Below are 224,349 nucleotides of genomic sequence, written 5' to 3' on the forward strand. Positions count from 1 at the left end.
CAAGCCGGAGTTGCCGGACGACCCGACGCCGGAGCAGCTGGAAGCGTGGATCGAGTTCGCCGAGCTGGTGCGGGACCCGTCGTTCCGGGCACTGATCCGCGGCATGAGCGAGCAGCAGTCGCAGCAGATCAAGGCGGGCGAGTTCCAGCAGCCGTCGGACGCGTGGCAGCAGAACTGGCCGGGCTGGCTGTCCCGCGCGGAAGCGGCGGTGACGGCGGGCGATCCGCCCACGTCGGAGGCAGGGCAAACGCTTGCGGCCGAGATCGCGGCGGCGACGGCCCGCCCGGACCAGGACCCGGCATCGCCGGAGTTCCGCGCGAAGATGGCGGACCGCTTCGAGACGAGCGGCGACCCCCGCGCCGAGCGCTACTGGCAACTGCTGGCGACGATCAACGGCTGGCCACCGGTCCCGACGGCCCAGCCCGCGGTCCGGTTCATGGTCGCCGCGTTGCGTGGGTGACCTCGGCAAGACGCCGTTCCTGTCACCGACCGGGGAGTGCTGCTCGGCGATCGGTGGCCCGGCGGGGGTTGACTTGGCCGGCCGAATTCGCTGACGCATGCCGCCGGGCGGCTCGAGCGGCTTCGGTCGGGTGGCTCAGCCGAGGTCGAGAGCGGGCGGTCGCGATGCCGAACGCCGCCCCAGCTGACTCCATCACCGAGCCGCCGGCCAGGCACCGGTCGGCTGGCTCAGCCGAACTCGCGGGCCGAGCGCAAGCCGCCGGTGGCTCAGCTGAGATCGAGGTTCGTCCGGCGGACCGTCGCCAGCTCCTCCGCCGGGCGGGCCGCCAGCAGGGTTGCGATCGGGCCGTGGCCCGGCAGGACCGCTGCCGGGTCGATCTCCGCCCACGGCACCAGCACGCTGGCCCGGTCCGGGGTTCCCGGGTGCGGGAGGAGCAGCTCGGGGTCGTCGGACGTCACGCCGTCCACCGTGACCACGTCGACGTCCAGGGTGCGCGGGCCCCAGCGGAGCTCGCGGGTCCGGGCGGCCGCCTGCTCGGCCGCCTGGCCCGTGCGCAGCCACGCCCAGTGGTCGCGGGCCGGGTCGTCGACCACGCAGACCGCGTTCAGGAAGTCCGGCTGGTCTTCGACGCCCCAGGCCTTGGTCTCGTACACGCTCGACACCGCGACCAGCGCCGGGCGGACCGCGGCCAGGGCCAGCTTCAGGTAGCCCAGCCGGTCGCCCAGGTTCGAGCCGAGGGAAAGGACCGCGCGGCTCACCGGTCGCGCCGGACCGTCACCGCGACGTCGTCGAACGTCAGCGGGATCGGGGCCGACGGCTTGTGGACCGTCACCTCGATCGCGCTCAGGCGCTCGTCGCGCATGACCTCGTCGGCGATCTTGCCCGCGACGCTCTCGATGAGGTCGTACGGTTCGCCCGCGACGATGCCCGCCGCCAGCTCGGCCAGCTCGCCGTAGTGCAGGGTCTTGGTCAGGTCGTCCGACGCGGCGGCCGGCCCGAGGTCGAGCCACGCCGTGACGTCGATGACGAACTCCTGGCCGTCGCGCTTTTCGTGCTCGAACACGCCGTGGCGGCCGAACACGCGCAGGCCGGTCAGCGTGATCCGGTCAGACATCCGGTGAACCCTTCCACCACGCCGCGGCCACCGCGACCGCGTCCAGCGACGCTCCGACCTCGTGCACCCGCACGCCCCACGCGCCGGCCGCGGCGGCGAGGGCGGAAATCGCCGCCGTCGCGTCTTCGCGGCCGTCCGGCGGGCGGGGTGTGCCGTCCTTTTCGGACAGCAGGCGACCCAGAAACCGCTTGCGCGAGGCGCCGACGAGCACCGGGAAACCCAGGGACAGCAACGAGTCCAGCCCGCGCAGCAACGCCCAGTCGTGCTCGGCGTCCTTCGCGAACCCGAGCCCGGGGTCCAGCACGATCGCGCTCTCGGCCACACCGGCCGAGAGTGCTTCGTCCACCCTGGACAGCAGCTCGGACCGGACATCGGCGACGACGTCCTGGTAGGACGCCAGCGCCTGCATGTCCTTGCTGTGCCCGCGCCAGTGCATCAGCACCCACGGCACACCGGTTTCGGCCGCGACCCGCGCCATGTCCGGATCGGCCAGGCCACCCGAGACGTCGTTGATCACGTGCGCGCCGGCTTCGAGCGCCGCGGCGGCGACGGCCGCGCGCGTGGTGTCGACCGACAGCGCCACGCCTTCGCCGGCGAGCGTCCGGATCACCGGCAGGATCCGGCCCAGCTCGGTCTCGGCGTCCACCCGGGCCGCACCCGGCCGCGTCGACTCGCCGCCGACGTCGATCAGGTCGGCGCCGCGCGCCCACATCTCGCGCGCGTGCTCCAGTGCCTGGTCGAGCCCGAGGTAGCGGCCACCGTCCGAAAAGGAATCGGGCGTCACGTTCAGCACGCCCATCACGACGCACCGGCCGGGAGCGGGAAGCCCCACGCTCACCGGCGCGCCTTGATCAGGTCGAGCGCCTCCGCCCGCGACGACGGTGAGTCCTTCAGCTGCCCGCGCACCGCCGAAGTGGTGGTGCGCGCGCCGGGCTTGCGGATGCCGCGCATGGCCATGCAGAGGTGCTCGGCTTCGATCACGACGATCACCCCGCGCGGATCCAGCTTCCGCACCAGCGCGTCGGCGACCTGCGACGTCAGGCGCTCCTGCACCTGGGGACGCTTGGCGTAGAGGTCGACGAGCCGGGCCAGCTTCGACAGCCCGGTCACCTTCCCGGCGGCGTTCGGGATGTACCCGACGTGCGCGACGCCGTGGAAGGGGACCAGGTGGTGTTCGCACTGGCTGAACATCGGGATGTCCGTGACCAGCACCAGCTCTTCGTGGGACTCGTCGAACGTGCGGTCCAGCACCGAGTCGGGCTCGGTGTACAAGCCGGCGAACATCTCGTGGTACGCGCGGGCCACCCGGGCGGGGGTCTCTTTCAGACCGTCCCGCTCCGGGTCTTCGCCGCACGCCAGGAGGAGCTCGCGGATCGCCTTCTCCGCCCGGTCCTGGTCGAAGACCGGGCGGTCGGCGTCACTGGGGCTTGTTGTCCGGGCCGTCCACGTCACGACGCTCCCCCTCGCTCTGCTGGTTGCCGGCTTGGTCGGCGAACCAGCCGTGCTCACGAGGGCGTTCTTCACCACCGGGCCGCCACGACTGGCCCGGCTGACCGCCGGGGGAGGTCGCGGGGGTCCAGCCCGGAGGGGCACCGTAGTTCGGCGGGCCGCTCTGGCCGCCGGCCGGGCCGCCCGGGTAGCCGCCGGGCTGCTGGCCGCCGCCGTAGGACTGCGGCCAGTGCGCCGTGCCGTTGGGACCACCGTTCGGGCCGCCGTAGGGACGGCCGCCGTTCGGGTAGGCGCCCGGCTGCGGCGGGGCGTACGGGTTGGCGTTCGGGTCCGCCGGCGTCGGGGACGGGTACGGCGGGCCACCGGGCAGGTCGCCCGCGCCCTGCGCCGTACCGACCGGGGTCGGCTCCGGCTTGAGGGCCGGCTTCGGCTCCTTTTCCGGCGGGGGCCACGGCTCGCCGCGCTCCATCGCCAGCTCGCCCGGGGTCTTGATCGGCGGCTTGTCCGACGGCGTGCGCTCGCCGAACTCGTTGAAGACGGTGATGTGCGGGCGCTTCTCGACGGTCGCGAAGATCCGCTCGAGGTCCTTGCGCTGCAGCGTCTCCTTCTCCAGGAGCTCGATGACCAGCTCGTCGAGGACGTCGCGGTAGGTGTTCAGCACGTGCCACGCCTCGGTGTGCGCCGTCTCGATGAGCTTGCGCACCTCCTCGTCGATCTCGTGCGCCACCTCGAGCGAGTAGTCCGCCTGCCGCCCGGCCGACCGGCCGAGGAACGGGTCGCCCTGCTCCTGGCCGTACTTGACCGCGCCCAGGCGGGCACTCATGCCGTACTCCATCACCATCGCGCGGGCGATCTTCGTCGCCTGCTCGATGTCCGCGGACGCGCCGGTGGTGGGCTCGTGGAAGACGAGCTCCTCCGCCGTGCGGCCACCCATCGCGAAGACCAGCCGGCCGATCATCTCCGAGCGGGTCATCAACTCCTTGTCGTCCTCCGGGACGATCAAGGCGTGCCCGCCGGTGCGGCCGCGCGGCAGGATGGTCAGCTTGTAGACCGGTTCGATGTCCGGCATCGCCCACGCGGCGAGCGCGTGCCCGCCCTCGTGGTAGGCCGTGATCTTCTTCTCCTTCTCGGAGATGATCCGGCTCTTGCGGGCGGGGCCGCCGACGACGCGGTCGACCGACTCCTCCAGCGCCACGTCGGTGATCACGTGCCCGTTCTGGCGGGCGGTGAGGAGCGCCGCCTCGTTGAGCACGTTGGCCAGGTCCGCGCCGGACATGCCGACGGTCCGCTTGGCCAGGCTGCCAAGGTCGGTGCCCTGCGCGATCGGCTTGCCCTTGGCGTGCACCTCGAGGATCGCCTTGCGGCCGCGCAGGTCGGGCGCCGACACCGGGATCTGCCGGTCGAACCGGCCGGGGCGCAGCAGCGCCGGGTCGAGGATGTCGGGCCGGTTGGTGGCCGCGATCAGGATGATGCCGCCGCGGGCGTCGAAGCCGTCCATCTCGACGAGCAGCTGGTTCAGCGTCTGCTCGCGCTCGTCGTGGCCACCGCCGAGGCCGGCGCCGCGCTGGCGGCCGACCGCGTCGATCTCGTCGACGAAGATGATGCACGGCGCGTTCTGCTTGGCCTGCTCGAACAGGTCACGCACACGGGACGCACCGACACCGACGAACATCTCGACGAAGTCCGAGCCGGAGATCGTGTAGAACGGCACGCCCGCCTCGCCGGCGACGGCTCGCGCGAGCAGCGTCTTGCCGGTACCGGGCGGCCCGTAGAGCAGCACGCCCTTCGGGATCTTCGCGCCGAGCGCCTGGTAGCGCGCCGGGTTCTGCAGGAAGTCCTTGATCTCGTACAGCTCTTCGACGGCCTCGTCGGCACCCGCGACGTCCCCGAAGGTCGTCTTGGGCATGTCCTTGTTCAGCTGCTTGGCCTTGGACTTGCCGAAGTTGAGGACGCGGTTCCCGCCGCCCTGGGCGTTGTTCATCATCCACATCAGCAGGCCCAGCACGAGGGCGAGCGGGATGGCGAAGATGAGGATCTGCGTCAGCACGCCCTGCTGGGTCACCTTGGTGGTGAACTTGATCGGCTGGCCGCCGGTCTTCGCCGCGATCAACGAGTCGTAGATCGGGCGGGTGGCGTCCGCCGGGTACTGCGAAATGATCTGGGTGACCTGCTGGCCGTCCACGTCCACCGGCTTCGAAAGCAGCAGCTTGAGCTGCTGTTCCTTGTCCTCGAGGCTGGCTTCCTTGACGTTGTTCGAGGAGATCTGGGAGTTCGCCACCGAGATGGGTGCCTGGGTGTACCCACGATCACTGTCGAAGATCGTGTTGTACGCGAACAACGCCAGCAACCCCGCGACGATCCACAGCAGTGGGTTCCTGAGCACGCTCTTCCGGTTCATACGACTCGGCCCTGGTGGCCTCGACCCTCCCTGGTTGGGCGGCTCATGTGATACCCGCCATCACGATCTTGACAACCCGCGGTGCCTGGACACCCGTCCCATCAGGGTACCGTCCGCTGCCGCGTTCATCCCCTGTGAGCCTCTCGCAGGTCAACGGGCGATACCGCGCCCGGGTTCCCGGCCGGCGTCCACGGTGGTCACGCTATCGCGTTTCGTCCGACACACTGCTCACCATCTCGCCCAGCCGCGTCCGCAACGTCGCCGGGTCGGCCGGGGCCACCGTGACCCACTCACGACCGTCCGTACCTGCGCGGGAGACGCTCAGGTAGCGGCCGGTGGCGGTGTCGAACCAGGCCAGGACGCGGGATCGCTGCTTGGCCCCGACCTGCGACCGGCTGTTCGCTGCCAGCTGACCGCCGCGCTGCCGCGGCTGCCCCGCGAGCCGCCCGTAGGCCTCCCGCGGATCGACCGTGACGCGCTCGCTCAGCGGGGTCCGGCGCGCCTTGCCCCGGCGCTTGTCTTCTTCCTCACCCGGCCCCGACGGCAGCGACACGGGCACCCGGATCGGCGCCGTGCGCAGGGCGTCGTCCAGCGGGAGTGTGACCGACGCCTCGCTGCCGCGCGGCCCGGCGGGCAGCACGTCGACGACCGCGGAGACCAGCGCGTCCGGTGGGACGTCCCGCAGCCAGATGCCGTCGGCGTCCTGCACCGCGAGCACGCCCTTGGTGTCGTCGGCCGCCGCGAGCACGCCGATGGTCGGCGCCTCGAACTGCGGGATGTGCAGCGCGTCGATGGTCAGCGGGGCGAAGGCCAGCAGGTGCAGCGCGTCTTCGATCGGGGGCGCCGGCCTGCCGCGCTGATCGCGGACGCCGCGCGCCTTCAGCTCGACGTCGACGCGGTGGCGCAGCGAAACGCGCTCGTCCTCGGTCGCGCCGTGCGACCGGACGAGCAGCGGGTACGGCAGCTCCCCGACCTGCGCCGACTCCCAGAGGAAGTCGAACGCCAGTGGCGAGAAGAACTCTTGCATCATTACTCTCCCGGATCGGACTCTTGCTCAGCGTAGCCCGCACCACCGACAAAAAGTGATCGTCGGCCGGGGCCCGCCAGGAGAAGCCCGAGTCCGATCTTGGCAGAGCTGACGGCCCGGAAAGCCATCAGGGGCGGATCAGACCGGCGCGGTCGAGCTCGCCGCCGTCGCCAGCATCTCGCCGAGGCGGTGGCGCAGCGTCGCCGCGTCCGCCGGGGCGATCGTGATCCAGTCGCGGCCGTCGCGGCCCTGCGTCGCCTGGGTGAAGTAGCGGCCCGTCTCGGTGTCGAACCAGCTCAGCACCGGGGTCCTGGTCCGGCCGCCCACCCGGGAGCGGGCGTTGGCCGCGATCTGGCCGCCCCGCAGGCGCGGCTGGGCGTGCAGCCGGGCCAGCGCCTTGCGGTCCTCGTCCGCCGACGAACGCTCGTCGCCGTTGCCCCGCCGCTGCAGGAAATCGACGCCGTGCGCGCCGACCAGCTGCTCCAGCGGGACCGTGATCGACTTTTCGGTGCCGCGCGGGGCGCCCGGCAGCAGCGAGACGATCGCGCTGGCCAGCCCGTCCGCCGGACACGGATTCAGGTGCAGGCCGCGGCGGTCCTGCACGGCCAAGAGCCCCTGGCCGCCCAGTACGCCGGCGATCGCGAGCAGCGGCTCGGCCTCCGGGGCGATCAGCTGGACGGCGTCCAGGCTCAGCTCGGCGCCCGCGAGCACGCCGAAGTAGTCCTCGACGTGCGGTTCGGGCCGCCCGCGGCCGTCGGCGAGCCCGCGCGCGACGAGGCCCTCCAACGTGCGGCGGCGCAGCGCTTCCCGCTCGTCCACGGTTTCGCCGTGCGAGCGGACGCGCAGTGGGTACGGCAGCTCGCCCAGCCCGGCGGACTCCCACAGGAAGTCCACCTCGGCCGGGGTGAGCAGCTCAGCGTTCGGCATCGAGCCACCCCCAAGAGAAACCGGGCCGGGCACACCGTCGGCGTGCCCGGCCCGAAAGGATCAGCGGTCTTCGTCGTCCCCGGACCACGCGCCGATGACCGGCGGCGGGGTCGCCTGGTTCGCGCCGAAGGCCTCGTCCGGGTCCGCCTCGATGAGGAAGGACGCGTGCGTGTGCTCCTCGTCCTGCTCGCCCTGGGCACCGTGCGGGGCCATGCCGCCCATGCCGCCCGGGTTCATCGGCGGCGGGGCCTGCTGCCCGCCGATGGTGCCGGCGGACGAGACGACGCCCTGCTGCGGCGCCTGCTGCGAAGCGGCGCTCTGGCCCTCGGCCGAAGCCAGGGTCGTGTCGTTCTCGGCCTTCGAGCCGGACTTGCTGCCCGCGCCGAGCGCCCGCGACGCCAGCGCGCCGAGGCCACCGGCGACGCCGCCGATGCCGAGTCCCATGCCGATCTTGCTCAGCGGGCTGCTGCCACCGGCCGCCGTGCCGCCCGGGGCGACCTGGCCGGCCCCGGTCACGGAGCCGGTACCGGTGCCCGCGACCGAACCGCCGGGCGCGTCGCTGCCGAGCGAAGCCGCGTCGGCCCCGAAACCGCCGGGCACGCCGTGGCTCGCCCCGGTCACGCCGGCCGCGTGCTGCGCGCCGAACGCGCCGCCGCTGCCGAAACCGGAGCCGCTGGAGGCGAAGATCGCGTCGCCCGCGCCGCCGGGGAGCCCCTGGACCGGGCCGGTGCTGCCGACGGAGTTGACCGAGTTGAACGAGATGGAGTTGTGCGAGCCCGTCGGCTTCATGCCGAGCGACTCCGGGCCGAAGCTCGGGGTCGAGCTGTCGACCTCGCTCATCGCCTTCGTGTAGGCGTTGAAGAACGCGACCTGCTGCGCCTTGACGTCGTTGGCCGCGTCCGCCTGCGCCTTCTGGTCGGCGATCAGCGCCGCCGGGCCGCCCGCCAGCGCGGCCGCCATGGCCTGCTTCGGGTCGTAGTCCTTCGGGGCCGGCATCTTCTTGACCTCGGCGGCCGCCGCGGCCTGCCGGGCGAGCCGGTCGGACATCGTGTGCGCGGCGTCGGAGGCCTGCGAGCCCGAGTTGGCGATGGCCACCAGCGCGCCCTGCGCACCCGCGGCGCCCTGGCCGACCCACGCGTTGCCCAGCTCGGAGATCGCGTTGTACAGGTGGTCGGACGCCTGCTTCAGCTCGGAGCCGTGGTGCGCCCAGGCGTGCCCGGTCGCCTCGGCCGTGCCGGGGTCGTTGTTGTTGACCGCGCCGTTGTAGAGCTGCTGGCTGGCCTGCGCGTTCCAATTCGGCGGGTTGGCGATCGCGCGGTCGCTGCCCATGTCGAAGCCGCCGGCGCTGCCGCGGGCGTTGGCGACGATGTTCTGCGACGACGAGTTGTCACCGAGCGGGACCAGCGAGCCCGGGTCGGTGGCCGTTGACGGCTGGTCGCTGTGGTTCGGAGCCATGACTGCGAAATCCCCTCAGGACTCAGGCGTTGCGGAACGGTTCGGCGGCGGCGTTGTCGATCTCGTGGTACCGGGACATCGCCGTGACGATGCCCTCCTCCGCCGCCGAGTACTGGTCGAGCAGGTTTTGCAGCGCGGCCGCGTAGGAGTCGCCGCCGCCGTCGGCGCGCTGGACGAACTTCGCGGCCATCGCGTTGCCGACCGGGTTGTCGCCGAGCTTCGGCGGCTGGGCGAGCGTGCCCGCGCCGCTGAGCAGCGCTTCGACGGCGTCCTTGCCCGTGCGGATCTTGTTCAGCACGGTCTGCGCGGCGTCCGGGTCGATCCCGACCTGGCCCGCCGCGGCCGCGGCCTTGAAGGCGTTCGCGTCGGCAGCGCTGCTGTTCCCCATCTGAGCTCTCTCCCGTTCCCCCGACCCGGTCACCGCGGGCACGAATGGTCTTCGCATAGGTTAACGCACGTGATCAGAGCGTATGACGCGAACGGGCGCGCCCGGGTTCCGCAAATCCGGTAGTTGCGGTGAACGGTCGGTGAACTACGCCGTGTACACCTTCGGGTCCAGCGTCCCGATGTACGGCAGGTCCCGGTAGCGCTCGGCGTAGTCGAGGCCGTAGCCGACGACGAACTCGTTCGGGATGTCGAAGCCGATGTACTTCACCGGCACGTCCACCTTCACCGCTTCCGGCTTCCGCAGCAGCGAAACGACCTCGAGCGACGCCGGGTTGCGGCTGGCGAGGTTCTTCAGCAGCCACGACAGCGTGAGGCCCGAGTCGACGATGTCCTCGACGATCAGGACGTCCCGGCCCGCGATGTCGCGGTCGAGGTCCTTGAGGATCCGCACGACACCGGACGACGACGTCGCCGAGCCGTACGAGGAGACGGCCATGAATTCCAGCTGCGTCGGCAGCGGCAGCGCGCGGGCGAAGTCGGTCATGAACATGACCGCGCCCTTCAGGACGCCCACCAGCAGGAGTTCGCCCTGCCCGTTGGCCGGATAGTCGGCGGCGATCTGCTCCGACAGTTCCGCGATCTTGTCCTTGATCTGCTGCTCGGTGACGAGCACGGAGGCGATTTCGCCCTCGTACACAGGTCATTCCCCTCGTGTGGTGGGTTGGGAGGTGAGGCAGAGCCTGCCATGCGCCCGGCTCGCCTCCAAGTTGCCGGGCAACCAGACACCACCCTGACCACGCCACCGGGCGACCAGCGCGTCGACCGCGCGCAGGTGCGCGTCGGTGAGCTCGCGCACACCCGATTGCAGCAACCACCTGCGAAGAACCCGCCGGCGCAGTGCCGCGGGCTCGCCCGCGAGGACTCCGATATCCAGCCCTTCGGAGCCGCCCGCGCGGGTGAAGATCATGTCCGCCATTGTGTCCAGCGCCTCATTGTCTTCACGCAGCTGCGCGGCCGTCCGGGCGAGCGCGCCCGCGACCCCGCCGTTGAGGACGTCCTCCAGGAGCGGCAGCACTTCGGTGCGCAGCCGGACGCGCGTGAAGCGCGGTTCGGCGTTGTGCGGGTCGTCCCACGGCTCGACGCCGAGCTCGGCGCAGGCGGCCCGGGTGGTGGCGCGCGCGACGGCGAGCAGCGGCCGTCCCCACGGCGGGTCGTGCGGCCGCATCCCGGCGACGCTGCGCGGGCCAGAGCCGCGGCCGAGGCCGAGCAGGACGGTTTCGGCCTGGTCGTCGAGGGTGTGCCCGAGCAGCACGAGCCCGTGCCCGGCCAGCGCCCGGTAGCGGGCCTTGCGGGCGGCGGCTTCCGGCCCGCCGGCTCCGGTGACGTCGACCCGGCGCACCTCGGCTTCGTCGGCCCCGAGCGCCTTCGCCGCGGCGGCCGCGTCCCGCGCGATCTTCGCCGAGCCGTCCTGCAGGCCGTGGTCGACGACGAGCGCGCGGACGAGGTGCCCGCCGCGGTGCCCGGCGTACGCGGCGGCCTCGGCGAGCGCGAGGGAGTCGGCGCCGCCGGAGACCGCGACGCAGATTTCGGCCGGCGCCCCGACGGTGTCCAGGAAGGCGCGGACGGCCCGGCGGACGGCCGCGACCGCCGGCCCGGTCATCCGTGCAGGCGCCGGACCCACGCCGCCGGATCGGCGATCTCGGCGCGCGACGGCAGGGTGTTCGGCGACCGCCAGACGGCGTTGAAGCCGTCCATGCCGACGGCGTCGACGACGTGCTTGGTGAACTTCGCGCCTTCTTCGTATTGACGGATCTTCGCGTCCACACCGAGCAGCGCGCGCAGCAGCCGGTCGAAGACGCCACCACCCTTGCGCCGGGCGGTGAACCGCGCGCGGATCGTGTCGACGCTCGGGACGACCTGCGGCCCGACGGCGTCCATGACGTAGTCGGCGTGGCCTTCGAGCAGCGTCGAGAGCGCCAGCAGCCGGTCGAACACCGCGCGTTCCTTCGGCGACTGGAGCAGCTCCGCGATGTTCAGCTTCGGCCCCTGCTTGATCGCCTCGGGCAGCCTGCCGAACAGGTCGGACAGGCTGTCGCTGCCACCGCCGGCCAGGCCGGAGACGAGCCGCTCGACCTCGTCGGCGAAGTATTCGCGCAGCCACCGGACCGCGGTGAACTGCAGCCGGTGGGTGCATTCGTGCAGGCAGACCCACAGCCGGAAGTCGTGGCCCGGCACGTTCATAGCCTGTTCGGCGGCGACGACGTTCGGCGCGACGAGCAGCAGCTGGCCTTCCCGCTCCGGGCCGCCGAAGGGGTCGTACTGGCCCAGCACGCGGCTGGCGAGGAACGCGAGGACGAGCCCGGTCTGGACGCCGGCGCCCCCGGCGAGGATCGGCCCGAGCGCCCCGCCCTGCTGCGGCAGCGCCCGCCCGGTGAGCGCGCCCAGCCCGGCGGCCGCGGACCGCACCCAGCCGGGCCGGTCGACGACCTCGCCGGGCAGCAGCGGCAGGTCGAGCCCGAGGTTCGTCAGCTGCCGGACGTGCCCCTCGGCCTCGACGGTCAGCTCGCGCAGGTCGGTGACGGCTGCTTCGGCCTCTTCGCGCGGGACCTGCGGACCGCCGCGCACGAGCAACGCGCCGGTCTGCGCGGCGATCGCCCAGTCGACCATGGGCCGGGTCTCGGTTTCCTGACTCACCCTTCCGACGCTACCTGCCCGGTGCGGGTTTCCGGCCACGATCTTCGTACGGTTCGCACACGGAGAGGTACCCCCGCTAAGCGCACCCGCACTTGCGGAGGCTCGTGGCCAGGACGTCGATGGCGTCCCGGCCGGGTTCGGTGTCCGAGTCGTTGGACATGAACGCGAACACCAGCACCCGGCCGTCCTGGTCGAGGACCAGGCCGGCCAGGGTGTTCACGCCGGTCAGCGTGCCCGTCTTCGCCCGCACCCAGCCGCGGCCCGCCTGGGACCCCGGCGTGTCGAACCGCTTGTCGGCGAGCGTGCCGGAGCCGCCCGCGACCGGGAGGCCCGCCAGCACCGGGCGCAGCTTCCCGGTGTTCGGGTTCTTGCCCTCCGGGGCCGCCGCGGCCGCCAGCAGCTGGGTCAGCAGCCGCGCCGGGATGCGGTTGAGCGACGAGATGCCGCTGCCGTCGGAGAGCTCGACGCCCGAAACGTCGAACCCGTGGTCCTTCAGCACCTTGATGGTCGCCTTCGCGCCGCCCGCGTAGCTCGCTTCCTCGCCGTTCGCCAGCGCCACCTGCCGGGCGATCGCCTCGGCGAGGACGTCGTCCGACAGCACCATCAGGTCGGACACCAGCTCGGTCAGCGGGGCCGACTTGACCTCGCCGAGCACCTTCGCGTCCTTCGAGGCGGTCGCCTGGCCGGCCGCCGACGCGCCCAGTTTCGACGCGATCGACGAGGCCAGCGCGCTGCCCGCGTTCGCCGTGCGCTGCGAGCCGTTGTCCTTGGGGCTGATCCGGCCGCCGTCGGCCATCACGGGCGCCATCTGCGTCGCGTACGTCGACGGCGCGTCGCCCGCTTCCCAGCCCGGCGCGGTCGTGGCGCCCTTGAACAGGGTCAGGTCGACCTGCACCTTCTTGACGCCGGGCGCCGCCTTCTTGACCTGCGCGACGAGGTCGTCGACGTGCGCGGCACCCGGGTACAGCGGCGAGTCCGTGCCCAGCGGCAGGTTGGTGATCGTCGTGTCACCGCCGCCGACCAGGACGACCGTGCCCGGGTCGGCGCCCTGGACGATCTTGGTCGACAGCCGGAGGTTGTGGTCCAGCGACAGCAGCGCGGCCGCCGACGTCAGCACCTTCGTCGTCGACGCGGGCGTCACCGGCGTCGACGAGCCGCGGTCCCACAGCACGGTGCCGGTCACCGGGTCGATCACGCTGCCGGTGAGCTGGCCGAGCGCGCCGTTGCCGGCCGCCGAAGCCAGCGCGGACTTGACGCCGTTCGCGGTCGGCGCCTGCCCGGCGTTGTCCGGCCCCTGCAGCTGGCGCGTGGCCGCGACCGGCTCGGGGCTGTCGCCCTTCGGCGCGTTCGGCGCCCACGGCAGGCCCAGCCGGTTCGACACCTTCGGCATCGCCGCGGCGACCCCGCCCCCGGCCAGCACCAGCAGGACGACCACGACGAGCGCGATCAGCTTGCCCTTGCGCCGCTTCTTCGGCGGCTCCTCGGCGGCGGCCGCCCCGGCGGCGGGCGGCGGCTCGGACGGCGGCTGCTGCTCGGGCCGCGGTGGCTCGTTCCGCGGCTGCGGCTGCTGCTGGAAGGCGGCGGGGAACTGCGTGGGCCGCTCGATCCCGACGGTCGCCTCGGCGTCGAACCGCTGCCCGTCCGGCTCGATCCGCTGCGGCCGGGCCAGGGAGCCGGCGGACGCCGACGGGACGACCCCGCGCGGCGGCTCCGGCGGCAGGCCCGGCCGCCGGTCACCCGGTTCGGCCGGGCGGTCACCGCCGCGGTTTTCCTGCAGCTCGATGCGCTGGGCCCAGGGCTGCTGGGGCTCTTCCGGCCGTTGCGGCTCTTCACGGCGCTGGGTTTCGGCGCGCTTCAGCTGCTCTTCGCGGCGTTGCTGCTCCTCCCGCCACAGCTGCAGTTCCTCACGCCACTGCTGCTGCGGCTCTTCCCGCGGCTCCTCGCGGTGTCCCTGCTGCTCAGCGGGCCAGACGTTGCGCTCGACCGGCACGACCGGCGCCTGCTCCGGCTGCTTCACCTCGATGAACTGGGTGCTCTCCGCGGGCGGCTGCTCGGCCCGGATGTACTCGGTCCCCGCTTCGGCCGGTCGCTTCGGTTCCCGGCTGCCGAGCCGGTCGGCGAGGTCCTGCTTGGCCGGGGGCGGCGGGGGCGGTGGCTCCTCCGCCGGCACGTTGAGCCCGGGGACCGGTTCGGGCGCGACGTTCGGCGCGAACCAGGACCCCTTCGGTGCCTCGCTGCCTGTGACCTTGGGCACGCCGGACTCCCCCGGCGGGCTCGCGGGCGGGTCGGGCAGGGACATCGGGGTGGTCTTCCGCGCGCCCGACGACGAGCGGTCTTCGTCCGACGAAGGCCACATCGGCTGGTCGTTTTCCGGCACCCACCACTCCTTCTCACCTGCCCCGGAAGGGGCCAAGGTCACATGCCGCGTGGCCGACATCGATGCGGACCCGCGGCAGGCCGTAGTCCACACTAGGAGACGTCAAGACAGTCATGAAGGTTGCCGCCCGCGTCGGGCGGGCACGCCCGGATCTATAAAGAAGCAGCGAGGACGCCGTGGAGTTCGACGTCACGATCGAAATCCCCAAAGGGGAGCGCAACAAGTACGAGGTCGACCACAAGACCGGCCGCATCAAGCTGGACCGGACCCTGTTCACGGCCACGCAGTACCCGGCCGACTACGGCTTCATCGACGACACCCTCGGCCAGGACGGCGACCCGCTCGACGTGCTCGTCCTCGTCCAGGAGCCGACCTTCCCGGGCTGCCTGATCCGCTGCCGCGCGATCGGCATGTTCCGGATGACCGACGAGAAGGGCCCGGACGACAAGGTCCTAGCCGTCCCGACGAACGACCCGCGCCTCGAGCACCTGCGCGACATCCACCACCTGAACGAGTTCCACAAGCTGGAGATCCAGCACTTCTTCGAGGTCTACAAGGACCTCGAGCCCGGCAAGAGTGTCGAAGGCTCGTCCTGGGTCGGCCGAACCGAGGCCGAGGCCGAGATCGCCCGCTCGTACGAGCGCGAGACCGACCGCCTGGCCAAGGAAGAGGCCAACGGCGGCCACTGAGTCCGCGGAAAGGCCCCCTCGGGAGATCCCGAGGGGGCCTTTCCATTCCCCGGTCAGTGCGCCATGGCCAGTGCGGGCGCCTCCCCGGCCTCCGCGCGCTGCTCCATCGCCGACTTGTCCGAGAGCGGCTTCTCCTTGAGGAACCACACCAGGGCGAACCCGACGGTCAGCACGATCCCGCCGACCAGGAACACCGTGCTCATCGACTCGGCGAAGCCCTGCAGGATCGGCCGGGCCAGCGTCGGGTCGAGCGAGGACAGGAACGACGTGTCGTTGACGTCCAGTGCGCCGCTCTTCAGCTGCTGCGCGAACGCCGGGTTCTGGGCCAGCGCCGAGACGTAGGCCGGGCTGGTCATCGCCGAGCGGACGGCGTTCGCGATCCGGTCGCCGACCGTGCCGAACAGGATCGACAGGAACACCGCGGTGCCCGCCGTGCCGCCGATCTGCCGGAAGAACGTCGCCGCCGAGGTGGCGACGCCGATGTCCTGCGGGCGGACGTCGTTGGTCGCGGCCAGCACCAGCGTCTGCATCGAGGCGCCGAGGCCGAGGCCGATCACGAAGGCGATCACCATGACCAGCGCCAGCGAGCTGTCGACGGTGATCGTCGAGAGCGCGAACAGCGCCGCCGCCATCAGGCCGATCCCGGCCACGGCGAACATCTTGTAGCGCCCGGTCTTCGAGATGATCCGGCCGCTGGTCATGCTCGCGGACATGATGCCCAGCGTCAGCGGCAGCATCTGCAGGCCGGCCTGGGTCGGCGTCGCGCCCTTGACGATCTGCAGGTACAGCGGCAGCGACATCATCGCGCCGAACATCCCGGCGCCCTGCACCACGGTGACCAGCGTGGACATCCGGAACACCGGCCGCTTGAACAGGCGCAGCGGCAGCAGGGCAGCGTCGCCCATCCGGCGTTCGATCCACACGAAGGCGGTCACGCCCAGCGCGCCGACGACGTACATCGCGATCGAAGCGGCGGAGCCCCAGCCCCACTCGCGGCCCTGCTCGGCGACGATCAGCAGCGGCACCAGGCCGGTGGCCAGCGCGACGGCACCCCAGTAGTCGACCTTCTGGTCCACGCGGGTGTGCGGGAGGTTCAGCACCTTGGTGACGACGACCAGCGCGGCCAGCGCGATCGGGACGTTGACGAGGAAGACCCAGCGCCAGCCGGTGATGCCCGCGAAGGTGTCGATGCCGGCGAAGAAGCCGCCGACGACCGGGCCGGCGACGCTCGAGATGCCGAACACCGCCATGAAGTAGCCCTGGTACTTGCTGCGCTCACGCGGCGCGGTGATGTCGGTGATGATCGCCAGCGCCAGTGACATCAGGCCACCGGCGCCGAGCCCCTGGAAGGCGCGGAACGCGGCGAGCTCGTACATCGACGTGGCCATGCCGCTGGCCAGCGAGCCGATCAGGAACAGCGAGATCGCCGTCAGGTACATGGGCTTGCGGCCGTAGAGGTCGGACAGCTTGCCGTACAGCGGCGTCGAGAGCGTCGCGGTGATCAGGTAGGCGGTGGTGGCCCAGGCCTGCAGGGACAGGCCGTGCAGCTCGTCGGCGATGGTGCGCATCGACGAGGAAACGATGGTCTGGTCGAGCGCGGCCAGGAACATGCCGAGCATCAGGCCGGACAGGACGGTGAGGATCTGGCGGTGGGTCAGTTTGCCGTTCGTAGCGGCTGCTCCTTCCGCCGTGGAGGTGTCGCTCATGGTGGTCTCCCTCGGTTCGCGTAGTTGCTTGTACCTCTCAACTACTTGCCTCGACCAAGTATTCCGAGAGAGCTTGTATCGTGCAATCAAATTTTCTGTGAGCCCGGTCTCCCGCCCCGCTTGACGGCCCGCGCGACCACCGTGACCTCGGCGGACGGCACGTCGAGGCCGGTCACGAAGGCGTAGAGGGCGGCGAGGTCGCGGCACCAGACGGCGGCCATCAGGTTGGTGACGCCGGTCGTGGCGAGGGTGCCGTGGACCATCGGGTGGCGCGCCAGGGCCCGCCCCACCTCGTCGAGCCGCCCCGGCGGCACGGTCATCCAGACGTTCGCGTCGACCGCCAGGCCCAGCGCCGCGACGTCGACGTTCGCGTAGGTGCGGATGCGGCCGGCCGCGGCGAGCCGGTCGAGGCGCCGTCGGACGGTGGATTCCGGCGCCTCCGCGGCCAGCTCGGCCGGTCCGAGCCGGGCGTCGGCGGCCAGCCGGTCCAGGAGCCGCCGGTCGAGGTCGTCGAGCGGGACGTCGTCGCCGGGCGGCGGCGGGGCCAGCGCGGCGGCTTCGGCGCCGGTGAGCAGGCCGGTGCGCCACTCGGTGGCGTCGGAGAAGACGTGGAGGATCGAGTGCGCGCGCAGCTCCGTGACCGCGGAGGTCGACGGCAGGGCGTCGTGCACCAGGCGGCCGTCGAGCCCGCCGAGCGCGACGGCGCTGATCTCCTCGCCGCCCGCGAGGATGTCGACGAACAGGACGTCGGCCCGCTTGGCCAGGCCGTCGGCGATCGCCGGGGTCCGGCCGCGGAGGACCTTGACCCGCAGCAGCATCGCGCCGCGCAGGCCGTGCGCGGGGTCGGGGACGCAGACGACCTTCAGCCGTCCGTCGGCGCGCAGCCGGGAGATGACGCGCGTGACCGTGCGCGGCGAGAGGTCGAGCACCTCGGCGATCCGGCCGGGTCCGGCACGGCCGTCGATCTGGAGGGCCGAGACGACGCGCTGTTCGATTTCGGTCAGAAGTCGCATGGTCGAGTCCGATTCCGCTGAGGTTCGGCCACTGCAATACCCGTGGCCGTCGTCCGAGCGTAATCGTGGCCGCATGCTGAAATCCGTGATCGACCTCGTGGAAACCCTGGCCACCGGCGTGCGCGCACCCGAACACCCGCCCGCCTCCTTCGCCGAGCTGGCCGCCGCCTTCGGCGCGATCGACGACCCGCTGGCGGCGGGCCTGCGGGCCGCGTTGACCGAACTCCGCCCCGGCGCGGCGTGGGCGGAGGAGTTCGACGAGCTGCCCGGCGGCGAAGTCTGGGTGGTGGACGCGCTCGACGGCGCCGTCCAGCTCCTCCAGGGCCTGCCGCAGTACTGCCTCACCGTCACCCTGGTCCGCGACGGCGAGCCCGAGCTCGCGGTGCTGCATTCCCCGCGGCTGGGCGAGACCTACGCGGCGAAGCGAGGCGAAGGCGCGCGCCGGAACGGGAAGCCCGTCGCGCCGTCACGCAAGACGTCGCTGGCGGCCGTGGTCGCGGCGACCAGCCAGCCGCCGTTCGTCGCGAAGCAGCCAGGCGTGGCCGAAGCCGCCGGCCGGTCGCTGACCGCCGTGCTGGAGGAGGTCGCGGCCGTGCGGAACCTCGGGCCGACGTCGTGGCAGGTCGCCGACGTCGCCGCGGGGCGGCTGGACCTGTTCTGGCAGTTCGGCCGTGACGCGACGAACCTCGCCGGCGCGGCGCTGGTCGCGCGCGAGGCCGGCGCGGTGGTCACCACCGCCGACGGCGCCCCGTGGACGCCGTCGGCCGGCAGCTTCCTCGCCGCCGCGCCCGGCCTGCACGCGCCGGCGGCGAAAATCCTGCGTCAGGCCGAGTAGCCCGGGATCGGGAACGGCGCCAGGAACTCGCGGATCTCCGCCGCGATCGCGTCCAAAGTGGACTCGTTCGCCGCGGCCGCCGCGGTGATCGTGCGGTCGATCCAGTCGGCCACCTGGACCTGGTGCTCCGGCCGCAGGCCACGGGTGGTGATCGCGGACGTGCCGAGCCGGATGCCGGACGGGTCGAACGGCTTGCGCGGGTCGAACGGGACCGTGTTGTAGTTCAGCTCGATGCCCGCGCGGTCCAGCGCCTTCGCCGCCGGCTTGCCCGCGACCGCCTTGTTCGTCAGGTCGATCAGCAGCAGGTGGTTGTCCGTGCCGCCGGAGACGAGGTCGTACCCCTTCGCCAGCAAGGCGTCCGCCAGCGCGCGGGCGTTGGCGACGATCGTGTGCGCGTACTCGCGGAACGACGGCTGCTGCGCCTCGCCGAGGGCGACCGCGATGGCCGCCGTCGTGTGGTCGTGCGGGCCGCCCTGCAGGCCCGGGAACACCGCCTTGTCGACGGCTTTCGCGTGCTCGGCGTCGGACAGGATCATCGCGCCGCGCGGGCCGCGCAGCGTCTTGTGCGTGGTCGTCGTGACGACCTGCGCGTGCCCGACCGGCGACGGGTGCGCGCCGCCCGCGACGAGGCCGGCGATGTGCGCGATGTCGGCGACGAGCACCGCGCCGACCTCCGCGGCGATCTCGGCGAACGCCGGGAAGTCGATCGTGCGCGGGATCGCCGTGCCACCGCAGAAGATCAGCTTCGGGCGGTGCTCGCGGGCCAGGTCGCGGACCTGGTCGAGGTCGACGCGGCCGGTCTCCTTGGCGACGCCGTAGCGCACCGGGGTGAACCACTTGCCGGTCGCGGACACGCCCCAGCCGTGGGTCAGGTGGCCGCCGTCCGGCAGCGCCATGCCCAGCACGGTGTCGCCGGGCTCGGCGAACGCGAGGTAGACCGCGAGGTTCGCCGGCGAGCCGGAGTACGGCTGGACGTTCGCGTGGTCGGCGCCGAACACGGCCTTCGCCCGGTCGATGGCGAGCTGCTCGACCTGGTCGATGAACTGCTGGCCCTCGTAGTACCGCTTGCCCGCGTAGCCCTCGGAGTACTTGTTGGTGAGCACGCTGCCGGTCGCCTCGAGGACGGCCTGCGAGACGTAGTTCTCCGAGGCGATCAGGCGGATCTTGTCGTGCTGGCGCTTCGCTTCGGCCTCGACCAGTCCGGCGATCTGCGGGTCGGCGGCGGTGAGCGCGTTCAGTGCTGGCTGGTGTGTCATGGCGTACTCCGGCTCTGGAGTGGCCTTCACCCAGGCGCGCGGTGCCGGCCTCGTCGTCGCTTCCCGGTGGTGCTCCACCTCGATGGCGCCAGTCGCTGCTGCGGGGAAGAGCCTAGTCCACCCCGCCAGTGCTCCGGCGGTGCTCGGCGCACCACTTGCGGGTGCAGCCCGACGTCCGGTCGCAGAACGGCTTCGCGCAGGTGGCGCAGCGCTTCACCCGGCGCCAGCCGCCGACCGTGACGAGTTCGGCCAGCCCGGCCGCCCCCGCGGCCAGCTCGCCGGTGCCCGCGTACGGCGTCACGTAGACGATCCGCCACACCGTCCCGGTCGCGACGAGCCGCGGCCGCGCTCCCGCCTCGGCCAGCACGGCGTTGAGGCGGCGCGCGGCCGCGGCTTCCTCGGGCAGCTGGGCGACGATCCCGCACAGCTGCGGATTTCCGTGGCGCAGCAACCGTTCCGCGACCCCGAGCTCGGGGTCCAGCGCGTGGAACGGCGGCACCACCGCGTGCTTGCGCACGTCAGTCCACGACCACGACGCCCATGGAGCGCGCCGTGCCCGCGATCGTGCGCATCGCCGCTTCGACGTCGGAGGTGTTCAGGTCCGGCAGCTTGCGCGTGGCGATCTCCCGCAGCTGGCCGGTCGTGAGCTTGCCGGCGACCTCGTGCCCCGGCCGCGCGGAACCCTTGTCCCCCAACGCCTTCTTGATGAGGAACGCCGTCGGCGGCGTCTTGAGCCGCAGCGCGAACGAGCGGTCCTCGAACACCGAGACGACGACCGGCACGATGTCGCCGCGCTGGGCCGCCGTCGAAGCGTCGTAGGCCTTCTTGACCTCGACGAGGTTGACCCCGGTCTGCCCCAGCATCTTGCCGAGGTCGACGACCGGGGCGTTGCCCGCGGCGAGTTCGAGGGTGACCTGGTGGGTGAGTTTCTTCGGAGCCATGCCCCGAAGCTAGGGTCTCCAGCTACTGGAGAGTCAACGTCAATCGATCGGCTTGGTGCCGGCCCGGTGCCGGCGGGCCAGCTCCTGGTAGATCGCTGCGTTGTGCTCGACCCACATGCGCGCGGAGTCGGTCAGCGGCACGAACTTCTTCGCCGGGCTGCCCATCGCGATGACCTCGTCCGGCACCTCCGTCGCCGGCGTGACGGTGGCCCCGGCCGCGACCAGCGCCCGCGCGCCGATCTTCGCCTTGTCGAGCACCGTCGAGCCGTTGCCGATCAGCGCCTGCTCCCCGATCGTGCAGTCGTGCACCAGGCACTGGTGGCCCACGGTGACGTTCTTGCCGACCTCGCAGACGCCGTCGTTGACGTGGATCACCGAGTTGTCCTGGATGTTGGCACCCTCGCGGATGACGATCCGGCCGAAGTCGGCCCGGATCACCGCGCCGAACCAGATCGAGGCGTCCTTCTCGACGACGACGTCGCCGATCAGGGTGGCGGTGGGGGCGATCCAGGCGTCCGGGTGGACCTGCGGGCTGAGCCCTTCGAACGAGAACAGAGGCATGCCCCGCACCTTAACCGCGAGGGCCTCCTTCCCCGGGTCCACGGGGAAGGAGGCCATTCGCGAGCCGCGTACCTGGCCGCTGGGGGTCAGCCGGTGATCGCGGCGTTGATGATGATGTCCACGGCCTGGTCGTTGCGGGTCGTCTGCGGCACGATCTGGGTGTCGCGCGGGTAGAAGCCCGGGCTGCTGCCCTTCGGGTACATCTCGAAGGTGAAGCTCCAGATCTTGTGCTGCGCCCACATCCAGTCGTTGACGCTGCCGTCGGTGATGTAGAGGTCGCTGGACTGCTGCGGCGTGTAGCCGTTGGTCGCGGCCATCTGCCTGCCGAGCGACTGGAACTTCTGCGCCTCGGCCGCGGTCAGGCCCGGCGCGGTGTCGGCGTAGGTGTAGCCGAACGGCCAGAGCACCAGCTCGGAGTAGGTGTGGAAGTCGATGTGCGTCTTGATCTGCTGGACGCCGCCGACCACCCGCGAGTTCACCCAGTTCGAGACGGCGCGGGTCTCGGGCGCGGAGAACGCCGCCGTGCCGCGGTAGGTCTCGCTCGACGTCGAGCCCGACGAGCCGCCGCAGCAGCCCCACTTGTAGCCCCAGTTGCGGTTGGTGTCGGTGCCGGGGCCCTGGCGGTTCTTGCGCCAGCTGTGGAACGTGCCGCCGGAGATGTCGTACTCGGAGCCGTCCGGGTTGACGCTGGGGACGACCCAGATCTCGGCGCTGTCGACGAGCCGCTTGATCGCGGGGTCGGTGGCGTACCCGCTGGTCAGGCGCTGCACGACGCGGAGGCACATCTCGGTGGTGAGGTGCTCGCGCGCATGCTGGTTGCAGGTGAAGAGGACTTCGGGCTCGTTCTCGTCGGTGCCGGCGTTGTCGCTGATCTTGAGCACCGACAGCGCGCGGCCTTCGTAGGAGTTGCCGACGCTGCCGAGCTTCGCGAGCGTGGGGTAGTTCGCGACGGCCTTCTGCAGCTCGGTCTGCGTCTCGGCGTACGTGTGGTAGCCGGTGTAGCCGGCCGGGAAGTCTTCGACGGTCTCGGTGCCCTGGGGCCGGTTCACCTTCCCGAGCGCCTTGACGCCGAAGCCGAGCGCGCGCAGCTGAGCCACCTCGCCGGGGTTGGCGATGATCGTCGTCGTCGCGCCCTCGACGTCGAGGATGTCCGCGCCGGTCCGCGCGACCTCGGTGCGCTGCTGGGCGGTGCCGGTGCCGGTCACTTCGTAGACCTGCGGACCGTCGGGCTGGGCGGCGCCGGCCTGGCCGCCGGCGGTGAGCACCAAGAGGACGGCCGCGGCCGCTGCCATGCACGTTCGTGTGCGCATCACGTCTCCTGCTCTCGGGGGTTCCTCGACCTTGGCCGGAGCCGGACGTATCGCACAATCCGTACCTCTACGGATCTATTGGGTGTTACTGGCCGTAGTTCGCGAAGCAGAGCGCCTCGATGTCGGCACGCAGCGTGGCGAACGGACGCGGGCGCACCCGCTGCTGGACGACCGTGCCCAGCAGGTACGACAGCAGCGCCCGGGCGCGCGCCCGGGGGTCGTCGACGTCGAGCGGGGCGAGGAGCTCGGCGAGCAGCTCGTTGAGCGACGTGAGCATGACGTCGATGGCCTGCGGGTGCTGCGCCCGCCCGGCGGCGATCCAGTACTCGAACCAGAGGAACGCCGCGTTCGGGTTGGCGGCGAAGACGCGCAGGTACTCCTCGAGGACGGCGAAGAGCCGCCGGCGGGGTTCGTCGTGCTTCGCGGCCACCTCGCGCAGCCCCGCCGCGAAGGCGGTGATGTGCGCGGCCATCGCGCGGTCGATGAGGACGTCGATGTCGGCGAAGTAGTAGTGGATCGCGCTCTTGGTGAGCGGTCCGGCGTCGGCGATGGCCCGGACGGTGCACCCGGCGAGCCCGTCGCGGGCGAGCACCACGCGTGCGGCTTCGACGATCTGTTCCTGCTTGGCCAGCTGGTTGGGAGAGAGCCGGTCGCTGCGACCGGGGACTGCGCTCACGGTGATTCTCGTTACCTTCTTTCCGGACGACAGGCCCGAATCCTAGGGCAGACGTCCCGCGGATGACCTTCGGGTGAAAAACCGGATTGGCCACCCCGGTCCGCGCGGCGGACAATGCGCGGCATGGTGATCTCAGGGGACAAGGGGCTCAGCCCGGCTGCGCGCAGCCAGCTGGAGAAGGAAATCGCGAACTTGCGCGCCCAACGACAGGCCCTCGCGCCGCAACCCGGCGAGCAGGAGCGCACCGGCGACGCGGCGGACCAGGCGGACGTGATCGACCGCGCCGAAGCGGCCGCCCGCCTCGACCGCCAGATCGCCGACCTGGCCGCGAAGATGGAACACGGCGGCTACGGCAACGCCCAGCTCCCGGACGGCACAACGGTAACCCTCCGCTTCTCGGACGGCGACGAGGAGACCTTCCAGGTCGTCACCGTCCCCGGCGAGGACGCCGACGCGATCACCTCGGACAGCCCCCTGGGCCTGGCCCTGGTCGGCGCCAAAGCGGGCGACGAGATCACCTACCGGACTCCCCGCGGCGACGCCAAGGCAACGGTGGTGAAGCTGGCCCCGCCGAAGTAGCACCCGGCTTTCGAAGGCCCCCGGCCACAAGCCGGGGGCCTTCGCCATCTCCAACTTGACCCGTAAGGGTGGTTCTGCCAAACAATTTCCGACGCCTGCCCACCCGACGCAACCACGACGGGGGGCCGGGGGGCGGAGCCCGCCGGGCGGGGTGCGGGGCGGAGCCCGCAAGACACGCGAGACAAGAAAAGGCCCCTGCCCTCAAGGGGCAGGGGCCTTCAACCTTGTCGAGCCGCCTGGGGGAATCGAACCCCCGACCTATTCATTACGAGCGGAATTCGCCGCTTGTTGACCTTGGTCGCAGGACTCTGACCTGCACGTTCACGGTCCTTGACCGTCCGTGTACGTCCGGGGTTAGTCACCCGGATTGTCACCCAGTTAGACACCCACCCCAAGCCCAAAGAGGCTGGAACACCGGTAGCCGGAGACCGCCTCCACTGCCCTGTGTTTCAGCCTCTTTTCGCTGGTCAGAGACTAGAGACATAGTAGTAGAGTGGGCGAAAAGCCGTCACCGAAGGTGTCACTCACCTGTCACACCTAAACCCGCAGGCCAGAGGGGCTGGAGTGACAGAGTGACGGGTGTGACAGTCTCGACACCCCATAGGTGTCACTCGGCCACAAACTGCCGCCGAAAACCGGCCCTGAGAGGGCTGGTGCCAGACGCGCGACTCCCGACACACCAGCGTTGTCGCGTTTGACCGCTTGCGGCCGTCTCAGGTCTCACGATTCGGGCCGTTGCTGGCGCTGAGCACGCCAGCAACGGCCCTAAAGACGCATGGACTCGGGCGCGGGGCCGCTTAGGCAACCTAGCGCGCGAGATGCAGCCAGAGCGCCACCAAGGAGACCCTCACCGCTACTTCGCCGGTCGGTACTGCGGATCGTCCGGGTCGTGCGACACCGCGTCCTGCCAGCCTCGCGGAACATTCGTCGGGTACCACAGTGACTTATCACCCAGTCGTCGGTTGAGCATCGGGAAGGACACGCCCGCCCCACCCTCGCCGGGGTCCAGGCTTTCACCCTCTTCGATCAGGTGTTCCAGCGACAGCCGCACGAAGGTCGCGTACCGCCACAGGTCTTGTGCCACAAGCTTGCTGTGCTCCTGTCGACCCTCTGGATTGGTCTCGCTCTTCTGGTGCTCACTGCGCGCCGCAGTGAGCACCAGGTGCACAAGTCTGCGGTACTGCTCGGTGGCTCTGACGTCACGGAGGCCCGGCAAATCGGCGAACCCGCCGAATCGAAGCCCCTCCACGGCGCTCTCGGTCTCGCAGGGCGTTTCGCCGACAGTTCGCGGCCCGCCCAGCGCGAAACTTACCGTGTCAAACACGTTCGGCACCCGGTTCATCAACGGCAGCAGACTGGCGATCCGCACCAGCAACCGGGTGGCGCTGTCCTGTTGTCGTTCCCGCTGGCGCGCCTTCTCCGTGTACATCCGCTCGTCTGTGAGGCGCCGGTCGGCAGCCTTCCGTTCAGCCTCTAGCCGCGCTTCTGCATCTGCCTGGTCCTGCTGCGCTCGCCGACTGTCGTAGTCCCGTTGCTCCTGGATGCGCCTGTCAGCGTCCTTTCGGTCTCGCCTGGTGGTGATCACGCTGTACAGGAGCGTGGCCACCGTCGACGCAGCCAGGGCGACAGTCGCCCAACCAGTGAGCGGATCGCCTGCTTCCATTCGGATATCCTCCGGATCGCTGCAAGTATGAATCGGGGTCGGTACAGTCGCCGACAACCTAAGCTCCGGCACACCGCCACGGTCGCCCGACACGCAGGCCGAGAGGAGAATGCTGAGTAAGCTTCGCCGAACTACCGCTCACTTATCGGCTTTGCGGGTCCTCTGGTGCCCAGCTTGCCACCGTGCGGGCCGCATCACTCAACATCCTGATTCCTCGATTAGCAGGCCGCAAGGAACGTCGAAGAACCGTGCTAATGTTCTCGACACTCGCAATCAACTGCGAAACATCGTCCAGCTGATCAGCAATTGTCGCAACTTCCCGCAGGTCCCTCGTTCCACTATCCAGCTGCGCGCGGAACTGCGCCATGATTCGTTCATCTTGCTCAGAGTTCACGATTGAACGATAACGCTTGAAAATTTGGTCAGCTTGAAGCACGAAGCGTTGCGCTTCGCTGGCTGATTCCACAAACTCCGCCGTGGGACCCTCAATAGACTTTGCCATATTAATAATTGTCGATTTGTACAGGTTTGGATTATTACCCGCCCTCTTCGCCTGATCTCCAAACTGCGCCAACAGACCCGCGAGGGTAGTGAAGTCAGTAACAGCTCGCTGCACCGATTCCTCAACCAAAGGCATCAGCGGCTCGAACTCTTCTGCAATTTCAATGAGTCCGGGAGACTCTTCCGCGCCTTCAAGTTGAGCAACACGGGAGCCCGAAGCGTCATACCCGCTCGCCTGAAGTTCATTTTCCAAGATCGCCGGTAGCTGCTCCTCTACTCTCCGTTCAGCTTCAATCAACTTTCGAGCAAGCCTGCGCACCCCGGAAATCCAGGCCTCACCACCTCGCCCGCTAGGCCAGATGTCCTCAAACGACTCGTAGTTTGATTTCGCAATAATCCGCACCACCTCATCTTCATGGTCGATGCGAATTTTGTCTTTCCCGGAAATGATAATAGGCAGAATTAAGCCATCAATTCCACGAGCCTGGCAAAGCTGATAGAAAGCCAACAGCTCTTTTCTGCATGCTTCACTCTTGAAGTAATTGGGGGTTACAAGAGGAATGAAGAATACGGTTCTACTGATGCCATACCCGAGAGCGTTCTCCCAGCTCTCACCCCAGCCAATGCTCTCAGTGTCTTGGAAAATCTTGAGCTGATCACCTGTCTCAAGTGCATACATGCCAATCAGATCCTCTCGGATCTCACTCAGCTTGCCTTTGGTCGAGACGTCATCGTCTCGGACATAACTCCAGAAACCAGAGGTCCATTCTTCATTTAGCTCAGACATGCGCACTCCTAGGCGGTATGCCGCCGCAGAGTCGGCGGTTAGCTAGTAAGAACGCTCTTCGCAGCAACTCTGTTACAACACAACACTCAGCCGTGTTCGACAGCGTTGGTTGGTCGCTCGCCCCGCAAGAATGCGGCTACCTGCTCGGCTGCGACCTCGTAGCACAGCCGGTTGGTTCCAGGAACAGTGCGAGCGGAGTGAGGACTAATCACTGCTCCCTCCTGCCTCCATAGTGGGTGATCGTTCGGAAGGGGCTCCGGATCGGTCACGTCGAGCGCCGCCCGCAAGCGTCCCGAAACCAGCTCGGCGAGCAACGCGTCCGTGTCGACGATCTGACCGCGGCCAGCGTTGACCAGGAGCGCGTTGTCGTCCATCAACTTCAAGAACCGTGGACCGACCAGCCCTCGCGTCTTCTCGGTCAACGGAGCCGTGATCACCACGATGGCGTGGCCCGACACAACTTCAGGCAACACGTCTGCACCGAGGACACCATCTCGGCCTCTCGACGCGACGAGCGTGGAATCCACCCCAAACACTTCGAGCCGTCGGGCGACCTCGCCGCCGATTGCGCCGGCAAGGGGACCGGCCGGCCGTCGAAGGCGCTCACGCTCGCGCAGGCCGAAGCCGTACTCACCGCGGCGGAGTCGTCGCCGATGCGCGCCTACATCGTGGTGTCGCTGCTGACCGGCGCACGAACCGAGGAGATGCGGCCGCTGACGTGGGATCACGTGGACCTGGTCGGCAAGCCGGACGCATCGCCGGCGATCCCGCCGAACGTCAAGGTGTGGCGTTCGGTCCGCGCCAAGGGCGAGACGAAGACGCGGAAGTCCCGGCGCACGCTGGCGCTGCCTGAGCGGGCCGTGAGGGCGCTGGAGGACCACCGGGTGGCCCAGCAGGCGGTGAAGGCCGTCGCGGGCGACGGCTGGCGCGAACAGGGCTTGGTCTTCGCGACCAACGTCGGCACCGAGCGGGACGTCAACAACGTCCGGCGGGACTTCCGCCGGGTGATCAAGGCGGCTGGGCTCAAGCCGACGCAGTGGACGCCCCGGGAGTTGCGGCACAGCTTCGTCTCGATCCTCTCGGACGGTGGGATGCCGATCGAGGAGATCTCGCGGTTGGTCGGGCACAGCAGCACGGCCGTGACGGAGCTGGTCTACCGGAAGCAGATCCGGCCGGTGGTCGAGTCGGGGGGCGGTCGCGATGGACCGGCTTTTCCCCGCGACGGTAGAACCTGCGGAAGTTCCCACCGGCCCGGCGTCTTAGTCACCCACTCAACGAGCCAGGCCCCACTGAGCTGCCGGTGGGGCCTGGCAGTCAGCCTGCCAAGCTCGGCTACTGCTCAAACTCTCACCATCGGTCAACTCTAGGGCCTGTATCGAAGTAGGTCAGAGCCATTCGTTGATGGCGGCGATGTGGACTGTGGCTTCGTAGCGGACGGCGAGTTTGTCGTAGCGGGTGGCCACCCCGCGGTGGCGTTTGAGCCGGTTGATGCCGCATTCCACGACGTGCCGCTGTTTGTAGATTTCGGGGTCGAAGGCTGGTGGCCGGCCGCCCATCGACCCCTTGGCCTTGCGGTGCGCGTCCTGATCAGCCTTGCTCGGGATAGTCGCTTTGATTCCACGATCGCGCAGGTGAGCCGGTTGGCCTTCGAGGTATAGGCCTTGTCCGCCAGCACCCGATCAGGACGCGTCCGCGGCCGGCCAACGCCCGGACGGGGCACCCGGATCCCGGCCAGGACCGGAATGAACTGCGGGCTATCGCCACGCTGCCCGGCGGTCAGCACGATCGACAACGGCTTCTGCCCCTGCTCACACCCCAGATGCAGCTTCGTGGTCCACCCGCCCCGCGACCGGCCCAACGCGTGATCTTCCGGCTCGACGGTGGTCCCGCCGGGCGGCTCAGCTTGCAGATCGCCCTTTTCCGCGCACCCGCGGCATGCTGATGCGCCCGCGCGATCGTGGAGTCCACGCTGACATCCCAGGTGATCCGCCCGGCCGCCTCGGCCAGGGCCTGCAACGCGGTCAGGATCTGCTGCCAGACACCCGCGCGTTGCCAGCGGCGGAACAGTCCATAAGCCGCTGCCCAGGATCCATACCCGACCGGCATGTCCCGCCACGGCGCACCGGTGCGCACCCGCCACCGGATCCCATCGACCAACTGCCGCTTACTCCACAACGACGGCCGACCCGGCCGCGACGGCGCAGGCAGCAATGGCTCCAGTGCCGCCCACTGCTCGTCGGTCAGGTCAAACCGCCCCGCCACCGCTAAGGTGTCCACGAGGTCTCCGGTGTTCAGGTTCTTCTTGGTCGACGAACCACCTACCGGAGACCTCACCTATTTCGACCACCGACACGCCCAGCAGCACCAACTCCAGCTCAACCAGCTCGAGACGACTTCGATACAGGCCCTAAGCGCCCTGTCGCCGACTGCTGACGACGTTCAGCAGGCACAATCCCTTACCGAACGCTCGCAAGCCGACCGGCACCAGACATGTTGACTCGCCAGCGAGCCATTTCGACACTACAGCCGAACTCATCGGCGATCTGGTCAATCGACCGCCCGCGGCGCACCATCCCCCGGGCGGCTTTTCCAGGAATCAACAGAGCGCCCGCGAGGTGATTAGCTTCATCTTCGATCGTGCCGTTCCAGTGTCGACACCCTCGGCTATCGATCACAGGCGACGGCGGATGCAGCAACAACCCGTGAGCAAGCTCGTGAGCAAGATTGCTCGCCTGACGACCCGGCGCGTGGGCGTCGTTGTGCACGATCATGCGGCGTGCATCCGCGAAGACGGTAACTGCGGAGAGGGCATTGGCCTCCGCACCCAGCAGAAGATCTACGGCCTCGGCAAGCCCTTCGACTTCCCCCGCCATCAGACGAAGTTGACTCAACGTAATGACAGGTATCTCTAAGTGAGCAGCAAGAAGGTCCAACGGAAGCCGACGGAACGGCCCTAAGCCGAGTTCATCGCGCACCTCAAGAGCGAGCTGTTCCGCTTCGGTTTTGAAGCCCTTCCGAAGCGTCACCCGACTCACGCCCCTCGAAGGACCTGATAGGTAGCCTTAACAACCTTCTCCATCGCGTCCGCCGCCTCTGGAGTGAGGTTCCGGTCAGCTCGCAGGTACGTGGAGATCACCGCTACCGAGTCACCCTCCGGCTTCCCGTGGACTCGCACCACGAAGTCATCGGCACGTAGGCCGGCCCAGTCGACCAAGGCAGCGAGACTGTCGACGTCGGGCCGCTTGCCCTGCGCGAGCCGCGTCAGCGTCGACTGACTCACCTTCGCCTGCTCGGCGACGTTCTTCCACATCAACCCGCGCGCCTCACGTTGACCGTCAAGAGCGGCGAAGAAGGCCCCTGCGTCGAACCACCCGCGGTCGGCCATTCGATTCCTTTCATGGGTGACGTCCAGTTGCACACCTCAAAATGACCTGCTAGCGTTCCGTTTCGACGGTAGACGACCAGTTTCTGGACTGCAACCGCCGTCTGCGTGATGTCAGTCAACTAGCAAGAGGGAGTGTGCCATGACCAGCAAGTCATCGAGCGGCGGGAAGCGCGGCCGCAGCGCCTCGACCGGCCGTTTCGTGAAGCAGTCGACCGTCCGCCGCAACCCGGGCGGCACAGTCAACGAAAGCACCAAGAAGAAGAGCAAGTAGGACGTCGAACCTCCCCCAGTTCGACGGTCGGCATTAGCAAGAAGGTAGGCCCCGACCATGCATTACGACTTGAAGTTCCTTCCGGCCGGCTCGGTGATCGTGGTGAGCCTCAACCACGGCGTCAACCTCCACCTGATGGATGACGCGAACTTCCGCCGATACCGTTCCGGCCAGCAGGCAAGGACGGCTTTCTCGGGCATCCCCCGCGAGACGCCGTTCAAGCTGCCCGTTCCCCACGCGGGGACGTGGCACCTCGTGGCCACGATGTCCGGCCTCCGAGGCTCGGCTCGCATCGGTGTCCAGGTCCTTAAGCCCAGCAACGTCTAGTTGCGAGTCCGACCTGAAGTGGGCCCGGCCGCGAGGGCTCATCTTCCCCCTCGACGGGTGAACCTGCGGAACTTTCTTCGCCCACCAACCAGGCGTCTTAGTCACCCACTTAGTCACCCACCAGACAAGTCAGGCCCCATCCGATGTGCTTCGGATGGGGCCTGACCTGCGGAGCCGCCTAGGGGAATCGAACCCCTGACCTATTCATTACGAGTGAATCGCTCTGGCCGACTGAGCTAAGGCGGCATGTCTCCGGCTCGCGCTGGCGACGTCAGCAAGTGTAGCGGAAGCTCGTGCCGTCACTTTCCGGGGGGACTCTCGTTAGGGCCCTATGACGTCGGTCTCACTCCCCGGTCGACCTATCTGGAGGCTCTGGCACATGCGGCGAAGACTGCCCCGTTCGGTGGCCCTGCCGGCGGCCGCGGCGTTGTTGCTGTTCAGCGCGGCGCCGGCGACTGCCGACCCGACCTATCCGACGACGCCGATTCCGCAGCCGGCGAGTTCCGGGCAGGCGCCGATCTCGGCGCCGATCGGGCCGCAGCCCCTGGGGCAGGCCGTCGGGGATGCCGGGACCGCGCTCGGGATCGTCCGGTTGCTGCCCAACGCCGTGCCGACGAAGACGATCCTGCCCGGGTTCGGGGACACCCTGCCGAAGCAGTCGGCGCTCGAGGCGGGCATGGGCTTGTCGAGTGCGTCGGCGAACTCGGACGCCTACCTGAGCTACGAGAAGTCGATCGCGCAGGCGTCGCCGTTCGGGTTGTCGGTGGGTGGGAACGCGCCGCAGACGCCGGGCAGTGTCGTGCAGACCGCGTTGCCGGACAACCCGCAGCCGATCAGTGGTGGGCTCAACGGGCCGGCGAACCCGCTGCTCAACGTCGGGGTGCTCAACGGGAGCGCGCACGCGCGGTGGAGCCAGACGCTCGGTCCGTGCGTCGACACCATCGCCGACGCCAGTACGTCGGTGGCGAGCCTGTCGCTGCTGAACGTCATCCCGTCGATGCCGAACCTGGGGCTGGACGCGCTGAAGCCGAAGCTCGACCCGGGTTCGCTGGCGAGCGGGTTCGACCTGACCAAGGGCCTGCAGAGCCTCGGCGGCCTGCTGCAGGGCGGCGGGCAGACCGCGGCGAACGGCACCGGCTCGCTGCTGAGCCTGCCGAACACGCTGTCGTCGCGCTCGCAGGTCAAGCTGGTCGACATCCCGGGCTCGAAGAACAAGGCTGTGCAGTCGACGTCGACGCTGCAGGGCGCGGACATCGAGATCCTCAAGGGAACGCCGCTGGCGCTGAGCATCAAGGTGGCCAGCCAGCCGACGCTGAAGGTGACCTCCACCGGCGACGCCAAGACGTCCAAAGTGGATTACACCGCGCCGGTGCTGACCATCGCGGCGGGCGGCAAGACGCTGTACACGCTGGACGCCGCGCACCCGACCAAGGACATCCCGATCGGGCTGCCGCTGAAGGGGCTGAGCGACCAGTTCGGGCAGCTGAACGACATCCCGGTCGTCGGCGGGCTGGTCTCCACGCTCACCAAGGGCGTCCAGCAGGTCGGCAGCACCGCGGGCACCGTGCTCGACCTCGGCGTGCTGCGGCTGAGCATCGCCGGGCTGGACCAGAAGTCCGCGAACATGACCACGCCGTTCAAGGGCTTCCAGCTGGGCGCGTCGGCGCGGATGTTCGACCTGCAGCTGCTGCCGACGACCAAGCTCAAGAGCCTGCTGCCGGACGACCAGGCCAAGAACCTGCCGTCGTCGCTGGCCCAGCTGTCGCTCGGTGAGCAGATCGCGCGGGCCTACGCGCCAACCGGCGGGGTCGTCTGCGGGACGACGTCGACGCAGCCGCCCGCGGGTGGCCAGGCGCCGAAGGGGCCGGTGAAGAACCTCGCCTACACCGGGGGCGCGTACGACACCGTGCCGCTGTTCTGGTCGGGCACCGCGATGCTGTTGCTGGGTGTCGTGCTGGTGGCCGCGATGCCGGGCACCCGCCGTCGCCCGCTCGCCGTCGCCGTCGAGGAGAAGCCGTTCAAGCCGTCGCCGCGGCCGCGCGAGTGACACGAAGGCAGTGAAGGAACCCCGCCGGGAGCTTTCCCGGCGGGGTTCTTCGCGTTTCAGCCCTGGCGGAGCGTCGTGACCATGGCCTCGACGGCGATGCGCGGCTTGACGTTCAGGTCGATCGCCTCGCGGCACTCCAGCACCGCTTCGAGCCGGCGGAGCGTCGATTCCGGTGTCCACGCCGAAGCCGCTTCGCGGATCTGGTCGGCGTGGTCCGGGTGGGTGAGCGTCGCGCCGGAGCGGGTCGCCGTCACCAGGACGTCGCGGTAGAAGCCGGCGAGGTCGACCAGCGCCAGGTCGAGCGTGTCGCGCTGGGTCCGGGTGGCGCGGGACTTCTGCTTCTTCTCGAGCTGCTTGACCGCGGCTTCGGCGGCCCGCTTGGCCCCGGCGACGCCCTTGCCGACGCCGTCGCCGCCCATCGCGGTGCGCAGCTCGTTGCGTTCGTCTTCGTCGCGGCCCTTGCTCGCCTCACCCGCGTCCGCCTCGGCCGCGCTGATCAGCTGGTCGGCGCAGGTGAAGACGTCCCCGGGCCGGCGCAGGCCCAGCGGGATCCGCAGCACGGTGGCCCGCCGCTGCCGCGCGGCCTCGTCGGTGGCGAGCCGGCGCGCGCGGCCGACGTGGCCGCCGCACACCGAAGCGGCCCAGTGCGCCCGCTCCGGGTCGACGTGGTCGCGGCGCACCAGGACGTCGGCGATCGCCTCCGGCACCGGCGTCCGCAGCGTCACCAGGCGGCAGCGCGAGCGGATCGTCACCGAGACGTCCTCGGGGTGGTCGGACGGCGCGCAGAGCAGGAAGACCGTGCGGTCCGGCGGCTCTTCGACGGCCTTCAGCAAGGCGTTCGACGCGCCTTCGGTGAGCCGGTCGGCGTCCTCGATGACGACGACCTGCCAGTTGCCGGTGGTCGGGCGGCGCGCGGCGGCCTGCACCAGCGCCCGCATCTCGGCGACCGAGATCGACAGCCCTTCGGGCACCACGAGCCGGACGTCGGCGTGCGTGCCCGCCATCGTCGTGTGGCAGCCGGGACAGGCGTCGCAGCCGGTGCCGGTGCTGCACTGCAGGGCCGCGGCGAACGTCCGCGCGGCCACCGAGCGACCGGATCCGGGCGGGCCGGTGAGCAGCCACGCGTGCGTCATCGCGCCGGGCGGGGCGGGCTCGCCGGCGACGATCTTGGCGGCGGCCGACGCGGCCGAGGTCAGCGTTTCGACCGCGGCTTCCTGGCCGACCACCTGGTTCCAGACGCCGATGCGTTCGGTCGTCGTCACTTCGCCTCCACGCGAGGCTCTTCCGGGGTTTCGACGGGCAGGGTGTCGTCGATGTCCAGCGGCAGCGTCACCGGTTTCTCGGTCGTCGGCGCGAGCGCGGCCAGCCGGCCGACGAACACGGCGCGCAGCGCGGTGCGGATGCGCTCGGCGACCTCGGCGTCGGTGCCGTCGGCGTCGATCACGACGTACCGGTCCGGGTCGGCCGCGGCCATCTCGGTGAGCAGGTGCTGGACGCGCCACTGGTCGTTCATGGCGGTCGACTTGTCGCGCGGCGCGCCGTTCGGGGCGGCGTCCAGCAGCACGGTCAGGTCCGGGCGCAGCCGCCCGGTCGCCCAGTCCGCGAGGCCCTCGAGCTCGTCGCTGTCCAGGCCGGCGACGGCGGACAGGTGCGCGAGCGGCGAGTCGACGAACCGCTCCATCACGACCACCGAACCGGCGTCCAGCGCCGGCTGGACGTGCCGCTCGACGATGTCGGCCCGCACCGCGGCGGCGGCCAGCGCCTGAGCGCGCGCCCCCGTCAGCGAGGCGCCGGAGACCAGCGCGGTGAGCCGCTGGTCGTCGAGCGCGGGGTCGGCGGCGACCACGACCGGGCGGGTGCCGCCGCGCATCCAGTCGGCCAGGTTGACGGCCTGGATCGCGGTGTTGATCGCGGTCGTGCCCTCGACGGCGATGAGGAAGCCGTTGACGCGCCGCGGGGTGCGGCGCAGCGCGTTGCGCAGGTCGGACAGGATCGGCTCGGTGCGCTTGTCGTCCATCTGCCGGTAGGCGAAGAGTCCGGCGACCAGCGCGATCGCGGCGCCGCCGAGCATGACCGGCCGGGTGCCGTCGATGGTGAGCGGGCTGCCCCAGACGGTGACCGTGTGCCGCTGCACGAGACCGACCAGCACCGGCACGGTGACCGTGGTGCCGAACAGCACCAGCTTCATCATCAGCTGGTAGATCGCGTTGATCCGGCCGCGGATGGCGTCCTCGACGCGCGAGCCGATGATCGTGACGCCGGTGAGGAACGCCGTCCCGGCCCAGATGCCGACCGAGCAGACGGCGATCAGCGCGACCGCGAGGTGCGGCGACAGCGCCACCACCAGGAGCGAGAGCGCGGCGGCGATGATGGAGATGCCGAACAGCCGGTCGTGCGCCAGGCGCCGGGCGAGCTTCGGCGCGAAGGCCATACCGGTGGCGAGGCCGAGGAAGACGGCCAGCACCAGCAGGTTGAACGCCGAGTCACCGGCCAGCAGGCTCGAGGAGTACGGCTTGGCCGAGCCGATCACGGCCCCGCCCGCGGCGAACGCGCCGAACGCCCCGACGAGCAGGCCGCGCACCAGCGGCGTGCTGCGGATGAACCGGAAGCCGTCGGCGATCATCTGACCGACGCCGAACTTCTCTTCGTCGGCCTGCTTGACCTTCTGCTCCGGCAACGCGTGGACGTTGCGCAGCGAAAGCTCGGGGATCCGGGTGGCGATGAGGATCGCGCTGGCCAGGTAGAGCAGGCCGGTGATGATGACGACGAGCTTCGCGATGTTGAGGCTCGGGTCGCCGGGGAACAGGTGGAACGTCGTGTTGACGCCGGTGATGGCGGCGTTGGCGCCGGCCGCGGTGATGACGGCGAGGCCGTAGGTCATCACCATGCCGAGCTGGTTGGCCGTCTCGACCTGGTCGGGCCGGCGGAGCAGGTTGGGGACCGCCGCCTCTTTCGAGGGGATCCACATGCTCGACGCGCAGCCGACGAGGAAGTTCCCGGCGAGCAGCCACCAGGGCGCGCTGACGATCGCGATGGACAGCAGGAAGCCGCACCGCAGCAGGTCGGCGACCACCATCACCTTGCGGCGGTCGAACCGGTCCGCGAGCAGCCCGCCGACCGGGGCGAACAGCAGCCCCGGGGCCAGGCCGGTCAGCACCACGCCGACGAACGCGAAGTTCTGGGCGAAGTAGTTGTCCGTCAGCTTCGTGGCCAGGCCGGTGAGGGCGAGGATGTTCAGCCAGTCGGCCACGCTGCACAGGTACGTGACGCCCCAGAGGCGCCGGAACGGTTTGATCGCCAGTACCCGCCGGACCCGGCTGATCGTGGACGCCTCGGCGCCCGACGACGCACCCGGGCCGGCCCCGGGCACCGATCGCACGCCCTCGCTGATACGCCCACCCCACTAGTCACCGCGGTGCCGGACGCCCGCATGAGGTAGCCCGACCGTGAAGTCAGGGTAGCCCGATCGGCCCTTGCCTCGCGGACGGCCCCGAGGTGCCGGTGGGGTGGGGAACAGCGAGCGACCGCTAGTCGAACAGCCCGGTCACGCTGCTGACCAGGCTGGAGACCATCTCGATGGCGACGAAACCGAACACGATCAGCAACGCCACGGCGAGCATCACGCCCGCCGCGCTCGACGACGGCCGGTTGAACGCCGGCATCGACACCGCCGGCATCCTCGGCAGCTTCCGCCGCTTGACCGGCACGACCTCGACGTCGTCGACGTCGTCGTCCGGCAGTGGCTCCTGCCGGACGGGCCGCAGCAGCTGCGGCGGCCGGGTCGGCCAGGTGCGCTGCCGGTTCCGCTGCCGCGGCAGCACCCCGAGCGGCGGGTTTTCACCGTTCACCGCCAAAGTGCCCGCGGGTGGGATCGCCTCCGGAGCCTTCGCCCCGGTTTCACCCTCTTCGCGGAGCGTCTCCTCGACCATCCGGCGCACGACCTCTTCGTCGGGCTGCACCGGCCCGGCCACCGGGAAGGCGGCGGGCTCGTGGCCGTTCGGAGTCGCGGCACGCGGCTCCGGCGCCGCGGTGACCAGCCCGGAGACCGGATCCGCGAACGTCTCGCCTGGTGCTTGGGACAGAGTGCCGTCGCGCTGAGTGAGCTCGGGGGCATTGAAGAAGGGAGCCTCACCGTTCGCGCTCATGGTGACCACCTCACTACTGAATGTCCTCGCCTTTCCAGGGTAGCGACGATGGCGGATAACGCATCCGCCCAATGGCTCTGTCTGCAATGGAGGGTCGGTCACGCAGCGCAAGCCCGTGCCCGAACCCCCTGCAGTGTCCAGCCCGCCGGTGGCCCGGTCGACCGCCGTTGGTGACGGATCGTAGTGAGTCCGGTCACACGGACCCGAAGACGGCCGCGCGAGACCGGCCACACCCTGGGTGTCAAGATGGCCAGTTTCGCGGATCGCGCTCGAGCCCGGATGGAGTACCGGTCAGGGCACCTCCTCCTGTCCGAGGTCGATCATCTTCCGGCACCAGTCGCGGAGCATCCCGCGGCTGAAGGGGCTCAGGACGAGCTGCCTGCGCCCGTCTCCGCGGTCCAGCGCCGCCAGCGCGAAGCGGCCCAGGTCCGTGTCGACCAGGACGAAGCCGTGGTCGGGGAATTCCGCGCACAGCCCGCCGAAGGCGAGCATGTCGAGCACCGCCGTACCCGAACGCGGCCGGGCCAGCACCTCCCGCATCGCCCAGACGTCGGCGTCCTGGCCGTCGTGGACCAGGCCGTCGTCGTCCACCGACAGCCAGATCGCCCGTGGCGAGGCCCCGAACGGGACCTCCGGCAGCTCCGCGATGAGCATCTCCGGCAGCTCTTCGAAGTCGGCGAGGTGGATCGCCGTCCGGCCCGGGAGCGAGCCCATCATGAAGGCCCGCTCGCCGTCCGCGTAGCACCGGATGTCCGCGGTCGCGGGCCCCTCGTCGAAGACACCGCACAGCGCCGCCCGCACCGAACCGCGCAGCATCAGCGAGACGACCTCGAAGCCGATCTCGTTGAGTTCACCCCGCTCGCCGAAGGGCGTGCCCTCGATCCAGGCTGCCCACGCCATGTGGCGTTCGACCTCTTCGATCAGGTCCGCCGGGTCGTCGGAGACCGGACCGTGGACGAGGATGTCGTGGTCGCTGACGTCCGGGTTGTAGAGCCGGTCGACGGGCTCGCGATCCGGCATCGCCGCCAGCACCGGCCCGGCGGCGAGCTCGAGCAGCTCCCGGGCCGCGGTCCGCTCAGCCATGGCCCCGCACCTCCTTCTTTGCCTCCTCACCAGTGGCTCCGCTCCGCGGGATCGGAACGTCGCTGATCAGCTCGGCCGCCGCCAAGATCGCGTCGCGGACCGTCAGGCCCAGCAGCGCCGGCTCGAGCGCCTCCCCACCCACCGGCGGGGTCTCCGCCGGCTCACGCATGGCTCTGCACCGCCTCGACGATCCACTGCTCGGCCGTGCTCCGCGAGGCCGGACCCCACGTGACCGTCCAGCGGCCGGTGCGGTCCACCGCCGCACTGAACTGGTAGCGGCCGAGGTCGTTGTCGACCAGGCCGAACGCTCCGTGCGGGTACTCCGCCAAGATCGCGTCGCGGACCGCCAGGTCCACCAGCACCGTGCCCAGCCGCGGCCGGGCCGCGCACTCGCGGATCAGCTCGATCGCCTGCTCGCAGCCGCCCGGGATCAGGCCGCGCTCGTCCGTCTCGATCCGCACGTGCCGGCCCGGCCCCGGCGGCCGGTCCGGCAGCCCGTCGAACACCCAGCCCGGCAGCTCGCTGAGGAAGCCCGACCGCAGCCGCGCGCGGTTGCCCAGCTTGTGCAGGACCGTGGTGTAGTCCTCGTCGCCGAAGAACCGGACCTCCCACGGCTCCTCACGGGCCGGGAAGACCCCGGTGACCACGCCACGGATGAAACCGCCGCGAAGCGCCCGGTACAGCCCGACCGCCTCGGCCGTGACCTCGCCACCCGGGGCCAGGCCGATCGCGGCCATCCCGGCGACGAACCGGGTGTACTGCTCCACTTCGTCGGCCAGGCTCAACGGCGGTGAAGGACGACGACCCGGCAGCGGTCCGGTGTCCGCCAGCACCGGCGGGATCTCGAACTCGGGGTCGTAGAACTCCATCACCGAGGGCCGCTCCGGCACCTCGGCCGACAGCGGGGCGATGACCTCGTCGATGACGTCGAAGACGGCGACTGAGTTGCTCACCCCTAGATTGAACACCCTGGCACCGACAATTTCTCGCACATGTGTTCGACCGGGTGACATCGTTCGGCGAGCGGTCGGCGAGCGGTTCAGGCATGCTCCGGCACCCGCCCTTCGACGATCTCCGCCAGCCCGTCGACACTGCCCGGCAGCCACCAGAACCGGCGGCGGCCGCCCCGGCGCCTGCCCAGCACCGCCAGGTGCCGGCCGCGGTCGTCGTCGACGAACGCCACCGCCTCCCACGGCCGCCGCGAGCCGCGAGCGAGGTCGACCTGGACCGTGCCGAGCCGGGGTCTTCGGAGCTCCTCCATCAGGTCGAGGACCAGGCACTCCTGCCCGCGCTCCAGGACCCCGCGCTCGTCGGCGTCCAGGTACAGCCCCACGCCGGGCGCCGGCGGCCGCAGCGGCAACCGTGCGAAGGCCAGGCCGAGGAGCTCCGCGACCGAGCCGGACGACGGCCCGGACCGGCGCAGACCGTCACCGGCGACACCGAACCGCGTGCCGTCGTCGAAGAACGCCGACGTCCACGGCTCGTCGAACACCGCGACGGCCACGCCGCAGACGCCATCGCCGGCGAACCCGGGGAGCGAATCGTGGAGGTCGAGCGCGGAAGGACTACCCGCGGCCGCGGCGCGGACGGGCTTGAGGATCTTGGCGAGCACCGTGTGCACGGTGCGTGGTGTTGTGGTCACGCGTTCATGAAACCCGGGACCACCGACAATTTCCCGAACATCCGTTCGAGGTGTCACCCGAAAGTGTGGCCGGACGCAGTGAAGGCCTCCTTGCCGGGCAAAGCCGGCGAGGAGGCCTTCACGGACTTCCTGACGTGCTACTTCGTCTTCGTCGCGGTGGATCGCTTGGCGGTGGTGGCCTTCTTGGTCGTGCCCGCCTTGACCGTCTTCGCCGTCGTCGAAGCCGGCTTCCGCGCCGGCGCCTTCCGCTTCGGCGCCGGGCCCTTCGCCCGCTTCTCGGCCAGCAGCTCGGACGCGCGTTCCGCGGTCAGCGACTCGATCTCGTCGCCCTTCCGCAGCGTCGCGTTGTACTCGCCATCGGTCACGTACGGGCCGAAGCGGCCGTCCTTGACCACCATCGGCTTCTTCGACACCGGATCTTCGCCGAGCTCCTTGAGCGGCGGCTTCGCGGTCGCCGACCGGCCGCGCTGCTTCGGCTCCGAGTAGATCTTCAGCGCTTCCTCGACGGTGATCGAGAACAGCTGGTCCTCGGTCGAGAGCGACCGCGAGTCCGTGCCCTTCTTCAGGTACGGCCCGTAGCGCCCGTTCTGCGCCGTGATCTCGTCGCCGGACTCCGGGTCCTTGCCGACCACGCGCGGCAGCGAGAGCAGCTTCAGCGCGTCTTCCAGGTCGATGGTCTCGATGTCCATCGACTTGAACAGCGAGCCCGTGCGCGGCTTCGGCGCCTTCGCCTTGGCGGCCTTCTTCTGCGCGGCCGTGGCGTCCTCGGGGATCTCGATCTCGGGCAGCAGCTCGGTGACGTACGGCCCGAAGCGGCCTTCCTTGGCGACGATCTCGTGCCCGCTCACCGGGTCGGTGCCCAGCGACCGCCCTTCCTGCGGGGTCGCGAACAGCTTCTCCGCGATCTCCTGCGTGAGCTCGTCCGGCGGCAGGTCCTCGGGCAGGTTCGCGCGCTGCGAGTTCCCGTCGACCTCGCGCTCCAGGTACGGCCCGTAGCGGCCGACGCGGACCACGACGGTGTGCCCGTTCTCGTCGCTGAACAGCGGGATCGAGTTGATCTCCCGCGCGTCGATGTCCTCGACGCTGCCCTCGACCAGCTTCTTCAGCCCGCCCAGACGGCCGATCGAGCCGTCGACGCCCATGTCGCCGCCGAAGTAGAACTTCGACAGCCACTGCGCGCGCTGCTCGTTGCCCGCCGCGATGCGGTCGAGCTCGTCCTCCATGCCGGCGGTGAAGTCGTAGTCGACCAGCCGCTCGAAGTGCCGTTCCATCAGGCCGATCACGGCGAACGCGACCCACGACGGGACGAGCGCGGAGCCCTTCTTCCAGACGTAGCCGCGGTCCTGGATGGTCTTGATGATCGACGCGTACGTCGACGGGCGGCCGATGCCCAGCTCTTCCAGCTTGCTGACCAGGCTCGGCTCCGAGTACCGCGCCGGCGGCGAGGTGGTGTGGCCGTCCGGGTTCAGGTCCGCGGCGGTGAGCGCCTGGTCCTTCTCCAGCACCGGCAGGCGGCTCTGCTTGTCGTCGGCCTCGCCACCGGTCTCGGTGTCGACGGCTTCGACGTACGCCTTGAGGAAGCCCGCGAAGGTGATCGTGCGGCCCGAAGCCGCGAAGGTGCACTCCTCGCCCGAGGCCGCGTTGCCGACGATGCGCACGGACATCGTGGTGCCCTTGGCGTCCGCCATCTGCGACGCGATCGTGCGCTGCCAGATCATCTCGTAGAGGCGGTACTCGTCGGTGTCCAGCTCGCTCGCGACCTGGCCCGGCGTGCGGAAGACCTCGCCCGACGGCCGGATCGCTTCGTGCGCTTCCTGCGCGTTCTTGACCTTGCGCGTGTACTGGCGCGGCGACGGCGAGACGTACTCCTTGCCGTACAGCTGCGTGGCCTGGCTGCGCGCGGCCGAGATCGCCGACTCCGACAGCGTCGTGGAGTCGGTACGCATATACGTGATGTAACCGTTCTCGTACAGCTTCTGCGCGATCCGCATCGTGCGCTCCGAGGTGAACCGCATCTTGCGGCCCGCCTCCTGCTGCAGCGTCGAGGTCATGAAGGGCGCGTACGGCTTCCGCGTGTACGGCTTCTCTTCGACGCTGGAGACCTTGAAATCACGCTGCTTCAGCGCGTCGGCCAGGCGCCGGGCGTCAGCCTCGGCCAGCACGCGGACCTCGGTGTTCGACGCCTTGAGCTGCCCGTCGGAGCCGAAGTCACGGCCGGTGGCCAGGCGCGCGCCGTCGACGGCGACGAGCCGCGCCGGGAAGTTCCGCGGCGAAGCCTCTTCGCCGGCGTCCATGGTCGCCGAGATGTCCCAGTAGGACGCCGAGGTGAAGCGCATCCGCTCGCGCTCGCGCTCCACGACGATCCGGGTCGCCACCGACTGCACGCGGCCCGCCGACAGCTTCGGCATGACCTTCTTCCACAGCACCGGCGAGACCTCGTAGCCGTAGAGGCGGTCGAGGATGCGGCGGGTCTCCTGGGCGTCGACGAGGTCGGCGTCCAGCTCACGGGTCGAGTCGGCGGCCGCGCGGATGGCCTGCTCGGTGACCTCGTGGAAGACCATCCGGCGGACCGGGACCTTCGGCTTCAGCGTCTCGAGGAGGTGCCACGCGATGGCCTCGCCCTCGCGGTCGGGGTCCGTGGCGAGGTAGAGCTCGTCGACGTCCTTCAGCAGCCCCTTGAGCTCGGTCACCTTGGACTTCTTGTCCGGGGTGACCACGTAGAGGGCCTTGAAGTCGTTGTCGACATCGACGCCGAGGCGCGCCCAGGCCTCGCCCTTGTACTGGGCGGGCACGTCGGCAGCGCCACGCGGCAGGTCGCGGATGTGCCCGACGGAGGACTCGACGACATAACCGCCGCCCAGGTAGGGGGCGATCTTGCGGGCCTTCGTCGGCGACTCGACGATGACCAGCCGCCGGTGCCCGGCGCCGTTGTCCGCCGAGGCTCCGTTCTTCTTGGTCCGTGCTCCTGCCACGCTGTCCTGCTCTCCGCTCATCTCGTCCCGCGACCGGGACCAGGCCCTGCCCTGAGGGGTCGGGCCCGCGTCTTCGACCTGCCAGTGTGCACGCTGTCCCGGCCCGGACGGCGCGGAGGTGACCCAACACGCCGCCGTTCCTGTGTCCAGCGCATCGCCGCTGACCTCGGCGATGTTTCCCCAACGTACCCGCCACGTGATTTCGGCCACGTCCCGCGCAGCCTAGCGCGTGACCGTCCGGATACCCTCCGTTCGACGGTGGTGGGCCCGGGGACGTCACCGCTTCACTGGTTTCCCCGTCCAGCCGAAAGGATCCGCCATGACCCGACGCCTCCTGGGCGCCCTGCTCACCGCCGCGACCGCCACAGTATTACTGGGGACCACTCCGGCGAGCGCGGCCGCGGCGAACTTCGCCGGCACGGTAGCCCTCTCCAACTGCTCGGGTTCGGTGGTCAAGCCGGCGGCGACGCCGGACACCGCCCCCGCGCTCGTCATGTCCAACGGCCACTGCCTCGAGACCGGCTTCCCGGCACCCGGGCAGGTCATCACCAACCGCTCGTCCAGCCGGACCTTCACGCTGCTCAACGCCAGCGGCGGCAACACCGCGACGCTCCGCGCCAAGAAGATCGTCTACGGCACGATGACCGACACCGACGTGTCGCTCTACCAGCTCACCACCACCTACGCGCAGATCAAGTCGAGCTACGGGATCTCGCCGCTGGAGCTGTCCAACGCGCACCCGACGGCCGGCGCCGCGATCGACGTCGTGTCCGGCTACTGGAAGCGGATCTACTCCTGCAACATCGACGGCTTCGTGTACCGGCTGAAGGAGGGCAGCTGGACCTGGAAGGACTCGATCCGCTACACGTCCGCCTGCCAGACCATCGGCGGCACGTCGGGCTCGCCGATCGTCTCCGGCGGCAAGGTCGTCGGCGTGAACAACACCGGCAACGAAGACGGCGCGCGCTGCACGGACAACAACCCGTGCGAGGTCGACCAGGCCGGGAACGTCACGGTGCACTACAAGACGAACTACGGCCAGGAGACCTACGGCATCCCCGCCTGCCTCACGCCGGCGAACGAAATCGCGCTCACCCAGGCCGGCTGCACGCTGCCCCGGCCCTGACGCGGCTCTCGCACCCGGTCAGGCCGTGCTCGTCGCGGCCTCCGGGTGCGAGACCGGCAGCGGCTCCGCGCCCGGCCACGCCGCTTCGGCGCCCGGCGGCGGCTCCCCGATCAGTTCCAGCAGCGCCTCCAAGCGGCGTTTTCCGGTGACCTTGACGGCCGGGACCTCGGCCTTCGGGCCGGTCAGCTTCGCCGCGACCCCCAACGGCGTCAGCGCCTCGACCAGCCGCTCGTGCATGGTCGGCGCGAGCGGGTCGACGCCCAGCAGGTAGCCCTGCGTGCCGGGGCGGCCACTGGCCAGCGCCCACATCCGCAGCATCGCGCCGCTCAGCCGGAAACCGTCCGGCACCGCCTTGCCCGAGTCGTCCTCGACCGGGCCCGCGCAGCCCTCACGCAGCCACCGCAGCGCCAGCGGGAGCAGGTCGACCCGGAACGACGTGCGCACCTGCGGGCGGCCACAGTCGGCCTTCGAGACCTGCGCGTCCGCGCCGCGGCAGCGGAACTCGCGCGCCAGGACGTGCGCGCGCCACGGCTCCTCGACGACCACCGACAACCGGGCGGCGGTGCGCCCGAAGCCGGTGATCTGGCCGTGGCAGCACAACAGGCCGGCCAGGTCGCCCAGGCCCGGCCCGCTGGCCTCGGCGGAGAAGAGCGAGATCGTCCGATCCACCGCGCCATACTAGAACACAAGTTCGATTCGCGGCAGACCTCGGCGCGATCTTCAGCCAGGCGGTTGATCCAGCTGGCGGCACGCCGGCGCGCGCTGCTCCGCCGCCGTCAGGGCCGGGACGTCCTTGAGGCCCTTGAGGTAGTCGAGCGCGTCGATGCGGTCGAGCGTCGCCCTGGCCTCGCCGAGGGCGGCCTTCGTCGCCGTCGCGTCGCCGCGGACGGCGTCGATGCGCTGACGCGCCTGTTCGGCCTGCTCACGGATCTCGGTGAACTGCCCGATGACGTCCGCGCGGCCGCCGTCCGCCGACGGCACCGGTGGCGCGCCGAGCGCGGTCAGCCCGGCGAGGCTCTGGTCGAGCCCGCCGACCACCGAGGAAAGCAGGTCGCTGGACGTCCGGGACGCCTGCTGGGGCGTGCTCGGGTCGACGGTGGGCAACTCCGCCAGCGCGCGGACCAGGTGGGTCACCGCGCCGCAGTAGCCGTCCGCCCATCTCGCCGCCGGATCGGCCTGCGGCACCACGGTCGTCACCGACAGACCCTGGTCGCGCGCCGGGGATTGCGTGGCTGCTTGCCCGCACCCGGCGAGGCCGATCGTGATCGTCGTGGTTAGGGCGGCGAAGACGGTTGACCGCGGCCGCACCTGAACACCTCCTGCTCGACGACGTCCCGGAAGGGCCGACGGTACCGACTCGGTGCCGCTTCGCAAGTCGCCGTGCCTGTGTGGGATGCCCCGACACGCCCCGGGCCCAGCACGCGACGCTGCGTGCCGGGCCCGGGAACGGTTGCGTGTCAGGCCTTGATCTCCGTCGGGGTGTCGGAAAGAACCGTTCCCCGGCGCTTCGAGACCACGATCGCCACCACGATGACGGCGACCGCGACCAGCGAGATGATGATGCGGACCGCGGTGTTGGCGCTGTCACCGAACGTGAGCTGCACGATGGCGGGCGCGATCAGCACGGAGACCAGGTTCATCACCTTGATCAGCGGGTTGATCGCCGGTCCGGCGGTGTCCTTGAACGGGTCGCCCACGGTGTCACCGATGATGGTGGCCTCGTGCGCGTCCGAACCCTTGCCGCCGTGGTTGCCGTCTTCCACCAACTTCTTCGCGTTGTCCCACGCGCCACCGGAGTTGGCGAGGAAGATCGCCATCAGGGTGCCGCAGGCGATCGCGCCGGCCAGGTAGCCGGCGAGCGCGCTGGTGCCCAGCCCGAAACCGACCGCGATCGGCGCCATGACCGCCAGCAGACCCGGCGTCGTCAGCTCGCGCAGCGAATCGCGCGTGACGATGTCGACGACCTTGCCGTACTCGGGGCGGGTGGTGCCCTCCATGATGCCCGGGATGTCGCGGAACTGGCGGCGCACTTCGTAGACGACCGCGCCGGCGGCCCGGGAGACCGCGTTGACCGCGAGACCGGAGAACATGAACACGACGGCCGCACCGATGATCACGCCGACGAGCGTGGGCGGGCTGACGATGTCGCCGATGACCTCCCCGACCGCGCCCTTCGCCTTCGCGATCGCGTCGGAGTACGAACCGAACAGCGCCGTCGCGGCGAGGACCGCCGTGGCGATCGCGATGCCCTTGGTGATGGCCTTGGTGGTGTTGCCGACCGCGTCGAGCTCGGTGAGGATCTGCGCGGCCTTCTCGTCGACGTCGCCCGACATCTCGGCGATGCCCTGCGCGTTGTCCGAAACCGGGCCGAAGGTGTCCATCGCGACGATGACGCCCACGGTGGTCAGCAGACCGGTGCCGGCCAGTGCCACGGCGAATAGCGCGACGGTGCCACCCAGCAGGTAGGCGCCGAAGACGGCCGCACCGATGACGAGCGCGGTGTACACGGCGGACTCGAAGCCGATCGAGATGCCGGACAGGATCACCGTCGCCGCACCGGTTTCCGACGTCTGGCCGACGTCCTTGACCGGCTTGTACTCGGTGCCCGTGTAGTAACCGGTCAGCTTCAGGATGACCGCCGCCAGCACGATGCCGATGATCACCGCGACGGTCGCGATGACCGCCGGGTTGCCCGAAGTGCCGGCGAACGCGCCACCGAAGCCGGAGAAGCTGCTCGGCAGGTACGTGAACGCCGCGATCGCCGACAGGACGGCGGAGATGACCGCGGAGATGTAGAAGGAGCGGTTGATCGTGACCAGGCCGCCTTCGCCGGCGCGCGCCTTGGTGATGTAGACACCGATGACGGCGGTGATGACACCGATGGCCGGCACGATCAGCGGGAAGAGCAGGCCGTGCACGCCGAAGGCGGTGCTGCCCAGGATCAGCGCGGCGACCAGCATGACGGCGTAGGACTCGAAGAGGTCCGCGGCCATGCCGGCGCAGTCACCGACGTTGTCGCCCACGTTGTCCGCGATGGTCGCGGCGTTGCGGGGGTCGTCCTCCGGGATGCCCTGCTCGACCTTGCCGACCAGGTCCGCGCCGACGTCGGCGGCCTTGGTGAAGATGCCGCCGCCGACACGCATGAACATCGCGATCAGCGCGGCGCCGAAGCCGAAACCCTCGAGCACCTTGGGCGCCTGGCCGGTGTAGACCAGCACGACGATCGCGGCACCGAACAGGCCCAGGCCGACGGTGATCATGCCGACGACGCCACCGGTGCGGAACGCGACGCGCATCGCCTTCTCGCGGCCGCCTTCCTCACGCGAGGCGGCGGCGACCCGGAGGTTGGCCTGCGTGGCCAGCCACATGCCGAGGTAGCCGATCGTGAACGAGAAGCCCGCGCCGACCAGGAAGAAGATCGAACGGCCGATCCTCTCGCTCCAGTCGTCGGCGGGGAGCACGAAGAGCAGGAGGAACACGACCACGCCGAAGATGGCGAGGGTGTTCCGCTGCCGCTTCAGGTATGCAGCCGCGCCTTCTTGCACCGCCTTGGCGATGTCCTGCATCTTGGCGGTGCCCTGGCCTGCGGCCAGCACCTCCTTGAGCAGGACGTAGCCGATGACGAGTGCGGCAAGCGCGACCACGGCGACTACACCGACAATCGTGTAGTCACCTCCGGAGAACGGAAGGTTTCCGCCCTCCGCGAGGAATTGCCGTGACATTCGTCCTCCAGGAGACGTCGCCGATCGCCAGCGCCGACGGCAAGCCGAGGGTTCGACACGGCCGACGCTGGCATGGACCCTGTACCGAGCGACACGCTAGCCGGGACGCAATGCACGTCTCACATGACGCTCACCACAGAGGGTGTGGATTGCGGGAGTGTATTGGTATCGCAACCAGCGTCTTCACGCCGTCCCGGTGACGGCACATTCCGTTACCTTGTGAGCCTCCTCACTTGATCGATCACCCTTTCGCCGATCCGTTGGCGCAGTTGGGGATGCGAGAACTGTCGGACCCCTGTGCGAAGCTCGGCTGGTGGAGGACTCACGAGGGCGGCGGCTGCTGGGGCGGGTGACCGCCGGCACCCCTTCGCGCGAGAACCCGGTCACGCACGTAGCGGACCTCCCGGGGCGCGCGGCGGGTTACGCAGAGTGGCCGACGTGGGCGGATCCGGCGGTCGTCGCTGCGCTGCGTGACTGCGGCGTTTCGGCTCCTTGGGCACACCAGGCCGAAGCGGCTTCGCACGCGTACGAGGGCCGGCACGTCGTGATTTCGACCGGTACGGCGTCGGGCAAGTCGCTGGCGTACCAGCTGCCGGTGCTGTCGCGGCTGGCCGCGGGCGAGAAGGCGAACGCGCTGTACCTGTCCCCGACCAAGGCGCTGGGCGCGGACCAGCTGCGGTCGGTGTCCTCTTTGGACGTCCCGGGCGTGCGGGCGGCGTCGTTCGACGGGGACACCCCGATGGCGGAGCGCGACTGGGTGCGCGCGCACGCGAACTGGGTGTTCACCAACCCGGACATGCTGCACCGCGGCATCCTCTCCGCGCACGGGCGGTGGGCGACCTTCTTCCGGCGGCTCAGCTGCGTCGTGGTCGACGAGTGCCACAGCTACCGCGGCGTCTTCGGCTCGCACGTCGCCTTGTTGCTCCGCCGGCTGCGGCGGGTGGCCGAGCACTACGGCGCTTCGCCGGTGTTCGTGCTCGCTTCGGCGACAACGGCTTCGCCTGCTTCGTTCGCTTCGCGGTTGACGGGGGTGCCGTGCGTCGCCGTGACGGACGACGCCTCTCCGCGCGGAGCCCGCACGGTCGTGCTGTGGGAGCCGCCGCTGCTGGAGGAGCTGACCGGGGAGAACGGCGCGCCGGTCCGGCGGTCGGCGGGTGCCGAGACGTCACGGATCCTCGCCGACCTCGTCCTCGAAGGGGCGCGGTCGCTGGCGTTCATCCGGTCGCGGCGCGGTGCGGAACTGGCCGCGCTGGGCGCGCGTCGCATACTGTCCGAAGTGGACCCGGTACTGGCGGAAACCGTTGCGGCGTACCGGTCCGGCTACCTTCCCGAGGAGCGTCGCGCCCTCGAGGCGGCGTTGTTGTCGGGGCGGCTGCTGGGCGTCGCGACGACGAACGCGTTGGAGCTGGGCGTCGACATCGCGGGGCTGGACGCGGTCGTGCTGGCCGGCTACCCGGGCACGCTCGCTTCGTTCTGGCAGCAGGCCGGGCGCGCGGGCCGCTCCGGTGATTCCGCGCTGGTGGTGTTCGTCGCGCGGGACGACCCGCTCGACACCTACCTGGTGCACCACCCGGCGGCGCTGCTCGAGCGGCCGGTGGAGACGGCGGTGCTCGACCCCGCGAACCCGTACGTGCTGGCGCCGCAGCTCGCGTGCGCCGTGGCCGAGTTGCCGCTGACGCTTTCCGAGCTGGAGGTGTTCGGCGGCCCGGCGGCGCTGGAGGTGCTGGCCGAACTGGCGGAGCAGAAGCTGCTGCGGCGGCGGTCGAGCGGCTGGTACTGGACTTCGCGGGACCGGCCGCACGCCGAGGTCGGGATCCGCGGGACGGGCGGCGAGCAGATCGCGGTCGTCGAATCGGACTCCGGCCGGATGCTGGGGACGGTCGACCCGGGCTCGGCGTGCTTCGCCGTCCACCCCGGCGCGGTGTACCTGCACCAGGGGTCGTCGTACGTCGTCGACGAGCTGGACCTGGAGACCGGGCTGGCGCTGGTGCACGCGGAAAACCCGGACTGGACGACGACACCGCGCGAGATCGTGGACATTTCGGTGCTGAGCACCCAGGAGAAGCAGGACTTCGGCGGGGTGAGCGTCTGCCTCGGGGAGGTGGCCGTGACGTCGCAGGTCGTCGGGTACCTGCGACGCCGGCCGTCCGGGGAGGTACTGGACCACACGCCGCTCGACCTGCCGGAGCAGAGCCTGCGGACACGGGCGGTCTGGTACACGGTTTCCGCCGAGTTGCTCGGCGGCTCTTCGGCCGATGGCGTGGCGGGGACCGGGGGCCATCGGGTGGGGACCGAATCTGCGGGGCCGGTGGGGACCGGGGAGGAGACCCTGGCGAGCGGTCGGGGGCCCGCTCGCGAGGGTGGCAGGACACCGGGGGGTGCCGGATTGGTTCCGGCACGGGTCCCCGGTGCCCTGCATGCCGCCGAGCACGCGGCGATCGGCCTGCTACCGCTGTTCGCTACGTGCGACCGGTGGGACATCGGCGGGGTGAGTACCGCGTGGCACGACGACACCGGGGAGGCGACGGTGTTCGTGCATGACGGCCATCCCGGGGGTGCGGGATTCGCCGAACGCGGTTATGCCGCGATTGTCCCGTGGCTGGCCGCAACGCGGGAGGCGATCGTCTCCTGCGAGTGCCCGACGGGATGCCCGTCCTGCGTCCAGTCGCCGAAGTGCGGGAACGGCAACGATCCGCTGGACAAGGCGGGTGCGGTGGCCGTTCTGGAAACCGTGCTCGGGGCGTTGCGTCAACACGGGAGCTAGAACGGCCACTTGGTGGTTCATGGAGTTGTGTCCTGCTCCGCCTCGACCGGGCTGGGACCGGCCGCGGGCGGTGGTTCGGGTGGTTCAGGCCGCGGTGGTCTGAACCAGCTGCGCGGCTTCGGCACCGGCCAGCGCACGGACGAGAACGTCGTGCACCTCGGCGGCGTCCGGCAGCTGCCAGCCGCAGACCTCGGGCTTGACGCGCCAGTGCACGACCCCGTGCTGGAACGGCGACGGCGGTAGCGGGATGTAGCTGTCCTTGCCGTGCCACTGGATGCCGGCCCGGGACGCCAGCTCGGCCGGCACGTGGTCGGCGACGGTGGTCAGGAAGAGCCAACGGCCATTCGGCAGCGCGATGATCGGCGCGGGGTGACCGAGGGCGCGCAGGAGACGGCAGGCACGCTTGCCGAGTTCGTCGTCGACCTCGATGGCGTCGAGGACGGTGCCGGTCGCGACGAGCAGGCTGTGGGTGCGGTCGGAGAACCAGGTGGCGACCTCATGGGCGTGGGTGCCGATCTGCTCGCGCCAGGCTTCACTCGCCGGCACCGGACGGCGCCAGGTGAGGTCGTCGCCGCCGGCGAGCGGAGCGGGGTTGACGCCCGGGAGCACCGGCCAGCCACGCCAGGCGAGTCCGATCGCCTCCGCCCGCAGTTCGATGCGGAAGGCACCTCGCCAGCTGTCCGGCCAATTCGCGTCCAACATTGTCTTCCTGCCTTAGGTTCCGGTTCTCCGCGACCCGCTGGACCCTGCCGTGGTGTCGCACATCTCACTTAACGGCAAGTTGCACATTGCCCGGAACCCCCGCGCGACAACCGGTGGTTACGAGGCGATGAACGCCCAGTGATCTCTACGCCCCGACCGAATCCGACGGCACGGATCGACGGCGAACGGCGACCGCGGACGGACCGTTCGTCGTGCGAATCCCCAGGACAGGCCGCCCTCGCACCGGACGGGCGGTCGCCGCGGCGCCGCTGTTCGGCCCAGGTGAGCGGGGTGTTCGACCGCTCGCCGTGCATCAACGACCGCTGCCCGTGACGACGAGCCGCTCATCGTGAGGTCCAGACGAACAGCCGGTCATCGCCGCATACCGACCGGTCGGCGCGGCGAGCGGCAAGGCCCGCTTGCCGCCGCCGGGCGGGTGGCGGACACCTCCGCTCGCCGAGCGGAGGTCGGCCGAGGTTGGCCACCCACTGGCCAGCCGGCGCGTCACGGGGGCTGGCCGGTGGGGCCGGCGCGGGCGCGAGCTGACGGGCCGGGGAAGCCGGCGAGGCCGCCGGTCGGGGACTCGACCTCGATCAGGGCGTCGAGGCGTTGCCATCGGCACGTCAGGAGCTTCACTCCCATCCGGTCGGTGACCCACCTCGCGCGCTCGCAGGCCCGCGTCGGCCCCTCCGCCGCGTGGGAAGCCGCCGCCAGGGCTCCCAGGTCGGCTGCCGTCTCGGCTCGGTGGCGGGCGATCGTTGCTGCTCCCAGCCAGATGCCGAGGGTGGTCACGCTCGTCAGCGCGGCCACGGCCAGTGCTGTCCAGATCGTGGCCGCTCCGCTGTCCGACCGGGGGTCAGCCATCTTCGGTCCTGGTGCCCGGCTCGGCTACCGCGTAGGCCGTCGCGTTCAGGTGGACTGCCGGGAGGAGGCCGCCGGCTGGTTGGGCTGTCACCTTCACCGTTATCGCATCGCCGGTCTGGTCGATGGTGAGGTTCGCGCCCGTGGGGGCGATCTGGTGGACGGCCGCCGCTGCTTGTTCAGGTTGGCCTCTCGAGAGGAGCCTCGCTGCCTCGCGGGCCGCGTCGGTGCAGCGGAGCTGGCTCGTAAAGGCCGTCAGGGCCGCTACCAGCAGCACCGTTGTCACCGTCAGGCCGGCCAAGCCGAGGGCCGCTTCGACCGTCACCGCGCCTTCGTCGCGGCGGGTCATGACGGCACCGTCAGCGCCTTCATGACCAGGTTCGTCAGCCACGAGACCACCGAGTCCCCGGTGAGCAGTGCGTAGAGGACAGCGGCGAACGCCGCGACAGCCACGGTGACGATCGCGTATTCGACGGTCGTGGAGCCGTCGTCCGAGCGGGGGCGGCGGTTGAACGCGCGCATGGGTCTTCCCTTCAGTACTGGTGGTCAGAAGAGCGGGCCGAGGTGGCCGGCCAGGCCGAGGACGACCGGCAATACGCCCAGGCAGAAGAAGGCGGGCAGGAAACACACGCCCACCGGCAGGGCGAGCGCCACCCCGGCCCGTTCGGCGCGTTCCTCCGCTTCCGCGGCCAGTTCGTCGCGGAACCGGACGGCGAGGTCGGCGGCCGCCGTCGCGAAGGCCGCGCCCGAGCGGGACGTCCGGGTGGCCGCGCCCGCCAGCTCGGCGAGGCCTGGGGTGGTGCGCACCGGTTCCCACGCCTCTTCCGGGCGGGAACCGAGGGTCAAGAGGCCGGCGGTCGAGCGCAGTGCCTCGCCCGCTTCGGCAGGCGCGGTGTCGGCGACGGCGTCGAGCGCCGAAGGAACCGGTAGCCCGGCTCGCAGGCAGGCCGCCAGGAGGTCGAGCGTTCCCGCGAGCCGGAGCCTGGTCGCGATGTCCGTCGTCGGCGCGCGTGGCCGGCGGGTGCGGCGGATCGCCCACCAGCCGGTGGCGGTCACCGTCGCGCCCAGCGTCCCCCCGGCCACTCCGCCGACCAGCACCGCCGTCGACAGGCCACCCAACGCCGTCGCGACCGGACCTATCGCTCGTGGCCATTTGCGGGCGAGTGCGAGCTGCGGTTGGTCGAAGCGTCGTGCTGCGGTGTCGTCCGGCCAGATGAGCAGGGCCGAGGCGACGAGTACGAGTGCGGCCGCGTTCATCGGACGCGCGCCCGTCCGGTCAGTGCGCGGCACCACGCCGTTCCCGCCCAGAGCAGGACGCTGCCGGCGATCAGCAGCAGCTGACCCGGGGTGCTCCCGGCCAGCACGGACAGTGGGGCCGCGCCCATGGCCTGCCCGAGGAGCAGGCACAGCGCCGGGAGGCCGGTGAGCACTGCCGCGCTCGCCCGGGGACCGGCCAGCTTCGCGCGCATCCGGCGGGCGAGCGCCAGACCCGCTTCGGCGTCGCGGCGGGCCGCGTCGAGGACGTCGGCCATCGGCAAGCCGTAGCGCTTGCCGAGCGTCCAGGTCGCCGCCAGTTCGGGCAGGGCCGGTGCGTGCAGTCCGCTGTCGAGGCGGGCCGCCGTCGCCAAAGCGCGGAGGTCGTTCGCCAGCGCCGGGACGACGTCCGCGGCCGCTTCCGCCGCGGTGACCGGGTGGGCGCCGGAGCGCAGCTCGGCCACCATCGTCCGCAACGCGGTCGCGGTGTGCGCGGCCATCGCCAGCTCCGCGGTGGCGCGCCGGTGGGCACGCCACTCCTGGCGCCACGCCAGCGTCAGGAGGCCGGCGGCGATCGCGCCGCCTACTCCGGCCAGCAGCCCGGCGAGTGCAGTGGGGAGCAGCCACCGGACGACGCGCCACACGTCGGGAACGCGGATCGGTGTGGGTGGCTCGACCGCCGCCTGGAGCCGGTTCGGCGGCGCCGGCCAGCACGCCAGCGCCGCGCCGACGCACAGCGGGAGCCACGCCGTGATCACCGGCGCCTCCTCGGTTCGCGCGGGAAAGCGTTGACCAGCAAGGAAATTCGTAACCACACGAGGGTCAGCACGCGATCGCCCCCGAAGTCGCGAACAGGTGGCGGTCGATCGTCCAGCGGCCCGCGCGCCACACCGGCACCACCCGGGCCCGGCCGTGTTCGGTGCGGAGGACGCCCACCTCGGCGAGGCGACGGCGGCCGCCCTCCTCGCGTCGCATGTGCAGGACCACGCGGATCGCCGCGACCAGCTGGCTGTGCACGGCGTCGCGGCCGAGGCCGCCCAGTGCGGCCAGTGCCTCGATGCGGGCGGGCACCTCCGCCGGGGAGTTCGCGTGGACCGTGCAGGCGCCGCCGTCGTGGCCCGTGTTCAACGCGGTGAGCAACGCGCCGACCTCGGCGCCGCGCACCTCGCCGACGACCAGCCGGTCGGGGCGCATGCGCAGCGCCTGGCGCACCAGCTCGGGCAGGCCGACCGCGCCCGCACCCTCCACATTGGCCGGACGAGCGACCAGGCTGACGAACTGCGGGTGCGCGGGCTGCAGCTCGCCGGCGTCCTCGACGCAGACGATCCGCTCGTTCGGGTCGACCGCGCCGAGCAGGGCGGCGAGGAGCGTGGTCTTGCCCGCGCCCGTCCCGCCGGTGACGAGGAACGCCATCCGCCGCGTGACGACGGTCTGCAGCAGCTTCGCGCCCTCCGCGTCGAACGCGCCGAGGGTGCGGAGCGCCGCGAGGTCGTGCGTTGCCGGGCGGAGGACGCGGAGGGACAGGCAGGTGCCCGCCGCCGCGATGGGCGGGAGGACGGCGTGCACGCGGATCCGGCCGTGCGGACCGGAGCCGGGGAGCCAGCCGTCCACATAGGGCTGGGCGTCGTCGAGGCGGCGGCCCGCGGCGAGGGCGAGGCGCTGGGCCAGCCTGCGGACGGCTTCCTCGTCGGTGAAGCGGACGGTGGTGCGAGTGAGGCCGCCGGGGCCGTCCGTCCAGACCTCGCCCGGGCCGGTCACGAGCACGTCGGTGGTCGCCGGGTCCTCGAGGAGCGGGGCCAGCGGGCCGGCGCCGATGAACTCGTCGCGGGCTTGGCGGGCCGCGACGAGGACGGCGTCGTGACCGAGGGCGCCGCCTGCCTCGGCGCGGACGGCGGTGGCGACGGCGACCGGGTCGGCCTGACGGCGGTCGCCGGCGAGGCGGTTGCGGACGCGGTCCACGAAGTCGGTCGTCATGGGCTCACCGCCTTGGTCGGGTGGGTCGGGGTGGACTGGGCTGGTGGAGGCGGCAGGCGTGCCGGGGGCGGTGGCGGGGTGGCCTGGACCGTGACCCGGGTGCCCGTCCGCGGGTGGGGCGGCAGGGTGGCCTGGGCCGTGACGCGGGTGCCCGGCTGTGGCGGGAATGGCAGCAGTGCCGGGGAGGGCGCCGCCGGGGTACTTCGGCGACACGGATGCCCGCCGCCCGTGGGTGGAACGGCAACAGCGCCGGGGAGGGCGGCGGGGTGGCCTGGACCGTGACGCGGGTGCCCGCCGCCCGTGGGTGGGACGGCAACGGCGCCGGGGACGGTGGCGGGGCGGACTGGAACGTGACGCGGGTGCCCGCCCGTGGTGGGGGTGGCAGCAGTGTCAGGAAGCTCTTTGCGCTTGCCGGGCCGCGGGTGGCCAGGGTCAGGAGGGTGGGTAGGAAGAGGTCGCCGACCCTCGTCGGGGTGGTCATCGGGTGGCCGCCCGGGCTTCGCGGCGGGCTGCTGTCAGTACTCGGGCTGCTGCTTTGGCTACCGGGCCCGTTGGTTTGGCCGGGAACTCGCCGCGCTCGACTGCTGCTGGGAGGCCTCGCTCCGGGGGCATCGCGGCCAGGAGGGGTGGGCCGAGGAGGCCTGCTGCTCGGGCCTGTCCGGCGTCGGTGCTCGACCGTCCACACGCGACGACGCCGGTTCGGGCCGTCAGCTCCGACAGGCGGCGCAACACCTGCTTCGCCGCCATGCACGCGCGGAGCTCGACCGGGACCACCAGGACCACCAGGTCGGCCACCGCAACCGCTTCCGCGGCCGCGTCGGTGAGGGTGCGGGGGAGGTCGCAGACCACCGTGCGGCCCGAGCGGCGGCCCGCGGAGAGGACCGCCGACAGTGATTCGACCGATGGGCCTTCGCCCTCGGGGCCGCAGGCCAGCACCGGCAGGCTGCCGCCTCGGTGCCTTCGCCGTGGGAGGGTCGCGGCCAGCGATGGCAGCGAGACGCGGCCCGTCAGGCGTACGTCCGACCAGCGTGGGCCGGGGGCTTTTTCCAAGCCGAGCAACACATCCAGGCCGCCGCCGAGCGGGTCGCAGTCGACCAGCAGGGCGCCGCCGGGCTCTCGGTCGGCCGCCAGTGCCAGCGTCGCCGCGAAGACGGATGCGCCCGCGCCACCCCGGCCGCCGACCACGCCGAGCACCAGGCCGGCTTCTTCCGCCGGGGTTTCGACGACGTCGGCGAACGCGCCGGCCAGCTCGGTCTCCTCGTCCGGCAACGAGATCACGCGCTCGACGCCGCCGCGGAACGCGTGCTGCCACGTCTCCGGTCCCGGACTGCCCTTGCAGACCAGGAGGATCCCGCGGCGCCGGGGCAGCGCCGGTGGCAGGCGCACGGCTTCTTCGTCGAGGACCACCAGGGGCGCGCGGGCCCAGTGGCCCTGCGCCGCGGTCAGGTCCGGTGCCCGGTCGAGCTCGCAGCCCGCGACCGCCGCCACGCGCAGTATCTCGTCGAGCACGGTTTCGTCCGCGGCGACCACCAGCGGTCGTTCCCCCGTCATGCGTTCCTCCCCCGTCGTCGGTGCGGGCCGTGGGTGGCCCGGCTTCCACCGTCGCGGGCGGGGGCACGGGGCACAACGGGTCGGGCGGCGGGCTGTGGACAACCCGGGTGCTGTGGACAACTTCCGCCAGGGACGGGCTCGCGAACCGGTTTTGTCGGTGGGCTGTGGCAGGATCGCGCCCACCCGCGACGCACGTGCGGCGGAAAGCGGCGCGAACCGCCGCAGACGACGATCCGCCGCACCGAGAAGGCGGATTCCGCCCGGCCACAAGGAAACCGGCGAAGGTAAGCGGAAGGTAAGAGGGCGGCCCCCGCCAGGGGGGAGGGACGGGGGCCGCCGTGGGTTCAGCCCCGGGGGGTCGGACTGAACCGGCCCGGTTGGACACCGGGCTCCCTCACTGTAACTCCGCCGGGCGCCGGTTCGCGCGCCGGACGAGGCACACAGTTCGGTAACGGCACGGCGCGCCGGAAGTGCCTGCCTGTCATGGATTTTCCGGCGGTGCGGCGCGTCCGTGGTGGATCAACGGGACGCGCCGCGATCAAGCTCTTATCCTGGGCACGTGGCCGAACCGAGCAGTGCGCCGTCGCGCATCCGGAAGCCGGGCCCGGAGCACGCGGTGGCCGCGTTCTTCGACCTGGACAAGACGATCATCGCCTCGTCGAGCGCGCTGGCGTTCAGCAAACCCTTGCTGAGGGAGGGTTTGATCAACCGTCGCGCCGCGTTGCGAAGCGCCTACGCGCAGCTGGTGTTCTCGCTCGCCGGCGCCGACGAGAACAAGACCGAGCGGTTGCGCGCCGAGGTTTCGGCGCTGTGCGCGGGCTGGGACGTCGCCCAGGTTTCGGCGATCGTCCGCGAAACCCTGCACGACGTCGTCGACCCGCTCGTGTACGCGGAAGCGGCGGAACTGATCGCGCGCCACCGCGCGGACGGCCACGACGTCATCGTGCTTTCGGCGACCGGCGAGGAGGTCGTCGCGCCCGTCGCCGAAATGCTCGGGGCGACCCGCAGCGTCGCGACGCGGATGCAGATCGTCGACGGCCGCTATTCCGGCGAGGTCGACTTCTACTGCTACGGCGCCAACAAAGCCGTCGCCGCGAAGCAGCTCGCGGCGACGCACGGCTACGACCTCGCCGAGTGCTTCGCCTACACCGACTCCAGCACCGACATCCCGCTGCTCGAAGTGGTCGGGCACCCGCACGCGGTCAACCCGGACAAGCTCCTGCGGCGGGAGGCGCTCGACCGCGGCTGGCCGATCCTGGCGTTCGACCGGCCGATGTCGCTGCGGACCCGGATCCCCACCCGATCGGCGGGAATCGTGGCCCTCGGCGTCGGCGCGGTGGCCGCCGGAGCGACCTGGTACGGCCTCAGCCGTCGCCGTCGGTCCCGGTAGCCGCCCGGCCCGCCACCCACACGGCCGTACGGCCGCCACTTTGCTTGGCCCAGCCCCGAATTGTCCGTCGCGCAGGGTGCCTGTGTCACCCGATCCAGCCTCTGTACCGGTGCACCCATCCGCGCACTTGAAGTGACCGGGCTCACGGCGTAGAAAGTAGGTGCGGACGTTCGGTCGGCCAGGGAGCAGGTAGAAGAGAAGCCTGTTCCACCCCGGCAAACCTCCGTGCGCGGACTCCGGGTACCCACGCGCAGCGCGCCGCGGGAGGCTCGTCGTCTAGGGACTGCGTAGTGGGACGCCACACGCCGAGTCCATGTAGGTACGACCAGAGTTGCACGCTTGGTCGCCCGAGAAGTTCGCGCTTGCAGGCGGCGCCCGTGGCCCTCGGCCACGGGCGCCGCCTCGTCTATTTGCAACGCCCCCCGTTCCCGTTCGGCCAAGTGCACCTTGCGAACGGCGACTTTCCTACCGATCCGGGTACGAACGCTCCGTTGGTGCGGTCGGTCGATGGACATCGACGGATTCGGTGAGTAGCTTCCCGATACTGGCGCCTCCGAGTGGACTTCTCACGTCCGCCGGGCGCCCGCAACTTTCTGGGAGGCTGGTCGTGACGACCCGAAATCGGAGGTTCCATGCGCTCGCCCTGCCCGTCGCGGGGGTGCTCGCGTTCACCGGTGTGGGTGTCGCGACCGCGGCGAGCGCACCGCGGATGAGCGCGGACGCGCAGGCGGAGGCCGCCGCCACGCAGGCGCTGCGGGGGCTGTCGCTGGAGGAAAAGGTCGGGCAGCTGTTCATCACCTGGGTGAACGGCAAGACGGCCGACGAGGTGAACCCGAAGAACCAGACCGACTTCGGCGTCGACACCCCGGCCCAGGTGGTCCGGAAGTACCACCTCGGCGGCGTCATCTACTTCAACAACGACACGCGCGACAACTTCGACGACCCGGTCCAGGTCGCGAAGCTGTCGAACGGGCTGCAGAAGGCCGCCATCACCAGCGGGGCGCACATCCCGCTGCAGATCGCCGCCGACCAGGAGGGCGGCACCGTCACGCGGATGGGCGCGCCCGCCACCGAGTTCCCGAACGCCATGGCCATCTCCGCCGGGCGGGACACCGGACGGGCGACCCAGGCCGCCACGATCCTCGGGCGGGAGCTGCGCGCGGTCGGGATCAACCAGGACTTCGCGCCCGATTCGGACGTCAACTCGAACCCCGCCAACCCGGTCATCGGCGTGCGGTCCTTCGCCGGCCAACCCGGTCTGGCCAGCGACTTCGTCACCGCCGAGCTCAAGGGCTTCCAGCAGTCCGTGGCCGCGACCGCCAAGCACTTCCCCGGGCACGGGGCCGCGCCGACCGACAGCCACACCGGGCTGCCGCGGATCGACAGCACCGAGGCGCAGTGGCGGGCCACCGACGTGCCGCCGTTCAAGGCCGCCATCGCGGCCGGCGTCGACTCGATCATGAGCGCGCACATCCAGTTCCCCAGCCTCGACCCGTCGCTCGAACCCGCGACGCTGTCGAAGCCGATCATCACCGGGAAGCTGCGCGACGAGCTCGGGTACAACGGCGTCGTCGTCACCGACGCCCTCGAAATGCAGGGCGTGCGCCAGCTGCACAGCGACGCCGAGATCCCGGTGCTCGCGCTCAAGGCCGGCATCGACCAGCTGCTCATGCCGGTGCACCTCGACCTCGCCATCAACTCGGTGCTCAACGCCGTGAAGACCGGCGACATCCCGGAGCGGCGGATCGACCAGAGCGTGCTGCGCGTGCTGAAGCTGAAGTTCAAGCGCGGCATCCTGTTCTCGCCGTTCGTCGACGCGAACCGCGTGATGAAGACCGTCGGCGTCCCGGCGAGCCTCGCGACGGCGCAGGACATCGCCGACCGCGGCATCACGGCCGTCGCGAACGACGCCGGCCTGCTGCCGCTGAAGCAGAAGCCCGCGACCACGCTCGTCACCGGCTGGGGCGTCTCCTCGACGGCGACGCTCGCCCAGAAGCTGACCGCCCACGGCACCGCGGTGACCGCCTACCAGACCGGCCAGGCGCCGACGGACGCGCAGATCGCGCAGGCCGTCGCGAACGCCGAGAACACCGACCTGGTGGTCGTCCTGACCAACAACATCGCCACGTTCCCCCGGCAGACCCTGCTGCTCGACGCCCTCCAGGCCACCGGGAAACCGGTCGTCGCGGTCGCCGCGCAGATCCCGTACGACGCCGGTTACCCGAGCACGGTCAAGACCTGGCTCGCCACCTACGGCTACATCACGCCGACCCTGGAGGCGCTCGCCAAGGTGGTGCTCGGCGAGACGAAGCCGGTCGGGAAGCTGCCGGTCGACATCCCGGCGGGCGCCGACCTGGGCACCGTCAAGTACCCGTTCGGCCACGGGCTGACCTGGTGACGCTCAACCGGCGCCACTTCCTGGGCGCGAGCGCGGCCGCCGTCCCGGTCCTGGCGGGCGGCTCGGCTGTCGCGGGCGCTCAGCCGGAGCAGGCCGAACCAGCCGAAAAGGGCCGCGTCCTCACCGGCGCGGAGCAGCTGGCCGCACAGGGCTGGCGGCCGCTCAAGGGCCGCAAGCTCGGGGTGCTGTCGAACCCCACCGGCGTGCTGCTGAACGGCGACCACATCGTCGACTCGATGGTCACGGCCGGCGTCAAGCCGGTCGCGGCCTTCGGGCCCGAGCACGGCTTCCGCGGCAGCGCGCAGGCCGGCGGCTCCGAAGGCGACTACACCGACCCCCGCACGGGCGTCCCGGTGTACGACGCGTACGGCGTCGACGCGACGAAGCTCGCTTCGCTGTTCACCAAGGCGGGCGTCGACACCGTCGTCTTCGACATCGCCGACGTCGGCGCGCGCTTCTACACCTACATCTGGTCGCTCTACACGGCGATGGTGGCCGCGGCGCAGGTCAAGGCCGCGTTCGTCGTGCTCGACCGGCCGAACCCGATCGGCGGCCGGGCGGCCGGCCCGCTGCTCGACCCGAAGTTCGCCTCGGGGATCGGGCGGAAGCCGATCGTCCAGCAGCACGGCATGACCGCCGGCGAGCTGGCCCGCTACTTCGCCGAGGAGTTCCTGCCCGGCGACGGCGTGAAGCTGGACCGCCTCGAAGTCGTCCAGGTCCGCGGCTGGCAGCGCGACACGCTCTTCGCGCGGACCGGGCTGAACTGGGTGCTGCCGAGCCCGAACATGCCGACCCCGGACACCGCGCTCGTCTACCCGGGCACCGGGATGTTCGAAGGCACGGTGTTCTCCGAAGGCCGCGGGACGACCCGGCCGTTCGAGATCATCGGCGCGCCCGGGCTCGACTGGCGCTGGCGCGAGAAGCTCGAGGACCTCGCGCTGCCGGGCGCGAAGTTCCGCGAGGTCTACTTCGTGCCGACGTTCAGCAAGTTCGTCAACCAGACCTGCGGTGGCGTGCAGCTGAGCGTGAGCGACCCGCGGGCCTTCGACGCGATCCGGACGGCCGTCGCCATGCTCGTCACGGCGAAGGCGCTGCACCCGGACGTCTTCGCGTGGCGCCCGGACAACTACATCGACAAGCTGTCCGGCTCCGACCGGCTGCGGACCGCGATCGACGCCGGGGCGGGCGTCGACGAGGTCACCGGGGCCTGGCGGGCCGAGCTCGCCGAGTTCGACCGCAGACGTCGCCACTACCTGCTCTACCGCTGAGGGGGAAGCTCGTGCGTGCTAGGAAGGTCCTCGCCGCGGCCACCGGAGTGCTGGTCGCCTTGACCACGTTGACCTCGGGAGCCAGCGCCATCACGGGACGCCACGACGCCGGCCGCTTCGACCGGCCGCAGCAGGGGTTCGCCCCGGCGTGGACGACCCTGCGCCCGGGGCCCCCGCAGGAGGTCGGCCTCGACCCGGCGCCGATCAAGGCGGCCGAGGACTTCCTGGCGAGCTGGACCAAGCCGGACACCACCGGGCACCCGCACTTCTCCGGCGCGGTGGGCCTGCTGGCGCACGACGGCGTCGTCGTCGACCGGTACGCGGTCGGCGGCGCGCTGCGGTACGCCGACGCCGCGGGCACCGAACTGCCCGCCGACCAGCAGGTCCCCATGAAGAACGACACGATCTTCGACATGGCTTCGATCTCGAAGCTGTTCACGTCGATCGCCGTCCTGCAGCTCGTCGAGCGCGGGCAGCTGACCATCGACACCCCGGTGTCCCGCTTCTTCCCCGAGTTCGCCGCCGGCGACAAAGCGGCCATCACGGTCAAGATGCTGCTCACGCACGTCTCCGGGTTCGACGCCGACCCGATCCCCTCGCTCTGGGCCGGCTACCCGGACATCCCGTCGCGCCGGCAGGCCGTGCTCGACAGCCCGCTCAAGAACAAGCCGGGTACGACTTACCTCTACTCCGACATCAACCTGCTCACCCTGGGCTTCATCGTCGAGAAGCTGACCGGGCAGACCCTCGACAAGGTCGTCCACGACCGGATCACCGCGCCGCTCGGCATGGTCGACACCGGTTACAACCCGCCCGCGTCGAAGCTGGACCGGATCGCCGCGACGGAGTTCGAGGCCAACCCGCCGCGCGGGATGGTGCGCGGCAGCGTGCACGACGAGAACGCGTGGTCGCTCGGCGGCGTCGCCGGGCACGCCGGGGTGTTCAGCACCGCCGGCGACATGGCCACCCTCGCCCAGACGATCCTCAACGGCGGCAGCTACCGCGGGCACCGGATCCTGGGCCAGGAGACCGTGCGGCAGATGCTGACGAACTACAACCAGCAGTTCCCGGACGACTCGCACGGCCTCGGCTTCGAGCTCGACCAGCCCTGGTACATGGGCGCGCTGGCGTCGCCGGTCACCGCGGGGCACACCGGCTTCACCGGGACGACGCTGGTCATCGACCCCGAGTCGCGCTCGTTCGCCGTCCTGCTGACCAACCGGGTGCACCCGAGCCGCGGCTGGGGCTCGATCAACACCGCCCGCCAGGTCTGGGCGACGTCGCTGGCCAGGGCCATGGCGGTGCGGCCGGAGGTCGGGAAGGACGCCTGGACGAGCACGCTGGGTAACGCGAGCGTCGCCACGTTGAGTACTCACCCTTTTACTACGGATAGTGATCAAGCCCGCGTGTCTTTCTACGCTTTCGTGGACACTGAGGGGCCGACTGATCCACTTCAGCTGCAAGCCAGCACCGACGGCGTGAACTGGCAACCGATCGCTGTATCGGTATCGGGCCCGGGCGCACCCTCCGGAAGCGTGACGTCGCTCTCCGGACACGGCCACCGTGCCTGGTGGAAGGTCACCGGGACCTTGCCCCGAGCGGCGGCCGTGAGCCTCCGGTGGCGTTACAGCACCGATCCGGGTTACACGGGTCGCGGAGTTTCGGTCGACGGTGTGAAAGTCACCGAGAGCGGCCGATCACTCCTCGACGGTGAACGAAACCCCGCTGCTTTCGTCGCGGAGGGTTGGCAATTGAGCGCTCGGTGACCGACCTGTCGCCAGCTGTCGAACAAACACCCGAGTTTACCGTCCGCTTGCCGCTTGCACCGCGACACTAAGTTGCCAAGTCGTTAGCTTGACCTCGTTAACAAGACCGACCTGGTTGGCGACTTTCTGGTCAGTGATTAATCGCAAATCCAGATCCGCAGACACGGACGGGTTGCGATCCGACCGAAGGGTGTGGGTAGCCTTGTCGCAGATGCCAACGGTTAGTAACTTTCCGACGGTGAGTGATACCGAATCCGTAATCGGCACGGCACCGTCCGAGCCCGTATCGGTCCAGCCGGCCGTGCGGGACGCGGACGCCAGCCCGCTGGTCCGGATCCGGTCCCTGCTCCCCGGCCTGGCCCGCGCCGAGCAGCGCGTGGCGAAGGTGGTGCTGGAAGATCCCGCGTCGGTCGCGAGACGCAGCATCACCGAGGTGGCCCTGGCCGCCAACACCAGCGAAACCACCGTCACGCGGTTCTGCAAGGCCGTCGGCGTCGGCGGGTACCCGCAGCTGCGCATCGCGCTGGCAGCGGACACCGCGCGCACCGAGGCCCGCACCACCCGCAACCTCGGCGGCGAGATCGGCCCGGAGGACGACCTGGCCGCCGTCATCGGCAAGGTCAGCTTCGCCGACGCCCGCGCGGTCGAGGAGACGGCCGACCAGCTCGACGTCGCCACGCTGGAGCGCGTGATCGAGGTCGTCGCGAGCGCCGGCCGCGTCGACGTCTACGGCGTGGGCGCCAGCGCGTTCGTCGCCGCGGACCTGCAGCAGAAACTGCACCGCATCGGCCGCGTGTGCTTCTCGTGGTCGGACACGCACATCATGCTCACCTCGGCCGCGGTGCTCAGCCCCGGTGACGTCGCCATCGGCGTCTCGCACACCGGCGCGACCACCGACACCGTCGAAGCGCTGCGGGTGGCCCGCGAGCACGGCGCGATCACCATCGCCGTGACGAACTTCCCGCGCTCCCCGATCACCGAGGTCGCCGACTACGTTTTGACCACGGCCGCACGGGAAACCACCTTCCGTTCGGGGGCCACGGCGAGCCGCATCGCCCAGCTCACCGTCATCGACTGCCTGTTCATCGGCGTCGCACAGCGGCACATGGACGCGTCGGTCAGCGCCCTGGACGCGACCAGGGACGCGGTCGGCTCGCACCGCTTGGGGGTCAGGCCGGACGGTCGTCGCCGTCCGCGGGAAACCGGCAAGTGATGACCGGAGAAAATGTGAGGCGCATGATGACCGTCCCCACGCAGGCGGTGCACGTCGATTCGCCGACCGAGACCCGCAATCCCCGCACCACGGACATCGACCTGATGTCCACCGCGGGGATCCTGGGCGCGATCAACGCCGAAGACCGCACGGTCGCCGGCGCCGTGGCCGAAGTGCTGCCGCAGGTGGCACGCGCGGTGGACTACGCGGTCGACGCCCTGCGGGCCGGCGGCCGGGTGCACTACGTCGGCGCCGGGACGTCCGGGCGCCTGGCGACGCTGGACGCGGCCGAGCTCGTGCCGACGTTCAACGTGCCCGCGGACTGGTTCATCGCGCATCACGCCGGCGGGGAGAAGGCGCTGCGCAGCGCCGTCGAGAACGCGGAGGACGACGACGGGGCCGGCGCGGCCGAGATGGCCGCGATGGTCCAGCCGGGCGACTTCGTACTGGGGCTGACGGCGTCGGGCAGGACGCCGTACGTCTTGGGCGCGCTGCTGGCCGCGTCGCGCCAGGGCGCCCGGACCGGGCTGGTCTCGGGCAACCCGAAGGCCGCCAAGCCCGCCGGGGTCGACGTGCTGATCGCCGTCGACACCGGCCCGGAGGCCATCGCCGGCTCGACCCGGATGAAGGCGGGCACGGCGCAGAAGATGATCCTGACGTCGTTCTCCACGGCGACGATGATCAAGCTGGGCCGGACCTACTCCAACCTGATGGTCAGCATGCGGGCGACGAACGCGAAGCTGCGCGGCCGGACCATCCGGATCCTGCAGGAAGCCACCGGCATGACGATGGCGGACTGCTCGGACGCGCTCACCGAGGCCGGGGGCGACCTCAAGGTGGCGCTGGTGCACCTGCTTTCCGGCGTCGACGTGAAGAGCGCGGCGAAGGCGCTGCACACGTCCGGCGGGCACGTCCGGAAGGCACTCGACATGGTGCGCGTGCGCGCCAGCTGAGACTCATTGCCGTTCATCTGTTCACCTGTCTAACCTCTCAGATGAGGGAAAGCGGGTGGCGATGGCGGGCACGGAAGAGGACTCGCGGCGCGGGCTTTCGCGCCGCGAGTGGGTGTCGATCGGCGGGATGGCGGGGTTCATCCTGCTGCTCAACGTCGTGGGCTGGGTGGTGCTGGCGGTCTTCGTCGCACCCCGGCACTACGCGCTCGGCGCGTCCGGTGTGTTCGGGATCGGGCTGGGCGTCACGGCGTTCACGCTCGGCATGCGGCACGCCTTCGACGCCGACCACATCGCCGCGATCGACAACACCACCCGCAAGCTGATGGCCGACGGCCAGCGGCCGCTCTCGGTCGGGTTCTGGTTCTCCCTCGGGCACTCGACGATCGTCTTCGCGCTGTGCCTGCTGCTCTCCCTCGGTGTCCGCGCGCTCGCCGGGCAGGTCGAGGACGACTCGTCGGCGTTGCACGACGCGACCGGCATCATCGGGACGTCGGTGTCCGGCGTCTTCCTGTACGTGATCGCGATCCTCAACCTCGTGGTGCTGATCGGCATCCTGCGGGTGTTCAAGCGGATGCGCCACGGCGAGTTCGACGAGGCCGCGCTGGAACACCAGCTGAACAACCGCGGGGTGATGAACCGGCTGCTGGGCGGCGCGACGAAGTCCGTGCGCAAGCCGTGGCACATCTACCCCGTCGGCGTGCTGTTCGGCCTCGGCTTCGACACCGCGACCGAGATCGGCCTGCTGGTGCTCGCCGCCGGCGCCGCCACGTTCGCCCTGCCCTGGTACGCGATCCTCGTGCTGCCGATCCTGTTCGCCGCCGGGATGAGCCTGTTCGACACCGTGGACGGCTGCTTCATGAACTTCGCCTACGGCTGGGCGTTCGCGAAGCCGGTGCGCAAGATCTTCTACAACATCACGGTGACGACGCTGTCGGTCGCGGTCGCGTTCGTCATCGGGACCATCGAGCTGGTGTCGATCCTCGCCGAGAAGCTGGACATCACCTCGGGGCCGCTGGCCGCGATCGCGTCGGTGGACCTGGACTACGTCGGGTTCGGGATCGTGGGCTTGTTCGTGCTGACGTGGGTCATCGCGCTGGCGGTGTGGCGGTTCGGGCGGATCGAAGAGAAGTGGTCCGCGAAGCTGAGCGGGTGACGCACAAGGCGAGCGCGGCGACGGCGGCGAGCGCGCCGGCCGGGCCGACCCACGCCGGGCCCGCGGCGGCGAGGACGACCCCGCCGAGCGCCGAGCCGAGCGCGCCGCCGACGTAGATCGCCGAACCGTTCACGCCGAGCGCGACGGTCGGAACGTCCGGCGCGATCGTGAAGAGCCGGTGCTGCTGCGGCACCATCAGCATCCCGCCGAAGGCCCCGGCGAACACCGCGAACAGCAGCGCACCGGGCAAGGACAGCACGGCGAGGTCGACGACCCCGAGCACCACCGCCGTGCCGGCCAGGGAAAGCGCGCGGACCCGCGCCGGGCCGAGGCGGTCGGTGGCGTGGCCGGTGAACGTCGTCCCGGCGAGCTGGCCGGCCCCGAACCCGACGAGCACCCACGACAGCACGGCGCCGCTCGCCACCGGCGCGACCAGCACCGGCAGGTAGACGAACACGGTGAACCCGGCGAGGGTGCCGAGGACCGTCACGAGCAGGACGCGGGCGACCGCGGGCCGCACGACGACGGCGAGCCGCTCGCGCAGCCCGGCCGCGGGTACGCGGACCTCGGGGATGACCGGGATCAGCACCGCGACGACGACCGCGACCACCCCGATCCCCCACATCACCGCGCGCCAGCCGAACCACTGCCCGGCGAGCACGCCGATCGGGACGCCGAGCACCATCGAGACGCTCATCCCGGCGGCGACCGTGGACAGCGCCCGCCCCCGGCGTTCTCCGGACGAGAGCGCCCCGGCGAGGACGTAGGCGTTCGACTGGAACGCGGCCGCGCCGATCGCGGCGAGCACCCGCGCGAGGGCGACCACGGCGAACGAGGTGCCGAGCGCCTGCCCGGCCATGCCGACGGTGAACAGCGCCATGCCGCCGGCCAGCACCCACCGGCGGTCCCAGGTGCCGGTGAACGCGGCGATGAGCGGGGACGCGACCGCGTACGTGAGGGCGAAGACGGTGGCGAGCTGACCCGCGACGGACTCCGTCACGTGCAGGTCGGCGGCGATGACGGGTAGCAGGCCGTTGAGCACGAACCCGTCGGTGCCCACGGTGAACGTGCCCACCGCGAGGACGAGCAGGACCCCCAGCCGATCATTAGATGATCGTCGAATCGTCATGCGGCCATGATGGAGATACACTTCGATCGTTGTCAAACGATCCAAGTGTTGGGAGACCGTGGTGGCCCGGACGCTGCCCCAGCCGGCGCGCGAAGCGATCGAGATCGTGACGGTGCTGCAGGCCCTGGCCGATCCGGTGCGCCTGGAAGTCCTCCGCGAGCTGGCGAAGATGACCGAGCCGCGAAGCTGCTCGCTCGAGGAGTACGACGTCGACATCACGGCGGCGACGCTGTCGCACCACTGGCGCGTACTTCGCGAAGCCGGGTTGACGACGACGTTCGTCGAGGGACGGCGGCGCTGGGTCGAACTACGGCGCGACGATCTGCAGGCGCGGTTCCCCGGCCTGCTCGACGCCGTGCTGGCTTAAGAAGCCGCGTCCGAGATGCTCTTCGCCTCGCGTGCGCCCGCTTCGAACGCTTCGCAGTTGAAGAGCAGCCACTCGCGCACGCCTTCGGGCTTCCCGCTCGCGAACCCCTCGGCCGCTTCGAGATAACGCGGCACCCGGCGGAAGAACGCGACTTCGGGAACGCTCAGTGCCTTGGGGTCGAGGCCCGTCGCGATCATCGTCAGCCTCGCCGCGGCGCGGGCCACGATGCCGTCCGCGCTGCCGAACGGCTTGAGCGCCAACAGTTCCCCGTGCACCACGGCCGTCAGGACCGGGCCCGGTGCGGCCGTCGCGCCCGTCACGAGCTGGGCCAGCAGCTCCAGGCGGCCGCCGCCGGAATGCGGGCGCCCCAACGCGTCCAGGTCGTCGACGAGGTCCGCCGCGGCGAGGACGTGCAGGCGTGCCAACGCTTGCAGCGGCGCGCGGCGCCACGTCGGGAGCAGCGACTCCACCGTCTCCGCGACGCGCAGGGCGCCGGCCAGCACCGGGTCGGAAACCGCGCCGTCGGCCGGAAGTTCCGGGTTGGCGCCTTCGATCCCGGCCGACGCGCGCGCCGCGCGGACCGACGCTTCGGCCGCGGTCGCCGCGCCGCCGCGGAGGTTGGCCGGGAGGCGGTGCACCTTGAACACGGCGTCCTGCGCGGACTTCGCGGCCGCGGCGACGCCTTCGAGGTCGAGGAGGGGCTTGAGCGGATCAGGCATCGAGGACCTGGCCTTCGCGGGCGACCACGGGCGGCAGCACCGACCACGGGAAGTTGATCCAGCGGTCGGTGTGCCGCCAGACGTACTCGCACTTGACCGTCGAGTGCGGCTTCTCGTAGACGACGGCCGAGCGCACCTCGGCGACGTGCTCGACGCAGAAGTCGCGGACGAGCTTGAGGGTGGCGCCGGTGTCGGCGACGTCGTCGGCGATCAGCACCTTCTTGCTCGTCAGGTCGACGACGTTGGGCACCGGCGGCAGCATCACCGGCAGGTCGAGGCGCTGGTCGACGCCGGTGTAGAACTCGACGTTCATCACGTGCAGGTTCTTCACGTCGAGCGCGTAGCCGAGCGCGCCGGCGACGAAGAGGCCGCCACGGGCGATGGACAGGATGAGGTCCGGCGCGAAGCCGTCGTCGGCGATGGTGTGAGCCAGTTCACGGCTCGCGGTGCCGAACAGCTCCCAGCTCAGCTCTTCGCGCTCTTCGGCCATCGATCTCGCCCTTCGTCGTGGTCAGCCGAGCATAGGCAACGCCAAAGTGGCCTGTGAAAATGCTTGGAAATTGGCTATCCGAGACAGCCATTGCCGGCCGTACGGTGATCACGTGAGCGACTGGAACACGCGACCGACCCTGGCCGGCGAGCACGTCCGCCTGGAGCCGCTGACGTCCGAGCACGCGAAGGGCTTGCTCGAGGCGGGCACCGACCCGGGCATCTGGGCGTGGCTGAGCATCCGGCAGCCGGGGGATCTTCCGGCGGCGGAGCGGCTGGTCGAGCAGGCCCTCGCCGACCCCGCGCGGCGCCCGTTCGCGCAGATCGACGTCGCGTCCGGCCGCGTCGCCGGGACGACGTCCTACTACCAGGTCGTCGAGCAGCACCGGATCCTCTCGATCGGGCACACCTGGATCGGCGCGGACTGGCAGCGCACCGGGCTGAACACCGAGTCGAAGCTGCTGCTGCTCCAGCACGCGTTCGAAACCCTTGGCGCACAACGGGTCGCGTGGGAGACCGACATCCGCAACCTCCGCTCGCAACGCGCCATCGAGCGCCTTGGCGCGCTTCGCGAAGGTGTCCTGCGGGCGCACCGGATCCGGCCGGACGGCTCGTCGCGCGACACCGTCACCTATTCGATGCTGGCGCCGGAGTGGCCCGCGGCCAAGGCCCGGCTGAACGAACGCTTAGTCACCGCGGCTCGCCTGCCTCGGTGAAACGGCGGGGCAACGTGGGTGCAACCTTTTACAAGGCGGACTAACGTCGCTAGCGTGCCGCTAGCCGTCGTTTCGGCGCACTACAGGAGGCCTTGCAACCATGACCGAGCAGTCCCCAGCACTGGACAACCTGCTCACCGAGAGCCGCACCTTCCCGCCCAGCGACGAATTCGCTGGCCAGGCCAACGCGCAGGCCGATCTCTACGCCGAGGCGGACGCCGATCGCGAAGCGTTCTGGGCCAAGCAGGCCGAGCGGCTCACGTGGGACACGAAGTGGACCACGGTACTGGACTGGACCAATGCGCCGTTCGCGAAGTGGTTCGTCGGCGGCAAGCTGAACGTCGCCTACAACTGCGTCGACCGGCACGTCGAGTCCGGCCACGGCGAGCAGGTCGCGATCCACTGGGTCGGCGAGCCGGGTGACACCCGGGACATCACCTACGCCGAGCTGAAGACCGAGGTTTCCAAGGCCGCCAACGCACTCGCGTCGCTGGGCGTGACCGCCGGCGACGTCGTGGCGATCCAGCTGCAGATGGTCCCCGAGGCCATCTTCGCGATGCTCGCGTGCGCCCGGATCGGCGCGCTGCACAACGTCGTCTTCGGCGGCTTCTCCCCGACCGCGCTGCGGGCCCGCGTCGACGACGCCGCCGCGAAGGTCGTGATCACCTCCGACGGCCAGTTCCGCCGCGGCAAGGCCGCGCCGATGAAGGCCAATGTCGACGAAGCGCTCGAAGGCGCCGAGACGGTCGAGAAGGTCATCGTCGTCAAGCGCACCGGCGAGAAGCTCGAGGGCGACGTGCCGTGGACCGACGGCCGCGACCTCTGGTGGCACGAGCTCGTCGACGGACAGTCCGAAGAGCACACTCCCGAAGCCTTCGACAGCGAGCACCCGCTGTTCATCCTCTACACGTCCGGGACGACCGGGAAGCCGAAGGGCATCCTGCACACTTCGGGCGGCTACCTGACGCAGACGGCGTACACGCACCACAACGTCTTCGACCACAAGGCCGGCGAGGACGTCTACTGGTGCACCGCCGACATCGGCTGGATCACCGGCCACAGCTACATCGTCTACGGCCCGCTCGCCAACCGCGTCACGCAGGTCGTCTACGAAGGCACGCCGAACACCCCGCACGAGGGACGGCACTGGGAGATCGTCCAGAAGTACAAGGTCTCCCTCTACTACACCGCGCCGACGCTGATCCGCACCTTCATGAAGTGGGGCGCGGAAATCCCGGAGAAGTACGACCTGTCGTCGCTGCGCGTGCTGGGTTCGGTCGGCGAGCCGATCAACCCCGAGGCGTGGATCTGGTACCGCGAGAACATCGGCGCGGGCAAGGCCCCGATCGTCGACACGTGGTGGCAGACCGAAACGGGCGCGATCATGATCTCGCCGCTGCCGGGCGTCACCTCGACGAAGCCGGGCTCGGCGCAGAAGGCGCTGCCGGGCATCTCCGCGAAGGTCGTCGACGACACCGGCACCGAGGTCGCGCACGGCGGCGGCGGGTACCTGGTGCTCGACAAGCCGTGGCCGTCGATGCTGCGCGGGGTCTGGGGCGACGAAGAGCGCTTCAAGGACACCTACTGGTCGCGGTTCAAGGACCAGGGCTTCTACTTCGCCGGCGACGGCGCGAAGTACGACAACGACGGTGACGTCTGGCTGCTGGGCCGCGTCGACGACGTGATGAACGTGTCCGGCCACCGCATCTCGACGACCGAGGTCGAGTCGGCGCTCGTTTCGCACCCGACGGTGGCCGAGGCCGCGGTCGTCGGCGCGACCGACCCGACGACCGGCCAGGGCATCGTCGCGTTCGTCATCCTGCGCGGCAACGCGGTGGACGGCGGCGAGGAGGCCATCCAGGCGCTGCGCAACCACGTGGCGAAGGAGATCGGGCCGATCGCGAAGCCGCGGCAGATCATGGTCGTGCCGGAGCTGCCGAAGACGCGCTCGGGCAAGATCATGCGCCGCCTGCTGCGCGACGTCGCGGAGAACCGGCAGGTCGGCGACGTCACCACGCTGGCCGACTCGTCGGTGATGGACCTGATCTCGTCGGGCCTGCAGTCGGGCAAGTCCGAGGAGTGAGCTAGCGTTCTCCCCGTCAGAGCCCTTCCGGCTTCGCGCCGGGAGGGCTCTGTCATGGAACCCCCGAGCGGCGCGCGTCGAACGCATGTTCTACACTGTGCCGCGAACCACACCCACTTCCCGGGCAAGGAGACGACACGACGATGACCGTGGATGTCCTGACGCACGACGAGGAAACGGCTTCGGCCACCACCGAGGCGCCGGCCGTTGCCACCGACGAGGCGACCGTCACCGAGTCCGCGTCCCCCTCCGCTTCGGAAGGCTCGCCCGAGCCGGCCGAGGAAGAGGCCCCCAAGCCGAAGCGCGGCCGCCCCAAGGGCGCGGCGACGGCGTCGACGGCGAAGAAGACCCGCACGGTCGAGCTGATCCTGACGGTCACCGGCACCGCCGACGGCGAGTGGCAGGCCGAGCTGAAGAACGGCTCCAAGTGGGTCGCGAAGGGCCTGGAGATCCCCGCCGCCGCGGTTTCGCGCGCGGCGAAGGAACTGCACAGCGAGCTTTCCGGCCCGATCGACGAGGTGATCAACCAGGCCCGCGAAGCGCAGGCCGCGAAGGTCGCCGCGCTGGAGGCCGAACTCGAGAAGGCCAAGCAGGCCCTCGCCGAGCTCGACGCCTGAGCTTTTTTCCCGGGAGACGCCCGGTTCCGCTTCGCGCGGGGCCGGGCGTTTCCGCTATCCGGCCGCGGCCCTGGCCGCGCGCTCGATTTCCGCCCGCCGGTTCTCCCAGAAGGCCGCGTCCCGCCCGGCCGCCTCGACCCGGCCGTCCAGCTGTTCCCGCAGGATGTCGGCGTGCCCGGCGTGCCGGCTGGTCTCCGTGAGCACGTGGACCAGGACGTTGAACAGCAGCACGTCCGGCCGCGGCCACCACGGCACGTGGCCGGGCGAGTCGACGGCGAGCGCGGCGATGGTCGCGTCGGAGTGCGCCCAGGCGCGCCGGTAGCGGCTGGTGATCTCCTCGCGTGTTTCGTTCTCGGTCGCCCACATGTCGGTACCGCGCCGGTCGAGGTCGTCCCACCGGGGCACGGGCTCGGGGGACGGCCGGCCGAAGACCTCGCCGAAGTACCGGGCCTCCGTCACCGACAGGTGCTTGACCAGGCCGAGGAGGTTGGTTCCGGTCGAGGTCAGGGGACGGCGGACGGCGTACTCGGAAAGCCCGTCGAGCTTCCCGAGCATCGCCTCGCGGATCTCCCGCAGGTCACTGTGCAGGTACTGCTTCGCGAACTCGTCGATCACGACGTCCAGCATGCCCGGTTCAGGCGATCGGCGGCCGCCCCGGTAGCGGGGACTTGAACTCCACCCACATCGAGTCCGTCAGTGCCTCCACGTGGTGCTCCACCCCGCGTGGGTGCAGCACCGAATCCCCCGGCTCCAGCTCCGCCTCCTCCCCGGCCACCGCGCCCCGCAGCCGGCCCGAAAGGACGTAGACGATCGAGTCGTGGTCGTGCGAGTGCGGCGGCGACGCCACACCCGACGGGTAGTGGATCAGGTAGGCCAGGCCGCTCGACGCCGACTCCAGCAGCCGGAACCGGCCCTCGCCGCCGGTGAGAGGAAGGCCCTCCACCGTGCGCAGCGGCTGCCACACTTGCTCGTCCATGCCGCCCATGATGACCCAAAACCCGTGAGTCCACACAGGACCGGCTTAGGTTAGGCATGTGTAATTTAGGCCTGCCTGACCGGAAAAGCAGCTCTCGCCCCGGTTCCTTTTCCGTGTTTCACTTGTCCCGTGACCGAAACGATCGACGGTGACGCCGTGGAGCACGCGCACGAGCCGCACCAGGACGTGGGCGGGAAGCTGAACTGGCTGCGGGCCGGGGTGCTCGGGGCGAACGACGGCATCGTGTCGGTCGCCGGGATCGTCGTCGGGGTCGCCGGGGCGACCACCGAAAGCACCGCGATCCTCACGGCCGGGATCGCCGGGCTCGTCGCCGGGGCCTTTTCCATGGCCGGCGGCGAATACGTCTCCGTCAGCACCCAGCGCGACACCGAACAGGCGTTGCTCCGGCTCGAAAAGCAAGAGCTCAAGACGATGCCGGAGGCCGAGGAGCGCGAGCTCGCCGAGATCTACGAAGCCAAGGGGCTTTCGCCGGACCTCGCGAGCCGCGTCGCGCGGGAACTGACCGAAAAGGACGCGCTGCAGGCGCACGCGGAGGCCGAGCTCGGCATCGATCCGGACAACCTGACCAGCCCGTGGCAGGCCGCGTGGGCGTCGCTGGTCGCGTTCTCGGTCGGCGCGCTGCTGCCGATCCTGTCCATCGCCTGGGCCGGCGTCTCCCTGCGGGTGTGGGCGTGCGCGGCCGCGGTGGTCGTCGGCCTGACGCTGACCGGGTGGGTCAGCGCGCGGCTCGGGGAAGCCAAGGTGGGGCGCGCGATCCTGCGCAACGTCGGGGTCGGCGCCCTCACCATGGTCGTGACCTACTTCGTCGGGGTGCTCTTCGGAGTCACCGTCGGCTAGCTAGTGGACGCCCTTCATCAGCTTGCGGATGAAGGGGATGCCCAGGAACAGCAGCACGCCGACCCCGATGGCGACGCCGCCGACCGTGCTGAAGTACGGCGCTTCGTCGTCGACGGTGTAGTACTCGGCGAGCTTGCCGGACATCGCCGTGCCCAGGGAGATCGAAAGGAAGTTCAGCGCCACCATCTGCGTGCGGAACGCCTCCGGCGCGAGCTTCGTCGACAGCGACAGCCCGACCGGCGAAAGGCACAGCTCGGCGATCGTGAAGACGAACAGGATGCCGACCATGGCCAGCATCGGGCTGGCGTTCTTGCCGCTGCCCACCATCGGCAGGAACAGCAGGAACGCGACGCCCATCAGCACCGTGCCGAGGACGAACTTCATCGGCGTCGACGGCTGGCGGTCGCCGAGCTTCGTCCACAGCGCCGCCAGGATCGGCGCGAACACGATGATGAACACCGGGTTGATCGAGTTGACCCAGGACACCGGCATCTCCCAGCCGAACAGGCTCCGGTTCAGCCGCTGGTCGGTGTAGGCCGCGACGACCGTGAACTGCTGCTGGTACAGCGAAAAGAACGCGGCGCTGGCGATGAACATCGGGATGAACGAGAACACCCGGCTGCGCTCGACGCCGGTGATCTTGCGGCTGGTCAGGATGATGAGGAAGTAGATCACCGAGATCACGGCGACCACCCACACGACGACGTCGGCGAGGTTGCCCGGGTTGACGACGCCGGTCGTCACCAGCACGACGATGGCGGCGACCAGCAGCACCGCGGCCGCGATCGCCAGCAGGCGCTGCGACGACGGCAGCGGGTTCGGCACCTCCTTGGCCTTGTCGCCGAGGTTCTTGCGGCCGAGCGTGTACTGGATCAGGCCGAGCGCCATGCCGATCGCGGCGAGGCCGAAGCCGAGGTGGAAGCCGACCTCGGTCTGCGCGAGCCCGGTCAGCAGCGGGCCGACGAAGGCGCCGAGGTTGACGCCCATGTAGAAGATCGTGAAGCCGGCGTCGCGGCGCTCGTCGCCTTCGGCGTAGAGCGTGCCGACGATCGCCGTCGCGTTGGACTTCAGCCCGCCGCTGCCGACCGCCACGCACACCAGGCCGACGCCGATCCCGGTCAGGCCCGGCAGCAGCGCCAGGCTGATGTGGCCGGCCATGATCAGGACGGCGCTGTAGAACAGCGTCCGTTCGGAACCGAGCAGCCGGTCGGCCACCCACGCGCCGACGACCGCCGACAGGTAGACCAGGCCGCCGTACGCGCCGACGATGCCGAGCGCGGACTCCTGCGCGAGGCCGAGACCACCCTGGTCGACCTGGTAGTAGAGGTAGATGGGGAGGATGCCGAGCATCCCGTAGTAGGAGAAGCGCTCCCACATCTCGACGCCGAAGAGGTTCGCCAGTCCTCGTGGGTGCCCGAAGAACCTCGTGTCCTGCTGGACCTCGGTGGAGGTGCTCACAACTCTGTCTTCCTTTGTCTCGGACTTCGTTGTCGCTTGGCATGCTATGAGGACACCGTGTGACCCACCACCGCCACCCCGTGTGGCGACGGCCATAACGATCCGTGACAAAGAGGCATTAAAATACCGTCAAAGGTGCGCCGGGAAGTCTGGTCGGCAAAGGTGATCAGCGACCCCAGGAGCCGCCCCGATGTCCCGCCCGTTCAGTGAATTCGCCCGCTACCTGCGCACCGAGACGACCGGCGGGCTGATCCTGCTCGCCGCGACCGCGGTCGCCCTGCTCTGGGCCAATTCGCCGCTGCGGGACAGCTACCACGCCCTGCGCGACTTCCGGCTCGGCCCGGAGTTCCTGCACCTGAACCTGACGATCGGCGACTGGGCCAAGGACGGCCTCCTCGCCCTCTTCTTCTTCGTCGCCGGGCTGGAGCTCAAGCGCGAGCTCGTCGTCGGCGAGCTGTCCCGGTTCAAGCAGGCGATCCTGCCGGTCGTCGCCGCCGTCGGCGGCATGGTCGTGCCCGCGCTCGTCGCGCTGTCCGTCGGCTGGGGGACGCCGGGCATCGACCGCGCCTGGGCCATCCCGGTGGCCACGGACATCGCGTTCGCGCTCGGCGTGCTCGCGCTGACCGCGTCCAACCTGCCCTCGAGCGCGCGGGTCTTCCTGCTTTCGCTGGCTGTGGTGGACGACCTCGGCGCGATCATCGTCATCGCCGTGCTGTTCACGACGGGCTTCGACCTGGTCGCGGTGGCCGTCGCCGTCGCCGCGCTCGCGCTGTACGCGTTTTTCCAGCACCGGCGCGTCCGGACGCCGTGGCTCTACGTGCCGTTGGCGCTGATCACCTGGGTCGCGGTGCACTCGGCGGGCATCCACGCGACGATCGCCGGCGTCGCGCTCGGCCTGCTCACCCGCGTCCGCCCCGACGAAGGCGAGGCCGAGGCTCCCGCGCTGCGGCTCGAGCACCGGCTCCAGCCGTGGTCGGCGGCGGTGGCCGTGCCGGTGTTCGCGCTGTTCGCGGCCGGGATCTCGGTCAGCGGCGACGCACTGGGCGCGGTCTTCACGACGGCGTTGCCACTCGCCGTGCTCGCCGGTCTGCTCGTCGGCAAGTTCGTCGGCATCCTGGGCGCCAGCTTGCTCGCCGTGAAGCTGCGCGTGGCGGAAAAACCGCGTGGCATGACCTGGCGGGACCTGGCCGCGTTGTCGGTGCTCGGCGGGGTCGGGTTCACGGTCAGCCTGCTGATCGCGGAGCTGGCGTTGCCCGGCGAGGCGAGCGAGCTGGCCAAGGCCGCGGTGTTGATCGCGTCCGCGGCGGCGTCCCTGCTGGCGGCGGCGCTGCTACTCCGCCGTAGCAAAGTGCACGCCCGAATCTCCGACACACTGTGACTCCGTCGCGCCCGGTTTCGGGACACATGGCACGATGACCCGGTGAGCAGCCCCAAACACGAACGCACCGGCCCCGACGGCGTGGGGGCCGTGCCTTACCTCCCGCTGTCCTCCGCCTCCGACGTCCCCGGTGACCAGTCGCTCGGCCGGCTGGTCGGCGACGCGACCCAGCACATCTCGACCCTGGTCAGGGCCGAGATGGAACTCGCGAAGTCCGAGCTGGTCGGCGAGGTGAAGAAGGGCCTCAAGGGGGCCGTCTACTTCCTGATCGCGCTGACCGTCTTCCTGTACAGCACGTTCTTCCTGTTCTTCTTCGCGGCCGAAGGCCTGGCCCAGTGGCTGCGCTACCGCTGGATCGCGTTCGGCATCGTGTTCTTCCTGATGCTGGTCGTCGCCGGGGTGGCCGGGTTCCTCGGCTACCGCAAGGTGAAGAAGTTCAAGGCACCCGAGCGGACCATCGCCAGCGTCAAGGAGACCGCCGCCGCGCTCAAGCCGCAGAAGGCGCCCGACGCCGACCTGACGACCACTCGCGACTGAGGCGTTGCCCGCTTCCCCCGACCCGTCGAGCGTCCGGCTCGACGGCCCGTGGGCCCACCGCGACGTGTCGGCGAACGGCATCCGGCTGCACGTCGCCGAGCTCGGCGACGGACCGGTCGTGGTGCTGCTCCACGGGTTCGCCGAGTTCTGGTGGACCTGGCACCACCAGCTGCGCGCGCTCGCCGACGCCGGGTTCCGCGCGGTCGCCGTCGACCTGCGCGGCTACGGCGACTCGGACAAGCCGCCCCGCGGTTACGACGCCTGGACGCTCGCCGGCGATGTCGGCGGGCTGATCAAGTCGCTCGGGGCGCGGCGCGCACACCTCGTCGGGCACGCGTGGGGCGGCATGCTCGCGTGGACGGTCGCCGCGCTGCACCCCCGGCTGGTGTCGTCGGTGACGGCGATCGGCGCCGCCCACCCGCTCGCCCTGCGGTCCGGCGCCGCCCGCCCGTGGGGCGGCCAGGGCCGTGCGGCCGGGCACCTCTTCCGCTTCCAGGTGCCGATGGCGCCGGAGAAGTGGCTCGTGAAGGACGACGCCCAAGCCGTCGCAGACCTCTTCGGCGGCTGGGCCGGGAGCCGGTGGCGGTCCACTTCGGACTTCATCGACAGCGTCGAGGAGTTCCGGCACGCCATGCTCGTGCCCGGCGTCGCGCACAGCGCGCTCGAGTACTACCGGTGGGCGTTCCGCGCGCAGTTCCGCGGCGAAGGCCGCCGGTTCACCGACGCCGTCGGCGCCCGGATCGCGGCGCCGACCCTGCAGCTGCACGGCGCCGACGACACCTGCATCCTGCCCGAGACGGCGACGTCGTCGGTGCGCTGGGCAGGCCCGCACGCCGAGCCGTCGCTCTGGCCGGGCGTCGGGCACTTCCCCCACCTCGAAGTCCCGGACCGCACGTCGGCGGCGCTGGTGGACTTCCTCAAGCGAGACTGATCGCGTTCTTCGCCCGATCGACCGACTCCTCCGAAGGACCACCCTCCGGGTTCTCCGTCGCCAGTGCCTGGTTGAGCGCGACGAACGGCCGCATCCGCCGTTCGTAGGCCGCGAACGCCTCCTCGTGACCGGCCCGGCCCAGTTCCTGCGCGAGGACGTACGCGCCGACCAGCGCGAGGCTCGTTCCCTGGCCGGACAACGCCGACGCGCAGTAGCCGGCGTCGCCGACCAGCGCGATCCGGCCCGCCGACCAGCGGTCCAGCTCGATCCGGGCCATCGCGTCGAAGTAGAACACGTCCGCCGACGCCATCGCTTCGAGCAGCTTCGGCACCTCCCAGCCGACGCCGCCGAGCCGTTCGGCGATCAGCCGCTTCTGCTCCGGGACGGTCAGCCGGGGCAGCGGCTCCGAGCCGAACCCGAGCGTCACGCGCAGCTCCGTGTTGTCCCGCACCGGGTACGCGACGCCGCCGGTGTGCTCGTGGCGGAACCAGACCTGCCAGTCCTCGAGCCCGAGGAAGTTGGGCGCCGGGAAGATCGCCAGGTACTGCCCGAGGTGGCGGACGAATCGCTCCTCCGGCCCGAAGGCGAGCCGCCGCACGGCCGAGTGCAGGCCGTCGGCGCCGACGACGAGGTCGAACGTCCGGAAGCCGCCGTGTTCGAACTCGACGCGCACGCCGTGCGCCTCTTCGGTCAGCGCCGTGATCGCGTCACCGAAGACGTACTCGACGTCGGTCGCCTCGTGCAGGATCGCGACGACGTCGTCGCGCAGGACCTCGAAGTCGTCGTTGTCGAGCCGCCCGCTGCTGTAGGTGAACTCCTCCGACCGGAACAGCTCCTGGCCCTGACCGTCCACCATGGACATCCCGCGCATCCGGGTGCGCAGCGCGCGCATCCGGTCGCCGAGGCCCATCTCGTCGACGACGTCGAGCGCGACACCGCGCACGTCGATCGCCTGGCCGCCGGTGCGCGGGCCGGGCGCGCGCTCGACCACGGTGACCGACCAGCCGTCGCGGGCCAGGAACCAGGCCAGGGTGCCGCCGGCGACGCCGGCGCCGGAGATCAGGATGTTCCGCATGTTTCCTCCAGAGTCGTACACTGCTGCGCACCACAGTGGAGTTCGCGCAGGTGTACGGCAAAATCTGTACTAGTACAGATGGCCCACTGTGCTAGGTCAGGGAGAAGCCGTGAAGTACGTGGTCATCGCCGAGGAGCTGCGCGGCCGGATCGCGCGGGGCGAGCTGGCGCCGGGCGTGCGGGTGCCCTCGACCCGGCGGCTCGCCACCGATCACGGCGTCGCGCCGGCGACCGCGGCGAAGGCGCTCGCCCTGCTGAGCCAGGAGGGCCTGGTGCGTGCGGAACCGCGGTCCGGCACGGTCGTCGCGGGCCGCGAAAGCCGCGGCAGCCAGCGCGGGCTGACCCGCGACCGGCTCGTGCGCACGGCCATCGACATCGCCGACGCCGAAGGTCTCGGCGCGCTGTCGATGCGGGGCGTCGCGGCCCGGCTCGGCGTCGCCCCGATGGCGCCGTACCGGTACGTGCGCGGCCGCGATGAGCTGGTGCTGCTGATGGCCGACGCCGCGTTCGGCGAGCGCGGCTACCCGGCGAAGCCGTCGGGCGACTGGCGCGCCCGGCTGATGCTCGGCAGCCGCACGCTCTGGTCGCTCTTCAAGCGCCACCCGTGGCTGGCGCAGCTCGGGCCGATCACGCGGCCGCTGCCACTGCGGAACCTCGCCACCCACGGCGAGTGGGCGCTGTCCGCGCTGTCGGAGCTGGGGGTCGACGCCGCGACCCTCTGCGACCTGCACGTCCTGTTGTTCAGCCACGTCCAGGGCATGGCCGTCCACCTGGAACGCGAGCAGAGCGCCCTGGCGTCGTCCGGGCTGACCGAGGAGGACTGGATAGACCACCAAGGGGCCGCCGTCATGGCGATGACGGCCGGGCACCCGACGTTCGCGCGGATGCTCGCCGACCTGACCGAAACCGGCTACGACCTGGTCCTCGACGACATCTTCGAGTCGGGGATGCGGGCGCTGCTGGACGGCCTCGCCCTGCGGTTCGGGCGTTAGGCGGCGCAGGAGCCGGTCGACACGTTCGACGTCTGCGACGGCGCCGCGTCGACCTCGGCGCGGACCTGCTCGGCCGTCAGCGTGAAGCCCGTCTCCGGGTCTTCCACCGCCGCGCCGAAGACGACGCCGATGACCTTGCCGTCCGGAGTCACCATCGGACCGCCCGAGTTGCCGCTGCGGATCTCCGCGCGGACCGTGAAGACGTCCCGCTGGACGGTGTTGGCCTCGTAGATGTCCGGGCCGCGCAGGTTGATCCGGCCGCGCACGCGGGCCGGTGTCGCCCGGTACGGGCCGTCGAGCGGGTAGCCGAGCACGATCGCGCTGTCGCCCGCCCGCGCCGTTTCCGGGGCGAACTGCAGCGGCTCGGCGCGCAGCCGCGGCACGGCCAGCACCGCGATGTCGACCTCCGGGTCGAAGTAGACGACGCGCGCGGGGTAGTCGCCCTGCGTCGTCTCGATGCCGACGGTGTCGGTGCCGGCCACGACGTGCGCGTTCGTCATCACCCGCTGCGGCGCGATCACGAACCCGCTGCCCTCGAGGGACCGCGAGCACGAGCTGGCGCTGCCGCGGATCTTGACCACGCTGCCGTGCAGCTGCTGGACGGTGCCGCTGCTCTGCAGGGCGGGGTCCGGCGGCGAGGTGTCCGCCGTCGGCGCCTTCTCGAACGGATCCATGATGGACGGGAAGCCGGACGCGTCGAGCAGCTTGCGCAGCTGGCTCGGGAAGCCCTGGGCGGCCGCCGGCATGGTGTCGTTGACCTTGCCGAGCACCACCGAGCCGTTGATCGCCTTGGCCAGCCCCGGCAGGCCGGACACGGTCGTCAGCGGCGTCGCGATCAGCCACGCGACCACGAAGACGACCAGCGCCTGCACGACCGCGCCGAGCGTTTTGTCGACACCGGAGAGCTTGTCGGGCCGGATCTTCTGCCGGAGCTTGCGCCCCACGTAGACGCCGATCGCCTCGCCGAACGCGACGAGGAACACGACGGTCGCGACCGCGAAGGCGACCTTCCACACCGGGTCGTCGAAGAACGAGACCACCACCGGCGCCAGCTTGATGCCGACGATCGCGCCGAGCACGACGCCGACCAGCGACGGCAGCGCGATGATCACGCCCTGGTACGCGCCGGACACCGCCGCCAGCAGGGCCAGCAGCAGGACCAGCACATCGACCCAGTTCACGGCGTCACCCTTCCCCGTCCACCCGCGCCCGGTACGCGGCCAGCGCCTCGTCGAGGTCCCGGACGTCGCCCGGGTCCCATTCGCGCTCCCAGCCTCCCAGGCTCAGGAGTACCGACAGCAACCCGGCGGTGAACCCCCACACGAACAGGCCGCTGACCTCGAAGGCGGGCCCCTTCCACGGCGCGCCGGCCTTCTTGACCGTGAACCGGTTCGCCGGGTCGACCAGGTCGGCGACGGCGACCCGGGCGACGGACGCCGTCTCGGCCGGGTCCACCGCGTGCACCGGCGACGGCTCCGCCCAGTGCGCCAGCACCGGCGTCACCGCGAAGCCGGACACCGGGACGAACAGCTCCGGCAGCACCGCGACCGGCCGGACGCCGGCCGGGACGACCCCGGTCTCCTCCTCGGCCTCGCGCAGCGCGGTGCCGATCGGGCCGCCGTCGCCTTCCTCGGCGCCGCCGCCGGGGAACGAGACCTGCCCGGCGTGCGAGCCGAGCGTGTCGGCGCGGCGCTGGAGCAGGACGTCGGGTTCGCCGTCGGCTTCACGCTCGCCGAAGAGGATGAGGACCGCCGCGGCACGCGTGTACGCGGCTTCGGGCGGGCTGAACCGCGTGAACGTCTTCGAGTCGACCTCGCCGCTGACCTTGACCAGCGGCCGCAGCCACTCGGGCACCGACTCCGGCTCGACCAGTGGTCCGATCACGATGCCCCCTCGACTGCCGCGCGCACCTGGTCAGTGTTCCCGAAGGTCCGGGGATTCGCGATGAACCGGACCTCGCCGCCCGCGGTGACCAGGTAGGACGCCGGGAGCGCCGAGGGCACCTTGAGCGCCGTCCGGACCGGACCGCTGCCGCCTTCCCCGTCGAACACCGACGGAAGGTGCACGCCCAGCCGCGCGAGGAGGTTCAAGCCGTCCGCCGCCGGGCTCTGCACCTGGACGCCGAGGACGCGCACGGCACCCGGCTGCTTCGCGTACTCCTGGAGCACGGGCAGCTCGGTCCGGCACGGCTGGCACCACGACGCCCACACGTTGACCAGCACCGGAGCCCCGGCGAGGGCCTGACCGACGTCGACGCTCGCGCCGTCGCCGAGGCAGTCCGCCTTGACGCCTTCGAGCTGCTTCACCGGCGGCCCGGAGCCCGGCGCGGGACACGGCCGGAGCGCCGCCGCCGACCGGGCCGGCGCGAGGTCTTCCGACGGCTTCGCGGCGGTGTCGTCACCCCCGCGGGGCAGCAGCGCGACGATCAGCGCCACCGCCAGCACCGCGACGGCCAGCGCCCACTTGGTGACTCTCGTCACCGGGGCGCCGCCAGCGCCAGGATGTGGTCCTTTTCGACACCCTTGACCAGTTTCGCGGCTTCCTCGAAGCCGGTCGGGCCGGTGCCGTACGACGGGCAGTCCCTGGCCAGCGGGCAGGCGCCGCAGGCGGGCTTCTTGGCGTGGCAGACGCGACGGCCGTGGAAGATCACCCGGTGCGAGAGCATCGTCCACTCCTTGCGGGGGATCAGCTCGCCGATCGCGTGCTCGACCTTGACCGGGTCCTCCTCCGCCGTCCAGCCCCAGCGCCGGACCAGCCGGCCGAAGTGCGTGTCGACGGTGATGCCGGGGATGTCGAAGGCGTTCCCGAGCACGACGTTGGCGGTCTTGCGGCCGACGCCGGGCAGGGTGACGAGGTCGTCGAGCTTGGCGGGCACCTCACCGTCGAAGCGCTCGACCAGCGCCGCGCCGAGCCCCATCACGGAGTTCGCCTTGGCCCGGTAGAAGCCGGTGCTGCGGAGGTACTCCTCCAGCTCGGTGCGGTCGGCGCCCGCGTAGTCGGCGGCGGTCCGGTAGCGCTTGAACAGCGCCGGCGTGACCAGGTTCACGCGGACGTCGGTGGTCTGCGCGGACAGCACGACCGCGACCAGCAGTTCCAGCGGCGTGGTGAAGTCGAGCTCACAGTGGGCGCCGGGATACACGTCGTCCAAGCAACGCTTCATCCGCCTGGCGCGTCTCACCAGAGCCAATCGGCTTTCACCAGCGCCCTCACGGGGGGCGTTCGTGGTGGCAGGAGGCACCCCGATAGCCTACGGGCGCCGTCGGACGGGCCGGTCAGTGCACCGGTGGACACCGACACGCCAGAGCACCACCTCGGCGCAGTTTTCCGGCCGCCATGAGCGAGGATCTGGAGTAGATGCTTTTCACTGAGTGTTTCGGGGTCCGGTCATGACTGTCTGGTTCGTCATCCTGGTCCCCCTCGTGATCATGTTCTTCGCGCTCTTCATGGAGCGCGTCGAAAGCAGGCTCAAGCACGTCGCGGTGCAGGAGAACGAGGTCGAAGAGTTCCTCGAGCAGGCGCAGCCCAACGAGGTCAGGGCGCTCTACGGCCACGGCATCGGCCGGGCCCTCGAGCTGTTCCGGCTGCGTAGGCTGGGCGGACGGGCAGCCAGGCTACGCGCGCGTCGCGTGCGGAGTTAGGCTCCACGTTCGAACGAGATCGTTTCGGCGGGCCGCGCGTCCGACGGGCGATCTCGGGAGTACGCCCTAGACTGACGCGCAAGTGATCGGCGTCACGCTCTTCCAGCCACGGGAGGGCGTGAACGTTTCTCGACGAGGAGGCACCCGAGGTGGACGAAACCCTGGCCCGTGCGGGCATTTTCCAGGGTGTGGAGCCGGCAGCGGCGGAGGCGCTGGCCCAGACCTTGGAATCCGTGGAGTTCCCCCGCGGCCATGTCATCTTCAACGAGGGTGAACCCGGCGACAAGCTGTACATCATCCAGTCCGGCAAGGTGAAGATCGGCCGCAAGTCCCCGGACGGCCGCGAGAACCTGCTGGGCATCTTCGGTCCGTCCGACATGTTCGGCGAGCTGTCCATCTTCGACCCCGGCCCCCGGACGTCGAGCGCGACCACGGTCACCGAGGTCCGCGCGGTCACCATGGACCGCCCGGCCCTGCGCCAGTGGATTTCGACCCGCCCGGAGATCGCCGAGCAGCTGCTGCGCGTGGTTGCGCGCCGGCTGCGCCGGACGAACAACATGGTCGCGGAACTGATCTTCACCGACGTCCCCGGCCGCGTGGCGCGCGCGCTGCTGCAGCTCGCGCAGCGGTTCGGCAGCCAGGAGGCGGGCCTGCTGCGGGTCACGCACGACCTGACGCAGGAAGAGATCGCCCAGTACGTCGGCGCGTCCCGCGAGACCGTCAACAAGGCCCTCGCCGACTTCGCCCACCGCGGCTGGCTGCGGCTCGAAGGCAAGAGCGTGCTGATCCTGGACCCGGAGCGCCTGGCTCGCCGCGCTCGCTGAGTCTGTTTTCGAAGAAGGCCCCCTCACCCAGGTGAGGGGGCCTTCTTCTTGCCTTGGCCGACAACAACAAAGAGCCGGGCGCCACCCCCGACGTGGCGCACCGGCTCTTCGTTGTTGCGCGGACCATCCCCCGACGATCCGCGCTCCCCGCCCTCCGGACCAGGCCCCGACCCATATGCCGGAGGGAGCTGGGTTCTGTGCTGTTGTTCAACCATCACGGCCCATACCCACGAATTCAAGGCCATTCACTCTCAAGGACGCCGTCGGGGTCGTTTCGTTGCACGAGTTCACGGAGAATATCGTGACTGTTACCCGATCGAGACCTGGTGACGCAGCTGACCCGTAAATAACTGGTACTCACGTACCACTCTGGGTCATACTGGCACGCGTGTCCCACTCCGAAGGTCGTACGTCTCTGGCCGACTACCGCAGCGCGCTGACGACCCGCGCGGCGCGGCGGCCCGCCGTCGCGTCCGTGCTCGCCCGCCTGCCGATCGCGATGATCGGCATCTCGGCCCTGCTCTACGTCCAGCGCGAGACCGGGTCCTTCGCCGCCGCCGGACTCGTCTCGGCCGGTTCACTCGTCGGGGTGTCGGTCGGCGCCGTCGTGCAGGGCAGGCTCATCGACCGGTTCGGGCCGACGCGGCCGCTGCTCGTCGTCGCACTGCTGTCGGCGCTCTCGATGGCGGCGCTGGTGACGGCGATCGAATCCCACGCGCCGACGGCCGCGCTCGTCACGCTGGGCGCGGTGACCGGGCTGTCGGAACCGATGGTCGGGTCGGCGTCGCGGGCGCTGTGGACGCGGCTGCTCCCGCCGGGTGGCGCGCGCAACGCGGCCTTCTCCTACGAGGCCATCAGCATGGAGGTCTTCTTCATCCTCGGCCCCGGTGTCGCCGGGCTGCTGGTGCTGGCGCCGTGGGCGGGGACCGGCCTGGTGCTGGGCGTCGCGCTGCAGTTCACCGGCGCGGTGCTGTTCGCGCTGAGCCCGGCGGTCCGGGCGTGGGGTCCGGCTTCGACTCCGTCGGGCTCCCTGCTGGGCGCGCTGGCGAGCCCGGGCATGCGGACGCTGGCGCTGGCCGCGCTCGGCTTCGGCGTGGTGATCGGGTTCGTCGAGGTCGCCGTGCCGGCGTCGGCCACCGAGGCCGGTTCTCCGTCGTTCGGCGGGTTGCTGCTGTCGGCGTGGTCGTTGAGCTCGGTCGCGTTCGGCGTGGCGTACAGCCTGCGCCCGTGGCCGCGGAAGCTGGGCCTGCGGCTGCCGGCGCTGCTCGGCGGGTTCGGCGCGCTGGTGGCGCTGCTCGCGTGGCCCTCCTCGCTGTGGGGCCTGGCCCTGATGATGCTGCTCGCGGGCGCGCTGATCACGCCGCAGTCGACGGCGCACTCGGCGGCGATCGAGCTGGTCGCGCCGTCCGGCACCGCGGCCGAGGCGTTCGGCTGGGTGTTGACAGCGGTGACGCTCGGGCTGGCCGGCGGCCAGTCGGTGAGCGGCTACATCGTCGAGCACGCGGGCCCGGGCATGGCGTTCCTGGCGGCGAGCGTGGCGGGACTCGTGCTCGCGGTGGCCGTCTGGCTGCTGCGCGGGACGGTCCGGCCGGTTTCGCAGCCTTCGGCCGTCTCTTCTCCGGCGTTGGCCGGCGCCGCCCAGTAGGTCGTTTTCGCAGCTCAGCGGCTTGCTACACGGTTTTTGTCGGTGCTCGGGGCTAGCTTGGCGGGCATGGACGTCACCGCGCCTGCCCACCGCCTCTCGGCGGCCGTCGCCGCCGCGTCGCGCCTGTTGCCCGCCCGCGCCGGGCTGCGGCTGCGGGCCGGCGCGGCGGGGCTGACGGTCGCCGGCAGCGACCCGGATCTCACCGTCCGGTTCGACTGCCCGGCGACCACGCACACCGACGGCTCCGTCGTCGTCCCGGCGGCGCCGCTGGTGGAGACGCTGAAGGTGCTCGACGCCGAACTGGTGCGCCTGGTCGTCGAAGGCAGCCGCCTGGCCCTGCGGCTGGACAACGCCCGCTTCGCGCTCCCGCTCCTCCCGGACACCGAGGCGGCCGACGGCCCGCCCGCCCAGGTGTCCGAAGTGGACGGTGCGGCGTTCGCCTCGGCGTTGCGGATCGTCGCGGGAACGGCGGCGAAGGACGACCCCCTCCCGCTGTTCACCGGCGTCCGCCTCCAAGCGGACGGCGACCGCCTGACGCTGACGGCGTCCGACCGCTACCGGATGGCGGTGGCCCGCCTCCCCCTGCGCTCGCCGGGCACGCTGGACGTCCTGGTCCCGGCGGCCCTGCTGACGGAGGCGGCCCGCCAGGCCCGCGGCCGGGTCGGACTGCACGTCGGCCCGGGCCGCTTCGGCGTGAGCTGGCCCGGCGGCCTGGTCGCCACGGCGGTCCTGGACGCGGGCTTCCTCTCCGAGGACTCGATCCACTCGGGCGCGGTCGACACGACGGTGTCACTACCGGCGGACGCCCTGGCGGCGGCCGTCCGCCGCGTCGGGGTGTACGCGGAGGACCGCCGGGTCCTGACCCTCGAGGTGGGCGACGCCCAGATCCGCCTGGCGAGCGCCCGCCAGGACACGGGCGAAGCGGAGGAGACCTTGAAGGCGGAGGTCACCGGCGGCCGGACGTCACCGTCGTTCCAGGCCCGCTACCTGCTCGACGCACTGCAGGCGTTCGACGGGGAACGGGTGGAGCTGTCGATCCAGCCGGGGATGCGGGCATGCATCCTGCGGGCGGCGGAGCCCGGGGAGGTGGAACTGACGTACTACCTGATGCCGATGCTCAGCCGATGATCTCGGCGAGGTCCCGTAGGACGACGTCGGCCGCCGGCCCGGCGGTGAACTCGCTGACGGTCAGCTCGGCGCTCCCGAAGCGCTGCTTGTAGGCCGCGCGGAGGTTCGGCGACGAGCGGCCGAGGGCCCACTCCATGGTCGAGTTGCTCTTCCGCAGGAAGTCGATCGGCAGGCTGCCGAGCACATAAAGCTCCGCGCGGCGGTCGCCACGTTCGAGGACCAAGCCGACCAGGTCGGCCACGAGGGTGCGCTTGCGCATCGCGTCGCGGCCTTTCCACTCGGCGGCCTTGAACTCGGCCACCCGGCGATCGGTCTCGAGGTCGAACTTCCGGCTCGGATCGTTCCCGGCGGCCAGCGACGGGCGCCGGACGATCCGCTCGCCCGGTTCGAGGATCGATGGCAACGCGCGGACGATCATGGTGGCGTGGATGAGGTCGTTGACGCGGCCGGCGTGCTGTCGCACCAGCAGCGCGCCCTTGAGCAGTTCATCGGTCAGGCCTTCGGGCGCCAGACGAGTGTCGACGGTGTCGCTGTCGGCACCCTCGAGGAGAGCTTCGAGCCGCCCGACGCGGCTGGACAAGGCCTCCTGCCCGAAGAACTCGTGCAGGTCGATGAAGGACTTGACCGCGGCACCGAGGTCGCTCACGGGTGCCGGCGTCTCGGCAGGCTGATCCGCGCCTTCCGGCTCGTGGGGTAGCGGGCTGGTCGGAAAACCGAGCCGCCGGAACTGGCGGATCGCGGCGTGCGAGATGAACTCCGTCCGCGACACACCCAGAACGCGCTCGAAGAGCTGCCTCGGCGGCCACCGCTGATCTCCGATGGCGACCCAGTGTGTGCGAATCGCTTCCGGCCCGCCCCGCGCCGCCGCGCTCAGCACATCGCCGCGGCTCAAGCGGTGCTGCTCGCCGTTCAGTACGAAATCGATCTCGCGCTCGTCGTCCACAGGCTGGGAGTCGCCCTGGCACCGGCAATTGCTACACCGGCGCCGCGGCGCCATCAGCTCGCCGAAGCTGCCTTGACGGCGGCCTCAACCTCGGCGAAGGACGGGTTCACCATGGCCGTCGACCCGACGATCACGGTCGGCACCGTCTCGTTGCCGTTCGCGACCTCGCGCACGCGTGCGGCCGCCGACGGGTCCTCCCAGATGTTGATCTTCCGGACGGTGAAGCCGCTCTTCGACAGCGGGCGGTCCAGTGCGGCGCAGAAGCCGCAGCCCGGGCGCCAGTAGAACTCGACCTCGACGTTGCTCATCCCTGTTCCTCCGACCGCAAGTAGTCCAGCTGCGCCTGCACGCTCAGTTCGGCGGGCGCCCACAGCGCCCGGTCGACGTCGGCGTACACGACCTCGACGACCTGGCGTGGGGTGGCGTCCGGCCCCAGCTCCTGCAGAGCCGAACGCACCTGGTCGAGCCGCTGTTCCCGATGCGCCAGGTACTCACGGGCGGTGGCCGGCAGGTCGGGGAGCTCCGGGCCGTGGCCGGGCAGCCCGGTCGTGCCCGCCGGCAGCTCGATGAGCTTGCGCAGCGAGCGCAGGTAGTCGCCGAGGTCGTGCAGCACCGTGGTGCCGCGGCCGAGGATCGTGTCGCCGGTCAGCACCTGGCCGTCGAGCACCAGCGAGACGGAGTCGTCGGTGTGCCCCGGCGTGTGCAGCACGCGGATCGACAGGCCGCCGGCCGTGATCACCTCGCCGTCCACAAAGGACGATGCGCCGAGGCACAGCGCGGGGTCGAACGCCCGCACCGGTGCTCCGACGCGCTCGGCGAACCACGGTGCGCCTTCGGCGTGGTCGGGGTGGAAGTGCGTGAGGAGCACCAGCTCCACCGCACCGGCCCCGGCCAGCAGCTCGAGGTGGTCGAGGTCGCGGTACCCCGGGTCGACGACGACGGCCGGGGTGTCCGGGGCCGCCCGCAGCACCCAGCTGTTGGTGCCTTCGAGCGTCATCGACGACGGGTTGTTCTCCAGCAGCACCGAAGCCGTCTCGGTGACCTGGCGCAGCACGCCGTACGCGGGGGCGCTCATCGCTTCTCCAGCACGACTCGGACCTGGTCGTTCTCGCGGATCAGCGTCGGCGCGATCCGGACGATCTCGCGCGGCGCGGCCAGCACGTCGTCGGCGGTCGCGAACTGCGCGAGTTCGCTCAGCGTCAGCCACGTCGGCGGCATCAGCATCCGCCGGCCTTCGCGCGCGTCGGCGATCGCGTCCTCGGGGCGCTGCCAGCCGGAGCTCGACGCCTCCGACGTCGCGCCGTCGGCCTGCTGGCCCTCCGGCAGCTTCGCGACGTAGAACCGGGTGTCGTAGCGGCGCGGCTCCTGCTCCGGCGTGATCCAGTGCGCCCACGGGCGCAGCAGGTCGGCGCGCAGCGTCAGGCCCGCGTCGGCGAGGAACCCGGCCAGCGACACCTCCCGCGTCTCCAGCGCCTGGCGGGCGGCGGCGTACGGCACGACGTCGGTCAGCACGGTTTCCGAGCTGCCCGCGAGCAGCACCCCGGACTCCTCGAACGTCTCGCGCACCGCCGCGCAGGTCAGCGCCCGCGCGAGAGCCTCGTCACAGCCGAACCTCGCGGCCCACCAGGACGGCTCCGGGCCGGCCCACGCCACCGACGCGTCGGCGTCGCGCTGGTCCACCCCGCCGCCGGGGAACACGGTCATCCCGCCCGCGAACGGCATGCCCTTGACCCGGTGCTGCAGGAAGATCTCGACGCCGTCGGCGCCGTCCCGGACCAGGATCACGGTCGCCGCGTCCTTCGGCGTCGCCGGCGGGCCGTCGGCGTTGGCGCGGGTGGCTACCCCGGCACCGACGGGGATGTCGAAGACAAACTCCTTTGGCTGCTCCACCCCGGCAACATACCTCCGGCACCCGACGTTCCGTCGCGCAGTTGTGGCATCCCAGACACGGCAAAAGCCGCACTTTCACGTGAAAGTGCGGCTTTGTGCCGCAGAGCTTAGGGGGCGGTCCAGCCGCGCTGGTCGCCGCCGGAGCGGGAAGCGCCGTTGAGCCGCATCTTCGCCGCCTCGGCCCGCTCGCGCTCGGCCAGCTCGGCGTGCAGTTCGCGCAGCAGCGCCCGGTCGCGCTCGCTCAGGCTCGGGTCGTCGAGGTCCAGTGCCGGCAGCTCGACGACTTCGTGCATCGACGGCTTGCCCGCGGCGATCTCGCGGCCCTTCTCCGGGTCTTCGGCCAGCGCCTGCCGCAGCTGCGCGACCTCCGCCGGCGTCAGGTCGGCGGTGCGCTCCGCGCGCGTCTCGGACCGCTCGGACCGCACCTTGCGGGACGGTTCCGGGGCCGGCGACGGCGGCGACACGATCGGCACCACCGGCGCGACCGGCTCGGGCGGCGCCGTCGTGGTGCTGCTCGACCGGATGCTGTGCCTGCTGCCCGACTCCGCGACCGGCTCCGGCGTCACCGGGGCCGGCGGCTTGACGACCGGCTCCGGCCGAAAGGAAGACGCGCTCGACGTCGTGCTCCCGGTCACCCAGGCCGGCGACGCGGCGGCCGACGCGGCCTGGTGGTACTCGGAGTGCGCCACCCCCGGACCGCTGACCTCGACGACCGAGTGGATCCCGGCCCGGCGCAGCGCCGTGTCGACGCGGAACGCGACGGCGGGCGGGTTGCCCTCCGGTCCCAGCTCGACCAGCACCACGCGCTGCGGCAGCGCGCCCGGCACGCTGCCGGCCGGCGTGTTGCGCCACACTGCGTGCACCGACCGGACGTCCGGCAGCACCTGCAGCGTCCGGTCGAGCGCCTCGGCGATGCCGAACTCCGGGGAGTTCTCGCCGCTGAACCGGTGCGTGTTGACCGGGTCGGCCTCGTCGACCAGCAGGTCGTTCGCCAGCGTCGCGTCCGAGCGGCTCATCTCGAGCACCAGCGCGAGCTCGCGCTGTTCGGCGGAGCTGACCGGGATCCGGCCCGCGATGAGCGTGCCGGTGGTCAGCTCGACCGCCTCGTCGATGTGGGCCCGGGCGATCAGCTCACGCGCTTCGGTGAGCGCGCTGTCGTCGATCCGGCCCGCCAGGGCCAGCAACAGGTTGTGCAGGCGCAGGGGCACCGAAAACCCGTCCATGGGCGGGCCGTCGTGGACCTCCACCATTGCCTTGCTCCCTCCCAGCTCGCTGGCGGGCGAGCGTTATGCGGCTACTAGCCGGTTCCCCGCCACCGCGCCCACGCAGACCAGCTCTGAGTCGGCCAGCGCGGCCCGGTGGTACCCCGGCAGGTCGAAACGCGGCGGGATGACTTCGACGCTGGGCTCTTCATCGCCCAGGACCCGCAGCACCCGCTGCAGCTCGCCGGTCAACCTCGGCAGCCCCGCCTGCGCGGTGATGAGCAGGACGCGCTTGGCGGTTCCCTGCCCGACCACACCGACGTGTCGCCAGCTCTGCCGCACTTCCCCCACGTCCGGGCGTCCCCGCAACGTTGCGTGGATCAACACGGACACGGAGTCGACCGAGTTAACCCATTCGGGCGCACTCGACGTGAATGTGTACCGGTTCTCGGTGACGTCGTCTACCCCCAGCGTCGAACTGACCTGGTGCCAGTCCGCGCCGTGCGGGATGAGACCGGCCACGAGCAGCCGGTACTCCGTCTGGTCGAGGTCGATCCTGTGCTTAAGCAAAGACCTCGGCAGGGTCCGGGCGAGGGTGCCCATCGCGCCCTCGCCGAGCCAGTCGCGGAACCGCCACAGCAGCTGGTCGGGCAGCCGCCCGGCCAGCCGGAGCAGCAGTTCGTGCGTGGACTGCTCGATGTCCGGGTCCATCACTGCACCTCCACGATCAGTTCGACCTCCACCGGCGAGCCGATGGGCAGCTCCGCGACGCCGACGGCCGAGCGGGCGTGCACGCCCGCGTCACCGAAGACCTCGCCGAGCAGCTCGGACGCGCCGTTGACGACCGCGGGCTGACCGGTGAAGCCCTCCGCGGAAGCCACGAAGCCGACAACCTTGACGATCCTCGCGACGTTGTCAATGCCGACCAGTGCGTGCACGGCCGCGAGCGCGTTGAGCGCCGACGTGCGGGCGTGGCCCTTCGCCTCTTCGGGGCTGATCTCCGCGCCGACCTTGCCGGTCGCGGCGAGCACGCCGTCGACGAAGGGCAGCTGACCCGAGGTGTAGACGTGCTTCCCGCTCTGGACGGCGGGCACGTAGGCGGCCAGCGGAGCGGCCACGCCGGGCAGCTCGATGCCGAGTTCCTTCAGCCGTTCGCTCCAGCTCACGCGGATCAGCCCTTCGGACGCTTGAGGTACGCGACGTGCTGCTCGCCCGTCGGGTTCGGCAGCACGGTGACCAGTTCCCAGCCGTCCTCGCCCCACTGGTCGAGGATCTGCTTCGTCGCGTGGATCAGCAGAGGGACGGTCGCGTACTCCCACTTGGTGGCGCTCATGAACCGGGAGCGTAGCCAAGCGGGCAAGTGCGCCGGGGGCCGCCGCCGGAAAACGGCGCGCGACGCGCCGCCGTGTGGTTCATCTCACGCCGCTAGCGTTGGCCCGTGGATACCTGGCGCGTGATCGCGACGGCGCTGCTCGCGGCGGCCGGACTGCCCCTGGTCCTCGTCGTGATGGCGAAGGTGCGCGACCGGACGCAGAACTCCGGCCAGGTCGCCGTCGGCGGCGTGATCACCTTCACGCTGCTGGTCGTGGTGGGCGTTCTCACCCTCACCGTGCTGCCCGGCGCTGTGGCCTGGGCACTGGTCGCGGCGGTCGCCGCTGCGGTCAGCGTCATGCTGCTGGCCAGCTGAGAGCTGATTTAGGGTGAAGAAGTGACCACTCCCCATGCCGGCTGGACCGACGAGCTTGCCCGCGCCCGGCTGCACTTCGTCACCGGCAAGGGCGGGACCGGCAAGACGACGCTGGCCGCCGCGCTCGGCCTCGCGCTCGCCCGCGAAGGCCGCCGCGTGCTGCTCATCGAGGTGGAGGGCCGCCAGGGCATCGCCCAGCTCTTCGACACCGAGCCGCTGCCCTACGCCGAGCAGCGCATCGCCGCCGTGCCCGGCGGGGGCGAGCTGCGCGCGCTGCACGTCGACGTCGAAGCCGCGCTCCTCGAGTACTTCGAGATGTTCTACAACCTGGGCTTCGCCGGCCGGACGCTGCGGCGGATGGGCGCGATCGAGTTCGCGACCACGCTCGCGCCCGGTCTCCGGGACGTCCTGCTCACCGGGAAGATCAAGGAGTGCGTCGGCCGCACCGAGTCCGACGGGCGGCACACCTACGACGCCGTCGTCGTCGACTCGCCGCCGACCGGCCGGGTCGTCAAGTTCCTCGACGTCACCAAGGCGCTGACCGACCTCGCGAAGACCGGCCCGATCCGCGGCCAGGCCGAGGGCGTCGTGCGGCTGCTGCACTCCGGCGAGACCGTGGTCCACCTGGCCACGCTGCTGGAGGAGATGCCGGTCCGCGAGACCGTCGAGGCCGTCGCCGAGCTGGACGGCGCCGACCTGCGCCCGGGCGCGGTGCTGGTCAACCGGGTCAGACCGCCGCGGCTGCCCGCCCGCTCGGTGACCGCCGCCGCGGACGGCCGCGTCGACGCCTCCCGCGTCCGCGACGGGCTCGCGTCGGCCGGGCTGAAGCTGCCGCAGGAGACGCTCGAAGCGCTGGTCGACGAGACCGTCGAGCACGCCGTGCGGGTCGCCGCCGAGCAGCGGGCGCGCGAGCAGCTCGCCGAGGCCGACCTGCCCACCCTCGAACTGCCGGACCTGACCGACGGCGTCGACGTCGCGGCCCTCTACGACCTGGCCGAGGCCTTGACCGACCAGGGGGTGCGGTTGTGACCGACATCGACATCGACGCGATGCTGGACGACCAGGAAAGCCGCGTGATCGTCTGCTGCGGCTCCGGTGGCGTCGGCAAGACCACGACGGCCGCGGCGCTGGCGCTGCGGGCGGCCGAGCGCGGCCGGCAGACGGTGGTGCTGACCATCGACCCCGCGCGCCGGCTGGCGCAGGCGCTCGGGCTGCGCGAACTCGGCAACCACCCCAAGCAGGTGCAGGTCGAAGGGTTCGAGCCCAAGGGCGAGCTGTGGGCGATGATGCTCGACATGCGCCGCACGTTCGACGACATGGTGCGCGTGCACGCCGGCCCGGAACGCGCCGAAGCGCTGTTGAAGAACCCCTTCTACCAGACCATTTCCACGTCGTTCTCCGGCACGCAGGAGTACATGGCGATGGAGAAGCTCGGCCAGCTCGCGGCGACCGGCGACTGGGACCTGATCATCGTGGACACCCCGCCGAGCCGGTCCGCTTTGGACTTCCTGGACGCGCCGACCCGGCTGTCGTCCGCTTTGGACGGCCGGATGATCCGCCTGCTGACCGGCCCGGCGAAGGCCGGCGGCTGGGGCCTGCGCAAGGTCGTCAACGCCGGGTTCTCGATGTTCGCGAAAGCGGTGTCGACGATCATCGGCGGCCAGCTGCTGACCGACGCGTCGGCGTTCATGCAGGCCTTCGACAGCATGTTCGGCGGCTTCCGCGAGCGCGCCCGCAAGACGGCGGAGCTGCTGCGCTCGTCCGGGACGTCGTTCCTCGTGGTGGCCGCCCCGGAGCCGGACGCGCTGCGCGAGGCGTCCTACTTCGTCGAGCGGCTGTCGGCGGAGTCGATGCCGCTGGCCGGGCTGATCGCGAACCGGACGCACCCGGTGCTGGCCCGGCTGTCGGGCGCGGAAGCGCTCGCGGCGGCCGAGAACCTGCAGAACGCCCCGCTGGCCGAGGCGGTGCTGCGGCTGCACGCGGACCGCGTCGACCTGGCGGCCCGCGAAGAGCGGCTGCTCGCGCGGTTCACCCGGGCGCACCCCGAGGTGGCGCTGGCGCGGGTGCCCGCGCTGGCCGGTGACGTGCACGACCTGGCAGGTCTGCGCGACATCGGCGTGAAGCTCGCCGGCTGACGCGTCACTTTCACGTGAAAGCTGCGCCGGCGGCGGAGGTCGCGAATGACTCATTCGGGACGCCGGAGGTCGCGAATGAGTCATTCGCGACCTCCGGCGAACCGGGCTGAGCGGTGTGGGCGGCGCGGCAGCAGGTCCGCACCGCCCGCACCCGCTCAGCCGACCTGGACCCGCTCTTCCGCGTCGCGCTTGGCCGCATCCAGCAGGTCCGCCCAGCTCTCCACGTCGGGGCGGCGGCGGAGCAACGCCCGCCGTTCCCGTTCGGTCATGCCGCCCCAGACCCCGAAGTTGATCCGGCCGTCGAGTGCTTCGGCGAGGCATTCCGTGCGGACCGGGCAGCCGAGGCACACGGCCTTGGCCCGGTTCTGCTCGGCACCCCGGACGAACAGGCCGTCCGGATCGGCGTCCCGGCAGGACGCGTTGATTCGCCAGCTCGACTGGTTGGTTTCCATACCCCCAGCTCCCTACCCTGGTGATCGACGCACCAGCGGGGAAAGGCACTGCGCTCCCTGCCCCCGCGAGCGTGTCTCCCTCAGCTCACGTCGGTTACCCGGGCACCTCCCCGGTGCCGGTGCCGCCGTTCGGACCAGGCGAGCTCCCACTCGCGTTGATCCATCCGTCGGCTTTTCTTCGTGAGACGTTGACGGACTGTAGGGGCCCTCGGTTCCCCCCGTCGAGACCTAGAATGCCTTCCGTTACCAGATGTCACCGAAGGGGGTCGGTTTTGTCACTGAATTCACACTTGCGGAGACAGGGCGTCACCGTCGCCTGACTCGTTCCGGGTAGCCTGGCCCTCGTGCGAAAAGCGGATGGTTTGTTCAAGCTCATCGGCCTCTGCCTGCTCGCGGGGGTGCTCGTCGCCGGCATGCTCTTCCCGGTCGTGGGGGCGGCCGGTGTCATGTCAAACCAGGCCAGCGAGACGGTGGAGAAGACCTCCTCCGACCTCGCCGACATCCCGCCGCCGCTGGTGACGACGGTCACCGACAGCACCGGCAAGCCGATCGCGACCCTGTACGACCAGTACCGGCTGCCGATCACGCCGGACCAGATCAACGAGGCCATGAAGTGGGCGCTGGTCTCGGTCGAGGACAAGCGGTTCTACGACCACCACGGCGTCGACTGGCAGGGCACGCTGCGCGCGGCCGTCAGCAACAGCACCGGCGCCGACACCCAGGGCGCCTCCACGCTGACCCAGCAGTACGTCAAGAACTACCTGATCAACGTCGTCTACCGGACCGATCAGGTCGGCCAGAAGAAGGCCCAGGAGCAGTCGATCGCCCGCAAGCTCAAGGAAGCGCGGATCGCGATCCAGCTCGAGACGAAGCTGACCAAGCAGCAGATCCTCGCCGGTTACCTCAACATCGTCGAGTTCTCCCGGCAGATCTACGGCATCGGCGCCGCCGCGCACGCGTACTTCAACACCACGCCGGAGAAGCTGACCGTGCCGCAGGCCGCGCTGCTGGCCGGCCTGGTGAACAACCCGATCAACAACGACCCGTGGAAGCACGCGGACAAGGCGACCGCGCGCCGCAACCTGGTCCTCGACCGGATGGTCGAGAACAAGAAGCTGGCGAAGGCCGACGCCGACCGCTTCAAGGGCGAGCCGCTGGGCGTCGTGCCGGACTTCCCGGCGAAGCCGCCGGCCAACTGCATCGGCGCGGGCCCGGAGTCCGGGTTCTTCTGCCAGTACGTCGAGGACTACCTGCTCAAGTCCGGGATGACGAAGGACCAGCTCTACACCGGCGGCTACACGATCAAGAGCACGCTGGACGAGCGCGCGAACCACGAGGCGAAGGCCTCGGCCGAAGCGCAGGTCGACAAGACCCAGAAGTACGTCGCGAACACGCTGTCGCTGATCAGACCGGGCAAGAACCGGCACGAGGTGGTCGCACTGGCCGCCAACCGGGACTACGGACAGGACCAGGACGCCGGGCAAACGACGTACGCGCTGCCCGCGGGCGTCTACAACACCGGTGGCGCGGGGTCGACGTTCAAGATCTTCACCTCGGCGGCCGTCCTCGACAAGGGCATCGCGGGGATCTACTCGCCGGTCGACATGCCCGACTCCTACACCTCGCACGTGTTCTCGACCGGCAAGGGCGGGTGCAGCACCACGCCGACCGGGAAACCCGCCACGTACTGGTACTGCGTCGGCAACGCGGGCGACTACAGCCGGGTGGGTGCCAACGCGACGCTCCAGACGGCGCTGGCGACGTCGCCGAACACCACGTTCGTGGCGCTGGAGGACCAGCTCGGCAGCACCGGACCCGCCATCGACATGGCGAAGCGGCTCGGCCTGCGCGACACGATGGCGAGCAACACCGGCGGTGGCCCGGTCGACCCGAACGTCAAGAGCAAGAGCCAGAGCCAGGCGGAGGCCTACGGTCCCAACGGGAACAGCCCGGGCTTCGGCGCGTTCACGCTCGGGTTCAGCCCGGTGAGCGGGCTGGAGATGGGCAACGTCGCCGCGACGATCCTCTCCGGCGGGGTCTGGTGCCCGCCGACCCCGATCGCCGGGGTGACCGACCGCAACGGCCAGCCGGTGCCGGTCAAGGAAGCGCCGTGCGAGCAGGCCGTGCCCGAGGGCCTGGCGAACACCCTCGCCGTCGGCATGAGCAAGGACGACCAGCCCGGCGGCACGTCCTACGCCGCGGCCAACGGCGTCGGCTGGGACCGCCCGATCATCGGCAAGACCGGCACGACCCAGGGCAACGTCTCGGCGGCGTTCGTCGGCGGCACCCCGCAGCTGGCGGGCGCGGCGATGACGTTCAAGTTCGGCGGCGGGCAGGGCGGTATCTGCGACGCCGGCCCGGGCAACGTCCGCGTCTGCGGCGGCGGGGGCAACATCTTCGGTGGCAAGGCCCCGGCGCGGACGTGGTTCGGCGCGATGAAGAACATCCTGGACGCGAGCCAGCCGAGAATGGAACTACCGCAACCGGACCCGCAGTACATGGGCGGCCGGTAGCCGGAAGGGGGCCCGCGGGAAACCGCGGGCCCCTTTTCAGTTCCGCGGCATCTCCGAGAGGACCTCGGTGTTCCACCACTGGTAGAGCTTGTCCAGCTCGTCGTTGTTCGTCACCTTGGTGGAGAGCAGGATGCCGGCCACGAGGTTCTTCTTCTCCGTCCACACCAGCTGGGCCGGGTCGCCGAGGAAGCAGGTGAGGTACTCGCCGGGCACCGGGTTCGGGACCTCCGCGCGGTAGTACGTCCCCCAGATCTTCGGGTACTTGTCCGGCCGGCACGCGCCTTGGGCGTCGTTGCGGGTCAACCCCTGGGTCTTCACGACGTCCTGGAAGAACGCGTCCATCGCCGCCGCGTCCGGGAAGCGCAGGAACTTCGCGCCGGTCGGCTGCGGGAACATCACGTTGCCGATCCTGACGTCGCCGACGTTCGAGTCCGTGCACTCGGCCGCCGCGGCCGTTCCGGGCGGTGCGGCCGCGGGCACGCACGTGTACTGCCGGTAGACGGCGGGGAGCGCGTCGAACAGCTTCTGGTCGGCGGGGGCCTTCGATTCCGAAGTGGACGGTGTCGGCTCCGGGCTCTTCTCCGGCGACGTCGAGAGCGGCGGCGTCGAGACGACGGTCCTCGGCGTGATCGGGCCGGGGCCCGCCGTCTGCCCCTTGTCGCCGTTGGTCACGACGTAGGTGATCACCAGCGCGACCACGACGACGCCCGCCAGCGCGGCGCACAACGCGATCCAGCGGTTCCGCTGCGCCTTCGGCGGCCGGGGCGCGGCCGGGCCGACCTTGCCCGACGGGCCGGTGAACCGGGCGGGCTGCGGACCCGTCGGCGGTCCCGGGTACGCGCCCGTCGGCGGCCCCGGGTAGGGCCCGGTCGGGGACGGCGGAGTCATCGGCGCGGCCATCGCGGGCTGGCCGGGCGGGGTCATCGGCGCGGCCATCGCGGGCTGGCCGGTCGGGGTCATCGGCGCGGCCATCGCGGGCTGGCCGGTCGGGGTCGGCGGGCCGGAGAACGTCGGCGGTGGCGCGGTCAGCGTCGGCCGCGGTGGGGCGACCGGGCCCGGCAGGGTCTTCTGCCACGTCGGGATCGCCGGCGCCGGCGCGGTCACCGCCGCGCGGACGGCGTCGGCGAACGCCTTCGCCGTCGGGTAGCGGTCGGCCGGGTTCTTCGCCATCCCGTGCGCCACCACGGCGTCCAGCGCCGCCGGGAGGCCCGGCCGCACCTGCGACGGCACCGGCGGCGGCGCGGTCAGGTGCGCGCCCATCTGCGCGGCCGCGCCCTCGGCCGGGTACGGGCGGCGGCCGGTGACGCACTCGAAGAACACGCACGCGAGCGCGTAGACGTCGACCAGGCCGGTGATCGGGGCCTCGCCGAAGCGTTCCGGCGCCATGTAGTCGAGCGTGCCGATCACGTTGCCGGTGCCGGTGATCGACGTCCCCTCCGCCGTCATCGACCGCGCGATGCCGAAGTCCACGAGGTACACGAAGTCGGCGCTCGTCACGAGCACGTTGGACGGCTTGACGTCCCGGTGCACCAGGCCGTCCTCGTGGGCGGCGTCGAGCGCGCCCGCGACCTGCTCGACGATCCCGGCGGCCCGCTCGGGTGTCAGCGGCCCGTCCTCGAGCAGTTCCTTGAGGTCCTTGCCTTCGACCAGGCGCATGTCGAGGTAGAGGCGGCCGTCGATCTCGCCGTAGGCGTGGATCGGGATGACGTGCGGCTCCCGCAGCCGCGCCACGATCTGCGACTCGCGCCGGAACCGCGCGCGAAAGGCTTCGTCGCCCGCGTTCGGACCGGACAGCAGCTTCAGCGCGACCACGCGGTCGTGCGCGGTGTCGTAGGCGCGGTGGACCTCGCCCATTCCCCCTCGGCCGAGCAGGCCTTCGATCTTGTACGGCCCGAACTGCTCCATCGTTCTCCCCAACCCCCCGGTTGGTCACGCTGCAACTGGCCGGGCCTTCGCCCCGGGCCGGGGGCTTCGCCACCCGGAACCCCCGAAAAACATCTGTCTACGGGCCGACGCAAATGCTAATCGGCAGGTTCCCCACAACGGCGGCGAGTTCATCCAACCGTTGAGCACGTATCCTGGAGTCCGTGAGCACGCTCAGTAACACAAGCACGTCGGGGGCGACCGCGAAGCGCCTCGCCGCGGGGACGGTGGCGCTCGGCGTCGCGACCCTCGGTTACGCCGTCGGCATCGAACGGCGCCACTGGACCCTGCGCACCGCCGAACTCCCGGTGCTCGCGCCGGGCTCGCGGCCGTTCACCGTCCTGCACGTATCGGACCTGCACATGCTGCCGGGCCACCGCAGCAAGCAGCGCTGGGTCGCCGCGCTCGACGAGCTGAACCCGGACCTCGTCGTCAACACCGGCGACAACCTGTCGCACCGGACGGCCGTCCCGTCCGTGCTGCGCGCGCTGGGCCCGCTGCTCGACCGGCCGGGGGTGTTCGTCTTCGGCAGCAACGACTACTACGCGCCCAAGCCGAAGAACCCGGCCCGGTACCTGATGCCGAAGGGCAAGAAGAAGCGCATCCACGGCGTCCAGCTGCCCTGGCGCGACCTGCGCGCGGCGTTCGTCGAGCACGGCTGGACCGACCTGACGCACGTCCGCCGCACGATCGACGTCGGCGGCCAGGCGGTGTTCGCGGCCGGCGTCGACGACCCGCACCTGCGCCGCGACCGCTACCCCGACATCGCGGGCCCGGCCGACAGCGGCGCGGCCGTCCGCATCGGCGTGACGCACTCGCCGGAGCCGCGGGTCCTCGACACGTTCGCCACGGACGGTTACGACCTGGTGCTGGCGGGCCACACGCACGGCGGCCAGCTGCGAGTCCCGGGCTACGGCGCCTTGGTCACCAACTGTGACCTGGATCGCAGCCGCGCGCGGGGCGCTTCGCGCTGGGGCGCGCACATGTGGCTGCACGTCTCGGCCGGGCTCGGGACGTCGCCGTGGGCGCCGGCCCGGTTCGCCTGCCCGCCGGAAGCCAGTCTGTTGACGCTGGTCCCGCGCGGTTCGGAGCCCGCGAAGCCCCGAAAGCTGGCCCCGCGGAAAGCGCGAAACACCGTCCGCTAGACTTCTCCACGACCCGTTAAGCAGTACCTCGGGGTGTGGCGCAGCTTGGTAGCGTGCCTCGTTCGGGTCGAGGAGGTCGTGGGTTCGAATCCCGCCACCCCGACGAGTAAGAGCCGGTGTCTTCGGACACCGGCTCTTCTGGTTTCAGCGGGTCGCCGTGACTTCGACCCAGCACTGGCTGAAATCGCCGTCCCCGCCGCGGGTCCACATCCACGCCGAGCGGGCCGCGCTCGCCAATTGGTCGCGGTCGCGGCCTTCCTCCTTGAGCGCCGCGTCCAACCGCGCCTCCACGTACTTCGCCAGGTCGCGGTAGCTCATGTCCGAGCGGTAGCGGGCTCTCGACACGATCTCCGTGAAGCCCGCCGCCGCGCACTGCTCGGCGATCACCCGGCCCGCGAACGGGTTGCCGCCCGACTGGCGGCGCAGCAGGTAATGACCCCGGAGAGCCGCGTCGACGTTCGCCGTCTTGGGTCGCAGGCGTGCCTTGCTCCAGTCCGAAGTGGACAGCGCCAGCCTGCCACCGGGGCGAAGCACGCGACGCAGTTCCGCCAGCGCGTCCAGGGGAGCCGACAGGTGCTCGAACAGCGCGTGGGAGAACGCCACGTCCACGCTGCCGGAAGCGAACGGCAGGTCGTACGCCGACGCCACCAGGTAGTCCACTGTGGACCGCCCGGCGCGGCGGGCGGCCGCGCGGGCGAGCTCGACCTGACCGGCGTCGCGATCCACCCCCACCAGCCGGGACTCCGGCGCCAGGCCCAGCGTGATCGAGCCGGGGCCGCAGCCGAGGTCGACCACCCACGCGCCCGGCCGGAACAGGGGCTGGGCGAACGCCGCGCGCTCGGCAGCCGTGCGCGCGGACATCATCGAAACCGCGTCTCGCCCGTAGCCCGGCGCGTAACCCTCCAGCACCCCGCACACAGTACGGCCAGAAGGTGGCAGGATCGAGGGGTGAGCACGCAGTCAGCCAACCAATTCCCGCCCGCGGTGGTCCCGGACCGGCTGTTCGACGACGCCGAAGCCGAAGCCCGCTGGCGCGCCCGCTTCCACGCCCCGCGCATCTCCGTGCCCGAGTGGGCCCGCGACGCACCCGACGCCAACGTCTACATCTCCAACGCCAGCGGTGTCTGGGAGGTGTACGCCTGGAACCGCGCGACGGACGAGCACCGCCGCGTCACCGATCGGCCCAACGGCACCATGCACTCGACGCCGTCCCCGGACGGCGAGTGGATCTGGTGGTTCGACGACACCGACGGCGACGAGTTCGGCTCGTGGGTGCGCGAGCCGTTCGCCGCGACGGAGGGCAGCGAGCCGGAGAAGGCCGTCCCGGACGTCCACGACGGCTACCCGGCCGGGCTCGAGATCGGCGCGAAGCTCGTCGCGGTCGGCGTCTCCACCGACGACGGCAGCGAGCTGTTCGCCCGCATCGGCGGTGAGACGCACCGCTTCTACAGCCACGCGGACGACGCCGGTATCGCGTCGCTTTCCCGCGACGAGAGCCTGATCGCGATCTCGCACTCCGAGCACGGCGATTCGCGGCACCCGGCGCTGCGGGTGCTCGCCACCGACGGCTTCGGCACCGTCGCCGAGAAGTGGGACGGCGAGGGCAAGGGCCTGTCCGCGCTCGAGTTCTCGCCGCTGCCCGGCGACCAGCGGCTGCTCGTCCTGCACGAACGGCGCGGCCGCGAAGAGCTGCTCGTCTGGGACGTCCGCGAGGACACGGAGACCGAGCTCGAGCTGGACCTGCCCGGCGAGGTCGTCGCCGGCTGGTACCCGGACGCACGCGCCCTGCTGGTGGTCCACTTCCACGAGGGCCGCAATTCCCTGTACCGCTACGACCTCGACACGGCCGAGCTGTCCTCTGTGGACACTCCGGCCGGCCGGATCGGCGGCGCGGGCGTCCGCCCGGACGGCACGGTCGAGTACTCGTGGTCGAGCGCGGCCGAGCCCACCGCCGTGCGCTCGCGGACCACCGACGGCACCGACGCGATCCTGCTGGAGCCGCCGGGTGACCGGGCACCGGGATCCGAGCCGGTGACCGACGCGTTCGTCGAAGGCGTCGGCGGGCGGATCCACGCGCTGGTCTCCCGGCCGTCCGGCGCGCCCGAGGGTCCGCTGCCCACGGTGTTCTCCCTGCACGGCGGCCCGCACGCGGCCGACGAGGACCGCTTCTCGGCCTACCGCGCGACCTGGCTCGACGCCGGGTTCGCCGTGGTCGAGGTCAACTACCGCGGCTCGACCGGCTACGGCTCGGCCTGGCGCGACGCCATCGAAGGCCGGCCGGGGCTGACCGAGCTGGAAGACGTCGCCGCGGTGCACGACTGGGCGATCCAAAGTGGACTCAGCGACCCGGCGAAGTGCGTCGTCAACGGGGCTTCCTGGGGCGGCTACCTGTCCCTGCTCGCGCTCGGCACGCAGCCGACGCGGTGGGCGGCGGGCGTCGCCGGGGTGCCGGTGGCGGACTACGTCGCCGCGTACGAGGACGAGATGGAGCAGCTGCGCTCGTTCGACCGCGCGCTCTTCGGCGGCTCGCCGGAGGACGTGCCCGCGGTGTACCGGGAGTGCTCGCCGCTCACCTACGTCGACGCCGTCACGGCGCCGGTGCTCGTGCTGGCCGGCGACAACGATCCGCGCTGCCCGATCCGCCAGATCGAGAACTACCTGAACCGGCTCGGCGGCCGCGACCTGCACCACGAGTTCTACCGCTACGACGCGGGCCACGGCTCGCTGGTGATCGCGGAGACGATCAAGCAGACGTCGATCGAGGTCCACTTCGCCCTACGCGCCCTCCACCTCCACTGACCCACCCGCACTTTCACGTGAAAGTGCGGCCTCCAGGTCGGCACTTTCACGTGAAAGTGCGGCGTCAGCGTTCGGAGTGCAGGACGCCGCCGGTGGCCCAGTGGTCCGCGCCGATCTCGACGAGCGTGACCTGGACGCCTTCGGGCTTGCCGCCGCAGGTGCGGACGAAGGCGTCGGTCAGCTCGCGGACCAGTGCGCTCTTCTGGGCGGGGGTGCGGCCGGGGAACATGGCAACGCTGATCATCGGCATAGCGGGAAGCTAACACCACACCGGGACGGCCGCCGCGAACTGCGGGACGAGCCGCGCGCCGAGGGTCGCCTTCATCTCCGTCATCTTCTTGCCGAACAGCACCGACGCCCGCCCGTTCGCGATCGCCCAGCGCACCGCCTCGCCGTAGAAGTGGAAGTACAGGTTGGGCCGGCCGCCGTCTTCCGGCGGCAGGGCGCCCCAGTGCCGGGCGATCGGCAGGTCCGGGTGGTCGAGCAGGGTGGCCAGCGCGATCAGCCGCCCGGTGCCGGTGTCGCGGTACTCGATCACCGAGACGTCCGGCTGCCGCAGCAGCGCCGCCAGGTAGCCGGTGAAGTGCGGCAACGGCACGATCGGCACGTCGTGGTGCTTGCGCTCGTTGTACCGCAGCACCTCGGCGACGGCGACCGGGTCGGCGTCCGCCCCCGGCACGAACCGCACCTCGACCGACGGGTCGGCGTCGAAGGTCCGGAAGATCTTGCGCAGGTTCTGCTTCCGCTTACGAGCCAGCGAGTTCATCCAGTCGTCGCGGGAGCCGAACGCGGCGACGTCGAGCACCGCGATGTCCTCGGTCCGCCGCACCAGCCGGAACCGGCCGTCGACGGCGGGTACGCCCGGCTCGCCGACCTGCCGCACCAGCAGCCCGCGGAAACCGCGGCCGAGCTCGGCCCGCATGGCCGGGACGTACGCCTCGAGCAGCTGCGTGACACCGCCGTCGCCGCCCGCGTCGGCGAACCACCAGCCCGGCTGCGAACCCGCACCGGGGCCGCGGACGTCGAGACCGCCGAACCGGCCGCGGCCCGGGCCGGCGAACCGGTTCCGCCGCGTCCGGCCGGTGACCCACGCGGCGCTGACCACCCCGCGCGGTTCGGCGCCCTCGCGCAGCACGGTCACCGGTTGCGGGGTCCGCGCGGCCCAGGCCTGGGTGGCGAGCACCGGCCAGCTCCAGTCGGCGCGGAGCCCGGCCCGCGCGCGCAACGCCGTCCAGTACGCCGGTTCCGCGTCGTGGCGCGGGTCGAGCACGTCGATCACCACCGCGTCACCGGCCTCGGCACGACCACGCCGGTCATCGGGCTCGGGCTGAACCCCAGCGACGCCTTGAGGTCGGTGACCCCGCGGCCCAGCGACAGGAACTTCCGGTGGTTCTCGATCATGTGCCGCACTCCCCGCACGACGACGTCGAAGTAGAGGTGTTTCGGCCGGCCGCCGTCCGGCGGCAGCGCGGCCCAGTGCTGGTGCAGCGGCATCACCGGGTGGTCGAGCAGGTCGGTGAAGGCGAGCAGGCGGCCCTCGGCGTCGTGGTAGGTCGTGGTGACGACGTCGGGGCGGCGGACCAGCTCGCCGAGGTACTCGGCGGTGACCGGCCCGCGCTGGTCGAACTTCACCGGCCCCTTGGTCGCGCGGTGGGCCCGCAGCATCGCCGCCAGCTCTTCGGGGTCGAGGTCGTCCCGCGCGGTGCCCTCGCGGACGACCACCCCGGGGTCGGCGGCGATCTTGCGGATCTGGCCGCGCAGGCTCGAGCGCCGGTTGCGGCTCAGCGACGCGAGCCAGTCGTCGAGGTCGCCGAAGGTGTTCTCCAGCACCAAAGCGGGCTGGATGGGACGGACGAGCCGGCCGCGCCCGGCCACCAGCCCGGCGGTGTCCGGGGTGGCCGCGCGGTAGACCACGCCGAGGCAGCCCGGGCCGGTGCGCCGGCAGGCGGCCCGTTCGAACCGGCGCAGGATCTCGCGGCGCGCGGCGGCGTCGAGCGCTTCGGCGAACAGCCACGCCGGGTAGCACGACAGCCAGGCGTGCTGGACCTCCAGCCAGCGCGGCGTCCACCGCGCGACGCCGCCGACCGCGCCGGACTCGGCCGAGCCGCCGGGGTGGCACACCATCGCGAGCACGGCGGCGACCAGCTCTTCGCCGTCGCTGACGACGGTGAGCAGGTACGGGCTGCGCGAGTACCGCGACTCCGTGCACAACAGGCCGTAGTCCCAGGTCAGCGGCGCCTGCTGGGCCTCGAGGAAGGCGGCCCAGCCGGCGGGTTCGGGATCGGTGCGCGGGTCGAGCACCCGGACGGTCCAGGTCATCGGCCCAGCACCGGCCTCGGCGCGGCCACCGAGAACAGGCTTCGCGTGCCGAAGCCCAGCGCCTGCTTCTCGGGCAGCATCGCGCGGCCCGCGGTCAGCTCCGGCCGTCCAGCGGCGATCATGTGGGCCACGCACCGGGCGTAGCAGTCGACATAGAGACCCTTCCGGCCACCGTCGGCGCTCGGGAGCGCGGCCCAGTGGTGCACCGCCGCGCCGTCCGGGTGGTCGATCATCGTGTTGAAGCCGAGCAGCCGGCCGTCGCCGGCGCGGTAGGTGCGGGTGACGACGTCCGGCCGCCGGACGAGCGCGTCGAGGTAGGCCGGCGCGATCGGGCTGCGGGTGTCCAGGTGCAGCCCGCCGACGCGCGACCGCTGGCCGCCGGCCCACGCGCGGTCGTCCTGCCGCGCGCGGTGGGCGTTGAGCAGCACGGCCAGCTCGTGCGGATCGAGGTCGGTGCGCCCGGCCGCCGCTTCCGTGGCGACGTCCGGGTTCAGGTACCGGCGGACGTCCGGCGCGAGCGCCGCCGCCCATTCGTCCACAGTGGAATAGCGGTTGACCAGCACGGCGGCCGGGTCGATCTCGCGGCTGACCCGCGCCCGGCCTTCCAGTGCCGGGACCAGCTCGGGGTTCATCGCCCGGTAGATCACGCCGAGCAGGCCGGGGCCGACGTACTCGCGCAGCGCGCGTTCGAACTGGCGGATCGCCGTGCGCCGGTCAGCGAAATCGTCGTCGAACACGCACGCCGGATAGCCGCTCAGCAGCGGGAGGTAGACCTCCGCCCAGCGCGGCCGGAACCGGCCACCCGACACCGGCCCGAACGTGCCCGCGCCCCAGCCCCGGCACACCATCACCGACAACGCACCGACGACCAGCGAGCCCTGCCGGACCACGGCGAGCACCGGCGGGTTCTTCGCCAGCCACGCCTCGCGGCGCAGCAGCTCGTAGTCCCACACCGGCGGCAGGCACCGCGCCCGGAACGCCGCCCAGCCTTCCGGCGGCGGGTCGACGCGGGGGTCGTGGACGTCCACTTGCGACACGGCGACGACGGTCTTCACCGGCCCAGCACCGGCCTCGGCACGGCGGCCGTGTAGACCGGCCGGGGCCGGAACCCCAGCTCCTGCTTCAGCTCGATCATGCCGCGGCCGGCGGACAGCTCCCGGGCTCCGCGCTTCGCGGTGAAGCGCACCGCCCGCACGTACGAGTCGAAGTACAGCCACTTCTTGCCGCCCGCGGCCGGCGGCAACGCCGCCCAGTGCTGCAGGACGGGGGTGTCCGGGTGGTCGAGCATGGTCTGCACGGCGATCAGCTTCCCGCCGGTGTCGGCGTAGGTCAGGGTGTGCACGTCCGGCCGCCGGACGAACCGGTCGAGGAAGCCCGCCGACGGCATCGTGCGGGTGTCGAGCGCCAGCCGCCCGTACCGCTCGCGGTGCGCCTGGATCAGCCCGGCCAGTGCGGCGCCGTCGAGGTCGGTGCGGCCCGGTCCGCCGCGGATCACCAGGGAGGGGTCTTCGGCGAGCCGGCGCCGCTGCCGCCGCAACCCGGCCCGCCGCGACTTCGACAGCGACGCGATCCAGTCCTCTTCGGACTCGAACCGGTTTTCCAGCACCGCCACCGGGTCCACGCGCTTGACGAGCCGGCCGCGCCCGCCGAGGCCGGTGGCGAGGTCCTCGCCGAGCGCGCGGTGGACCACGCCGAGCAGGCCGGGGCCGAGGCGGCGGCCCAGTTCCCGCTCGAACCGCCGCACCAGCGCCGCGCGGTCGGGCACCCCCGGGGCGAACGCGATGCCCGGGTAGCCGCTGAGCCACGGCTGGCAGACCTCGGCCCAGAACGGCCGCAGCAGTCGCTTCCCCGGCCGCGGCGCGAACCGCGGGGCCAGCCGGGGCCGGCAGACCAGCACGGACGCCGCGGCGACGAGGTCGTCCCCGTCGGCCGCGACGACCAGCAGCTGCGGGTTGCGGGCGCCCCAGGCTTCGAGGCCCATCACCCCGTAGTCCCACACCGGGTGCAGCCGCGCGGCCCGGGAGAACTCCGCCCAGCCCGCGGGCGCCGGGTCGGCGCGGGGATCGTGGAACGCGAACCTCATGCCAGGACGACCGGGGTGCCGTGGCGCGGGCAGAACGCGATCTCGCCGGGTACCCCGCCGGCCGGGACGACGTCCACGAACCGCGGGGAAGCCTGGCGCAGCAACGTGAACGCGAGGCCGCCGGCCGTCTGCCGCGCGTAGACGTGCGGCCAGTCGAGGTGCCACCGCCCGCAGTCGCCCAGCGCGCCGAGGTACCCGAGCACCGGGTCGTGCAGCACGCCGTACGGACCGGCGTCCAGCGAGTCGAGTTCGCGGTGCGGCACGGCCTCGACGCGGTGGTCCTCGGTGAACGCCGCGATCGCCTTGTCGTCACCGACGGCGAGCACGCGCCGACCCCGGTTCAGCACGGCCGCGACCTCACGCAGCACCGACGTGCTCGGCGCGTCCGGATCGGCGACGCAGCCCCGCACCCCCTTCGGCAGGTCGGCCGGCGGGCGCAGGTCGTCGGGTCCCAGCAGGACGACCAAGCTGCCGGGACCGGGACGGCGGGCCGTCCGCAGGACCCGCCCGAGCCCGCGCGCCGGCTCGGGCCGCCGGGCGCCACCGGCGAGCGGCACGAGGTCGACCAGTTTGCGCACGGCTTCCGCGAGGGGTACCGCGCCGCCGTTCGTCCCGGTGCGCCCCGGCACCACGACCGGGTCCTCCCGGCCGTCGAGCGCCCAGTGTTCGCGGTAGAACGGCACCGTCGCGAACGCCGAGCGCACCGCCCGGACGTAGGCGGCACGCCACACGACCCCCGCCCCCAGATTCCACATGGCCGGGGAGTCTGCGCCACCGACCGGCCCGCGGGGAAGGACTTGGCCGTCAGGTCACCCCAAATGCCGGATAGGTTACTACTTTGGTCTGGGTCTGAACGGTGGAATTCGTAGAACTACCGTCGCCGTTCCCCGATCCGTCTGCTTATAACTCCCGCCACACCGCAATCGGCAAGCGGTCTTACCGGATCCGGCTGGGGGATTCATGATCACAATTCACACTGTCGGTGACCGCGCGGACACGAATTCGACACACCGACCTGAGCAGCACAGATGACCACCCCTTTCCCGGGGCCGGCCCACAGTGGACTCACCGTAGTCATTCCGTGCTTCAACGAAGTCGAGAACGTCGAACCGTCCTATCGGGAAATAACCAACGAACTAGGCCACTATTCACTGGAACTGTTTTACGTCGATGACGGGAGCGTCGACGGAACGCTGGACAAGATCCGCGCGCTCGCGGCCGCGGACCCGCGCGTGCGGTACTTGTCCTTTTCCCGGAACTTCGGTTTCGAAGCGGCTTTCTCGGCCGGCTACCGCTACGCGTCGCAGCCGTGGGTCCTGCACGTCGACGCCGACCAGCAGTTCCCCGCCGCCGAGGCGGAGAAGCTCGTCGCGGCGGCCGAGCTGGGCAACGACGCGGTGTTCGGCGTCCGCACCAACCGCCAGGACCCGCGGCTGCGGCGGTGGGGCACGGCCGCGTTCCACTTCCTCGGCCGGCGCGTGCTGCGCATCGAGATCCCGCCGGGCGCCACGGCGTTCCGGCTGGTCCGCGCGGAACTGGCCCGCAAGATCGTCGACCTGCGGCTCGGCACGCCGTACTTCCTGGCCACGGTCCCCCGGCTGACCAGCCGGTACACCTGCGTCCAGGTCGCGCACCGGGCCCGCGAGCGCGGTGAGTCCAAAGTGGGCTTCGGGTTCCTGGCTTCGCACGCCATCGAACTCTTCGTCGGGTTCACCCGGCGGCTCACGACAGCGGCGTCCGCGACGGCGTTGCTGGCCGCGGGGATCGCGGTGCTCGCCGGCGGCGCGGCGGCGTTCGGCCTGCTCGGTGCCGGCGTCACGGCGACGCTGCTGTTCGCGCTGCTCGCGGTGCTCCTGCTGGTGGCGTCGCTGACCGTGCGCTACCTCGTCGTGGTCGGCGCGGGTCAGCCGCGACCGCGGCAGTTCTACGTCCGGGAAGCGAACGTCGTCGTCGACGCCGAGGACCGGCTCTTCACCCCGGCGGACCCGGCGGGTCCCCGGCTCATCGATGTGCAACTGGGGAAAGGCGTTTCGGCGTGACGAGTTCGAAGAAGGACCCCGCGAGAACCCTGGTGATCCTGGGGGGCGCGGACGGTTCGGTCAGCACCTACGAGCGGGCGCGGGAGCTGGGGTTCCGCACGATCTGCGTCGACGTCCGGCCGGGCGCACCGGCGGTGGCGTACGCGGACGAGTTCCTGCAGGTCAGCGTGCGCGCACCGGAGCAGATCGCGGCGGCGCTGGAGGGCCGCCGCGACCTCGCGGGCGTGCTCTGCCCGGCCAGCGACGTCGGTCTGCCGGCCCTGGCGTGGCTGACCCGCCACTGGGACCTGCCCGATCCCCTGCCGCAGTACGCGGTGCAGGCGTCGACGGACAAGTCGGTGTTCCGCGCGCTGTGCGACCACCTGGGCCTGCCGAGCTACCGCAGCGTCGACGGCCGCCCGGGTCCGGAGCTGATCCACGCGGCCCAGCAGCTGCGCTTCCCCACGCTGGTCAAGCCGGTCGACTCCTCGGGCAGCCGCGGGGTCGTCTCCTGCCCGGGTCCGGGCCGGCTGACCCGGGCGTTCACCGAGTCGCTCGCGTTCTCGCCGTCCGGCCGCCTGGTCGTGGAGGAGCACCTCGACGGCTCGCACTTCACCATCGAGGCGCTCGTCGTCGACGGCCGGATCGTCTTCCACGCCGTGACCGAGCGGGTGCTCACGCCGCCGCCGTTCTTCGTGACGTCGTCGCACCTGCTGCCCGCCGAGCTGCCCGCCGACGTCGAGCTGAGCCTGATCGAAGCCCTCGACCAGATCTGCACCGAGCTCGGCTACCGGACCGGGCCGCTGACGCTCGACGCCGTGCTCGGCCGGGACGGACGGCTCTACCTCATCGAGATGGGCGCGCGGATGGGCGGCAACGGGCTCGCCGAAGCGATCGCGCACTGCCACGGCGCCGACCTGATCGCGGCCGGGATCGCCGCCGCCACCGGCGACGAGGTGCGGCTGGACCTGCACGAGCCGAAGCCGACGCTGGTGCACATCCTGGCGTCCGACCGCGGCGGTCACCTGTCGCGAGTGGACGGTGCCGACGACGTGCGCGCGATGCCGGGCCTGGTCGGGCTGCACCTGTTCGCCGACGAGGGCTCGTTCGTCCGGCCCTACGAGCAGGCGGGGCACAAGCTCGGGTACGTCGTGCTCACCGCCGGCTCGGTGCCGGAGCTGCTCACCGCGGAGAACGCCGTGCGCGGCACGCTGAAGTTCCTGCTGCACGACCAGGACATGGCGGTACCCCTGCCGTGACGGGCTCCTCGGTCACCACCGCACCGGCCGTGGCGGCGCCGCGGCCGGCGGTGGTGCTGCGCCTGCTCGCCGGCCGGGGCGTGTTCCGGCTGGCGGTCCAGGTGATGGGGCTGGTCCTGATCACGGCGTGGGGCGCCCGCGACTACGGGCGCTTCGCGAACGCACTCGGCTTGATGACCTGGCTCAACTTCGTGCCGGCCGCGGCGGAGAAATCCGCGTTGAAGAGCCTGCCGCGGCTGCACCGGACCCGGGACGCCGTCGCGGCGCTCGCGGTCCGGCTCGCCGCGGTGCCGGTGCTGGCGGTGCTGGCCGCGACGGCCGTCGCGCTGGTGGTGGCGCCGCGTTCCGACGCGGCGCTCTACCTGACGGCGGCGGCCTGGTCGATCTCCGGCGGGCTGCTGATGACCGTGTCCGGGCTGCACCGGCTGCGCGACAAGTCCGCTTTGGACGCGCTGGCGTTCGCCGCGGGCTCGGTCGTGGTCGGCGTCGTGACGTGCGTGACGTGGGCGGTGCGCTGGCCTCCCGAGACGCACCTGGCGGTGCTGCTGGGCGGGCTCCTCGTCATCCTCGGCACTTCGGCCGCCCTGCTGCCGCGTCCGTGGCTGCGCGGGGGCGGGGTGCCGGGCCACCGGTTGCTGCCCGCGTTCGGCCGCAGCACCGTGCTGCTCGGCTTGACCGAGCTGCTCGACGTCATCTCGACGTCGGTCGTGTTCGCGGTGCTCGCGCTGTCCGGCCGGACCACCGACAGCGGCCCGTTCTACCTGGCGCTGCTGGTGTCCAGCGCGTTCTGCTCGCTGCTGTACTACCAGCTCAAGCTGCACCAGCCGGCGGCCTCGCGGCGAATGCGCGGCACGGGCGCGGCGGCCGGGCGGGCGCGGGCGGTTTCCCTGCTGCGGCTGGTCGAGCGAGCCGGGATCGCGGTGGTCGTCCTGCTCGGCGCGGGTCTCGCCATCCCCGGGACCCGCGCCTTGCTCACCGCCGAGGACGCGTACGTCGTCCTCGGGGTGCTCGTGCTGGTCGAGACGGCGCTGTACGCGACCGGGCTGTACGCGGGCTTCCTCATCGAAAACACCAACAGCAAGGTGCTGACGCTGACGTCCGGCACCGCCGTCGTCTCGCTCGTCGCCACCGCCGTCGGCGCGGCGCTGCTCGTCCCCGTCCTCGGACCGGTCGGCGGGTTCGCCGCGCTCGTCCTCGCGCTCGCGGTGAAGGCGGCCGTCCTGCGGCGCCTGGTCCGCCGGCACTGAACCACTGGGAGGAATCATGTACGTACTGGGCATCAGCCGGGTGCACGACTCGGCGGCGGCACTCGTGCGCGACGGCGAGATCATCGCGTTCGCCGAGGAGGAGCGCTTCACCCGGGTCAAGCACGACGGCGGCTTCCCCGCCGAGGCCATCAAGTTCTGCCTGGAGCGCGCCGAGATCACCCTGGCCGACGTCGACCACGTCGCCTACTACTGGCAGCGCTGGAAGGAGGGCATCCACGCGGCCAAGGTGTTCGCGCGGTACTTTCCCGGCACCCTCGACGTCTTCCGCAACGCCAACGGCGACGAAGGCGGCAAGTCGGCGGGCATGGTCGACACCTTCCTCACCGGCGGCGGCCAGGGCCACGACGACTACCACGTGGGCGGCGCGGTCCTGGCGCACATCAAGCGGTCCTACACGCTGGCGAACGACGTCAAAGCGGCCGTCGGCTGGACCGGGCCGACGAAGTTCAAGACCCACCTGGTCGACCACCACCGCGCGCACGCGGCCAGCGGCTACTTCATCTCGCCGTGGGACGAGTCGGCCGTGCTCACCTTCGACGGCATCGGCAGCGACGGCACGGCGACCTACCTCGCGCACGGGAGCGGCAACCGGATCGTCGACCTGCGCCGGATCAAGTTCCCGCACTCGCTCGGCGCGATGTACGCGGGCGTCACGGGCTACCTCGGCTTCTACCCGACCCGCGACGAAGGCAAGATCATGGGACTCGCGCCGCTGGGCGAGGACACCTACGTCGACGCGTTCAAGCAGCTCATCCACCTCGACGACGACGGCGGCTTCGAGCTGGACCTGAGCTGGTTCGGCCACCACCGCACCGGCAAGCACGTGATGGCGAAGAAGTTCACCGACGCGTTCGGCCCGGCGCGGCCGAAAACCCGGGTCACGGCTTCGAACCCGGTGCCCCAGCACTATTGCGACATCGCGTACGCCCTGCAGGTGACGCTCGAGGAAGCGGGCCTGCACCTGGCGCGGTGGCTGCAGCGCGAGACCGGTTCGAAGCGCTTGTGCGTCGCCGGCGGGGTGGCTTTGAACAGCGTCATGAACGGGCGGATCCTGCTGGAAACGCCGTTCGAGGACTTCTTCGCCCAGCCCGCGGCGGCCGACGACGGCTGCGCGCTCGGCGCCGCGCTCGACGTGTCGGTCGCCAAGTACGGCAAACCGCGCCCGCGCGACGGCTACACCTACACCGGCCCGGACTACACCGAGGCCGAGATGGAACTGGCCTTGCAGGACGCCGGCGTCGAGTACACCCGCGTCGACGACATCGCAGCGCACACCGCCGCCAAGATCGCCGACGGCAAGATCGTCGGCTGGGTGCAGGGCCGGATGGAGTGCGGGCCGCGCGCGCTCGGCAACCGGTCGCTCGTCGCCGACCCGCGCGACCCGGAGTCGAAGACGCGGATGAACGAGAAGGTGAAGCACCGCGAGGCGTTCCGGCCGTTCGCGCCGTCGTGCCTGGCGGAGCGGGCGGGCGAGTACTTCGTCAGCGACTACCCGTCGCCGGTGATGCTGCTGGTGTTCGACGTCCTGCCGGACAAGCGCGCCGAGGTTCCGGCGATCACGCACGTCGACGGCACCGCGCGGGTGCAGACTGTCAGCCGTGCGGACAACCCGCTGTACTACCGGATGATCAGCGAGTTCGAGAAGCTGACCGGGGTGCCGATGGTCGTCAACACCTCGTTCAACGACAACAACGAGCCGATCGTGGCCAGCCCGGCCGACGCGATCGCGTGCTACCTGAAGACCGACGTCGACGCGCTGGCCCTCGGACCGTTCTGGGTGGAGAAGGAACTGTGACGCTCTTGGAATCACCCGGCCTGGTCGCCGCCCTGTACCGGCGGCGGCAGTGGCTGTGGCTGGTCGCCGCCGTCCCGGCGGTGGTCACCACACTGCTGATCATGGTGGTGCTGCCGCCGGACCAGACCCTGGACAACGTCGGTGACTGGGCGTTCAAGCTGTGCCCGTTCGTCTTCGCGGTGCTGACGGTGTCGCTGTTCCCGCGCGGGCGCTTCGGACCGGCGCTGATCGTGTTCGCCGTCTTCGTGTACATGTCCTATTTGGACACCGAGCTGGTGATGCGGGTGCAGGACTTCGCGCGCTCACCCGACCAGGACTTCCAGCCGGTGTACCAGTTCGAGCTGTTCGTGACGACGTTCATCGTGTTGTTCGCGCTGCTGGCCTACCGCCTCGGCGGCGGCCGGACGGCGAACGTGCTGAAGGTCGGGATCGCGTCGATCCTGGTGGTCATCTCGGGCGTGAACGACCTGACGTTCTGGGCGCTCAACGACGTCTGGGCGGCGGGTTCGAAGCCGACCGAGCTGAAGTGGGCGTCGCACATGATCGTGTTCCTCGGCGGGCCGCCGAGCGTGCCGGCCGCGGTGGCGTTCATGGCCGTGCACCTGGTGCTGGCCGCGATCGTGGTCTGGCTGCCGGTGGGCCGGTGGGTCTCGGTCAGAGTCCGCGGTTCACGGCCTGGAGCTTCGTGACGGCGGCCGCGTCGCCCTCGAAGTCGAGCCGCACGGCGTCGCGGCCGAACACGAACAGCAGCAGGTCGATCGGGTCGCCGACGACGGTGACGGGATCGGGCCCGGTCTTGACGGCGGCTTCCTGCCCGGTGCGGGTCCGGAGGGTGACGCCGACGGGCGCCTTGCGGAGGTTGAGCTTGGCGGCTTGCTTCGCCGACTTCCAGGCGGCGGCGTCCCGGGTGCCGTCGGCGGGCCGCGGCTCCCAGCCGGGCTGGGCCCGCCGGACGTCCTCGTGGTGGACGAGGAACTCGGCGGTGTTGGTGAGCTCGTCGAGCGGGCCGATGGCGGTGGGCCAGAACTTCGCCGGACCCTTGCGCACCTGCTCGACGAGGGTGCCCCAGGGCTTGGCGGCGTAGCGGTCCTGCACCTTCTGCGTGTACCCGGCGAGCGCGGGCACCACGATCCCCGGCGCGGCGTCCGGCCGGTGCTCGCGCACGACGAGGTGCGCGGCGAGATCGCGCGTCGTCCACCCTTCGCACAACGTCGGCGCGTCGGGCCCGAGGTCGTGGAGGAGGGAGCTCAAGGCCTGGCGTTCGTCAGCAGCGACACCCATGTGGTCGACGTTACTCGCCGGTACGCGCGCTGGCGACGGGAAGAGACGGCGGGCACGTGTCGTTGATCCAACCGTGAGCCGACTCTTCAGCCCGATCACCGTCCGCGGCCTGACCCTGCCGAACCGCGCCTGGGTGTCGCCGATGTGCCAGTACTCCGCCGCCGACGGCGTCCCGGACGACTGGCACCTCGTGCACCTCGGCCAGTTCGCCACCGGCGGGGCCGGGCTCGTCATGACCGAAGCGACCGCCGTCACCCCCGAAGGCCGGATCAGTCCGCAGGACACCGGCATCTGGAGCGACGAGCACGCCCGCGCCTGGCGCCGGATCGTCGACTTCGTGCACAGCCAGGACACCGCGATCGGCATGCAGCTCGCCCACGCCGGCCGCAAGGGCTCCACGCACCGGCCGTGGGAAGGACCCGGCAGCGTCCCGCCCGAAGCGGGCGGCTGGCAGAGCGTCGGTCCGTCCGCGACGGCGTTCGGCGAGTACGCCACCCCGCGCGAGCTGACCACCGACGAGGTCGCCGCGCTCCCCGAAGCCTTCGCCGAGGCGGCCCAGCGGGCGGAAACCGCCGGCTTCGACGTCCTCGAGCTGCACTTCGCCCACGGCTACCTGGTGCACCAGTTCCTGTCCCCGCTGTCCAACTCCCGCACCGACCGCTACGGCGGCGACTTCGAGGGCCGTACCCGGCTGGCGCTGGAGATCGCCGACGCGGTGCGGGCGCGGACCGGCCTCCCCCTCTTCGCGCGGCTCTCGGCGACCGACTGGACCGACGGCGGCTGGACCGTCGACGAGTCCGTCCGGCTCGCGAAGCTGCTGGCCGAGCGCGGTGTCGACCTCATCGACACGTCGAGCGGCGGCAACACCCCGAACCCGGACATCCCCGTCGGCCCCGGCTACCAGGTGCCCTTCGCCGAGCGGATCCGCACCGAAGCCGGCCTCCCGACCGGCGCGGTCGGCATGATCACCAACCCGCAGCAGGCCGAGGACATCATCGCCGGCGGCGAAGCGGACGTGGTCTTCCTCGCCCGCGCGCTGCTGCGCGACCCGCACTGGCCGCTCCGCGCGGCGAACGTCCTCGGCGCCGACGTGCGCTGGCCCGACCAGTACGCCCGCGCCAAGTCCTGGCACTAGTGGTGGAACGCGGTCGCCTTCGCAGGGTCCTTCGGGTGGCCGCCCTCCTTCGCCAGGTCCGGCACGACGCGGGCGAGGTCCGCCAGCAGCAGGTCCGCGAGGTCGTGCGTGAAGCCGTTGCGGACGACGATCCGCAGCACCGCCAGGTCCGTCCGGTGCTCCGGGAAGGTGTACGCGGGCACCAGCCAGCCCCGCTCGCGCAGGCGGCGTGACACGTCGAAGACGTCGAACCCCGCGTCCGGGCGGGTCGTGAACGCGAACACCGGCAGCTGGTCACCGCGGGTCAGCAGTTCGAAGGGACCCAGCGCGGCGATCCCCGACGACAGGTGCGTCGCGACGTCGCGCGAGGCCTGCTGGACCGCGCGGAAGCCGTCCCGGCCGAGCCGGACGAACGTGTAGTACTGCGCCGCGACCTCCGCGCCAGGGCGCGAGAAGTTCAGCGCGAACGTCGGCATGTCTCCGCCCAGGTAGTTGACGTTGAACACCAGCTCCGACGGCAGCGCGGCCCGCTCGCGCCAGAGCACCCAGCCGACACCCGGGTACACCAGGCCGTACTTGTGGCCGGAGGTGTTGATCGACGCCACGCGCGGCAGCCGGAAGTCCCACTCCAGCTCGGGGTCGAGGAATGGCGCGATCATCGCGCCCGAAGCGCCGTCGACGTGCATCGGGACGTCCCAGCCGGTGCGCTCCTGCAGGGCGTCCAGCGCCGCGGCGATCTCGGCGACCGGCTCGTAGCTGCCGTCGAACGTCGAGCCGAGGATGGCCACCACGCCGATCGTGTTCTCGTCGCAGCGCGCGACGGCTTCCTCGGCCGAGAGGTGGTACCGGTCGCCATCCATCGGCACCAGCCGCGGCTCGACTTCCCAGTACTCGCAGAACTTCTCCCAGCAGACCTGGACGTTGACGCCCATCACCAGGTTCGGCTTGCCGGTGCGGCCGAGCTTCGCCCAGCGCCGCTTCAACGCCATCCCGGCGAGCATGCACGCTTCCGACGAACCGGTCGTCGAGCAGCCCATGACGTCCGTGGGGTCGGGCGCGTGCCACAGGTCGGCGAGGATGTTCACGCAGCGCCGCTCCAGCTCGGCCGTCTGCGGGTACTCGTCCTTGTCGATCATGTTCTTGTCGACGCATTCGGCCATCAGCTCGCGCGCCTGCGGCTCCATCCACGTCGTGACGAACGTGGCGAGGTTGAGCCGAGCGTTGCCGTCGAGCATCAGCTCGTCGCGCACGAGCTGCAGCGCCGTGTCCGGCGGCAGCGAGTCGTCGCGCAGCTTGTCGTGCGGCATGACGAAGTCCGCCGCGAGCGCCGGGTTCGCCCCGGCGTAGAGCGGGTTCGTCCCGGCCGTGCGGTCGCGATCGGCTTTTCCCTGATGCAGGACCATGGCACCGAACGTACTTGCCCCCACCGACGAAAAAGGGCCGCTCCGCCGGAGAACGGCCCTTTCGTGGCGAAAAATCAGGCCTGCTGGGCCTGCCACATCCAGTGCGCCTCTTCCAGCGCGCGGGTGATCTCGATCAGCAAGTCCTGCGTCACGAGGTCGCTCTTGTCGGTCTCGTCGATGCGCTTGCGCAGCCGCTCGATGAGCGCGGCGAGGATGTCCACGATCGCCGCGACCGTCGACTCCACCGACTGCCAGTTGTCGGGGTACTCGGGCACGCCCGAGCTCTCGACGACGGTCTTCGCCTTGCCGTTCGGCGAAACACCGATGGCGTTGGCGCGCTCGGCGACCTCGTCGACGTACTGGCGTGCGGTGCTGACCAGCTCGTCGAGCTGCAGGTGCGCGCTGCGGAAGTTCGACCCGACGACGTTCCAGTGCGCCTGCTTCGCGATCAGGGAGAGGTCGACCAGGTCGACCAGCGTCGCCTGCAGGGCGTTGCCGGTGATCTCCTTGTCGGCCTCGGAAAGCGGGCTCTTGATCGGAGAGGTGCTCATCTGACGTGATCCTTTCCTCTGACTGGTTCGACGGCTGCGTTCGGGTTCAGACGGTGGCGGAGAGCGCGACCTCGATGTTGCCGCGGGTCGCGTTGGAGTAGGGGCAGACCTGGTGGGCCTGCTCGACCAGCTGGTCGGCCTGCGCCTGCTCGAGACCCGGCAGGGAGACGTTGAGCGCGACGCCGAGGCCGAAGCCGACCTCCTGCTTGAGCACGCTCACCTCCGCGGTCACCGTCGAGTCGTGGAGCTGGACCTTGGCCTGGCGGGCGACCAGCTGCAGGGCGCTGTGGAAGCAGGCCGAGTAGCCGGCGGCGAAGAGCTGCTCGGGGTTGGTCTTGTCCCCGCCGGGGCCACCCATCTCCTTCGGGATGGCCAGCGACTCGTCGATGACGCCGTCCGACGAAGTGACCTCGCCGTTGCGGCCGTCGCCGCGCGCCGTCGCCACCGCCGTGTAGATCGCCTGACTCATGCTCAGCCCGCCTTCTGTCCTGGACACTCCTCGACGAGCGTCTCACTGGGCACAACATCCCGCACCCGCGGAACGGTGCCCGCACATGGCAGGCGTCACGTACATCGATTACCCGGGCGCACCCGGGCGAAACGTCATGCGGTGCGCGTCACCGCGAATTCGGCGACCTGGCGCCCGATCAGGCGAAGCGTCCGGACACTCTTCTCGTCCGAAGCGCCGCCGCCTTCGTCGAACTTGGTCTCGGCCGAGTTGATCGAACCACCCAGTGGGGTGGCCCAGCCGCGCAGCGCGTGCGTGATCGTGCGCAGCTGTTCGAGCGTGGTCACCGCGGCCTGCCAGCCGTACGCGACCGCGGCGAGGCCGACCGCGCGGCCGTCGAGGTAGGGGCGGCGGTCGTCACGCAGGTCCTCGACGTAGTCCAGCGCGTTCTTGACCAGGCCGGAGAGCGCGCCGTGGTAGCCGGGCGAGACGACGATGATCCCGTCCGCCTCGCGGATGGCTTCGACGAGCCGCGTGGCGCGTTCGTCGCGCTCCGGCACGCCCGCGTCGTAGAACGGGAGGACCAGGTCCGGGCCGGTCAGCAGCCGGGTCCGGACGCCGACTTCGGCCGCGCCGCCGAGCGCGATCTGCAGCGCGCGTTCGGACTGGGAGCCCTCGCGGAGAGAGCCGCCGATCCCGAGCACGTTGAGCGTCCTGGCTGAAGTCACGTTTTCCAGGCTAACCCCTCCACTTAACTGGAGGACCAGACTCTGGGACGGAGGTCCTGGTCACAACTGGACCAGTTACCTACTGACAAGTAACGTCCTGGGCGGCACCGACGCTCAGGAGGAACCATGGCGATCCCGCTCCCGATCCGCGCCCAGGCGGCCGCGTCCCAGCTGGCGTTCTGGCTGCCCACGCCGGTCCGGCGCGCGGCGGCGGGCCGGACCGTCCGCATCGACGGCCAGGACCTGGCGCTCGACGCCCAGCTGCTGCTCCGGCTGCAGAAGATCGCCCGCGCGGAACTGGTGCGCGGCTCGGTCGAGCAGTCGCGGGCCCTGCTCGACGTCGGGCGGCACCTGGTCAGCGGCAAGCCGGTCGAGCCGGTCTCGGTGCGCGAGATCGCCGTGCCGACCCCCGACGGCGACCTCCCTTCGACGCTCTACACGCCGGTCGGGCTGCCCGAGAAGTCCCCGCTGCTGGTGTTCTTCCACGGCGGCGGCTGGGTGATCGGCACCCGCGCGAGCCACGACAACGCCTGCCGCTTCCTGGCCAAGCACGCCGGCGTGCGGGTGCTGTCGATCGAGTACCGGCTGGCCCCGGAGTTCCCGTTCCCGGCGGCGGCGGACGACGCGCTGGCGGCGTTCGACTACGCGGTGGCGAAGGCGGGCGACCTCGGCGCCGACCCGGCGCGCATCGCCGTCGGCGGGGACAGCGCGGGCGGCAACCTCGCCGCCGTGACCGCGCAGCAGGCGGTCAAGCGCGGCGGCCCGGCGCCCGCGTTCCAGCTGCTGATCTACCCCGCGACGGACTTCGCGCACCGGTACCGCTCGCAGGACCTGTTCGCCGAGGACCTGTTCCTGACCGACGTGCACATGAAGTGGTTCGAAGGCCACTACGTGCCGGCGGGCACCGACCTGACCGACCCGCGGCTCTCCCCGCTGCGCGCGGACGACCTGAGCGGCCTGCCGCCGGCCCTGGTCGTCACCGCCGGGTTCGACCCGCTGCGCGACGAGGGGGAGGCGTACGCGAAGAAGCTCGCGGACGCCGGGGTCGAGGTCGCGCTGCGGCGGCACGAGGACCTGATCCACGGGTTCATCAACTTCACCGGCGTCGGCACGCGGTTCCGCGAGGCGCTCGCCGAAACGGCGGGCGCGCTGCGGCAGGGGTTGTCGAAACAGGGGTGAGGCCCGACCGGCCCGGTTCCCGCCCGCGGGCCGTCGGCTGAAACGCGGAAAAGCTGAAACGAATCCGGAGCCCGGCGCGGAGAAATGTCCGCGGCCGGGCTCCGGATCCCCCTGTTTCCCGTGGCCGGAGTCAGCCCGCCGGTGCGGGCAGCGGTGGCACCGGCAGCGGCGGCACCGGCAGGCCGCCGAGCAGCCCGCCCAGGATGCCGGTGACGGCCGCCAGCAGCGCCTTCACCAGGTCGCTGACGATCTTCAGCAGGCCGGGCAGGTCGGGCAGCGACGGGATCGGCAGCGGCAGCGGCGGCAGCTGCCGCGCCTTGGCTGTCGGGTCGGCCAGCAGCCGGCTGGACTCGTCGGCCCGGCCCTTGGCCAGGCCGGCCAGCTGCTCGGTGTCGGTCTGGACCGTGTAGCGCTTGCCCGCCGCGATGTCCGCGAGCACCGGGCTGAACTGCCCGAGGTCGCCGCGCGTGGCGCCGACGTTGCCCGCGTAGGCCACCTTGGTCAGGTCGTCACGCATCTGGAGCACCTGTGCGGCGAGGGCCTGGGTGCTGGAGGAACCCTTGCCCCCGTCCGGGCTCGCCGAAGCGATCCCCGCCATTCCGACCGCCAGCAGACTGCTCGCGGCTACGAGGGCGATGGACCGCCCGAACTTGCCTTTCATTTCCTACCTCCTGGCCTCGGGAGACCTGACGGGTTAAATCGATACCCGCCGTATCGGAGATAAGCCACCCGATCACCGGTTGGAGACGTTTTCTAACCCTTACGTGCCGGATCCGGAATTCGCGAACTGACCCGCATCTGATTAACGTCGAAAGCTTGCCCGTCCCCCTGAAGATCATCATGACCGATCACGTTCGTCACCCTGCGGTCATCACTGTCCACTATGGAACATATGGGGCACCCACACGGGTGTAACCGGTGATCTTTTGGCTTCATCACTCCGTCGGACCGCGTGTCGCGACTGCTCCAGAAGGGGCGTCCCCCACGCTCGCACCGCCACCCACACAGGTCAGCGCGAAGATGCGAATCCCATTCGCCGGATCAGAGCGGCAAACCCGCTTCCAGGTGGGCCACGGCCTCGTCGAGGACCGCCAGGGTGTCGGCCTCGGGATCCGCCGCCGACCCCAGGAACGCGGCCAGCACCACCCCGACCACCGCGCCCGCCCAGTTGCGGACCTCGAAGCCGCCCGGCGCACGGCCGGTGCGCTGCGCCGCGAACCCGGCCAGCAGGTCGATCCCCTCGGCGAACTTGTCCATGGCCGCGGTGCGCAGCTCGGGTTCGCGGAGCACCAGCCGCTGCCGCTGGCGTTCGCGCTCCCACTCGTCGGCGGGGAGCACCTCGCGGATGGTGGTCACGGTCGCCCGCAGCGCGCCGATCGGGCTGAGCTCGGCCGGCTGCGCCAGCGCCGCGGCGATGAGCAGCGGGTCGAAGGGGTCGTACAGCACCGTCGCCTCCTTGGTCGGGAAGTACCGGAAGAAGGTGCTGGGCGAGATCTCCGCCGCGGCCGCGATCTGGTCGACCGTCGTCGCGCTGTAGCCCTGCTCCTGGAACAGCCGCAACGCGTGCCGCTGGATCGCGGCGCGCGTCCTGGCCTTCTTCCGTTCGCGCAGTCCCTGCGGCTCAGATGGCGACGACGTCATGCCCCGATTCTCGCGGCTGCGCCCCGGCGACCGCCCGCCCGGGCAGGAACAGCGCCGCCAGCAGGGCTCCGGCCACGCCGAGCCCGGCGCAGACCCACAGCGTCACCGCCATGCCGCCGGTGAACGCCGTCCGCGCGGACTCGGCGAGCCCCGGCAGGTGGAGCTCCCCCGCGACGGCGACCGCGGCGGACGCGCTGCCCCGCGCCGCGTCGGCCACCGGCGCGGGCAGGCCCGCCACCCCGACGCCGTCGCGGTAGGCGCCGTTGAGCACCGTGCCCAGCACCGCGACGCCGATGGTGCCGCCGACCTGGCGCAGCACCTGGATCAGCGCCGAGCCGGCCCCCGACCGGCCCTCGGTGAGCGCGCCCATCGCCATCGACATCAGCGGCGGCAGCGTGCACCCGGTGCCGAGGCCGATGACGACCTCCCAGCCGACCGTGCCGCCGTAGCCGTCCGACGGCGAGGTCGCCGAACCCCACGCCAGGCCGGCCGCGAGCAGCAGGAACCCGCCGGTGACGACCACGCGCACGCCCAGCGCGGCGACCAGCCGCTCGGCGATCTTGGCCGAGACCAGCATCCCGCCGATCAGCGGCAGGAGCCGCAGCCCGGTCTGCAGCGCGTCGGCGCCCTGCACCGCCTGGAACAGCTGCGGGAGCACGAACATCAGGCCCATCAGGGCGAAGGACGCCATCGTGGCGAGCACCGCGCCCCAGACGAACCGCGGTTCGCGGAACAGCGCGAGGTCGGTGAGCGGCGCGGCCACCCGCGTCTGGATCCGGCAGAACACCGCGACGAGCGCGACGCCCAGCGCGATCAGGCCGTACGTCACCGGGTCGGTCCAGCCGTGCTCGCCGGCGTGGACGAAGCCGTAGGTGAGCGCGACCAGCCCGGCGGCCGAGAGGGCGATGCCCGCGAGGTCGACGCGGCCCTCGCCCGACCCCGGCGTGAGCGGCACGAGGAACAGCACCGCCGCCACGCCGACCGCGGCCAGCGGGACGTTGATGAGGAACACCGAGCCCCACGCGAAGTGGTCTAGCAGCCAGCCGCCGAGCAGCGGCCCGAGCGGGATGCCGGCGAACGTCGCCATCACCCACGTCGTGAGCGCCTTCGCGCGCTCTTCCGGCGGGAAGAGGGTGTTCAGCAGCGAGAGCGACAGCGGGATGAGGAACGCGGCACCGACGCCGAGCACGACCCGCGCGGCGACCAGCGTGCCCGGCGAACCGGCGTAGGCGCACCCCAGCGAAGCCAAGCCGAACAGGGTGAGCGCGCCGAGCAGGAGCTTCTTCGGGCCGAAGCGGTCGCCGAGCAGGCCGGCCGGGAGCAGGAGCGCGGCGAGCGCCAGCGTGTAGGCGTTGCCGAACCACTGCAGCTGCGTCGTCGTGGCGCCGAGGTCCACGGCCAGGGTCGGCACGGCGACGTTGAGCACGGTCAGGTCGAGGCCGACGGTCAGCAGGCTCACCGCGAGCGCGCCGAGCGCCCACCACCTGCGTGGATAGAGCTGAGTCATAGCGACCCCCAATTGATAGTTACTACCAAGTGAGAGTAGCTCTCAAATTTATCGAGCACCAGGGGCGAAATTTTGTTGCACGCGCGTACCAGGTTGGGTTCTCATCGAGGACGTGCCACTGCAGCCCTACCGCCGGGTCCTCGCCGTTCCCCACGTCCGCTCGACCATGGCCCTGATGTTCCTGGCGCGGCTGCCGATGACCATGAACGGCGTGATGATGACGCTGTACATCGTCACCGGGCTCGGCCGCGGCTACGGTGCCGCCGGGCTGGTCGGCGCCGGCGTGACCCTCGGGATGGCCCTCGGCGCGCCGCTGCTCGGCCGGTTCCTCGACCGGTACGGGCTGCGCCCGGTCGTCGCGGTCTGCGGGATCGCCACGACGGCGTTCTGGGTCGCCGCGCCGCACCTGCCCTACGCGGCGCTCGCCGCGGTCGCGGTCCCGGCCGGCGCGCTCTCGGTGCCGGCCGGCTCGCTGGCCCGGCAGGTCCTGGCGGCGCTCGTCCCGGTGTCGGAGCGGCGGGCGGCGTACTCGCTGGACACGATCTCGATCGAAGTGACGTTCATGATCGGCCCGGCGGCCGGGATCGCGGCGATGACGTCGCTCGCGCCGACGTTCACGCTCAGCGCGCTCGGCGTGCTGTTCGGCGGCACGGCGTTCCTGATCTGGCTGGTCGACCCGCCGATCCGCGACGACCGCGAGCCGATCGTCGACGGCGTCCGGCCGAAGCTGCGCACCTGGCTGTCCTGGCAGCTGGTGGCCACCCTGATGATCGCCGGCGGCGCGTTGTTCGTGCTGGTCGGCACCGAGCTGGCGACCCTGGCGGCACTGCGCGCGAACGGCGACATCGGCGTGACCGGCCTGGTCATCGCGGTGATGTGCGCGGCGTCGATCCTCGGCGGCGTCGTCCACGGCGCGGTCAAGCGGTCGCTGCCGCAGGGCGTGCTGATGCTCCTGATGGCGCTGCTGGTGGTGCCGGTCGGGCTGGCCGACCAGCCGTGGTGGCTGCTGATGCTGGTGCTGATCCCGACGAACCTGCTGTGCGCCCCGACCCTGGCGGCGACCACGGAGACGGTCAGCAAGATCGCCCCGCCCCGGGTGCGCGGCGAGGCGATGGGGCTGCAGGACGCGTCGACCCGGCTCGGCCTGGCACTGGGCAGCCCGTTCGTCGGCTTCGCGATCGACCACTCGAGCCCGGCGTGGGGCTTCGCGGCGGCCGGTCTGGGCGGCCTGGTGATCGCGGCGGCGGGCCTGTTCCACCGCCACTCCCGCACCCACGAACCGGCGGCCGACCCGGTCCCGGCGATGGCGGAGAGCTAGCCGCGCCGCTGCCGGCGATCAGCCGCAGGCCGCGAGCTCCTGTCCGCGCGCCGGTTCCGAGGTCGCGAATGACTCATTCGGGACACCAGAGGTCGCGAATGAGTCATTCGCGACCTCCGGACCGAGCCACAAGCGGAGCCCCGGCCACCGCGGCGGCCCTGGCAATGGCCGAAAGCCGGTCAGCCGCAGGCCGCGCGGAGGGCGTCGAGCTTCGTGACGTTGCGCTGGACCCACTGGGCCACGACCCCGGCGTCCTCGATGCGTTCCTTCTGCACCTCGACGTACGAGCCGGCCATGCCGAGCAGCGCGTTCTTCACGTCCTGGTCCTGGACGTTCGCCGCCAGCTCGCGAAGCCGCTTCTCCTTGTCCGCGGCACGCGCCTTGAGCTTGTCCGGGTCGACCAGCGGGTTCAGGTCCGCGAGCCCGAGCGCCTCCGTGCACGCGCTCACCTTGTCCGCGGTCTTCGAACCCTGGTCGACCGCGTCGCTGACCTCGGCACAGCCGCTCAGCAGCAGCGCACTCGCGGCCAGCAGCGCGGCCGTCGTTCCACCCCTCGTCATGGCGCCAAGGTACCGGTCAGCCCTTGACGCAGACCACCTGCTTGAGGTGCGCGACCACCTCGACCAGGTCCGTCTGCGCCCGGATCACCGAATCGATGTCCTTGTACGCCGCCGGGATCTCGTCGACCACGCCGGAGTCCTTGCGGCACTCGACGCCGGCCGTCTGGGTCGCGAGGTCGTCGGCGGTGAACAGCTTCTTGGCCTTGGTGCGGGACATCCGGCGGCCGGCGCCGTGCGACGCCGACTGGAACGACGAGTCGTTCCCGAGCCCGCGGACGATGTACGAACCGGTCCCCATGCTGCCCGGGATGATCCCGAGGTCACCCGAGCCGGCGCGGATCGCGCCCTTGTGGGTGACGAGCAGCTCGACACCGTCGTACGTCTCCTCCGAGACGTAGTTGTGGTGGCAGGAGATGGCGTCGTCGAACGTCGTCTGCGGCACGACGTCCTTCAGCGCCTGCTTCACCAACGCGACCATCGTGGCGCGGTTGCGCGCCGCGTAGTCCTGCGCCCAGAACAGGTCGCGCCGGTACGCCCGCATCTCCGGCGTGCCCGCGACGAACACGGCGAGGTCGCGGTCCGGCAGGTCGGCGTTGTGCGGCAGCTTGCGCGCGACCGCCATGTGCCGCTCGGCCAGCTCCTTGCCGATGTTGCGCGAACCCGAGTGCAGCATCAGCCAGACCCGGCCGTCGTCGTCGAGGCAGACCTCGATGAAGTGGTTCCCGCCCCCGAGGCTCCCGATCTGCCGCGCGGCCCGGTCGTGCAGCTCCTGGACGCCCTCGTGCAGCTCGCCGAAGCCCGTCCAGAACGAGTCCCAGCCGCCGACGCCGTGCACCTTCGCGGGGTTAACGGGCGTCTGGTGCAGCCCGAACCCCACCGGCACGGCGCTTTCGATGCGACGGCGCAGCTTCCCGAGGTCGTCGGGCAGGTCGGCGGCGGTCAGCGACGTCCGCACGGCGCTCATCCCGCACCCGATGTCCACCCCGACGGCGGCGGGCGAGACGGCGTCGCGCATGGCGATGACGCTGCCGACGGTCGCCTCCTTGCCGTAGTGCACGTCCGGCATCACGGCGACCCCGTGCACCCACGGCAGGTTGGCGACGTTGTGCAGCTGCCGCATGGCCTGCTCTTCGACCGACGCGGGGTCGGCCCACATCCGGATCGGGACGCGGGCGCCGTCGACAGCGGTGTACATGATTTCCTCCCCTTGACTTGCTTGCGGTGCACAGGATCCCCCGGCCACCGGCAAAACACCAACGCGATTTCTTCGTGAGCAAAAAGAAATCCGGCCGACGCGATCGGTCCGGCAGAATGAGCCGACCGTCCGGAAGGGACGGTGTGGGGGAGGAATCGTGAAGACGTCGTGGCGTGCGCTCGTCGCCGTCCTGTTGCTGGCCGGGTTCCCGGTTCTCGTGCTGCTGGTCGTCGGCGGCTTCGCCGCTGCCGAGTACTACGCCTTCCAGCACTCCGGGCTGCTGGCGATCAAGCTCGGCATCGTCGCGGTCCCGGTGTCGTTCGCACTGCTCAAGGCTCTGTTCGCGATCGAGCGGACCCGCGGTGACGACCTGCCGGGCCTGCCGGTGACGCCGGCGGACCAGCCCGGGCTGTGGGCGCTCGTGCGGGAGCTCGCCGACACCGTCGGCACCCGGCCGCCGGACGCGATCTCGCTGATCGCCGACGTCAACGCCGGGGTTCGCGAACGGACCGGCTGGCTCGGGCTGCGGGTGCGCCGCCGCGAGATGTTCATCGGAGCGCAGCTGCTCGCGGGCCTGCGCCACGACCAGCTGCGCGCCCTGCTCGGGCACGAGCTGGCGCACTACACCAACCGCGACACCCGGCTGGCCGGGCTGACCTACCGCGGCCGCCGGTCGATCGAGAAAGCGCTGACCGGGCTCGACGGCGACGGCTGGTTCGCGGGACTGGTCCGGAAGCTGTTCGTGCTCTACGCGAAGCTCTACTTCGCGGTCTCCGCCTCGGTTTGCCGCCGTCAGGAGCTCGCCGCCGACGCCGCCGCGGCCCGGATCGCCGGGACCGAAGCCGCCACCAGCGCGCTGCGCGAGGTCGACGCGCTCGACGTCGCCTGGAAGTTCTACGTCGACCACTACCTGCTGGTCGGCTGGCACGCGGGCTACCTGCCGGACCGGCCCGCCGCCGGGTTCCGCGCGCTGCTCGCCGACGCCGAGCGCGCCGAGCAGATCGACCGGCTCCGGCGGGAGCTGCCGGAAGAGGAGACCTCCCGCTACGACACGCACCCGGCGACGCCGGAGCGGGTCGCCGCGCTGGAAGCCCTGCCTGCGGTACCGGGGTCACCGGGCGGCGAGCGCCCCGCGAGCGACGTCCTGCGAGACGCCGACGCGACGCTGGACTCGGCCCTGTTCGCCGACCTGAACGCCGAAGCGGCGGCCAAGCGGCGCACGGACTGGGACAGCCTGGTGGACCTCGGCTTCCGGCACGCCGCGACCAAGGTGGCGACGGCGTTCCTGAAGGGGCGCACACTCGAGGACGCGCTCACGCGCATCGACGAGGGGCACGCGAGCGAGTTCGCCGACCCGGAGTGCCGTCCCCCGGCGACCGCCGGGCCGCGAGCCCGGCGGGAGTTCGTCGTCGCCTCGGTCCGCGAAACCCTGTCCACCATGGTCTCCGCCGCACTGGCGGAAGCCGGGGTGGCGCGCTGGCAGCTGTCCTGGTCGGGCCCGGCCGATCTGGTCGTCGACGAGCCGTACGGCACCGAGCTGTCCGCCGCCCTCGACGCCGCCGCGGCGGCCGACCCCGACACCGTCCCCCTGCGCCGCCTGCTCACCGCGGCCGGCGCGCTTCCCGTCCCCTCCTGAGGAGAACCCGTTGCTGTCCCTGTTCAACTCCAAGCGCCGCAAGGCCGCCGTCGCTCTGGTGAAGGCCGCGCGTGCCCGCGGTATGGACGTCGAGGACTACGTGAAGACGCTCTCCCCGGCCGAACTCGCGCAGTACGTGCCCCAGGACCCCAAGCCGAAGGTCGAGATGCCGGACGTCGCGCTGTGGGGTCTCCCGCCGGACGACGCCGTGACGGCGGCGAAGTTCGTCGCCGACGCCCGCCTCGCCGAAGCCGTCGCGGCCTACCGCGCCGGCGACTGGCAGCCGGGTGCCGCGTTGCTGGATGACCTCGGCACCGACTGGGACCGCCGGGCCGCCGCCGTGCAGCAGCTCGGGGACGCCGCGGCGGACGACGACACCCCGCTGAAGGCCTGGCGGACGGCCGGGAGCGCGGCCGCCGAAGCCGTCCACGCCCAGGGCCTGGTCGCGCTGGCCTGGCAGATCCGCACGTCGTTCACCGCCGAACACGTTTCCCAGGACCAGTGGGCCGGGTTCTTCCGCGTGCTCGAGGAGGCCGAAGCGGCCGCCCGCGCCGCGGCCGAAGCGGCACCGGACGACCCGACCCCGTGGTCCACCCTGCTCACCGTCGGCCGCGGGCGGCAGTACGGGAACGACGAGTTCCGCGCGGTGTGGGCGGAACTCGTCGCCCGCGACCCGCTCCACCGGCAGGGCCACGAGCAGGCGCTGCAGTACTGGTGCGCGAAGTGGTTCGGCTCGCACGAGCAGATGTTCGCCTTCGCCGACGAAGCCGTCGCGAAGGCGCCGAAGCTCGCGGGTCTGGCCCTCGTCGCCGCGCACGAGGCGGAAGCGAAGGAGGTCGAGGCGTGGAAGAGCGACCGGACCGGGCGCGCGCTCGACGTCGTCCTGCCCTGGCTGGCCGGTGACGGCCGGGACCACCCGTCGAACCTCCGTGACCGCGCGTACGCGGCCAAGGTGCTGGTGGTGAACGGCCGCTGCGACGAAGCCGTCGAGCAGTTCAAGGTGCTCGGCGAGCACGCGGACGCGGCCGTCTGGGCCTACGGCGGCAAGCCGGTGTTCGAGTTCGTCAAGACGCGCTACCTGGCCTGCCACGGCGCGACCCGGCCGTGACACGCGTGGAGGCCCCGCACCGGATCCGGTACGGGGCCTCCACCGTGGACGTCACTGCTGCGCGATCAGCTCCGCGATCTGCACCGCGTTGAGCGCCGCACCCTTGCGCAGGTTGTCGTTCGAGATGAACAGCGCCAGCCCGCGGCCGCCCTCGATGCCCTGGTCGACGCGGATGCGGCCGACGTAGCTCGGGTCGTTGCCCGCCGCCTGCAGCGGGGTCGGGACCTCCGACAGCTCGACACCCGGAGCGTGCGTCAGCAGTTCCGTGGCGCGCTCGACGGTCAGCGGCTGCGCGAACTCCGCGTTCACCGAGATCGAGTGCCCCGAGAACACCGGCACCCGCACGCAGGTGCACGAAACGCCCAGCCCCGGGATGCTCAGGATCTTGCGGCTCTCGTTGCGGAACTTCTTCTCTTCGTCCGTCTCGAACTCACCGTCGTCCACAATGGACCCGGCCATCGGCAGGACGTTGAACGCGATCGGGCGGACGTACTTCTCCGGCTTCGGGAACTCGATCGCCGCGCCGTCGTGGGTCAGCAGCGACGCGTGCTCCGCGCCCGCCTTGACCTGACCCGCCAGCTCGTCGACGCCGGCCAGCCCGCTGCCGGACACCGCCTGGTACGTCGACGCGACCAGGCGGACCAGCCCGGCCTCGTCGTGCAGCGGCTTCAGCACCGGCATCGCGGCCATGGTGGTGCAGTTGGGGTTCGCGATGATCCCCTTTCGCGCCTCCTTGATCGCCTGCGGGTTGACCTCGCTGACGACCAGCGGCACGTCCGGGTCCATCCGGAACGCCGAGGAGTTGTCGATCACCGTCACGCCCGCCTCGGCGAACCGGGGCGCCTGCGCCTTCGACGTCGACCCGCCCGCGGAGAACAGCGCGATGTCCAGACCGGACGGATCCGCCGTCGAAGCGTCCTCGATCGTGATTTCCGTGTCGCGCCAAGGCAGCTTCGAACCCGCCGAGCGCGCCGAAGCGAAGTACCGGAGCTCGGCGATCGGGAACTCCCGCTCCGCCAGCAGCTTGCGCATCACCGCGCCGACCTGGCCGGTCGCGCCGACCACCCCGACCCGCAGCCCGTCCGCCATCAGCGACCACTCCCCGCGTAGACGACGGCTTCTTCGTCGCCGCCGAGTTCGAACGCCTCGTGGATCGCGCGCACGGCGTCGTCGAGCTGCGCGTCCCGGATCAGCACCGAGATGCGGATCTCCGAGGTGTTGATGATTTCGATGTTGACGCCGGAGTTGGCCAGCGCCTCGCAGAACGTCGCCGTGACACCGGGGTGCGAGCGCATCCCGGCGCCGACCAGCGAGACCTTGCCGACGTGGTCGTCGTAGAGGACGGACTCGAAGCCGATCTCCGCCTTGACCTTCTCCAGCTCCTTGACCGCCTTGGCGCCGTTGGCCTTCGACAGCGTGAACGTGATGTCGGTGCGGCCGGAGACGGTGCTGGACACGTTCTGCAGCACCATGTCGATGTCGATCTCGGCGTCGGCGATCACGCGGAAGATCCGGGCCGCGGCACCGGTGTGGTCCGGCACCCCGGTGACCGTGATCTTGGCTTCGGAGCGGTCGTGCGCCACACCGGTGATCAGGGCTTGTTCCACGGGGATCTCCTCGATAGAACCGGTCACCGTCGTGCCCGGCTTGTCACTGTAGGAAGAGCGGACTCGGATCGGGACGCCGTAGCGGCGCGCGTACTCGACCGAACGCAGGTGCAGGATCTTCGACCCGCTCGCGGCGAGCTCCAGCATCTCCTCGTACGGGATGGTGTCGAGCTTCCGCGCGTCCGGCACGATCCGCGGGTCGGCCGAGTACACACCGTCCACATCGGAGTAGATCTCGCAGACGTCGGCGTTGAGCGCGGCGGCCAGCGCGACGGCGGTGGTGTCCGAGCCGCCGCGGCCGAGCGTGGTGATGTCCTTGGTGTCCTGCGCGACCCCCTGGAAGCCCGCCACCAGCGCGACGTAACCCTGCTCGAGAGCTTCGGTGACGCGGCTGGGCGTGACGTCGATGATGCGCGCGTTGCCGTGCACCGACGTCGTGACGACGCCGGCCTGCGAACCCGTGAACGACCACGCTTCGGCGCCCTGGGCCGCGATCGCCATGGCGACCAGCGAGTTCGAGATGCGCTCACCGGCGGTGAGCAGCATGTCCATCTCCCGCTCCGGCGGCGCCGGGTTGACCTGCTGCGCCAGGTCGAGCAGTTCGTCGGTGGTGTCACCCATCGCCGAGCAGACCACGACGACGTCGTTGCCCGCCTTCTTCGTGGCGACGATCCGCTCCGCGACGCGCTTGATCCGGTCGGCACTTTCCAGCGACGATCCGCCGTACTTCTGGACCACGAGGGCCACGCCCGAACCTCCTCGCGGGCCGGGCGGCTCCCTGGTGGGCACCGGAGAGCCCCCGCGTCCCATGATTTGAAGTGGAGCCTACCGGGGGTTGGACGGCCCGCCACCCTCTTGACGTGGGGCGGACCCCGGCCGGCGGCGGCGCGGAAGTAAATCTTCCGTAACACCAACGAAATGCGCGGAGCCCTTCCTCCCGAGTGATGCAGCGCACGCCTGGGTATCGTCAAGATCGTGCGAAAGCCAGCTGTGACGAGCGTCCCGATCGCGACCCTGATGGCCGAGCGGTGGAGCCCGCGGGCCTACGACGAGTCCGCCGTGGTCACCGCCGAGCAGGTCCGGGCCCTGCTGGAAGCGGCCCGCTGGGCCCCGTCGTTCGGCAACACCCAGCCGGCCCGGTACCTGGTCGGCGTCCGCGGGACCCCGGCGTTCGACGCGATCCTGTCGACGCTGAACTCGGGCAACCGGGCGTGGGCGCACCGCGCGGGGCTGCTGCTGATCGGCGTGATCGTGACGACGAACGAGAAGGGCGACGTGCCCTACGCCGAGTACGGGCTCGGGCTGGCCTCGGAGAACCTCGTGCTGCAGGCCGTGGAGCTGGGGCTGATCGCGCACCAGATGGCGGGGTTCTCCCCGGACGCGGTGCGGGACTCGTTCGGCCTGCCGGACGACGCCGTCCCGAAGGTGGCCATCGCGGTGGGGTCGGCGGCGTCACCCGATGTGCTGGAAGAGGACTGGCGGATCGAGCGCGAGAAGGCCGAGCGGGTGCGGCTGCCGCTGGCGGAGTTCGCGTTCACCGATCGGTGGGGTACGCCGGCGCTGTAACCGCGGCCGCCGAATCGCGACTCCTCCGGCAGGAGGTGGCGATGGACGAGACGCGCAACGAGGCGTCGGGCAGCGGCTTCGGGCAGTTCGGCACCGTCTACGGGAACGTGACGGTCAACGCCGGCCCGGCGCCCGAACCACCGCGGCAACCGCCCGCGACCGGGCCCGGCCCGGCCGCCGCGGGACGGCTGGCCGCGCGACTGATGGCCCAGCTCGACCGGAGGTTCGGCAGCCACGCCGGCGGTTACGCCGGCATCCACGCGGAACTGGCCGCGTTGCCGGCGGAGGACGCCGCGGCCGTGCTCCGGTACCTGCCGACCGAGCACATCAACGCGCTGCTGCGCGAGCTGCCCCGGCCGCTTTGCCTCGGCGTACTGCCGCTGCTGGGCCTCGACTACCTCCGCGAGCTCGCGGACCAGGAGCCCATGGCCTTCGCCGACGGCAGGCTGCTCTGCTACTCGCGCACCGAAGACGTGCTCGAGCTGCTGCGTGAGCTCCCGGCGACCACCGCGATGACGCTGCTCGAGAACCTCCACCGGGGCCGGCGCGAGATCGGCGACCAGGAGCACCGGGAGCGCATCGCGGCGGCCACCCGGATCTGGGACGCGCTCGTCCGCCCCTAGGAGGCCCCGCCCACCCGGCGGATGACTTTCGCGAGGATGCCCGACACGACGAGCCAGAACACCGCCGCGATGCCGTAGTTCACCAGGACGCGCAGCTTTTCGTCACTCGGCGTGAACAGGTCGCTGAACCCCAGCGCCAGGCCGTCCGCCCAGGACTTCACGAACGAGACGATGCCGTTGTCCGGGTTGGCCGAGCCGACCGTGAAGATCACGTGGATCACCAGGAACGCCGCGAAGACCAGTCCTACCCAGCGGACGATCGACGCCACCACCGACGCCACGCGGCCCCCGGTCCGGCGCCAGTCGACGGGAGCCCGGCGGGAGACCTCGGTCTCTTCCGACGACGACTCTGCGTGCTCAGCCATGCCCGCAGTTTCGCACGGCCACCGTCCAATTGCTACCCACAGGTAACCCCGGGAAGGGACCGCCCGGCTTCCCTCGGGCGGCGTTCCGTGGTTATGGTGGAGCCGTGGCGCGTGCTCTCCTGCTTCGCTGCCGCGACGGGGCCTGACCGGACCGGCTCCCCGTCGCGGGGCTTCGTGGTGCCGGTCGCACCCGTCGATCTGGAGACACCCGATTTCGCATGAGCAAGATCCGCAAACCCTCTCGCCCCGCGCCCGCTGACCAGCCCGCCTGGAACACCCAGCGCGGGACGTCCATGCCGGTCCACCGCTACCGCCCCTGGTACGACGTGGTCGAGAACATCGACCTGCCCGACCGCACCTGGCCCGCCAAACGCATCGACCGCGCGCCGCTGTGGTGCGCCGTCGACCTGCGGGACGGCAACCAGGCCCTGATCGACCCGATGTCGCCCGCGCGCAAGCGCAAGTTCTTCGACCTGCTGGTCCGCATGGGCTACAAGGAGATCGAGGTCGGCTTCCCGGCCGCGTCGCAGACGGACTTCGACTTCGTCCGCGAGATCATCGACGAGGGCGCCATCCCCGACGACGTCAGCATCCAGGTGCTGACCCAGTGCCGCCCGGAGCTGATCGAGCGGACGTTCCAGTCCCTCGAAGGCGCGCCGCGGGCGATCGTCCACATCTACAACTCGACGTCGATCCTGCAGCGCCGCGTGGTCTTCCGCGAGGAGCGCGAAGGCATCAAGAAGATCGCGACGCAGGCCGCCGAAATGGTCGTCGAGCTGGCCGACAAGCAGCCCGACACCGACTTCCGGTTCCAGTACTCGCCGGAGTCCTACACCGGCACCGAGCTGTCCTACGCGCTCGAGGTCTGCGACGCCGTCACCGAGATCTGGCAGCCGACGCCGGAGAAGCCGGTGATCCTGAACCTGCCGGCGACCGTCGAGATGGCGACGCCGAACGTCTACGCCGACTCGATCGAGTGGATGAGCCGCAACCTGGCCCGCCGCGACTCGGTGATCCTGTCGCTGCACCCGCACAACGACCGCGGCACCGGCATCGCCGCGGCCGAGCTGGGCTTCCAGGCCGGCGCCGACCGGATCGAAGGCTGCCTGTTCGGCAACGGCGAGCGCACCGGCAACGTCGACCTGGTCGCGCTGGGCATGAACCTCTACAGCCAGGGCATCGACCCGCAGATCGACTTCTCGGACATGGACGAGATCAAGCGGACGGTCGAGTACTGCAACCAGCTGCCGGTGCCCGAGCGCTCGCCGTGGGGCGGCGACCTGGTGTTCACCGCGTTCTCCGGCAGCCACCAGGACGCGATCAACAAGGGCCTCGACGCGTTGAAGGACGCCGCCGACAAGCAGGGCGTACCGGTCGAGGAGTACCCGTGGGAGGTCCCGTACCTGCCGATCGACCCGAAGGACGTCGGCCGCACGTACGAGGCCGTGATCCGGGTGAACTCGCAGTCCGGCAAGGGCGGCGTCGCCTACATCATGAAGGCCGAGCACCAGCTCGACCTGCCGCGGCGCCTGCAGATCGAGTTCTCGAAGGTGATCCAGCGCCACACCGACTCCGAGGGCGGCGAGGTCGACCCGACGACGATGTGGAACGCGTTCTCGGCCGAGTACTTGGAGCTGAAGACGCCGCTGGAGCTGGTCCGCCAGCACGTCCGCGACAACGGCGACGGCGAGTACGACATCACCGCGACCGTGAAGGTGGAGGGTGACGAACACGAGGTCACCGGCCGCGGCAACGGCCCGATCGCGGCGTTCTTCGACGCGCTGTCCACTGTGGGCTTCGACCTGCGGCTGCTGGACTACAGCGAGCACACGCTCTCGCCGGGCGACGACGCGCGCGCCGCGTCGTACATCGAGTGCGCGATCTCGGACCGGGTGTTCTGGGGCATCGGCGTCGACCCGTCGATCGTGACGGCCTCGCTGCGCGCGGTCGTGTCGGCGGTGAACCGCGCCAACCGGTGAAAGCCGAGCGGCTGGTCGCGCTGCTGTTCACGCTGCAACGGCGGCGCAGCGCGACCGCCGCTGAGCTCGCGGGCGAGCTGGGCGTCTCCGAACGCACGATGCACCGCGACCTCGCGGCCCTGCGCGAAGCCGGTGTTCCACTGTGGACGGAGCAGGGCCGCCACGGCGGCTTCCGGCTGGTCGACGGCTGGCGGGCGGGCCTCGACGGGCTGACCGCGCGCGAGGCCGTCGCACTCTTCGCGCTGGGGGTGCCGGACGCGCTCGCCGGGCTCGGCCTCGACACCGCGGGCAGCGCGGCGCGGGCGAAGGTGTCCGCGGGCATGCCCGCGGAGCTGCGCGAGCACGCGGCGCTGGTGGCCGGGCGCTTCCACCTGGACGCGCCCGGCTGGTTCGGCGGCGCCGACGAGCCGCCGTCCCTGGCCGCGGTCGTGCGGGCGGTGTGGGCGCAGCGGCGGCTTTCGATCACCTACCGGCGGCGCGACAAGGTGGCTTCGCGCGAGCTGGAGCCGCTCGGGCTCGTGCTGAAGGCGGGCGTCTGGTACCTGGTGGCGCGCGTGGTTCCGGACGACGCGCTGCGGACGTACCGGGTCTCGCGGATCCTCGACGCGGTTCCTCTCGACGTCGCTTTCGCCCGGCCGGCGGACTTCGACCTGGCACGGTGGTGGCGCACGTCGTCGGCGGCGTTCGAGCAGGTCGCGCGGCCGGTGCGGGTCCGCGCCCGGCTGAGTCGCTCGGCGGTGCGCGAGCTGCGGCGGGTGTTCGGGGGTGAGCACCTGGCGGACACGGTGGTGTCGCTCGGCGAGCCGGACGACGAGGGGTGGGCCGAGGCCGAACTCGCCCTGGAAGGCGGGGAGATCGGCCTCGGTCAGCTGGTCGCGTTGAGCCCGGGTGTCGAGGTGCTCGAGCCGCCGGAACTGCGGGCGGCGCTGGCCGGGGTCGGCGCGGAACTGGCCGCCCGCAACGGTCAGCGGTAGCCGGTCGGGTCCGCCGGCTTGCCCGCGTCGGCCACCTCCGTCATGTAGCGCCACGCGTCCGGGCGGCTGCCGTCCACGTCGTCCACCCCGTACTCCTTCGCCAGCTGGCCGCTGCTCACCGTCTGTCCCGACCACCGCTGACGCGACGGATCCGCGGCCAGTGCCACCACCGTCCGGCCGCAGAACGTCGGGGTCTCCGAGATCGCGAAGTGCGGGACCTTTTCGCACGCGTCGCGCCAGTTCGACTCCGTCACGCCGTAGCTGTCCAGCATCATCTCCGAGCGCAGGTAGCCCGGGGTGAACGCGACTGCCGTGCAGGAGTGCGCCGCCAGCTCCGCCGCCTCGCCGATCGCCAGCAGGTGGGCCGACGCCTTCGCCAGGTAGAACGGCAGCGAAGTCCCTTCGCGGTACTTCGCGTTGTACTCGGCCGTGCCGTCGGTCAGCTCCACCACCAAGCCGCCCGGCCTGCCGATGACCAGCGGCAGCAGGAAGTGGCTGGTGATCAGGTGCGCGTCGATGCCGAGCCGGATCATGCGCAGGCCGGCCTCGAGGTCGTGCTCCCAGATCGGCTGGCCCCAGCCGAGGTGCTGGTCGCCGCCCCACAGGCCGTCGACCAGGATGTCGAGCGGGCCCACGCGCCGGGCCAGCGCCTCGACCTCCGCCGGCACCAGGTGGTCGACGCGGGTCGCCTCCGCCCGGCCGCCCGCGCGCTCGATCAGCTCGGCCGTCTCCTCGATCGTTTCGGGACGGTCCACTTCGGACCGCCCGGCGCGGGTGGTCCGGCCGGTGACGTGCACGAAGGCGCCCGCGCGGCCCAGCTCCACCGCGATCGCCCGGCTCGCGCCGCGCGTCCCGCCCGCGACCAGCGCGACTTTTCCGGAAAGTTCGTTCATGCCGTCAGCGTCGCGGCGAACCATGACAACTCCTGTCATGGTTCGCGAAGTCTGTGGGTGACCTGTCGGGTTGCTGTGAGTCCCCGGTGATCGGGAGTGCTTCGGACCGGGCGGGCGGTTAATGGAGGTGTGGACGGATCGACGACGGGACTGGTGCTGTTGTTCGTCGTCTCGCTGGTGCCGCTGCTGCCCACCGAGGTGACGCTCCTCGGCATGGGCATCGCGGCGGCGCAGGGCGGGACGTCGCTGGCGCTGGTGATCGCCGTGGCGAGTGCCGGGTGCCTGGCGTCCGACCAGGCGCTCTACGCCCTCGGCCGGTTCGGTGGCCGGGCGGCGCTGGACCGGCTGGGCCGGCGGAAGAAGATCGCCGCCGGCCTCGGCTGGCTCGACGGGCGGCTGCAGCGCCACCCCCGGCCGGTGCTGGTGGTCGCCCGCTGGCTCCCGTCGGGCGGGACGATCGGCGCCCTCCTCGCCGGATCGCTCCGGTGGCCGATGGCGGAGTTCTTCACCGCTTCGGCCATCGGCGTCACACTCTGGACGTCCTACGTGGCCTTCCTCGGCTACGCGGGCGGCCGGATCGTCACCGAACCCGGGATCAGCCTGCTGCTCTCCCTGGCGGTAGCCCTGGTCCTGGGTTCGGTGATCACCTTCAGCGTGAAACGGTCGGCTGGAGCGCTTTGAGGATGTCCGCCGGTTCGGTCCGCGTGACGAAGTCCGGGTGGACGTCGACGAACCGGAGCACCCGGTCCCGGTCGACCACGACGACCGCCGGGTGGAACAGTTCCCAGGTGCCGTTGACCTCTTCGAGGTTCGTGCCGAGCGTCTCCATGGCCTCGCGCACCGGCGCGGAAACCGGGTAGCTCAGCCGCAGCCCGCGCGCGACCGTGCTGCCGACGTCCGAGAGCACCGGGAACCCCAGTTCGGGCACCACGCCGTCCGGCTTCTGGGGGCTGATCGCCGCCAGGGTCGCGCCGAGCTTCTCCAGCTCCGGCAGCAGTTCCCGCTGGTAGGTGCGCAGGGTCAGGTTGCAGTACGGGCACCACTGCCCGCGGTAGAACACGAGCACCGCCGGCCCGTCCGCCACGAGTTCGCTCAGGCTCGTCGCTGTGCCATCGGCCGCCGGCAGCGTGAAGTCGTCGATCTTGGCGCCGACCTCGGCGAAGTCCGTCGCGGCCCGGCGCCGGTCGGCTTCGAGGACGGCGAAGATCTCCGGCGGCAGCAGGCCGCGGAGGTGGTCGTTCACACCGGTCAGGGCGTTGTCGAGCGTCATGGATCCCCCTAGCTTGTTGTACTGATCGGTACAGTGCGTCAAACTGTACTATTCAGTACATGGAGACGCAAGCGGCGGCCTCGACCCCGCGCGGCAAGCGGACGCGGGACGCGATCGTCGACGCGGCGGCGGGACTGATGTACGTCGACGGCGTCGCGGGCACGAGCGTCGACAAGGTGCTCGCCGCGAGCGGGGCCGGGAAATCGCAGATGTACCACTACTTCAAGAACAAGGAGCAGCTGGTCGCGGCCGTGATCGACCGGTACCTCGAGCAGATCCTCGCCAACCAGCCGGCGATCTTCACGCTGTCGTCGTGGGCCGACCTCGAAACGTGGACCGAGCAACTGCTGGACATCCACCGCCGCGCGGGCACGCCGGTCGCCTGCCCGCTGGGCAACCTCGCCGGCGAGGTCGGCGACAACCCGAAGCTCGCGCCGTTGGTCGACCAGGCCTACCGCAAGTGGGAGTCCCACCTGGAGCGCGGGCTGACCACGTTGCGGGACAAGGGAGAGCTCGCGCCGGACGCCGACCCGGCCCGGCTGGCGCAGGCGGCGATGACGTCCGTCCAAGGTGGACTGCTGCTGGCCCACATCCGGCACGACCTCACGGCGTTGGAGGACGCGCTCGGCATCGCGCTGACCTACCTGCGCGGCTTCAAGCGGTGAGCTGGGCGACTTCCGCGGCCAGTTCCTCGATCACCTTGGCGACCGCCGGGCGCTGCAGCGCGCCCGTGCGGCACACCGCCTCGACCAGCCGGGCCGCGCGGATCCCGGCCAGCGGCCTGCTGACCAGGCCGCCGCCGCGGCGGGTGTCGATCGTGTAGCGCGGCACCAGCGCGATGCCGTGGCCGGCCGCGACCAGCCGTTCGGTGATCCGGAAGTCGTTGATCCGCTGGACGACGACCGGGCGCACGCCGGTGCGGATGGTCAGCGAGCGCAGCACGTCGTCCACCGGGAAGCCGTGGTCGACGCCGATCCAGCGTTCGTCGGCCAGCTCCGCCAGGTCCACGCGCCGCTTGGCCGCCAGCCGGTGCCCGACCGGCAGCGCGACGTCGAGCGGCTCGCGCAGCAGCGGCACGACGTCCAGGCGGTCGTGGTCGAACTCCGGCGCGTGCTCGTCGCGGTGCGCCACGACGACGTCGTAGTCCGCGACCAGGCCCGGCACCTCCGGCGGGGTCATGTCGACGTCCCGGACGTCGACCTCCAGGCCGTCGTGGCCGGCGACGCGGGTCAGCAGGCCCGGCAGCAGCATCAGCCCGGCCGACTGGAAGATCGCGAGCCGCACCCGCCCGCGCGGCGCGCTGCGGTAGGTGTCCAATTCGGACTCGGCCCGCTCGAGCGCGGCCAGCACCTCGTCGGCGCGGGCGACCAGCGCCCGGCCCGCGTCGGTCAGCCGCAGCCCCCGGCCGGCCGGTTCGGTGAGCGGCAGCCCGACCTCGCCCTGCAGCGCGCGCAACTGCTGCGAGACGGCCGACGGCGTGCAGTGCAGCGCCCGCGCGGCCGCCGTCACGCTCCCGCGGTCGGCGAACTCCCGCAGCGTGCGCAGCCGGCCCAGATCCACGGCGCCAGCGTACGTGAAGCACCGCTACACAGTGGGTACGCATTCGACGGCCGCGACTTCACGGTCGTGGCGCAGCCGGGCGACCGTCCCGGCGCCGACCAGCGCGACGATCCCGGCGACGCAGCCGAGCGTGAGCCCGGACGGCGTGAGGCGGTGGTCGGCGAGCTGCATGAGGTAGGCGAAGAGCGGCGAAAGGGTCAGCAGGATCGACGCGGTGATCGGCTCGGTCCGCTCGATGCCGACCTGCAGCAGGTACAGCGGCAGCGCGACACCGAACAGGGCGATCAGCGCCGACGGCACGAGCGCCGCCCCGACGCCCGGTGCGCCGTCGAACGCGACCAGCACCCACGTCACGGCCAGGATCAGGAAGAACCGCAGTGCGAGCACCCGCCGCGGCGGCAGCGCGGCATCGCTCAGCCGCTTCGAGTAGAGCACGTTCGCCACCGAGCCGACGCCGGTGAGGAGTACCAGCGCCACCCCGGCGAGCGTCTCGCCCGGCGTCCGCTCGAGCGCGCCGCGGCCGGTGAACGAGCCCCAGACGAGCAGCCCGATCAGCACGGCGATCCCGGCCGCGACCCACGCCTCCGCCCGCAGGGTCGGCGCACCCCGGCGCAGCAAGGGGTTCAGCACCAGGGTCAGCACCGGGCCGAGCGCGATGCCGACGACGTTGACCACCGCCGGTTCGAGGTACCGCAACGCGAACAGCATCGACAGCCAGGTGACGGCGGTCGTCACGTTGATCATCACGACGTCGCCGCGCAGCTCCCGGACCGGGCGGAACGTCGCGGCGGCGCCGTCCCGCAGCAGCGCGAACCCCAGGAACACCACCGCGGCGAGGCCGAACGACACCGCGGCGACGGTGGCCGGGCGGAGCTGCTCCAGCTGGTTGCCGGCGAAGACGTCGAGCGCCGCGGTCAGTGCCGCGAACCCGGTCAGCGGTAGTACCCCACGCATCGGCTTTCCCCCAGTCGTCGACGACGGCGGAGATCGTCACCGGAGCCGGGCCGCGCGGTCAACACCGCTCCGGCGCCGCGGGCGGCCGCCGAGCGGACACGCCAGCGATCGGTGCAGGTCAGCGCGTTTTTCGTGAAGCCCCGCTACAAAGTCCTTGCAGATATTCTCGCTGGTCCTTCACGATCGCCGTTGCGAAAGTGGAGGCATGCCCGCTCGTGACCGCCTGCTCGCCGTGCTCGTCGCCGTCCTCTGGGGACTCAACTTCCTCGCCATCCACGCCACGCTCGGCCAGTTCCCGCCGGTGTTCGCGGGCGCGCTGCGGTTCGCCGTCATCGCCGTGCCGACGATCCTGTTCGTGCCGTGGCCGAAGGTGAAGGTGCGGTACCTGCTCGGCTACGGCCTCGGGTTCGGCACCGGGCAGTTCGCGTTCCTGTTCATCGCGATGGACACCGGGATGCCGACCGGGCTCGCGTCGCTGGTGCTGCAGGCGTCGGCGCCGTTCACGGTGCTGCTCGGCGCCGTCTTCCTGCGCGAACGCGTCACGCCGCACCAGCTGGCCGGCATCGCGCTGGCCGTCGCCGGGATGGTCGCGATCGCGTGGCAGCAGTCCGGGCACGCCGCCCTGCTGCCGATGGTGCTGACCCTGCTGGGCGCGCTGAGCTGGGCGTTCGGCAACCTGAGCACGCGCCGCGCCGAGCCGGACAACCCGCTGCACTTCACGCTGTGGATGTCGGTGGTGCCGCCGCTGCCGATGTTCGCGCTCTCGCTGGTCATGGAGGGCCCGGCCGCGCAGTGGCGTTCACTGACGACGTTGGGCACCCCGACCGGGCTGACCGCGCTCGGCGGCCTGACCTACGTCGTGCTGATCGGCACCGTCGTCGGCTCGGGCCTGTGGACGACACTGATGCGGCGCAACCCGGCCGGCGTCGTTTCGCCGTTCTCGCTGCTGGTGCCGGTGGTCGGGCTGTCGGCGTCGTTCGTCTTCCTCGGCGAGCGGCCGACCGGGCTGGAGATCGGTGCGGCCGCCGTCGTGATCGCCGGCGTGCTGCTGGGCTCGCTCCGGTTCACGCGCAAGCCCGAACCGGAGCTGGTGACGGTCTAGGCCGCCGTCTCCTCCTGCTTCGGGGTCTCTTCTTCGCCCTCGTGGGCGCGGCCGAGGCGCTTCTTCATGACGAAGAAGACGACGATGCCGATGACGACCGCGGCGACCAGGCCGAACTTGGAGAACCGGCCGAGCCACTCTTCGGCGACGACGCCGAGGTAGTAGACGAGCACGGTGGTGCCGCCGGCCCACACGATGCCGCCGGCCGCGTTCGCCAGCAGGAACTTCGGGTAGTGCATGCGCAGCGACCCGGCGAGCGGGCCCGCGAGGATGCGCAGGAACGCGATGAACCGGCCGAGGAAGACGGCCCACACGCCGCGCTTGTCGAAGATGCGTTCGGCGTTGGCGAGGTGCGTCGGGCCGAAGTGCTTCGGGAATTTCCGGCCGGCCCAGGCGAACAGGCGCTGGCCACCGGTTTTCCCGATGAAATACCCGATGCTGTCACCGATGATGGCGCCGGCGCTGGCCAGGACGGCGATCCAGAGCGGGCTCAGGGTGTCGTGCTGCGAGGCCAGCAAGGCCGCGCTGACCAGCACGATTTCCCCGGGGAGCGGGATGCCGAGGCTCTCGATCATGATCACCGCGCCGACGATCAGGTACACCGAGAGCGGCGGGATCGCCTCCAGCCATTGGTCGATGTGCACTGTTCGTACCCCCTGGTACTCCGGAATCTGCTTTCCGCAGGGTACCGGGGGCGGGGCGCCCGGGGCGGCCTACTCAGGTATTGCGCAGGGTCCTACTTGAGTCGGGGTCAATCGAGCGCGGCGAGGGCCGGCGCGACCGGAAAGTCCCCGGAAACGACGTCGAACCCGCGGTTTTCGGTGAGCGGCTCGGCCAGCGTCCCGACGAGCACGGCGGCGACGTCCTGCCTCGCGATCCGCCCGGGTTCCAGGTGCCCGGCGACCTTGACCCGGCCGTTGGCGGGCCCGTCGGTGAGCGTCCCGGGCCGGACGATGGTCCAGGTCAGCGCCGACTTCCGGAGGGCGCTGTCGGAGATCTGCTTGGCGAAGAGGATCGACCGGACGAGGCGGTCGCCCTGGTCGGGCGAGTCGGCGAACTGGGCGGAAAGCTGGATGTAGCGCGGCACCCCGGCCCGCTCGGCGGCGCGGATGGCGGTGATGGCGCCGTCGCGGTCGACGAGGTTCACCGATTCGGGCTCCGGATCGGGCGCGCCGATGGCGTTGATGACGACGTCGGAGTTCTTGAGGACTTCGACGAGGTCGTCCGGATCGGCGGTGACGTCGGCGAGCACGGGCTTGGCGTTCTCGATGCCGCGGAGCAGTTCGGCCCGCTTCCGGCTGCGCAGGCCGGCTTTGACGTGGTGCCCCCTCGCGGCGAGCAGGCGGACTACGTGGAAGCCGGTTCGCCCGGTCGAGCCCAGCACGGTGACCTGCATGGGGTCGATCCTCCCGCAGATGGGGGTGGTTCGCCGGTCCACAGAGTTGTCCACAGGCTTCACCCCCATGTGGACAACTCGGGGACCTGCTCAGCCGCCCAAAGCTGCCGCCCGGGAGCGCAGGTAGCGCTCCTCCGGCACGCTCAACGTCCGCTCGGCCGCGGCCAGGTACGCCTCCCGCGCGCCCGCCGGATCCCCCGCCAGCTCCAGCAAGTGCCCTCGCACCGCGTCGACCCGGTGGTGCGCGGCCAGCGCCGGGTCCGAAGCCGCGGCGGACACCTCCGCCAGCCCCGCCGCCGGACCCGACACCTGCGCCAGCGCCACCACCCGGTTCAGCGTCACCATCGGTCCTGGGGCCACCACCCGCAACAGGTCGTACAGCGTCAGGATCTGCGCCCAGTCCGTCGTCTCCGTCGACGCCGCCTCGTCGTGGACCGCCGCGATCGCCGCCTGGAGCTGGTACGGGCCCACCGGGGACGTCGACAGCGCGTCCGTGATCAGGGAAACCCCCTCCGCGATGAACTCGCGGTTCCACCGGGACCGGTCCTGGAGAGCCAGCGGCACCAGCTCCCCCGACGCCGAAACCCGCGCCGGGCGGCGGGCGTCGGTCAGGAGCATCAGCGCCAGCAAGCCCGTCACCTCGCCGTCCTCCGGCAGCGCCGAACGCAGCTGCCGGGTCAGCCGGATCGCCTCCGTCGTCAGCTCGACGCGGTTCACCGCGTCGCCGGAACTGGCCGTGTGGCCCTCCGTGAAGATCAGGTACAGCACGTCCAGCACCCCGGCCGGCGACTCCGAAGTGACGAACCGCTCGCCGCGGAGAGACCGCTTCGCGCGGCTGATGCGCTGGCCGATGGTGGCCTCCGGGACCAGGAACGCCCGCGCGATCTCCGCCGTCGTCAGGCCGCCGACCGCGCGCAGCGTCAACGCCACCTGCGACGGCCGCGAGAGCGACGGGTGGCAGCAGAGCAGCAGCAACGTCAGCGTGTCGTCGACGCCGACCGGCTCCGGGTCCGGGGGCTCGGCCATGGCCATCGTCGCTTCACGACGCTGCCGGGCCGTCTCGCTGCGCAGCTGCTCGATGCGCCGGCGGGAGGCCGTCGTGATCAGCCAGCCCTTGGGGTTGTCCGGCAGCCCGGAAGCCGGCCACTGCTGGGACGCCGCCAGCAGCGCCTCCTGGACCGCGTCCTCGCACGCGTCGAAGTCGCCGTAGCGGCGGACCAGCGCCGAGAGGACCTGCGGGGCCAGCGAACGCAGGAGCTCGGCGGTCACCGAAGCCCCATCACCGGCCGGACCTCGACCACCCCGAACGCCGCCTCGGGGATGCGGCCGGCGATCTCGGTCGCGCGTTCGAGGTTCTCGCAGTCCAGCAGGTAGAAGCCGGCGAGGAACTCCTTGGCCTCGGCGAACGGGCCGTCCGTCGTCAGGACGCCGCCATCGCCGGCCCGGACCTGCTTCGTCTCCTCCGGGAACGCCAGCCGCTCGGACACGATGCGCTCGCCGGACGCGTCGAGGTCGTCGTTGAGCTGCCGGTAGTACGCGAGCCCGGCCGCGCGCTGCTCCTCGGTCATGCCCGCCCACGCCGCGCGGGACTCGGGGTTGCCGTAGATCAACACCACGTACTTCAAAAAACCTCCCGCAGGATGTCGAAATCCACGCGGCGGCGACTACGTCCCTTTCGACAGGCAGGCACCACCACCTCAGGAGGATGGCATGACCGAGCACGACGACAAGCTGATTCGCGACCTCGTGGCCGCCCGCGCCAAGGCGATCACCGAGCGTGACGCCGAGGCGCTCGCCGGGCAGTGCGTGCCGGAACTGCTCGCGTACACCCTGGCCCCGCCGCTCGCGCACCACGGCGAAGACGTCGAGGCGCGCAAGGCCTGGTTCGCGAGCTTCGACGGCCCGATCGAGTACGAGGTCCGCGACCTCGAAGTCGTCGTCGGGGGCGACGTCGCCTACAGCCACTCGCTCAACCGGCTGTCGACGACGCCGAAGGGCATGCCGCAGAAGTTCGAGCTCTGGTTCCGCTCGACCACGGGCTTCCGCCGCGAAAACGGCGAATGGCGGATCGCCCACGTCCACGACTCGACGCCGTTCCACATGGACGGCACGATGAGCGCCGCCCTGGACCTGAAGCCCTAGGAACGAAAGCGGCCGGCCGGGAGAAGACTCCCGGCCGGCCACCACCCTCAGAGGATTTCGGCGGAGGTGCCGACGTCCGGCGGGCCCAGGTCGGGGTTCAGCGCCCCGGTGAGCTCCACCAGTTCCGGCTCCACCTCGTGCGGCTGGATGCGCCCGTCGCGGATGTCCTCCGCGTAGTGGCACGCCACCCGGTGCCCGCTGCCGATTTCGCGCAGCTGCGGGCGGTCGGTGTCGCACAGGCTCGCCTGCCGCCACGGGCAGCGCGTGTGGAAGCGGCAGCCCGACGGCGGGTTGGCGGGCGAGGGCAGGTCACCGGCGAGCAGGATCTGCTCGCGCGTGTCCTCGACCTGCGGGTCCGGCACCGGGATGGCCGACAGCAGCGCCCGCGTGTACGGGTGCAGCGGGTCCCGGTACAGCGAATCCGCGTCGGTCTCCTCGACCAGCGCGCCCAGGTACATCACGCCGATGCGGTCGGAGATGTGCCGGACCACCGCGAGGTCGTGCGCGATCACCAGGTAGGTCAGCCCGAGCTGGTCCTGCAGGTCCTCCAGCAGGTTGACCACCTGGGCCTGCACCGACACGTCCAGCGCGGACACCGGCTCGTCGGCGACGATCAGGTCCGGCTCCACGGCCAGCGCCCGCGCGATGCCGATGCGCTGGCGCTGCCCGCCCGAGAACTCGTGCGGGTACTTCCGCAGCGCCGTCTCCGGCAGGCCGACCGCGGACAGGAGCTGGCGCAGCCGCTGCTGCGTGGCTTCCTTGTCCTGGTCGAGGCCGTGCGCGTGCATGCCTTCCAGCAGAATGGATTCCACCGACTGGCGGGGGTCCAAACTGGACAGCGGGTCCTGGAAGATCATCTGCATCCGGCGCCGGGCCTTCCGCAGTTCCTCGCCCTTCAGGGCCGCGACGTCGGTGCCGTCGAAGACCACCTGGCCGGCGGTCGGCTCGTTGAGCCGGAGGATCGCGCGGCCCAGCGTGGACTTGCCGCACCCGGATTCGCCCACCAGGCCGTAGGTTTCCCCGCGGCGGATGGCCAGGTCGACGCCGTCGACCGCGAACACGTGCCCGACCGTCCGGTCGATCACGATGCCGCGCTTGATCGGGAAGTGCACCTTGAGGTCGCTGACCTCGAGCAGCACCTCACCAGCAGGACGGGTCATCGGGTTCCTCCTCCCGCCGCGACCGGCGGCCGCACGGGGTTGTGACAGCGCAGCAGCCCGCCGCGGTCGGGGACCAGCTGCGGCTGGACCTCGCGGCACGCGGGCACCGCGTTGGGGCAGCGCGGCGCGAACGCGCACCCGTGGTCCCACGGGATGTTGTCGGCCACCGAGCCCCGGATGGGGATCAGCTTCTCGCCGCGGCCCGCGTCGAGGCGCGGGATCGACGCGAGGAGGCCGTGCGTGTACGGGTGCCGCGGCTCGGCGAACAGCTGGTGCCGCTGCGCGCGCTCCACGATCTTGCCGCCGTAGAGCACGTTGACCTCGTCGCAGAGCCCGGCGACGACGCCGAGGTCGTGCGTGATCATGATCAGCGCGGTGCCGGTGTCCTGCACCAGTTCCCGCAGCAGCGCCAGGATCTGGGCCTGGATGGTGACGTCCAGCGCCGTGGTCGGCTCGTCGGCGATGAGCAGCCGCGGCCGGCACGCCAGCGCGATCGCGATCAGCGCGCGCTGCCGCATCCCGCCGGAAAGCTGGTGCGGGTACTCGGTGAGCCGCCGCGACGGGTCGGGGATGCCGACCTTGTCGAGCAGGTCCACCGCTTCGACGGACGCCGCCTTGCGCGACATCCCGCGGTGGCGTTCCAGCACCTCGGTGATCTGCAGCCCGATCGGGATGACCGGGTTCAGCGAGGACAGCGGGTCCTGGAAGACCATGCCGAGGTCGCGGCCGCGGCGGTCACGCATGTCCTTGTCGGACAGCGTGAGCAGGTCGGTGCCTTCGAAGCGCACCGAACCGCTCACCTTGTTGCCGCGGCGGGCGAGCAGCCGCATGATCGCCAGCGACGTCACGGACTTGCCGCAGCCGGACTCGCCGACCAGACCGACCGTCTGGCCCGGCTCGACGTCGAAGCTCACGCCGTCCACCGCGGTGAACGACTTCTCGCCGCGCCGGACGAAGTCGACCGTCAGGTCGCGGACTTCAAGGAGTGCCATGGGTTCTCACCGCCTGTTCTTCGGGTCGAGGGCTTCGCGGAGGGACTCGCCGAGCAGCGTGAACCCGAGCGCGACCACGATGATCGCGATGGCCGGGTAGTACGCGAGCTCCGGGCGGATGTCGAGGAACTGGCGCGCGGCCTTGCCGAGCATCAGCCCCCATTCCGCCCGCGACGGGTCCGGGTCGCCCAGACCGAGGAACGACAGCGCCGCGGCCTCGAGGATGGCGGTCGCCAGGGTCAGCGTCGCCTGCACGATGACCGGGCCGAGCGAGTTCGGCAGCATGTGCCGGAACACGATCGTCCCGCGCTTCACGCCCAGCGACGTCGCCGCCAGCACGTGGTCGGCGTCGCGCTGGGCCAGCATGGAACCGCGCAGCAGCCGGGCGAAGATCGGCACGCCGACCATCGACACGGCCAGGATGACCGTCCACTGGCTCGGCTTGGCGAACAGCGCCGCGATCGAGATGGCCAGCAGCAGCGAGGGAAACGACAGCATGACGTCGACCAGTCGCATGAGGACGGTGTCGACCCAGCCGCCGAACGCGCCCGCGAGCCCGCCGATGATGACGCCGATGAGCACGCCGATCACGGTGGCGAGCACGCCGACGATCAGCGTCTGCTGGGCACCGACGATCAGCCGGGACAGGAAGTCGCGGCCGAAGTCGTCGACGCCGAGCGGGTACCCGGGCATCGAGCCGGGGATGATGCCCCGGCCGAGCTGCACCTGGTCCTGCATCGCGCGGTCGAGCGGGTCCTTGGGCGCGAGCAGCGGCGCGAAGATCGCCAGGAGGAAGAACAGGCCGGTGATGACCCCGCCGGTGATCGCGACCGGGCTGCGCAGCATCCGGCGGAACGCTTCGCCGCCGATGCTGCGCCCGCTCGCCGCGGCGAGCTTGTCGATCGGTTCCTTCTTCTTGTTGAGCAGAGTGTTCATCGCACACGCACCCTCGGGTCGATGATCCCGTACGAGATGTCGACCAGCATGTTCACCAGGACGTAGACCACGGCCCCGAACAGCAGCAGCGCCTGCAGCCGCGGGTAGTCACGCCGCTCGATGCCTTCGGCCAGCAGGAACCCGAGGCCGCGGAAGTTGAACACCCGCTCGGTCAGCACCGCGCCGCCGAGCAGCGCGCCGGTCTGCAGGCCGATGGTGGTGACCACCGGCAGCAGGCCGTTGCGCAGCACGTGCCGGCGGCGGACCACCTGCTGGGTGAGGCCCTTCGAGTTGGCCGTGCGGATGAAGTCCTCGTTGAGCACTTCGAGCACGGACGCCCGGGTGATCCGGGTGATCACCGCGAGCGGGATCGTGGCCAGCGCGAACGCGGGGAGGATCAGGTGCCGGATCGCGTCCCAGACGGCGTCCCACTCGCTCGTCATGATGCCGTCGAGGATCGCGAAGTTCGTGATGGCCGTGGCGTCGAGGCCGGTCGTCTGCCTGCCCTGCGACGGCAGTCCCAGCGGCGAAGCCAGCAGGTCCTGCATCATGTAGCCGAGGAAGAACACCGGCACCGCGACGCCGATCAGGCTCAGCAGGATGACACCGTTGTCGACCGGCCCGCCGCGGTAGCGCGCCGACAGGTAACCGGCCGGGATACCGACGATGATCGCGATGATCATGGCCGTGAAGCCGAGCTCGATGGTCGCCGGCAGGAAGGTGGTGATCTCGCCCATGACGGGCTGGGTCGACACCAGGGAGTTGCCGAAGTCGCCGGTGAAGGCGCGGCCGAGGAACCCGAAGTACTGCAGGATGATCGGCTGATCGAGCCCGAGTACGTGGTTGAGGTCGGCGATCTTCTCGGGCGTTGCCTTGTCACCCAGCAGCGCGGCTGCGGGACCGCCGGGCAGGGAACGCAACCATGCGAAGACCAGGATGGACAGGATGAGGAGCGTCGGGATCGCTTGTAGCAGCCGACGCACGAGAAAACGGAGCACGTGCAGTCCTTTGTCGCCAGCCCGGGATCAGGCGCAAGGGGTGGGCGCGGTAGCACCCACCCCTTGCCTTTGGCTGAAATCCAGCAATCAGCTCACGGTCACGGTGTTGAAGCGCTCATCGGTGAGCGGGCTCGCCACCAGACCCTTGACCTTCGGGCCGACCACGATCGCCGGCGTCGGGTACGCGATCGGGACCGCCGGGAGGAAGTCCATGATCTTCTTGTTCACTTCCTGGTACGCCTTGGCGTGCGCGTCACCGGCGGGCGAAGCGTCCGCCGCGGCCAGCGCCGAGAACAGCTCGGCGTTGTTGAAGCCGAACTCCTTCTTCTCGCGGCCGAAGAACGTGCCCACGAAGTTGCCGGCGTCGTTGTAGTCACCGGTCCAGCCGAGCAGGTGCAGGTCCTGCTTGCCGAACTTCTGCACGTCGTCCTTGTAGCCACCGTTCCACGGCTCGGCGTGCGCCTCGATGTTGATGCCGATCTTCTTCAGGTCCTCGGAGATCGCCGTGAACGTGTCCGCCGGGTTCGGCATGTACGGGCGGCTGACCTCGGTCGGGTAGTAGAACTTCAGCGTCATGCCCTCGGCACCGGCCGCCTTCAGCAGGTCCTTGGCCTTCTGCTGGTCGTACGGGTACTTGGTGACGTCGTCGGTGTAGCCCGAGATGACCTTCGGGACGAACTCGGTCGCGACCTCGGAACCCTCGGCCAGCTTGGACTTCACGAACTGCTCGCGGTTGATGCCGTAGGCCAGTGCCTGGCGGACCCGCGGGTCCTTCAGCTTCGCCGCGTTCGGGCCGGACTGGTTGATGCCCAGGTACAGCACGTTGAACGACGGGCGGATGAGGACCTGCTCGCCGTCGTTGCGCAGCAGGCCGTAGTCCGCCGGGTTCGGGTAGTCGTAGCCGTTGATGTCGCCGGCCTTCAGCGCCTGCTTGCGGGCGTTCTCGTCCGGGATGACCTTGAAGATCAGCTTGTCGAGCTTCGCCGGGGACGGGCTGCTGTCGTTGCGCACCAGGGTGATCTCACCCTTGGCCTGGTCCCAGCTCTCGAACTTGAACGGGCCGGTGCCGACCGGGTGCTTGTTCGCGTACTCGCTGTAGGTGAACGAGTCGCCGCTCTGGGTGACCGTGTCGCCGTTGTACTGCTTGATCGCCGTCGGGCTCTGGATGGAGAACGACGGGAGGGTGAACGCCGCCGGGAACGCGCCCTTGGCCTTGTTCAGGTTCAGGACCGCGGTCGTCGGGTCCTTCGCCTCGCAGCTCTTGTAGACCGGGTCGCCGCCCGCGTCGCCCTCGTTCTTGGCGAAGCCCTCGAAGACGTCGCCGTAGTAGATCATCTGGCTCTGGGCGGCGGCGCCCTTCATGTTGTACCAGCGGTCGAAGTTGGCGCAGACCGCCGTCGCGTCCATCGCGGTGCCGTCGGAGAACTTGACGCCCGACTTGAGGGTGAACGTCCAGGTCTTGCCCTCGTTGCTCGACTCCCACTTCTCGGCGAGGGAGGGTTCGAGGTCAGCGGTGCCCGGCTTGTTCTGGATCAGCGTGTCGAAGATCTGCCGCGTGATGCGGAAGGTCTCACCCTCGTCGTTGAACGCGGGGTCGAACAGCTTCGGGTTGCCGGCCGCACCGAAGATCATCGTGCCCCCGGTACCACCCCCGGCGCCTTCTTCACGCTTGGATTCCGCACAGGCGGACAGCGAAACCGCGAGCGCGCCGGCGAGCCCGATCAGGGCCACGCGGCGTGTTCGGGTCAGCCGCAATTGCTGCATCTGGCACCCCTTGGGAGATGTTTCGGGTTCAAAGTCACCGTCCGGTCGGTCAGGAACTCGACGGACGATCGTGTGTTCGCCGACACTAGCGGGAACTCGGCTCGCACTTAAGCACGTGAGGTTACGATCGCGCTACGTGGACGTCGATTTGACCGCAATGTGTCCGTAAATCACGACAGAATGTGACCGTTTGTGCGTTACGGATGCGCCCGGTACCGGATCACTAACTCAGATGGCGGTACCCACGTTAGGCCGGTCGTGTTCGGGCACTGGATCGATCCGGGCCGGCCGGGCACGCAGGGTGACCGGTCCGTTCCCTACGAAAGTCGGGTTCCGGCCGCTCCGGGGGTGCCGTCGACGGCGAACCAGCCGCGCTCGAACCGTTGCCAGCGCCCCAAATCGGCCCGTGCGGCCTCCCCGTCCCGGCCGACGGCGTTGGCCAGCCGCTCGCCTTCCGAGCCGCCGGAGACCCAGCAGAGGTGCGAAAGCAGGGTTCTTGCCGAAGCCCGGCCGCTCGACACCCCCTCCAGCACCAGGACGTCCGGCACGACCACCCGGACGAGCTCACCCGGGCGGGGAACCCCCGTGGACCAGTCCGTGCGCCGGTAAACCCCCGGAACACCCGCCGACAGGGGACTCAGGACGCCGTCGACGAGCCGCGGCCACCACGAAACCGGGTCGTCCCAGGTGGCGAAGGCGTCGGTGCTGATCAGCTCGGTGCGACACCCGCGGGCGCGCAGCGCGGCCACGACCCGGGCGGCCAGTGTGGACTTCCCCGCGCCGGACGGCCCGTCGATGGCGAGCACGCGGACCGAGCCCAACCGGGCCGGAGCGGCCAGCAGGGCTTCGATCAGGGCGTCACTTGCTGACGCGCTCGACTTCCGGGAGCCCTTTGACGTCGTCGGGAGCCGAGACGCGGGACTCGAGCCCGGCGATCAGCTGCTCCAGGTCGCGCCGGGTGTCTTCGAGCTCGCAGCGCAGCAGCGCGATCTCCTCGACCGACGTGCGCACCTCTTCCTCGAGGTGCCCGACCTCGGTGGACAGGTGCAGCGACACGAGCGCCAGCACGACGCCGGCCAGGAGGAAGACGAAGTTCGACGGGGTTTCCACCCCGGTCAGCTTGGCCAGGAAATCCGCGGCCGACGGGACCACGGCCAAGACGACGACGCCGATGGAGACGATCAGCCACACACCCGCGTACTTCTCGCGCAGCTTGCGCCGCCGCATCATCTCGATGACGACGAACAGCACCAGGCATGCGATGACGATGCTGAGGATGCGCCAACCGACCATCTTCGGTAGCTCCTTATGCCGAGTCTGAGGAGTCGACGGCCGGGCGGCGGCGGACCAGCGCCAGCAGCAGCGCGAGGCCGGCGCGGCCCAGGTAGACGGCCGACTTGACGGGCGAGTGGCTGGGCGTGCCGCCCGCGCGCTCGCGCATGATGACCGGGATCTCCTTGATGGTCAGCTTGGCCCGGATGGCCATGACAAGCGACTCCACCGTGTCGCCCAGGTACTCCGCCGGGTAGTAGCCGGCGAACAGCCGGATCGCCCGCGGGCCCATCGCCTTGAACCCCGACGTGACGTCGGTGAGCTTGGTCTTCGCCAGGCGCGAGAACACCAGCGACAGCACGACCATCGCGTACTTGCGCGGCCCGCTGGCCTTGTAGGCGCCCTTGCCGGCGAACCGGGAGCCGATCACGATGTCCGCGTCGTCCAGGCCGCGCAGCAGCGCGTCGAGCTCGTCCGGGTCGTGCTGGCCGTCCGCGTCCACCTGCACGACGACGTCGTAGCCGCGGGCGGCGGCGTACCGGAAGCCGGTGCGCATCGCGCCGCCGACCCCGAGGTTCACCGCGAGCCGGGCCACCTCGGCGCCGGCCGCGCGGGCCAGCTGCGCGGTGTCGTCCACCGAGCCGTCGTCGACGACCAGCAGATCGCCGCCCGGCAAAGCCCGCTTGACCTGCGCGATGACCGACGCGACGCTCGCCGATTCGTTGAGCGCGGGCATCACGATGAGCACCCGGCGGCTGGTCACGGAGGTGGTGGACACGCGATCACTCTAGCCTTTCACTGCCCGTTACCGGCCGCGGACCCGGGCGCCGCACCGGCCGCGACGACGCCCTGCTGGCCCTCGATCTCGTAGATCTTCGCGCCCGCGTTGCGGTAGACCAGCTTGAACCCGGGGCTGGTGTCGAGGTGCTGGAGCCCGACGTCGTTCTGCGTCGTCGGGGTCACCTTGCCCGCCCCGACGAACGCGTAGCGGACCTTCAGGTCGGTGAGCAGCTCGCGCACCTTCGGGTACTTCTCGACGTCGTTGGCGAAGACGCTCAGGTAGCCCGCGTCGGTGTCGAACTCGGCGCCGTAGAAGTTCCACTGCGTCGGCATCACGCCGGCCAGCGCGTACATCCAGACGGAGCCGTCGGCCTTGTCGTTCAGCACGCGCTCGCCCGGCGCGGTGTGCTGCGCGAGCCAGGTGAACGCGGCCTCTTCGTCCTTGCTGACCGTCGGGCCGCCGCTGTAGTTCAGCTGCAGGCGGGCGGCGTTGCGGCCGATGTAGCCACCGCGGCTCAGCCCGCCGACGACCAGCGCCAGTACCACCACGCCGACCAGGGTGAGCGTGGCCGGCTTGAGCTTCGGCAGGCGCGGGGCGACCTTCTCGGCGAACCAGCCGGACGCCGTGTGCACGAACTCGCCGAACGCGACGCAGCCGGCCAGCGGCACCAAGGCCGCGACCCGCCAGTTGTCGTTGTAGAACGGGCTGCTCAGCGTGTGCACCAGGTCGGTCTCGAGGGACACGGTCGCGGCGAACAGCCCGCCGAGCACGACGTACGCGCCGACCATCCACAGCATCCGGCGGTGCTTGACCAGCAGGAAGACGCCGATGATCGCGGGGACGCCGATCCACCACTGCGGGAACGCCGCCATCGGCGAGAACGTGATCGTCTCGCCGACCGCGCCGCTCACGGTCGCTTCGTTCGCCCAGTACGCGCTGGTCACGCCGCCGGCGTTGTACAGCGACGGGAGCACCACCGGGATGCCGAGCGCGGCGGCCAGCACCACGGTCGCGAGCAGCGACGGCAGCGAACGGCGCCAGGTGATCGCTTCGAAGCGGAACACCACCGCGGCGAGGATCAGCAGGAAGTAGACGATGACGACGAACACGACGCTGGTGTGCAGGCCGGCGAGCCCGGCGACACCGACGCCGATGGCGACCGGGCCCGCGATCGCGCGGGGCTCCAGCAGGTGCCGGGCCACCGCGAGCATGGCCGGGATCAGGGCGACGCCGGCGACGAACGGCCACAGCGGGCCCCGCCACAGCGAGTCGTACGGGAACACCGTGAAGCAGGCCGACACCGCGGCCGCCGAGGCCACCCCGATCGGCGGCATCCGCCAGGCGTGGCACATCGCGGCGACGCCGAGCGGCACGGTCAGCACGACCGCGAGCGCCGCCAGGTTCAGCGTCGGCATGATCGTCAGGCCGCCCTTGCCGAAGACCAGGGCGAGCAGCGCGTGGTAGGTGTCCGGGTAGAAGTAGTGCGTCTCGTCCGGCAGGTTCGCGATCGTGCCGACGGTCGACGGCCGGGCGTCGCCGTGCTCGGCGATCCAGCGGACCAGGTTGGCGTGGAACGGCGCGTCCCAGCCCTGCTGGACGTTGCCGACGTTCCGGATGCCCCGGAGGAACGTGACGGTGCCGATGCCGGCGCCGGCGAGGACGCCGAGGCCGATCAGGACGTGGTCGCGGATGCTGCGCTCGGGCCGCTCCGGCTCGTCCCAGTCCGGGTGGCGGCGGCGCGTGAACCGGGTCACGGCGAAGGCCAGCGCGAACCCGACGGCCGAGAGCACGAGCGTCCACAGCGCGACGTTCGGCATCGACCAGCGGATGCCGAACCTGCCGAGCACCGGGATGCCGATGGCGACGAGGCCGAAGGTGAGCATCGGCGCGGCGGCGGCCAGCGTCCAGCCGCGCAGCCGGATCGCGGCACCGAAGACCAGACCCGGCAACCAGAACGCGAGCAAAACGAGTAGCACGTTCATCGAATTCGCAGTCCAAACCTTACCGGCGTTTCACGCCGTTTCCCGTCCCCACCGGCGGGTTCGCATCGCACCTTACTGGGCCGCTACGAAGACGTTTCACCGGTGCCCGGGGTTGTCCCCGAAACCGTTTCCGGTGCTTTCCGGAGGACGAACGCGAGCACCACGGCCAGGCCGAGCGTCGGGGCGGCGGCCAGCGCGACGACCGCGCGGAACACGGTGTCGCCGGGCAGCAGCACCAGCAGCAGGGACGCCGTGCCGGTGACGATCGCCCAGGTGACCAGCACCAGCCGGGCCTGGGTGCGGGCCACGAGCACCGCCGTGAGCAGCTGCATCGGCACCAGCAGCACCGACGACCAGACGAGCCCGGCGACCGACCAGCCGTCGATGTCGTACTTCGGGCCGCTGACGAACCGCACCGCCCACGGCCCGATCCACAGCCCGACCAGCGCGCCGAGCGCGGCCAGCACCAGCGCCGCGGCGGCGCCGAGAGCCAGCACGCGGCGCAACCGGTGGCGGCCTTCCTCGGTGACCGAGAGCCGGACGACGAACGGCACGGCCAGCGACTGCACCGGCCCGATCAGCGTCAGCGGCAGCCGCGCGATGACCAGCGCGGCGAACAGGGCACCGACGCGGTCGCCGTCGCCGCCCGGGGCGAGCAGGCCGACCAGCGCGGGGTAGCCGGTGATGACCGCCGCGGTCAGCGCCGCGCCGACCAGGAGCATGCCCATCCGGCGGCCGGTGACGCCCCAGCCGTCGCCCTCGACGTGGACGTCCAGCAGCTGCCGGGCCGGGCGGGCGAACAGCAGCCAGGCGAACGACCCGGCCGCGACCGCGACGGCCAGCGAGACGACGTTGTAGGCGACCGAGACGAACAGCACGCCCAGGATCAGCGCCCGGATCGCCGGTTCGGCGACCACGAGCAGCGAGAAGGCCTTCACCTTGTGCTGCCCGATGAGCAGCCCGCGCGTGCCGAACTGGCAGGCGAAGGCGACCCCGCCGCACAGCACGATCACGGCCAGCGACCAGTCGCCGTGGAAGAGCTTGTCGTTGACCGGCGGGATCAGCAGGGCGAGCGAAAAAGCGGCCGCGACCAGCATGCCGACGGCGACCGCGCGCAGCGCCGGGCGCCCCGCCCTGCCGCCGGTCAGCGCGGCTACGGCGGACTGGCGCGAGAGCTCCTGCTCCAGCGGCGAGAGCGTGCTGCCGAGGCCCATCACCAGGCCCCAGAAGGTGACGAAGACGGCGTAGTCCGGCGGGGACAGCAGCCGCTGGCAGGCGACGGTGAGGACGTAGCCAAGGCCGATCGACACGATCAGCGAGCCGCCGAGGCTGCCCGCGGTGGTGCGTCCGCTGCGGGCGGGGGCCGGGGTGTCCACCTCCGCGCTCATCGGCGGCGGAGCTTGGTCCGCACGGCCATGGCCAGTCCACGGAGGACACCGGCGCCGAAACCGCCGGCGAACACCGGCAGCAGCTTGGTGACCGCGCGGGCCTCGGGGCCGGTCGCGCCGCACTTCTTGACGACCTCGCCCGCCGCGACCGCGCCGAGCACGCCGGCGGCCAGCGTCGTCTTCGGCTTCTTCGCGGCGAAGGCCAGGCCGATCACACCGGCCGCGAGCGCGCCGAACAGGGCGTTGCGGGCCGGACCGGGCGAAGCGATGTAGGAGTCCACGTAGGTCGTGCCGCGGAAGTAGGCCTGCTGCGTGAACTTCTTGAAGGAGTCGCGCCCGTTGTAGGTCGCGGACAGCTCCGGGGCCAGCCAGATCCGCTCGCGCTCGGCGATCCACCGCAGCATGCGGGTGTCGTCGCTGGCGAAGCGGATGTCGTCGAACAGCGACGCGAACGCCGTCACCGAGCCTTCGAGGAGGCCGCGGCGGGCGCAGAAGAACGTCGTGCCCTTCGGGTAGACGTCGAACTCCTCGATGCCGTACGACATCAGCCGCGGGTTCGCGCAGTACTTGCGCCACGGCACCTTGACCAGCCCGGCCATGAAGCCGGCGTACGGGTTGTGCTCGGAAGCGACGTTGATGTGGCCGTTCCAGACCGCGCGCTCGGGGTGGTCGACGAGCTGGTCGCGCAGGAACGTCAGGGTGTGCTCGTCGACGATGACGCGGCTGTCGAGCAGCGCGATCCACTCGCCGGACGACTTGGCGATGCCCGCGCTCCTGGCCTCGAACCGGCCGGCGTTGGCCTGGCTGAGCACCGTGATGCCGTGGCGTTCGCGCAGGTCGTCGAGCCGCGACGGGGTGGCGTCGGTGCTGCCGTCGTCGACCACGACGACCTCGATCGGCCAGCTCGCGGCCGACGCCGAAGCGAGCAGCGCGCCGACACTGCGTTCGATCCAGTCCTGCTCGTTGTAGACCGGGATCACGACGCTGAGCGAGGGGAGGAGCGGGTTCGCACTCACCGTGCCGAGGCTACCCGGCGGCCCCCGCGGCGGGTCGGCCAGTATCCTTACGCCACCGCACCCGATCCGAAATGGGCTCCTCTGGTGATTTCCTTCATTCTCGGCACCACCGCGGAACTGATCAAGATCGCGCCCGTGTACCACGGGATCCGCGAGCGCGGGATGCGGCCGAAGATCTGGTTCACCGCCCAGCACGTCGACGAGGTCGCGGACGTCCTCGCGGACTTGAACATGCCGGAGCCCGACGTCTGGCTGGTGCCGGAGGACAAGGCCCACAACCTCGAGTCGCCGGCGCAGGTGCCCGGCTGGGCCGCGCAGGTGCTGCGCACCGCCTGGAGCCGCCGCCACGAGCTGCGCGCCGCACTGACCGAGGACGGCCGCCCGCCGCTGGTGCTGGTGCACGGCGACACGTTCACCACGCCGTACGGCTCGCTGATCGGGAAGCGGATCCTCAAGTCCCGCGTCGGCCACGTCGAGGCGGGCGCGCGGTCGGGCAGCATCCTCTCGCCGCTGCCGGAAGAGCTGAACCGCAAGATCGCGGCGAAGATCGTCGACATCCACTTCGCGCCGAGCATCCGCGAGGTCAACAACCTCCGCAACGCCCGCGGCGTCGTCGTCGACACCGAAGCCAACACGGCGATCGACGCGATGCGCCTGGCCATCAACCAACCGCTCGACGTGCCGAACCTGCCGGAGAAGTTCGGCCTGGCCACGCTGCACCGCTTCGAGCTGGTCTCGCGCCCGGACAAGTACCGCGAGGCGCTGGAGATCCTGCGCGAGCAGAGCCGCAAGATGCCGATCCTGTACATGGCCGGGGCGCCGGAGCGCGAGAAGATCCGCGCGCTGGGCATCGGGAACATCTTCGACGACCAGTTCATCGTCCAGCCGAAGATGCGCTACCTGAAGTTCCTGCCGCTGGTCGCGCGCGCCGAGTACGTCGTCACCGACTCGGGCGGCCTGTCGGCGGAGTGCTACTACCTCGGCCTCCCCTGCGCGGTGCACCGCGAGCGCACGGAAACCCCGCAGCACCTGGGCGAAACGGTCGTGCTGACCGAGATGCGCGGCGACAAGCTGCAGAACTTCCTCGACACGTACCAGAACCGGCGCGGTGAGTCCTGGATGGACAAGTACCACCCGTCCGAGATCGTCGTGGACACCCTGGCGCAGCTCGGCTACTGCTGACCCGGACGGCTTCCGCCGTTCGAGTGTTTTCCCCTCCGCACGTGATCAAGCGTGACTAGGGTCCGAAGCGAGGTCACCTGAACGTGTGATCTCACGGGACTGGGGGGATCTCGATGCGGTTTCAGCTGTTGGGGGCGGTGACCGCGCGGCGAGACGGGGCCGATGTCCCGCTGGGCGGGCCGAAGCCCCGCACGCTGCTCGCGGCGCTCCTGCTGGCGGAAGGCCGGGTGCTGCACGCCGACCGGCTGATCTCGATCATCTGGGACGAGACGCCGCCGGACAGCGCGCCGGCGTTGCTGCACACCTACGTTTCGACGCTGCGGCGGGCGTTCCAGCAGCCGGACGGGGAACCGGGCGCGATCCGCACCGAACAGAGCGGCTACCGGATCGAGCTGACCGGCTGCACCGTCGACCTGCTGGAGTTCGCCCGCCTGGCAGCCGAGGGGGACGCGGCGGCCGGCGCGGGCGACCACGAAACCGCAGAACGGCGCTACGACCAAGCGCTCGACCAGTGGCAGGGCCCGGCCCTCGGCGGCCTCAAGTCCCGGTTCGCCGCGACGGAAGCCGCCCGGCTCGCGGACCAGCGGCTGGACGTGCTGGAGAAGCGCCTCGACTCCGCGTTCGCGCTCGGCCGCGGCGCGGAGCTGGTCAACGAGCTGACGGCGCTGGTCGCGGAGCACCCCCTCCGCGAGCGCCTCCGCGGGCAGCTGATGACGGCGTTGTGGACGGCCGGACGGCAAGCGGACGCCCTGCGGTGCTACCAAACCGGACGCGGCCTGCTCGTGGAGGAGCTCGGCGTCGAACCCGGGCCGGAGCTGCGCGCACTGCACCAGCGGATCCTGCGCGGCGACGCGGTGCCGCCCGAGCCCGGCGCACCGGCCGCGCCGAAGTCCGAAGGGGAACCGGCGCCCGAGAACGGCGGCCCGTGCCTGCTTCCCCCGGACATCACCGACTTCACCGGCCGGAGCACCGAGACGTCGACGCTCACCAAGCCGTCCGCGCGCCGGGTGGCGATCTCCGGGAAACCCGGCGCCGGCAAGAGTTCGCTGGCCGTGCACGTGAGCCACCTGCTGCGGGCCCGGTTCCCCGACGGCCAGCTCTACGTCGCCCTGCGCGGTGCGCAGCAGTCGCCGGTGGATCCCGTCGAGGTGCTCGGCCGGTTCCTGCGCGCTTTGGGCGCCCCCGACGGGGAACTCCCGGTGGGTCTCGACGAGCGCGTCGAGCTGTACCGGGCCCTTTCGGCGTCGAAGCGGCTGCTCGTCGTGCTCGACGACGCCGCGGACGAGCGGCAGGTGCGGCCGCTGCTGCCCAGCGGGGACGGCTGCCTGTGCGTGCTCACCAGCCGGGTGCGGCTGGCGGCGCTGGACTCGACGGAGCACATCGACCTGCGGGTCCTCGACGACGAGACCGGGCTCGCCCTGCTCACCCAGATCGTCGGCGGCACCCGGATCGCCGCCGAACCCGACGCGGCCCGCACGCTCGTCCACCTCTGCGGCAACCTGCCGCTGGCCGTGCGCATCATCGGCGCCCGCCTCGCCGCGCGGCCGGACTGGCGGCCGTCGCGGCTGGTGCCGAGGCTGCGCGAACAACGGAAGTTCCTGAACGAACTGGCGATCGGCGACCTCGAAGTCCGCGGCAGCCTCGCCCTTTCCTACCGCGGTCTCGGGGACCGGGAGCGGTCCGCGCTGCGCCGGCTCGGCTGGCTGGGTGTGCCGGACTTCGGCGCCTGGCTGGTGAGCGTGCTGCTGTCGGTGCCGCAGGACGACGCCGAGGACATCGTCGAAGGACTGGTCCGCGCCCAGCTGCTGGACGTGGTCAGCAACGACGGATCGGGCGTCACCCGGTACCGCCTGCACGACCTCATCCGCGTGTTCGGCTGGGAACGCGCGGAGGCGGAAGAGGACGCCGAGCAGCTGCGGCTCGCGGTCCGGCAGGCCACCGACGAGTGGTACCGGCTGGTCGAGTGGGCGTCGGGCGGCACCCCGGTGCGCGCGCTGCGGCCCGCCTCGCCGGGTCCGGCGACGACCCCCGAGCTGGTGCGCACCGACACCCTCGGCGAGCCGCTCGCCTGGTTCGACGCCGAGCAGGCGGCGCTGGTGCACATCGTCGAACGCGCCAGTGAACTCGGGCTGGCCGACACGGCCGTGCGGCTGGCCACCGCGCTGTGTTCGTCGTCCTTCGCCGTGGAGAACCACTTCCACCACTGGTGGCGGACCCACACGGCCGCGCTCGAAGCGGCCCGGCGAGCGGGCGACCTCTCCGGTCAGGGCCTGCTGCTGTCCGGCCTCGGCTGGCTGCGCAGCGAGCAGGACCGGCTCGACGAAGCCGCCGACTACTACGCGCAGGCCCTCCAGGCGTACGCCGAGGTCGACGACGCCCGCGGCACGGCGGTCACGAGGCTGATGCTGAGCAGCGTCCGGCGCGAGCAGGCCCGGCTCCCCGAAGCGTTGGAGCTGCTGGGGGAAGCGCTTCCGGTGCTGAACGAGCTCGACGACCCCCGTGCGGAGGCCAGGGGGCACCACGGCCGCGGCATGGTCCTGACCGAGCTCGGCCGACTGCCCGAAGCCCGCCACGAGCTGGAGCTCGCCCTCGCCCGGTACCGGGCGCTGCCGGACGACCACGGCGTCGCGCTCGTCCTGCGGTCCACCGGCATCGTGCACCGCGCGGCCGGCCGGCTCGTCGAGGCCGAACTGGCGTGCGCGCGGAGCCTGACCCTGCTGCGGGAAGTCGGCGACCGGCTGATGATCGCCTACGCCACCCAGGCCCTCGTGAAGGTCCACCTCAGGCAGGGCCGCCGGGACACCGCCGAGCTGCACGCGGAACTCGAAGACGCGCTGGCCACGTGCCGCGAAATGCAGGACGGCTTCGGCCAGGCGCTGATGCTCCGGACCCTGGGCGAGCTCGACCTCGTCCGCGGCGAACCGGACTCCGCTCGTCGGCACCTCGAACTCGCCCTCACCTGGTGCGACGCGCTTTCCCTCCCGCTGTGGCGCGCGCGCAACCTGCGGGACCTCGCGGCGGCCCAGCGAGCGCTGGGCAGGCACGCGGAATCCGACGCCACCCACGCCGAAGCGCAGGCCCTCTTCACGAGGTACGGCGCGCGGGAGGCCACCGAACCCCGGATGGCCGTGAAGACCGCTTCCGGGAAAGCGGTCTTCACGGAACACCACTAGCAGCCGTTGAAGTCGCCCGGCGGCACCCAGGGGATGCCCGGCCAGAAGATGCGTCCTTCCGGCCGGTACTGCTTGCCCATCACGTTGTCCCACGACCAGGGGCTGATCTGGTAGTCGAACGGCTTGTAGGCGTTCCAGATCCGCTGCTTGCGGTCCCGCCAGTAGCCGCCGACGTTGTCCGGGTAGTCGGTGATGACGTAGCCCTGGTACTCGTCGCGGCGGATCAGGGTGTTGCCGGCGCCGTCGACGTCCGCGTCGGCCGCGAGGATCGCCCCGGCGACGTGGTCGACGTTGTCGGCCACGCCGTCACCGCGCCTTTCCCGGTGCCCGATGGTGCTTTGCGTGCGCAGGTAGTCGGGCTGGACGTAGTCGATGATCGAGCGCAGCATGCCGACGAACGAGTCCTTCGTGTACGCCGGCCGGTAGTCGATCGGCTCAGCGACGTACGAGTCGTCGTGCAGCATCCGGTACAGGTCACCGCAGTTGTCCTCGGGCCCGGCGGCCGCGTGGATGTAGGTGAACACGAGGTGGACGTTGGTCCCGTCGAGGTGGTCCACGGCGACGGGGTGGCCGCCGAACCACATTTCCTCGTAAGTCCAGGAGTTCGGCACGCCCGCCGTCTCGGCGTAGGCGGCGTGCTCCCCCTGCACCCGGTTGTCGGCGTAGTCCATGCCGCACGGATCGTGGCTCTCACACGGGATTTCCCCCGCGGTGAGGTAGGTGACCCACACGTTGTACCCGGCCTGCACGTCGGACGCGATGTCCGGGTTCATGAACAGCAGGTCGTCGTCCTGGTGCGCGGAGAAGCTGAGCGTCGTGGTGGTGTCCGCGGAAGCGGGACTGTGCACCGCGGCGACGGTCGCCGCGGCCAGCACCAGCGCGGCGAGCGGCCGCGCGATCTTCGTGCGCATGACGTGCTTCCTTTCGTTCACTGGCCCCAGTTTTCGATGTCGGGGGCGCCCATGTCGGTGTTCCAGTACCAGTGGGTCAGGGTGCCGTCGGTGGCACGGCCGTAGACGTTTTCCTGGCTGTCGGTGGCGAACCCGGTGGGGTTGGCGCCGAGGTTGCCGCCCCAGTTGTCGTGGCGGGGCTGGTTGTCTTCGGGGGTCCAGTACCAGTGGCCGAGCTGGTTGTCCGGGGTGCGGGCGAACACGTGCTGCTGGTCCTGCCACACGTACGCCACCGGGTTGCCCTGGATCGCCGCCCCCAGCGGCTCGTCGACCACCTCTTCGGCCGGGGTCCAGTAGAAGTGCTTCAACGTCCCGTCGGTGCCACGCGCGAACACGTGCTGCTGCTCGCCGAACGCGTACCCGGTCGGGTCACCGGCGAGCGTGCTCGACCCCCAGATCCCGTAGTTGGGGTCCGCGTCGGTCGGCGTCCAGTACCAGTGCGCCAAGTGCCCGTCGGTCGTCCGGGCGAAGACGTGCTGCTGATCGCCCCACACGTAGGCCACCGGGTCGCCGGCGACGCTCTGGGGCTGGGTTTCCTCGACCGTGCCCGTGTCGGGGGTCCAGTAGAGGTGCTTGAGTTTGCCGTCGGTGCCGCGGGCGAAGATGTGCTGCTGGTCCCCGAAGGCGTAGCCGGTGGGGTTGCCGGCGATGTCGTCGGCGCCCCACTGCTCGAAGTTCGGGTCGGCGTCCGTCGGGTACCAGTACCAGTGCCCGATGGTGTTGTCGGTCAGCCGCGCGAAGACGTGCTGGGTGTCGCCCGAAACGAACGCGACCGGTTCCCCGGCGAGCGCCGCGGGGTAGGACTCCGATTCGATGGACTCACCCGCGTTGTACGAGTGCAGCAGCGAGCCGTCCGCGCCCTTGGAGAACAGGTGCTCCTGGGTCCCGTACCGGTACGACGCCGAGGCCGCGATGCCCTCGTCGCCCATCGGGGCCGGCTGGCCGATGTCGTCGACGATGTTGCGGTAGCGCATCGGGGTGAACGTCCGGATGTAGGACTGCGCGGTCCACGCCCGCTCGACCGCGGGGTTGCCGTAGTCGAACTCCTCGCGGACGATCGGCTGCGTCTTCGCGGCGTCGTTCCAGGCGAGGAAGAGCGCGATGTGCCCGTCACGCCACAGCGCGTCGCCGGGCAGCAGGTCCGCCCAGCCGATGGCGTCCATCCGCGTCGGGAGGCTGTAGGTGGTCAGGCTCGTGCTGAGGTTCCAGGCCATCGACACGAACCCGGAGCAGTCCTGGCGGTAGGTGCCGTACTGGTTGGTGTGGTACGCGGACTGGCTGTACATCACGTGCTCGTCGATCCACGACCTCGATCTGGTCAGCACCTCGGAGCGCGTGATCTGGCCGTTCTCGACCGAGGTCATCGCCCGCGCGGCGGCCTTCGGATGACTCGGCACGCCCGCAGTGCCTTCGTGCGGGAGCGCACCCGGGTGGGCGGGGTCGTAGTACGCGGCGGCGGCCGCCGGGCCGAGCGGGTGGGCCTGTGCGATCGCGGGAGCGGCACCGGCGATCGCGAGCGAGGTCAGCACGGCGGCCAGGACGGCGCCGGTGCGCTGGACGGTCATGGGGTTCCTCCCGGGTGAACGCTCCGCCGTCCTCGGTGCGGCGGAGTCGCCGGGAAACCGTGTCGCGGCAGGCTTCAAGTCCGCCCCAAAACCGCTTCAACGCGACTTGCAGGCGGCTTGGAGCCGACTTGGAGACCGGGCTTCCAGGCTTGGCCCATCGCCACGACCTGGAGGACACCATGACCCGCACCACCACCCGGATCACCGTCGGCGGGCTCGGCGCGCTGATCAGCACGCTGGCCCTCGTCGCGCCCGCTACGGCCGCCCAGCCGACGACGAGCGACCCGGGTACGAGCACCACGACCCAGGAAGAACAGCGGTCGGCCGCGATGAGAGACGCGGCCGTCAAGGCCGGCTTCCAGGACGACTACGTCGCCGCGGCCGGCCCCGCCGCGCAACGGGTCCGCGACGACTTCGACATCCCGGCTTCGGTGACCGCCGCCCAGTCCATCCTGGAGTCGGACTGGGGCCGCAGCACGCTCTCGGTCAACGACCGGAACTACTTCGGCTTCAAGTGCACCTCGCCGACCAACCCCGGCCCGTTCGCGAAGGGCTGCGCCCCGTACCCGACCACCGAGTGCGTGCCGGCGCCCTGCCACCCGGTCAACGCGTACTTCCGCTCCTACGACTCGATGGAGAACTCGTTCCGCGACTACGGACGGCTCCTCACCACCAGCTCGATCTACTCGAGCGCGCTCCCGTACCGCCACGACCCGGACGCCTTCATCCGGGAGGTGAGCCGGCACTACGCCACCGACCCCAACTACGCGAACAAGGTCATCTCCCTGATGAACACCTACAACCTCTACCGCTTCGACTCGGGCACGGCGCCAGGCGCTTCGCTCGGCGACGAGGGCATCGCGGCCTCGGCGTCCTACCGGTACGGGACCCAGGAGCACATGTTCTCCCGCGGCGCCGACGGAGCCTTGCTGCACTCCTACAACGCGGGTGAGTCGATCGAGTCCGAGTCCTACCCGGGTGCGTTGGCGGGCGAGCCGGTGGCGTTCGTCGCGGGCGACACGCAGCACGTCTTCGCCCGGCTGACCGACAACACGATCGGCCACTGGTACTGGTACCCCACCGACGCCGACCCGAACTTCGAGCAGTGGGGCGCCGACGACATCGCCGGCAACCCCACCGGCTACGCCTTCGGGGACCAGCAGCACATCTTCGCCCGCGGCACCGACGGCAAACTCAAGCACCTGTACTGGACCCCCGACACGGGCACGGTCGAGGAAACCCAGACCCAGTCCGTCGCGGGTGACCCCGTCGCCTACGTCTGGGGCGACCAGCAGCACGTCTTCGGCCGCACCACCGACGGCCACCTCGCCCACTGGTACTGGACCCCCACCGACGCCGATCCCAACTACGGCACCTGGGGTTCCAGCACACTGGCCGGTGACCCGACCGGGTACGCGTTCGGGGAACAGCAGCACGTCTACGCCCGCGGCACCGACGGCACACTCAAGCACTTCTACTGGTCCCCCGACGAAGAGGTGGTCGACGAACCCCTCGGCGCGCAGATCCAGGGCAACCCGGTCGCCTACGTCTGGAACGACCAGCAGCACGTGTTCGCCCGCACCCCGGACAACCAGCTCGGCCACTGGTACTGGACCCCCGAAGACAACCAGCCCCGCCACGACAACTGGGGCGGCAACCTCGGCGCCAACCCCACCGGGTTCGCCACCGACAGCCAGGAAAACATCTACGGCCGTGCCACCGACGGCACCCTGACCCACTGGTACTGGAACACCGACATGGGCGCCCCCGACATCGAAAACTGGGGCCAGTGAACGAAAGCGGGCCGTTCACGAAGACGTGAACGGCCCGCTTCGGCTCAGCCGATCAGAGGAACACCGCCTGCGCGGCGCTGAGCGTGCCGCCGCTGTTCCACTTGCCGCCGCGGTTGTCGAGCGCGCCGTTCTGCCCCGCGTGCCAGTAGAACAGGCCGGTGTTCGAGTTCCCGTAGTCGTAGCTGGCGATCACGTCCGCCCGGCCGTCACCGTCGATGTCCGGCGCCGTCCACTGCGACTTGGCCCACGACCAGTTCCCCGCGCCGCTGTCCCACTTGGTGACCGGGGCGTCGAAGCCGTCGCCCGTCGCGTGCCAGGTCGAGAACGTGGTGTCGGCGTTGCCGTTGTCGTAGGCCGCGCCGATGTCGATGCGGCCGTCACCGTCGAAGTCGCCGGTCACGAAGCGCGCCTTGGCCGGGGTGAAGGTCAGGCCGTTCCACTTCACGCCCTTGTCGTCGAACTTGCCGGCCGCGTTCGCGGTCCAGAGGAACAGGTTCGCCGTGTTGTTGCGGTAGTCGTAGAAGGACGCCAGGTCGGCGCGGCCGTCTCCGGTGAAGTCACCCGCCACCCACGTCGACTGGGCCAGGCCCCAGACCCCGGCGGCCGTGGTCCACTGGGTCACCGGCGCGTCGATCCCGGTCGCCGTGGCGTGCCAGGTGAGGAACGACATGCTCGCGTTCCCGTTGTCGTAGGCGGCACCGATGTCGGTGCGGCCGTCGCCGTCGAAGTCGCCGGCCACGAAGCGCGCCTTGCTCGGCGAGAAGTTCGCGCTGTCCCACTTGACGCCCTGCGCGTCGAACCCGCCGGCGGCGTTGGCGTACCAGAGCCAGATGGTCGAACTGTTGTTGAGGTAGTCGTAGATCATCGCGAAGTCGCTTCGGCCGTCGCCGTTGAAGTCACCGGTCAGCCAGCGCGCCTGGCCGGCGTTCACGGCGCCGTTCCCGCTGTCCCACTTGAGCGCGGGGTTGCCGAGGATCGGGGACTCGGCCGACCCCGGGCCGAGCGAGGGCCAGACGTAGAGGCCGGTCCGCGCGTTCTTGAAGTCGTACACCGCGCCGACGTCTTCCAGGCCGTCACCGGTGAAGTCGGTGCCCTTGGACAGCGGCGTCGTGGCCGAGACGACGGCCGACGGCGCACCGGCCGGGCCGGTCGCCGGGGTGGCGACGACGCGGTAGTACCGCGTCTGCTTCGCCGGCAGCTGCTGCTGGGTGTACGACAGCGACGAGGTCGTGGTGAGCAGGTGGGCGGCGTCGACCGGGACGTCGGAGGTCGCCGAACCGTAGACGGCGTAGCTGGCGTTGTCCGCCGCCGGCAGCCCGGGCCAGCTCACGACGATCGTGTGGCCGATGCCCTTGGCCGTGGGGGTGACGACCGTCTGCCGGATCCAGGCGACGACGTCGTCGGTCCGGGCCGCGGTGCTCCCCTGCCGGGTCTCGGTCTCGCCGAAGCAGCCGTGCTGCCAGGAAGCGCTGCTGACACCGACCAGTTCCGCGCGGCCGGAGACCTCGCGGAACGCCGGGCCCCCGGCGTCGCCGCGGCAGGTGTCCGCGCCGGCGTCCCCGGTGAGGCTCGCCGTGGTGGCGGTGTTCGCGCCGGCGGTGAAGACCGCGCTGTGCAGCTTGTCGGGCACCCACTCGGTGTCGGTGCGGCCGAAGCCCGCGACCCGCAGCTTCTCGCCGGTGGCGGGCGCCGTGGCCGACAGCGAAATCGGGGTGACGTCGGTGATCGGGGCCGCGAGCCGGGCCAGCGCGAGGTCGCGGCCGGCGGCGACCACCAGCCCGGAGACACCGACGGCGTGCCCGGCGGTCCCGGCGAGGTCGGTCCGCCCGACGACGGCCGTGGTCGCCTTCGCCGGCGCCCCGCCCTGCGGGTTCTCCGGGAAGCAGCTGGCGGCCGTGGCGACCCAGTCCGGCGCGACGAGCACGCCGCTGCAGGCCCGGCCGTCCATGCTGAGCTTGGCGGTGAAGCCGTAGGTCCCGTCGGCGGCGACCGAGCTGTGCGACACCGCCGACGCCGGTACGGCGGCGAGCAGCCCGGTCACCAGCAGCACACCGCCGATCGCCGTTCTGCCTGCTGTACGTGAGCGATCCACCAGAGTTCCCCCTCATCGTTTCGCGAAGCGCTTTCCGCCCCTCGGGGCACATCGCGAAAGGTAGACAAGTTTTTACCGAGCAAGGCGGTGACACATATCACATTTTGCCTATGGGGTGGTCAAGTAGCATCCGAATCGGAATTCAGGGGAGGAAATACGTGAAATCTGTCAATCGCCCGTTCGGCGCACTTGTGCTGACCGCCGCCGCGCTCGTCGCCGGCCCCACCGCGGCCACCGCGGCCGCCGACGACACGCCCCCGCCCATCGTCGAGGACTACGACTACCCGGGCGCCGACCAGATCTTCGCCGAGCACGGGATCCGCCTGCTCAAGGGCGACGGCCACATCCTGTTCGCCGACTGCGCCACCAGCGGAAACCGGGTCGAGGTGTGGAGCCGCACCAACGACGCGACGTTCTGCTTCCGCGTCACGGCGAACAAGGGTTACCTGAGCCTCGACCTCGCCAAGGTCTACCTCATCAAGGCCGACGACCACGCCCTCAAGGCGACGATGATCGTGAAGGGCGTCCCGAAGGTCGTCGACATCGAAAAGAACAGCTGGACTTCGGTCGGCGAGGGCGCGGACCCGCAGAACGGGCCGTCATCGCTCGTCGAGCTCAATTCCGGCCCGGCCTGATCGCATTCTTACGTGCGGCTCACCGGTCAGGTACCGGTGAGCCGCTTTATCGCTGTCGAAAAATTTCGTCCGGACAGTTCGGTCATCTTCTCGAAGAATTCGAGCCCTCCGGTGACGATGGCTGAAAGCAACTCCTCTTCACCGGCGACCGAGGTGCGGCGGAAGTCCTTCCCGGCCACCGTGATCCGAAGCAGGTTCCGCGGGACCGGCTCGAGCGAAATGTCGATCGACTGATCCGGGAACGACGTCACGGCTCGCCCGTCCCGGCGGTAGTCGCCGATGAGCTGAGCGACGAAGATCCACAACAGCTCGATGGTCGAGTACAGGTCTTCGTCGAGCAGGGCGACCCCGTTGACGGTCAACAAGATCGCGCCACCCGGATCGTCGACCCGCTGCTTCGGCGGCAACTCGGTGCAGTCGAGAACGTCGACGAAGCAGAAGTCCCGCTGCCCGACGTCGAGTACGGTCCGTACCCGCTCCACCGTGCCCATCACACCTCTTACTTCGGGTAGAACTGCACGACCTTGCCACCGTCGACCGTACCTCGGTACATCACGCCGTTGACGAGGCCTTCGATTTTGGTACTGGCGTTGGTACCGCCGTTCGCGATGATCTTCGCTTGGTTCTGGGTGAGTACCTGGCGGATCGCGTCCTCGATGTCCGGGATGGTCATCCGCGCGTCGAAGAAGCTTTGATCCGTCTTGAAGCTGCCGTCCCAGTACTTCGGGTGGTGTCGTTCGAGGATGTGCTTGAGGTAGTCCTGGTTCAGCCTCGCCTCTTGACCGCCGACCTGGAACGCCTTGCTCGTCCAGCCCGACAACACACCCAACGACCGCCCGGGGTACAAACCCAGCTTGTCGACGACCACTCCGGCCGCGCGAAGCTTCAGCATCCGCTGCAGCAGCCTGCTGAACGGCTTCCCGATGCCCGCTTCCTGCGTGATCATCAGGTGGCCGCCGAGGGCCTTCAGCTGGCTCCGCAGCGCAGCGCTGCACGAGCCGCCCTTCTCGCAGTACTCCCGCAGCAGCAGGTCCGAGAACTCGGCGCCGAGGGGTTTCGCGCTCTCGTACTCGTCCGCGTGCTCGGTGATCCACGCGTCGAAGTTGCGCCCGATCGCTTCGCACGCCGACAGCCCGTAGTCCGCGAACGGCAACACGAGCCCGTTGACCAGGCAGGTGCCGTCGGTGAACAGCACCGTCACACCGTTCTCGAACTCGGCGACCCGGAAGCGCTGCGGGGGTCCGTTCAACTGCTCGTTGTTGTGCGTCCGCAGGAACACCTCGACCGCTTCGGCCGCGGCGTCCGCCGCCTCCGACGCGCTCTTGCCCGCGTCAGCGGCTGCCTTCCGGGCGTCTTCGGCCTCGCTCGCGGCCCACTGGGCCATCGAGCGGGCGACCGCGGCCGAGTGCGCCGCCTTCGCCGCGGAGTCCGCGGCCCGGGCCGCGGCCTGCTGCGCCGTCGCGGCCGCCTGCCGTGCCTGCTTCGCCGACAGCGCCGCCTGTTCCGCCGACGCCTGCGCCGCGGCGGCGGACGCCTTGGCCTGGTTCGCGTAGTTCCCGGCCTCGGTGGCCGACTGGCGCGCCTGCGCCGCATAGCCCGCGGCCTCGTCGGCCGCGTGGCGCGCGGTTGCCGCGGCCGCGGCCGCCCACGAAGCGGACTCCTGGGCCGACGCCGCGGACGCCGCCGCTTCGGAGACGTAGCGCTGGACGACCGCGACGTGCGCGGCGGTGTCCTGGTCCCGGCGCTGCGCCTGGGCCTTGCCGACCTCCAAGAACGCACGCAGCTCGTCGTCCGGGCCGGCGAGGGTGATCTGCGCCGCCGCCTTGACCTCGGGGCCGCCGGTCGCCAGCGCCTGCGCGACGGCGATGCGGTCGTCCTTCTGCGCGGCGGAGAACTGGCCGGTGCGCAGGAACGCCCGCCGGTCGTCGGCCGAGCCGTCGAGCGCGGCCTGCGCGGCTTCCTTGGTGGCCGGGCCGCCGGAAGCCAGCAGCTGCGCGATCGCCGTCCGCTCGTCGTGCTCCTTGCCCGGGTACGGCTGGGTCTTCAGGAACTCGTTGACCTGGCCGTCGGTCCCGCTCAACGCGGCGAGCGCGGCCTGGGCCAGCGCGGTGTTCTCGCTCTGGGCGAGGTGGCCGACCCGCGCGCGGTCGTCCTGGAACGCGGCGGCGGTCAGGCCGCCGGCGACGTACGCGACGACGTCGTCGTCGGAGCCGCCGAGCACCGCTTCGGCACGGGCCCGGCTGATCGGCCCGGCTGCCGACAGCTGCTTGACGGCGATCTTGCGGCCGTCGGTGACCACGGTCGCCCGGGGTGCGCCGGGCGCCGCGGCTTCGGCCAGCAAGCGCTTCGCTTCGGCGTCCATCCGATCGGATTCCGGGGTGTCCCACGGCACTTCGGCCGGGATCACCGCGGTTTCGGTGCGCAGGGCCTGGGCGAGCTCGACGGCTTCGTCGGTTTCCGTCGCCAGGCGCTCGGCCTCCGCGTGGCGGGCCACCTCCTGGGTCCGGCTCGCTTGCGCGGCCGCCGCTGTCGCCGCGTCGGCGGCTTCCTTGGCGGCCCGGGCGTGCGCTTCCGACTCGGTCGCCGCCTTGTCGGCTTCACCGGCGTGCGCCGCCGCTTCGTCCGCGGCCGCCGCGGCCGCGTCGGCGTGCTGGGCCGCGCTGAGGGCGGCCGTACGCGCTTCCTGGGCGGCCGATGCGGCCTCGGCGGCCAGCGCACCGGCCGCGTTCGCGGCCCGGGTGGCCCGCGCCGCCGCCCGCTTGGCGTCGGCCGCGGCCCTCTTGGCCCGCTCGGCCTGCGCTCCCGCCGCGGCGGACTGGCCGGCGGCCGCGTCCGCCGCGTCGCCCGCCTTCTGCGCGTTCGAGGCGGCCGAGGACGCCGCCTGCACCGCCGCGCCCGCGGCCCTGGCCGCGTCGCCGACCGCCACCGCGGCGTCCGCCGCGAGCCGGGCGCTGGCCGCGGCCTGCCGAGCTCCGATGGCGGCCTTGCGGGCGTCGTCGGCCTTGCCGGCGTCGGTCCTCGCGTCGGCCGCCGCGCGCTGCGCCGCACCCGCGGCCCGGCCGGCGAGCACCGCGGCCACGGCCGCGCGCTGGGCCGCGGTGGCCGCGACCTTGGCCGCCTGCGTCGCCTCGTTGGCCGCGCCGATGGCCTCCCGCGCCGCCGCGGCGGCCCGCGTCGCGGCGTCGGCCGCCCGGCCGGCCGCGTTCGCCGCCTTGACCGAGTCGTCCTTCGCCGCGGCCGTTTCCGCCGCCGCCGTCTCGGCGGCCTGGCGAGCCAGGTCGGCGGCTTGGACCGCCCGCTCCGACGCCTGCTTCGCGAGCGTCGTTTCGGTCGCCGCGCGTTCGCTTTCTTCCTTCGCCGCCGCCGCGAGGCTGGCCACGGTCGCGACTTCGTCGTCCCGCTCGCGAGCCGCGTACTGGCCGCTCTCCAGGAACTCCTGCAGTTCCTGCCGCGTGCCGGACAACGCGATCTGCGCGGCGCGCTTCACCTCCGGCCCGCCGACCGCGAGGATCTGCGCCGCCAGCACCCGCTCGTCGTGCGCCAGCGCCGCGTCGTGCCCCGACAGCACGAAGCGCGAGAGGTCCGCGACGGTGCCGTTCAACGCCGCCTGGGCCGCTTCCTTCACGCCGGGGCCGCCGACGGCCATCAGCTGCGCGACCCGGACCCGCGTGTCCTGTTCCCACGGAGCGCGGATGCCGGTGGTGAGGAAGGCCTTGATCTCCTCCGGGGTGCCGGACAGGGCGGCCTGCGCGGCCGTCTTCAGCGCCGGTCCCGCGGTGGCCAGCAGCTGCGCCACCTGAACCCGGTCGTCCTGCGCGGTGGTGCTCGCGAGGCCGGTGGTCAAGAACTGCCGGACGGCTTCGTCGGTCCCGCTCAGCGCGGCCACGGCCGCTTCCTTGACGCCGGGACCACCGGTGCGCCACGCGTCGACGGTCCGGGCCCGGTCGGTCAGGACCGGCGTGGGGTCGTCGGGGTCGGTGACGTCCGCGAGCGCGGGTGGCGCGAGGAGCCCGGCCAGCAACGAAAAGAGGAACGCGACGATCGCCGCGTTCCTCAAGAGCCCGATTCCCCGTCTCGACGACGATCTCGGCTTCATCGCGGTCAACCCCCCAGTCGGCGAACGTCGTTCGCCCGGGGAATCGCCGCCACCGAAGTGGACCGCGCAGCCGCTGCGGCATCCCTCCCCGGACGCCGGATCGGACTTTAAGGGCGGCCCACCCGCGGGTCAATGATTCTTTACCCGCGGCACCGGGCTACCGGTGATCTTCCGTCGAACGGCCTAGAGCGCCCGGCGACCGGAAAGCGCCCGCCCGAGCGTCAGCTCGTCGGCGAACTCGAGGTCGCCGCCCATCGGGAGGCCCGAGGCCAGCCGCGTCACCGTCAGGCCCGGGAAGTCGCGCAGCATCCGGACGAGGTACGTCGCGGTCGCCTCGCCCTCGGTGTTGGGGTCGGTCGCGATGATGATCTCGGTGATGTCGTGCTCACCGATCCGCTTGAGCAGCTCGCGCATCCGCAGCTGCTCCGGGCCGATGCCCGACAACGGGTCGAGCGCGCCGCCCAGGACGTGGTAGCGGCCCTTGAACTCGCGCGTGCGCTCGACCGCCAGGACGTCCTTGGGCTCCTCGACCACGCAGATGACCGTGAGGTCGCGGCGCTCGTCGCGGCAGATGCGGCAGGTCGGGTGCTCGGAGACGTTGCCGCAGATCTCGCAGAACTGCACGCCCTCCTTGACCTTGCCGAGCACGTCCTGCAGCCGCGCGATGTCGGCCGGGTCGGTGCCCAGCAGGTGGAACGCGATCCGCTGGGCGCTCTTCGGCCCGACCCCGGGCAGCCGCCCGAGCTCGTCGATCAGGTCCTGGACGACACCTTCGTACAAGTTCGTCAGCCGCCGAAGCCGAGGCTGCCGAGGTCCGGCATGCCGCCACCGCCGCCGAGCCCGCCGGCCAGCGGGCCGAGCTTCTGCTCGGTGAGCTTCTGCGCGCTCGCCGACGCGTCGCGCACCGCCGCGACGATCAGGTCGGACAGCGTCTCGACGTCGTCCGGGTCGACCACCTTCGGGTCGATCTGCAGGCTCTTCAGCTGGCTGTCACCGGAGACGGTCGCGGTGACCAGCCCGCCGCCGGCGGTACCGGTGACCTCGGTGTTGGCGAGCTCCTCCTGGGCCTCGACGAGCTTCTGCTGCATCTGCTGGGCCTGCTGCATCAGCTGGGAAATGTCGAAGCCGCCGCCGGGTTGCACCATGATCGCACTCGGTCCTCTCTGCACGCCTGTGTCCCCACCAGGGTAGTCGCGCCACGCGGGGTGCCGGGCTGTGGCACCGTGGTCGCCGTGCGACGCGCGATTGTCCCCCTGTTGCTGGCCGGTGCCCTGCTGCTCACGGGCTGCTCCGACGACACCCCGGCGGCCCCGGCGCCCGCTCCCGTCACCACGCGGACGGTCACCCCGGCCCCGACGACAGTGACCCCTTCGCCGACGCCGTCTTCGTCTTCGGTGTCTTCGGTGGCCCCCGCGCCGGGCAAGGTCGTCGTGCTCGACCCCGGACACAACGGCGGCAACGCGTCCCACCCGGCGGAGATCAACCGCCTCGTCCCGGCCGGGCGTGGCCAGACCAAGCCGTGCAACACCACCGGCACCGCGACCAACGCGGGCTACCCGGAGCACGCGTTCACGTTCGACGTCGCCCGGCGGGTCGGGGATGTGCTGGCCGGCAAGGGAATCCGGGTCGTCTACACGCGGCAGGACGACACGGGCGTCGGCCCCTGCGTCGACCGCCGCGCCGCGATCGGCAACGAGGCGAACGCGGACGCCGTCGTGTCGATCCACGCCGACGGCTCGACCGCGGCCGGCGCGAACGGCTTCCACGTCGCGTATTCGTCCCCGCCGTTGAACGCGGCCCAGGGCGCGCCGTCCCTGCGGCTGGCGCAGGTGCTGCGCGACACGATGCGCACGGGCGGCTTCAGCACGTCCAACTACATCGGCGGCAACGGCCTCTCGGCCCGCTCGGACCTGGGCGGCTTGAACCTGTCGACCCGCCCGGCGGCCCTGGTGGAGTGCGGCAACATGCGCAACGCGGCCGAAGCGGCCCGGATGACGAGCGCGGAGGGCAGACAGGGGTTCGCCGCCTCGATCGCCGCGGCGATCGAGGCCTACCTGGCTTCCTGAGCACCACGGCCCGTGGGTGGCGGCTGTGGTGTCGCGAATGACTCATTGGGGACCACTGAGGTCGCGAATGAGTCATTCGCGACCTTTGGCGGAACGCTTCGGTCAGTCCAGGGGGCGGGCGCCGAGGTGGTCGGAGATGAGCTTGCGGGCCACCTCGTCCGGGTCCTGGTCCGGCGGGGGTGGGGGCGGCGGCGGGGCCGGGCTGGCGTCCTCGTTGTAGAGGTCCTCGTCGTCCTCGTCGGAGGGTTCCGGGGGCAGCGGGATGTCCGGTTCGCTCGTCGTGACCTTGGGCCGCGCGGGCGAGGGCGGGGTCGCCGGGCGGGCCGGGGCTTCGGCGGGCGGGGCGGCCGCGGTGGACTGGCGCGTGAACGAGCGCTCCGGTGCGGGTGCCGCCTGCTGGGCGCGGGCCGCGGGGGCGGCCGGGGCGTTGCCGTGGACGCAGCGGACCTGCCAGTCGCCGCCGAGGACGTCGGACAGGGCGCCGGCGATCTTGCGGGCGTTGTCCTGGTCGGAGAGGCGGCGGGACAGGGGCTCGGACTTGTGCGTGAGCGTGACGGCGTGGCCCTCGACGCTCGCCACCGTCGCCTGGGTCAGCATCGCTTCGAGGCTGCGCCCGCCGGTGAACTTGCGCAGGGCGGTCATGAGCTGCGGCCAGATGTTCCGGATCGCGGCGGCGTCCATCGCGCCGTCCGCCGCGGGTGCGGCCGGCGCGGGTGCGGCTTGCGCAGCGGGTGCGGCTTCCGGGGCGGGCGTGCCGCCACCGGGCGTGCGCGGGGTGCCCCAACCACCATCGGCGGACTGGGCGGCGGGAGCACCGGCCGCCGGAGCGGGCGTGCCACCGCCAGGCGTGCGCGGGGCGCCCCAACCGCCATCGGCGGAGGGCGCGGGCGCAGCCGGGGCGGACGAGCCGCTCTCCGCGGACTGGGCCCCGGCCGCCGCAGCCGAAGCCCCGGCCCCCGCCGAAGCCGCAGCAGCCGGGCGCGCGGGAGCGGGCTCGACCGGCTCCGCCACCGGCGCCGGCCCGGCCGAAGCCGCGCGCTGCGAGGGACGCGAGAACTTCCCCTCCGCCGCCCGCACCGGCGGCTCGACGCCACCCTCGGCCGGGGCCGCCGGTGCCGTCGCGCGGCGCTCCAGCCGCTCGATGCGGGCCAGCAGCGCCTTCTCCGCGTCCGTCACCGACGGCAGCAGCATCCGGGCGGCCAGCAGTTCCAGCACGAGCCGCGGGGAAGTCGCGCCGCGCATCTCCAGGAGTCCATTGTGGACGATGTCAGCGTAGCGCGACAGCGTCGCCAGGCCGATCCGCTCGGCCTGCGCCACCATCCGCGTCAGTTCCTCCTCCGGCGCGGACACCAGCCCGCCCGCGGAATCCGGGACCGCGCGCAGCAGCACCAGGTCGCGCAGCCGGTCGAGCAGGTCCGTGGCGAACCGGCGCGGGTCGTGGCCGGCTTCGGCGAGCTTCTCGACCGTGCCGAACACCGTCGCGGCGTCCTCGGTCGACAGCGCGTCCACCATGTCGTCGATCAGCGCGACGTCGGTGACGCCCAGCAGCGCCACCGCCCGGCTGTACGACACGCCTTCCGGCCCGGCGCCGGCGAGCAGCTGGTCGAGCACCGACTGCGTGTCGCGCGCCGACCCGCCGCCCGCGCGGATGACCAGCGGGTACACCGACGGCTCGACCTCGACGCCCTCCGCGGCGATGTTGCGCTCCAGCAGCGCCCGCATCGAGCTCGGCGGGATCAGCCGGAACGGGTAGTGGTGCGTGCGCGAGCGGATGGTGGTGAGCACCTTGTCCGGCTCGGTGGTGGCGAAGATGAAGATGACGTGTTCCGGCGGCTCTTCCACGATCTTCAGCAGGGCGTTGAAGCCCTGCGTGGTGACCATGTGCGCCTCGTCGATGATGAACACGCGGTAGCGCGACTCGGCCGGCGCGTAGAACGCCTTGTCCCGCAGCTCGCGGGCGTCGTCGACACCACCGTGGCTCGCCGCGTCCAGCTCCGTGACGTCGACGCTGCCCGACCCCTCGGGCGCGAGCGCCTTGCAGGAGTTGCACTCGCCGCACGGGTCCGGCGTCGGGCCCTTGGCGCAGTTCAGCGAGCGCGCCATGATGCGCGCGCTCGACGTCTTGCCGCAGCCGCGCGGGCCGGAGAAGAGGTAGGCGTGGTTGATCCGCCCGGCGGACAGCGCCGTGCGGAGGGGATCGGTCACATGCTCCTGACCGACGACCTCGGCGAAGGTCGCCGGACGGTACTTGCGGTACAGCGCGAGAGCCACGCCGCGAGACTACCGGGCACCACCGACAACCTTCGCCGTGCGGTCAGGGCAGCTGCGCCAGGAGCGCGTTCACCTTGGCCACGTGCTCGGCGGTGAAGGCGTCGCGCGCCCGCGCCTTCGCCAGCTCGCCGTCCAGGTACGGCTGCAGGAACGAGTCCGGGCCGTCGAGGACGCCCTGGGCGACCGCGTTGACCTCGGGTCCGTCCGACAGCGTCTGCGTCACCAGGACGCGCAGGTCGATCAGGTGCGCGGCGTACCGACCGTGGGCGAGGAACTCGCGGACGTCGGCGACGGTGCCGTCCAGCGCGTGCTGGGCCGCCGACTTCGTCGCGGTACCGCCCGCCGCCATGATCTGGTCGACCTCGACGCGGTCGTCGGTGTCGCGGCCCGGGTAGTCCCCGGTGCGCAGCAGCGCGGCCACGGCGGAGTACGGCCCGGCGAGCGCGTCACGGGCGGCCTGCCGCAGCCCGGGGCGGGCCTTCGGGTCGGCCGCGATCGCCGCGACGGCGGCGCGGTCGTCGGTCTCCTGCGCGGCCGCGAGCCCGCCGCGCACGAACGTGACGACGTCGTCGTCGGAACCGCTCAACGCGACGCGGGCCGCGTTCTTGACGGCGGCGCTGCCGTGACGCAGCAGGTAGGCCGACGCGCGGCGGCCGTTCGGCACGGTCAGCGCCGGGTCCGCCGCGTCGGTGAGCAGCTTGTCGTTGTCGGCCTTGGCCTGCGCCGCGCGGGCGGCGGCGTCACGGGCCTGCTGCTCCGCGGCGGCCGCCGCGGCCGCCGCGACCTGCGCGTCTTGCTGGGCCTCGGCCTGCTGGCCGGCGAGCCGGTCGGTGTTCGCCCGGCGCGCGTCCGAGGCGATGGTCGTGGCGCGGCTCTTGGCCAGCTGGACGCCGATGGCGCTGTGGTTGGCCGCGGCGGCCTTGCCGTAGTCGACCTGCGCCTGGACCGCGGCGAGCTCGGTGTCCCCGTTCGCGGCGACCTGACGCCACAGCGAGAGGAAGTACCGGACGTCGTCCGGGGTGCCGTCGAGCGCGGTCTGCGCGGCGGCCTTGACCTCGGGACCACCGGCCGCGAGGGCCTGGTTCGCCGTGATCCGCTCGTCGGTGTCGCGCGCCTGCCGCAGGCCGGTCTCGAGGAAGGCGCGGACATCGGCGGCCGTGCCGTCGAGGGCCTTCTGGGCCCGGGCGTTGACGGTCGGGCCGCCGGTGCTCATGGCCTGGCCGACCGCGATCCGGTCGTCCGCGATCCGCGCCTGGGGCAGCCCGGTGGCGAGGAAGGCCCGGATGTCCTCGACGGTGCCGTCCAGTGCCTGCTGCGCGGCGCGCTTGGTGACCGGGCCGCCGCTCGCCACGGCCTGGTTGACCAGGACGCGGTCGTCGTCGTTCTTCGCCTGGTACTGGCCGGTGGTCAGGAAGCTCCGCAGGTCGGCGGGTGAGCCGAGGAGTGCCGCTTCGGCGGCGCGGCTCACGCCGGGTCCGCCGGTCTCCAGCAGCGAAACGGCCTGGGCCCGGTCGGGCAGGACGTCCGCGGCCGCCGGCGTCGCCACGGCGACGGCGGCGAGTGCCACAGCCGCGATCAATGCGTTCGCACGCAAGAAGAACCCCCTCGATCGATGATCGTTCCGCTCCCTTATCGCGGAGCCGGTCGGAATGTTTCCGATAACCTCGGACTCCGTGAGTCGTTCGCGGAAGACCGGGCCGGTGCCCGGGCGGTACCCGGTGCGGTTCGGGACGGCGGAGCTGCTCCGGGACGCCGACCGCGGCAACGCGTGGCTGCTGTCGGTGGACGGGGTCGCGCAGTCGTACGTCGACCTCGACGCCCCGGCCTCCCTGGAGTTCGACTACGTCCGGCGGTTCGGCGACGTGGTGGACCTGCTGCCGCCGGGTCCCGTCGACGCGCTGCACATCGGCGGCGCGGCGTGCACCCTCCCGAGGTACGTCGCGGCGACGCGGCCGGGCTCGCGGCAGCTGGTGTTCGACGCCGACGGCGAGCTGGTCGACCTGGTCCGCGCCCAGCTGGGCCTGCGGATCCCGGGCCTGCGGGTCCGGATCACCGACGGCCGCACGGGCCTGGCGACCCGCCGCGAGGACACGGCGGACCTGGTGGTGGTCGACGCGTTCGAGCGCGCGACGCTGGCGGGCGGCCTGGCCACGCTGGAGGCGACGCGCGCGATCGCGGGCGTCCTGCGCACCCCGGGCACCTACCTGGCGAACATCACGGACGGCTCGGGCCTGCCGTTCGCCCGCCGCTTCCTGGCGACGTTGCGGGAGGTCTTCCCGGAGGTCCTGGTGCTGGCGGACCCGGCGGTCCTGAAGGGCCGCCGCTTCGGCAACCTGGTGTTCGCAGCCTCAGCGACCCCACTCCCCACGACGGAACTCGAGCGCCGAACGGCCTCAGCGGCATTCCCGGCAAGGTGCGTACACGGCCCCGGGCTGCACAAACTGACAGGCCGGGCAGCGGTGATCACGGACGCGGACACCCCACCACCCCCCAAACCCCCGGAAGACGTCCTGGGCCTGTTCTGAAACTCGCACGCTCTCACTCGCGCGGGGCCCTCCCAACCGGCACGTGCGGCACCGTGGGGGTTCCGGGGGCTCGGCCCCCGGGCAAAAGGACGAAGTGCAGGCCCGGCGAAGGGGCGAAGCCCCGAGAGCCGGAGCCGAAAAGAAGGGGACCCCGCGCACCCGCCAGAGCCTGCTTATCCTTGCTGCCTTCCGGCCCTGGGGAGGTTCACAGGGTGGACGCCGCGCGGGGTCCGTGGATCAGTCTAGCGGAGGCCTCTCAAGCCCCGGCGCCGGCCTGCGCTCGGGCCTTCTTGAACGTGTTGTGCAGCACCGCCAGCAGCGCGTCCCGCACCGAGAGCTTCTGCCGCGCGTCGAACGTGATCAGCGGGACGTCCTCGCTGACCGCCAGCGCCCACCGGATGTCCTCGAGGTTGTGGCCCAGTGCCCCGTCGAACATGTTCACCGCCACCACGAACGGCAGGCCCGCGTTCTCGAAGTAGTCGACCGCCGGGTAGCAGTCGTCCATGCGGCGGGTGTCCACGATCACCAGCGCGCCCAGTGCGCCGTGGACCAGGTCCTGCCACATGAAGCCGAAGCGGTCCTGGCCGGGGGTGCCGAACAGGTACAGCTTGACCTCGTCGTCGATCGTGATGCAGCCGAAGTCCAGCGCGACCGTCGTGGTGGTCTTGGCCGGGACGTGGCCGGTGCGGTCCACCGAAGCCGCCACCGACGTGATCGCGGCTTCGGTCGTCAGCGGCTTGATTTCCGAGATCGCGCCGACCGCCGTCGTCTTGCCGACGCCGAAGCCGCCCGCGATGACGATCTTGACCGGGGCCGGCGGGCGGGCCGCCGGTTCAGTGAATGGCTTCGAGTCCACGAATGACCCTTTCGATCATGCCCAGGTCGTGCTTGTTGTGGTTCCCCGGCCGCCGGACGACGACGTAGCCCAGCTCGGCGAGGTCGGCCACCAGCACGCGGGCGACGCCGATGTGGAGCCCGAGCATGGCGGCCACCTCGGCGACCGACATGGTGCTCCGGCAGAGGGAAACGATTTCCTGCCGCTCGAAGGTGAGCTTCGGGTGCGATGCCGCACCGAGGCGGGACGTCATGACCTGCGCCTCGATCTCGAGGGTCTGGTCCACCGGCTGGGCCCGCCCCGAGGTCATCAGGTACGGCCGCAGCAGGGAGATGTCCGGCTCCTCGGTCATCACGCACCCACGGTGTTCTTGAGCTCCTCGATCAGGCCCGGCGTGAGGACTTCGGTGGCGCGGTTGGCGAACATCGCCATCTCGTAGGCGATCGTGCCGAGGCTGGCCTGCTTGTTGGCGAGGACGCCGAGCGAGCAGCCGATGCTGATGGTGCAGACCAGCAGGTACCCGTGCTCCAGCTCGATGATCACCTTGTCCGGCGAGCCGAGCGGGTGGCTTTCGGAGACGCCGTGCGCCAGGCCGAGCATGGCGGAAGAGATCGCGGCGAGGCGGTCGGCGTTGGAGCGCTCGAGCTCCGAAGACACCGCGATCAGCAAGCCGTCGGCCGAGACCGCGATGGCGGCGATCGCGCCCGCGGTGTGCTGCGCGAAGCGGCTCACCAGCCAGTTGAAGTTCTGGGCTTCGACACTGACTCCAGGTGCGGGGATGCTCATTTCCTGCTCTCTTCTCCTCGTTCCATCACACGACCGGCGACCACGCCTTGGGGCGGGCTGTCTGCCGTTACCACGTCCGCCTTGGCGAGGCCGGCGGCGAACGCGTCGAACGCCGCTCGCTCGGCCGCCGGGTCCCGCTTGCTGCGGTTGACGACGGCTCGGGCGATCGGCCGCCCCGCGGGCTGCTGGCGCAGGCCGGGGGCGAGCTGGGCACCGGGGACGCGGCGGACCAGGCCGTCCCGGGACGGCGGGGTCGCGGCGGGCGGCGCCACGGCGCGGGGCGCTCCGCCGGGCATCGCCGAGTCACCGGGGACGCGCACCGGCAGCGACGCGCCATCGCCCGGCGACGACACCGACGCGGCCGGGGCCGGCGCCGCACTTTCACGTGAAAGTGCGGCTCCCAGGTCGGCACTTTCACGTGAAAGTGCGGTCGGCGGCGAGGCGGGCGGTGCGGTCTCCATCGCGCTGACCTCGGCGGCCTTGGCGAACGCGCTCTGGAAGCCGTCCATGGCGAGCTTGGTCGCGTCGGGGTCGTGCCGCGGCTTGCCCTCGGCCGACGGCGCCGTCGTGCCCGGCTCGGGCAGCTGGGCACCGCGGACGCGGCGGCGGAGGCCACCCCGGGTCTCGGGTTCGGGGTCGGCCGCGGGCGGCTCGGCGGGTTCGGCGTCCGGCCACACCGGTTCGAGCTGGTTGAACCAGCGGAAGCCGTTGCCGTTGCCGAGCAGGGCCGGGATCGCCGGCGCCGGCAGTTCGGCCGGGCGCGCCACCGGCCGCAGCTCGTCCAAAGTGGACAAGGACGTCGCCGCGGCGGCCACCGCGGCGGCTTCGGCGGGACGCGGTTTCGGTGCGGGTGACACCTGCGCCGGGATCGCCGGCACCGGCTCGGTCTTCGGGAGCAGCCCGGTGCGGTGGCTGAACAGCGACGGCGGGATCGTCAGCCGCGCGGTCACGCCGCCGGTGGTCGGCGTCGCGAGCAGTTCGACGCCCAGTTCGTGGCGCCGCGCCAGGCGGCCGACCACGAACAGGCCGAGCACGCTGGTCGGCGCGAGCTCGAGGCGCTCGCGCTCGACGAGCCGCTTGTTCTCCTCGGCCAGCTTCTCCGCGGTCATGCCGATGCCGTGGTCGACGACGTTCACCAGGCACGAGCCGTCGGCGAGGAGCATCGTGTCCACCTCGACCATCGACCCCGGCGGCGAGAACGACGTCGCGTTCTCCAGCAGCTCGGCGAACACCAGCACCAGGTCGGCGCCGAGGGCCGAGGACAGCAGGATTTCGGCGACGACGCCGAGCTTCACCCGCTGGTAGTCCTCGATTTCGGCGAGCGCGGAGCGCAGCGCCGTCGACAGCCCGATCGGGCCGGCGATGCGGGTTTCGTCGCGGGTGCCGGAGACGACGAGCAGGTTGTCCGCGTTCCGGCGGAGGCGGGTGGAGAGGTGGTCGAGCCGGTAGAGGCTGGCCAGCAGCCGGGTGTCCTGCTCGTTGCGCTCGACCTCGTCGATCAGCGCCAGCTGGCGGCCGACGAGGTTCTGCGTGCGCTTGGCGACGTTCGCGAACATCAGGCTGGTGTTGCGCCGGGTGAGCGCCTGCCGCTCGACCAGCTCGGCCGCGGTGGTCTGGACCCGGTTGAACGCGGCGGCCAGCTTGCCGAGCTCGTCGTCGGAGACGACGTCGATGGTGGCCAGCCGCGGGACCTGTTCCTCGGCCTCTTCGGTGTCGGTCACGCGGACGAGCTCGGTGCCGGCCAGGTCGGCGACCGACGTCGCCGCCGTGGTCAGCCGCCGCAGCGGCTGCGCGATCGAGCGGGCGACCGCGACGGCGAGGAAGGCGACCAGCAGGAACAGCGCGGCCGCGCCGATGCCGACCGTCCAGGCCAGCCGGGTGCCGGCGTCGGCGCGGCCGGTCGCCGCGTCGGCGATTTCGCCGGTGACCTTCTCCTGCACGAGTTTCCGCTGCCCCGCCTGGGCTTCCGACGCGCTCAGGACGTCGGCGACGTACTGGATCGTCCCGGCCGAGTCGCGGGGGTTGTCGATCTGGGCGGCGAGGTCGTTGATCCGGCGGCCCGCTTCGCTCTGCTCGACGTTGACGACCAGCGCGGACTGCGAACGGTCGGTCTCGTCGTCGGCCTGCTGGACGAACCGGTCGGTGAAGATCGGCGCCTGCTGGGTCGCGTCGTCCAAGATGGACCGGCCGGCCTCGGGCGACACCGCGGTCACGATCAACGCCATGCCGCGCAACGAGTTCTCCTCGTTGGCGCGCAGCAGCGCCTCCAGCGCGGTCAGCTCCCGCGTGCCCTCGGCGTCGCTGGTCAGCTGCGGGACGAGCCGCAGCGAGTCGATCACCGCGCCGATCACCGCGTGGTAGGTGCGGGCGACGCTGTCGAGCGCGACGCCGCGGCGCTCCGCGTTCTGCCGGAGCTCGTTCAGCGAGCCGACCCGGGTCAGCGCGGCGGCCAGCTCGTCCGGCGCGTCGGAACCCAGCGACGACCGCACGTTCTCGACCGCCGCGTTCACCGCCTTCTGCTGCTGCAGCATCCGGTCGGCGGACATCGACGGCGTGGCGACGTAGGCGCCGGTCAGCAGCCGCTCGCGCTGCAGCTGCCAGACCAGGCCGCCGAGCTGCTGGGTGTGCCGCGCGACCGTCGCCGACTGCGCCGCGGCCACGGCGCTGGTCGCCTGCGTCAGCACGAACGGCACCGATACCAGCACCACCGCGACCAGCGGTGGCAGGAGCAGCAGGTTCAGCTTGCCGCGAATGCCGAGCCGGGCGAGGAAACCCCCGCCGCCCGCACGTTTCGCGGTCGCCCCGCCGTGCTTCATCCCGCCACCTTCCCGTCTTCCGTTCTCACTCGACCGCGGCGACCCGGCTCACGTGGCCGCGGTGCTGCTCCCGGACCAGGTCCTCGATCCGGGCGCGCAGCGCGAGGAACCGCGGTTCGCGCTTCACCGCCAGGTCGCGCTCGGCGGGCAGCTCCACCTCGACGTCGGCGGCGATCCGCCCCGGGTCGGAGGCGAGCACGACCACCCGGCCGCCGAGGAACACCGCTTCCTCGACGTCGTGGGTGACCATCAGCACCGTCGTGCCCGTGTCGGCCCACACCTGGCGGATCAGCACCTGCATGTCCTCTTTGGTCTGGACGTCCAAGGCGCCGAAGGGTTCGTCCAGCAGCAGCACATCCGGCTCGCACGCGAGGGCGCGCGCGATCGCGACGCGCTGCTTCTGGCCGCCGGAAAGCTGTTTCGGCAGCGACTTGCGCACGGTGTCCAGGCCGGTTTCGGCGAGGTACCAGTCGACGCGCTCGGCGCGCTCGGCCGCGTCGAGCGCCAGCAGCTCCAGTCCGAACGCGACGTTCTTCTCGACGTTGCGCCACGGGTAGAGCGCACCGGACTGGAAGACGAGCCCGCGGTCCGGCCCGGGGCCGGTCACCGGGACGCCGTCGAGCACGATCTCGCCGCCGGTCGGCCGGTCGAGCCCGGCCACCAGCGACAGCAGCGTCGACTTGCCGGAGCCGCTCGCGCCGACGACGCAGACGAACTCGCCGCGCAGCACTTCGAGGTCCACGCCGTCGAGCGCGCGGGTCACCCGGCCGCGGACGGTGTAGTCCTTGGCGACGTTCCGCAGTTCCAGCGTCATGCCGCCCACTTCCCCACCCGCGTGCGCAGCAGGCGCAGCAGGACGTCGATGACGAGCCCGGCGATCCCGATGACCACGAGCACGGCGAAGATCTTGTCCGTCTGCAGGAACCGCTGCGCGCGGACGATCCGGTAGCCGAGGCCCGCCGAGGAGTTGATCAGCTCGGCGACGACGACGAAGTTCCACGCCGCGGCGGCGTTGACCCGGATCGCGTCGATCATGCCCGGCAGCGAGTGCGGCACGACGACCTTGCGCAGCACCTCGCCCCGGCGCGCGCCGAGCGTGTAGGAGACGTCGAGGAGCGAGCGCGGCACGCCGCGGACGACGTCGGCGGTCATCAGGGTGTTGAAGAAGACCGTGCCGATGAAGAGGATGGCGATCTTCGACGGCTCGCCGAGGCCGAGCCAGATGATCAGCAGCGGGATGAACGCGCTCGCCGGCAGGTAGCGCAGCAGCCCGATCAGCGGCTCGAAGAACGCCTGCCCGGCGGCGAAGGTGCCCATCAGGATGCCGAGCGGCACCGAGACCAGCACGGCCAGGCCGAAGCCTTCGAGGACGCGCTGGGTGGTCGCCCAGAGGTCGCCGAAGAGCTCGCCGCTGCTCGCCATGTCGAGCCCGGCCTTGAGCACGGCGGCCGGGGACGGCAGGAACGTCGAGTCGACGGCGCCGCTGACGCTCAGCACGACCCAGGCGAGGAACGGGATCGCGAACGACAGCACCGCCAGCGTCCAGCGAGCGCCCGCGGAGATGGGCGTGCGCAGGGAAAACAGCGCCGAGGCGCGCTTCGGCGGGGTCCGGCGCGGCAGGGTGGTCCAGGCGGGACGGCCCCGCCTGGACTCCTGCGCTTCGGCGAGCCGCTGCTCGGCTTCCAGTGCCTCGGCGGCCCGTTCGTCGGCGGTACTCGCCGAGGTGGTGCGCTGGGACGGACCGGTCACTGCGGTGCGGCCTTCACGAACTGGTCGTCGAACAACCCGTCGAGCGACGGCCGCTGCTGGGCGAGCCCGGTGTTCACGATGAAGTCGATGATCTTGTTCGCCTGGAAGTCGAGGTGCTGCGCGGTGACGCCGGGGGTGAACGCGTCGAGGTTCTGCTGGCGCGTGAAGATCGTGGTGCCGGCGTCGTAAGTCTTGTAGTCGGCGTCGGAGACGCCGCCGCGCTTGGCCATGATCCCGACGGCCGCGTCCTTGTTGTTCTTGATCCAGGTCAGCGTCTCGAACCAGGTGTTGACCAGCGCCTGGACGTCCTTCGGGTGGTCCTTGACCAGCTTCTGCGACGTGACGAGGTGGTCCGGGATGGCGCCGGGGAACTCCGCCGACGTCGAGATCGCGCGGCTGCCGGGGCGCTCCAGCGCCTTCGAGGTGAACGGCGCGAACGCACCCACCGCGTCGACCTGGCCGGCGACGAACGCGGCCGCGGCGGCGTCGGTCGGCAGGTTGACGAGCTGGATGTCCTTTTCGGACAGCTTCGCCGCCTGGAGCGCGAGCAGCAGCAGGTAGTGGTCCACCGTCCCCTGCTCGACCGCGACCTTCTTGCCCTTCAGGTCGGCGATCGCGTTGATCCCGTCCCGCGCGATGATCTTGTCGTTGCCGGTGGAGTTGTCGTTCACCAGCACGATCGACAGCTTGGCGCCGCCGGACGCCGAGGACAGCGTGTCGTTGAGGGTCTGGCTGTTCGCGTCGATCGCGCCGCTGGAGAGGGCGTTGATGCTGTCGGTGTAGTTGTCGAAGTACTTGAGGTCGACGTTCACGCCGTTCTTGGCGAACAGGCCCTGTTCCTGCGCCACCTGCCAAGGGAACCACCCCGGCCAGGCGCTGAACCCGAGCGTGATCTTGCCGCCGCTGCCCGAGGCGGAGCTGTCGCTGCACCCGGAGAGCGCGGTGACTCCCACGAGGGTGAGCAAGGTGAGGAGCACCGTCAGCGGACGGGGTCGAGGACGGGAAATCACAACGAACTCCAGAGTGCGGGGGAAGTGGAGTGGTGCCGTACCTAACGGGGGAATTGCGGTGCTCGGGGCTACAGGTCGTGACGACGAGCGGGTGGACAGGGCCGAGCTGCGCCACCGCGCACGGTCATCGCTGCTCTCTTCCAGCCGCACCTGATCGGGTCATAGCGAGAGAACGCGAGACAAGGATTACCCACCACGATGTGAACGCAGCACTGAGCGTGCCAGGTCAGCCACCCCTTGTCCCTCTCCCGGCGGACACCCTAGCGAGTGACACAAGATCACCACAACGCCCCAGCGGTGCATCCGAATGAGTGACCATCAACTGTGTCAACCAGCAACATCGGCCCTTCCGAAGATCAACTTCGAGCTGGTTTCTGTCGGCCGCCCGGTCAAGATCGGGTCGCGGACCGGCTCCGGTCGCGTGCAGTTGCACGGGCTGTAGTCCTCCGGCGTTACACCTCAGGACGTTGATCACCGAGCGCTACCTCGCGTCGTTGAACAATCGTTCGGCGTGTTTCGACCACCGGAACGGCAGTCGAACAGGCGTACGACCACGCCGATACCGCATCGATCTCGGATCCGCGAATGATTCTCCGGTCGTTAACACGATCGAAACACCGCGACACATTTCGATCAATTGATAGATTTTGTCAGGTCGTAAACCGTCGTGCCCCCGACGGTGATCGGCGCGAAGTTCTGCTCGACCCAGGATTGGATCTCGCCGGCGGTCCCGCGGCCGCCGCCGAAGCCGCCGCGCCCGCCGGCGACGTAGTAGTGGACGTCGCCGCTCGCGACGTACCGCTGGAACTGCTCGAGCGTCGGCGCCGGGTCGCTGCCGCTGAAGCCGCCGATCGCGAGCACCGGGCGTCCGCTCGCGAGGGCCAGCCCGGCCGACTCCATCGCGCCGCTCTGCGCCGCCGCCCACTTCGTCGTCGTGCCCTTGAGCAGGTCGATCACCGCGGTGTCGGTCCGGCCGCCGCCGAAACCGCCGCCACCGAAGCCGCGACCGCTCGCGGCGGCCGGGCCGGAGGACGGCGTCCCGCCCGAATGCGCGGTCGCCGCCGTGGCCAGCGTGAACGCCGTCGTCCCGAGCAGCGCGCCGCACAGGCCGAGCACGGCCACGACCGGGCCGAGCCGCCGGATCCGGTCGGCGCCGAAGAGCAGCGCGAGCACGGCGGCCGCGCTCAGCACGAGCAGCGCGTAGCGCACCCACGGCTGCCAGTCCGGCGTGCGGGCGAGGAGCACGAACCCCCAGACCGCGGTCACCGCGACCAGGACGGCGAGCACCGCGCGAGCCGTGAAGTTCGCCCGGCCGCGCCACAGCTCCCGCGCGGAAATCCCCAGCGTGGCGGCGATCCCCGGCGCCAGCGCGACCGTGTAGTACGGGTGGATGATCCCGCTCATGTAGCTGAACACCAGCGCGGTGACGACCAGCCAGCCACCCCACAGCAGCAGCGCCGCCCGCGTCCGGTCGGTGCGCGGCGCGCGGCGCGTGAACCACAGGCCGGCGACCAGCCCGATGACCGCGGCGGGCAGCAGCCACGACGCCTCGCCGCCGAACTCGCCGCTGAACAACCGCGTCAGCCCGGTCTCGCCGCCGAAGCCGCCACCGAAGCCGCGTCCACCGGCGGGGAGCTCCGCCCCGGACGGCGGGGTGATCGCTCCGCCACCGCCGCCACCCCGGCCTTCGCCGAAGATCCGGCCGAGCCCGTTGTAGCCGAAGGCCAGTTCCAGCACGGTATTGTCGGTGGAGCCGCTGATGTAGGGCCGGTCGGCGGCCGGCCACAGCGCGACGACCGCGATCCACCAGCCCGCGGAGACGAGCACCGCCCCCGCCGCGGCGAACAGCTGCCAGATCCGCCGCCCGAGCGACGTCGGCGCCGCGACGGCGTACGCGAGCACGAACGCGGGCAGCACGAGGAACGCCTGCAGCATCTTGTCGAGGAAGCCGAACCCGATCGCGACCCCGGCGAGCAGCAGCCAGGCCGTGCTCCCGCGTTCGAGCGCGCGCACGACGCAGTACGCGCCGGCGACGAGCAGCAGCACGAGGAAGGCGTCGGGGTTGTCGTAGCGGAACATGAGCGCGGCGACCGGCGTCAGCGCGAGCCCGGCCCCGGCCAGCAACCCGGCCCCCGGCCCGGAAAGCCGCCGCACAGCCAGGTACAGCAGCCCGACCGACGCCACACCGGCGAGCGCGTTCGGGACGAGCAGGCTCCAGCTGGAGAAGCCGAAGAGCCGCCCGGACAACCCCATGATCCACAGGGAGAAGGGCGGTTTGTCGACGGTGACGACGTTGCCCGGGTCTAGCGAACCGAAGAACAACGCCTTCCAGCTCCACGTGCCGGCCTGCGCGGCCATCGCGTAGAAGTCGTTGGCCCAGCCGGTTTTCGCCAGGTCCCACAGGTAGAGCAGCCCGGTTCCGAGCAGCAGCGCACCCACGGAAGGCTTGACCCACCGCGGTTCCCCGGCGGCCGGGGGAACGGGCTGGGCGTGCACCGGCGCCGGCAGCGTGGTCGTCATGAGCCTCACCGTGTCGGCGCCGCATGTGGTGAACTTGTGCCGAAGCTGTGCGCGCGCTGTGCATCCGGTCCGATCGGGTGAGGACGCGCTCGAACCGGACCTGCCCGAGCTGGTGCGCCGCGCGGTGCGAGCCGCCCACCGCGCGGGTTTCGACCGATCCTGCCTGCCCGCACAGGGCCGGCTCTTGCGGTTGCTGGCCGCCGGCGTCCACGGCGGCGCGATCGGCGAGACCGGCACCGGCTTCGGCGTGGGCCTCGCCTGGCTCGCCGCCGGCGCCGGGCCAGGTACGACGGTGGTCAGCGTGGAGCGGGACGCCGACCGGCTCGCGGCCGCGTCGGAGGTCTTCGCCGGCGTGCCGAACGTGACGGTCCGGCACGGCGACTGGACCGACCTGGCCGCGGTGGCCCCGTTCGACCTGCTGGTGCTGGACGGCGGCGGTCAGGGCAAGAGCGCCGAACCGCCGCTGGAACCGCGCCGCTGGTTGCGGCCGTGGGGCACCCTCGTCGTCGACGACTTCACTCCGATGACGTCGTGGCCGCCGACGTACGGCGGCGCGCCCGACACCGCGCGGCTGCACTGGCTGCGGCACCCGGACCTGCTCGCGACCGAACTGCGGCTGGCCCCGGTGCCGCCACGGTCGTGGCCCGGCTCACGCGGGCGCCGGCGCCACCGGGAACGTGATCTCGAACTCCGTGCGGCCCGGCCGGCTCTGCACCCCGACGCGGCCGCCGTGCGCGCCGACCACCGCGGCCACGATCGCCAGCCCGAGCCCCGTGCTCCCGGCGGCCCGTGACCGCGAATTGTCGCCGCGGGCGAAGCGCTCGAAGACGTCCGGGAGGATGTCCGGCGGGATGCCGGGGCCGTCGTCGGCCACGCGGAGGCGGACCGTTCCGTCCGAAGTGGACAAAGTGGTCGTCACGGTCGTGCCCGCCGGGGTGTGCGTGCGCGCGTTGGCCAGCACGTTGATCACCACCTGGTGCAGCTGACCGGCGTCGCCGCGGACGCCGATCGGCTCGCCCGGGACGTCCATCAGCCACTTGTGGTCCGGGCCCGCGACGTGCGCGTCCGCGACCGCGTCGGCCACCAGGCGGCACAGGTCCACCCACTCGTGCACCACCGGGCGGCCGGAGTCGAGGCGCGCGAGCAGGAGCAGGTCCTCGACCAGCGTCGTCATCCTGCGCGACTCCGACTCGACGCGGCTCATCGCGAACGCGACGTCCGGCGGCACCTGCTCGCCGCCGCGGCGGGTCAGCTCGGCGTAGCCGCGGATCGCCGCCAGCGGCGTGCGCAGCTCGTGGCTCGCGTCCGCGACGAACTGGCGGACCCGGTTCTCGCTCGCGTGCCGCGCGGTGAGCGCGTTCGCGACGTGCTGCAGCATCCGGTTCAGCGCCGACCCGACCTTGCCGACCTCGGTGTTCGGGTCGGTGTCGGGCTCCGGGACGCGTTCCGACAGCGCGACTTCGCCGCGGTCGAGCGGCAGTTCGGAGACGCGCGTCGCGGTCGCGGCCAGCCGGTCGAGCGGCTGCATCGTGCGCCGGATCGTCGCCGCGCCGACCGCACCCGCCACCAGGATCCCGGCGAGCGCGACGCCGCCGAGGATGAACCCGAGCCGCCACAGCGTTTCGTTGACGTCCTTGAGCGGCAGGCCGATCACGGTGCGCTCGCCGCCGGGCGACGCGGTCGACAGGACGCGGTATTCGCCGAGGCTGCCGCCGAGGTCGACGGTGTGCGACTTGCCGTCGGCCGGCAGCGCGAGCAGCGTCGTCACCTGGTCGCGGCTGATCGGCTTGAGCGGTGGCCGGCGCTTGCCCTGCCCGGTGCCGGTGGGCGCGGTGCCGGCGGTGAAGTCCAGGACGTTCGCCCGGACCACCCCGGCGGTCACGGTGACCGCGAGGGTGCCGTCGCCCTGCCCGAGCACCCGCAGCGGGTCGGGCGGCGGCGTGTCGCCGTACACCCAGGGCGGGGGCTCGCCGTTGTGCTTGCCGCGGTCGCTCGTCGCGGCCAGCCGCTTGTCCTGCTGGCCCACGAGGAACTCGCTCAGCGCGAACTCCGTGACCACGCCGACGACCAGGCACACCAGCGCGAGCAGCGCGGCGAGCTGGACGATCAGCCGCCGCCGCAACGACCACGGCCGCCGCGCCCGGAACCGCCGCCGCTCAGCCCGCTGGCTTGAGGACATACCCGGCGCCCCGCATGGTGTGGATCATCGGCTCGCGGTCGGCGTCGATCTTCTTGCGCAGGTAGGAGATGTAGAGCTCGACGATGTTGGCCTGCCCGCCGAAGTCGTAGCTCCAGACGCGGTCCAGGATCTGCGCCTTCGACAGCACCCGCTTCGGGTTGCGCATGAGGTAGCGCAGCAGCTCGAACTCGGTCGCGGTCAGCGGCACCAGGTCGCCGCCGCGGTGCACTTCGCGGCTGTCTTCGTCCAGGGTGAGGTCGCCGACCACCAGCTGCGACCCGCTCGCGCCGGTGACCCCGCCCGCGCGGCGCAGCAACGCGCGCAGGCGCAGGGCGACTTCTTCGAGGCTGAAGGGCTTGGTGACGTAGTCGTCGCCGCCCGCGGTCAGCCCGGCGATGCGGTCCTCGACCGCGTCCTTCGCCGTCAGGAACAGCACCGGCAGGTTCGGCGCCTCGGACCGCATGCGCCGCAGCACTTCCAGGCCGCTGAAGTCGGGGAGCATCACGTCCAGGACGACGGCGTCGGGGCGGAAGTCGCGCGCGATCCGGACGGCCTCCGTGCCATCGCCCGCGCTGCGCACCTCCCAGCCCTCCATCCGCAGGGCCATCGACACGAGCTCGGCCAGCGTCGCCTCGTCGTCGACCACGAGCACCCGCACGGGGCTGCCGTCGGCGCGGCGCAGGTCGGCCTTGCCGGGGCCGGGTGACGTGGCGTTCATAGCGGTCATGGTGCCACCTTCCCGGCTCGCCGTCAGTGTTCGCTGTGCGCTCGCTGTGCGTTCCCTGTGAGAGTTCGCCCGGTCGAGGCACAGCACCCGCTGACGCCCCGCACAGCTCAAACACAGCCTCGGCGGCGAACCTGATCCGGACCAGTGCGGGCACCACCGGAGGACACGATGACGACCGAGCCGACGCCGACCACGCCACCCCAGGGTGAGCCGGCCCCAGCCAACTGGGGCGACCCGGCCCCCGCCGCGCCGAAGAAGGGCTGGTCCGGCAAGAAGACGGCCATCGCGGCCGGCATCGCGTTGGTCATCGCGGCCGGCGGCGGCGCGGCGATCTGGGCGGGCACCAGCAGCGCCGACAACACCGCGCAGGGCCCCGGCGGCTTCGGCGGCCCGGGTGGCGGCAACGGCCAGTTCCGCGGCCAGGGCATGCCGGGCGGCGGTTTCGGTGGTGGCATGGCCGCGATGCGCGACGCCCTGCACGGCGACTTCGTCGTGGCGAACCCCAACGGCGGCTACACGACCGAGCGCCTGCAGACCGGCGACGTGACCGAGCTGAGCGCCACTTCGGTGACGCTGACCAGCAAGGACGGCTACAAGCAGACGTACACGATCGACTCGTCGACGCAGAAGACGGGCGACGTGAAGCAGGGCGCGACGAACGTGACGGTGGTGGCGAAGGTCGAGGGCCAGACGGCGACGGCGACCACGCTGGGCCAGGGCCTCGAAGGCCAGCGCCAGCCGGGCCAGCGCCGCAACGGCGACTACTCGGCCCGCCCCACCAACTGACCCGCCCCTCACCCGCTCACCCCAAGCGCCCCAATGTGGCGTTGGGTGCGCTCAACGCACCGAACGCCACATTGGGTGCGCTGGACGCACCCAACGCCACATTGGGGTGTTCCGGTCCCGCTGCCAGGGGACGTCCCGATGCCGCGTACCCCTCCCGCCGCGTCGGGGCGTTCCCGCCCATCCCGCCGCCGCCTTAGGGCACAGTGTCGGGTGTGCCGGACATCAGGGGGTCGCTGAGGCGCCAGTCGCTGCTGGTCGCGCTCGTCTGCGTGGTCTGCGACGCCGCCCTTTTCACCCTCCGCGGCCCACTCGGCGAAGCGGGCTGGCAGGCCTGGGCGGTGCTGCTCGGCGGCATCGCCGTCAACGCCGCCCTCGCCGGGGCCGCCCGCCATTCCGGCTGGGTCGCGCTCGCGCACGCCGTCCTCTTCGCCGGCTCGCCGCTGCTCCTCTGCACCTGCCAGGGGTATGTCATCGGCAACAACGCCGGGATCCTGATCGCCGGCTACCGGGCCGGGGCCTGGCTGCGGCCGAAACCCGCCGTCCTCGCGCTCCTCGCCTTGCTCCTCGGCGTGATCGCCGGCTGCATCGAAGGCGGCGGCCGGACCGCGGCCGACTGGCGGCTGACCGCCATCAGCGTCAGTGTCAGCGCGCTCCTGCCGTGGCTGGTCGGCCGGTACACGACCGCCCGCCGCGCCTACATCGCCGATCTCGAACGCGCGGCCGACGAACGCCGTCAGCACGAAGAAGAGGCCGTGCGGCGGGCCGTCCTCGAGGAGCGCACGACGATCGCGCGCGACCTCCACGACGTCATCTCCCACCACGTCAGCGCCATCGGCGTGCACGCCGGCGCGGCCCGGCTCGGTCTCCCCGACGGCGACTCGCCGGTGCGGAAGTCCCTCGGCGCCGTCGAGTCCGCCAGCCGCTCGGCGATGGCCGACCTCCGGCGGCTCCTCGACCTCCTGCACGCGGAGACCAACGCCGAACAACCCGGCCTGGACAACCTCGACGAGCTGGTCGAGACCGTCCGCGCGGCCGGCCTCCCGACGCGGCTGACCTTGCGCGGCGAGCCCCGCGAACTGCCGGGCTCGCTCGACGTCGCCCTGTACCGGATCGCCCAGGAGGCGCTGACCAACGCGCTGCGCCACGGCGAAGGCCCGGTCGAGGTGGAGCTGAACCACGGCCGCACCGAAGTCGTGCTCACGGTGACGAACGGGCTCCGCGCCGGCCGCCCCCGGGAGAACGGGCACGCGCACCGCGGCCTGGCGGGGATCCGCCAGCGCGTCACCCTGTTCGGCGGCCAGGTCTCCTACGGCGAGACCGGCGAGCACTGGCAGCTGCGCACGACCTTCCCGGTGGAGAGCACATGATCCGCGTCCTGCTGGCCGACGACCACGCGATGTTCCGCTCCGGGATGCGCGCGCTGCTCGACACCCAGCCCGACTTCACGTGCGTCGGCGAGGCGTCCGACGGCCGCGAAGCCGTCGCCGAGACCGCGCGGCTGCGCCCGGACGTCGCGGTCCTCGACGTCCGGATGCCCCGCCTCGACGGACTCGCCGCGACCGAGGCGATCCTCGCCGCGCCCGGCAACGACACGCGCGTCCTGGTGCTCACCACCTACGACGCCGACGAGTACGTCTACCGCGCGCTGCGCGCCGGGGCGAGCGGGTTCCTGCTGAAGAGCCTGGCGCCGGAAGAGCTGGTCGCGGCGATGCGGGTGGCCGCGCGCGGGGACGCGCTGATCGACCCGTCGGTGACGCGGCGGCTGGTCGCGAAGTTCACGTCGGTGCTCGAACCCGCGGCCGCCGAACCACCCGAGCTGGCCAGGCTGACGTCCCGCGAACGCGAAGTGCTGCTCCTGCTCGCCAACGCCTGCAGCAACGCGGAGATCGCGCGGCGGCTGCACGTCGGCGAGGAGACGGTCAAGACCCACGTGTCGCGCGTGCTGAGCAAGCTCGGGCTGCCCGACCGGGTGCACGCCGTCGTCTACGCCTACCGCCACAAACTCGTGCCGGACGAGCGGCCCGCCTAAGCTGGGCCGATGAAGCGCTGGATCACGCTCGCGGTCGGGGTCGTGCTCGTGCTGGTCGGCGCCGTCTGGGTGCTGCAGGGCATCGGGGTCATCACCGGCAGCTTCATGACCGGCCAGAAGCTGTGGTTCCTGATCGGGCTCGCCGCGTTCCTGGTCGGCGTGGTCCTGGTCGCGGCCAACCTGACGCGGCGGCGCAAACCTACTTCGTGAAGATCTCGAAGATCGGGTAGCCCGGCGCGATCTCGCGCAGCTTCTCGTCCGAGGCCTTGGCGTCGACGCCGTCGAAGAACACGCCGACCTCGAACTTCCAGCGCTTGAGGTAGGCGCGCAGGATGCCCGGCTTCTCGTCGTCGGCCAGCTCGCGGAAGGTGAACCCCTCGACGCGCTTCCCGACGCGGAGCGTGCCTTCGCCGGCGACGCGCAGGTTCCGCACCCACTGCGTCTCGCCGCGCGGGGCGACGAGGTAGCGGACGCCGTCGACGGTGAGCAGGTTGACCGGCACCGACCGCGGCTCGCCGCTCTTGCGGCCGACGACGGTCAGCACCCGGCTGCCCCAGACGCTCACGCCCATCCTGGTCAGCTTCGCGACCAGCTCGTTGAAGGCGTTGGTGGACTTCTTCGGCTCGATGTAGCGGGCAGCGGTCATGGTGTCCTCCGGAGGCCTGGGAGAGCACTGCTCTCGACTAAGAGCAGTGAACACCCGAGCACTGCTCACTGTCAAGAGCACTGCTCTCCATTTTGTGCGGCGCTCTCGTCGTGGCACACTGATCGCATGACCGCCACCCGGACCGCCCGCGAACGCGCCCGCGCCGAACTGACCCAGGAGATCAAGGACGAAGCCCGCCGCCAGCTCGCCGACGTCGGCGCGCACGGGCTGTCGCTGCGCGCGGTGGCCCGCGAGCTGGGCATGGTCTCGTCCGCGCTGTACCGGTACTTCCCGAGCCGCGACCGGCTGCTGACGGACCTGATCGTCGACGCCTACAACGCGATCGGCGAAGCGGCGGAAAACGCGGACCCGGGCGAGGGCGAGCCGCGGGACCGCTGGCTGGCGATCTGGCAGGCGACGCGCGACTGGGCCCGCGCGCACCCGCACGAGTACGCGCTGATCTACGGCTCGCCGATCCCCGGTTACCAGGCCCCGCAGGACACCGTCGCCCCGGCGTCGCGCGTCGCGCTCGCGCTGGTCAAGGTGCTCACGCACACCGAGCTGCGGGCGGTCGGCGACGTCCCGCCGGAGCTGCGTGCCCAAGCGGAGACGCTCACCAAGGCCCTCGGGATCGTGGCCGGCCCCGAGACCGTGGCCCGGCTGCTGATGGCGTGGACCCAGCTGTTCGGCGCGATCAGCTTCGACCTGTTCGGCCAGTACGTCGGCAGCGTCGACCCGGCGGACGCGTTCTTCGCCCACTCGGCGAGGCGGATGGCCGAGTTCGTCGGCCTCTAGGCGGTACCGTCACGCCAGAGGGCGACGGAAGGCGGGCGACGTGACGGGGTGGGCCGGGAAGGTCGGCAGGATCCGGGTGATCGGCACCGGGGTGATGGGGCGCGGGATCGGCCAGCTGGCCGCGACCGCAGGAGTGACCGTCGAGCTGGCCGACGTCCGCCGCGAGGCCGTCGACGACGCGATCGCGTACGTCGGCGGGATGGTCGACAAGCTGGCCGCGAAGGGCAAGCTCGACGACCCGCGGGCGGTGAAGGACCGGCTGGTCGCCGTGTCCGCGCCCGACGCCCCGGCGGACGGTGTCGACCTCGTCGTCGAAGCCGTGCGGGAAGACCTCGAGACCAAGCGGGCCCTGTTCGCCGACCTCGAGCGCGTCTGTCCACAGGAGACGGTGTTCGCGACCAACACCAGCTCGCTGTCGGTCACCGGGATCGCCGCCGGGCTGGCGGACCCCGGACGGCTCATCGGGCTGCACTTCTTCAACCCGGTCCCGCTGATGCGCCTGGTCGAGGTGGTGCCCGGCGCGCGCACGCACGACTGGCTGCCCGGCCAGGCGCTCGAGCTGGTGCGGGGCTGGGGGCACGAGCCGGTGCTGGCGAAGGACGCGCCCGGCTTCCTGGTCAACCACGCCGGCCGCGGCCTGAACACCGAAGCGCTGCAGATCCTGGCCGAGGCGCTCGCCGAGCCCGCCGACGTGGACCGCGTGGCCCGGGACGTGCTCGGCCTGAAGCTGGGCCCGTTCGAACTGCTCGACCTCACCGGCCTCGACGTCTCCCACGCCGTCCTGGAGAGCATCTGGAGCGGCTTCCACGGCGACCCCCGGCTGCGGCCGTCGTGGCTGACCCGGCCGCGGGTCGCCGCCGGGCTGTTCGGGCGGAAGAACGGCGAGGGGTTCTACTCCTACGCCGGCGGCAAGCAGGTGGTCGCCGACGAGCCGGCGGCGCCGCCGAAGCCGACGAGCCCGGTGTTCACCGCGGACGAGCACCTTTCCCGCACGCTCTCGTCGGCGGGCGTGCACGTGGTGCCCGACGCCTACCCGGACGCGGTCCTGCTCGTGCCGCTCTACGGTGAGTCCACAGTGGACGCGGCCACCCGCGCCGGGCTGCCGCTGGACCGCGTCGCCGGCGTCGACCCGCTCGGCGGCTACGAACGCCGGCTGACGATGTCGGTGCACCCCGGCCTCGACCCGGCGGCGGGCCGCGCCGCCTGGGGCGCGCTGGCGGCGACCGGCCGCCCGGTGACCGTCGTCCGCGACGGGCCCGCCCCGATCGCCCAGCGCCTGCTGGCCTCGATCGTCAACACGGCGTGCTTCATCGCGGGCCAGCACCTCGCGTCCCCTTCGGACATCGACACGGCGGTCCGCCTCGGCCTCGGCTACCCGCGCGGCCCACTGACCTGGGGCGACCTCGTCGGCGGCGACGTGGTGCTGCGCATCCTGCGCGGACTCACCGCGGCCACCGGCGACCCGCGCTACCGGCCGAGCCCGTGGCTCACCGAGCGCGTCGCCCTCGGCCTTCCCCTGACGACGACCGGAACCACGCCGTCGGACCTGCTCACCTGACGGACGAAAGCGGGCCGCCTCCGGAAACCCGGGGACGGCCCGCTTCTTCACCGCCTAGTTCACCACGGCCGGTCGACCGCTCCGCCCGCGAGCGTGAACGTGATGTAGCCGCCCTGGAAGTCGCTGCGGTACACCCCGTTCACCACGTACTCGTCCGACGTCGGGTAGCGCAGGTAGGACCGCTCCCACCCGAGCGCCGCCCAGCGCTTGCGGATCTCGCCCTTCACCGCGTGCGCGCCGGTCGCCACCGTGTAGTAGATCGAGTGGCCGAGGCTGAAGTGGTTGTAGCGGCCGACCCCGTCCGGCGTCACGCCTTCGTCGGTCGTCGGGTAGCCGAGCCCGCGCTCGTACCCGTACTCCGCCCACTTCTTCCGGATCTCACCGAAGATCGCGTGCGCGCCGTTCGCGGCGGTGTAGTAGATCGACCCGACGTTGCCGCCCTTGACGAAGTGGTTGTACCGCCCGACGCCGTCCGGCGTGCCGGCCTCGTCGGTCGTCGGGTAGCCGAGCCCGCGCTCGTAGTCCAGCGCCGCCCACTTCTTCCGGATCTCACCGTAGAGCGCGTGCGCGCCCGTCGCGGCCGTGTAGTAGATCGACCCGACGTTTCCGTTGTTGACGAAGTGGTTGTACTGCGCCACACCGTCCGGAGTGGACGCCGTGTCCGACGTCGGCGGGCCGAGGACACCGTGGCCGCCGAACGCGACGTACTTGTCGAGCACCGGGCCGGTCACGAACTTCGTGCCGCCCACCGCGCTCCAGTACAGCCGCCCGTTCGCGTAGACCCGGTAGTGGACCGGGCCGTCGGTGACCTCGGGCGCCGTCGGCGCGCCGAGCTTCGCCTGCAGCGCCGGGTCGGCGTTGTAGCGCTGGTCGATCGGGGTCAAGTAGTTCGCCGTCAGCGTCAGGTCGCTCGTGCCGACGGTGACGATCCACTTCTGGTCCGTCGGCCCGCCCTGCCAGCCGGCGAACGTCGAGACGCCGTCGATGGCCTTCGCCGCCGCCTCGACGTCGAAGGTGGCGCCCTCGGCGACCATCGCGGTGCTGACGCCGCCCTCGACCGGGATGCTCAGCGCCGCCGGCTGCGTGCTGACCAGGGTGATCCGGTGCTCGCGCGGCCACGCGGTGTACGTCTTGGACGTCGTGACGCCCGCGCTGTCGGTCACCGTCGCGGTGAACTCCATCCGGGAGTCCGGGTGCTCGGTGAACGGCGCCTGGAAGCTTTCCCCGGTGCCGCCGGCCCCGGGGTGCGAGTGGCAGGTCGCCTCGCTCGGGCAGTGCCGCACCGTCGTGCTCCAGGTGATCGGCAGCGCGCCGTCCTCGGCGTCGGTCGCGGTGGCGCTCAGCGAAACCTGCTGACCGACCGCGAACGTCGCGGTGTCACCCGGCGTGGTGAGGGCGATCTCCGGGGTGTGGTTGCCCGGCGCGACCGCGACGCTGGTCGTGTCGGTGGCCCCCAGCGGGTCCCGGACCGTCAGCTTCGCGGTGAACGACTCGGTGCCCGCCGCGTAGGCGTGCGACACGGTCGGGCCCGCGTCGACCGCGGTGGTCCCGTCGCCGAAGTCCCAGTCGTACTTCAGCAGGTCGTTGTCGTAGTCGACCGAAGCGGAGCCGTCGAACGACACCGTGCGGGTGGCCGGGTCGGTGACCGACGTGGCCTTGGCGACCGGCGCGGTGTTGTTGGCCGAGTAGGTCAGCCGCCGCAGGTTGCCGGACAGGATGTCGGCGTAGACGATGTCGCCGTTCGGCGCCGCGGCGAACTTCACCGGGCCACCGATGTCGGTGAAGACCGGCGGGTTCTCCGGGGCCTGCGTGAGCTGGCCCTGCTTGTCGTAGCGCAGGGTCCAGATCTTGTGCGTGACGTAGTCGCCGAAGAAGTACGAACCGCGGTAGGCCGCCGGGTAGCTGGATCCGTTGTAGACGATCCCGCCGCTGACGCTGTTGCCCTGCATGACGCCGTTGCCGTGCTGGTACTCGAAGACCGGCGGCTGGTTCGCCACGCCGGCGCACTCCGCGAGACCGCTGTAGCCCGGCGTCGGGTGGTTGCCCTCCCAGCACGGCCACCCCTGGTTCGCGCCGCGCTGGACGACGTCGACCTCTTCCCAGTTGCTCCAGCCGACGTCCCCGGCGACCGGCAGGCCCAGGTTCGGGTCGATGCTGAACCGGAACGGGTTGCGGAACCCGCGCGCGAACACCTTGCTCGCGGTCGAGCCCGGGTTGGCCGCGTCGTAGTACGGGTTGGCCGGCACCCCGTTGCCGTTGGCGGCGAGGTGGAAGATCTTGCCGTAGGGCTGGTTGATGTCCTGGGCGCGCAGCGACGCCGGGTCCATCTTGGTGAAGTCGCCGTTGTCCCCGATGGACAGCCAGAGCGTCCCGTCGGTGGCGGCGACGACCTCGTCGATGCCGTGGACGTTGAAGATGCCCGGCACCTCGAACAGCGACTGCTCACCGGTCAGCCCGGTCGGCGCGCCCGCCGCGTCGACGGTGACCGTGAACCGCGCCAGCCGCATGACGAAGCCGCTGGTCTGGTTGATCGAGCGCGTCAGGTAGATCGTGTGCGACGTCGCGTAGTCCGGCGCCACGGCCAGCCCGACGAGGCCCAGGTCCTCGTTGGTCCGGACCGGGAGCTTCGTGAGCGACCGGCCGGCCGAGCCGTCGGACGGCAGCCAGCGGACGGTGCCGCTCTTGCCGGTGACGAGCACCGAGTTGTCCGGCAGGTACGCGAAGTCGGTGAGTGGTTCTTGCCCCAGTCCGGCGCTGGTGTCCCGCAGCACGAACCCCTGCGGAAGCGCTGTCGCCGCCGTCGCCACCCCCGTGGCCACGACGGGCAGCATCGCCCCGGTCAAAACTGCCGCCACGAAGGCGTGACGGAGTGCGCGAAGTTTTCGCAAGGCCATTGGCCCCCCTTCCCAAACGATCACTTATCGTCTGAACAGGGGGGCCAGTTGCACTCGGCAGAGTGAATTTATCGGACTGTGACCTACTGTCCGTGCTGGTCCCTATCGCGTTACGGGACCACCTGCACGACGTCACCGACGTGCAAAGTGTTGAAGAACTTCAGGGACGCGGCGGGCGACAGGTGGATGCAGCCGTGCGAGTACACCGACAGGCTGCCGGTGTGGAAAGCGTCGCCCGGGTAGAAGAACACCGAGTTCGGCATCTCCGCGTTGTCGAACTCCTTCGACAGGTGCATCTTCTCCTTCGACAGCACGTGGAACGTGCCGGTCGGGGTCGGGTAGCCCTTGCGGCCCGGCAGCATCTTCACCGGCCCGTAGACGACCTTGCCGCCCTGCAGCAGCCACGCCTGGTGCGCCGAGATGTCGACGCAGGCCGCGGTGCCCGACGCCGCGGCCGCCGCCGCGCACGGCACGCCCGGGTTCTCCGCGGGCGCCGGCTTCGGCTTGGGCTTCGGCTTGGTCGTGGTGGGGGCCGGCTTCGACGTCGTGGGCGTCGGCGTCGGGCTCGCGCTCGTCGTCGCCGGGGTGGGCGTAGGGGTCGGGGACGCGCTCGACGTCGTCGGCGTCCCGCCGCCGGCACCCGCCGCGACGGCCCCGCCGCCCGCGTTCGGCCCGCCCGCCGCGCCCCCGCCACCGGAGCAGGCGGCCAGCACGAAGGCGGTGGCCAGCGCGGCCGCTCCCGCCAGAAGCCTCTTCACGATCCGGTACCCCCAGCTGTCTCGATCATCGCGTTTGGACATCGGTAAAGACGACGGTCACCCGGTAGAGGTTCGTCGGTGAAGGTCACGATTTGGGTCAACCCGTGGGTTGAGGCCGGAATCCACCCGGTACCGGCCCCCGCGCCGACGAAACCGGGGCGCCACCGGTCGAGGCTGGGAGCACCTGCCGAACCGAGGAGCCCCCATGCCCACCGCAGCGAACCTCCTGCTCTACGCCGCCATCGCCCTGCTCGTCCTGTACCGGGTCGTCTACCGGCAGGTCCGCGGCACGCTGCTCGACCGCAAGTCGCTGGTCACGCTGCCGCTCGTGCTGACCGCCGTCGGCGCCTACCTGACGCTGAAAGCGCTGCCGGGCGCGTCCGCCGGGGAGTTCGGCCTGCTCGCCGCCGACCTGGTGGTGCTCGCCGGGCTCGGCGTCCTGCGCAGCACGACCACGACGCTCACCGAGCGCGCCGGCACGACGTTCCAGAAGGGCTCGGCGGTCACGATCGGGCTGTGGGCGCTGACCGTCGCGGTCCGGGTCGGCCTGGTGGCGCTCGGGACCGCGCTGGGCGTCGCGGGCCCGCTGACCTCGGCGTCGATCGCGCTCACCCTCGGCGTCAGCATCGCGGTGCAGAACGCGACGACCTACCTCCGCGTCCAGCGCCGCGGCCTGCCGCTGGCCGACCGGCGCCCGGCGCTCAGCCGCTGACCCGCCCCAGCATCCGCGCGTACATCCGGCCCGGGCTGGGCACCGACGGCGGCACCAGGAACCCGGGCAGCGGCGGCAGCCCGCCGACGAACCCGCCGAGCCGCTCGTACAGCTCGGCCGCGCCATACGGCCGGGCCTCGGGTTCCTTCGCCAGCACCTCGGCGAGCAGGGCGTTGAGCTGCTTCGGGACCCCGCGGACCGGCGGCGGCAGCTCCTTGACCTGCCGCTCGAACACCGCGTACGCCGTCGGCCCGTCGAAGAGCCGTCGACCGGTGAGCATCTCGTGCAGCACGCAGCCGAGCGCGTAGAGGTCGCTGCGCGGTTCGGCGCCGCCCCGCTGGATCTGCTCGGGCGCCATGTACGACGGCGTCCCCAGCAGCTGGCCGGCCCGCGTGAACTGCGCGGCGTCGGCTTCCCGCAGCACGGCGAGCCCGAAGTCCATCACCTTCACGCCGCCGTCGGGCCCGAGCATCAGGTTGGACGGCTTGAGGTCGCGGTGGCACACCGCGAGCGCGTGGGCGGCGGTCAGCACCGCGCAGGCCTGCGCCGCGATCGCCGCGGCCCACGGCACCGGCAGCGGCCCGTGCTCGGCGAGCAGGTCGGCCACGGTCACGCCCTCGACGAACTGCATCACCTGGAACAACCGGTCGTCGTGCGTGCCGTAGTCGTACAGCGTCGGCACGCCGGGGTGGTCGAGCGTCGCCAGGATCCGCGCCTCGCGCGCGAACCGGGCTTCCAGTTCTTCGTCGCGGCCCGGCAGCCTGAGCAGCTTGATCGCCACGCGCCGGCCGAGCCTGCGGTCGAACCCGCCGTGCACCGCGCCCATCCCGCCGCGGCCGAGCGGCAGCTCGTCGAGCTCGTAGCGGTCGGCGATCAGCATCCGTTCCCCTATCGGCCCGGGCGGAGCCGTCCTTCGACAAGTCCCGCAAAGCCTAGCCGGACCAGCTCACGGCCCGTTTCGGCCGCCTGGCGCAGGACGGTGTCGAACTCGGCGAGGTTCCGGAAGACCCGGCCGTATTCGCGCTGGACGGTGATCGGGACCCGCGGGATCCGCACCCGCCTGCCGTCGATCCGGGTCGACGCCGACGCGGCGGGCAGGTCGGCCGCGCGCAGGCAGCCGGCCAGGAAGTCCGCGTCCAGCCGCGCGGCGTCGACGCGGTACACGGTGAGCCCGGCCCCCACCGGACTTTCCGGTCCACTGTGGACGTACGCGATCCCGGTCACCGACGCCACGACGTCGCCCGCCTCGGCGAGCGGGTGCTCGGCGTCCGCGCGGGCCGCCGCGTGCCGCACCTCGACGACACCGGCCTTGACCAGCTCGCCGATCGTCGTGAACGCGGGCTCGCCGTCCGCCGCTTCCAACGGCGGCAGCTCGGGGACGAGTTCGGCGAACCGGCTCCGCACGGCCTCGAAGGCCTGCCCGAGGTCCTCGTCGCTGGTGCGGCGGCGGGCCGGCGTGAGGTCGACGTCGTCGTCGAGCAGGTCGATGATCCGGACGCCGGATTCGGGGTGCGCGCGGAACTCGCGCCACATTTCGTCCACAGTGGACAGCTCGGCGCCCGCCTCGCCGAGCAGCACCGTGGACGGCGGGCGGTCGCCGGCGACCGGCCGCCGCAGCAGCCAGAGGTCGGGACCGGCCGGCGTCAGCGTGACGACCGCGCGGACCGCGCCCGCGCGCAGGAGGTTGCCGCGGATGCGCTTGCCGCTGCGCCGCCCGGCCGCCGCGCCCGGCATCAGGATCGCCACCGCACCACCGGGTTCGACGTGCGCGAGGCAGTGCTGCACCCAGGCGAGCTCGGGCTCGCCGCGCGGCGGGAGCCCGTACTCCCAGCGCGCGTCGCCGACGAGTTCGTCGTGACCCCAGGCGCGTTCGTTGAACGGCGGGTCGCACAGCACGGCTTCCGCGGTCCGGCCGGCGAAGGCGTCTTCGCGCAACGCGTCGACCGGGTGGACTTCGGCCTCGAGGCCGCGCAGCCGCAGCCGCAGCGCCGCGATCGACGCCGTCATCGGGTCGCTGTCCTGTCCCAGCACGGTTTTCGCGCCGCTCGCCAGCGCGAGCGCGCCGAAACCGCACGCGGGGTCGAGGATCGTCGAGACCGGGCCGACGAGCCGCGCCATCAGTTCCGCGATCGGCTCCGGCGTGGCCGACAGCCGCCGCGAGTGCGCCTCGAAGTACCGGCGGCACACCAGTTCGAACGCTTCGACCGGGCCCGCGCGGTGCGTCATCTCGCTGAGCAGCGTGAGGAGTTCCGGGTCGTCGAGCTCGCTGTCGAACGTGTCGAAGATCCCGGCCTGGAACGCGAAGAAGACGCCCGCGCGGTTCACGCGCTCGGCGAGGTCGAGGTCGTCGCCGAGGGCGCGCAGGCGCTGCCAGGCGCGTTCGCCCTCGCTCAGCTCGAACGGCTTGCCCCGCGCCTCGAACCAGGCGGCGACGGCGGACAGGCCGAACAGCGGGCTCGACGCCGTGCCGCCGACCGGCTGCGGGAAGTCGGGGTAGCGGCGGCGCCAGTTGCTCACCGCGGCCCGGCCGACCCCGGCGAGCCGCGCGATGTCGGCCGCGCTGACCGTGGCGTCGTCGTCCATGGCGAGGACTCTATCGGAGGATGCTCCATTCAGCCGACATGGTTGTGAACTCAGTCAACCAATGCTTACATGGGGAACATGACACACGATCGGTACGTCCTGCGGTACGCCGCGGGGTCGGACGTCGGCCAGCGTCGCCGGATCAACGAGGACGCGGTGTACGCGAGTTCCCGCCTGCTCGCCGTCGCCGACGGCATCGGCGGCCAGCCGCACGGCGAGGTCGCCAGCGCGACCGCGGTGGACGTGCTGCGCGAGCTCGACGTCGACCTCCGGCGGCTCGACCTCACCGGGGTCGACCTGGCGGCGACGCTGACCGGCGTGGTCAAGTCGATCGACGAGCGGCTGCACGAAGTGGCCGCGCAGGAACCGGAAACCACGGGCATGGGCACAACGCTCACGGCCCTGATGTTCGACGGCGTCGAGTTCGCGGCGGCCCACATCGGCGACTCCCGCGGCTACCTGCTGCGCGACGGCGCCCTGCGCCGCCTGACCCGCGACCACACGCTCGTCCAGGCCCTGGTCGAAGACGGCCGGGTGGCGGCCGAGGACGCGGAGTCCCACCCGCGGCGGTCCCTGCTGATGAAGGCGTTGCAGACAGCGGGTTCCGGCGACCCGGACATCTGGACGTTCCCGGCGGTGGAGGGCGACCGCTACCTGCTCTGTTCGGACGGCCTGAGCGGCCCGGTCAGCGAACCGCGCCTGCGGGACGTCCTGTCCGCGGTGGCCGACCCGGCGGAGGCGATCCCGGAGCTGATCCGCCTGGCCAACGAAGGCGGCGGACCGGACAACATCACGTGCGTGGTGGCCGACGTCACGCGGTGACCCACCTTCGAACCGGGGGACGGCCATCCGGTATCGTCTCCTGCGGAGGATTGGCCGAGCGGCCTAAGGCGCACGCTTGGAAAGCGTGTTGGGTTCACGCCCTCGCAGGTTCGAATCCTGTATCCTCCGCCGTTTGATCAGGCGAAACGCCGGGCCGCGCGCCCGGCGTTTCGTCGTTTTGCGGCCCGGCGCCGGAAAACCGCTGGCCCGCCCCGGATCGGCGCCCCTAACGTGCCGCGGGTGAGCTACGAGCACCCGCTGGCCTACTTGATCGGTATCGAAGGCCTCGCGCTGCTGCGCGCGTTCACCGGCGAACACGACCGCGAGTTCGTCGAAGCCCGGATCGCCGAGGTCCGCCGGCTCCTCGACGACGAATCCCTCGCCACCGGCGTCGACGTCGACCGGCTCGACACCGTGCCGGGCTACGACCTCTGGGCCGGCACCTACGACGACCCCGCGAACGCCGCGTTCGCGCTCGATGAGCCGTGGCTCGAGGAACTGGCGGGCCACCCCGGCGACACCCTCGACGCGGCCTGCGGAACCGGGCGCTACGCGGCCATCCTCGCCGCGCGCGGGCATCGGGTGATCGGCGTGGACAGTTCGCCCGGCATGCTCGCCCGCGCCCGCGAACGGGTGCCCACCGCGGACTTCCGGCTCGGCGACCTCACCGCCCTCCCGGTCGCCGACGCCTCGGTCGATCTCGTCACGTGCGGCCTCGCGCTGACCCACGTCGGCGACCTCGGTCCGGTACTCGCGGAGTTCGCCCGCGTGCTGCGGCCGGGCGGGCGCGCCGTGCTCTGCGACGTCCACCCGGAGTCCGTCGCCCGCGGCTCGATCCCGTCGCTGCGCGGCCCCGACGGCCGGCCCGGCCGCCTCGCCTCGCACCGCCACCTCGTCGGCGACTACCTGCGAGCCGCTCTCGCGGCCGGGCTCACGCCGCTTCGCTGCAAAGAACCTTGTCTGCCGACGAAGGATCCAGCCCCCGCGGCGACCGAGCCCGGACCGTGGGAGCTCTGGCCGTGGAGCCTCGCCGCCCTCGTGCCGGACGCGGCCCGAGCGGCCGGACAGGGTGCGCCGGCACTGCTCGTCTGGGACTTTCAGCTGCCCGGAATGTGAAACCTCTTCGGTGCTGCGCTTTTCTCCCCGGGTACGGCGAGTCACGACCAGGGCTGGGCGAAACGGGTTACTCCGGTCGCGCTAGTCTCAGCCCCACCTCGCCCGCCCCCTGTCGAGAAAGGCCAGCAGTGGCACGAAAACCGCTCTGACCTGGGGTAGCGCTGGCCAGCGACTTCAGTGTGCGGTACTGGTGCCGGGACGACCCCCGCACAGACCGTGATCGGCTCGGCCCCGGACGTCCCACGTCCGGGGCCTTGCTGATTCCGGACCCGCGATCACTCGGCAAAGTCAGATGATCACGCTGAGTCGTTGGATCTGTTTCAATGGAATCCGTCCCGTACGACACCAGAGATTTCGAGGAGTAGAGGCCCGATGGCCGGAGTCGAAGAGATCCGCGCTGGCATCGCGCTCGCCAACGAAAAGGCGTCCGCGAGCATCGCCGCTCTGCAGCAGGCAGCGCAGTCTCTCGAAGAAGCCCAGCAGTCGCTCGCACAAGCGACGCAGGGCAGCAGCCAGCACGAAGTGAGCCAAGCGCACGGACTGCTGGCCGAAGCCCTGCAAGGCATCAATGGTCTGCAGAGCACCGTCCAAGCAAGCATTTCCTCAGCTGACTCCTACTCGGCGCGTCTCTAGCCGGATGACGCTCGCCGAACTCCACCAGCTGCTGACCGCGGTCGTGGCTGGGCTCGCCGATGCGCGCGCCCACTCCGAGCGGGCCACGAGCCTGCTCGGGGAAGCCCGGCAGGCGCTCGTGGACGCCCAGGCCAAGGCCGATCCCTGGCTTCCTTCGCAGTACGCGCAGGCCGGCGAGGGGCTGGACCAGCTCCTCGTCCGCCTGGCCTCCGCCGAAGACCTGGTGAGCGGATACCGGTCGCGCCTGTAATCCTGCTAGGGACACTTTTTCTTGGGGACGCCGATGGCCAACAAGTCAGCCGAGCAACGCAACCGCGTCGAAACCGCACTCGACCGGGTCCGCCACCAGATCGGGCTGGTGCTGGGTGCGGCCGCCGGAGCGCGTCAAGCCGCCGAAGCCGACCTCGCCAAGCTCGAGCTGGAGCGGGACATCGTCCACGTCGGCATGAACCACGCCGGCGCCGAGCAGCAGAACGAGTGGTCCCGCCACCCCGCCGCGCACGAAGTGTTCGGCGCGCTCGGCAGCGTGCGAAGCGCTTTCTACACCGACTGGAGCCAGGGTCCGGCGACGTTGCGGGACCTAGTCGCGCACAACGCTCCCGGCGCGGCCGGGCTGCCGCCGGGCGACTGGCTCGGCACCGTCGGCCACAACCCCGGCCTGGTCTCGCCGGGCCTGTGGCGCGTCGGTTCGGCGACGGCCGCCGGCAACGACCCGACCCGCACGTTCGACGTCGCCGTCCCGCTGCTCGACGAGTCGCACCTGGCGATCACGTCGGCGCCGAAGACCCGGCCGGTGATCGACGGCATCGTGCAGAACCTGCTGGTCCGCGTGCTCTCGACGTTCGAGCCCGGCGCGGTGCGCGTGCACCTGTGGGACATCGGGCAGCTGACCGCGATCCTGCCGGACCTCTACCCGCTCAGCCACACCAGCGCGCTCTCGCTGTACGACCCCGGCCGGCTGGAGGACCTCCTCGACGAGCTGGCCGGCCACATCCGCCGCATCCACGCGAGCTGCATGTCCGCCGGGTACACGTCGCTGCGGGAAATGCGGAAGAAGAGCGGGCAGCGGGGCGAGCCGTACCGCATCGTCGTGCTCTACGGCAACGGCGAGACGCTCGAACCCGAACGCGCCCGCGACCTCAAGCGCGTCGCCAGCGGCGCGCTGGCCGCCGGCATCTGCCTGATCATGATCGACGTGCCGACCGCGGTGAGCGCCCCCGTCGAGACGCTGAGCCTGCTCGACGACAAGCACGCGATCAGCAGCATGACCGGCACCGACCTGGTCGTCGACCTCGATTCCGCGATGCCCTCCGCGCAGGTCATCCGGGCCGTCGACACGATCGCCAAGGCGCTGATCGCCAAGCAGGGCGGCCCGCGCTCGTTCGACGACCTGCTGCCGACGGAGCTGGGCCGCGAAAGTTCGGCACGGGAACTCCGCGCACCGGTCGGGTTCTTCGAAGGCGAACCCGTCGAGGTCGTGATCGGCGACGCGAGCCCGCACGTCCTGATCGGCGGCCCGTCCGGTTCGGGCAAGACCAACTTCCTGTACGCGCTGCTCGGCAGCATGGCCGCGCGGTACACCCCGGACGAGCTGGCGCTGTACCTGCTGGACTTCAAGGAAGGCGTCTCGTTCGCCGGGCTCGCGCCGGGGCGCAAGGACGCGAGCTGGCTGCCGCACGCGCGGCTCGTCGGCGTCAACGTCAACACCGACCGCGAGTTCGGCCTGGCGCTGCTGCGCTTCCTGGCCGACGAACTGCGCCGCCGGTCCGCCGCCGCGAAGGAGCACGAGGTCACGAACCTCGCCGACCTCCGCGAAGCCGACCCCGGCGGGCACTGGCCGCGGATCGTCGCGGTGATCGACGAGTTCCAGTACCTGTTCGCGGGCCGCGACCAGGTGACGGCGACGGCCACCCAGCTGCTGGAGGACATCGCGCGACGCGGCCGTTCGCAGGGCATCCACCTGGTGCTGGCCAGCCAGGACGTCGCCGGCATCGAGGCGTTCTGGGGCAAGCCGGCGGTGTTCGAGCAGTGCACGCTGCGGATCGCGATGCCGAAGGCGCGGCGCGTACTGGCCGAAACGAACAACGCGGCGGTGTCCGCGCCGAAGTGGCACGCGGTGATCAACCACGACTCCGGCGTCGCGCACGGCAACCAGCTGGCCCACGTGCCGGACGCGAGCAGCAAGAACGTGTTCGTCCGGCTCCAGCACCGGTTGTGGGAGGAGTACGCGGGCCGCTTCCCGCGCCCCCGTCTGTTCGACGGTGCGCACCAGCCGATCCTGGAACAGTTCCCGGCGTACCTGGACCTCAAGCCGAACTCGAAGCCGCGCGCCCTGCTCGGCCAGTCGATCGACGTGACCGAGACGGCCTGCGGCGTCGACCTCCCGCGCGCGCCGGGCCGCAACGTCGCCGTGCTCGGTTCGGCCACCGCGGAGGCACTGTCCATCATGGACTCCTCGGCGCGCTCGCTGTCCCGGCAGTACGAACCCGGCGAGGTCGAGTTCGTGCTGAGCTGCCCGATCGAGGCGTGCGCCCCGGCCGCGCTGGAGCTGACCGAGCGGCTGCGCGAAGACGGCCACGCGGCTTCACTGGTGGAGGACCTGACCGGTGTGCTCGAATCGATGACCGGTTCGCTGTCCGGCGGCCCGAAGGTGCTGCTCCTGTACGGCGTGGACGCGGCGCTGCCGGCCCTGGAGGCGAAGGCGGTCGGCCAGCTCAAGAGCGGTCTCGACCACCTGCGGGTGATCCTGAAGCAGGGCCCGGGCCACGGCATCCACACGATCGGCTGGTGGCGCAGCATCGCCCGGCTCAAGGACACCCTGGGCTTCGGCGGCACCGACGACATCGGCACGTGGGCCGCGCTCGACGTCCAGGGCAACGAACTGTCGCCGTTCGCGGCGGGCCAGGTCGTGCACTGGTCGCCCCGCCCGGGCCGCGCGTTGTTCTTCGACCGCACGACCCACGGCGCGCCCGAAGTGATCATCCCGTTCCAGCGTCCGGAGAACCCGCAATGACCGACGACGGCGCGACCGCGGCCATGCGGTACAAGGAGATCATCGCCCTGTCCCGCGGCTCGGCGGAGAACCTGCGCGAGTGGGAACTCGCCCGCGAGGAGGCCTTGACCGCGGAGATCGAGGAAGCCCGGACCGCCATCGAAGCGGCCACCGAGCGCGAGGCCCGAGCGGCCGAACGCGCGACGCGCTGGTGGAAGATGGCCCTGCACAACATCCAGGGCCTCGCGTGGCTCGCCCCCGGCGACGAACCACGCCCGGTCCCCACCGCGCGGGCGGCCTACCTGGAGCGGTACCTCGAGGAGGTCAAGCCGAGCTACCAGGAGCTGGTGCAGGCGGTGCTCGCGTTGGGCTGGCGCGCGAAGCGGGCGACGTCGAAGCGGGGCGAACAGCCCCCGCCGGTCTAGACGTCGAAGACGGTGTCGTAGGGCTCCTCCTCGTCCGCGGGTGGCGGTTTTCCGGCGGTGGCCTCGCGGATGGCCGCGGTGATGGCCCGGCTGAGCGCGCCGGCGTCCGACCGCATGGCTTCGGGTGCGAGCCGAACTTCGCTGACGACGCCGTCCGGCCCGGTGACGACGGTGACGCACCGATCCGGCGTGACGGCGCTGAGCAGGCGCTGGTTGTCGGCCTTGCGGTCTTCGATCTGCTTGAGCTGCCACCGCATTTCCTCGATCAAGTGCGCGTTGCCGGTCATGCGACCCTCCCCGGGTGGTACGGCGTGTAGACGAACTCGTAGTACTTGAAGGACCGGTGCACGATCAGGCTGTAGCCGCGGCTGCGCGCCACCAAGAGGAGGTCCTCGAGTTCGAGGCCGTTCTCGATCATGCGGAGGTACACCTGGTTCCGGCCGTCCAGCTCCGCGGCCAGCAGGGCCATCTGCTTTTCCCGCGGCTTCGCCGACCGGGCCACGCGGACGATGGTCAACGTCAGGCCGCCGGCGACGACCGTGCCCATCAGGACGATGCCGAGCACGTCCGGCACCGAGCCGCTCACGCTGCTGCCCGTCCGCGCAAGCTCCAAGCCACCTTCGCCGTCGCCTCGGCGACCGCCGGCCAGGCGTCCTCGGACTCCGCGACCACCGAAAGGATGACCACCGACCGGCCGTCCGGCAACGGGATCTGGTACTCGGCCTTGATCTGGGTGCGCGCGTCCCGGTCGGGCAGGCGGAATTCGCCTCCGCTGAACCCGACGACCGCCGGGCCGATCGGGAGCCGCACCGGCCGCACGACGGCGTGCTCGTGCCGGCTCCGGAACTGCGCGGCCATCGCCTCCACCAGCGCGTCCCGGTTGCCGGGTGCGACGTCCGGCCACCGCGCCACGCCCAGCGTCAGGGTCGCGACGTCCCCCTTGCGCCTGCCGACCGCGAACTTGCCGAACACGCGGACGCCGTTGGCCCGCATCGTCGGCACCAGGGCCATCAGGTAGCTGCCGAACTCCTCGACCGAGGTGCCGGCACCGTCCGCCAGGTTCCCGGCGATGGTCCAGGCGTGACCGCGGTTCATCTTGTCGTCGGCTCCGACCGGCATCCCGGCGAATCCCGGCGGCAGGTCGATCTCCAGCGGCATCAGTTCCACACCTCGTCTTCCGCCCGCGCACGGCGACGGTCCGGTGCGTTGTCGGCCGCGACGCCGGCGTCGGCGGCGTTGCCCAGCGCCACCGCCGCCCACGGAGCCGGCCCGGCGACGAGCGTGCCGGCCGCCACCGCGACCTGGCCCCCGTCCTTCGGCACCCAGTAGTTCTCGAAGTCGTCCCAGGGACTCTCGAAGTCCTTGCCGGCCGCGACTTCACCGGCGGCCTGCTCGGTGAGCAGGCCGTAGGCCGCGACCTTGAGCGCGGTGTCCGGGACCCCGGGCACGACCCCGGCGAGCGAGGTCACGGCGCCGGCCGTGTCGAAGACCAGCGTCTCGCCCGCCACGTCGGCGCCGGCCGTCTTCGCGAGCGCGTGCCCGCCGAGCGCGCCGAGACCCACACCGGTGGCGAACAGGCTGGTGATCTCGCCCGCCGGAGGTGGCAGGGCATCGCTCAACACCCCGAGTCCGTTGCCGATGTCGCCCAGGACGTCCGAGAGCTTGGCAATCAGCTCGGCGTGGTCTTGGACGAAGTCCCACGCCCGCTCCGCCCCGTCGACGAGGGTGTTCGACAAGTCGACAAGTAGCCCGCCGGCCGCGTCGCTCAGCTTGTCGAGCACGTGCGGTTCGTCCGGGGCCGACTCCTTCGCCGTCCGCAGCGCCACCGCGACCCGGGCCGCCGCCTCCGTGTGCTCCTGCTGGAGTTGCTTCGCCGCGTCCTGGACGTTCTGGCAGCCGTCGATCGCCGCCTGGAGCTGCTGACCCGCGTTGTCCAAGAGCCGCTGCGCGATCTGCAGCGACGGCTCGTCCGAGAACGTCCGGTTCGCCAGCGCCAGGTCCGGATTCGCCCGCGCTTGCTCCGCCGCTCGCGCCGCCACCTCCGCGCGGGCCTCCAGGTCCGACGCGCGTTTCTGCAGGTCGCCGAGGTCCCGCGACCACCCGTCCAGTGCGTCGGCCGCCTCGCCCATCGAGCGAGCCGCGCCCTCGAGGTACTGCGGCAGCGGGCCCAGGCGCCGTGCGAACGCCTCACTCGCCTCGCCCTGCCAGCTGCCCTCCTTGCGCACGATCCGACGGAGGGCGTCGTCGGCCTCGGCCAGGTCGGTGCTCACCGCCCGGTACTTGCCCGCCAGGTCGATGACGCCGTCGCGGTCCCCCGGCGCCGGGTCGAAGCCCAGGGCGGGGAAGTCGCGGGCGCTCACCGGCCGAGGCCGTTCAGGACGTCGGTGATGCCGCCCGTGGCGCCGCCACCGGGTGGGCCTTCGCCGCCCGGAGGCACCGAGCTGCCGATCCCCTGCACACCGCCTCCGAGCACCGCCGAGCCGAACCTACCCAGCTCGCCCCCGAACTCGGCTTCGATCCGCTCGTACCGCTCCTTCGCCCGCTCCAGCCGCTCGGTGACCCCCGAGGCCGCCTCCCCGAGCCGCCCGATGCCGAACCCCCACGCCTCCTCGAACTCAACCCCCGCCTGGCCCAGTTCGGCTGTCCCGAGGGAACCGAACGCCCCACCGCCCCCGAGCTTCCGGTTCGCGTCGGCCATCCGCCCCGCCACCGTGCCGAGATCATCGACGAGCTTGCCCAGCTCGCCCACCTTCACCGCGTACCCGTCCACGCCACCCTCCCCTGTGGTCCCGTCAACCAGTAAAGACGGCGGCGCACGCGATGCGGTTTCCTCGTCACCCGAAGGTGTCAAAACACAAAAGGCCACCTCCGGGCGATGCGCCCGAAGGTGGCCTCCTGCAAGGAGAACTACTTCCCGAAGACCTGCTCCAGGTAGTCGAGCAGGTCGTAAAGCCCGTCCAAGACCGCGTTGCCCGCACCCGGCCGGAACCGGATCACCTGCGGGTCGTGGTCGCTGGCCTGGTCGGCGAACTCCGCGTTGATGTGGACGACGTCGTAGTCCACCCCGCGCGGCGCCTTCGACGCCAGGATGTGGTCCAGCACCTGCGACTGGCCCTCGAACACGTAGCTGTACCGCTCGGCTTCCGGCACCGTGGCGATCAGGTCCTTCAGCGCGCCACCGGCGGTGAGCGTCTGGACCGCGGGCGAGAACGGGTAGTCGTTCAGGTCGCCCGCCACCACGATGTTGGCGCTCTTGTCCGACGCCAGCAGCGAATCGACGAACCCGCGCAGCACCGTCGCCTGCTTCGCGCGCTGCACCTCGGAACTCCGCGTGGGCGGCTGGAAGCGGCCGTGCGTCGGCTGGTCGCCGCCCTTGGAGTTGAAGTGGTTGGCGATGACGAACACCGTGCGGCCCTTGAAGACGAACTCGCCCGCCAGCGGCTTGCGGCTGGTCGTCCAGGCTTCGTTCGCCGGGTCGACACGGCCCGGCGAAGCCGTCAGGTGCGTCTTCCCGTGCTCGCGAACGACACCGACGGCCGTCGTCGAAGTCCCACCCGGACGGTCCACGAAGGACACACGCGCCGGGTTGAACAGGAACGCCACACGGATGTTGCCACCCGGCTGGCCGCCGTCCTGGTCGTTCACCGGGTCGATCGACCGCCACTGGTAGCGCGGGCCGCCCTTGGCGACGATGGCGTCGGTGAACTTCTGCAGCGTCTGGTCGGCCGCGACGGTGCCGTCGTCGGTCGCGCCCGTGTTGTCCTGGATCTCTTCCAGGTTCACGATGTCCGGCGTCGCCAGGTGCGTCACGATCGCCTCGCCGAGCCGGTCGTACTTCGCCTGCGGGTCGCCCGGCGCCAGGTTCTCGACGTTGTACGTCGCGACCGCGAGCTCGCCCGACCGCTGCTTGCGCGTGGTTTCGCCCTGCAGCCCGTTGTCCTTTTCGGTGCCGAGCACGCTGGCGAACAGCGTGTAGCCACCGAAGGTGCTGTACTCGACGGGACCCGACGTGGTGCCGGTCAGCACGTCACCGACGTTGAGCTTCGGGAACGGCCGCTGGTCGAACGGGATCAGCGACGACACCTTCATGACACCGCTGTTGAGCTGGTCGTAGCCCAGGTAGACGCTGCCGCCGCGGACCGACTCGTGCTGGTCCGGCTTGGACGTCACGTACAGCTCGTTGAAGGAGTTCGACGGACCGACGACGCGGGCGTCGCTGACCGAAACGACCTCGCTCTCGTGCGCTTCCCAGAAGTCGAGCGCGTACTTCGCCGGCTCCAGCGGAAGCGGCTCGATGTTCCCGCCGGGCGACGGCGCGTACGTCGTCGGCACGGTGTCCGGGTTCAGCACGGTCGGCGCCGGGAGGGCGTTCGCGTGCGAGTCGACCGTCCACTGCGCACTGCTCAGCTCGGTGAGCGACTGGTAGTTCGACGTCGCGGGCGCGTCCGGGTAGAACTCGCGGACGGTGCCCGTCGCGGTCACCGCGTCGCCGACCGCGACGGCCGGGCTCGTCGAGCCGGTGTACACGAACAGGCCCTCGCTGGTGCGCGGGTCGCTGTCCGGGTTCGGGTCGGTGAGCCAGAACCCGCGCGACGAACCGAACGTCCGGGTCGCGGTGACCACACCGGTGACGCCGCTGACCTTCTGGTCCTTGAAGGGCGAAATGCGCGTGGTGCCCTGGATTTCGTGGATCTTCGCCGGCGTGCCGGGTTCGCCGGGGTTCCCGCCGCCGGTCGTCTCGCCCTTGGTGTTCGTCGGGGACGGGTCGCCGGTGGTGAAGTCGGCGGCGTTGTCGTCGGTGTCGGCCAGCGAGGTGCCGCGGGCGACGGACGTCGTGTTGGACGGCGCGGCCGTCGGGGCGCCTTCGCGCACGGTCGCCGTGCCGAACCCGACGAGGTCCTTGATCCGGGTGTCGGCCGCGCAGTCCGCGGCGGTCTTGCAGGTCAGCGCGGTGGTGCCGGAGACGAGGGCGATCGTGCCCGCGGTGGCGGACATCGCGATCGCGCCGGTCGCGTCCGGCGTCGGCAGCGCGACCGTGCCGCCGCTGCCCTTGCCCTCGGCCACGAGGTAGCGCCCGCCCGGCGCGACGCTGCCGGCCAGCGGCGTCACCTGCCAGGCGCTCGACGCGCTCGGCGAACCGGGCAGGTACTGGACGCTGAAGCCGTCGACGCTCGTGGCCGCCGCGCCGTGGTTGGCGAGCTCGACGAAGTCGTTGGTCAACGTGGCGCCGGAGTTGCCACCGCCGCCGTAGACCTCGGCGATGACCGCGTCGGCGCTGGGTGCGGCGAGCGCGGCCGGCGCGGCCACGCCGCCGAGCACCAGGCCCGACGCGACGGCCACCGTGAAGGCGGCCTTGGATCTGTGGGTCTTGGTCACCCTGAGTCCCCTTTGTGCTTGAACAGTCGTGGCATAGTCCCCCGGGCAAGTGAGGAGGAGGAAGACAAAGATGCAACGATTCGTAACAACTACTTTCGTCGTCACTCATTTGGCAGAGCAGGTTTTGTGATCACGCTGGTACTCGGCGGAGACGTCAACATCCAGGGCCGGGCGACCCCGGCGGCGGCGTTCGAGCCGCTGAACCCACTGTTCCAGGGCGCCGACCTCCGGTTCGTGAACCTCGAGGGGCCCGTCGACGCGCAGGCGGCCGAAGCGCTGACGTCGGCCGGCATCGACGTCGTGTCGTGCGCCAACGACCTCACCGCGATGGCGAGCCTCCCGGTCCTCGGCCACGCCGGGATCGCGCACTGCGGCGCCGGTGCGACCCTCGACGCCGCGCACGCGCCCGCGGTGCTGGAACGATCGGGCGAAAAGGTCGCGTTCCTCGCGTACACGTCACTCCGTTCGCGAGGTCAAAGCGCGCTGCCGGACTTCCCCGGCGTCGCGCAAGCGTTTGCGACCACGGCGTACCAGCCCGATCCGCGCGTCGCGGACATCCCTGGCCGGCCACCGCTCGTCCGCACGACGCCGGTGCCCGAGCACCTGGACCGGCTCGTCGCCGACGTCAAGCGGGCCAAAGCGGACAACGACCACGTCGTCGTCTCGATGCACTGGGGGCTGCCCGGGCCGGAACTGACCGAGTACCAGGTCGCGTACGGACGCGCCGCCATCGACGCCGGCGCGGACCTGGTCGCCGGGCACGGGCCGCACACCATCCAGGCCGTCGAGGTCCACCGCGGCCGCCCGATCCTCTACAGCCTCGGCAACCTCGTCTTCGACTGGCCGGCGATGCGCGGGCGGCACGTCGACGGGCTGCTGGCGGGCTGCATGTTCGGCGCCGAACCCCGGCTCGAGCTCATCCCGGTGCGGCGGAACGCGGACAACGAATGCGAGCCGCTGGCCGGCGACGACGCGGGCAAGGTGCTGCGGTACCTCGCGGACGTCTCGGCGGCGCGCTCGACGAAGGTGTCCGTCCGGGATGGAATCGCCTCGGTGTCCGGTTTAGGCGTTGGTGCGTAACGGATCGCGCGCGGTCTGTTACAACGCGACGCACGCCTGTCACCCATCCGGCGCATCTGCCTTAAATGCAGCTCAAGGACGGGAACAACCCGCGTGAAGCGGCGGTACGGTCTGCGTGAGCCGCCGGAAAAGTGGCACAGACCACTCCCCGACAGCTCGCGGTCGGCACGACACGGGGGGAGGGAGAACGATCATGTGGGGGCTGATTGTTCTCAGCTGCGTGTTCGTGCTGGTGCTGGGGATAGCCGCGGTCGTGGACCTTCGGGACCACGACCGCGGCGAGCACCGCGCCTAGCGCACCGCCTGCCTCGCCTTGTAGCGGCCGAGGAGCGTGCGCGCGCCGGCCAGCGCCACCCGCCCGGCGCCCTTCGCGCTCGCGGCCAGCACCGTCGTCCAGTCGAAGTAGTCGCGCCACAGCACGATCCGGCCGCCTTCGACGACGAACGTGCCGCACACCCAGAACTCCGCTTCCCACGCGCCGCGGCGCAGCACGTCGGTGCGTTCGGTGAGCACGACGTTGCCGTCCGCGGCGATGTGGTGCGTGCGCGCCTCGAACCCGGAACCGAACCGGGCCAGCAGCCGCAGCTGCTTTTCGACGGCGGCGACGCCGCGAGCGGGCGGCAACGGCACGTTCTGGTACACGATGTCGCTCGCCGCGAACGCCAGCGCGCGGTCGATGTCGAGGTCTTCGAGGGCCTTGAGGAAACCGGTCACCACTGCCTGGGGTTCATCGGTCATGCCCCCAGGCTAAGGCTCAGAACGGCCGGTCGCCCGCGATGGCGACGCGCTCCGCGATCCGGACGTGCGGGTGGTAGTCGTTGACCGCGTAGTGCTGCGTCGCGCGGTTGTCCCAGAAGGCCACCGAGTTGGGCCGCCAGCTGAACCGGACCTGGAACTCCGGCGTGTGGGCCTGCAGGAACAGGTACCGCAGGAGCCGGTCGCTCTCGGCGCGGTCCATGCCGACGATGTGCGTGGTGAACGCCTGGTTGACGAACAGGGTGCGCCGCCCGGTCTCCGGGTGCGTCCGGACCACCGGGTGCTCGACCGGCGGGAACTCGTCCTGCCACCGCGCGAGGAGCGCGGGATCGGAGAACCGGTCGAAGCCCGGGAGGTAGTCGTGCACGGCGGTGAGCCCGTCGATGCGCGCGCGGACGTCCGCGGGCAGGTTGTCGTAGGCGGCGGCCATGTCGGCCCACATCGTGTCCCCGCCGACCGGCGGCACCTCGATCAGCCGCAGCACCGAGCCGAGCGCCGGGTTCGGCCGCCAGGTGACGTCGACGTGCCAGATGTTCTCGTAGCCGGGCATGGCCGCGGTGCGCTCGAAGCGCGTGACGGCGTCGTCGTCGCCCTTCGGGATGAACGGGTTGGTCTCCAGCTCGCCCCAGTTCGCGGCGAACGCGCGCTGCTGCGCCGACGTGATGTCCTGGTCGCGGAAGAAGATCACCTTCCACTCGAGCAGCGCGCGGTTGAGCTCTTCGCGCAGCTCGGGGGTGAGCGGCTCGCGAAGGTCGACGCCCTCGACCTCGGCGCCGATCACCCGGCCCAGCGGCCGGAGGGTGAACAGCTCGAACTCCTCCCGCGGATCCCGCAGCAGGCGCGGGCCTTCGACGATGCCACCGGCGGGGGTCACGGCCTCGCGCAGCTGAATCCGGGCAGGCAGGTCTACGGACATGGTTGTGCTCCAAGGGTTTTCGGGAGTGTGCGGACGCCGGGCTCGCGTCAGGCAGGGGGCGAGCCCAGGCGGCCGCGGCGCAGCAGGAGCTCCACGACGCCCTCTCCGATCGACCGCTTCACGGCGCGGTCGAGCCACCGGACGGGGATGCGTTCCGAGGTGGCAGGCATGACCCCATGGTCCGCGCCGTCCCGCCTTGCGGTCAAGACGTCCACTTGTTGGAACGTGCCGAACGGCGCAGGTCACCGCGATGCGAGCGGCGCGGGCGCATGAGGCAAGATCTTCCACGATCGGGTGAGCGCCCTTGACGACGGAGGTCCCCATGCCGGAAGGCAGAGGCTCGCGGATCGACAGTGACGTGCCGGAGCTCCGCTCCGGGGCCGGGGGCTCCGCCACCCGGAACCCCCGGAAGAACGGTGATGTGCCGGAGCTCCGCTCCGGGGCCGGGGGCTCCGCCACCCGGAACCCCCGGAAGAACGGTGATGTGCCGGAGCTCCGCCCCGGGGTTTTCGCCGCCCGGAGCGCCCCGAAGCGGCTGGACCGGCTCCGCGAGGCGGCCGACCTGCTCGACCAGGCGACGGCCGCCGACGACAAGGCCGCGGGCCGGTTCGCCGAGGCCCGCGTCGACTCGACGCCGTTCGGCATCTCACCGCAGGCCCGCGAGCTGGCGGCCCGCTGGGCGGCCGCACTGGCCGCGCGCGAGGCCGACGCCCGCGTCCTGGGCGACGCGACGTCCGACCTGGCGGGCCGGCTCCGCATGGCGGCGGAGAGCACCCGGAGCACCGGCTTCCGGGGCCGGCTCGCGGTGGCCCCGTGACCGCCCTCGCCGAGGTCTTCGAACACCCGGCCCTGACGTCGGCGGCGTCCGCGCTGTCCTCGCTGCGGGCCGCGGCGGGCCGCATCGGCGTCCCGGACCCGGTCGCGGCGCTGCGGCACCTGGACTGCGCCCCGTCCGCGATCCGCACCTCGGCGTCGACGGTCGACGCGGGATCACTGGTGGTGACCGCGGCGCAGGCGGAGTTCCGCACCGGCGTCGACCGCGCGGAAACCGGCGGCAGCACGGAAACGTTCGGCACCTGGGCGGACACAGTGGACGGTCAGTACGGCGCAGCCGCCCGAGCGGCCGCCGCAACGGCCGCGTTGGGCGCCCGGATCGCCGCGCGCCTGGACGAACTGGCGGAGTCGGCGGCCTCGGAGGTGTGCGCCATCGCGTCCGCCGCTTCGGCGTCGGTGGCCGCGGTGCTGACGGGCGACCGCTCGGCCGAGGTGGTCAGCGACGTCAACACCGCGTGCACCGCCGTGCTGCGAACGGTTTCCGCGAAGGTGGCGTCGCTGTCTTCGCTGGCGGAGGAACTGGAGCCGTTGACGACTCCCGCCGTCGAGCTCAGCTGAAGTGTTCGCGCGCCCACTCTTCGAAGGACCGCGCGGGATGCCCGGTCACCTTCGCGACGTCCAGCGAGACGGGCTCCGGGTCATCGACGAGTGACGCCCAGTGGGCGAGCGCGCCGGCTGCGAATTCCGCACCCGTGTAGTGGGCCAGCTCCGCTTTTGCTTCTCCTTCCGGCTGTTCTTCCCACCGGACAGGTGTGTTCAGTGCTTCACCGATGATCTTGGCCTGCTCGGCCTGGCTGAGCGCTTCCGGGCCGGTGACGAGATGGATCTCCTGGCGGTGGTCTTCGGTGAGCGCCTTGACGGCCATGTCGGCGACGTCGCGTTCGTGGACGAGCGAGCGTCTGGCTTGCCCGTACGGGCCCCTGACGACGCCACTAGCAGCTTGCTGAGCCCAGCCGAGGGTGTTGGTGGCGAGGCCGGTGACGCGCAGGAAGGTCCAGTCGTCGGTGACCTTCCGGACGGCGGCCTCGACGTCTCCCCAGACACCGCCGTCTTCCGCGGACATGGCGGAGAGGTAGACGATCTTCTTGCCCTCGAAGGGTTTCACGGCTTGTTCGATGCCTTCGGCGGTGAAGAAGGGCCAGATGAGGTAGACGGCATCGACGCCGTTCGCGGCTTGGGCGGGGTCCCTGACGTCGCCCACGACGACGTCGACCCCTCCGGGTGCCTTGGCGGGGTCGCGAACGAGAACCCGGACGTCGACACCCTTCAGCCCGGCGACGACGTGCCGCCCGGAGTGGCCGGTGGCTCCGGTGACGAGAACCTTCATGGAGTGCTCCTTGATCAGCTGGTGCCGACCACGGTCACACTTCAAGTTCCCTTCAAGTCAAGCGTCACGGGCTCATGGCCGGCTGTGGCAACAATTCCCTGACGAATACCACGCTCGGTGAAACCACATCGATCACCTCGAGCCCCTCGGCCACCTCCGTGACCCAGCCGAACTTCACGGGCATCGTATT

218 protein-coding genes, 3 tRNA genes, 1 other RNA gene and 1 pseudogene (2 of these 223 cut by a window edge) are annotated in these 224,349 nt (G+C 71.3%); 78 read left to right on the forward strand and 145 right to left on the reverse strand.

Annotated features, from left to right (window positions below; translation table 11 throughout):
- Positions 1-460: the end of a MerR family transcriptional regulator gene (locus AB5J73_RS08795; RefSeq protein WP_370969212.1), read on the forward strand. 476 nt of this gene lie to the left of the window's left edge; 460 of the gene's 936 nt are visible here — the last part of the coding sequence; its start codon lies off the left edge, out of view; the stop codon is at positions 458-460.
- A gap of 266 nt (positions 461-726) precedes the next feature.
- On the opposite strand, the gene folK is transcribed toward AB5J73_RS08795, so the two are convergent.
- The 13 genes from folK to dacB form a co-directional block, all read right to left on the reverse strand.
- Positions 727-1,218, reverse strand: coding sequence for a 2-amino-4-hydroxy-6-hydroxymethyldihydropteridine diphosphokinase (folK, locus tag AB5J73_RS08800; protein ID WP_370969213.1), 492 nt, complete (start codon positions 1,216-1,218; stop codon positions 727-729).
- The gene (gene folB / locus AB5J73_RS08805) at positions 1,215-1,574 is read right to left on the reverse strand and encodes a dihydroneopterin aldolase (protein WP_370969214.1); all 360 of its coding nucleotides are present in this window, start codon (positions 1,572-1,574) and stop codon (positions 1,215-1,217) included. Before folB ends, folK begins: the two co-directional genes overlap by 4 nt.
- Positions 1,567-2,373, reverse strand: a complete 807-nt coding sequence (gene folP / locus AB5J73_RS08810) for a dihydropteroate synthase (RefSeq protein WP_370973015.1) — start codon at positions 2,371-2,373, stop codon at positions 1,567-1,569. Before folP ends, folB begins: the two co-directional genes overlap by 8 nt.
- A 35-nt stretch (positions 2,374-2,408) precedes the next feature.
- The gene (gene folE / locus AB5J73_RS08815) at positions 2,409-3,026 is read right to left on the reverse strand and encodes a GTP cyclohydrolase I FolE (protein ID WP_370969215.1); all 618 of its coding nucleotides are present in this window, start codon (positions 3,024-3,026) and stop codon (positions 2,409-2,411) included.
- Positions 2,992-5,421 (reverse strand): ATP-dependent zinc metalloprotease FtsH, encoded by a 2,430-nt coding sequence (gene ftsH, locus AB5J73_RS08820; RefSeq protein ID WP_370969216.1) that lies wholly within the window; start codon positions 5,419-5,421, stop codon positions 2,992-2,994. The genes folE and ftsH overlap by 35 nt, the downstream gene beginning before the upstream one ends.
- Before the next feature lie 202 nt (positions 5,422-5,623).
- Positions 5,624-6,451 (reverse strand): ESX secretion-associated protein EspG, encoded by an 828-nt coding sequence (locus AB5J73_RS08825; protein WP_370969217.1) that lies wholly within the window; start codon positions 6,449-6,451, stop codon positions 5,624-5,626.
- Between the two features lie 135 nt (positions 6,452-6,586).
- Positions 6,587-7,375 (reverse strand): ESX secretion-associated protein EspG, encoded by a 789-nt coding sequence (locus AB5J73_RS08830; protein ID WP_370969218.1) that lies wholly within the window; start codon positions 7,373-7,375, stop codon positions 6,587-6,589.
- 60 nt (positions 7,376-7,435) lie between these two features.
- Positions 7,436-8,830 carry a hypothetical protein gene (locus AB5J73_RS08835; RefSeq protein WP_370969219.1) on the reverse strand — a complete coding sequence of 465 codons (1,395 nt, stop codon included), beginning with the start codon at positions 8,828-8,830 and terminating at the stop codon, positions 7,436-7,438.
- Positions 8,831-8,852: 22 nt separating this feature from the next.
- Complete coding sequence (locus AB5J73_RS08840; RefSeq protein WP_247017425.1) at positions 8,853-9,218, reverse strand: hypothetical protein; 366 nt, start codon at positions 9,216-9,218, stop codon at positions 8,853-8,855.
- A gap of 144 nt (positions 9,219-9,362) precedes the next feature.
- A complete protein-coding gene (gene hpt, locus AB5J73_RS08845) occupies positions 9,363-9,914 on the reverse strand; it encodes a hypoxanthine phosphoribosyltransferase (RefSeq protein ID WP_033261644.1) in 552 nt (183 codons plus the stop codon).
- Positions 9,915-9,917: 3 nt separating this feature from the next.
- Positions 9,918-10,877 (reverse strand): tRNA lysidine(34) synthetase TilS, encoded by a 960-nt coding sequence (tilS, locus tag AB5J73_RS08850; protein WP_370969220.1) that lies wholly within the window; start codon positions 10,875-10,877, stop codon positions 9,918-9,920.
- Positions 10,874-11,884: a zinc-dependent metalloprotease gene (locus tag AB5J73_RS08855; protein ID WP_370973018.1), complete on the reverse strand. Its 1,011-nt coding sequence runs from the start codon at positions 11,882-11,884 to the stop codon at positions 10,874-10,876. Before AB5J73_RS08855 ends, tilS begins: the two co-directional genes overlap by 4 nt.
- Positions 11,885-11,987: 103 nt before the next feature.
- Positions 11,988-14,288 (reverse strand): D-alanyl-D-alanine carboxypeptidase/D-alanyl-D-alanine-endopeptidase, encoded by a 2,301-nt coding sequence (gene dacB, locus AB5J73_RS08860; RefSeq protein ID WP_370969221.1) that lies wholly within the window; start codon positions 14,286-14,288, stop codon positions 11,988-11,990.
- 176 nt (positions 14,289-14,464) lie between these two features.
- Here dacB and AB5J73_RS08865 point away from each other — a divergent pair, with 176 nt between their 5' ends.
- Entirely contained in the window at positions 14,465-14,977 is a 513-nt protein-coding gene (locus tag AB5J73_RS08865) for an inorganic diphosphatase (protein ID WP_370969222.1), read from the forward strand.
- Positions 14,978-15,030: 53 nt separating this feature from the next.
- Here the strand turns inward: AB5J73_RS08865 and AB5J73_RS08870 are convergent, their stop codons facing one another.
- Positions 15,031-16,683 carry an MDR family MFS transporter gene (locus AB5J73_RS08870; protein WP_370969223.1) on the reverse strand — a complete coding sequence of 551 codons (1,653 nt, stop codon included), beginning with the start codon at positions 16,681-16,683 and terminating at the stop codon, positions 15,031-15,033.
- Between the two features lie 86 nt (positions 16,684-16,769).
- The gene (locus AB5J73_RS08875) at positions 16,770-17,696 is read right to left on the reverse strand and encodes an Lrp/AsnC family transcriptional regulator (protein ID WP_370969224.1); all 927 of its coding nucleotides are present in this window, start codon (positions 17,694-17,696) and stop codon (positions 16,770-16,772) included.
- Between the two features lie 73 nt (positions 17,697-17,769).
- Here AB5J73_RS08875 and AB5J73_RS08880 point away from each other — a divergent pair, with 73 nt between their 5' ends.
- Positions 17,770-18,531, forward strand: coding sequence for an inositol monophosphatase (locus tag AB5J73_RS08880; RefSeq protein ID WP_370969225.1), 762 nt, complete (start codon positions 17,770-17,772; stop codon positions 18,529-18,531).
- On the opposite strand, the gene glyA is transcribed toward AB5J73_RS08880, so the two are convergent.
- The 6 genes from glyA to AB5J73_RS08910 all read right to left on the reverse strand — a co-directional run bounded on the left by glyA (position 18,519) and on the right by AB5J73_RS08910 (position 23,275).
- Positions 18,519-19,787 carry a serine hydroxymethyltransferase gene (gene glyA / locus AB5J73_RS08885; protein WP_370969226.1) on the reverse strand — a complete coding sequence of 423 codons (1,269 nt, stop codon included), beginning with the start codon at positions 19,785-19,787 and terminating at the stop codon, positions 18,519-18,521. The two genes, AB5J73_RS08880 and glyA, sit on opposite strands and share 13 nt — an antisense overlap.
- A 112-nt stretch (positions 19,788-19,899) precedes the next feature.
- Positions 19,900-20,304, reverse strand: coding sequence for a hypothetical protein (locus AB5J73_RS08890; protein WP_370969227.1), 405 nt, complete (start codon positions 20,302-20,304; stop codon positions 19,900-19,902).
- 1 nt (position 20,305) lies between these two features.
- Entirely contained in the window at positions 20,306-20,728 is a 423-nt protein-coding gene (locus AB5J73_RS08895) for an uL11 family ribosomal protein (RefSeq protein WP_370969228.1), read from the reverse strand.
- A gap of 39 nt (positions 20,729-20,767) precedes the next feature.
- Positions 20,768-21,289: a gamma carbonic anhydrase family protein gene (locus tag AB5J73_RS08900; protein WP_247017393.1), complete on the reverse strand. Its 522-nt coding sequence runs from the start codon at positions 21,287-21,289 to the stop codon at positions 20,768-20,770.
- A gap of 86 nt (positions 21,290-21,375) precedes the next feature.
- Positions 21,376-22,581 (reverse strand): M14 family metallopeptidase, encoded by a 1,206-nt coding sequence (locus tag AB5J73_RS08905; protein ID WP_370973020.1) that lies wholly within the window; start codon positions 22,579-22,581, stop codon positions 21,376-21,378.
- 103 nt (positions 22,582-22,684) lie between these two features.
- Entirely contained in the window at positions 22,685-23,275 is a 591-nt protein-coding gene (locus AB5J73_RS08910; protein ID WP_370969229.1) for a TetR/AcrR family transcriptional regulator, read from the reverse strand.
- Between the two features lie 123 nt (positions 23,276-23,398).
- On the opposite strand from AB5J73_RS08910, the gene AB5J73_RS08915 reads away from it, so the two are divergent.
- Positions 23,399-23,854 carry a GreA/GreB family elongation factor gene (locus tag AB5J73_RS08915; protein WP_086864364.1) on the forward strand — a complete coding sequence of 152 codons (456 nt, stop codon included), beginning with the start codon at positions 23,399-23,401 and terminating at the stop codon, positions 23,852-23,854.
- A gap of 853 nt (positions 23,855-24,707) precedes the next feature.
- Here AB5J73_RS08915 and AB5J73_RS08920 read toward each other — a convergent pair.
- From AB5J73_RS08920 to AB5J73_RS08930, 3 genes are all read right to left on the reverse strand, one after another.
- On the reverse strand, positions 24,708-25,517 hold the full coding sequence (locus AB5J73_RS08920) for a hypothetical protein (RefSeq protein WP_370969230.1): 810 nt from the start codon (positions 25,515-25,517) through the stop codon (positions 24,708-24,710).
- A 142-nt stretch (positions 25,518-25,659) separates the two neighbouring features.
- Positions 25,660-26,805, reverse strand: a complete 1,146-nt coding sequence (locus AB5J73_RS08925) for a toll/interleukin-1 receptor domain-containing protein (protein ID WP_370969231.1) — start codon at positions 26,803-26,805, stop codon at positions 25,660-25,662.
- An 86-nt stretch (positions 26,806-26,891) separates the two neighbouring features.
- Positions 26,892-27,533, reverse strand: coding sequence for an NAD(P)-dependent oxidoreductase (locus AB5J73_RS08930; RefSeq protein ID WP_370969232.1), 642 nt, complete (start codon positions 27,531-27,533; stop codon positions 26,892-26,894).
- Here AB5J73_RS08930 and AB5J73_RS08935 point away from each other — a divergent pair.
- Complete coding sequence (locus AB5J73_RS08935; protein WP_370969233.1) at positions 27,459-28,172, forward strand: site-specific integrase; 714 nt, start codon at positions 27,459-27,461, stop codon at positions 28,170-28,172. The genes AB5J73_RS08930 and AB5J73_RS08935 overlap by 75 nt on opposite strands.
- An 18-nt stretch (positions 28,173-28,190) precedes the next feature.
- On the opposite strand, the gene AB5J73_RS08940 is transcribed toward AB5J73_RS08935, so the two are convergent.
- From AB5J73_RS08940 to AB5J73_RS08960, 5 genes and pseudogenes are all read right to left on the reverse strand, one after another.
- Positions 28,191-28,361, reverse strand: coding sequence for a hypothetical protein (locus AB5J73_RS08940; protein WP_370973570.1), 171 nt, complete (start codon positions 28,359-28,361; stop codon positions 28,191-28,193).
- Between the two features lie 56 nt (positions 28,362-28,417).
- A pseudogene (locus tag AB5J73_RS08945) lies at positions 28,418-28,588 on the reverse strand (hypothetical protein); the annotation flags it as partial.
- Positions 28,582-29,139: an IS5 family transposase gene (locus tag AB5J73_RS08950; protein WP_370969234.1), complete on the reverse strand. Its 558-nt coding sequence runs from the start codon at positions 29,137-29,139 to the stop codon at positions 28,582-28,584. The pseudogene AB5J73_RS08945 and the gene AB5J73_RS08950, both read right to left, overlap by 7 nt.
- A gap of 122 nt (positions 29,140-29,261) precedes the next feature.
- Complete coding sequence (locus AB5J73_RS08955) at positions 29,262-29,831, reverse strand: ImmA/IrrE family metallo-endopeptidase (RefSeq protein ID WP_370969235.1); 570 nt, start codon at positions 29,829-29,831, stop codon at positions 29,262-29,264.
- Between the two features lie 5 nt (positions 29,832-29,836).
- Entirely contained in the window at positions 29,837-30,223 is a 387-nt protein-coding gene (locus AB5J73_RS08960; protein ID WP_370969236.1) for a hypothetical protein, read from the reverse strand.
- A 106-nt stretch (positions 30,224-30,329) separates the two neighbouring features.
- Here AB5J73_RS08960 and AB5J73_RS08965 point away from each other — a divergent pair, with 106 nt between their 5' ends.
- The gene (locus tag AB5J73_RS08965) at positions 30,330-30,461 is read left to right on the forward strand and encodes a hypothetical protein (RefSeq protein ID WP_370969237.1); all 132 of its coding nucleotides are present in this window, start codon (positions 30,330-30,332) and stop codon (positions 30,459-30,461) included.
- A 57-nt stretch (positions 30,462-30,518) separates the two neighbouring features.
- Positions 30,519-30,788 (forward strand): DUF1883 domain-containing protein, encoded by a 270-nt coding sequence (locus AB5J73_RS08970; protein ID WP_370969238.1) that lies wholly within the window; start codon positions 30,519-30,521, stop codon positions 30,786-30,788.
- Between the two features lie 172 nt (positions 30,789-30,960).
- Here AB5J73_RS08970 and AB5J73_RS08975 read toward each other — a convergent pair.
- Positions 30,961-31,034 (reverse strand) — tRNA-Thr (locus AB5J73_RS08975).
- A 133-nt stretch (positions 31,035-31,167) separates the two neighbouring features.
- Between AB5J73_RS08975 and AB5J73_RS08980 the strand changes: the two genes are divergently transcribed.
- Entirely contained in the window at positions 31,168-32,835 is a 1,668-nt protein-coding gene (locus AB5J73_RS08980) for a hypothetical protein (RefSeq protein ID WP_370969239.1), read from the forward strand.
- A gap of 56 nt (positions 32,836-32,891) precedes the next feature.
- On the opposite strand, the gene AB5J73_RS08985 is transcribed toward AB5J73_RS08980, so the two are convergent.
- The 8 genes from AB5J73_RS08985 to topA form a co-directional block, all read right to left on the reverse strand.
- Positions 32,892-34,097: a DNA polymerase III subunit delta' gene (locus AB5J73_RS08985; protein ID WP_370969240.1), complete on the reverse strand. Its 1,206-nt coding sequence runs from the start codon at positions 34,095-34,097 to the stop codon at positions 32,892-32,894.
- The gene (locus AB5J73_RS08990; RefSeq protein ID WP_370969241.1) at positions 34,094-36,214 is read right to left on the reverse strand and encodes a bifunctional MFS transporter/dTMP kinase; all 2,121 of its coding nucleotides are present in this window, start codon (positions 36,212-36,214) and stop codon (positions 34,094-34,096) included. Before AB5J73_RS08990 ends, AB5J73_RS08985 begins: the two co-directional genes overlap by 4 nt.
- Before the next feature lie 148 nt (positions 36,215-36,362).
- Positions 36,363-36,980 (reverse strand): hypothetical protein, encoded by a 618-nt coding sequence (locus tag AB5J73_RS08995; protein ID WP_370969242.1) that lies wholly within the window; start codon positions 36,978-36,980, stop codon positions 36,363-36,365.
- A 291-nt stretch (positions 36,981-37,271) separates the two neighbouring features.
- The gene (locus tag AB5J73_RS09000; RefSeq protein WP_370969243.1) at positions 37,272-38,063 is read right to left on the reverse strand and encodes a hypothetical protein; all 792 of its coding nucleotides are present in this window, start codon (positions 38,061-38,063) and stop codon (positions 37,272-37,274) included.
- Entirely contained in the window at positions 38,056-38,232 is a 177-nt protein-coding gene (locus tag AB5J73_RS09005; protein ID WP_370969244.1) for a hypothetical protein, read from the reverse strand. Before AB5J73_RS09005 ends, AB5J73_RS09000 begins: the two co-directional genes overlap by 8 nt.
- Positions 38,225-39,016: an ESX secretion-associated protein EspG gene (locus tag AB5J73_RS09010; protein ID WP_370969245.1), complete on the reverse strand. Its 792-nt coding sequence runs from the start codon at positions 39,014-39,016 to the stop codon at positions 38,225-38,227. The genes AB5J73_RS09005 and AB5J73_RS09010 overlap by 8 nt, the downstream gene beginning before the upstream one ends.
- A gap of 86 nt (positions 39,017-39,102) precedes the next feature.
- Entirely contained in the window at positions 39,103-39,567 is a 465-nt protein-coding gene (locus tag AB5J73_RS09015; RefSeq protein WP_370969246.1) for a hypothetical protein, read from the reverse strand.
- A gap of 275 nt (positions 39,568-39,842) precedes the next feature.
- Positions 39,843-42,698: a type I DNA topoisomerase gene (gene topA, locus AB5J73_RS09020; protein WP_370973023.1), complete on the reverse strand. Its 2,856-nt coding sequence runs from the start codon at positions 42,696-42,698 to the stop codon at positions 39,843-39,845.
- A 298-nt stretch (positions 42,699-42,996) separates the two neighbouring features.
- Here topA and AB5J73_RS09025 point away from each other — a divergent pair, with 298 nt between their 5' ends.
- Positions 42,997-43,803 carry a serine protease gene (locus AB5J73_RS09025; protein ID WP_370969247.1) on the forward strand — a complete coding sequence of 269 codons (807 nt, stop codon included), beginning with the start codon at positions 42,997-42,999 and terminating at the stop codon, positions 43,801-43,803.
- Positions 43,804-43,821: 18 nt separating this feature from the next.
- Here the strand turns inward: AB5J73_RS09025 and AB5J73_RS09030 are convergent, their stop codons facing one another.
- From AB5J73_RS09030 to AB5J73_RS09040, 3 genes are all read right to left on the reverse strand, one after another.
- Entirely contained in the window at positions 43,822-44,472 is a 651-nt protein-coding gene (locus AB5J73_RS09030) for a hypothetical protein (RefSeq protein WP_370969248.1), read from the reverse strand.
- Positions 44,473-44,523: 51 nt separating this feature from the next.
- Complete coding sequence (locus AB5J73_RS09035) at positions 44,524-45,000, reverse strand: hypothetical protein (protein ID WP_370969249.1); 477 nt, start codon at positions 44,998-45,000, stop codon at positions 44,524-44,526.
- 260 nt (positions 45,001-45,260) lie between these two features.
- Positions 45,261-47,525 carry a sodium-translocating pyrophosphatase gene (locus tag AB5J73_RS09040; RefSeq protein ID WP_370969250.1) on the reverse strand — a complete coding sequence of 755 codons (2,265 nt, stop codon included), beginning with the start codon at positions 47,523-47,525 and terminating at the stop codon, positions 45,261-45,263.
- 349 nt (positions 47,526-47,874) lie between these two features.
- On the opposite strand from AB5J73_RS09040, the gene AB5J73_RS09045 reads away from it, so the two are divergent.
- Positions 47,875-50,289: a DEAD/DEAH box helicase gene (locus AB5J73_RS09045; protein ID WP_370973026.1), complete on the forward strand. Its 2,415-nt coding sequence runs from the start codon at positions 47,875-47,877 to the stop codon at positions 50,287-50,289.
- Positions 50,290-50,373: 84 nt separating this feature from the next.
- Here the strand turns inward: AB5J73_RS09045 and AB5J73_RS09050 are convergent, their stop codons facing one another.
- From AB5J73_RS09050 to ssd, 8 genes are all read right to left on the reverse strand, one after another.
- Positions 50,374-50,991 carry a bifunctional DNA primase/polymerase gene (locus tag AB5J73_RS09050; RefSeq protein WP_370969251.1) on the reverse strand — a complete coding sequence of 206 codons (618 nt, stop codon included), beginning with the start codon at positions 50,989-50,991 and terminating at the stop codon, positions 50,374-50,376.
- A gap of 504 nt (positions 50,992-51,495) precedes the next feature.
- Entirely contained in the window at positions 51,496-51,855 is a 360-nt protein-coding gene (locus AB5J73_RS09055; protein WP_370969252.1) for an Rv3654c family TadE-like protein, read from the reverse strand.
- Positions 51,848-52,201, reverse strand: coding sequence for a TadE family type IV pilus minor pilin (locus AB5J73_RS09060; RefSeq protein ID WP_370969253.1), 354 nt, complete (start codon positions 52,199-52,201; stop codon positions 51,848-51,850). Before AB5J73_RS09060 ends, AB5J73_RS09055 begins: the two co-directional genes overlap by 8 nt.
- On the reverse strand, positions 52,198-52,374 hold the full coding sequence (locus AB5J73_RS09065; RefSeq protein ID WP_370969254.1) for a DUF4244 domain-containing protein: 177 nt from the start codon (positions 52,372-52,374) through the stop codon (positions 52,198-52,200). Before AB5J73_RS09065 ends, AB5J73_RS09060 begins: the two co-directional genes overlap by 4 nt.
- A 24-nt stretch (positions 52,375-52,398) precedes the next feature.
- Entirely contained in the window at positions 52,399-53,109 is a 711-nt protein-coding gene (locus AB5J73_RS09070) for a type II secretion system F family protein (RefSeq protein ID WP_370969255.1), read from the reverse strand.
- Positions 53,106-53,864 (reverse strand): type II secretion system F family protein, encoded by a 759-nt coding sequence (locus AB5J73_RS09075; protein ID WP_370969256.1) that lies wholly within the window; start codon positions 53,862-53,864, stop codon positions 53,106-53,108. Before AB5J73_RS09075 ends, AB5J73_RS09070 begins: the two co-directional genes overlap by 4 nt.
- Positions 53,865-53,928: 64 nt before the next feature.
- Positions 53,929-55,080, reverse strand: a complete 1,152-nt coding sequence (locus AB5J73_RS09080; RefSeq protein ID WP_370969257.1) for a TadA family conjugal transfer-associated ATPase — start codon at positions 55,078-55,080, stop codon at positions 53,929-53,931.
- A 477-nt stretch (positions 55,081-55,557) separates the two neighbouring features.
- On the reverse strand, positions 55,558-56,631 hold the full coding sequence (ssd, locus tag AB5J73_RS09085) for a septum site-determining protein Ssd (protein ID WP_370969258.1): 1,074 nt from the start codon (positions 56,629-56,631) through the stop codon (positions 55,558-55,560).
- A gap of 559 nt (positions 56,632-57,190) precedes the next feature.
- Between ssd and AB5J73_RS09090 the strand changes: the two genes are divergently transcribed.
- The 7 genes from AB5J73_RS09090 to AB5J73_RS09120 all read left to right on the forward strand — a co-directional run bounded on the left by AB5J73_RS09090 (position 57,191) and on the right by AB5J73_RS09120 (position 66,772).
- Positions 57,191-58,021, forward strand: coding sequence for an HAD family hydrolase (locus AB5J73_RS09090; RefSeq protein ID WP_370969259.1), 831 nt, complete (start codon positions 57,191-57,193; stop codon positions 58,019-58,021).
- A 658-nt stretch (positions 58,022-58,679) separates the two neighbouring features.
- Positions 58,680-60,419, forward strand: coding sequence for a glycoside hydrolase family 3 protein (locus tag AB5J73_RS09095; protein ID WP_370973028.1), 1,740 nt, complete (start codon positions 58,680-58,682; stop codon positions 60,417-60,419).
- Positions 60,416-61,687 carry an exo-beta-N-acetylmuramidase NamZ domain-containing protein gene (locus AB5J73_RS09100; RefSeq protein ID WP_370969260.1) on the forward strand — a complete coding sequence of 424 codons (1,272 nt, stop codon included), beginning with the start codon at positions 60,416-60,418 and terminating at the stop codon, positions 61,685-61,687. Before AB5J73_RS09095 ends, AB5J73_RS09100 begins: the two co-directional genes overlap by 4 nt.
- 47 nt (positions 61,688-61,734) lie before the next feature.
- Entirely contained in the window at positions 61,735-63,453 is a 1,719-nt protein-coding gene (locus AB5J73_RS09105; protein WP_370973030.1) for a serine hydrolase, read from the forward strand.
- 211 nt (positions 63,454-63,664) lie between these two features.
- Positions 63,665-64,666, forward strand: a complete 1,002-nt coding sequence (locus AB5J73_RS09110; protein ID WP_370969261.1) for a MurR/RpiR family transcriptional regulator — start codon at positions 63,665-63,667, stop codon at positions 64,664-64,666.
- Between the two features lie 23 nt (positions 64,667-64,689).
- Entirely contained in the window at positions 64,690-65,619 is a 930-nt protein-coding gene (locus AB5J73_RS09115) for an N-acetylmuramic acid 6-phosphate etherase (protein ID WP_370969262.1), read from the forward strand.
- 61 nt (positions 65,620-65,680) lie between these two features.
- Positions 65,681-66,772 (forward strand): HoxN/HupN/NixA family nickel/cobalt transporter, encoded by a 1,092-nt coding sequence (locus tag AB5J73_RS09120; protein WP_370969263.1) that lies wholly within the window; start codon positions 65,681-65,683, stop codon positions 66,770-66,772.
- Here AB5J73_RS09120 and AB5J73_RS09125 read toward each other — a convergent pair.
- Positions 66,705-67,847 (reverse strand): MFS transporter, encoded by a 1,143-nt coding sequence (locus AB5J73_RS09125; protein ID WP_370969264.1) that lies wholly within the window; start codon positions 67,845-67,847, stop codon positions 66,705-66,707. The genes AB5J73_RS09120 and AB5J73_RS09125 overlap by 68 nt on opposite strands.
- A 115-nt stretch (positions 67,848-67,962) precedes the next feature.
- Between AB5J73_RS09125 and AB5J73_RS09130 the strand changes: the two genes are divergently transcribed.
- Positions 67,963-68,268: an ArsR/SmtB family transcription factor gene (locus AB5J73_RS09130; protein WP_370969265.1), complete on the forward strand. Its 306-nt coding sequence runs from the start codon at positions 67,963-67,965 to the stop codon at positions 68,266-68,268.
- Here AB5J73_RS09130 and AB5J73_RS09135 read toward each other — a convergent pair.
- Positions 68,265-68,987, reverse strand: a complete 723-nt coding sequence (locus AB5J73_RS09135; protein ID WP_370969266.1) for an oxidoreductase — start codon at positions 68,985-68,987, stop codon at positions 68,265-68,267. The genes AB5J73_RS09130 and AB5J73_RS09135 overlap by 4 nt on opposite strands.
- Positions 68,980-69,477 (reverse strand): phosphoribosyltransferase, encoded by a 498-nt coding sequence (locus AB5J73_RS09140; protein ID WP_370969267.1) that lies wholly within the window; start codon positions 69,475-69,477, stop codon positions 68,980-68,982. Before AB5J73_RS09140 ends, AB5J73_RS09135 begins: the two co-directional genes overlap by 8 nt.
- 112 nt (positions 69,478-69,589) lie before the next feature.
- Here AB5J73_RS09140 and AB5J73_RS09145 point away from each other — a divergent pair, with 112 nt between their 5' ends.
- The 3 genes from AB5J73_RS09145 (at position 69,590) to AB5J73_RS09155 (ending at position 72,892) form a co-directional block, all read left to right on the forward strand.
- A complete protein-coding gene (locus AB5J73_RS09145; protein ID WP_370969268.1) occupies positions 69,590-70,192 on the forward strand; it encodes a GNAT family N-acetyltransferase in 603 nt (200 codons plus the stop codon).
- A 100-nt stretch (positions 70,193-70,292) separates the two neighbouring features.
- Positions 70,293-72,275, forward strand: a complete 1,983-nt coding sequence (gene acs, locus AB5J73_RS09150; RefSeq protein ID WP_370969269.1) for an acetate--CoA ligase — start codon at positions 70,293-70,295, stop codon at positions 72,273-72,275.
- Between the two features lie 143 nt (positions 72,276-72,418).
- Positions 72,419-72,892, forward strand: a complete 474-nt coding sequence (locus AB5J73_RS09155) for a DUF6319 family protein (RefSeq protein ID WP_247017327.1) — start codon at positions 72,419-72,421, stop codon at positions 72,890-72,892.
- A gap of 54 nt (positions 72,893-72,946) precedes the next feature.
- On the opposite strand, the gene AB5J73_RS09160 is transcribed toward AB5J73_RS09155, so the two are convergent.
- Together AB5J73_RS09160 and AB5J73_RS09165 are read right to left on the reverse strand one after the other, a co-directional pair.
- Complete coding sequence (locus AB5J73_RS09160) at positions 72,947-73,519, reverse strand: DinB family protein (RefSeq protein WP_370969270.1); 573 nt, start codon at positions 73,517-73,519, stop codon at positions 72,947-72,949.
- 7 nt (positions 73,520-73,526) lie between these two features.
- Entirely contained in the window at positions 73,527-73,868 is a 342-nt protein-coding gene (locus tag AB5J73_RS09165) for a cupin domain-containing protein (protein ID WP_370969272.1), read from the reverse strand.
- A 129-nt stretch (positions 73,869-73,997) separates the two neighbouring features.
- On the opposite strand from AB5J73_RS09165, the gene AB5J73_RS09170 reads away from it, so the two are divergent.
- Positions 73,998-74,726, forward strand: coding sequence for a VIT family protein (locus AB5J73_RS09170; protein ID WP_370969273.1), 729 nt, complete (start codon positions 73,998-74,000; stop codon positions 74,724-74,726).
- On the opposite strand, the gene AB5J73_RS09175 is transcribed toward AB5J73_RS09170, so the two are convergent.
- Entirely contained in the window at positions 74,727-76,184 is a 1,458-nt protein-coding gene (locus AB5J73_RS09175) for a peptide MFS transporter (RefSeq protein WP_370969274.1), read from the reverse strand.
- A gap of 190 nt (positions 76,185-76,374) precedes the next feature.
- Between AB5J73_RS09175 and nhaA the strand changes: the two genes are divergently transcribed.
- The 3 genes from nhaA to AB5J73_RS09190 are packed head-to-tail and all read left to right on the forward strand — an operon-like array spanning position 76,375 to position 79,030.
- Positions 76,375-77,562: a Na+/H+ antiporter NhaA gene (gene nhaA / locus AB5J73_RS09180; RefSeq protein WP_370969275.1), complete on the forward strand. Its 1,188-nt coding sequence runs from the start codon at positions 76,375-76,377 to the stop codon at positions 77,560-77,562.
- Between the two features lie 42 nt (positions 77,563-77,604).
- On the forward strand, positions 77,605-78,099 hold the full coding sequence (locus tag AB5J73_RS09185; RefSeq protein WP_370969276.1) for a phage holin family protein: 495 nt from the start codon (positions 77,605-77,607) through the stop codon (positions 78,097-78,099).
- A 4-nt stretch (positions 78,100-78,103) separates the two neighbouring features.
- Positions 78,104-79,030 carry an alpha/beta fold hydrolase gene (locus AB5J73_RS09190; protein WP_370969277.1) on the forward strand — a complete coding sequence of 309 codons (927 nt, stop codon included), beginning with the start codon at positions 78,104-78,106 and terminating at the stop codon, positions 79,028-79,030.
- Here the strand turns inward: AB5J73_RS09190 and AB5J73_RS09195 are convergent.
- Positions 79,017-80,105, reverse strand: coding sequence for an FAD-dependent monooxygenase (locus AB5J73_RS09195; protein WP_370969278.1), 1,089 nt, complete (start codon positions 80,103-80,105; stop codon positions 79,017-79,019). The two genes, AB5J73_RS09190 and AB5J73_RS09195, sit on opposite strands and share 14 nt — an antisense overlap.
- A 109-nt stretch (positions 80,106-80,214) precedes the next feature.
- Between AB5J73_RS09195 and AB5J73_RS09200 the strand changes: the two genes are divergently transcribed.
- Entirely contained in the window at positions 80,215-81,096 is an 882-nt protein-coding gene (locus tag AB5J73_RS09200) for a GntR family transcriptional regulator (RefSeq protein WP_370969279.1), read from the forward strand.
- Here AB5J73_RS09200 and AB5J73_RS09205 read toward each other — a convergent pair.
- From AB5J73_RS09205 to nth, 4 genes are read right to left on the reverse strand one after another with little or no spacing between them, the layout of a single operon-like run.
- Positions 81,093-82,277: a MarP family serine protease gene (locus AB5J73_RS09205; RefSeq protein ID WP_086857919.1), complete on the reverse strand. Its 1,185-nt coding sequence runs from the start codon at positions 82,275-82,277 to the stop codon at positions 81,093-81,095. The two genes, AB5J73_RS09200 and AB5J73_RS09205, sit on opposite strands and share 4 nt — an antisense overlap.
- A gap of 4 nt (positions 82,278-82,281) precedes the next feature.
- Positions 82,282-82,980 carry a CoA pyrophosphatase gene (locus tag AB5J73_RS09210; RefSeq protein WP_370969280.1) on the reverse strand — a complete coding sequence of 233 codons (699 nt, stop codon included), beginning with the start codon at positions 82,978-82,980 and terminating at the stop codon, positions 82,282-82,284.
- The gene (locus AB5J73_RS09215) at positions 82,977-83,576 is read right to left on the reverse strand and encodes a TlpA family protein disulfide reductase (RefSeq protein WP_370969281.1); all 600 of its coding nucleotides are present in this window, start codon (positions 83,574-83,576) and stop codon (positions 82,977-82,979) included. The genes AB5J73_RS09210 and AB5J73_RS09215 overlap by 4 nt, the downstream gene beginning before the upstream one ends.
- Positions 83,573-84,256: an endonuclease III gene (gene nth / locus AB5J73_RS09220; RefSeq protein ID WP_370969282.1), complete on the reverse strand. Its 684-nt coding sequence runs from the start codon at positions 84,254-84,256 to the stop codon at positions 83,573-83,575. Before nth ends, AB5J73_RS09215 begins: the two co-directional genes overlap by 4 nt.
- A 226-nt stretch (positions 84,257-84,482) precedes the next feature.
- Here nth and AB5J73_RS09225 point away from each other — a divergent pair, with 226 nt between their 5' ends.
- From AB5J73_RS09225 to AB5J73_RS09240, 4 genes are all read left to right on the forward strand, one after another.
- Positions 84,483-84,734: a hypothetical protein gene (locus AB5J73_RS09225; protein ID WP_013230551.1), complete on the forward strand. Its 252-nt coding sequence runs from the start codon at positions 84,483-84,485 to the stop codon at positions 84,732-84,734.
- A 149-nt stretch (positions 84,735-84,883) separates the two neighbouring features.
- Positions 84,884-85,558 (forward strand): Crp/Fnr family transcriptional regulator, encoded by a 675-nt coding sequence (locus AB5J73_RS09230; RefSeq protein WP_003081747.1) that lies wholly within the window; start codon positions 84,884-84,886, stop codon positions 85,556-85,558.
- A 388-nt stretch (positions 85,559-85,946) separates the two neighbouring features.
- Positions 85,947-87,203: an MFS transporter gene (locus tag AB5J73_RS09235; protein WP_370969283.1), complete on the forward strand. Its 1,257-nt coding sequence runs from the start codon at positions 85,947-85,949 to the stop codon at positions 87,201-87,203.
- A 66-nt stretch (positions 87,204-87,269) separates the two neighbouring features.
- Positions 87,270-88,331 (forward strand): DNA polymerase III subunit beta, encoded by a 1,062-nt coding sequence (locus AB5J73_RS09240; RefSeq protein ID WP_370969284.1) that lies wholly within the window; start codon positions 87,270-87,272, stop codon positions 88,329-88,331.
- On the opposite strand, the gene AB5J73_RS09245 is transcribed toward AB5J73_RS09240, so the two are convergent.
- From AB5J73_RS09245 to AB5J73_RS09280, 8 genes are all read right to left on the reverse strand, one after another.
- Complete coding sequence (locus AB5J73_RS09245) at positions 88,321-89,274, reverse strand: hypothetical protein (protein ID WP_370969285.1); 954 nt, start codon at positions 89,272-89,274, stop codon at positions 88,321-88,323. The two genes, AB5J73_RS09240 and AB5J73_RS09245, sit on opposite strands and share 11 nt — an antisense overlap.
- A 53-nt stretch (positions 89,275-89,327) precedes the next feature.
- Positions 89,328-89,582: a glutaredoxin family protein gene (locus AB5J73_RS09250; protein WP_370969286.1), complete on the reverse strand. Its 255-nt coding sequence runs from the start codon at positions 89,580-89,582 to the stop codon at positions 89,328-89,330.
- Positions 89,579-90,349 (reverse strand): MBL fold metallo-hydrolase, encoded by a 771-nt coding sequence (locus AB5J73_RS09255; protein WP_370969287.1) that lies wholly within the window; start codon positions 90,347-90,349, stop codon positions 89,579-89,581. Before AB5J73_RS09255 ends, AB5J73_RS09250 begins: the two co-directional genes overlap by 4 nt.
- Positions 90,346-91,164, reverse strand: a complete 819-nt coding sequence (locus AB5J73_RS09260; protein ID WP_370969288.1) for an NUDIX hydrolase — start codon at positions 91,162-91,164, stop codon at positions 90,346-90,348. The genes AB5J73_RS09255 and AB5J73_RS09260 overlap by 4 nt, the downstream gene beginning before the upstream one ends.
- A gap of 107 nt (positions 91,165-91,271) precedes the next feature.
- Positions 91,272-92,414: a hypothetical protein gene (locus AB5J73_RS09265; protein WP_370969289.1), complete on the reverse strand. Its 1,143-nt coding sequence runs from the start codon at positions 92,412-92,414 to the stop codon at positions 91,272-91,274.
- A gap of 36 nt (positions 92,415-92,450) precedes the next feature.
- Complete coding sequence (locus AB5J73_RS09270; RefSeq protein ID WP_086859607.1) at positions 92,451-93,077, reverse strand: hypothetical protein; 627 nt, start codon at positions 93,075-93,077, stop codon at positions 92,451-92,453.
- Positions 93,077-93,532, reverse strand: coding sequence for a RidA family protein (locus tag AB5J73_RS09275; RefSeq protein WP_284745151.1), 456 nt, complete (start codon positions 93,530-93,532; stop codon positions 93,077-93,079). The genes AB5J73_RS09270 and AB5J73_RS09275 overlap by 1 nt, the downstream gene beginning before the upstream one ends.
- A gap of 5 nt (positions 93,533-93,537) precedes the next feature.
- Complete coding sequence (locus AB5J73_RS09280) at positions 93,538-93,699, reverse strand: DUF4177 domain-containing protein (protein ID WP_086679227.1); 162 nt, start codon at positions 93,697-93,699, stop codon at positions 93,538-93,540.
- A 105-nt stretch (positions 93,700-93,804) separates the two neighbouring features.
- Between AB5J73_RS09280 and AB5J73_RS09285 the strand changes: the two genes are divergently transcribed.
- Genes AB5J73_RS09285 through AB5J73_RS09295 form a run of 3 tightly spaced genes read left to right on the forward strand, consistent with a single transcriptional unit; the run spans position 93,805 to position 96,188 of the window.
- Complete coding sequence (locus AB5J73_RS09285; protein WP_370969290.1) at positions 93,805-94,053, forward strand: hypothetical protein; 249 nt, start codon at positions 93,805-93,807, stop codon at positions 94,051-94,053.
- A 21-nt stretch (positions 94,054-94,074) separates the two neighbouring features.
- Complete coding sequence (locus AB5J73_RS09290; protein ID WP_370969291.1) at positions 94,075-95,082, forward strand: ArsA-related P-loop ATPase; 1,008 nt, start codon at positions 94,075-94,077, stop codon at positions 95,080-95,082.
- Positions 95,083-95,102: 20 nt separating this feature from the next.
- The gene (locus AB5J73_RS09295; protein ID WP_370973033.1) at positions 95,103-96,188 is read left to right on the forward strand and encodes an ArsA family ATPase; all 1,086 of its coding nucleotides are present in this window, start codon (positions 95,103-95,105) and stop codon (positions 96,186-96,188) included.
- Positions 96,189-96,343: 155 nt separating this feature from the next.
- Here the strand turns inward: AB5J73_RS09295 and AB5J73_RS09300 are convergent, their stop codons facing one another.
- A complete protein-coding gene (locus AB5J73_RS09300; RefSeq protein WP_370969292.1) occupies positions 96,344-96,640 on the reverse strand; it encodes a WhiB family transcriptional regulator in 297 nt (98 codons plus the stop codon).
- A 344-nt stretch (positions 96,641-96,984) separates the two neighbouring features.
- Between AB5J73_RS09300 and AB5J73_RS09305 the strand changes: the two genes are divergently transcribed.
- Positions 96,985-99,153, forward strand: coding sequence for a transglycosylase domain-containing protein (locus tag AB5J73_RS09305; RefSeq protein WP_370969293.1), 2,169 nt, complete (start codon positions 96,985-96,987; stop codon positions 99,151-99,153).
- A 36-nt stretch (positions 99,154-99,189) separates the two neighbouring features.
- Here the strand turns inward: AB5J73_RS09305 and AB5J73_RS09310 are convergent, their stop codons facing one another.
- Positions 99,190-101,058, reverse strand: a complete 1,869-nt coding sequence (locus AB5J73_RS09310; protein ID WP_370969294.1) for a protein kinase — start codon at positions 101,056-101,058, stop codon at positions 99,190-99,192.
- A gap of 182 nt (positions 101,059-101,240) precedes the next feature.
- On the opposite strand from AB5J73_RS09310, the gene AB5J73_RS09315 reads away from it, so the two are divergent.
- A complete protein-coding gene (locus AB5J73_RS09315; RefSeq protein WP_370969295.1) occupies positions 101,241-102,221 on the forward strand; it encodes a metallophosphoesterase in 981 nt (326 codons plus the stop codon).
- 29 nt (positions 102,222-102,250) lie between these two features.
- Positions 102,251-102,324, forward strand: a tRNA-Pro gene (locus tag AB5J73_RS09320).
- Between the two features lie 41 nt (positions 102,325-102,365).
- On the opposite strand, the gene AB5J73_RS09325 is transcribed toward AB5J73_RS09320, so the two are convergent.
- Positions 102,366-103,130: a methyltransferase domain-containing protein gene (locus AB5J73_RS09325; RefSeq protein WP_370969296.1), complete on the reverse strand. Its 765-nt coding sequence runs from the start codon at positions 103,128-103,130 to the stop codon at positions 102,366-102,368.
- 39 nt (positions 103,131-103,169) lie between these two features.
- Here AB5J73_RS09325 and AB5J73_RS09330 point away from each other — a divergent pair, with 39 nt between their 5' ends.
- Entirely contained in the window at positions 103,170-105,020 is a 1,851-nt protein-coding gene (locus AB5J73_RS09330; RefSeq protein WP_370969297.1) for a prolyl oligopeptidase family serine peptidase, read from the forward strand.
- Positions 105,021-105,084: 64 nt separating this feature from the next.
- Here AB5J73_RS09330 and AB5J73_RS09335 read toward each other — a convergent pair whose 3' ends face one another.
- Genes AB5J73_RS09335 through AB5J73_RS09360 form a run of 6 tightly spaced genes read right to left on the reverse strand, consistent with a single transcriptional unit; the run spans position 105,085 to position 110,126 of the window.
- A complete protein-coding gene (locus AB5J73_RS09335; protein WP_086859558.1) occupies positions 105,085-105,270 on the reverse strand; it encodes a tautomerase family protein in 186 nt (61 codons plus the stop codon).
- A gap of 9 nt (positions 105,271-105,279) precedes the next feature.
- Entirely contained in the window at positions 105,280-106,302 is a 1,023-nt protein-coding gene (locus AB5J73_RS09340; protein WP_370969298.1) for a GNAT family N-acetyltransferase, read from the reverse strand.
- Entirely contained in the window at positions 106,296-107,339 is a 1,044-nt protein-coding gene (locus AB5J73_RS09345; RefSeq protein ID WP_370969299.1) for a GNAT family N-acetyltransferase, read from the reverse strand. The genes AB5J73_RS09340 and AB5J73_RS09345 overlap by 7 nt, the downstream gene beginning before the upstream one ends.
- Positions 107,336-108,367 carry a hypothetical protein gene (locus AB5J73_RS09350; RefSeq protein ID WP_370973036.1) on the reverse strand — a complete coding sequence of 344 codons (1,032 nt, stop codon included), beginning with the start codon at positions 108,365-108,367 and terminating at the stop codon, positions 107,336-107,338. Before AB5J73_RS09350 ends, AB5J73_RS09345 begins: the two co-directional genes overlap by 4 nt.
- Before the next feature lie 23 nt (positions 108,368-108,390).
- Positions 108,391-109,422, reverse strand: coding sequence for a GNAT family N-acetyltransferase (locus tag AB5J73_RS09355; protein ID WP_370969300.1), 1,032 nt, complete (start codon positions 109,420-109,422; stop codon positions 108,391-108,393).
- On the reverse strand, positions 109,419-110,126 hold the full coding sequence (locus AB5J73_RS09360; protein ID WP_370973039.1) for a hypothetical protein: 708 nt from the start codon (positions 110,124-110,126) through the stop codon (positions 109,419-109,421). Before AB5J73_RS09360 ends, AB5J73_RS09355 begins: the two co-directional genes overlap by 4 nt.
- 324 nt (positions 110,127-110,450) lie before the next feature.
- Here AB5J73_RS09360 and AB5J73_RS09365 point away from each other — a divergent pair, with 324 nt between their 5' ends.
- Genes AB5J73_RS09365 through AB5J73_RS09385 form a run of 5 tightly spaced genes read left to right on the forward strand, consistent with a single transcriptional unit; the run spans position 110,451 to position 116,451 of the window.
- Positions 110,451-111,461 (forward strand): glycosyltransferase family 2 protein, encoded by a 1,011-nt coding sequence (locus tag AB5J73_RS09365; RefSeq protein WP_370969301.1) that lies wholly within the window; start codon positions 110,451-110,453, stop codon positions 111,459-111,461.
- Positions 111,458-112,699 carry an ATP-grasp domain-containing protein gene (locus AB5J73_RS09370; protein ID WP_370969302.1) on the forward strand — a complete coding sequence of 414 codons (1,242 nt, stop codon included), beginning with the start codon at positions 111,458-111,460 and terminating at the stop codon, positions 112,697-112,699. The genes AB5J73_RS09365 and AB5J73_RS09370 overlap by 4 nt, the downstream gene beginning before the upstream one ends.
- On the forward strand, positions 112,696-113,946 hold the full coding sequence (locus tag AB5J73_RS09375; protein WP_370969303.1) for a hypothetical protein: 1,251 nt from the start codon (positions 112,696-112,698) through the stop codon (positions 113,944-113,946). Before AB5J73_RS09370 ends, AB5J73_RS09375 begins: the two co-directional genes overlap by 4 nt.
- A 16-nt stretch (positions 113,947-113,962) precedes the next feature.
- Complete coding sequence (locus AB5J73_RS09380) at positions 113,963-115,762, forward strand: carbamoyltransferase (protein ID WP_370969304.1); 1,800 nt, start codon at positions 113,963-113,965, stop codon at positions 115,760-115,762.
- The gene (locus AB5J73_RS09385; protein WP_370969305.1) at positions 115,759-116,451 is read left to right on the forward strand and encodes a hypothetical protein; all 693 of its coding nucleotides are present in this window, start codon (positions 115,759-115,761) and stop codon (positions 116,449-116,451) included. Before AB5J73_RS09380 ends, AB5J73_RS09385 begins: the two co-directional genes overlap by 4 nt.
- Here AB5J73_RS09385 and AB5J73_RS09390 read toward each other — a convergent pair.
- Positions 116,417-117,043, reverse strand: a complete 627-nt coding sequence (locus tag AB5J73_RS09390; protein WP_370969306.1) for a TIGR03085 family metal-binding protein — start codon at positions 117,041-117,043, stop codon at positions 116,417-116,419. The genes AB5J73_RS09385 and AB5J73_RS09390 overlap by 35 nt on opposite strands.
- Before the next feature lie 73 nt (positions 117,044-117,116).
- Here AB5J73_RS09390 and AB5J73_RS09395 point away from each other — a divergent pair, with 73 nt between their 5' ends.
- On the forward strand, positions 117,117-118,178 hold the full coding sequence (locus AB5J73_RS09395) for an NADH:flavin oxidoreductase/NADH oxidase (protein WP_370969307.1): 1,062 nt from the start codon (positions 117,117-117,119) through the stop codon (positions 118,176-118,178).
- Here the strand turns inward: AB5J73_RS09395 and AB5J73_RS09400 are convergent.
- The 4 genes from AB5J73_RS09400 to AB5J73_RS09415 all read right to left on the reverse strand — a co-directional run bounded on the left by AB5J73_RS09400 (position 118,175) and on the right by AB5J73_RS09415 (position 121,263).
- On the reverse strand, positions 118,175-119,560 hold the full coding sequence (locus AB5J73_RS09400) for a glutamate decarboxylase (RefSeq protein WP_370969308.1): 1,386 nt from the start codon (positions 119,558-119,560) through the stop codon (positions 118,175-118,177). The two genes, AB5J73_RS09395 and AB5J73_RS09400, sit on opposite strands and share 4 nt — an antisense overlap.
- A 74-nt stretch (positions 119,561-119,634) precedes the next feature.
- Positions 119,635-120,111 (reverse strand): Dps family protein, encoded by a 477-nt coding sequence (locus tag AB5J73_RS09405; RefSeq protein WP_370969309.1) that lies wholly within the window; start codon positions 120,109-120,111, stop codon positions 119,635-119,637.
- 46 nt (positions 120,112-120,157) lie between these two features.
- Entirely contained in the window at positions 120,158-120,580 is a 423-nt protein-coding gene (locus tag AB5J73_RS09410) for an organic hydroperoxide resistance protein (RefSeq protein WP_125308345.1), read from the reverse strand.
- 134 nt (positions 120,581-120,714) lie between these two features.
- Positions 120,715-121,263, reverse strand: a complete 549-nt coding sequence (locus AB5J73_RS09415; protein ID WP_370973042.1) for an NADPH-dependent FMN reductase — start codon at positions 121,261-121,263, stop codon at positions 120,715-120,717.
- Positions 121,264-121,413: 150 nt separating this feature from the next.
- Between AB5J73_RS09415 and AB5J73_RS09420 the strand changes: the two genes are divergently transcribed.
- Complete coding sequence (locus tag AB5J73_RS09420; RefSeq protein WP_370969310.1) at positions 121,414-122,466, forward strand: alpha/beta hydrolase; 1,053 nt, start codon at positions 121,414-121,416, stop codon at positions 122,464-122,466.
- Between the two features lie 130 nt (positions 122,467-122,596).
- Here AB5J73_RS09420 and AB5J73_RS09425 read toward each other — a convergent pair whose 3' ends face one another.
- From AB5J73_RS09425 to AB5J73_RS09435, 3 genes are all read right to left on the reverse strand, one after another.
- Entirely contained in the window at positions 122,597-123,127 is a 531-nt protein-coding gene (locus tag AB5J73_RS09425; RefSeq protein WP_370969311.1) for a hypothetical protein, read from the reverse strand.
- A gap of 380 nt (positions 123,128-123,507) precedes the next feature.
- Positions 123,508-124,107, reverse strand: a complete 600-nt coding sequence (locus AB5J73_RS09430) for a TetR family transcriptional regulator (RefSeq protein WP_370969312.1) — start codon at positions 124,105-124,107, stop codon at positions 123,508-123,510.
- On the reverse strand, positions 124,088-125,614 hold the full coding sequence (locus AB5J73_RS09435; protein ID WP_370969313.1) for a DHA2 family efflux MFS transporter permease subunit: 1,527 nt from the start codon (positions 125,612-125,614) through the stop codon (positions 124,088-124,090). The genes AB5J73_RS09430 and AB5J73_RS09435 overlap by 20 nt, the downstream gene beginning before the upstream one ends.
- Positions 125,615-125,780: 166 nt before the next feature.
- Here AB5J73_RS09435 and AB5J73_RS09440 point away from each other — a divergent pair, with 166 nt between their 5' ends.
- Positions 125,781-126,932: an MFS transporter gene (locus AB5J73_RS09440; protein ID WP_370973044.1), complete on the forward strand. Its 1,152-nt coding sequence runs from the start codon at positions 125,781-125,783 to the stop codon at positions 126,930-126,932.
- A gap of 179 nt (positions 126,933-127,111) precedes the next feature.
- On the opposite strand, the gene AB5J73_RS09445 is transcribed toward AB5J73_RS09440, so the two are convergent.
- Together AB5J73_RS09445 and AB5J73_RS09450 are read right to left on the reverse strand one after the other, a co-directional pair.
- Positions 127,112-127,492 carry a hypothetical protein gene (locus AB5J73_RS09445; protein ID WP_370969314.1) on the reverse strand — a complete coding sequence of 127 codons (381 nt, stop codon included), beginning with the start codon at positions 127,490-127,492 and terminating at the stop codon, positions 127,112-127,114.
- 16 nt (positions 127,493-127,508) lie between these two features.
- Positions 127,509-128,687 (reverse strand): RtcB family protein, encoded by a 1,179-nt coding sequence (locus AB5J73_RS09450; RefSeq protein WP_370969315.1) that lies wholly within the window; start codon positions 128,685-128,687, stop codon positions 127,509-127,511.
- A 157-nt stretch (positions 128,688-128,844) separates the two neighbouring features.
- On the opposite strand from AB5J73_RS09450, the gene AB5J73_RS09455 reads away from it, so the two are divergent.
- Together AB5J73_RS09455 and AB5J73_RS09460 are read left to right on the forward strand one after the other, a co-directional pair.
- Positions 128,845-130,323 carry a M48 family metalloprotease gene (locus AB5J73_RS09455; protein WP_370969316.1) on the forward strand — a complete coding sequence of 493 codons (1,479 nt, stop codon included), beginning with the start codon at positions 128,845-128,847 and terminating at the stop codon, positions 130,321-130,323.
- Positions 130,324-130,333: 10 nt separating this feature from the next.
- On the forward strand, positions 130,334-131,431 hold the full coding sequence (locus AB5J73_RS09460) for a DUF4034 domain-containing protein (protein WP_370969317.1): 1,098 nt from the start codon (positions 130,334-130,336) through the stop codon (positions 131,429-131,431).
- Positions 131,432-131,482: 51 nt separating this feature from the next.
- On the opposite strand, the gene AB5J73_RS09465 is transcribed toward AB5J73_RS09460, so the two are convergent.
- Both AB5J73_RS09465 and AB5J73_RS09470 read right to left on the reverse strand, forming a co-directional pair.
- Entirely contained in the window at positions 131,483-132,520 is a 1,038-nt protein-coding gene (locus AB5J73_RS09465; protein ID WP_370969318.1) for an aspartate-semialdehyde dehydrogenase, read from the reverse strand.
- Positions 132,520-133,785, reverse strand: coding sequence for an aspartate kinase (locus tag AB5J73_RS09470; RefSeq protein WP_125308350.1), 1,266 nt, complete (start codon positions 133,783-133,785; stop codon positions 132,520-132,522). The genes AB5J73_RS09465 and AB5J73_RS09470 overlap by 1 nt, the downstream gene beginning before the upstream one ends.
- A gap of 228 nt (positions 133,786-134,013) precedes the next feature.
- Between AB5J73_RS09470 and AB5J73_RS09475 the strand changes: the two genes are divergently transcribed.
- Together AB5J73_RS09475 and AB5J73_RS09480 are read left to right on the forward strand one after the other, a co-directional pair.
- The gene (locus tag AB5J73_RS09475; RefSeq protein ID WP_370969319.1) at positions 134,014-134,604 is read left to right on the forward strand and encodes a nitroreductase family protein; all 591 of its coding nucleotides are present in this window, start codon (positions 134,014-134,016) and stop codon (positions 134,602-134,604) included.
- A 41-nt stretch (positions 134,605-134,645) separates the two neighbouring features.
- Complete coding sequence (locus tag AB5J73_RS09480) at positions 134,646-135,227, forward strand: hypothetical protein (RefSeq protein ID WP_370969320.1); 582 nt, start codon at positions 134,646-134,648, stop codon at positions 135,225-135,227.
- On the opposite strand, the gene AB5J73_RS09485 is transcribed toward AB5J73_RS09480, so the two are convergent.
- The gene (locus AB5J73_RS09485) at positions 135,224-135,592 is read right to left on the reverse strand and encodes a hypothetical protein (RefSeq protein WP_370969321.1); all 369 of its coding nucleotides are present in this window, start codon (positions 135,590-135,592) and stop codon (positions 135,224-135,226) included. The two genes, AB5J73_RS09480 and AB5J73_RS09485, sit on opposite strands and share 4 nt — an antisense overlap.
- A gap of 218 nt (positions 135,593-135,810) precedes the next feature.
- Here AB5J73_RS09485 and leuA point away from each other — a divergent pair, with 218 nt between their 5' ends.
- Positions 135,811-137,571 carry a 2-isopropylmalate synthase gene (gene leuA, locus AB5J73_RS09490; RefSeq protein ID WP_370969322.1) on the forward strand — a complete coding sequence of 587 codons (1,761 nt, stop codon included), beginning with the start codon at positions 135,811-135,813 and terminating at the stop codon, positions 137,569-137,571.
- Positions 137,568-138,545, forward strand: a complete 978-nt coding sequence (locus AB5J73_RS09495; RefSeq protein ID WP_370969323.1) for a helix-turn-helix transcriptional regulator — start codon at positions 137,568-137,570, stop codon at positions 138,543-138,545. Before leuA ends, AB5J73_RS09495 begins: the two co-directional genes overlap by 4 nt.
- Here the strand turns inward: AB5J73_RS09495 and AB5J73_RS09500 are convergent.
- Entirely contained in the window at positions 138,536-139,438 is a 903-nt protein-coding gene (locus tag AB5J73_RS09500; RefSeq protein ID WP_370969324.1) for an SDR family oxidoreductase, read from the reverse strand. The genes AB5J73_RS09495 and AB5J73_RS09500 overlap by 10 nt on opposite strands.
- 129 nt (positions 139,439-139,567) lie before the next feature.
- Here AB5J73_RS09500 and AB5J73_RS09505 point away from each other — a divergent pair, with 129 nt between their 5' ends.
- Positions 139,568-140,119 (forward strand): DedA family protein, encoded by a 552-nt coding sequence (locus AB5J73_RS09505; RefSeq protein WP_370969325.1) that lies wholly within the window; start codon positions 139,568-139,570, stop codon positions 140,117-140,119.
- Here AB5J73_RS09505 and AB5J73_RS09510 read toward each other — a convergent pair.
- Positions 140,088-140,708, reverse strand: a complete 621-nt coding sequence (locus AB5J73_RS09510; protein ID WP_370969326.1) for a peroxiredoxin-like family protein — start codon at positions 140,706-140,708, stop codon at positions 140,088-140,090. The two genes, AB5J73_RS09505 and AB5J73_RS09510, sit on opposite strands and share 32 nt — an antisense overlap.
- 59 nt (positions 140,709-140,767) lie before the next feature.
- Here AB5J73_RS09510 and AB5J73_RS09515 point away from each other — a divergent pair, with 59 nt between their 5' ends.
- Entirely contained in the window at positions 140,768-141,373 is a 606-nt protein-coding gene (locus AB5J73_RS09515) for a TetR/AcrR family transcriptional regulator (RefSeq protein WP_370969327.1), read from the forward strand.
- Here AB5J73_RS09515 and AB5J73_RS09520 read toward each other — a convergent pair.
- Both AB5J73_RS09520 and AB5J73_RS09525 read right to left on the reverse strand, forming a co-directional pair.
- Complete coding sequence (locus AB5J73_RS09520) at positions 141,363-142,268, reverse strand: LysR family transcriptional regulator (protein ID WP_370969328.1); 906 nt, start codon at positions 142,266-142,268, stop codon at positions 141,363-141,365. The two genes, AB5J73_RS09515 and AB5J73_RS09520, sit on opposite strands and share 11 nt — an antisense overlap.
- A 24-nt stretch (positions 142,269-142,292) precedes the next feature.
- Positions 142,293-143,222, reverse strand: coding sequence for an EamA family transporter (locus AB5J73_RS09525; protein ID WP_370969329.1), 930 nt, complete (start codon positions 143,220-143,222; stop codon positions 142,293-142,295).
- Between the two features lie 205 nt (positions 143,223-143,427).
- Between AB5J73_RS09525 and AB5J73_RS09530 the strand changes: the two genes are divergently transcribed.
- Positions 143,428-144,324, forward strand: a complete 897-nt coding sequence (locus AB5J73_RS09530) for an EamA family transporter (protein WP_370969330.1) — start codon at positions 143,428-143,430, stop codon at positions 144,322-144,324.
- On the opposite strand, the gene AB5J73_RS09535 is transcribed toward AB5J73_RS09530, so the two are convergent.
- The 4 genes from AB5J73_RS09535 to AB5J73_RS09550 form a co-directional block, all read right to left on the reverse strand.
- Complete coding sequence (locus tag AB5J73_RS09535) at positions 144,321-144,968, reverse strand: DedA family protein (RefSeq protein ID WP_370969331.1); 648 nt, start codon at positions 144,966-144,968, stop codon at positions 144,321-144,323. The two genes, AB5J73_RS09530 and AB5J73_RS09535, sit on opposite strands and share 4 nt — an antisense overlap.
- A 107-nt stretch (positions 144,969-145,075) precedes the next feature.
- A complete protein-coding gene (locus tag AB5J73_RS09540; protein WP_370969332.1) occupies positions 145,076-145,720 on the reverse strand; it encodes an SDR family oxidoreductase in 645 nt (214 codons plus the stop codon).
- Positions 145,721-145,810: 90 nt separating this feature from the next.
- Positions 145,811-146,989: an RNA polymerase sigma factor gene (locus AB5J73_RS09545; protein ID WP_370969333.1), complete on the reverse strand. Its 1,179-nt coding sequence runs from the start codon at positions 146,987-146,989 to the stop codon at positions 145,811-145,813.
- Positions 146,986-147,336: a YciI family protein gene (locus AB5J73_RS09550; RefSeq protein WP_370973046.1), complete on the reverse strand. Its 351-nt coding sequence runs from the start codon at positions 147,334-147,336 to the stop codon at positions 146,986-146,988. The genes AB5J73_RS09545 and AB5J73_RS09550 overlap by 4 nt, the downstream gene beginning before the upstream one ends.
- Before the next feature lie 94 nt (positions 147,337-147,430).
- Here AB5J73_RS09550 and AB5J73_RS09555 point away from each other — a divergent pair, with 94 nt between their 5' ends.
- Complete coding sequence (locus AB5J73_RS09555; protein WP_370969334.1) at positions 147,431-147,862, forward strand: nuclear transport factor 2 family protein; 432 nt, start codon at positions 147,431-147,433, stop codon at positions 147,860-147,862.
- A gap of 47 nt (positions 147,863-147,909) precedes the next feature.
- Here the strand turns inward: AB5J73_RS09555 and AB5J73_RS09560 are convergent, their stop codons facing one another.
- From AB5J73_RS09560 to AB5J73_RS09610, 11 genes are all read right to left on the reverse strand, one after another.
- Entirely contained in the window at positions 147,910-149,022 is a 1,113-nt protein-coding gene (locus AB5J73_RS09560; RefSeq protein ID WP_370969335.1) for an ABC transporter ATP-binding protein, read from the reverse strand.
- A complete protein-coding gene (locus AB5J73_RS09565; protein ID WP_370969336.1) occupies positions 149,019-150,014 on the reverse strand; it encodes an ABC transporter ATP-binding protein in 996 nt (331 codons plus the stop codon). The genes AB5J73_RS09560 and AB5J73_RS09565 overlap by 4 nt, the downstream gene beginning before the upstream one ends.
- A 6-nt stretch (positions 150,015-150,020) precedes the next feature.
- Positions 150,021-150,950, reverse strand: coding sequence for an ABC transporter permease (locus tag AB5J73_RS09570; RefSeq protein ID WP_370969337.1), 930 nt, complete (start codon positions 150,948-150,950; stop codon positions 150,021-150,023).
- The gene (locus AB5J73_RS09575) at positions 150,947-151,948 is read right to left on the reverse strand and encodes an ABC transporter permease (protein WP_370969338.1); all 1,002 of its coding nucleotides are present in this window, start codon (positions 151,946-151,948) and stop codon (positions 150,947-150,949) included. Before AB5J73_RS09575 ends, AB5J73_RS09570 begins: the two co-directional genes overlap by 4 nt.
- 87 nt (positions 151,949-152,035) lie before the next feature.
- The gene (locus AB5J73_RS09580; protein WP_370969339.1) at positions 152,036-153,712 is read right to left on the reverse strand and encodes an ABC transporter substrate-binding protein; all 1,677 of its coding nucleotides are present in this window, start codon (positions 153,710-153,712) and stop codon (positions 152,036-152,038) included.
- Between the two features lie 317 nt (positions 153,713-154,029).
- Complete coding sequence (locus AB5J73_RS09585) at positions 154,030-154,518, reverse strand: uridine kinase (RefSeq protein WP_370969340.1); 489 nt, start codon at positions 154,516-154,518, stop codon at positions 154,030-154,032.
- Between the two features lie 52 nt (positions 154,519-154,570).
- On the reverse strand, positions 154,571-155,005 hold the full coding sequence (locus AB5J73_RS09590; protein WP_370969341.1) for a DUF2304 domain-containing protein: 435 nt from the start codon (positions 155,003-155,005) through the stop codon (positions 154,571-154,573).
- A gap of 13 nt (positions 155,006-155,018) precedes the next feature.
- The gene (locus AB5J73_RS09595) at positions 155,019-155,720 is read right to left on the reverse strand and encodes a glycosyltransferase family 2 protein (RefSeq protein WP_370973049.1); all 702 of its coding nucleotides are present in this window, start codon (positions 155,718-155,720) and stop codon (positions 155,019-155,021) included.
- 59 nt (positions 155,721-155,779) lie between these two features.
- Entirely contained in the window at positions 155,780-157,747 is a 1,968-nt protein-coding gene (locus tag AB5J73_RS09600) for a DUF6541 family protein (protein ID WP_370969342.1), read from the reverse strand.
- A gap of 83 nt (positions 157,748-157,830) precedes the next feature.
- Entirely contained in the window at positions 157,831-159,135 is a 1,305-nt protein-coding gene (locus tag AB5J73_RS09605) for a lipopolysaccharide biosynthesis protein (RefSeq protein WP_370969343.1), read from the reverse strand.
- Positions 159,132-160,151 (reverse strand): glycosyltransferase family A protein, encoded by a 1,020-nt coding sequence (locus AB5J73_RS09610; protein ID WP_086864820.1) that lies wholly within the window; start codon positions 160,149-160,151, stop codon positions 159,132-159,134. Before AB5J73_RS09610 ends, AB5J73_RS09605 begins: the two co-directional genes overlap by 4 nt.
- 84 nt (positions 160,152-160,235) lie before the next feature.
- On the opposite strand from AB5J73_RS09610, the gene AB5J73_RS09615 reads away from it, so the two are divergent.
- Together AB5J73_RS09615 and AB5J73_RS09620 are read left to right on the forward strand one after the other, a co-directional pair.
- The gene (locus AB5J73_RS09615; protein WP_370969344.1) at positions 160,236-161,333 is read left to right on the forward strand and encodes a UDP-N-acetylglucosamine 2-epimerase; all 1,098 of its coding nucleotides are present in this window, start codon (positions 160,236-160,238) and stop codon (positions 161,331-161,333) included.
- 113 nt (positions 161,334-161,446) lie between these two features.
- Positions 161,447-164,506, forward strand: coding sequence for a BTAD domain-containing putative transcriptional regulator (locus AB5J73_RS09620; RefSeq protein WP_370969345.1), 3,060 nt, complete (start codon positions 161,447-161,449; stop codon positions 164,504-164,506).
- On the opposite strand, the gene AB5J73_RS09625 is transcribed toward AB5J73_RS09620, so the two are convergent.
- On the reverse strand, positions 164,503-165,417 hold the full coding sequence (locus tag AB5J73_RS09625; protein WP_370969346.1) for a PIG-L family deacetylase: 915 nt from the start codon (positions 165,415-165,417) through the stop codon (positions 164,503-164,505). The two genes, AB5J73_RS09620 and AB5J73_RS09625, sit on opposite strands and share 4 nt — an antisense overlap.
- 17 nt (positions 165,418-165,434) lie before the next feature.
- Entirely contained in the window at positions 165,435-167,021 is a 1,587-nt protein-coding gene (locus tag AB5J73_RS09630) for a hypothetical protein (protein ID WP_370969347.1), read from the reverse strand.
- Positions 167,022-167,200: 179 nt separating this feature from the next.
- Here AB5J73_RS09630 and AB5J73_RS09635 point away from each other — a divergent pair, with 179 nt between their 5' ends.
- On the forward strand, positions 167,201-168,814 hold the full coding sequence (locus tag AB5J73_RS09635) for a glucosaminidase domain-containing protein (RefSeq protein WP_370969348.1): 1,614 nt from the start codon (positions 167,201-167,203) through the stop codon (positions 168,812-168,814).
- A 52-nt stretch (positions 168,815-168,866) separates the two neighbouring features.
- On the opposite strand, the gene AB5J73_RS09640 is transcribed toward AB5J73_RS09635, so the two are convergent.
- Positions 168,867-170,906, reverse strand: coding sequence for a trypsin-like serine protease (locus AB5J73_RS09640; protein WP_370969349.1), 2,040 nt, complete (start codon positions 170,904-170,906; stop codon positions 168,867-168,869).
- Positions 170,907-171,064: 158 nt separating this feature from the next.
- On the opposite strand from AB5J73_RS09640, the gene AB5J73_RS09645 reads away from it, so the two are divergent.
- On the forward strand, positions 171,065-171,541 hold the full coding sequence (locus AB5J73_RS09645) for a hypothetical protein (protein WP_370969350.1): 477 nt from the start codon (positions 171,065-171,067) through the stop codon (positions 171,539-171,541).
- Between the two features lie 26 nt (positions 171,542-171,567).
- On the opposite strand, the gene AB5J73_RS09650 is transcribed toward AB5J73_RS09645, so the two are convergent.
- From AB5J73_RS09650 to AB5J73_RS09665, 4 genes are all read right to left on the reverse strand, one after another.
- Positions 171,568-172,032 carry a hypothetical protein gene (locus AB5J73_RS09650; protein WP_370969351.1) on the reverse strand — a complete coding sequence of 155 codons (465 nt, stop codon included), beginning with the start codon at positions 172,030-172,032 and terminating at the stop codon, positions 171,568-171,570.
- 8 nt (positions 172,033-172,040) lie between these two features.
- Complete coding sequence (locus AB5J73_RS09655; RefSeq protein ID WP_370969352.1) at positions 172,041-175,598, reverse strand: chemotaxis protein; 3,558 nt, start codon at positions 175,596-175,598, stop codon at positions 172,041-172,043.
- Between the two features lie 222 nt (positions 175,599-175,820).
- Positions 175,821-176,417: a recombination mediator RecR gene (recR, locus tag AB5J73_RS09660; protein ID WP_370969353.1), complete on the reverse strand. Its 597-nt coding sequence runs from the start codon at positions 176,415-176,417 to the stop codon at positions 175,821-175,823.
- 5 nt (positions 176,418-176,422) lie between these two features.
- The gene (locus AB5J73_RS09665; protein ID WP_370969354.1) at positions 176,423-176,782 is read right to left on the reverse strand and encodes a YbaB/EbfC family nucleoid-associated protein; all 360 of its coding nucleotides are present in this window, start codon (positions 176,780-176,782) and stop codon (positions 176,423-176,425) included.
- Between the two features lie 78 nt (positions 176,783-176,860).
- On the opposite strand from AB5J73_RS09665, the gene AB5J73_RS09670 reads away from it, so the two are divergent.
- Positions 176,861-177,703 (forward strand): N-acetylmuramoyl-L-alanine amidase, encoded by an 843-nt coding sequence (locus tag AB5J73_RS09670; RefSeq protein ID WP_370969355.1) that lies wholly within the window; start codon positions 176,861-176,863, stop codon positions 177,701-177,703.
- A gap of 102 nt (positions 177,704-177,805) precedes the next feature.
- Here AB5J73_RS09670 and AB5J73_RS09675 read toward each other — a convergent pair whose 3' ends face one another.
- A complete protein-coding gene (locus tag AB5J73_RS09675) occupies positions 177,806-179,974 on the reverse strand; it encodes a DNA polymerase III subunit gamma and tau (protein WP_370969356.1) in 2,169 nt (722 codons plus the stop codon).
- 43 nt (positions 179,975-180,017) lie between these two features.
- Complete coding sequence (locus AB5J73_RS09680; RefSeq protein ID WP_370969357.1) at positions 180,018-181,541, reverse strand: ALF repeat-containing protein; 1,524 nt, start codon at positions 181,539-181,541, stop codon at positions 180,018-180,020.
- Positions 181,542-181,623: 82 nt separating this feature from the next.
- Between AB5J73_RS09680 and AB5J73_RS09685 the strand changes: the two genes are divergently transcribed.
- Positions 181,624-182,499: a spermidine synthase gene (locus AB5J73_RS09685; protein ID WP_370969358.1), complete on the forward strand. Its 876-nt coding sequence runs from the start codon at positions 181,624-181,626 to the stop codon at positions 182,497-182,499.
- 140 nt (positions 182,500-182,639) lie between these two features.
- On the opposite strand, the gene ffs is transcribed toward AB5J73_RS09685, so the two are convergent.
- From ffs to AB5J73_RS09740, 11 genes are all read right to left on the reverse strand, one after another.
- Positions 182,640-182,734, reverse strand: an RNA gene (gene ffs, locus AB5J73_RS09690) — signal recognition particle sRNA small type.
- Between the two features lie 21 nt (positions 182,735-182,755).
- Entirely contained in the window at positions 182,756-183,355 is a 600-nt protein-coding gene (locus AB5J73_RS09695) for an ATP/GTP-binding protein (protein ID WP_086861815.1), read from the reverse strand.
- Positions 183,333-183,686 (reverse strand): DUF742 domain-containing protein, encoded by a 354-nt coding sequence (locus tag AB5J73_RS09700; protein ID WP_125309813.1) that lies wholly within the window; start codon positions 183,684-183,686, stop codon positions 183,333-183,335. Before AB5J73_RS09700 ends, AB5J73_RS09695 begins: the two co-directional genes overlap by 23 nt.
- Positions 183,686-184,120 carry a roadblock/LC7 domain-containing protein gene (locus AB5J73_RS09705; RefSeq protein WP_086861817.1) on the reverse strand — a complete coding sequence of 145 codons (435 nt, stop codon included), beginning with the start codon at positions 184,118-184,120 and terminating at the stop codon, positions 183,686-183,688. The genes AB5J73_RS09700 and AB5J73_RS09705 overlap by 1 nt, the downstream gene beginning before the upstream one ends.
- Positions 184,117-186,936 (reverse strand): nitrate- and nitrite sensing domain-containing protein, encoded by a 2,820-nt coding sequence (locus tag AB5J73_RS09710; RefSeq protein ID WP_370969359.1) that lies wholly within the window; start codon positions 186,934-186,936, stop codon positions 184,117-184,119. The genes AB5J73_RS09705 and AB5J73_RS09710 overlap by 4 nt, the downstream gene beginning before the upstream one ends.
- Before the next feature lie 25 nt (positions 186,937-186,961).
- Positions 186,962-187,750 carry an ABC transporter ATP-binding protein gene (locus tag AB5J73_RS09715; RefSeq protein ID WP_370969360.1) on the reverse strand — a complete coding sequence of 263 codons (789 nt, stop codon included), beginning with the start codon at positions 187,748-187,750 and terminating at the stop codon, positions 186,962-186,964.
- On the reverse strand, positions 187,747-188,685 hold the full coding sequence (locus AB5J73_RS09720) for an ABC transporter permease (RefSeq protein ID WP_370969361.1): 939 nt from the start codon (positions 188,683-188,685) through the stop codon (positions 187,747-187,749). The genes AB5J73_RS09715 and AB5J73_RS09720 overlap by 4 nt, the downstream gene beginning before the upstream one ends.
- Positions 188,682-189,650 carry an ABC transporter substrate-binding protein gene (locus AB5J73_RS09725; protein ID WP_370969362.1) on the reverse strand — a complete coding sequence of 323 codons (969 nt, stop codon included), beginning with the start codon at positions 189,648-189,650 and terminating at the stop codon, positions 188,682-188,684. Before AB5J73_RS09725 ends, AB5J73_RS09720 begins: the two co-directional genes overlap by 4 nt.
- Positions 189,651-190,328: 678 nt before the next feature.
- On the reverse strand, positions 190,329-192,215 hold the full coding sequence (locus AB5J73_RS09730; protein WP_370969363.1) for a glycosyltransferase family 39 protein: 1,887 nt from the start codon (positions 192,213-192,215) through the stop codon (positions 190,329-190,331).
- 649 nt (positions 192,216-192,864) lie between these two features.
- Entirely contained in the window at positions 192,865-194,394 is a 1,530-nt protein-coding gene (locus AB5J73_RS09735) for a sensor histidine kinase (protein WP_370969364.1), read from the reverse strand.
- Positions 194,372-195,121 (reverse strand): response regulator transcription factor, encoded by a 750-nt coding sequence (locus tag AB5J73_RS09740; RefSeq protein WP_086845625.1) that lies wholly within the window; start codon positions 195,119-195,121, stop codon positions 194,372-194,374. Before AB5J73_RS09740 ends, AB5J73_RS09735 begins: the two co-directional genes overlap by 23 nt.
- 168 nt (positions 195,122-195,289) lie before the next feature.
- Between AB5J73_RS09740 and AB5J73_RS09745 the strand changes: the two genes are divergently transcribed.
- The 4 genes from AB5J73_RS09745 to AB5J73_RS09760 all read left to right on the forward strand — a co-directional run bounded on the left by AB5J73_RS09745 (position 195,290) and on the right by AB5J73_RS09760 (position 198,146).
- Positions 195,290-195,907, forward strand: a complete 618-nt coding sequence (locus tag AB5J73_RS09745; protein ID WP_370969365.1) for a hypothetical protein — start codon at positions 195,290-195,292, stop codon at positions 195,905-195,907.
- A 212-nt stretch (positions 195,908-196,119) separates the two neighbouring features.
- Positions 196,120-197,274, forward strand: a complete 1,155-nt coding sequence (locus AB5J73_RS09750; RefSeq protein WP_370969366.1) for a sensor histidine kinase — start codon at positions 196,120-196,122, stop codon at positions 197,272-197,274.
- On the forward strand, positions 197,271-197,936 hold the full coding sequence (locus tag AB5J73_RS09755) for a response regulator (RefSeq protein WP_370969367.1): 666 nt from the start codon (positions 197,271-197,273) through the stop codon (positions 197,934-197,936). The genes AB5J73_RS09750 and AB5J73_RS09755 overlap by 4 nt, the downstream gene beginning before the upstream one ends.
- A 9-nt stretch (positions 197,937-197,945) precedes the next feature.
- Positions 197,946-198,146 carry a hypothetical protein gene (locus tag AB5J73_RS09760; protein WP_370969368.1) on the forward strand — a complete coding sequence of 67 codons (201 nt, stop codon included), beginning with the start codon at positions 197,946-197,948 and terminating at the stop codon, positions 198,144-198,146.
- Here AB5J73_RS09760 and AB5J73_RS09765 read toward each other — a convergent pair.
- Positions 198,136-198,582, reverse strand: a complete 447-nt coding sequence (locus AB5J73_RS09765) for a nitroreductase family deazaflavin-dependent oxidoreductase (RefSeq protein ID WP_370969369.1) — start codon at positions 198,580-198,582, stop codon at positions 198,136-198,138. The genes AB5J73_RS09760 and AB5J73_RS09765 overlap by 11 nt on opposite strands.
- 126 nt (positions 198,583-198,708) lie before the next feature.
- On the opposite strand from AB5J73_RS09765, the gene AB5J73_RS09770 reads away from it, so the two are divergent.
- Together AB5J73_RS09770 and AB5J73_RS09775 are read left to right on the forward strand one after the other, a co-directional pair.
- The gene (locus AB5J73_RS09770; protein ID WP_370969370.1) at positions 198,709-199,377 is read left to right on the forward strand and encodes a TetR/AcrR family transcriptional regulator; all 669 of its coding nucleotides are present in this window, start codon (positions 198,709-198,711) and stop codon (positions 199,375-199,377) included.
- 40 nt (positions 199,378-199,417) lie between these two features.
- Positions 199,418-200,935, forward strand: coding sequence for a 3-hydroxyacyl-CoA dehydrogenase (locus AB5J73_RS09775; RefSeq protein ID WP_370969371.1), 1,518 nt, complete (start codon positions 199,418-199,420; stop codon positions 200,933-200,935).
- Between the two features lie 59 nt (positions 200,936-200,994).
- On the opposite strand, the gene AB5J73_RS09780 is transcribed toward AB5J73_RS09775, so the two are convergent.
- Together AB5J73_RS09780 and AB5J73_RS09785 are read right to left on the reverse strand one after the other, a co-directional pair.
- A complete protein-coding gene (locus tag AB5J73_RS09780; RefSeq protein WP_370969372.1) occupies positions 200,995-203,829 on the reverse strand; it encodes a PQQ-dependent sugar dehydrogenase in 2,835 nt (944 codons plus the stop codon).
- Between the two features lie 110 nt (positions 203,830-203,939).
- On the reverse strand, positions 203,940-204,587 hold the full coding sequence (locus AB5J73_RS09785) for a L,D-transpeptidase (RefSeq protein WP_370969373.1): 648 nt from the start codon (positions 204,585-204,587) through the stop codon (positions 203,940-203,942).
- A 205-nt stretch (positions 204,588-204,792) separates the two neighbouring features.
- Between AB5J73_RS09785 and AB5J73_RS09790 the strand changes: the two genes are divergently transcribed.
- Positions 204,793-205,299 (forward strand): hypothetical protein, encoded by a 507-nt coding sequence (locus tag AB5J73_RS09790; RefSeq protein ID WP_370969374.1) that lies wholly within the window; start codon positions 204,793-204,795, stop codon positions 205,297-205,299.
- Here AB5J73_RS09790 and AB5J73_RS09795 read toward each other — a convergent pair.
- Together AB5J73_RS09795 and AB5J73_RS09800 are read right to left on the reverse strand one after the other, a co-directional pair.
- Complete coding sequence (locus tag AB5J73_RS09795; protein ID WP_370969375.1) at positions 205,289-206,179, reverse strand: serine/threonine-protein kinase; 891 nt, start codon at positions 206,177-206,179, stop codon at positions 205,289-205,291. The two genes, AB5J73_RS09790 and AB5J73_RS09795, sit on opposite strands and share 11 nt — an antisense overlap.
- A gap of 8 nt (positions 206,180-206,187) precedes the next feature.
- Positions 206,188-207,882, reverse strand: a complete 1,695-nt coding sequence (locus AB5J73_RS09800) for a class I SAM-dependent DNA methyltransferase (RefSeq protein WP_370969376.1) — start codon at positions 207,880-207,882, stop codon at positions 206,188-206,190.
- Between the two features lie 78 nt (positions 207,883-207,960).
- On the opposite strand from AB5J73_RS09800, the gene AB5J73_RS09805 reads away from it, so the two are divergent.
- From AB5J73_RS09805 to AB5J73_RS09835, 7 genes are all read left to right on the forward strand, one after another.
- Entirely contained in the window at positions 207,961-208,704 is a 744-nt protein-coding gene (locus AB5J73_RS09805; protein ID WP_370969377.1) for a PP2C family serine/threonine-protein phosphatase, read from the forward strand.
- A 44-nt stretch (positions 208,705-208,748) separates the two neighbouring features.
- Positions 208,749-208,833, forward strand: a tRNA-Ser gene (locus AB5J73_RS09810).
- A 111-nt stretch (positions 208,834-208,944) separates the two neighbouring features.
- Entirely contained in the window at positions 208,945-209,820 is an 876-nt protein-coding gene (locus AB5J73_RS09815; protein WP_370969378.1) for a class I SAM-dependent methyltransferase, read from the forward strand.
- 372 nt (positions 209,821-210,192) lie between these two features.
- Positions 210,193-210,453, forward strand: coding sequence for a hypothetical protein (locus tag AB5J73_RS09820; RefSeq protein WP_003056176.1), 261 nt, complete (start codon positions 210,193-210,195; stop codon positions 210,451-210,453).
- A gap of 4 nt (positions 210,454-210,457) precedes the next feature.
- Positions 210,458-210,703, forward strand: a complete 246-nt coding sequence (locus tag AB5J73_RS09825) for a hypothetical protein (protein WP_086862340.1) — start codon at positions 210,458-210,460, stop codon at positions 210,701-210,703.
- Between the two features lie 33 nt (positions 210,704-210,736).
- Positions 210,737-213,466, forward strand: coding sequence for an FtsK/SpoIIIE domain-containing protein (locus AB5J73_RS09830; protein ID WP_370969379.1), 2,730 nt, complete (start codon positions 210,737-210,739; stop codon positions 213,464-213,466).
- Positions 213,463-213,870 carry a hypothetical protein gene (locus AB5J73_RS09835; RefSeq protein WP_370969380.1) on the forward strand — a complete coding sequence of 136 codons (408 nt, stop codon included), beginning with the start codon at positions 213,463-213,465 and terminating at the stop codon, positions 213,868-213,870. Before AB5J73_RS09830 ends, AB5J73_RS09835 begins: the two co-directional genes overlap by 4 nt.
- On the opposite strand, the gene AB5J73_RS09840 is transcribed toward AB5J73_RS09835, so the two are convergent.
- The 6 genes from AB5J73_RS09840 to AB5J73_RS09865 all read right to left on the reverse strand — a co-directional run bounded on the left by AB5J73_RS09840 (position 213,867) and on the right by AB5J73_RS09865 (position 219,246).
- On the reverse strand, positions 213,867-214,157 hold the full coding sequence (locus tag AB5J73_RS09840; protein WP_370969381.1) for a YbaB/EbfC family DNA-binding protein: 291 nt from the start codon (positions 214,155-214,157) through the stop codon (positions 213,867-213,869). The two genes, AB5J73_RS09835 and AB5J73_RS09840, sit on opposite strands and share 4 nt — an antisense overlap.
- On the reverse strand, positions 214,154-214,456 hold the full coding sequence (locus AB5J73_RS09845) for a hypothetical protein (RefSeq protein WP_370969382.1): 303 nt from the start codon (positions 214,454-214,456) through the stop codon (positions 214,154-214,156). Before AB5J73_RS09845 ends, AB5J73_RS09840 begins: the two co-directional genes overlap by 4 nt.
- Positions 214,453-215,028, reverse strand: coding sequence for a hypothetical protein (locus AB5J73_RS09850; RefSeq protein WP_370969383.1), 576 nt, complete (start codon positions 215,026-215,028; stop codon positions 214,453-214,455). Before AB5J73_RS09850 ends, AB5J73_RS09845 begins: the two co-directional genes overlap by 4 nt.
- Positions 215,028-216,230: a putative T7SS-secreted protein gene (locus AB5J73_RS09855; protein WP_370969384.1), complete on the reverse strand. Its 1,203-nt coding sequence runs from the start codon at positions 216,228-216,230 to the stop codon at positions 215,028-215,030. Before AB5J73_RS09855 ends, AB5J73_RS09850 begins: the two co-directional genes overlap by 1 nt.
- On the reverse strand, positions 216,227-216,640 hold the full coding sequence (locus tag AB5J73_RS09860) for a hypothetical protein (protein WP_370969385.1): 414 nt from the start codon (positions 216,638-216,640) through the stop codon (positions 216,227-216,229). The genes AB5J73_RS09855 and AB5J73_RS09860 overlap by 4 nt, the downstream gene beginning before the upstream one ends.
- Positions 216,641-216,777: 137 nt before the next feature.
- Positions 216,778-219,246 carry an endonuclease/exonuclease/phosphatase family protein gene (locus AB5J73_RS09865; protein WP_370969386.1) on the reverse strand — a complete coding sequence of 823 codons (2,469 nt, stop codon included), beginning with the start codon at positions 219,244-219,246 and terminating at the stop codon, positions 216,778-216,780.
- Between the two features lie 126 nt (positions 219,247-219,372).
- Between AB5J73_RS09865 and AB5J73_RS09870 the strand changes: the two genes are divergently transcribed.
- A complete protein-coding gene (locus AB5J73_RS09870; RefSeq protein ID WP_370969387.1) occupies positions 219,373-220,326 on the forward strand; it encodes a CapA family protein in 954 nt (317 codons plus the stop codon).
- 291 nt (positions 220,327-220,617) lie between these two features.
- On the opposite strand, the gene AB5J73_RS09875 is transcribed toward AB5J73_RS09870, so the two are convergent.
- Genes AB5J73_RS09875 through AB5J73_RS09885 form a run of 3 tightly spaced genes read right to left on the reverse strand, consistent with a single transcriptional unit; the run spans position 220,618 to position 222,168 of the window.
- Complete coding sequence (locus AB5J73_RS09875) at positions 220,618-221,064, reverse strand: limonene-1,2-epoxide hydrolase family protein (RefSeq protein WP_370969388.1); 447 nt, start codon at positions 221,062-221,064, stop codon at positions 220,618-220,620.
- A gap of 16 nt (positions 221,065-221,080) precedes the next feature.
- On the reverse strand, positions 221,081-221,998 hold the full coding sequence (locus AB5J73_RS09880; protein ID WP_370969389.1) for a TauD/TfdA dioxygenase family protein: 918 nt from the start codon (positions 221,996-221,998) through the stop codon (positions 221,081-221,083).
- 47 nt (positions 221,999-222,045) lie between these two features.
- Positions 222,046-222,168, reverse strand: a complete 123-nt coding sequence (locus tag AB5J73_RS09885) for a hypothetical protein (protein WP_370969390.1) — start codon at positions 222,166-222,168, stop codon at positions 222,046-222,048.
- A gap of 314 nt (positions 222,169-222,482) precedes the next feature.
- Between AB5J73_RS09885 and AB5J73_RS09890 the strand changes: the two genes are divergently transcribed.
- Both AB5J73_RS09890 and AB5J73_RS09895 read left to right on the forward strand, forming a co-directional pair.
- A complete protein-coding gene (locus AB5J73_RS09890) occupies positions 222,483-222,815 on the forward strand; it encodes a hypothetical protein (protein ID WP_370969391.1) in 333 nt (110 codons plus the stop codon).
- Positions 222,812-223,390, forward strand: coding sequence for a hypothetical protein (locus AB5J73_RS09895; RefSeq protein ID WP_370969392.1), 579 nt, complete (start codon positions 222,812-222,814; stop codon positions 223,388-223,390). The genes AB5J73_RS09890 and AB5J73_RS09895 overlap by 4 nt, the downstream gene beginning before the upstream one ends.
- Here the strand turns inward: AB5J73_RS09895 and AB5J73_RS09900 are convergent.
- On the reverse strand, positions 223,383-224,159 hold the full coding sequence (locus AB5J73_RS09900; RefSeq protein ID WP_370969393.1) for an SDR family oxidoreductase: 777 nt from the start codon (positions 224,157-224,159) through the stop codon (positions 223,383-223,385). The two genes, AB5J73_RS09895 and AB5J73_RS09900, sit on opposite strands and share 8 nt — an antisense overlap.
- Before the next feature lie 64 nt (positions 224,160-224,223).
- Positions 224,224-224,349: the 3' portion of a hypothetical protein gene (locus AB5J73_RS09905; RefSeq protein WP_370969394.1), read on the reverse strand. Its footprint extends 42 nt past the window's final position; only the last 126 of its 168 coding nucleotides appear in the window; the start codon falls outside the window, past its right edge; it ends in the stop codon at positions 224,224-224,226.

Source organism: Amycolatopsis sp. cg9, assembly GCF_041346945.1.
Classification (GTDB): Bacteria; Actinomycetota; Actinomycetes; order Mycobacteriales; family Pseudonocardiaceae; genus Amycolatopsis.

What these genes read in the sequence shown, in the direction of transcription:
- AB5J73_RS09070 (WP_370969255.1), bottom strand. Translation starts at nt 53,109, where the DNA reads ATGAACGCGGCCGCACTCGTACTCGTCGCCTCGGCCCTGCTCATCTGG.
- ssd (WP_370969258.1), bottom strand. Translation starts at nt 56,631, where the DNA reads ATGACGGGGGAACGACCGCTGGTGGTCGCCGCGGACGAAACCGTGCTC.
- AB5J73_RS09850 (WP_370969383.1), bottom strand. Translation starts at nt 215,028, where the DNA reads ATGCCGCTGGAGATCGACCTGCCGCCGGGATTCGCCGGGATGCCGGTC.
- AB5J73_RS09565 (WP_370969336.1), bottom strand. Translation starts at nt 150,014, where the DNA reads ATGGCACTCCTTGAAGTCCGCGACCTGACGGTCGACTTCGTCCGGCGC.
- AB5J73_RS09380 (WP_370969304.1), top strand. Translation starts at nt 113,963, where the DNA reads ATGTACGTACTGGGCATCAGCCGGGTGCACGACTCGGCGGCGGCACTC.
- AB5J73_RS08825 (WP_370969217.1), bottom strand. Translation starts at nt 6,451, where the DNA reads ATGATGCAAGAGTTCTTCTCGCCACTGGCGTTCGACTTCCTCTGGGAG.
- AB5J73_RS09255 (WP_370969287.1), bottom strand. Translation starts at nt 90,349, where the DNA reads ATGAGCGCCCCCGCGTACGGCGTGCTGCGCCAGGTCACCGAGACGGCT.
- AB5J73_RS09295 (WP_370973033.1), top strand. Translation starts at nt 95,103, where the DNA reads ATGCTGGACGACCAGGAAAGCCGCGTGATCGTCTGCTGCGGCTCCGGT.
- AB5J73_RS09570 (WP_370969337.1), bottom strand. Translation starts at nt 150,950, where the DNA reads ATGAACACTCTGCTCAACAAGAAGAAGGAACCGATCGACAAGCTCGCC.
- AB5J73_RS08980 (WP_370969239.1), top strand. Translation starts at nt 31,168, where the DNA reads ATGCGGCGAAGACTGCCCCGTTCGGTGGCCCTGCCGGCGGCCGCGGCG.
- AB5J73_RS09040 (WP_370969250.1), bottom strand. Translation starts at nt 47,525, where the DNA reads ATGTCACGGCAATTCCTCGCGGAGGGCGGAAACCTTCCGTTCTCCGGA.
- AB5J73_RS09310 (WP_370969294.1), bottom strand. Translation starts at nt 101,058, where the DNA reads ATGGAGCAGTTCGGGCCGTACAAGATCGAAGGCCTGCTCGGCCGAGGG.
- AB5J73_RS09540 (WP_370969332.1), bottom strand. Translation starts at nt 145,720, where the DNA reads ATGCAGGTCACCGTGCTGGGCTCGACCGGGCGAACCGGCTTCCACGTA.
- topA (WP_370973023.1), bottom strand. Translation starts at nt 42,698, where the DNA reads ATGAGCGGAGAGCAGGACAGCGTGGCAGGAGCACGGACCAAGAAGAAC.
- AB5J73_RS09120 (WP_370969263.1), top strand. Translation starts at nt 65,681, where the DNA reads ATGGCGGGCACGGAAGAGGACTCGCGGCGCGGGCTTTCGCGCCGCGAG.
- AB5J73_RS09335 (WP_086859558.1), bottom strand. Translation starts at nt 105,270, where the DNA reads ATGCCGATGATCAGCGTTGCCATGTTCCCCGGCCGCACCCCCGCCCAG.
- AB5J73_RS09110 (WP_370969261.1), top strand. Translation starts at nt 63,665, where the DNA reads ATGCCAACGGTTAGTAACTTTCCGACGGTGAGTGATACCGAATCCGTA.
- AB5J73_RS09770 (WP_370969370.1), top strand. Translation starts at nt 198,709, where the DNA reads ATGACCGCCACCCGGACCGCCCGCGAACGCGCCCGCGCCGAACTGACC.
- AB5J73_RS09595 (WP_370973049.1), bottom strand. Translation starts at nt 155,720, where the DNA reads ATGCCCGCGCTCAACGAATCGGCGAGCGTCGCGTCGGTCATCGCGCAG.
- AB5J73_RS09800 (WP_370969376.1), bottom strand. Translation starts at nt 207,882, where the DNA reads ATGGACGACGACGCCACGGTCAGCGCGGCCGACATCGCGCGGCTCGCC.
- AB5J73_RS08965 (WP_370969237.1), top strand. Translation starts at nt 30,330, where the DNA reads ATGACCAGCAAGTCATCGAGCGGCGGGAAGCGCGGCCGCAGCGCCTCG.
- AB5J73_RS09715 (WP_370969360.1), bottom strand. Translation starts at nt 187,750, where the DNA reads ATGACGCTGGAACTGCGGAACGTCGCCAAGGACTACACCGTCCGCGGC.
- AB5J73_RS09780 (WP_370969372.1), bottom strand. Translation starts at nt 203,829, where the DNA reads ATGGCCTTGCGAAAACTTCGCGCACTCCGTCACGCCTTCGTGGCGGCA.
- AB5J73_RS08920 (WP_370969230.1), bottom strand. Translation starts at nt 25,517, where the DNA reads ATGGAAGCAGGCGATCCGCTCACTGGTTGGGCGACTGTCGCCCTGGCT.
- AB5J73_RS09405 (WP_370969309.1), bottom strand. Translation starts at nt 120,111, where the DNA reads ATGAGCACCTCTCCGATCAAGAGCCCGCTTTCCGAGGCCGACAAGGAG.
- AB5J73_RS09465 (WP_370969318.1), bottom strand. Translation starts at nt 132,520, where the DNA reads ATGGCGGACGGGCTGCGGGTCGGGGTGGTCGGCGCGACCGGCCAGGTC.
- AB5J73_RS09195 (WP_370969278.1), bottom strand. Translation starts at nt 80,105, where the DNA reads ATGCGGAACATCCTGATCTCCGGCGCCGGCGTCGCCGGCGGCACCCTG.
- AB5J73_RS09730 (WP_370969363.1), bottom strand. Translation starts at nt 192,215, where the DNA reads ATGACGACCACGCTGCCGGCGCCGGTGCACGCCCAGCCCGTTCCCCCG.
- AB5J73_RS08935 (WP_370969233.1), top strand. Translation starts at nt 27,459, where the DNA reads ATGCGCGCCTACATCGTGGTGTCGCTGCTGACCGGCGCACGAACCGAG.
- AB5J73_RS09825 (WP_086862340.1), top strand. Translation starts at nt 210,458, where the DNA reads ATGACGCTCGCCGAACTCCACCAGCTGCTGACCGCGGTCGTGGCTGGG.
- AB5J73_RS08925 (WP_370969231.1), bottom strand. Translation starts at nt 26,805, where the DNA reads ATGTCTGAGCTAAATGAAGAATGGACCTCTGGTTTCTGGAGTTATGTC.
- AB5J73_RS09830 (WP_370969379.1), top strand. Translation starts at nt 210,737, where the DNA reads ATGGCCAACAAGTCAGCCGAGCAACGCAACCGCGTCGAAACCGCACTC.
- AB5J73_RS09755 (WP_370969367.1), top strand. Translation starts at nt 197,271, where the DNA reads ATGATCCGCGTCCTGCTGGCCGACGACCACGCGATGTTCCGCTCCGGG.
- AB5J73_RS09300 (WP_370969292.1), bottom strand. Translation starts at nt 96,640, where the DNA reads ATGGAAACCAACCAGTCGAGCTGGCGAATCAACGCGTCCTGCCGGGAC.
- AB5J73_RS09790 (WP_370969374.1), top strand. Translation starts at nt 204,793, where the DNA reads ATGCCCACCGCAGCGAACCTCCTGCTCTACGCCGCCATCGCCCTGCTC.
- AB5J73_RS09265 (WP_370969289.1), bottom strand. Translation starts at nt 92,414, where the DNA reads ATGGTGGAGGTCCACGACGGCCCGCCCATGGACGGGTTTTCGGTGCCC.
- folP (WP_370973015.1), bottom strand. Translation starts at nt 2,373, where the DNA reads ATGGGCGTGCTGAACGTGACGCCCGATTCCTTTTCGGACGGTGGCCGC.
- AB5J73_RS09745 (WP_370969365.1), top strand. Translation starts at nt 195,290, where the DNA reads ATGACGACCGAGCCGACGCCGACCACGCCACCCCAGGGTGAGCCGGCC.
- AB5J73_RS09450 (WP_370969315.1), bottom strand. Translation starts at nt 128,687, where the DNA reads ATGTACACCGCTGTCGACGGCGCCCGCGTCCCGATCCGGATGTGGGCC.
- AB5J73_RS09630 (WP_370969347.1), bottom strand. Translation starts at nt 167,021, where the DNA reads ATGACCGTCCAGCGCACCGGCGCCGTCCTGGCCGCCGTGCTGACCTCG.
- AB5J73_RS09840 (WP_370969381.1), bottom strand. Translation starts at nt 214,157, where the DNA reads ATGACCGGCAACGCGCACTTGATCGAGGAAATGCGGTGGCAGCTCAAG.
- AB5J73_RS09440 (WP_370973044.1), top strand. Translation starts at nt 125,781, where the DNA reads ATGGCCCTGATGTTCCTGGCGCGGCTGCCGATGACCATGAACGGCGTG.
- AB5J73_RS08915 (WP_086864364.1), top strand. Translation starts at nt 23,399, where the DNA reads ATGGTGATCTCAGGGGACAAGGGGCTCAGCCCGGCTGCGCGCAGCCAG.
- AB5J73_RS08880 (WP_370969225.1), top strand. Translation starts at nt 17,770, where the DNA reads ATGCTGAAATCCGTGATCGACCTCGTGGAAACCCTGGCCACCGGCGTG.
- AB5J73_RS08905 (WP_370973020.1), bottom strand. Translation starts at nt 22,581, where the DNA reads ATGGCAGCGGCCGCGGCCGTCCTCTTGGTGCTCACCGCCGGCGGCCAG.
- AB5J73_RS09445 (WP_370969314.1), bottom strand. Translation starts at nt 127,492, where the DNA reads ATGACGAGGGGTGGAACGACGGCCGCGCTGCTGGCCGCGAGTGCGCTG.
- AB5J73_RS09160 (WP_370969270.1), bottom strand. Translation starts at nt 73,519, where the DNA reads ATGCTGGACGTCGTGATCGACGAGTTCGCGAAGCAGTACCTGCACAGT.
- AB5J73_RS09025 (WP_370969247.1), top strand. Translation starts at nt 42,997, where the DNA reads ATGACCCGACGCCTCCTGGGCGCCCTGCTCACCGCCGCGACCGCCACA.
- AB5J73_RS09515 (WP_370969327.1), top strand. Translation starts at nt 140,768, where the DNA reads ATGGAGACGCAAGCGGCGGCCTCGACCCCGCGCGGCAAGCGGACGCGG.
- AB5J73_RS09590 (WP_370969341.1), bottom strand. Translation starts at nt 155,005, where the DNA reads ATGGTCGGTTGGCGCATCCTCAGCATCGTCATCGCATGCCTGGTGCTG.
- AB5J73_RS09555 (WP_370969334.1), top strand. Translation starts at nt 147,431, where the DNA reads ATGACCGAGCACGACGACAAGCTGATTCGCGACCTCGTGGCCGCCCGC.
- AB5J73_RS08870 (WP_370969223.1), bottom strand. Translation starts at nt 16,683, where the DNA reads ATGAGCGACACCTCCACGGCGGAAGGAGCAGCCGCTACGAACGGCAAA.
- AB5J73_RS09050 (WP_370969251.1), bottom strand. Translation starts at nt 50,991, where the DNA reads ATGTTGGACGCGAATTGGCCGGACAGCTGGCGAGGTGCCTTCCGCATC.
- AB5J73_RS09000 (WP_370969243.1), bottom strand. Translation starts at nt 38,063, where the DNA reads ATGGCTGAGCGGACCGCGGCCCGGGAGCTGCTCGAGCTCGCCGCCGGG.
- AB5J73_RS09760 (WP_370969368.1), top strand. Translation starts at nt 197,946, where the DNA reads ATGAAGCGCTGGATCACGCTCGCGGTCGGGGTCGTGCTCGTGCTGGTC.
- AB5J73_RS08900 (WP_247017393.1), bottom strand. Translation starts at nt 21,289, where the DNA reads ATGCCTCTGTTCTCGTTCGAAGGGCTCAGCCCGCAGGTCCACCCGGAC.
- AB5J73_RS09560 (WP_370969335.1), bottom strand. Translation starts at nt 149,022, where the DNA reads ATGACCCGTCCTGCTGGTGAGGTGCTGCTCGAGGTCAGCGACCTCAAG.
- AB5J73_RS09480 (WP_370969320.1), top strand. Translation starts at nt 134,646, where the DNA reads ATGGACGAGACGCGCAACGAGGCGTCGGGCAGCGGCTTCGGGCAGTTC.
- AB5J73_RS09705 (WP_086861817.1), bottom strand. Translation starts at nt 184,120, where the DNA reads ATGAGCATCCCCGCACCTGGAGTCAGTGTCGAAGCCCAGAACTTCAAC.
- tilS (WP_370969220.1), bottom strand. Translation starts at nt 10,877, where the DNA reads ATGACCGGGCCGGCGGTCGCGGCCGTCCGCCGGGCCGTCCGCGCCTTC.
- AB5J73_RS09740 (WP_086845625.1), bottom strand. Translation starts at nt 195,121, where the DNA reads ATGACCGCTATGAACGCCACGTCACCCGGCCCCGGCAAGGCCGACCTG.
- AB5J73_RS09710 (WP_370969359.1), bottom strand. Translation starts at nt 186,936, where the DNA reads ATGAAGCACGGCGGGGCGACCGCGAAACGTGCGGGCGGCGGGGGTTTC.
- AB5J73_RS09280 (WP_086679227.1), bottom strand. Translation starts at nt 93,699, where the DNA reads ATGAGCGCCACCAAGTGGGAGTACGCGACCGTCCCTCTGCTGATCCAC.
- AB5J73_RS09140 (WP_370969267.1), bottom strand. Translation starts at nt 69,477, where the DNA reads ATGGCCGAAGAGCGCGAAGAGCTGAGCTGGGAGCTGTTCGGCACCGCG.
- AB5J73_RS09635 (WP_370969348.1), top strand. Translation starts at nt 167,201, where the DNA reads ATGACCCGCACCACCACCCGGATCACCGTCGGCGGGCTCGGCGCGCTG.
- AB5J73_RS08895 (WP_370969228.1), bottom strand. Translation starts at nt 20,728, where the DNA reads ATGGCTCCGAAGAAACTCACCCACCAGGTCACCCTCGAACTCGCCGCG.
- AB5J73_RS08830 (WP_370969218.1), bottom strand. Translation starts at nt 7,375, where the DNA reads ATGCCGAACGCTGAGCTGCTCACCCCGGCCGAGGTGGACTTCCTGTGG.
- acs (WP_370969269.1), top strand. Translation starts at nt 70,293, where the DNA reads ATGACCGAGCAGTCCCCAGCACTGGACAACCTGCTCACCGAGAGCCGC.
- AB5J73_RS09835 (WP_370969380.1), top strand. Translation starts at nt 213,463, where the DNA reads ATGACCGACGACGGCGCGACCGCGGCCATGCGGTACAAGGAGATCATC.
- AB5J73_RS09430 (WP_370969312.1), bottom strand. Translation starts at nt 124,107, where the DNA reads ATGACGTCGTCGCCATCTGAGCCGCAGGGACTGCGCGAACGGAAGAAG.
- AB5J73_RS08835 (WP_370969219.1), bottom strand. Translation starts at nt 8,830, where the DNA reads ATGGCTCCGAACCACAGCGACCAGCCGTCAACGGCCACCGACCCGGGC.
- AB5J73_RS09425 (WP_370969311.1), bottom strand. Translation starts at nt 123,127, where the DNA reads ATGAAAGGCAAGTTCGGGCGGTCCATCGCCCTCGTAGCCGCGAGCAGT.
- AB5J73_RS09525 (WP_370969329.1), bottom strand. Translation starts at nt 143,222, where the DNA reads ATGCGTGGGGTACTACCGCTGACCGGGTTCGCGGCACTGACCGCGGCG.
- AB5J73_RS09060 (WP_370969253.1), bottom strand. Translation starts at nt 52,201, where the DNA reads ATGACCCGCCGCGACGAAGGCGCGGTGACGGTCGAAGCGGCCCTCGGC.
- AB5J73_RS09365 (WP_370969301.1), top strand. Translation starts at nt 110,451, where the DNA reads ATGACCACCCCTTTCCCGGGGCCGGCCCACAGTGGACTCACCGTAGTC.
- AB5J73_RS09805 (WP_370969377.1), top strand. Translation starts at nt 207,961, where the DNA reads ATGACACACGATCGGTACGTCCTGCGGTACGCCGCGGGGTCGGACGTC.
- AB5J73_RS09875 (WP_370969388.1), bottom strand. Translation starts at nt 221,064, where the DNA reads ATGACCGATGAACCCCAGGCAGTGGTGACCGGTTTCCTCAAGGCCCTC.
- glyA (WP_370969226.1), bottom strand. Translation starts at nt 19,787, where the DNA reads ATGACACACCAGCCAGCACTGAACGCGCTCACCGCCGCCGACCCGCAG.
- AB5J73_RS09510 (WP_370969326.1), bottom strand. Translation starts at nt 140,708, where the DNA reads ATGACGCTCGACAACGCCCTGACCGGTGTGAACGACCACCTCCGCGGC.
- AB5J73_RS08875 (WP_370969224.1), bottom strand. Translation starts at nt 17,696, where the DNA reads ATGCGACTTCTGACCGAAATCGAACAGCGCGTCGTCTCGGCCCTCCAG.
- AB5J73_RS09735 (WP_370969364.1), bottom strand. Translation starts at nt 194,394, where the DNA reads ATGTCCTCAAGCCAGCGGGCTGAGCGGCGGCGGTTCCGGGCGCGGCGG.
- AB5J73_RS09765 (WP_370969369.1), bottom strand. Translation starts at nt 198,582, where the DNA reads ATGACCGCTGCCCGCTACATCGAGCCGAAGAAGTCCACCAACGCCTTC.
- AB5J73_RS08855 (WP_370973018.1), bottom strand. Translation starts at nt 11,884, where the DNA reads ATGGTCGACTGGGCGATCGCCGCGCAGACCGGCGCGTTGCTCGTGCGC.
- AB5J73_RS09700 (WP_125309813.1), bottom strand. Translation starts at nt 183,686, where the DNA reads ATGACCGAGGAGCCGGACATCTCCCTGCTGCGGCCGTACCTGATGACC.
- AB5J73_RS09080 (WP_370969257.1), bottom strand. Translation starts at nt 55,080, where the DNA reads ATGACGACCGACTTCGTGGACCGCGTCCGCAACCGCCTCGCCGGCGAC.
- AB5J73_RS09880 (WP_370969389.1), bottom strand. Translation starts at nt 221,998, where the DNA reads ATGTCCGTAGACCTGCCTGCCCGGATTCAGCTGCGCGAGGCCGTGACC.
- AB5J73_RS09355 (WP_370969300.1), bottom strand. Translation starts at nt 109,422, where the DNA reads ATGAGGTTCGCGTTCCACGATCCCCGCGCCGACCCGGCGCCCGCGGGC.
- AB5J73_RS09165 (WP_370969272.1), bottom strand. Translation starts at nt 73,868, where the DNA reads ATGGACGAGCAAGTGTGGCAGCCGCTGCGCACGGTGGAGGGCCTTCCT.
- AB5J73_RS09410 (WP_125308345.1), bottom strand. Translation starts at nt 120,580, where the DNA reads ATGAGTCAGGCGATCTACACGGCGGTGGCGACGGCGCGCGGCGACGGC.
- AB5J73_RS08840 (WP_247017425.1), bottom strand. Translation starts at nt 9,218, where the DNA reads ATGGGGAACAGCAGCGCTGCCGACGCGAACGCCTTCAAGGCCGCGGCC.
- AB5J73_RS09485 (WP_370969321.1), bottom strand. Translation starts at nt 135,592, where the DNA reads ATGGCTGAGCACGCAGAGTCGTCGTCGGAAGAGACCGAGGTCTCCCGC.
- AB5J73_RS09240 (WP_370969284.1), top strand. Translation starts at nt 87,270, where the DNA reads ATGGACGTCACCGCGCCTGCCCACCGCCTCTCGGCGGCCGTCGCCGCC.
- AB5J73_RS09270 (WP_086859607.1), bottom strand. Translation starts at nt 93,077, where the DNA reads ATGGACCCGGACATCGAGCAGTCCACGCACGAACTGCTGCTCCGGCTG.
- AB5J73_RS09620 (WP_370969345.1), top strand. Translation starts at nt 161,447, where the DNA reads ATGCGGTTTCAGCTGTTGGGGGCGGTGACCGCGCGGCGAGACGGGGCC.
- AB5J73_RS09650 (WP_370969351.1), bottom strand. Translation starts at nt 172,032, where the DNA reads ATGGGCACGGTGGAGCGGGTACGGACCGTACTCGACGTCGGGCAGCGG.
- AB5J73_RS09625 (WP_370969346.1), bottom strand. Translation starts at nt 165,417, where the DNA reads ATGCGCACGAAGATCGCGCGGCCGCTCGCCGCGCTGGTGCTGGCCGCG.
- AB5J73_RS09225 (WP_013230551.1), top strand. Translation starts at nt 84,483, where the DNA reads ATGACTGTCTGGTTCGTCATCCTGGTCCCCCTCGTGATCATGTTCTTC.
- AB5J73_RS09580 (WP_370969339.1), bottom strand. Translation starts at nt 153,712, where the DNA reads ATGCAGCAATTGCGGCTGACCCGAACACGCCGCGTGGCCCTGATCGGG.
- AB5J73_RS09065 (WP_370969254.1), bottom strand. Translation starts at nt 52,374, where the DNA reads ATGCGCGCGTTCAACCGCCGCCCCCGCTCGGACGACGGCTCCACGACC.
- AB5J73_RS09250 (WP_370969286.1), bottom strand. Translation starts at nt 89,582, where the DNA reads ATGAGCAACGTCGAGGTCGAGTTCTACTGGCGCCCGGGCTGCGGCTTC.
- AB5J73_RS09115 (WP_370969262.1), top strand. Translation starts at nt 64,690, where the DNA reads ATGATGACCGTCCCCACGCAGGCGGTGCACGTCGATTCGCCGACCGAG.
- AB5J73_RS09135 (WP_370969266.1), bottom strand. Translation starts at nt 68,987, where the DNA reads ATGCCTGATCCGCTCAAGCCCCTCCTCGACCTCGAAGGCGTCGCCGCG.
- nhaA (WP_370969275.1), top strand. Translation starts at nt 76,375, where the DNA reads ATGTCCCGCCCGTTCAGTGAATTCGCCCGCTACCTGCGCACCGAGACG.
- AB5J73_RS09885 (WP_370969390.1), bottom strand. Translation starts at nt 222,168, where the DNA reads ATGCCTGCCACCTCGGAACGCATCCCCGTCCGGTGGCTCGACCGCGCC.
- AB5J73_RS08995 (WP_370969242.1), bottom strand. Translation starts at nt 36,980, where the DNA reads ATGAGCGCGAACGGTGAGGCTCCCTTCTTCAATGCCCCCGAGCTCACT.
- AB5J73_RS09820 (WP_003056176.1), top strand. Translation starts at nt 210,193, where the DNA reads ATGGCCGGAGTCGAAGAGATCCGCGCTGGCATCGCGCTCGCCAACGAA.
- AB5J73_RS08940 (WP_370973570.1), bottom strand. Translation starts at nt 28,361, where the DNA reads ATGGGCGGCCGGCCACCAGCCTTCGACCCCGAAATCTACAAACAGCGG.
- AB5J73_RS09345 (WP_370969299.1), bottom strand. Translation starts at nt 107,339, where the DNA reads ATGACCTGGACCGTCCGGGTGCTCGACCCGCGCACCGATCCCGAACCC.
- leuA (WP_370969322.1), top strand. Translation starts at nt 135,811, where the DNA reads ATGAGCAAGATCCGCAAACCCTCTCGCCCCGCGCCCGCTGACCAGCCC.
- AB5J73_RS09005 (WP_370969244.1), bottom strand. Translation starts at nt 38,232, where the DNA reads ATGCGTGAGCCGGCGGAGACCCCGCCGGTGGGTGGGGAGGCGCTCGAG.
- AB5J73_RS09400 (WP_370969308.1), bottom strand. Translation starts at nt 119,560, where the DNA reads ATGGTCCTGCATCAGGGAAAAGCCGATCGCGACCGCACGGCCGGGACG.
- AB5J73_RS09435 (WP_370969313.1), bottom strand. Translation starts at nt 125,614, where the DNA reads ATGACTCAGCTCTATCCACGCAGGTGGTGGGCGCTCGGCGCGCTCGCG.
- AB5J73_RS09600 (WP_370969342.1), bottom strand. Translation starts at nt 157,747, where the DNA reads ATGAACGTGCTACTCGTTTTGCTCGCGTTCTGGTTGCCGGGTCTGGTC.
- AB5J73_RS09685 (WP_370969358.1), top strand. Translation starts at nt 181,624, where the DNA reads ATGTTTCCGATAACCTCGGACTCCGTGAGTCGTTCGCGGAAGACCGGG.
- AB5J73_RS09530 (WP_370969330.1), top strand. Translation starts at nt 143,428, where the DNA reads ATGCCCGCTCGTGACCGCCTGCTCGCCGTGCTCGTCGCCGTCCTCTGG.
- AB5J73_RS09605 (WP_370969343.1), bottom strand. Translation starts at nt 159,135, where the DNA reads ATGAGCGCGGAGGTGGACACCCCGGCCCCCGCCCGCAGCGGACGCACC.
- AB5J73_RS09900 (WP_370969393.1), bottom strand. Translation starts at nt 224,159, where the DNA reads ATGAAGGTTCTCGTCACCGGAGCCACCGGCCACTCCGGGCGGCACGTC.
- AB5J73_RS09055 (WP_370969252.1), bottom strand. Translation starts at nt 51,855, where the DNA reads ATGGCTGACCCCCGGTCGGACAGCGGAGCGGCCACGATCTGGACAGCA.
- ftsH (WP_370969216.1), bottom strand. Translation starts at nt 5,421, where the DNA reads ATGAACCGGAAGAGCGTGCTCAGGAACCCACTGCTGTGGATCGTCGCG.
- folB (WP_370969214.1), bottom strand. Translation starts at nt 1,574, where the DNA reads ATGTCTGACCGGATCACGCTGACCGGCCTGCGCGTGTTCGGCCGCCAC.
- AB5J73_RS09665 (WP_370969354.1), bottom strand. Translation starts at nt 176,782, where the DNA reads ATGGTGCAACCCGGCGGCGGCTTCGACATTTCCCAGCTGATGCAGCAG.
- AB5J73_RS09155 (WP_247017327.1), top strand. Translation starts at nt 72,419, where the DNA reads ATGACCGTGGATGTCCTGACGCACGACGAGGAAACGGCTTCGGCCACC.
- AB5J73_RS08970 (WP_370969238.1), top strand. Translation starts at nt 30,519, where the DNA reads ATGCATTACGACTTGAAGTTCCTTCCGGCCGGCTCGGTGATCGTGGTG.
- AB5J73_RS09420 (WP_370969310.1), top strand. Translation starts at nt 121,414, where the DNA reads ATGGCGATCCCGCTCCCGATCCGCGCCCAGGCGGCCGCGTCCCAGCTG.
- AB5J73_RS09500 (WP_370969324.1), bottom strand. Translation starts at nt 139,438, where the DNA reads ATGAACGAACTTTCCGGAAAAGTCGCGCTGGTCGCGGGCGGGACGCGC.
- AB5J73_RS09390 (WP_370969306.1), bottom strand. Translation starts at nt 117,043, where the DNA reads ATGGGTGTCGCTGCTGACGAACGCCAGGCCTTGAGCTCCCTCCTCCAC.
- nth (WP_370969282.1), bottom strand. Translation starts at nt 84,256, where the DNA reads ATGAAGCGTTGCTTGGACGACGTGTATCCCGGCGCCCACTGTGAGCTC.
- AB5J73_RS09795 (WP_370969375.1), bottom strand. Translation starts at nt 206,179, where the DNA reads ATGCTGATCGCCGACCGCTACGAGCTCGACGAGCTGCCGCTCGGCCGC.